This is a genomic window from Brevundimonas sp. LjRoot202, from assembly GCF_964253355.1.
In the GTDB taxonomy this organism is placed as follows: domain Bacteria; phylum Pseudomonadota; class Alphaproteobacteria; order Caulobacterales; family Caulobacteraceae; genus Brevundimonas.
In genome coordinates, this window is sequence record NZ_CAXUQW020000004.1 from 1 (window position 1) to 171,997 (window position 171,997).

The window sequence follows — 171,997 nt, forward strand, 5'->3', positions numbered from 1 at the left end:
ACGGCCGGCGGCGGCGGCGGCGGCGCGTAGACCGGCTCGACCGCGCCGAACGCATAGCGCAGGCCCAGCGTCAGCGAGGAATCCTCGTAGCGGCCTTCGTACGGACCGACGTCGACGCCCGCCCAGTTGTCGAACGTCTCGAATTCCATGTTCGACAGCAGGTAGCGGTAGGTCAGGTCCATGTGGGCCCGATCGCTGATCGCCCAGGCCAGGCCGACGATAGCTTGCGCCGCCAGCTTGGCCGAGCTGTCGTCGGCGCCGAGCGCGATGGTGCGGTCAGCGGCGAGCGTGCCGAGGAACTCGGTGTTGACCCGGTTGATGCCGGCGCCGAGGCCGACGAACGGACGCAGCGCCGAATCAGCGGCGCCGAAGTCGTAGATCACGTTGGCCATCAGGGTGGTCGAGGTGATCTCGCCGTCCGCGTTGTTGCAGACGCCCACGGCCGGGCTGACGTTGCAGAGGAAGGCCGGCGTGGCGCCGACGTTCACTTCGCCGAGATCGCCGGGGCGGTAGCCGCCTTCGAGTTCGACGCGCCAGTTCTCCGTGAACCGGTAGCCGAGACGGGCGAAGCCCGTCCAGTCCGGCTCGATGTCGAAATCGATGTTCCGGCTGGTTGCGACGCCCGCCGTATGCCAGCCGGCGTCAATCGCGCCGTACCAGCCGTTCGGTTCGGCCGCCGCGGCGCCGGCCGACAGGGCTAGCGCCCCGGCGGCGCTGGTCGCCAGAATGAAAGTCTTAACGCGCATGGGTGGAGGCCCTCCGCAGCCCAAGTGATTTTTTCAGGGCGGCGCACGAACCGCCGCTTGCACCCTCATAACAGCCCCGCTCGCTCAGGTCGAGACGAAGAAGCTCCGAACTCATCCAAGCGTGGCCATTACGCTACAGGGGCGTGTCGACCGGCCTGCTGCGGCCTGTTTCCGCCGCCGGGAGGCGGAAAGCGCATTCCAAACAGCGAACTTCGTCGGCGCGCGCCCGGCCCCGCGGCCTGACGGACTCCATCGGTCAGGCCGGCCGCGGGCTCGATCGAGTCGCCGGTCGAGCGCCTCAGGGCCGACCTGAATACAACCCGACGCCGTCCATGGCTCTATAACCTCGGCGAGTATGTGCAGGCCGTCTGGCTTTCCGCGCGTTTGCTTCCCGGCCGCGCAGAACAGGCCGTCAGCCCCCGCCGGTCCGATTGGTCGCCTTGCCGGTTCCCTCGCAGACCGGGCAAACCTCGCCGGAGGGCAGAACGCCGGCGCCGAGGCATTCGGGGCAGAGCGTCGGATCCGGGTGCTGCAGCGACGCCGGGTCGGTCGGGTCGGAAGGGGTCAGGTCCCGATCGTCGATGTCGTGTTCGTTCATCCAGGCGGAACGGGCGCGCAGGGGTCCGGTTTCATGATGACACGACGGTGGCTTGGCATTACGGACCCGCTGGATGGACGAGACAGAACGGCAATCCGAAGATCGCGGCTGGGACACGGCGAAGACCTTGGCCGAGGCCTTGCCGTACATCCAGATCTACGACCGCAAGACGGTCGTCATAAAATATGGCGGCCACGCCATGGGCGAGAGCGCCGTGGCCAAACAGTTCGCCGCCGATGTCGTGTTGTTGAAGCTGATGGGGGTGAACCCGGTGGTGGTCCACGGCGGCGGGCCGCAGATCAGCGCCATGCTGGAGAAGGCAGGGGTCAAGTCGAGCTTCGTCGACGGGCTGCGGGTCACTGATTCGGACACCATGCAGGTGGCCGAAATGGTCCTTTCCGGTGCGGTGAACAAGGAGATCGCCCACTGGATCACCATGGCCGGGCGTAAGGCGGACGTCCGTGGCATCGGCCTCTCCGGCAAGGACGCCGGTCTGCTGACGGTCGAGAAGACCCGGCGCACCAAGCGCGACCCCGACAGCATGATCGAGCACGAGGTCGACCTCGGCTACGTGGGCGAGCCGACGAAGGTCGATCCGAAGCTGGTCGTCCGCCTGCTCGAATCCGATGCCGACTGGGTGCCCGTCATCGCGCCGATCGGGGTGGCCGAGGATGGCCAGACTTTCAACGTCAACGCCGACACCGTGGCGGGAGCCCTGGCCGGCTCGCTGAAGGCCAAGCGCATGCTGCTGCTGACCGACGTGGCCGGCGTCAAGGGCGCGGACGGCGAGATCATCCGCCAGATGACCGTCGCAGAGGCCTCAAGGCTGATCGACGACGGCGTCGCCACCGGCGGCATGATCCCCAAGCTGCAGACCGCCATCGCCGCCGTCCGGGACGGGGTCGAGGCCGTGGTCATTCTCGATGGCCGGCGCCCGCACGCCATGCTGGTCGAGCTGTTCACCGAACACGGCGCCGGGACGCTGGTGAAGGCGGAAGAATGACCGCCGAGCCTGTCCAACCGACCGAGGTCGGCGCCGATCTCCGCCATGTGCGCAGTTGGCTTTTCGATCTGGACGACACCCTCTATCCGCCGGAGCGCCAGATTCTGAAGCGGGTCAGCGCGCGCATCGGCGAATTCATGGTGCGTGCGACGGGCCTGCCGCTGGAGGAGGCGCGGGCGCTGCAGAAGCGTTACCTGCTCGACCATGGGGCCGCGCTCGGCGGCCTGATGAAGGACTACACCATCGATCCCGAAGCCTTCCTCGCCGAAGTGCATGATGTGCCGCTGGACGATCTGGAGCCGGACGAGGGTCTGCGGGCCGGTCTCGAACGCCTGACGGGACCGCGCTACGTCTTCACCAACGGCTCCACGCGCCACGGCGAGCGGGTTCTGGAGCAACTGGGAATCAGTGATCTGTTCGATGGCCTGTTCGCGGTCGAGCACGCCCGGCTGGTGCCCAAGCCGCACCCCGACACCTTCGCGCTGATGCTGGACCAGTTTCGACTGAACCCGGCCGCGACCGCCTTTTTCGAGGACACCGTCCGCAATCTCGACCATGCCAAGGCGCTGGGCATGACCACCGTCCTGGTCGGGCCGCACGCCTTCGACGCGGAGGCGCCGTTCGTCGACCACCGGGCCGCCGCGCTCGGCCCCTTCCTCGCCACCGCCATCCTGCCGGGAGACCCGACATGACTGATCTGGAAGCCGTCATCGAGGCTGCTTGGGAGGCTCGCGCCGACATCTCGGTTTCGACCCACGGCGATATCCGCAAGGCCGTCGACCAGGCGCTGGAGATGCTGGACGCGGGCGAGGCCCGGGTCGCTTCCCGCGGGGCCGACGGCGTCTGGACCACGCACCAGTGGCTGAAGAAGGCGGTGCTGCTGTCGTTCCGCCTCAACCCGAACACGCGCATGGGCGCGCCGGTCGGGGCGACCATGGGCGTCAGCGACCCGACGCCCGGCCCCTACTGGGACAAGGTCCCGGTCAAGTGGAGCCGCTGGACCGAAGCTCATTTCGAACAGGCCGGCTTCCGCGCCGTGCCCGGCGCCGTGGCCCGGCGCGGCGCGTTCATCGGCAGGAATGTCGTGCTGATGCCCAGCTTCGTGAACATCGGCGCCTATGTCGACGAGGGCTCGATGGTCGACGCCTGGGCCACGGTCGGGTCGTGCGCCCAGATCGGCAAGAACGTCCACCTGTCCGGCGGCGCCGGCATCGGCGGCGTTCTGGAGCCGCTGCAGGCCAATCCGACCATCATCGAGGACGGCTGTTTCATCGGCGCCCGCGCCGAGGTGGCCGAGGGCGTGATCGTCCGCGAGGGCGCGGTGCTGGCCATGGGCGTCTATCTGTCGGCCTCGACCAGGATCGTCGACCGCGCCACCGGCGAAGTCTTCCGCGGCGAGGTGCCGGCGTATTCCGTGGTGGTGCCCGGCGCCCTGCCCGACCCGAAGGGCGGGCCGTCTCTGTATTGCGCGGTCATCGTCAAGCGGGTGGACGCCCAGACGCGGGCCAAGACGGGCGTCAACGAGTTGCTGCGGGATTGAAGCTGGACGGCGGACGCGACACTCTGCGCGCGGAGGTGCTAATGTCCGACCGCCTTGCCGCCGCCTTCGATTTCAGGGGAAGACTGAGCTTCGTCGGTCACGAGCGACTGACGCGCAAGCTCCTGCTGCTCTCGATCGTTCCCGTTCTGGGTCCGATGTTTCTGCTCATCGCCGGGGCGCCGAGGCTGCTGGCGTTGACCCCCTTGGCGTTGCTCGTCCCGCTGCTGGTTGCGTTCATGGCGGCGCATGCGCGGCGGATGCACGATCTGAACCAGCATGCATACGTCGTCCATGGACGCCGGGGGCTGATCCTCGCTCTCGCGATCGCGCCGGCGCTTACGGCCTTCCTCATGCCCGGACTGCCGGACTGGGCGATACTGGCCCTGCCGGCGCTGTCTCTCGTTGTCGTGGTGGTCAGCACAGTCCGGTCGCTCTTCGTCGCGCCCCTGGAATGGCGGCGCGGCGACCCAGGCCCGAACCGCTTCGGTCCGGCCCCGGAATAGCTCTACCGCGCCGCCAGCCGCACCAGCTTACCGTTCTGTTCGTCGGTGATCACCCAGACGGCGCCGTCCGGCCCGACCGCCACATCGCGGACCCGCTCGCCCAAGTCGGTCAGCACCCGTTCCTCGCCGACGACGCGGTTCCCGTCCAGCACCAGACGGGCGAGGTGCTTCTCCTTCAGGCTCGCGACCAGCAGGTTTCCACGCCACTCCGGGAACATGGCGCCGTCGTAGACGGTCATGCCGCCCGGAGCGATGACCGGGTCCCAGTAGTAGACCGGCTGCTCGGTCCCCTCTCGCGCGGTGATCCCCTGATTGATCGGACCGCCGCGGTACTCGACCCCGTAGGCGACCTCCGGCCAGCCGTAGTTGACCCCGGCCCGGTCGAGGTTGATCTCGTCGCCGCCGCGCGTGCCGTGTTCGACGGTCCAGACCTTGCCGCCCGCGATGGCGATCCCCTGCACGTTGCGGTGCCCCAGCGACCAGATTTCCGGCAGGGCGCCCGCGCGGCCGACGAAGGGGTTGTCGTCCGGAACCGAGCCGTCGGCGTTGATGCGGATGGTCTTGCCCATGTGCGAGCCAAGATCCTGCGCCTGCGGCCGCATCGGGGCGTCGGAGCGCTCGCCCAGGGTGACGAACAGGCGCCCCGCATCGTCGAAGGCCAGGGAGGAGCCATAATGCATGGTCCCGTCGTAGGTCGGGAGGGCGCGGAAAATGACCTGCACATTCTCGACGCGGGCCCCGTCTTCCGCCAGCCGGCCCCGCGCCACCGAAGTCGCGTTGCCGCCCTCGCGCGGTTCGGAATAGCTCCAATAGATCAGCCGGTCCTGCCCGAAGGTCGGTCCGACGGCCACATCCAGCAGCCCGCCCTGCCCGCGCGCATCGACGGCGGGAAGGCCCGCGATCGGCTCGCCCATCACGCCGTCGGCCGTGATGATGCGCAGCCGGCCCGGCCGCTCGGTCACCAACCAGCGGCTGTCGGGCAGCTGGGCCAGGCCCCACGGCTCGACCAGGCCCGAGGCGACCACCGTGTGCGTCAGCGCCGCCTCGGTTCGAACGCCCGGGGCGCGGGTCTGGCCGGGAAAGGCCGCGGCCTGGGCGGCCCCGTTCGGCGGGCGGCTCTCCACCGGATCCCCGGTGATCGCCGCGGCGGGGTTCTGTTCCTGGCCGGCGCCGCCGCATGCGGCGGCCAGGGCCACGGCGGAGACCGAGACGGCAAGGACGAGGAGGCGCATGAGGAACCCTTGTGAAGTGGTCGGTGGCGGAGCGAAGCAACGACCTTTGAGTTCCCCGGGGGCCAGTGCAAGCCCGTAGGCGCACGGAGGTCTTCGGGACGGCTTGAATCCCGTCGCCGCCCCCTCTATAGGCACGCCTCTTCCGGCGGATAGACCAGTTCCCGCCGGGGCTCGAGAGATCGGGGCTGGGTAGCTCAGCTGGTTAGAGCGGTGGATTCATAACCCACAGGTCGGCGGTTCGAGCCCGCCTCCAGCCACCATCGCCGTCCGAAAAGATCAGCGGGAGCGGCAGGTCTGCCGGATGCGCAGAGCCATTTGCCGTTCGCCCGCCTCATTGGCCATGGCGCGGGCCTCGCGGCACTTGCCCTCGTTGATCAGGGCCTGGATCCGGTTGGCCAGCTCGACCCGCTCAGCCCCGTACTCGGCCTCGGCCTCCTCGGGCGTCATAGCGCTGGCGCGCTGCATCGCCTCGCTCTCGAAGCGCCAGCTTTCCTGCTGCTGGGTCATGCGGCCAATGGGGCCGCCGCTGGCCTGCTGGGCGCTCGGCGGCCCGCCTCCGCCAACCTGGGCGAAGGCCGCCGGCGCCAGAAGGACACCGAAAAGGGTGACTGCGAGAAAGCTGTTCGCGCGCATTGGACGCTCCTTGGTCATGCAGGACCCGCAACGCAAGATACCACCGCTTCGCGAAATCACCAGCGGCAACCGTCGCCGCGCCTCCCGCGTTCAACGATCAGGTTTCAGCGCTGAAAGGGGGATAATCCCATGCACATCCGATCCGTCGCCGTGGCTGCACTGGCAGCCCTCACTCTCGGCGCCGCAGGTTGCAACGAGGCCGAGCAGGACGACGCCCAGGCCGACGCCAACGAGGCCGGTTCCGCGATTCAGGAAGAAGCCGCCCAGGTCGGCTCGGCCATCGCCGCCGGCGCGGGCGAGGTGGCCCAGGAGGTCGACGAGGCCACGGACGAACTGGCCCAGGAAGCCGACGAGCAGAAGGCCGAGACCCGGACAGACGAGAAGGGCAACCAGCCCTGACGGTCAGGCCGGCTCCGCCAGCAGGGCGTCGACGAGGGCCCGTGCTTCCGGACTGGCCCAGTCCGCCTCGCCCGAGAAGTGGGCGCGGATGCGGCCCTGACGGTCCAGCAGGACGGTCTGGGGCATCTTGCCCTCGCCCGGCAGTTCGAAAGGCAGCTGGAATTTCATGTCGCTGTAAAGCGGCAGGGGTTCGTGCACGTCGATGAAGCTGCGGGCGTCGGCGAGACCATCCTCGGTGGCGTCGACATTGATCGGCAGCACCACCAGGTCCCGGCCCGTATAGGCCTCGGCCAGGCGCGCCAGGGTGGGCATCTCGGTGCGGCAGGGGGCGCACCACATGGCCCAGAGGTTGACCACCACCACCTTGCCCCGGAACTGGGCGAAGGTGGCGTCGGCGCCGTCGCGGGTCTTGAACACATAGGCCGGGGCGACGGCGAGGGCGGCCGGGGTCTCCAGCCGGGTCAGCGAGCCGGTGGCGAAGCGGGCCAGTTCGCTCTTCGCGGGCGGTTCGGGCGCGGCGGCTTTGAAGAAGGCGTCGCGATTGGCGTATAGCAGCCCGGCGCCCGCGATCATGCCGACCGCCAGCGCCGCCGCGATCGCCATCCCCGCCGCCTTCGAGCCCTTCATGACACAGCCTTTCCAACCCGATCCCACAGTTAAGCCTTCCCCGGAGCCGGAAGGTCAAGACATGTGGGGCGGCCGCTTCTCCGCCCGGCCGGCCGACATCATGCAGGCGATCAACGTCTCGATCGGCGTCGACCGGCGGCTGTGGGCCCAGGACCTCGCCGGTTCGCGGGCCCACTGCCGCATGCTGGCGGCGCGCGGCATCGTGACCCAGGCGGACGCCGACGCCATCCTGGGCGGGCTGGACGCCATCGAGGACGAGATCCGCGCCGGGACCTTCCCGTTCCGCGACCAGTTCGAGGACATCCACATGAACGTCGAGGCGCGGCTGGCCGAGCTGATCGGCGAGCCGTCCGGGCGCCTGCACACCGCGCGCAGCCGCAACGACCAGGTGGCGACGGATTTCCGGCTGTGGGTGCGGGGCGCCTGCGACGCGGCGGTGGAACAGCTGCAGGGCCTGCAGGCGGCCCTGCTGGCCCGGGGGGAGCAGCACGCCGGCGACCTGATGCCCGGCTTCACCCATCTGCAGCCGGCCCAGCCGGTGACCTTCGGCCACCACCTGATGGCCTATGTCGAGATGTTCGGGCGCGACGCGGGACGGTTCGCCGACGCCCGGGCGCGGATGAACGAGAACCCGCTGGGCGCCGCGGCCCTGGCCGGGTCGCCCTTCCCCATCGACCGGCACATGACGGCGACCGAGCTCGGCTTCGATCGGCCGATGGGCAATTCCCTGGACGCCGTCTCGGACCGCGACTTCGCGCTGGAGAGCCTGGCCGCCGCCTCGATCTGCGCCGGGCACCTGTCGCGGCTGGCCGAGGAGATCGTGGTGTGGATGACGCCGCAGTTCGGCTTTGTGACCCTGCCGGACGACCTGACCACCGGCTCGTCGATCATGCCCCAGAAGCGCAATCCCGACGCCGCCGAGCTGGTGCGGGCCAAGACCGGCCGGATCATGGGCTCGCTGGTCGCCCTGTCGACGGTGATGAAGGGCCTGCCGCTGGCCTATTCGAAGGACATGCAGGAGGACAAGCCGCCGGTGTTCGAGGCCTTCGACGCCCTGACCCTGGCGCTGGGAGCCATGACCGCCATGGTCGCGGCCCTGCGGCCGGACACGGAGCGGATGCGCGCGGCGGCGGGGTCGGGCTTCTCGACCGCGACCGATCTGGCCGACTGGCTGGTGCGGGAACTGAACCTGCCGTTCCGCAAGGCGCACCATGTCACGGGCGCCGCCGTGAAGCGGGCCGAGGCGCTGGGCGTGGACTTGGCGCAACTGCCGCTGACCGAACTGCAGTCGCTTGAACCCGGCGTCACGGAAGCGGTTTACAAGGTGCTCACTCCCGAGGCTTCCTGCGCCAGCCGCCAGAGCTTCGGAGGCACGGCGCCGGAACAGGTCCGCGCGCGCATCGCCGAGTGGAAGACGCGTCTCGCGTCGAAGGAACTGTGATGAAGAAACTCGTTCTCGTGGGCGTCGCGGTCCTGATGGCGATCCCGGTCTCGGGCTGCGGCCGCATGGCCGACCTCGAGGCCCCGCCGGCCCGGGAGACCGAGCGCAGCCTGCCCAGTGGCCGGGGCCCCGGGCCGGTCGAGCCGGCGACGGTCTATCGCCCGCCCAGCCAGCAGCCGATCGACGGCGGGCCCAGTTCGAACCCCTACGGCGGTTCGGGTTCCAGCCCCCGCTAGGACCTTGCACCATTTCGACCGCATCGACGGCGCCCTCCACGCCGAGGCCGCGCCACTGGAGGCAATTGCCGGGGCCGTCGGCACGCCGGTCTATGTCTATTCGACAGCGACCCTGACGCGGCACTACGGCCTGTTCCGCGAGGCCGTGGAGGCGCACCCGGGCGCCCTCGGAGAGGCGCTGATCGCCTTCGCGGTCAAGGCCAACTCCAACCTGTCGGTGCTGGCGACGCTGGCCCGGCTGGGCTGCGGCGCCGACACCGTCTCGGAGGGCGAGATCCGGCGGGCGCTCAAGGCCGGAATACCCGGCGAACGCATCGTCTTCTCCGGCGTGGGCAAGACGGACGCCGAACTGGCCTTCGCCATTGAGGTCGGGGTGCGCCAGATCAACGTCGAGAGCGCCGTCGAACTGGACCGGCTGATCGGCGTGGCCGCTTCGAAAGGTGCGGCGCCGGAGATCGCCATCCGGGTCAATCCTAAGATCGGCGCCGGCGGACACGCCAAGATCACCACCGGCGGGGCGACCGACAAGTTCGGCGTCCCGGCGGAGGAGGCGCCCGCCCTGTACGCCCGCGCCGCCGCCTCGCCGCATGTGACGCCGGTCGGACTGGCCTGCCATATCGGCAGCCAGATCACGACGCTGGAGCCGCTGGAGGCGGCCTTCCGGGCCCTGCGCGAAATGACGCTGGCGCTGCGGGCGGACGGCCTGGAGGTCAGCCGGCTGGACCTCGGTGGCGGGCTGGGCGTGCCCTATCACGGGCAGTCGGACCTGCCCTCGATCGAAGCCTATGTCGGCATGGCCGCGCGCGTGCTCGAGGGGCTGGAGGTCGAGGCGGCGTTCGAGCCGGGGCGGCTGTTGGCCGCCAACGCCGGGGTGCTGCTGAGCCGGGTCATCCAGGTCAACGCCCGCAGCGACGGTCGGCGGTTCGTGGTGCTGGACGCCGGGATGAACGACCTGATGCGGCCCGCGCTGTACGACGCCTTCCATGACGTCGTGCCAGTCCGCGCGCGGGCGGGCGAGGCCGGGCCGTACGATCTGGTCGGGCCGATCTGCGAATCCACCGACGTCTTCGCTCGTGACCGCCGGTTGGCGCCGGTTCAGGCCGGCGATCTGGTCGCCTTCATGGGGGCCGGGGCGTACGGGGCGGTTCTGGCGAGCGAGTACAATTCGCGCCCGCTGGTCCCGGAGGTGCTGGTCGACGGCGACCGCTGGGCCGTGGTGCGGACGCGGCCGTCATACGAGGCGATGTGGGCGCGGGAGCCCGAGGCGGACTGGCTGGGCTGAACCCGTCAGCATAGCGTCACGCCTCCCCGCCTCTGCTCGAACAGGGGGAGAAGGAAGAGGTCGTCTCAATCCAGCGCGCAGATGTCCGGGAGCCCGCGCAGGGTGCCGGCGTGGTCGAGGCCGTAGCCGACGAGGAAGCGGTTGGGCGCGTCCCAGCCGACGAAGTCCGGCTCGGGGGCGCGTGGCAGGGGCCAGGGCTTCTTCGCGAAGACGCAGGTGAGGACCTCGGCGGCGCCCGCCTCTGTCGCGATGCGCACAGCCTCGGCCAGCGACAGGCCGGTGTCGAAGACGTCGTCGAGGATCAGGACCTTGCGGCCGGCGATCGGGCGCTGGAAGGGGGCATAAACGTCGATCCTGCCGCGGCTGGACTGCTCGTCGCCGTAGGAGGCCAGCCACAGGGCGTCGAAGCGGACGTGGCGGCCGAGGCGCGACAGGGCCCGGGTCAGGTCGGCGGCGAACCACAGGCCCCCGGTCAGCAGCACCGCCGCCACGGTCTCGTCGTCGGTCACGGGCGCGATCTGGCGCGCCAGGTCGGCGACGATGCGCGCGACCTCCGCTTCCGGCAGCAGGACGGTCGGGGTCGGGGTGTCAGCCATGCGAGGCGGATACCGCCTCGAGCCCTTGCGAGTCGATAGCCGGGGACGCCACGATGGGCACCGCATCGATCGGCTGCATCTCGAGCGGGGCCGAGGAGTCGGCCGCCAGGGCGGGACGCAGGCCGCCGACGTCTGCGGTGGGCAATGGCCGGTGTACGGCCGGGGCGGCGGGACGCAGGGCCGCCCTCGCGGGCGGCGCCTCCGCCTCCAGCACGAAAGCCACGCCGACGCCCTGCCCCCTTGCGCCGGGATCGGGGATGACGGCGGCGAAGCCCTGAACCTTGCCGGGCAGCACCGGCGCGGCGTCGATGCGCACCACGGCGTGGCCGATCTCGGCTCCCTGGCGGTCCAGCAGGGCGACCCGCACCGGCGGCGCGATCCGCTCGTCGTCGCGCACGTTCCTGAGGGCGCCCGAGACCAGCACCTTGCCGGGATCGCTAGGCAGGGGTCTGGCGCTGACGGCCTCGAAGTCGAGGCCGGTCGGATTCACGGTCAGGCCGACCGCGGCGTAGGCGGCGGCGGCGCGGGGGGCCATCTCGACCACCTCGACGCGGAACAGCCAGGCGGAAACCAGCAGGGCGGCGAACCCGGAGGCGATGCCGGCCCAGACCGCGCCATGGGTCGCGGCGCGGCGCAGGCGGCGCTGCTGCTCGGCCCGGGCGCGGAAGGCGCGCGGCAGTTCGGGCGCCGGCGTCTCGGCCAGCGATTCGGCGACGGGCTCGTCGCGGCGGGCGAAGCTGGACGGTTCGACGCCAGGCGGCGAGGCCGACAGCTCCAGCGGCTCTTCCAGCGTGGCGCGCCAAGTGTGTTTGCAGCTCTTGCAGCGCACGGTGCGGCCGTCGGGGCCGATCGCCTCGTCGGGGGTGAAATAGCTGGTGGCGCAGGACGGACAGGTCAGTATCATGTGCGCTGACTGAGAGGCGTTCCGCCCCCTCCCGTCGCGGCTCACGGCCGCGTCCTGACCCAAAATCGATGTCCGTTCAGCCCCACCGCGCCGCCTTGACCGCCCCCGCGACCGACACCGCCCGCCTTTCGGACGTCGGCTTCGGCTATGCGGGCGGCCCTGACGTGCTGAGGGACGTTAACCTCATATTGCCCGCCGGCTCTTTCCACTTCCTTACCGGGCCGTCGGGGGCCGGGAAGTCGACGCTGCTGAAGCTGCTGACCCTGGAGACGCGTCCGACGGCCGGCCGCGTCGAGTTGTTCGGCGAGGACGCCGGGTCGCCGCCCCGGTCGGCCGTTGCGGCGTCCCGGCGGCGGATGGGGATCGTGTCCCAGGACTTGCGGCTTCTGGACCATCTGTCCGTCTTCGACAACGCGGCCCTCCCGCTGCGGCTGGCGGGCGGCAAGCGGGACGCCTACGCCGCCGACGTCATGGAAGTTCTGGACTGGGTCGAACTCGGCGACCGCGGCGACGACCGCCCCCCCGCCCTGTCCGGCGACGAGAAACGGCGGCTGGCCTTCGCCCGCGCCGTGGTCGCCAGCCCGGAACTGATTCTCGCCGACGAGCCCGCCGTCGGCCTCGACGCCGCCATGGGCGGGCGACTGCTGAGACTGTTCCAGGCGATGAACCGGGTGGGGACGACAGTGCTGATCGCCAGCCACGACGAGGCGCTGGCGGCGGCGTCCGGCGCTTCACTGTTGCGGCTCGAGGGCGGCCGGCTGATCGGAGTCCCGGCGTGATCGGGCGGCTGATATCGAGGCAGGCCAGGATCGTCCCGCGCAACGGCGGGGGCGAGCCATGGCTGGCCGCCGTCATCGCCGCGCTGCTCTTCCTCGCCTGCCTGTCGGCCGTGGGCGCCGTGGCCGCGGACCGGGCCGCGCAGGGCTGGGCCCGGCAGCTGCGCGCCGAGGCGACGGTGCAGGTCCGGCCACGCGTCGGCGAGACCGGGGCCGAGGCCGCCGCCCGCGCCGCCCAGACGCTGGCCGGCGTGGCCGGGGTCGAGGAGGCGGCGGCCATGGACCGCGAGACGGCCGAGGCCCTGCTGCGGCCGTGGGTGGGGGACGCCGTCCTGCCCGACCTGCCCCTGCCCTATCTGGTCACCGTGCGGCTGGACCCGGACGCCCCGGCCAGCGCCGTCAGCCTCAGCCGCGCCCTCGCCGAGGGCGGCGTCGACGCCACCGTAGACGACCACAGCCTGTGGCGCGGCGAGGCCGAGCGGTCAGCGGCCCTGATCACCACCCTGGCCCTCGCCGCCTTCCTGCTGACGGCGGGGGCCGCGGGGGCGGCCATCGTCTACGCCGTCCAGGCGGGGATGGCGGCGCAGACGTCCCTCATCGAGACGCTGAGCCTGAACGGGGCCGACGACGGGCGGATCGCCGGCCTGTTCCAGACCCGCTACGCCCTGCTGGCGGCGGGGGCCGGCGCGGCCGGGGCGGGCGCGGCGATGGTGCTGGTCGCGGGGCTGCGGTTCCTGGGCGGGGCGGACGGCGTGACCCCCGCCCTGCCGCTGGCGTGGAGCGACGTGCTGATGCTCTCGCCATGCCCGCTGCTGGCCGCTACGGTGGCGCTTGTCGCGGCGCGGATCACCGCGCTGGCGCGTTTGCGGGGCGGTCGCTAGGTTAACGCCATGAAGTTTCTCACCTTCATCGCCATCATTGTCGTGATCTGGCTGGTCGGCCTGTTCGCCTTCGCCGACCGGGTGCGCGGCTATACGCCCGCCGCCGAGCCCGCACGGGCCGACGCCATCGTGGCCCTGACCGGTCCGTCGTCCGAGCGGGTCAACGCCGCCATCCGCCTGCTGGAGCAGGACAAGGGCAAGCGGGTGCTGATCTCGGGCGTCAACCGCGAGGTCCGCCGCCAGGAGCTGCGCGCCCTGACTCCGGGCTCGAACAAGTTGTTCAACTGCTGCGTCGACCTCGGCTTCGAGGCCGAGGACACCATCGGCAACGCCCAGGAGATCGCCGCTTGGGCCGACGCCAAGGGCTACGACAGCCTGATCGTGGTGACCTCGGACTATCACATGGCGCGGGCCCTGACCGAGATCCGGGCGGCTTCGCCGGAGCTCGAGCTGACGCCTTATGCCGTGGAGACGCCGTCGCTGGACAATTCGCGCTGGTGGCGGGCGGCCGTGACGGCGCGGCGGATGACGCTGGAGTATATGAAGTATCTCGCCGCCCTGGGCCGCGCCCTGGTGGGCGGCGGCGCCTATGAGCGCCAGACGACGGCGGCGGACGCCCCGGCCGAAAAGGCCGCCTGAGGTGACCAGCCTGCGTTCGCTCGTCTTCGTGCTGTGGCTCTATCTGTCGATGGCCCTGTTCGCGGTCGGCCTGTCGCCGGCGCTGCTGCTGCCGCACCGCTACGCCATGGGCGTGATCCGCGGCTGGTCGCGCTTCGTGCTGTTCGGGCTGCGCTGGATCGTCGGGGTGAAGGTCGAGTTCCGTGGGCTGGAGCACCGCCCCGAGGGTGCCGCCCTGGTCGCCGGCAAGCACCAGAGCATGCTCGACGTGATCGCGCCGTGGCTGGTGCTGCCGGACAACTGCTTCATCATGAAGAAGGAGCTGCGGCCCCTGCCCTTCTTCGGCTGGTTCGCGTGGAAGACCGGGATGATCGCGGTGGACCGGTCGGCGCATTCCAAGGCGCTGAAGGAGATGGTGCGGCAGGCGCGCACGCGTTTCGCGCAGGGGCGGCAGATCCTGATCTTCCCGGAGGGGACGCGCACCCCGGTGGGAGCGGCGCCGGACTACAAGCCGGGGATCGCGGCGCTGTACCGCGATCTTGAGTGTCCCTGCACGCCGATGGCGACCAACTCGGGGGTGCATTGGCCGGCGCACGGGTTCCGGCGCTATCCGGGGACGGTGGTGTACGAGTTGCTGCCGGCGATCCCGGCGGGGCTGAAGCGGGCCGAGTTCATGGCGGCGCTGGAAGAGCGGATCGAGGGGGCGTCGAACGCCCTGATGCGGTCCGAAGACCACTAGCGACGGCTTCCCGCCCTTCGCCCGCGGACGTAGGGTGCGGCTCCTCACAGGAGATCGCCCATGCCCGAGTCCGTGAAGTCCCTCCTCGACGCCGCCCACGCCGCCGTGCCGCGCATTTCGGTCGATGAGGCGCAAACCCTGGTCGCCGCGCGCGACGCCCTGTTGCTCGACGTGCGCGACCCGGCCGAGGTCGCCGCGTCGGGGAAGCTGTCCGGGGCGCTGAACGTGCCGCGCGGCATGCTGGAGTTCCGCGCCGATCCAGAGACGCCCTACCACCTGCCGGAGTTCCGCAAGGACCGGCCCGTGGTGTTGTACTGCGCCTCGGGCGGGCGGTCGGCGCTGGCCGGTCGGACGCTGCAGGCCATGGGCTATCCCGAGGTGCTGAATCTCGGCGCCTTCAAGGACGCCAGCGCGGCGGGGTACGCGGTCGAGGCGGCGGTCTAGCGCAGACTGTCCCACGGCAGGGCGTGCACCCGGTCCTTGCCCAGCGCCGCCGCCATGGGCGGATCCCCGAACAGGCCGGCGATGGCCGGGTCTCTCACGTCCAGCCCGCCGGTGAAGGCACCGAAAGCGGGCAGGATCGCGCGGCGGCCGTCGGTGACGAAACAGGAACGGCGGACGCCCCGGCCGTAGGCGGCGACGCGGGCGGCGGGGTGGAGGTGGCCGGCGATCTCGCCGGGGCGGTCGCCGGGCCGGGGCTCATGGATCAGGCGGAGCGAGCCGAGGGAGAGGGTCTCGACCACCTCCCCGGTCAGGGTGTCGAGGCTCCCCGCGAGGGCGGCGATGTCGTGGTTGCCCTCGAGCCAGATCCAGTCGCGGCCGGCGGCGAGCCGGTCGAGCCGGGCCTTGTCGTCGGCCGCCATGCGGCCGATCGATTTCGAGTCGTGGAAGCTGTCGCCGAGCAGGACCACGGCGGCCGGCTGCAGGGCGTCGATCTCGGCTTCGAGCCGGTCGAGGGTGGCGCGGCTGTCATAGGGGGGCAGCATCTGGCCCCGGGCGGCGAAGGCCGAGCCCTTCTCCAGATGCAGGTCGGCGGCGATGAGGGTGCGGTGATTGAGCACCCACAGGGCGCCGGAACGGCGCAGCACGCAGGGCTCGCCCTCGATGGAGACGCGCAGGCCGCCGCTGGGGCAGCGGGCGGGGGAGAGGAGATTTCTGAGGGCGGCGTTCACTGGGCGGCCTCGGCGGGGGCGTCGCCCATGACCTCGGCGATCAGGTCGGCCTCGTCGAAACCGTAGGCGCTGGCGTCGAGGATCATCTCGGCCGCCTGCCCGCCGCCGACGCGCTCGCGACCGATCTGGACCAATACCGGGACGCAGAAGGGCGAGGGGCGTTCGAGCCGAACCAGTCGGATATTGCCGTGAATCCGCTCCAGCAACTGGCCCAGACGGGCCACGTCGAGCAGGCCTGCGGCCGCGTCGGCGCGGGCGGTCTTGAGCAGCAGGTGATCGGGTTGATGGCGGCGCAGCACGTCGTAGATCAGGTCGGTCGAGAAGGTCACCTGCCGGCCGGTCTTCTCGTTCCCCGGCTGGCGTTTCTCGATCAAGCCGGAGATCAGGGCGCAATTGCGGAAGCTGCGCTTCATCATGAAGCTCTCCTCCAGCCAGCTCTCGAGGTCGTCGCCGAGCATGTCGGGCTCGAACAGGGCGTCGAGGTCGAGATCGTCCATCGGCCGGATCGACCAGATGGCCAGCGAATAGTCCGTGCAGACGAAGCCGAGCGGTCCGACGCCGAGCCGGTCCAGACGCCGGGTCAGCAGCATGCACAGGGTGCCGTGGGCCAGCCCGCCGGCGAACGGATAGGCCACGAGAAAATGCCGGCTGCCGCGCGGGAAGGTCTCGACCAGCATGGTTTCGGCATCGGGGATGGCGGATTTCTCTTCCTGCAGCGCAAGCCACTCCTGCACGTCGGGCGGCAGGACACGCCAGTGGTCGCGGTCCTCGATCATGGTGCGGACCCGGTCGGCCAGCGAGCGCGACATGGGGAATTTTGATCCGCCCCAGGACGGGATCTTGGGGTCGCGCGCCTGTGCGTGGGTGACCAGGGCGTCCATGCCGGCGATGCCCTGGAAGGCCCAGACCTGGCCGGCGAAGACGAAGGTGTCGCCGGGGGTCATCGGTTCGAAATAGCTCTCCTCGGCCTCGCCGACCTTGCGGCCGCCGATCAGGCGCTGGCCGCGACGCGAGGCGACGCGGACGTTGAGGGTGGCGGCGGCGACGATGGCGCCGACGTTCATGCGGTGGCGCTGGGCGGTCTGGGCGTTGCGCACCTTCCAGCGGCCCTCGCCGTCTCGCACGATGCGGGCGAACCGCTCATAGGTGCGCAGGGCGTAGCCGCCCGTGGCGACCAGATCGACGACCTCCTCGAACTGTTCCCAGGTCAGGCCGCGGTAGGGGCCGCAGCCGGTCACCTCGGCGAACAGGTCCTGCATCGTGAACGGCTCGGAACAGGCGCAGCCCATGACGTGCTGGGCGAGGGTGTCGAGGGTGCCGGTGTGGACCGGCTCCCAGTCGAAGGCGTTCTCGGCCACCGCCTCGCGGGCGGCCTGGCACTCGAGCATTTCGAACCGGCTGGCGGGGACCATCAGGGCGCGGGACGGCTCGTCGAGGCGGTGGTTAGCGCGGCCGATGCGCTGGACGAGGCGGCTGGCGCCCTTGGGCGCGGCCAGCTGGATGACGAGGTCGACGTCGCCCCAGTCGATGCCGAGGTCGAGCGTCGAGGTGCAGACCACGGCGCGCAGGTCGCCCCGCGCCATGGCCGCCTCGACCTTGCGCCGCTGCTCGGCGGCGAGGGAGCCGTGGTGGAGGGCGATGGGCAGGTTGTCGTCGTTGATGGCCCACAGCTGCTGGAAGACGAACTCGGCCTGCCAGCGGGTGTTGACGAAGATCAGGCTCATGCCGGCGCGGCGGATGGCGTCGTAGACCTCGGGGATGGCGTGCTGGCCGGTGTGGCCGGCCCAGGGGACCTTGCCCTCGGAGACGAGGACATCGACGACCGGCGGGGCGCCGGGGTCGCCGCGGACGATCACCACATGTCCTTCTCCCCCTGGGGGAGAAGGTGGCCCGTCAGGGCCGGATGAGGGGTAGGCCGGCTCTGGAACGGCCAGCGGCGCGGATGAGGAAACATCCCCCTCATCCGAGCGGCTCCGCCGCCCACCGTCTCCCCCGAGGGGAGAAGGAAGACCGGGGCTGAGCCACCCCGCGATCATCTCCGGGTCGTCCACCGTCGCCGACAGCGCCACCCGGCGCATCGCCGGCGCATACGTCTGCAGCCGCCCCAGCCCCAGGCTCAGCAAATCCCCGCGCTTGCCGCTCCAGATGGCGTGGACCTCGTCCAGCACGACGCATTTCAGGTCGGCGAAATACGACCGCGCACCGTCCCAGGCGCAGAACAGGGCCAGCTGTTCGGGGGTGGTGAGCAGGATGTCGGGCGGGAAGTCGCGCTGGCGCTGGCGCTTCGAGGCCTTGGTGTCGCCGGTGCGGCTCTCGACGTGGATGTTCAGCCCGATCTCGCGGATGGGCGTCATCAGGTTGCGCTCGATGTCGGTGGTCAGGGCCTTGAGCGGCGAGAGATACAGGGTGTGGACCCCCGATCCCGGGCCGGTGGCCGGCTTCGGGCCGCGCTCGGCCAGTTCGACCAGCGAGGGCAGGAAGCCGGCCAGGGTCTTGCCGCCGCCGGTCGGGGCGACCAGCAGGGCGTGCGAGCCCGCCTGCGCCGCCGCGATCATCTCGAGTTGATGACCGCGCGGGGCCCAGCCGCGGCCGGCGAACCAGTCGGCGAAAAGCGGCGGAAGCGTTGCGGGAGCGGGCGGCGGCGTCACATCGCGCCTATAGCATGTTCCCGTTCCGTTTCACGCCCTTCCGCGCTATCTGACAGGCGTGTCCATCGACTCCCTTTCCCCTTCCGCCGCCCTGACCGGCGCCGAGCCGTGGCTGGCGCTGCCGCCGGCGCTGGCCGTGCCGCCGGGCGCGGGGGCGACCTGCGATGACGAGGGCGCGCGCAAGATCGGGCGCGGCGCGGCCGAGGGGGCGTTCACGACCGGGCCGGTGCTGGTGGCGCACGCCAGCCTGACGGCGCGGCGGCTGGGGCTGGCGCCGCCGCCTCGGTCGAACGACCTGCTCGACGTGCTGGAGCTGTTCGCCTTCGTGCGGCCGGCGCGGTTCTGCGCCCCCTCCCCCAGCGGATTGGCGCTGGCCATGGGGCAGAGCGAGCCAAAAGGGGCGGAGGCGCAGGCCGGGGCGCTGCGCCGGGCGGCGGACGGACTGCTGCGGGAGCTCGCAGATTCCGCCTATCCACACCGGGAGGACGCCTTCACCCTGGCGGAGACGCTAAGCCGGGCGGGTTGGGCCTGGGGCTGGCGGGTGCTGGGGGCGCTGCAGCACCAGCCGGTGCGGGAGCGGCAGCATCGCGGCAGCGGGCTCGACGCCTGGTCGCGGCTGGCGGAATGGGAGGACGAGGCGCCGCGCGGCGAGGCGGGCTCGGCGCCGGTGGATTCCGAGAGCGCGCGCATCCGGCTGGAGAAGCTGCTGCAGGCGTCGGGGCTCGACGAGACGCGGCCGACCCAGTCCGACTACGCCGCCGAGGCCGCCTTCGCCTTCTCGCCACGCAACGAGGAGGGTCGGCCGCGCGTGCTGCTGGCCGAGGCGGGCACCGGGACGGGCAAGACGCTGGGCTATCTGGCGCCGGCCAGCCTGTGGGCCGAGCGCAATGCGGGCGCGGCGTGGGTGTCGACCTACACCCGCGCCCTGCAGCGGCAGATCGACCGCGAGAGCGCGGCGCTGTGGCCCGATCCGGTGGAGCGCAAGAAGAAGACCGTGGTCCGCAAGGGGCGGGAGAACTATCTCTGCCTGCTGAACCTGCAGGACATGGTGCAGGCGGCGCAGCTGGGGAACGGCGACCTGATCGGCATGGCGCTGGCCAGCCGGTGGGCGCTGCACACACGCGACGGCGACATGACCGGGGGCGACTATCCGGGCTGGCTGCCGGGGCTGTTCGCGGTGGGGACGGGGCAGCAGGCCAGCGCGGCCAATCTGGTCGACCGGCGCGGCGAGTGCGTCCACGCCGCCTGTCCGCACTACCGCACCTGTTTCGTCGAAAAGACCATCCGCGCCAGTCGCCGGGCCGATCTGGTGGTGGCCAACCACGCGCTGGTCATGACCCAGGCGGCGTTCGACGGCGCGCGCTCGGCGCGGGGGCTGAAACAGGACGGCGAGACGGCGGCGCTGAAGCGGATCGTCTTCGACGAGGGCCACCATCTGTTCGATGCGGCGGACAGCGCCTTCTCGGCCTGCCTGTCGGGGCAGGAGGCGGCCGAACTGCGGCGCTGGATCCGGGGGCCGGAGGGGCGCGGGCGGCGCGGGCGCGGGCTGGAGCAGCGGCTGGGCGACCTGTGCGCCGACAACGAGGCGGCGATGAAGGCGCTGCAGGACGCGGTGCGGGCGGCGGCCCAACTGCCCGGCGAAGGGGTGTCCGGGCGGATCGCGCCGGCCTCGGGCGAGGTCAATCCGGTCGGGCCGATCGAGCGCTTCCTGCTGGCCGGGCTGGAGCAGCTGAGGGCGCGGACGAGCGAGAACGCCTCCGGCTCCGGGGTCGAGTTCGGCATGGAGTGCGCCCTGCGGCCGGTCACCGATCCGGTGCTGGAGACGGCGCGGGAGGCGGCCCAGGCGCTGGCCGCCCTCGAGGCGCCGCTGCTGGCCCTGTCGCGGCATCTGGAGGACATCCTCGACGACGAGGCGGTCGAACTGGACGGTTCGCAGCGGTCGCGGATCGAGGGGGCGCTGCGCGGCCTCGACCGGCGGGCGCGGATGACCCTGCCGGGGTGGCGGTCGATGCTGGCGGCGCTGGAGGTCTCGTCGGACGAGCCGGACCCGGATTTCGTCGACTGGCTGTCCGCCGAGGCCGCGTTCGGCCGGATCATGGATGTGGCCCTGCGGCGGCACTGGATCGATCCGACCGTGCCGCTGGAGGCGGCGGTGATCATGCCCGCGCACGGGGTGCTGGTGACCTCGGCCACCCTGTCCGATCCCAATTCGGACGATCCGTTCGACATGGCGCGGCTGCGCACCGGCTCGGCGCGGCTGATCGAGCCGGCGCGGACGCTGAAGGTCGAGAGCCCGTTCGACTATGCGGCCAACGCCCGGGTCATCGTGGTCAACGATCTGATCAAGGACGACACGCGGCAGACGGCGGCGGCGATGCGCGAGCTGTTCCTGGCCGCGGGCGGCGGCGGGCTGGGGCTGTTCACCGCCATCCGGCGGCTGAAGGCGGTCTACGAGCGGCTGGGGCCGGATCTGGCGAAGGCGGGCCTGCCGCTCTACGCCCAGCACGTCGATCCGCTCGAGGTCGGGGCGCTGGTCGACGTGTTCCGCGCCGAGCAGGACAGTTGTTTGCTGGGCACGGACGCCGTCAGGGACGGGGTCGATGTGCCGGGCCGGTCGTTGCGCATCCTCGCCTTCGACCGCGTGCCGTGGCCGCGTCCCGACCTGCTGCACAAGGCGCGGCGCGCCCGCTTCGGCGGCGAGGGGGCGGGGGGACGCAATTTCGACGACGCCCTGGCGCGGGCCCGGATGGCCCAGGCGTTCGGCCGGCTGATCCGGCGGGGGGACGACAAGGGAGTGTTCGTCATGCTGGACGCCGCCTGCCCCACCCGTCTGTTCGGCAGCCTGCCGCCGGGCGCGGAGGTGCAGCGCATGGGGCTGGCCGAGGCGGTCGAGCAGGTCGGGGCCTTCCTGGCCTGAGCTCAGGCCTCGAAGGTGATCTCGACGCTGTCGGCCGAACGGTTCGCCGGTCCGTGGAAGACGGCCTCGATGTTGTTGCCCTCGGGGTCGAGCAGGAAGGCGGCGTAGTAGCCGGGGTGGTAGGGCCGCTCGCCGGGGGCGCCGTTGTCGGTCCCGCCCGCCGCCAGCCCCGCCGCGTGGACGGCCTCGACCATGGCCCGGTCCCTGGCCTGGAAGGCCAGGTGGCAGCGGCCGGTGGGACGGCCGAGGGCGGCTTCGCTGTCGACGGACGAGATGAAAAGCTCGTCGGACCAGAAGTAGCTGTCGGCCTCCCCGCCGATCGGGACCTCGAGGGCCCCGAGCACGGCCTCGTAGAAGCGGCGGGTGGCGGCGAGGTCCTTCACCACCAGTTGGAGGTGGTCGATCAGGCGGCCGCGATGCAGACGTTGGGCTTCCATGGGCGTTCTCCCGGTCCGGCGGAGTCGAACGGACCGGCCACGAAGGCGTTCCGACCGGACCCGCGCTTGACGCGGCCGGGCTTCGGAGCTTCACAGCCCCGAGCCCTTCCTCCGGAGCCGTGATGACCTCTCCCCGCCATTCCCGCCGCGGCCTCGTGGTCCCCTTCACGATCGTGGGCGTGCTGCTGGCGATCTGGACCGGCTGGTGGTTCTACCTGACGGACCAGGTCGAGACCCGGCTGGCGGCGCACGAAGAGGTGCTGCGCGAGGACGGCTGGCGGATTTCTCACCAGCCCGTGTCGGTCGGCGGCTGGCCGTTCCGGGCGCGGGTCGCCTTTCCGTCGGCGGAGATCGTCGCGCCGTCAGGGCACGGGGTTTCGGCGCCCGAGCTGGTGGCCGAGGCGAACGCCTGGAATCCGGGCCACTGGGTGGTCATCGCGCCGGACGGCCTGACCCTGACCCGGGCCGGCAAGGGGCAGGTCGACATCGGCGGCGGCGCGCGGATGAGCATCAACCGCCTGCGCGACCGCTTCCCCGACCTGCGCGCCGAACTGATCCGGCCGACCTTCACGGCGCGGGAGGGGGCCGAGCCGTTCCCGATCGCCTCGGCCGAGCACGTCCAGTTCGAGATGCGGCCGCATCTGACCGACGGCGTGGCGGCGACCGACGAGCTGGACGTGCTGTTCCGCCTGATCGAGGCGCGCGGCCGCCCGGGTGGTCCCGTCGAGGGCGCGGCCCGGTCGGGCCGGCTGAGCGCCGAAATCGAGGCGACCATCGAACAGGCCAGCCGGCTGCGCGGCGTCGACAGCGCCGGGGTGTTCGCCAACTGGACCGCGGGCGGCGGCCGCTTCACGGCGGTGAAGGGACGTCTGCAGGCCGGCGAGAGCAGCGCCCGGATCGCCAGCGAGGCCCTGTCGGCGCGCGAGGACGGCCGGCTGGAGGGAGAGCTGGCCCTGACCGCCGAACGGCCCGGGGAGGTCATGGCCGGCTTGGCCGGCTCCCGCTCCGGCGCGGTCAACCGCGCCGCCGCCGCTGGCGCGGCCGCGGCGGCGGGCGTGCAGGGGGACCGGCCGATGGACCTGACGCTCCGGTTCCGCGATGGGCGCACCTGGCTGGGGCCGTTCGCCCTGGCCCCGGCGCCCAAGCTGTTCTGATGCTGGTCGAGCCCCCCGAAGACCCCGCGCGGTTGGCGCAGGACCGCGCGGTGGCTGAAGCCGTGCGGGCGCGGATGGCGAGCGGCGGCCGGGCCTCGCCCGACGCCGACGCCATCGCCCTGCGCGAGGCGCTGAAGGGCCTGTCGCCGCCGGAAGCGGCGGCCGTCCGCTCGGTGCTGGGCCGCATCGACGCCGCCCAGGGCGCGCCGCTGATCGTCTGGGGCCCGGCCAGCCAGGTGCTGGCCGCCGACCGCCATGGGCTGGGGGCCAGGGTCGCGGCCAGGCCGGAGGCCGCGCTGGCCGCCGCCCGCGAAGGGGCGCGGGCGCTGATGGACCTGACCGCCGCCTCGGCCTGGTGGGGCCGGCTGCTGGCCGAGCCGGAGCTGAGGGTCGTCGCCGCCCTGCCCGACCATGGCGCCGGTCCGCCGCGGGCCCTGATGATCCAGCGGGCGCCGTCCGGCCCGACCGGGGACGACCGCACCTTCTGGGTCACCGACAGTCCGCTGGCGGCGGACCGGATCGTCTCCGCCCTCGGCGCCGCCGGACTGGCGGCGAGTCCGCTGATCGAGGCGGGCGGCTTGAAGCTGTTCGCCCTGGCGGGCTATGTGCAGGCGCAGGACGGGCGGCTGAACGACGCGCCCGGCTCGTTGCAAGGCGTCATCGGCGCCGCGCCCGTTTTCTGACTCTCGAGGATATCGCATGACCGACGCAACCGCGCCCGCGCCCAAGCCCGGCATCCTCGACATCGCCCCCTACGTCGGCGGCAAGTCGCGCATCGAGGGCGTGGCCGAGCCGATGAAGCTGTCGTCCAACGAGAACATGCTGGGGGCCGGTTCGAAGGCGCGCGAGGCCTATGAGGCGGCGGTCCGCAACATCCACATCTATCCCGACGGCCGGGCCAGCAAGCTGCGCGACGCCGTGGCCGGACATCACGGGCTGGAGCCCGAACGGCTGATCTTCGGCAACGGCTCGGACGAGGTCTTCGCTCTCCTGAACCAGTGCTACCTGACGCCGGGGGACAACATCGTCACCGGCCAGTACGGCTTCCTCGCCTACCGCATCTCGGCGAAGGCCAACCAGGCCGAGGTCAAGCTGGCGCCGGAGCCGCAGTTCAAGGCGACGCCCGAGGCGCTGCTGGCCGAGGTCGATGAGCGCACCCGCATCGTCTACGTGTCGAGCCCGTCGAACCCGACCGGCAGCTACAACACCGCCGAGGAAATCCGCCGCCTGCACGAGGGCCTGCGCCCGGACATCCTGCTGGTCATCGACGAGGCCTATGCCGAATACGTCACCGAGCCGGACTGGGAGACGAGCTTCGGCCTCGCCCGCGACAGCCAGAACATCGTGGTGACGCGAACCTTCTCGAAGATCCACGGGCTCGGCGGCCTGCGCATCGGCTTCGGCTATGCGCCGGTGAAGGTGGCCGAGGCGGTCGACCGCATCCGCCTGCCGTTCAACGTCTCGGTGCCGGGCATCGAGGCCGCCGTCGCCGCGCTCGGCGACGAGGCCCACCAGCAGGCCTCGCGCGACCTGATCCACACCTGGCGGCCGCGCATGACCCAGGCCATCCGAGGCTTCGGCTTCGAGGTCCTGCCCAGCGCCGGCAATTTCGTGCTGGTCCGCTTCACCGACGAGAAACGCACCGCAGCCGCGGCCAACGACTACCTGAATTCGAAGGGCGTCATTGTCCGGCCGGTCGGCGGCTACGGCCTGCCCGACTGCCTGCGCATCACCATCGGCACCGAGGACCAGAATCGCGCCGTGCTGGACGCCCTCAGCGAATTCGCGGCGACCTGAACGTCAGCCCGACTGGCAGTTGGCCTTGCCGCAGGCGACGTAGCACGCCGTCCAGTCGGGACCGCCGCCCGGATTGGTGTAGTAGCAGCGGTACTGGCACTCCAGATAGCAGAGGTCGTTTCGCTGGATCGGCCCGTCGGGGGCCTGGGCCGCCGTGGCCGTCGCCATCGCGGCGGCGAGGACTGCGAGGCTGAACAGCTTGCGCATGACAAAACCCTCCTTGCCTGGACATAAGCCTGACCGTGACGGCCGGGTTCCGGGGCAAGGTGGTTAACTCAGTCGCGGCGGAAGACGCGGCTCGCGATCCACCCGGTGAGGGCCGCCAGCAACACGCTCAGCAGGCCGTAGGTCCACGGACGGTTGTGGGCGAACTCGAAGATGTCGCGCTCGAATCCGACCTTCTCGACCGTCAGGGTCAGGTTGGAGACGGAGACGGGCTCGCCCTCCTGGAACAGCCAGACCTCGGCGAAATACTGGCCTGTGGGCGCGACGGCGGGCAGTTCGATCTCGGCGCGGAACAGGCCCCGATCGACGAAATCGACGCCGTCGGGATCGGTGTCGTAGAGCGCCGCCGCCTCGCGCAGCCGGATGACGGCGCGGCGCCAGTCCAGATAGTCCTCGCCGAGGCGGCTGACGACCACGTCGCGGACGCCGTAGCGGGTGACGGTGCGGCTCTCCTCCGGCGCGTTGATGCGCAGGTGATCGACGCCGACGCCCAGCCGGCGCAACTGGCCGAAATCGGCGATGTCGCCCAGCGGCCGCGTCGAGGCGGTCATGTAGAAGCCGGGGGCGCCCTCGAACAGCACGGGCCGGCTGTTCAGCCAGATGCCCATGTTGCGGGTCTTCTTGACGAGGCGGACCGGACTGTCCGGCCCGCGCACCACCACCACGACGTCGGTGGGAACGTCCGTCGGGTTGAAGACCGCCCCGTACAGCACGATCGAGGCGCCGCGGAAACTGGAGTCGACCATGACCCGCGCGTCGGTCATCGCCGCCGCGACCCGCACCTGTCCGGTGGTGGCGGCCGACCGTTCGGGCGCGGGCGCCACGACGGCCGGAGGCGGAGGCGGCAGGGCGGCGATCACTCCGCCACCCCCGGCGCGAAGGCGAACAGGTCGGACGGACGCACGAACAGTTCCAGCCCCATCTGGATGCCGACGAGCAGGACGATCAGCCCCAGGACAGCGCGCAGCTCCTCGGCCCGGAACCGCCCGGACCACCGGGCCCCGTACTGGGCCCCGACCACACCGCCGAGCAGAAGGAGCATCGACAGGACGATGTCGACGGTCTGGTTCCGACCCGCCTGCAGGATGGTGGTCATGGCGGTGGTGATGATGATCTGGAACAGGCTGGTGCCGACCACCACGCTGGCCTTCATCCGCAGCACATAGAGCATGGCGGGCACGAGGAAGAAGCCGCCGCCGACGCCCATGATCGCTGACAGCACGCCCGCGAACGCGCCGAGGGCGAACGGCGGGATGGCGCTGATGTAGAGGCCCGACCGGGGGAACCGCATCCGCAGCGGCAGGCCGTAGAGCCACAGCGGCCGACGGCGCTCCTTGTGCGGCACGACCTCGCCCCTCACCCGGCGCAGTATCTGGCCGAGGCTCTCGTAGAGCATCAGCGTGCCGATGGCGCCGAGGAACAGCAGGTAGGACAGGGCCACGGCGAGGTCGGCCTGGCCCAGCAGGCGCAGGTAGCGGAACAGCTCGACGCCCAGCAGCGCCCCGAGCACGCCGCCGCCGGCCATGACGCCGCCGATGCGCCAGTCGACGGCTTTCTGACGGGTGTAGGCGATCACGCCGGAGGTCGACGAGGCCACGACGTGGCTGGCCTGGCTGGCCACGGCCACCGCCGGCGGGATGCCGAGGAAGATCAGGATCGGGGCCATCAGGAAGCCGCCGCCGATGCCGAACAATCCGGACACGAAGCCGACCACCGCCCCCAGCAGGACCAGGAGCGGCCAGTTCACCGAAACCTCGGCGATCGGCAGATAGATATCCAAAGGACGCGCCTTCGGCTGGAACTGAGGCTAGGCGCCGGAAAGGCGACGGTGAGAGTGTCCTAGACGCAAGCCGTGGCGACCGCCACCGTATGCGCCAGAAAGGCTGGAACCGCGCGTCAGGCGAGCGGCTCGGTCTGGAAGGCGTCCGCCGCCGCCCGCGCCGAGCTCTGCGTCGAGGCGGGAAGGTCCCCGCGCAGGCGCTCCACCGCCGCCTGGGCGTCGGCGTCGCCGGCGCGGGCCGCGATCAGGTACCATCTGTAGGCTTCGGCCAGGTTCGGCTCGATGCCGTCGTCCCCGGTCTCATACAGTTTGGCGACGTTGAACTGGCTGTCGATCAGGCCGCTCTCCGCCGCCTTGCGCAGCCAGTTCAGGGCCCCGACCGGATCCTGGGCGCCGCCGACGCCGTCGAACAGATACATGCCGTAGGCGTGCATGCCGCGCGCGTCGCCGCCATCGGCCGCGCGCTTTGCCCAGGCCCGCGCCTCCCGGGGGTCGGCCGGCAGGCCCATCCCGCCCTCCTGGTAGAGGCCGGCCAGATGCAGCTGCGCCGGCGCATGGCCGAGGCCGGCCGCCTGTTTCAGCACCTCGACGCCCGTCGCGTCGTCGGCGTTGAGCCGTTCGACCGCCTGCCCATACAGTTCAGCGCCCCGTTCGGGATCGCGCGGCGTCGCATCGGCGGGAGTCGCCGCCAAGGCCGCGATCGGCTGGACCTCGTCGTCGGGGCCGCCCGGAACCGCGAAGTTCAGACCGGCGCCGGTGAGTTCTCCGAACGCCACCGCGCCGCCCGCGGTCAGCAGCACGGCCACGGCGGACGCGCCGAGGGCCTTGCGGATCGTGTCGTTGCCCTTGGCCGCCTGCTTGTCCAGCCGTTCCTGCAGCCTGGACTTGCCGCCGCGCTTGAGACCGAAGCCGGAGCGGCCCGACGGCTCTTCCGGAGTCGCCATGGCCGCCCGGGCGGCGTCGATGGTCTGGCGGGTGGACGAGGCGCGGCCCTGGGCCGCCGCGGCGCGCAGCGCCCGCGGGTCGACGAAGTCGGTCTCGCCCGCGAAGTCTTCCTGGCCGGCGTCGAAGGTCGGCGGGGCCGTCGCCGCCAGCGCATCGGACACGTCGGCGCCGCCGAAGCCCTGGCCGAACGGAACCTGCGCGGCCGCGGGCGCGGTCGAAGGCGTGGGGGTCGGGGCCTGCGGCGCCGGTCCGACCTCGTCGGCCGGGGACGGCTCCGGCGCGCGGCTGCCGAAGGGCGCCGACGGCGCGGCGTCGGGACCGCGCATCACGGCGTCGAAGACGGTATCGGCGGTCAGGACCTCTGCACGGACGGGCGGTTCGGCCTCGGGCGGAGCCAGGTCGGCGGACCAGGCCTGCTGCTCGGCGAAGACCGGATCGTCAAACCCGTCGGCGAACGGCGCCTCCGGGAAGGCTGCGGCGCGCCAGTCGGGCTCGGCCGCCTCGGCAGGAGCGGCGGGCGCGGCCCGGCGGCCGATGGTCTCCCGGGTCTCGGCGATCAGCGCGGCGGTGCGCTCCTCCGACAGCCGCATGCGTTCAGCCAGTTCGCCGGAGGCGCGGTCGTAACGCTGCTCGATCCGGGTCGAGCTGTCGGCCAGCCGGCGGGCGATGTCTTCCAGCGCCTGTTGAGAACGACGCTCGGACAGGGCGATCCGCTCGCTCAGACGGTCGGAGATGCGGGTGATCTCCCCGCCCAGCTTCTCAAGGGCGAGAGCGTGACGATCGTCGGCGGCGACCAGCCGCTGTTCCAGCCCCTGGGCGAAGCGGCCCATGTCGGCCTCGACCTTGCGGGTCAGGGTTTCGCCCAGCTGCTCGAGGCGGAGCGGAGCGTCGGCCTCGATCTTGCCGAGACGGCCGTTGAGGTTCTGGGCGATGCGCAGGACCTCGCGGCCCATGGCCTCGACCGCCTTGGCCGAACGCTCTTCGGAGGCCTTGACCTGGTCGCCGATGGACAGGAGGGCGCGCTCGATGCGGTCCATCCGGCCTTCGTTTTCGGCCGTGTCCATCCGGCGCATCATCTCGGCCCGGTTGGCCTCGACCTGGCGGCTCAGGGTCTCGGCCAGCTTTTCGAAGCGGGCGGCCTCGCGAACGCCCTCCGGTTCGACGCGGCCCTCGGCGGCGCGCAGCCGCTGATCGAGCCCGGCGAACGACCGTTCAAGGCCGCGCAGGGCCTCGGTGGTGCGGTTCTGGGCCTGGTCCAGCCGCTGGCCGACCTGGGCCAGCAGGTCGGCGCCCGCGCCCGGACCGGCGACCTTCTCGACCGCGTCCATGCGCTGGCGCAGTTCGTTGACGCTGCCGCGCTGGCGCTCCTCGATGTCGTAGAGCCGCCCCGCCAGCGTCCCCAGCGTGGCCTCGACCTTGCCGAGGGTCTCGTTGGTCTTGGGCGCGACCTCCTGCTCGAACTTGCGCAGGCGGCGATGGCCCTCGCGCAGGTCCTCGGCGATGTCGTCGATACGGCGCCCGTAGGCCCGGCCCGCCTCATCCTGGCTCTCCAGGCGACGGACGAGACCCGACACCGCCTGGTCCACGCCCTGGATGGCCACGGTCGAGCGGCGCTCGGCCGCCTCCAGCCGGGCCGCGATGGTGTCGATGGAGGCGCTCAGCCGCTGCCAGGGATCCTCGCCCGCGCCATAGGCGTCGTCGACGCGGCGACTGCGGGACCGACGCTCGTAGCTGTCGGCCGCGTGCGGCCGGCGCGGCAGGGGCACCACGCCCTCATCCTCGCCGCCGTCCTCCATGATCATGGTGTTCAGCCACTCGCCCAGCGTCATGCCGGAGCGGCGGGCGAGGTCCTTGGCGATCTCACGCGCCTTGGGCTCGATGCCCTTTACGCTCCACGGCGCGGCTGCGCTCACTGATTCGCCTCCCGACCTTTGACTCGACGCTACCCATCCAGATCAGGGGTGTAAACGTGCGGTTAACCCCAAGATGTAGGGTTTGCCCCATCTTCCTGTGGGAAAGCCCCTGCACTGCTGGGGAGTCTCGCTTTCGATCCGTTAACGGTTCGCAAACATTAACGCCTCGGAAAGAACTTCGCTCCGTCAGCCGCCGGGCGGGGGAATTTGGCGCCTGGAAGCGTCCCCGCTTGCGCGCAGGCTCCGGGCGGGCCACTTGGCGCCGATGAGCCTGCCCCTGACCCTCGTCCTGATCGCCGCCGCCCTCGCCCTTGCGGTCTTCGCCGGCTGGCGGGGAGCGCAGCCGTCCCAGCCGCATCTCGGGGTGCGCATGGTCCCGTGGCGGCTGATCATGGCGCTGTCGTGCGTGATCGCCTTCGTGTTGATCGTCCACCTCGCGGCGCTGCTCGGCATGCTGCCGCCGCCGCGATAGGGGAACCCGCCGGGGCCAAGGGCCATTCCTGATCCACCCCGAAAGATCAGGAGACGAGACATGGCCGACAAGGTTCTGACCGCCGCCGAGGCCGAAGAAGAGTTCTGGGACCACCTCGGAAGCTCCAACACGGGCATGCTCGGCCTGGACCAGCCGGGCTACCACAGCCAGCCGATGACCGCCTTTCGCGACGAGGACAGCGGAGCGATCTGGTTCTTCACCCGCGACGACACCGATCTGGCCAGGGACGCCGCCCTGCCGGACCAGTCAGCGCTGTTCACTTACGGATCGAAGGACCAGGAAGTCTGGGCGAGCATCCACGGGACGCTGTCGGTCTCGCATGACCGGGAGAAGATCGACCGCTACTGGAATCCTGTGGTCGCGGCCTGGTACCCCGAGGGCAAGGACGACCCGCATCTGACGCTGTTGCGCTTCGACGCCGACGACGGGCGGATCTGGGTGTCGAAACAGGGACCGGTGCGGTTCTTTTATGAGATCGCCAAGGCCCGGTTGACGAAGACCTTGCCGGACGAGGGCGCCGTCACGGACGTTCGCCTCGGCTGAACCCCGGTCCGCTCGTCAGCCCGCGAAACACCAGGCCAGCACGGCCTTCTGGGCGTGGATGCGGTTTTCGGCCTCGTCCCAGACCAGCGACTGCGGGCCGTCGATGACGGCGTCGGTGACCTCCTCGCCGCGGTGGGCCGGCAGGCAGTGCAGGAAGACCGCGTCGGAGGCGGCCGCCTCCATCAGGGCGTCGTCGACGCCGTAGCCGTCGAAGGCCTCGAGCCGGGCCTCGTAGTCCTGATCGCCCATCGACACCCAGGTGTCGGTGACGACCACGTCGGCGCCGCGCACCGCCTCGTGCGGATCGCCGGTCAGGGTGACGTGGTCGCCGCCCCGCGCCAGGTCATGCAGGTCGGGATGGTAGTCGGCCGGACAGGCGACCTTGAGATGGAAGCCCAGCTTGGGCGCCGCGTGCATGAAGCTGTGGCAGACGTTGTTGCCGTCGCCGACCCAGGCGATGGTCTTGCCGGCGACCGGGCCGCGATGCTCCTCGATGGTCATCAGGTCGGCGAGGATCTGGCACGGGTGCGAACGGTCGGTCAGGCCGTTGATCACAGGCACGGTCGAGACGCGGGCGAAGCGCTCGACGTCCTCGTGGTCGTTGGCGCGGATCATCACCGCATCGACCATGCGCGACAACACGCGGGCGGTGTCCTCGACCGGTTCGCCGCGGCCCAGCTGCATGTCGCCGGCGTTGGCGATGATCGAGGCCCCGCCGAGCTGGCGGATGGCGGCGTCGAAGCTGAAGCGGGTGCGGGTCGAGTTCTTCTCGAACACCATGGCCAGGACGCGGTCCTTCGCCGGCGCGTCGGCGTCGGCGCGGCCCTTCGGCCAGCCCTTGCGGGCCCGCTTGCGGGCATGGGCGTCGTCGAGGATGGCGCGAAGCTCGGCGGCTTCGAGACGATGGATGTCGAGGAAATGGCGGACCATCGGCCCCTCCGGAGAAATCAGGCCGCGGCCAGCTTGCCGCGCGCGAACTCGCAGGTGCGTTCGAAGCGTTCCACCGCCTCGCGCGCCTCGTCCAGCGTGAGGTTCAGGGCCGGCAGGATGCGGACGCAGTTGTCGCCTCCGCCGGCGACCAGCAGCCGGGCCTCGTCGCGGGCCCAGCCCATGAATTCACGGTTGTTGGGGACCAGCTTGATGCCGATCAGCAGGCCCTTGCCCCGCACGTCCACGATAACGTCCGGGAAGCGTTGGGCCAGGCCGTGAAGCTGCTGCTTCAGATAACCGGCGATCTCGTTGACGTTGGCCAGGGTCTCCGGCTTCGAGATCTCGGCGAAGGCCGCGCCGCCGACCGCCATGGCCAGCGGGTTGCCGCCGAAGGTCGAACCGTGCACGCCGACGGTCATGCCGCTCGCAGCCTTCGTGGTGGCGAGGCAGGCGCCGACGGGGAAGCCGCCGCCGAGCGCCTTGGCGATGGCCATGATGTCGGGCGTCATGCCGGCCCATTCGTGGGCCCAAAGCTTGCCGGTCCGACCCATGCCGCACTGGACCTCGTCGAAGATGATCAGCACGCCGTTGTCGTCGGCCATCTGGCGCATCCAGCGCAGGTCCTCGTCGGGCGTGGCGCGGCAGCCGCCCTCGCCCTGCACCGGTTCGAGGATGATGGCGGCGGTGTTGGGGTTCTGGAAAGCCGCCGTCAGGGCTTCCCTGTCGCCCCAGACCAGCTGGTGGAAGCCGGCCATCGGCGGGCCGAACCCGTTGGTGTAGCTGGGGTTGGCCGCGGCGTTGATGGCCCCGTAGGTGCGGCCGTGGAACGAGCCGTCGAAGCCGTAGATGTCGATCCGCTCGGGCTGGCCGTTGGCGGAGTGGTATTTGCGCGCCGTCTTCAGGGCGCACTCGACCGCCTCGGTGCCCGAGTTGGTGAAGAAGACCACGTCGGCGAAACTCTTCTCGCACAGGGCGTCGGCGAGGGCTTCCTGGCCCGGGATCTTGAAGATGTTGGAGACGTGCCAGAGCTTCTCGGCCTGGTCCTTGACGGCCTGGACCAGGATCGGATTGGCGTGGCCGAGGGCGTTGGTCGAGATGCCCATGACGCAGTCGAGGTATTCCGTGCCGTCCTTGCCCCACAGACGCGCGCCCTGCCCGCGATCCACCTCCAGCGGCGCGCGGTTGTAGACACCCATCAGATGGTCAGTGGACACGGCGAAGGCCTCCAAAAGCGAGACGGCCCCGGCGCCGGAGAGCGTCGGGACCGCTTGAAAAAGGGTCAGGCCTTGTCGGACGGGGGACGGGGTTAGTCAACACCGCCGCCGCCGCGGCGGCGGCGAGCGAACGGAACAGCCTGGACCCCCTTGAAGACGTGCCGCCATGGCTGGCGTGGCCGGACGCCCGACGCACCTTGAAACGCGGTCACCTTGGGCGGGCGCGCCGGAACCCGGGGCGGGACGGCCGGTTGACCGGGCCAGGAAGGAGCCTGCCATGTCCAATCATCCCGACCCGCAGCATCAACCGGTCAAGGGGCCGGACGACCTCAAGCGCAACCCGGGAATCGGCCAGTCGCCGGGCCTGAACCGGCGCGAGGGGCTCGACGAGATCGAGGGCGCCAGCACCGTGGAGGGCGACGTCGAGAACAACACCGGCCCCGGCGGAGCGGTGAACCCGGACGATCGCGGGCGCCATAACGCGTGATGGCGCTCGTCGGTCACGCGCCGTCAAGGCCGGCGCCGAGCCTGCCGCCGGCGCGAACCTCGGAGATCAGGTCGCGAAGGTCAGACAGCTGTTGCTCGTCCAGCAGCCGCTTCGGCAGGACGGGATTGTAGGCGGGCGACACGAGAAACAAGAACCGGTCTTTCTCGTCACGCACCATTTTGACGGCTCGCCAGTCGACGCAATTCGACTGGAGACCGTTGTCGAACCGCAAGCCAGCCCGATCGATGCGCCACCGCCACGCCAGGCCGCCGACCGGAGCCTTTCGGGCTTCCGCCGCATAGCTACGCCGCTGCCAGTGCAGTCCCAGTGTCCACACCAGCCAGCTGCCGAACAGAAGGCCGCCAAACAGTCCAGACGGAAGGCTGTCTCCGGCCAGGCTCACCGCCAGAATGCCGAAGGTCACAAAACCGATCAGAAAAGCATAGGTCGGGAAGATGCAGACCCAGTGTGCGGAGCCCCAGCCCCGCGTCAGGGGGCGAGCCTCTCGCGGTGTGGGACAGACGTCTGCAATCTCGATCATGGGCCCTCCGACAGGGAGGGTTACCGGCTCAGCTCTTCAATCGCCAGCCCGAGCGGAACACCAGCCAGCAGGCGTACGCCATGGCCAGGGTGAGGAGCGCGCTCATCGCCACGCCGATCCAGATATTGCCTTCGGCTTGGCCGATGAAGCCGTAACGGAAGCCGTCGATCATGTAGAAGATCGGGTTGAAATGGCTGATCGTCGCGAACGGCTCGGGCAGGCTGTCGACGAGGTAGAAGGTGCCGGACAGGAAGGTCATCGGCATGATCAGGAAGTTCTGCACCGCCGCCAGCTGATCGAATTTCTCGGCCCACAGGCCGGCGAAGACGCCGAGCATGCCCATCAGCAGCGAGGCGGTCAGGCTGAACCAGACGACGGCGGCGAGGTTGGCCACGCCGAGGCGCGCGAAGGGCATGACGCAGACGGCGGTGACCAGACCGACCACGACGCCCCGCGTCGCCGCGCCCAGCGCGAAGCCTATGGTCAGTTCGAGCGGGCTGAGCGGCGGCGTCAGGAAGTCGGTCGAGGTGCCCATGATCTTGGCCTGGATCAGGCTGGACGAGGCGTTGGCGAAGGCGTTGTTGAGCACCGCCATCATGATCAGGCCCGGCGCGACGAATTCGGCGAAGGGGGTGCCGTGCAGCGGCGGCCGCGCGCCCTGCAGGGCCACCACGAAGACCAGCATGTAGAGCAGGGTCGTGACCACCGGCGCCGCGACCGTCTGCGCCCCGACCTTCCAGAAGCGACGCACCTCGCGCAGGTACAGGGTCTTCACCCCCACCCAGTTGACGCCGTCGTAGCGGCGCGGCTGCGGAAGGCCCGGGGGGCGGGTCGAGGCGAGATCGGTCATGGAGGGCCAGATGCGGTGGCGGTCGCCGGGACGCAAGGGGGAGCGAGCCAGACAGTAGTCGGATGAGCGGCGGATCGACGTGCGCCCGGCGGCCCATTGCGGCGGCCTGCAGCCTCGCTTTCGTTAACCATCCCTACATCTGGTTTCTGTGGACGGACTGATTCGCACATATTGCGTCTGTTAGGGTCTGGTTTACGATTAGTGGTAGGTCGAGAGCCCGGGAGAGACGGCTCGACCCCATATATTGAATCCGTGACCCGGAGGGTGGTTATGACCGCAGGCTGGACTGAAGACCGTGTCGGCGCGCTGAAGAAGCTCTGGCTGGAAGGCCAGTCGGCGAGCCAGATCGCCAAACAGCTGGGCGGCGGCGTCACCCGCAACGCCGTCATCGGCAAGGTCCACCGGCTGGGCCTGTCGGGCCGGGCCGCGCCGTCGCAGCCGGCGCGAGCCACCTTCCGCCCGTCGCGTCCGCGCCCGGCCGCCCCGCCGACCCAGGCGCCGTCCGCGCCGCGCCGCATCGAGGCGGTGCAGCCGCGTCCGGCGGCCCAGGTTCCGGCCCCGATGCCTGACCTGCCCGGCACCGCCACGGTCATGACCCTGGGCGCCCACATGTGCAAATGGCCGATCGGCGACCCGTCCTCGACCGAGTTCAGCTTCTGCGGCCGCCGCGCCTCGGAAGGCGTCTATTGCGTCGAACACGCCCGCGTCGCCTACCAGCCGGCGGTCCGCAAGGGCGGCAAGGACGGGGCGACGGAACTGGCCCGCAGCCTGCGCCGGTACATCTAGGAAGGGCGCCAGCGCTCGCGACGCGGTCGCTCGCTGCTTGAGCGCGAGCGACCGTTGACGTTTTCCGGCCTCACGGCTGTCACGAATGGCTCCTACGGGAGCCGCCGTCCGCCTCCCGCCGCCTCCGCGCGGCGAGAGTCTGGGGCGGGGCTGCGGTTATCCGGGTTGACGCAGCCCCTCACCCGGCCCGGTCCATCCCACACCTATCGAACCTGCCCGGCCTTCAGCCGCTCCAGCACGGCCCTGCGCATCTGCGCCAGGCTCTGGGCGGTGGGCGCGCCGAGGATGCCGCGCGCCTCTTCGGGCAGGTGGGTGGCCGGATCGCCGTCTGTCTGGAAGACATAGTGATCGAACATCGCCCGCCAGGCCCGGCGCTGATCCGGCGGCAGCAGCCGCAAGCTCATCATCGCGTGCATCATCGCGTCCCACGGCGAGCCGGCCTCGGCAGGCGCGGCGTCCCACCAGTAGTTGACCAGCACGTTGAACGGCTCGAGCGACTCGACGTGGTGGTACCACTGGTAAGGAATGTAGACCGCGTCGCCCGGGCCCAGATCGGCCGTCACGGCGGCGTCCAGCGCCTTCGAGAAGCGCGGATAGCGCTCCAGGTCGGGGGCCGTCAGGTGAACCAGGCTGACCTGCACCCCCGCCGGCGTCTGATGGAACGGTCCCATGTAGAGGTCGCCCACGGCCTCGGGCGGGAACAGGGTGAAGCGGCGCCGGCCGACGGCGACGCAGGCCACGTTCTCCGTCGGATCGTGGTGGATGGCCACCTTGGCGGCGTTGCCGATCCACAGCCGGGGCACGATCGCCGGGGGCAGCAAGGTCAGCCGGTTGGCCTCGGCGAACCCGGGCAGCCGCTCGGGGGCCGGCATGCCTTGCAAGGCCAGCGAGGCGGGACGCGCCTTGTCTCTCTCGGCTTCCAGCTGGTCGAGAAAGACAGCCAGCGGCGCTTCTCGCTGTTCGAAATTACGCCCGGCGGCGGCGGTCTCATAGTGCAGCCGGCCCTCAACCTCCGGCGGCGCGCGCATGAAGGGGACCGGCGCGGACACGGCCAGCGCGCGGAGGTATTGGCCGGCCTGCCCTGCCCGGGCGGCCCGCACGATCGGCCAGTCATCCACCACGCCCTTGAGCACCGCCGGCTCGGCGCGCTGCCGGATCTCCTGGAAGACCGCCGGGGTGATGTCCCGCCACTCCCGGATCGGCCGGGGACCAGCCGTCAATTGAGCACCCGCCGCTCGCCCGGCACGTCGAGGCTGAAGGCCGGGATGGCCGCTTCGAACGAATGGCCGGACGCGTCCGTCATATAGTAGCCGCCGACCATCGAGCCCGTCGGGGTGCCGAGCGGGCAGCCCGAGGCGTAGGAATAGCTGTCGCCCGGCTTGATCACCGGCTGCTCGCCGACCACCCCCGCGCCGCGCACCTCCTCGACCCGACCCTGGCCGTCGGTGATGACCCAGCGCCGCGCCATCAGCTGCAGCGGCACGGCGGTCAGGTTGACGATCTCGACCTGGTAGGCCCAGACCCACCGGCCGCCGTCGGGATCGGACTGGCCGGCCAGATAGCTGGGGCGGACGCGGACAAGGACGCCTTCGGTCTCGGCTTCATAGGCGGGCGTATCGTGCATCCGCCCATCGTCGCCCAAGCGGCCCGCAGGTCAAGCGTTGGCGACCGTGAGGCGAGCCGGCGACTCCGGCGGAGACACTTTGGGGGAGACAGGGCGCGGAATCGTGTAATCGGAAGCCATGCAGAGCTTTTCGACCTCCCTCCCCGGCATCCTGCCGTCGCAGTCCCTCGAGGCGCTGATCGCAGGCGGCGCGATCGCGTCGGTCACGCCGTTCGATGCGGACCAGGTGCAGCCCGCCAGCCTCGATCTGCGCCTGTCGGACCAGGCGTGGCGGGTTCGGGCCTCCTTCCTGCCGGGACAGCGCAAGGTCGAGGACCGCATCGCCGACGTGGCCATGCACACCATCGACCTGTCGGCCGGCTACGTAATGGAGAAGGGCTGCGTCTACATCGCCCGGCTGCAGGAGCGGCTGGCCCTGCCCAAGGGGCTGATCGCGCGGGCCAATCCGAAGAGCTCGACCGGACGGGTGGACGTCTTCGTGCGGCTGCTCACGGACCGGGGAGCCAGTTTCGACGACGTCGACGAAGGCTATGACGGGCCGCTCTATCTGGAGATCGCGCCGCAGACCTTCTCCATCCTGGTGCGGCCCGGCACGCGGCTGAACCAGCTGCGGCTCAAGGCCGGCGAGCCGCCCAAGCTGGAGACCCGCAGCGTCGGCGTCGACCTCGAGGGCCCGGACGGGACCATCGTCGGCTTCCGCGGGCGCCGCCACGCCGGGGTGGTCGATCTAGACCACATCGACGGCCACGATCCGCGCGACTTCTGGGAGCCGCTGGGCGTGCGGCGCGGCGAACTGCTGCTGGACCCCGGCGAGTTCTACATCCTGGCGTCGCGCGAGGCGGTCGAGATTCCGGTGATGCAGGCCGCCGAAATGACCCCCATCGACCCGTCGGTCGGCGAGTTCCGGGTCCACTACGCCGGCTTCTTCGACCCGGGCTTCGGCACCGACGAGGCGCACGGGGCCGGGTCCAAGGGCGTGCTGGAGGTGCGCACCCACGACACGCCGTTCCTGCTGGAGCACGGCCAGATCGTCGCCCGGCTGGTCTATGAGCCGCTGACCGAACGGCCGTCGCGCCTCTATGGCGAGGGCGGCAGCCACTACCAGAGCCAGGGCCTGAAGCTGTCCAAGCATTTCCGCGCCTGGTCCTGACCAGGGGAACTCCGCCATACGGTGGACGTTCGACGGTCATGAAATTGTCAGTTGGCGTTCCCGCTATGATCGTGCAGGGTCGAGGACGTTAACGGACTGAGGGGACCGTTGATGCGTCTTACGGCGTTCTGTGCGGGAGTGGTGGCGTCGGCGGCCTGTTCGGCCCCGGCCTTCGCCATGGTCGCGCCCCAGGAGACGATCGCCGATCCCTGGCGGGTCGAGCGCGAGCGCCCCGTCACGGTCTCCGACCTGCTGACCCGCCTCGACCGGGACGCGCGGTTCGACGCCGGCGAGCGCGCCTTCGCGAGCGCCGACGGCTGGACGGGCTACGACCCGGCCCGGACCGTGTCCTCCTCCTGGGCCGCCACCAATCGTGACATCTGGTACGAAGGCGAGGCCTACAGCGACCGGCTGCGCCTGCGCACCGAAGGCCGCCTGCGGCGCGCCGACGGCTCGCCGCTGCCGCCCGGGCCGCTCGACCCGGCCGCCTACGACGCCGAACACTACGACCTGACCTACACCCGCGGCTGGACCGAGACCCTGGGCCAGACCGAGAACGGCCTCGACGTCACCCTGACGCCGCACCTGGGGGTCGGGGTCGGCAGCCGGGGCCAGGTGACCGAGGCCGGCGCCACGCTCAGGGTCGGCCGCAACCTCGACCGGCTGGTGCCCGACGGCGAGGACGCCTTCGGCGAGCGGGCGCGATGGTATCTCTACGCCGCCGGCTCAGGCCGCGCGGTCGGCTACAACTGGGCCCGCAACCGCGACGGCGACTTCGCCCGCTCGGGCGTCAGCCACGACTCCGGCGCCTTCCTCGGCGACGCCTCCCTGGGCGTGGCCCTGCGGCGCGGACCGGTGCACGGCTCGGTCGGCCTGGTCTATCGCGAGATCGAGGCCGAGGGGCTGCGCGCCGGCCACGGCGTCGACACCGACGTGTCCGAGGGGCTGATCGCGTTCCAACTGTCGATCAAGCCGGAGTAGGCGCTACTCCGTTCTGGCCACGCCCTCGCGGCGGTCGTCGGCCGCGCCGTCCCAGGACCAGCCGTCCGGACCGCGCCGCCAGATCGCGCCATGCAGGCCGGAGTTCTCGCTGGCGTTGGGCCGCAGCGGGACGCCGCGCGCCGCCAGCGCCGCCTGCAGGTCGGGCGAGAAGCGGTCGGTGTCCGCGCCGAAGCCGTCGCCCCGGGCGACCAGATTGGGCAGGGCGAAGGCGTCCTGCATCGACATCCTCCAGTCCAGAACGGCGATCAGGGCCTTGGCGTTGTAGGCCAGGATCGAGGTCCCGCCCGGCGAGCCGAGCGCGCCGATAAAGCGGCCGTCGCGGTCGAGGATGATCACCGGCGACATCGACGAGCGCGGCCGCTTGCCCGGGGCGACGGCGTTGGCGGCCGGCGCGCCGTCCGGCCTCAGCGGCTCGAACGAGAAATCGGTCAGCTGGTTGTTGAGGAAAAAGCCCGCCGCCATCCGGCCCGAGCCGAATACGCTCTCGACCGTGGTGGTCATGCTGACCGCATTGCCCGCCGCGTCGACGATGACGAAGTGGGAGGTGCCGGCGGGCTCGCGCGTCGCGTCGGGGCCGGCGAACACGCCGCCCGGCGGGAAGCCCGGCTCGGCCGCCCCGACCAGGGTCGGCGCCTGGGCCGCCCGGGCGGCGACATAGTTGGGGTCGAGCAGGCCCTGCACCGGCACGCCCACGAAGGCCGGATCGCCGACGTAGCGGTCGCGGTCGGCGTACATCAGCCGCTGCAGTTGGGCGAAGGCGACCCAGGCGTCGGCGCTGTCGGGCCCCTCGACGATGTCGGGTGTGAGCTCGGCCATGGCCAGCAGCTGCAGGACGGCCACCCCGCTGGACGGCGGCGGCGGCACGCAGACGACATAGATCCGGTAGGGCCGGCACAGGGCCCCACGCTCAAGCGGTTCATAGGCGGCCAGATCGGCCCCGGTCAGGGCGCCGGGGCGCGGGCCTTCGGCCACGGTGTCGACGATCTCGCGCGCGATCCGGCCATGGTAGAAGGCGTCCGCCCCGCCCGCCGCGATCTCGGCCAGGGTCTCGGCGTATGCGGGATTGCGCAGCACGTCGCCGGCGGCGTAGCGGGTCCCGTCCGGCTTGGTGAAATAGCGCTCGGCCCAGCGCGTCCGCGCCTGCCCGCTCTGGCCGGCGATCATGCCGGCGAGACGGGGGCTGACCACGAAGCCGTCGCGGGCCAGCCGCTCGGCGTCGCCCAACAGGTCCCGCCACGCCAGTCGCCCGTGTTCCGCCTGGGCCATGGCCAGCAGCGCCACCGCCCCCGGCGCGCCGGTCGAGCGGCCGCTCAGCACCGCGTCCCCGAACGCCAGCGGGCGCCCGTTCTCGTAGAACAGCCCGGACGTCGCCGCCGCCGGCGCGGTCTCGCGGCCGTCATAGCTGGTCACCTCTCCGGACGCGGCGTCGTAGAGCATCATGAAGGCCCCGCCGCCGAGGCCCGACGACTGCGGCTCGACCAGACCCAGGACCGCCTGCACCGCCACCGCCGCGTCGACCGCCGAGCCGCCGCGGCGCAGCACCGCCAGCCCTGCCTCGACCGCCAGCGGATTGGCCGCCGCCACGAACGGGCCGCGCGCCGGCGGCGCCGCGGCGGCCGCGACGGGCGCCGTCCGGTCCCCGACCACCGGCGCCGCGCAGCCGCCCAGCACCAGCACCAGCGACAGGCTCACGGCGATCCACGATCGTAACGGCGGGGCGGCGAAGGTCATTGGCGTCTCTCGGCGGCGGATTGGCGAAGCTCCAAGCTGGGGTCCCGAAGCTGCGGGCGAAAGAGACTATCGACGCCGGCTGGTCAATCCGGCGCGGCCACGGCAAGGTCGGCCGTCCGCCGCAGGAGCCCGCCATGCGCCCCGTCCTTCTCGCCGTCGCCGCCGTCGCGCTCGCCGTCGGCCCCGCCCTGGCCCAGACCGCCCCGGCCGCGCCAGCCTCCACGCCCGCCGCCGAAGCCCGGCCCGGCGACGTCGCCTCCATCGACGCCATCATCGCCGCCCTCTACGAGGTGATCTCGGGCGAGGCGGGCGAGGCCCGCGACTGGGCCCGTTTCCACGGCCTGTTCCTGCCCGGCGCGATCATGGGCGGCGCCGGCCGCGCCCCCGACGGCGGCGCCCGCATGCGGGTGAGTTCGGCCGCCGACTATGTGGCGCGCAACACGCCGCACTTCCAGGCCAACGCCTTCTACGAGCGCGAAACCGGCCGGCGCGTGACCCGGTTCGGGCCGCTCATCCAGGTGCTGTCGGCCTACGAGATCCGCACGGCGCGCGATGCGGCCGAGCCGGTCCAGCGCGGCGTCAACGCCATCACCCTCTTCGACGACGGCCGGCGGTTGTGGATCACCTCGATCGTCTGGACCGGGGAAACGCCGGAAACCCCCATTCCGGAGGACCTGCGCGGCCGGCCCTGAAATCGTCGCACGAAAGCCGCCGACCGGTCTTGCCCCCCGCCCCCTCGTCCGCTAGATACCCGCCCTCGCCGTTCGCGGCCAAGCGCGCCCGTAGCTCAGCTGGATAGAGCATCAGACTACGAATCTGAGGGTCGGACGTTCGAATCGTTCCGGGCGCGCCATTTCTTCTCCAAATCAGAAGTCTGAAGAGCGCACGGCTTGGCGGGGCTCCGGCCTGCCCGGGCTGCGCCTGCTAGGCCGACGAGCGCTCGTCCTTCCCTCCGACCGGTCCTTCCCGGATGCGGTTCGGCGCTGGACAAGCGGTCCCCGCGCCGCTCTTGTGCCGAACCGGCGACACGGATCTTGTTGGCATGACGCAGAAGGCAGGCCAGGGAGCGCGGCGGCAGGACGGCGATGGCCTGGCCGAGATCACCGCGCGCTTTGCCCGCCCGCTGCGCAGCTTCTTTCGCAAGCGCACCCGTAACGAACAGGAAGCGGACGACCTGGTGCAGGAGGTCTTCTGCCGGCTGGCCGCGCGCGAACAGCCCGGAGCCATGGACAACGCCGAGGCCTACATCTTCCAGATGGCGGCCAACCTGCTCCGCGACAGGGCGCGCCGGTACGCCACCCGCACCGCGGCCGACCGGGCCATGGAAGCCGGCGGCGCGAGTTCATTTGAGGAAATCTCCCCCGAGCGCGTCTTACTTGGAAAGCAGCGCCTCGCGCTGTTGGAACGGGTGCTGGGCGAACTGCCGGAAAGAACGCGCGTGATCTTCCTGCTGCATCGCTTCGAAGAGCTGAAATACGCCGAGATCGCCGGGAGGCTGGAGATATCGGTCAGTTCCGTCGAGAAGCACATGATGGAAGCGATGCGCCAGATCAAAACCCGTTTCGAGCGTGATGAGGACCGATGACGGCGGAATACGATACGGCGGTGGAGAAGGAGGCGGCGTTCTGGTTCGCGCGTCTCCGCTCGGACGAATTGGGCGAGGAGGATCGTGTCCGCTTTTCCCGCTGGCTGGCCGCCGATACCGCCCATGTCTCGGCCTACGCCGACTATCAGGGACTGTGGAGCGATCTCGACGAGGTGGCGGCGACGGGGCCGATCCTCGCGATGCGGCGTGAAGCGTTGAAGGCGACCCGCCGGCCTTCCCGGGCGCGTCCACGCTGGGTTCCGATGGGCGCGATCGCCGCCGGCGTCGCTGCGGTCCTGGTCGGCGGATGGATCCTGTTGCAGAGCCCGGCGCTGGTCCCCCAGGCGGCCAGCAGAAGCGCGCCCGCCACCTACCGCACCGAGGTCGGCGAGCGCTCTTCCATCACCCTCGCCGACGGTTCGGTGGTCCAGCTGAACACCGACAGCGTGCTGGAGGTGAACTACATCGGCGAGCGGCGCGATCTGAGGCTGCTGCGCGGCCAGGCCCTGTTCGAGGTCGCACACGACCGCAACCGACCCTTCGTGGTCGAGGCCGGCGGCCAGACGATCACCGCGCTGGGCACCGCCTTCGACGTGCGTGTCGGGGCCGGAGAGACGCGGGTGACGCTGGTCGAGGGCCGCATCGAGGTGAAACGCGTCAACGGCACCACGCTGTTCCCGGTCGCCCCGGAGGTGCGCAAGCTGACGGCGGGCGAGCAACTTGTGGCGATCGAGGAGCGGCCGTTCGTGGTTCGCATGGCGGACCTCGAGAAGGCGGTCAGCTGGCGCGAGGGCCGCGTGGTCTTCTCGGACGAGCCGTTGGCGGAGGTCATCGAGGAGATCAATCGCTACTCGACCCGCAAGGTCGTGCTCGGCGATGGCGACCTCGGCGAGATGAAGGTGAGCGGCGTGTTCCGGCCCGGTTCGGCGGAGCGGTTTGTCGCCGCGCTCGAGATCGGTTTCCCGGTCGAGGCCGAACTGGACCAGCGCCGCAACGTCGTGGTCCTGACCCGCCGCTGAGGCCGTCGGCGCGCGGCTGGAAGTTTTTTGTGAGGGTTTCCGGCGCTGGCGCGTCTTACCCGATGTGAACGCCAAAAAGAGCGGTCTCGCATCCTCGGGGAAATGACTCATGACCACCGCGATCTCCTTCCGAAACGCCTTGCTCGGCGGAGCGGCCGTCGTCGCCGTCGCCACGCCGTCCGCGGCCCTGGCCCAGGCCGTCGCCTTCAACATCGAGCCGCAGCCGCTGGCGGCCGGCCTGCAGGAGTTCGCCCGTCAGACAGACGTGGAGCTGCTCTACGCGCCCGAACTGGTCGCCAACCGCCGCACCGCCGGCGTCTCCGGCTCCTTCACACCCGAGGCCGCCATGCAGCGTCTGCTGGTCGGGACCGACCTGACCTTCCGCCAGACCGGCGGCAATGTGTTCGTGCTGCAGGCGGCCGGGCAGGCGGCGACCCAGCGGGGAGTCGGCGTGGGCGCGGTGCGCGGCGCGGTGACCGACGCCGCGACCGGCGCGCCGGTCCCGGGCGCCTCCATCAGCGTCCAGGGCGCCAACCTGGCGGCAGTGAGCGACGAACGCGGTTTTTTTCGCATCCCGGGCGTGCCTGCGGGTGAGCACACGGTGGTGCTGGACTACCTCGGCGCCCGGAACCAGGCCCGGCAGGTCACCGTGGCGGCAGGAAGCGAAGCGACCCTGAACTTCCTGCAGGGCGACGCCGACGCGATCGAGGTCGGGGATGTCGTCATCGGCGGCTATATGAGCGCCATCCAGCGGGCCCTGAACCAGCAGCGCAGCGCCAGCAACGCCTCGACCGTGGTGTCCGAGGACAGCCTCGGCGGCTTCCCGGCCGAGACCGTCTCCGAGGCCCTGCGCCGCGTGCCGGGCGTGGCCTTCCAGCGCGCCGACGATACCGGCGAGGGTTCGAGAATCCTCGTGCGCGGCTTCAATGCGGAAGCCGTCAACGTCCAGGTCAACGGCGCCGATCTGCAGGGCACCAATTTCGAGCGGTCGGTCGACCTCAGCGGCATGCTGGCCGACAACATCTCGCAGGTGACCATCCACAAGTCGCTGCTGCCCAGCCACGAGGCCACCGGCTCGGGCGGCCTGGTCGAGATCGAGACGCGATCGGGCCTCGACTACGGTGATTTCTTCTTCGGCGCCGGCGTCGAGAAGGAACAGCCGGTCGAGAGCGGCTTCGGCGAGGAGTATCAGGTCAACGCCACCGTCGGCGGGAAATTGACCTCGACCTTCGGCTTGGCGGCGAACGTCTCCTACCGCGACACCAGCCGCAGCAATTTCGACGTCTTCAACAACAGCAGCGGGACCACGCCCGCGGTCCTGCCGGCGGGCTACACCTCGATCTTCCAGGTCCCGGCGAGCATGCAGTTCCCGTTCGATCCGGAGTTCAACGACCGGCTGAACAGCAGCGCCACCTACATCGGCCGCGACCGCGAAGAGACCAATCTGGCGATCGGGGTCAACGCCGCCTGGGACATCGGCGATCACACCCGGCTGCGCTTCGACGTCTCGCACAACAAGCGCGACGCCTACACCTTCTTCTCGCGCTCCGCGGTGCAGTTCCTGACCGGCGGCTTCGACATGCCGATCCCCGAACTGGGCGGCGAGGTGCGGCGCCGTTTCGTGCTGAACAGCCTGCGTCCGGGCCTGTCGCTGCAGTCGTCCGACGTGGAACTGGTGACCAACACCCTCAGCTTCCGCGGCGACACCAATTTCGATCGCTGGCAGCTGCGCTACAAGGCCGGCTATACCGGCGCGAGGTCCCGGTCGAGCAATGACGAAGTCACCCTGACCAGCACGCCCTTCACCAACCTCCGCGACCTGATCGATCCGACCACGATCCAGTTCGCCAATGACGACAACGCGGCGCAGACCGAGCGGATCATCGGCGGCGCCTTCGTCGAGGGGCCGGACGGCGTGCCGATCCCGTCGCTGACGGCCGAAGGCCAGAGTCTTCTGTTCGACCCGGCCACCTACCGGATTCTCAGCGCGGGCCGGTCGATCACCGACAGCCCCACGGACGCCTGGTTCGGCGAGGCCAGCGCCCGCTACTACGCCCAGTCCTGGCTCGACTATGTCGAGGTCGGGGCCAAATACGACCGCAGCGAACGGTCGGCGCTCGACGATTCCTTCACCACCGACCCGAACCTGCTGACCGAAATCAACAGCTTCAGGCCGATTGCGGGCCGCAACACCTTCCTGTCGGATCTCGACACCGGCCTGCTGACCCGCGATCTCGGCTTCCTCGGCTTCGGCGACTTCACCGTCCCGTCGATCAGCCAGGCGGGGAACAGCGCCATCTTCCGCGGCCTCGAAGGTCTCCTGGTAGATGACCCTTCGACGTCCTTCAACGAGGCCCGGTTCACCTTCACCGACGCGTCCGACTTCGATCCGGCGTTGAGCGACAGCGCCCTGACGCCGGCCGGTTCGGTCGAGGAGCGGTGGGCCGGCTATATCGAGACCCACGTCGAACTGGGCCAGTTCGACATCATCGGCGGCCTCCGCGTCGAGCGCACCGACCGCACCGGATCGGCCTTCGCCGTTCCGAGCGTCACGCTCAATACGCCGACCTTCCAGCGCGAGCCGCGCAGCACCTTCGCTGAAGCGGGAATGATCGATATCGAGAACCTGGAAGCGGTCGACACCACGGTGACCCCGAGCTTCCTGGTCAACTACCGCCCGGCGTCCAACGTCGTGGCGCGGCTGGGCTATTTCCGCTCGACCGTCCACCCCAACCTGCAGCTGCTGCGCCGGCAGACGCAGTATTTCATCGATCTGCGGCCCAGCCAGAACCGCGCCATCCTGGCCGAGGGGAACCCCGACCTCGAACCCACGATGACCGACAACTGGGACCTCGATGTCGCCTGGTATTTCAAGGACACGCCCGGCCTGCTGCGCGCCGCCGTGTTCCACAAGACCATCACCAACAACTTCACCAACGTCTTCACGTCCGACGTCCCCGCCGCCGAGGTGCGCGACCGCATCCTCGACTATTTCCAGCCCCTGGCGGCGACGCGGCCCGATCTGACGGCGTTCGACGCCGACACCGAGTTCCTGTACCGGCGCCCGCAGAACGGCGAGGGCGGCACCATCTGGGGCGTCGAGCTCGAGGCGATCCGCCAGCTCGACTTCCTGCCGGGCGTCCTCAGCGACTTCGGCGTGATCGGCAACGTCACCTACACCAGCGGCGATTTCCCGACCCTCGTCTCGGGCCGCGACGAGAACGGCGACACGATCGTGGTCTCCCTGGACCGGTCGCTGGAGGGACAGGCGGCCTGGACCTACAACGCCGGCCTGACCTATGCGAAGGGCGGTTTCGAGGGGCGGCTGGTCTACACCAAGCAGACCGAGTCCGTGTCGGCCTACGACGTCCACGACCTCAACACGATCGTTCCGGCCTATTCGACGCTCGACCTGCGCATGAGCTATGCGTTCGGCGGACCGGAGGACAACCGCTACACGATCTTCGTCGAGGGCGACGACCTGCTGCGCGGGCCGGATGAGGCGGACATCCGCAGCGCCACCTCGAACAGCCTGGACCGGTCGGACGCCTCCTTCTTCTTCCCCAACACCTACCAGTACAGTGGCGGACGCACGGTCACGCTTGGCCTCCGGGCCCGCTTCTGAGGACCGGATGACGGGACCGGAACCCTGCCCACGGACCGCCGGCTCCAACCGGCCGGCGGCGACGTGAGCACGGCCGGCCGGATTGCGGCGGGCCTTGCCGCCGCCCTGCTGTTGGCCGGCGGCCCCGCTGCGGCGGCCGGCGGGCCAGACGACGGACCGCTGCTCTACCAGGTCCCGCCGGACCCCATCCCGGCGCTGCTGGCGGCGCCGGCCCAGCCAATGGTCATGGTCAGTCCGAGCCGGGACCGCCTGGCGCTGCTCGAGCGCCCCGCCGCGCCGCCGATCGCCGAACTGGCGGCGCCCGTGCTGGGCCTCGCCGGTCATATGGTCGATCCGTTGAACAACGGACCGGGCGGGATTTCCGCCTATGACGGCGTCGTCTTCATCGACCTGGCCAGCGGGGCCGAACGCCGCGCCGCGCTGCCGGCCGACGCCCGGATCATCGCGCCGCTGTGGTCTCCGGACGGCCAGAGCCTCGCCTTCCTGATGCTGCGGCCGGAGGAGGTCGAGCTGTGGACCGCCTCGGCCGCGACCGGCGCGGCCCGCCGCGTGACGGGCCGGATCAACGCCGCCTTTCCCCAGGCCTACGCCTGGCTGCCGGACGGCGGCGGCTTCCTCGTCAGGCTGGTCCCCGGGGAACGGGGCGCGCCGCCCCAACCGAACCGCGTTCCCGTCGGGCCGATCGTGCAGCAGAGCGAGCCGGGCCGGACCGCCGCGCTGACCACGCTCCAGAACCTGCTGGCCGGCCCGGCCGACGAGGCTCTGTTCGACTACTATTTCGCCTCGACCCTGGCGCGGGTCGGACTCGACGGCGTGACCTCGGGCCCGTTGGCGCCGCCCGGCCTGATCCTCGACAGCCAGCCGTCGCCGGACGGCCGATACCTCCTCGAAACGCGGCTGCAACGCCCGTACAGCTACAGCGTCGGCGCAGGCTCCTTCCCCACCGTCGTAGTGGTCCGCGACATGGGCGGCGAGATCGTTCGGCGGGTGGTCGACCGGCCGCTTCAGGAACTGGCGTCCAGCGCCGTGCCGACGGGTCCGCGGTCCATCCAGTGGCGCGAGGACGCCCCCGCGACCCTGGTCTGGGCGGAGGCCCGGGACAGTGGCGACCTTGGCGCCGACGTCGCCGTCCACGACCAGCTGCTGATGCTCGCCGCCCCGTTCACCGGCGACCCGCTCCGGCTGATCGACCTCGAGGGCCGCTTCAGCCGCGTCTTCTGGGGCCGCGAGGACCTCGCCCTCGTCGCCAGCGCCGTCGACCGCCGCCAGCAGCGCACCGTGGTCGATCCGTCCCGGCCGGGCCACGGCCGTAAGCTGGGCAGCGGCGCCGTCGGAGAACCGGTCATGCGCACCGACTCCCGCGGCCGCGGGCGCCTGCACCTGACTCCCGACGGCGAGGCGCTGCTGGTTCGGGGCGGCGGCGGCGTGCAGCGGGTCGATCTCGAGACGGGCGAGCGCACGCCTTACCGGGTCCCCGCCGGCGACGGGACCGTGCTGGTTGCCTTGCTCGACGACGCCGGCGAGCGGCTGCTGGTCCGGCGCCGGGACCAGAACGCGCCGCCCAACCTGTTCGTGACCGACGGGTCCGGCGAGACCGCCCGGGCGGTCACCGCCTTCGTCGACCCGGCCCCTCAGTTCGCCGGCGTGCAACAGCGTGTCCTGACCTACAGCCGGTCGGACGGCGTCCCGCTGAGCGCCACCCTGTTCCTGCCCGCCGGTCACCGCGTCGGGATCGACGATCCCCTGCCGCTCCTTGCGACCGGCTATCCGGTCCTGGCGGCCGACCGTGCCGCCGTCCGCGCCGGCGGGCGGGAGGCGGAGGGCTTTACCCGCCCCGACGGCTTCGGTGACATCGAACTTTACCTGCTGACCCAGGGCTATGCGGTGATGCGGATGGCCATGCCGGTCGTCGCCGACGGCGACCCGGAGACCCTGCAGGGTCATGCGCCGCAGGTGGTCGCCAACGCCGCCGCCGCCCTCGACGCCGCCGCCGCGACCGGCGCGGTCGACCGCGACCGCGCGGCCGTCCTCGGCTGGAGCTTCGGCGCCGCCATGGCCGCCGACCTGCTGGCCCACAGCGACCTGTTCCGCGCCGGCGTCGCGCTGTCGGGCGCCTACAACCGCACCCTGACGCCGTTCGGCTTCCAGACCGAACGCCGGACGTTCTGGGAAGCCCCGGAACACTACATGGCGATCAGCCCCTTCGCTTTCGCCGACCGGATCAATGAACCGATCCTGCTGATGCACGGCGCCGCCGACGCCAACAGCGGCGCGCAGCCCATGCAGAGCGAACGCTTCTTCGCCGCCCTGAAGGGCCACGGCGCCACCGCCCGCTATGTGCTGCTGCCCCATGAGGGCCACAGCTACCGGGCCCGCGAGTCGCTGGAGCACGCGCTGTGGGAGATCACGACCTGGCTGAATCGCTACCTGCGGGACAGCCGGGCTGTCGGGGGAGGTGAACGGCCCGAATAGGCCGAAGACCCGCTATCGCCGGGGCAGCCGGGTCCGGGCGCGGGACCAGAAGGTCTCGTCGAAGGTCGTGGCGGCGCCGACGATGGCGGCGTCCTCGGTGTTCGGATGGGTGCGCACGGACACGACCGCGCCGGCGGACTCCAGGGCCCGCCGCAGGGACGGCGCGAACAGGTCGAAGGCGCCGGTGATCCGGCCGCCGAGGACGACATCGGCGGCGCCGAACGACGCGAGCCACGGACCGGCGATGGCTCCCAGATTCTCGCCATACCTCTCGAAGATCGCCGCTGCGGCGGAGTCCTGTCGCGCCCGTGACGCCAACTCGGCCACGCCCTCCGCGGCCAGACCGGTCATGCGGGCCTGGTCGAGAATCCAGCGCACCGAGACATGGTCGTCCGCGATCCCGGCCCCGAACGGCAGGCTCCAGAGGCAGCCGTCCGGCGGCACGCCTTCGCCGGCGATGACGGGAACGCCGTCCTCCAGGAAGGCGGCCCCGAGACCGGTACCCAGGGTCAGGGCGACCGCCCGGCCCGTCCGCGGCGCGTCGCCCATCCGGCTGCAGCCGACCGCGAAGGCCGTCGCGTCGTTGAGGAAGCGGATGTTGTGCGGCCGCCGCGCATGCTCGCGCAGGGCGGCGCCGACATTGACGCCGTTCAGCGCCTCGAATTTGTCGTTGCCCTCGAAATGGGCCACGCCCCTCGCGTAGTCGAACGGCCCCGGCATCGCCACGCCGACGCCCGTCACCCGACCGCCGGCGAGGTCGTCGAGCTCGTCGATCAGGGCCGCCCAGCCGGTGATCAGCGCCTCCGCCGACGCCTTGCGGTCCAGGGCCTGGCGGCGGGGGCTGCCCTCGACCAGGCCGCCGGTCGCGCCGTCGACCAGCGCCGCGGCGATATGGTGCCCGCCGATGTCCGCCCCCACGATCAAACCGGTCTTCTCCTCCTGCCCTCGATCGACTGTAGCAGGAGTTCGGCGGCCGCGAGCGCCTCAGGGAGCGCGGCCGGCCTCAGATGTAGGGCAGCGCCCCGTAGGTGCCGTAGTAATCGAACAGCCGGGTCCGCCAGGCGTCGCCGGCGCCCAGCGACTCCAGCTGGGCGCGGTCGAGCGACGGCGCCGCTTCCAGCGCCGCCTTGTCGAGCGGCACAACGTAGCCGTTCTTCTCGATGTCGTACTCCAGCATCGACCACGGCACCGGGTGGAAGCGTTCGCCCACGCCCAGGAAACCGCCGAACGACATCACCGCATAGATGATCTGACCGGAGACCTTGTGGATCGACAGGTCGTCGACGTGGCCGATCCGTTCGCCGGCGGGATTGAACACGGCCGTGCCGGTGACCCGGCTCGACATGATCAGGTGATGTGCAGACTCCACATTCATGGCGTCCTCCGCCTAGTGGCCGCGCAGTCCCGCGCCCGGAGCCTCCGTCGCCGCCGGCCGTTGCGGCGTGAAGTCCGACAGCCGCTCCCAGCGGGTGCGAATGGTCTCCGGAAGCGCGTGACGGACGATGGCCAGCTGGCCCTCGGGGACGTGCCGGCTGAGGGTCCCGAACACGGCGTCCACCGCATCGACGGCGGCGACCGGCCGGACGTCCGACAGCCACTCCTGCACCTCGGCCACGAACTCGTCCAGGTCGCGGCAACGGGTCGGCTGCTTCGCCGGCTGGAACTGGTCGTAGTAGACGCCGCGGATCAACAGCGGCAGCTGCGCGCCCAGATGGGCGGCCACGTCGACTGGCAGGCGGTCCCGCAGCTTGTGCAGCACCGTCGACAGCACCTTCCACGCCAGGTGGCGGTCGGGTCCGATCACTTCGGTGATTTCATTGAGCCAGATGTGAGTCGTCTGGATGGTCTTGTCAAAAACCTCGAGTCCGTTGGCGCTCATCTCCAACTCCCTTGCGGCGGGCGTTAATGCTGGTTGTGTCGACTACTCGGCTCGGTGACCTGGCTCAGGGCCGCGGCGCTGCGGAGACCGCCGTCGTCGTCGGCGTGGCTAATGTCGCCGAGGGAGATGACGCCCACCAGCCGCTTTTCGCGGTTCAGCACCGGCAGACGGCGCACCTGCAGGTCGCTCATCTGAGACGCCACCTCGTCCAGAACCTCGTCTTCGTAGCAGTAGCAGACCTCCCGGCTCATCACCTCGCGCACGGGCGTGTCGGGGCCCATGCCGTCGGCGACGGCGCGAACGGCGACGTCCCGGTCGGTGATCATGCCGACCAGCCGGTCGTTCTCGCCGACAGGCAGGAAGCCGGAGTCGATCTCCTTCATGGTGCGGGCCGCATCTTGGATGGTGGCGTCCGGGGCGCAGACCCGGGGGTTCGGGGTCATGCAGTCTCTGACGTTCATGGCGATTATCCTTCGCTGCTCGAACGACGCCCCTCGCTGTCCAACCGCCGGACCGCCCGGGGGTTCAAGCGGCGCTGCAAAAATAGCCCGCCGGGCCCGGCGCCGGATGCGGAACCCCCGTCCCCGCCGACGGTTGATCGGGGGAACCCCGGGGGCGCTGGAGATGATCATGCGCGCGACAACGGGACTGCTGCCTCTCCTCGTCGGCGCCGCCCTGGCGGCCTGCACCGGAGCCGGGGACGAGGCCACCGACACCGGCGCCGCCGCCCTGTCCGAACCGATGGCCCAACCGGCGGACGACGCCACCCCGGAACCGCCGGACGAGGCCACGCCGCCAGAACCGCCTATCCCGCCGGAGGAGACGCCGCCCGACGTCGGTCCGCCCGACATGAGGCCCGACCCCCTGCCGCCGGGAGAGGAGCCCCCGGAGGGCACGCCGCCGGACTCGCCCCCGCCGCCCACGTCCGGACGATAGAAGGAATCGCGCCATGCTCGAACTGGCCCAGGCCCGCGAGCGGATGGTCGAACGCCAGGTGGCCCGGCGCGGGGTCCGCGACGATTATGTGCTGGATGCGATGCGCGGGGTGCCGCGCGAGGTGTTCGTGCCTGAGAGCCTGCAGGAGTTCGCCTACGACGACGCGCCGCTGCCGATCGAGGCCGGCCAGACCATCTCACAGCCCTACATCGTCGGCCTGATGATCCAGGCGGCCGGGATCCGTCCCGGCGACCGGGTGCTCGAGATCGGCGCCGGGTCGGGCTATGCGGCGGCGGTGATGAGCCGGATCGCCGACAAGGTCTTCGCCATCGAACGCCACGGCGACCTGACGGAGCTGGCGCGGGGGCGCCTGCAGAAGCTCGGCTACGACAACGTCGAACTGCGCACCGGCGACGGCACCCGGGGCTGGGCCGAGGCCGGCCCCTTCGACGCCATCCTGGCCGCCGCGGGCGGCCCCGCCATCCCGCAGGCCCTGAAGGACCAGCTCGACCTCGGCGGCCGGCTGGTCATGCCGGTCGGCCCGACGCAGGACGAGCAGCGTCTGGTCAAGGTCACCCGGACCGGCGCCAACCATTTCGAGGAGGATGACCTCGGCGGCGTCCGCTTCGTGCCCCTGATCGGCGAGCAGGGCTGGCCGGACGCCGATGCCGCGCGGCGGGCCCCCGAGCCCCGCGCCTTCGAGGAGCCGCCGGTCGAGGCGTCGATCGCCGCGCTGATCCGCGAGGCCGCCGAGCCGCTTCCGGACCTCGACGACGCGGCCTTCGGCGCCTTGTTCGACCGGTTCGCGGACGCGCGGGTGGTGCTGCTGGGCGAGGCCAGCCACGGGACTTCGGAGTTCTACCGCGCCCGGGCGGCGATCACCCGCCGGCTGATCGAACAGCATGGCTTCACCATCGTCGCGGTCGAGGCGGACTGGCCCGACGCCGCCAGCCTTGACCGTTACGTCCGCCGGCGGCCGTCCCCGAAGCATGCGGAGCCGCCGTTCCGCCGCTTCCCGACCTGGATGTGGCGCAACACCGACGTCGAGAGCTTCATCGAATGGCTGCGCGGGTGGAACGAGGACCGGCCGGTCGAGGCGCGCGTCAGCTTCCACGGGCTCGACCTCTACAACCTGTCGGCGTCGATCCAGGGCGTGCTCGACTACCTCGACCGCGTCGATCCGGAAGCGGGCAAGGTGGCGCGCGAGCGCTACGGCTGCCTGACCCCCTGGGCCAGCGAACCCCAGGCCTACGGCCGCATGGTCCTGACCTCGGGCTATTCCCGGTGCGAACGCGCTGTGGTGACGACCCTGACCGACATGCTGGAGAAGCAACTCGAGTATGAGGTCCACGACGGCGACAGCTTCCTCGACGCCAGCGCCAACGCCCGGCTGGTCAAGAACGCCGAGGCCTACTACCGCGCCGTCTACTACGGGGCGGCGGAGAGCTGGAACCGGCGCGACACCCATATGTTCGAGACGCTCTGCGCCGTGCTGGAGGCGCGGGGGCCGGACGCGAAGGCCGTGGTCTGGGCGCACAACTCCCACATCGGCGACGCCTCCAGGACCGAGATGGGCCTGGTGCGCGAGGAGCTCAACATCGGCCAGCTGTGCCGGGAGCGCTTCGGCCGCGACGCCGTCCTGATCGGCTTCGGCGCCCACGGCGGCGAGGTCGCCTGCGCCTCCGACTGGGGCGCGCCGATGGAGGTGAAGCGGATCAACCCGTCGCGGCCCGACAGCTACGAACGGCTGGCCCACGACAGCGGCGTCGGGCGCTTCCTGCTCGATTTACGCGAGGGCGTTCACGATCCGCTGCGCCAGCGCCTGCTCGATCCGAAGCTGGAACGGTTCATCGGCGTCATCTACCGGCCGGAGACCGAGCGCTGGAGTCACTACTCCGGCTGTTCCCTGCCCCAGCAGTTCGACGCCTGGGTGTGGTTCGACCAGACCACCGCGGTCACGCCCCTGCCGACCGCCCGGCGGGAGGGCGTGGACGATACCTGGCCGTTCGGGCTGTAACCGGGACCCGCGTTTTTTATCAGAGGGCGGGCGGCGTGGGCGCGGGCGACGGACCGGCCAGCCCGGCGCCGACGGTCGTGGCCGCCGACTCGAACTCCGCCCGGGTCCAGTCGAGGACGACCGCGCGTTCGCCGCGCGAGGCGACGATCGCGGGCGCCGTCGTCATCGATCCCTCCGCCCGTCGGATGTGAAGGATCCGTTCGCCGCCGGGGCGGGTTTCGACCAGTATGAGCACGCCCAGGAGCTCGCCGTCGACGCTCAGTACCTCCGCGCCGGGCGGAAAAGTCTGTCCGGAGAGCGGTGCCGCGACCAGTGCGGGCGATTGGCCCGCCGGCGCCTGGGCGACGACCGGAGAGGCGGACGCCACGACGGCGGCGGCCAGCAGCACGGGGGTTTGGGCGAACATCGGAAGCCTCCTGCGCAGAGCGAGATGATCCCGGCGGACAACGAATAGCCGATCCCGGGCTTTGTTCCGCCCAATCGCGGGGACTTGACCAAGCGGAACCGCGACCCAACTGTTCACTTACGCAGAAGCGGCGCCCTAACCCTTTGTGGAGGCCAGCATGAGCTCTCAAGCGTCGGTCAGTTTCGATCGCCCGGACGAGGCGCGCACCCGATCCCGACCCTCGGACCCCTTGAGCGCCATCACCCGGTTCGCCCTCGGGCGCCTGCTCAAGCAGTTGATCCACACGGGTTCGCTGACCGTGGTCCTCCCCTCGGGCGAGGCGCTGCGGGCCGGCGACGGGGAGACCGACGAACCGGTCCGGATCAGGCTGCGCGACAACCGCACGGCGTGGCGCCTCGCCCTCTACCCCGGGCTCGCGCTGGGAGAGGCGTGGATGGACGGCGACGTGGTGCTCGAGAAGGGCACGCTGTGGGACCTGCTCGACCTGGTCGGACGGAACCTGGCCCTGCGGCCGCCGCCCCGGCGGGGCCGGCTCGCCCGCCTCTGGCGCCGGATCGAACAGGCCAACGACCGCGCGGCGGCGCGACGCAACGTGGCCCACCACTACGACCTGTCGCTGGACCTCTACCGCCGCTTCCTCGACGCCGACCTGCAGTATTCCTGCGCCTATTTCGAACGGCCGGGCATGACGCTTGACGAGGCCCAGGTCGCCAAGAAACGCCATCTGGCGGCCAAGCTCCTGCTCGAGCCGGGCCAGTCGGTGCTCGACATCGGCTGCGGCTGGGGCGGTCTGGCCATGACCCTGGCGGAAGAGGCGGGCGGGCGCGTCACCGGCATCACCCTGTCCGACGAACAGCTCGCGGTGGCCCGGAGCCGCGCCCGCGAACGCGGCCTCGCCGATCGTGTCGAGTTCCGCAAGCAGGACTACCGCGACGTCGAGGAGCGGTTCGACCGCATCGTCTCGGTCGGCATGTTCGAACACGTCGGCGTGCCCAACTACCAGGCCTTCTTCGACGCCGTCGCCCGCCAACTGACCGACGACGGCGTGGCGGTCATCCACGCCATCGGCCAGAACCACGTCTCGGTCAGCAACCAGCCGTGGATCGGCAAATACATCTTCCCGGGCGGCTACACCCCGGCCCTGTCGGAGATCCTGCCGGCCATCGAGCGCGCCGGACTGTGGGTCACCGACATCGAGATCCTGCGCCTGCACTACGCCGACACCCTGAAGGCCTGGCGCGACCGGTTCGAAGCCAACCGGGCCGAGATCGCCGCTCTCTACGACGAGCGCTTCTGCCGCATGTGGGAGTTCTACCTCTGCGTCAGCGAGGTGGCCTTCCGTCACCGCGGCTGCATGGTGTTCCAGATCCAGCTGTCGAAGCACGTCGACGCCGTGCCCCTGACCCGCGACTACATCCAGGCGGCCTGAAAGTCCGAACGCGGCTGGACTTGGACGGCCCGACAATGCTCATCTGACCCCTCGGGGCGGACGCGACGGCCGGACAGGCCGCGCAGGACGTCCACCTGTTCGGGGATTGTAAAACCATGAAGCGTGAACTCCTGGCCACGGCCGCCTTGCTGGCGCTCGCCTGCCCTGCGCGGGCCCAGACTCCGGAGCCGGCCCCGGTCCCGGTCGAGGCGCCCGCGGAGGCGACCGAACCCGGCGACGCCGAGGCCGACGCGCCCAAGTGGGACGTCCAGGCGCCGCCCGGACCGTCGCGCGCCATTCCCATCGACGTGACCCGCGGCACCTGGATGTCGGTCGACGTCAGCCCGGACGGCCGGACGATCGCGTTCGACATGCTTGGCGACATCTACGTCATGCCGGTCTCGGGCGGGGAGGCCCGCGCCATCGCCAGCGGCGTGGCCTGGGACATGCAGCCGAAATGGTCGCCCGACGGCCGCCACATCGCCTTCACCTCGGACCGCGCCGGCGGCGACAACATCTGGACCATGGAGGCCGACGGCTCCAATCCGGTGCAGATCTCCAAGGAGACCTTCCGCCTGCTCAACCAGCCGGAGTGGACCCCCGACGGCCAGTTCATCGTGGCGCGGAAACACTTCACCTCGGCCCGCTCGCTCGGGGCCGGCGAGCTGTGGATGTACCACCGCTCGGGCGGCGGCGGCGTGCAGATGACCGAGCGGCGCACCCAGCAGAAGGACACCGGCGAGCCGGCCTTCTCGCCCGACGGCCGCTACCTGTATTTCAGCGACGACGCCACGCCCGGGAACACCTTCGAATATTCCAAGGACGTCAACGACCAGATCTACATCATCCGCCGCCTCGACCGGGAGACCGGCGAGATCAACCCCTATGTCACCGGCCCGGGCGGGTCGATCCGGCCGACCCCCTCGCCCGATGGCAAGTCGCTCGCCTTCATCCGGCGGGTTCGCTACCAGTCCGTCCTCTATGTGATGGACATCGAGTCCGGCCGCGAGACGCCGGTCTTCTCCGGTCTCGACCGCGACCTTCAGGAAACCTGGGCCATCCACGGCGTCTATCCGGCCATCAGCTGGACGCCCGACAACCGCTCGATCGTGTTCTGGGCCGACGGCCGCATCCAGAAGGTCGAGGTCGCCTCGGGGGCCGTGTCCGACATTCCGTTCCACGTCGCCGACACCCGCCGGGTGCACGAGACCGTGCGCTTCCCGGTCGAGGTCGCGCCGGATTCCTTCGAGGTGAAGATGGTCCGCTGGGCCCGCCCCTCGCCGGACGGCTCCAGGGTGGTGTTCGAGGCGCTGGGCCATCTGTGGATCCGCGACCTGCCGACCGGGACGGCGCGCCGCCTGACCCGCCAGAGCGATCATTTCGAGCTCTATCCGAACTGGTCGCGCGACGGTCGCTCGATCGTCTACACCACCTGGGACGACCAGGACCTGGGCTCGATCCGCGTCATCCCGGCCTCGGGCGGGGCCGGCCGCGTGATCACCCGCAACCCCGGCCATTACCTCGAGCCGGTGTTCTCCCCGGACGGCGAGACCATCGTCTACCGCACCGCCAGCGACGGCTTCCTGACCACCGCCCTGTGGAGCCGCGACCCGGGCATCTACCGCATCCCCGCCGCCGGCGGCGAGCCCGTGTTCGTCACCGAAGAGGGCTCGGCGCCCCAGTTCGGCGCCGACGGCGAGCGCATCTTCCTGTCGGGCCGCGACGGCGACAAGCGCACCCTGACGTCGGTCGATCTGAACGGTCAGGACGAACGCACCCACCTGACCTCGGAATGGGCCAGCGAGTTCGCGGTCTCGCCCGACGGCGCCTGGATCAGCTGGACCGAGCGGTTCAACGCCTATGTCGCCCCCTTCGTCGCCGCCGGGCGGCCGGTCACCATCAGCGCCGACGGCAAGTCCCTGCCCCAGGCCCGGGTCACCCGCGATTCCGGCGAGTGGCTGAGCTGGTCGGGCGACTCCCGCCGCCTGCACTGGTCCCAGGGGCCGGAGCTGTTCACCCGCGACCTGAACCAGTCCTTCGCCTTCGTCGACGGCGCGCCCGAGGACCTGCCCAAGCCCGACGAGCACGGGATCAACCTCGGCTTCAGCGCCCAGGCCGACAAGCCGGCCGGCCGCATGGCCCTGACCGGCGCGCGCCTGATCACCATGAACGGGGCCGAGGTGATCGAGAACGGCGTCGTCATCGTCGACGGCAACCGCATAGAGGCGATCGGCCCGGCCTCGACCACGCCCGTTCCGGCGGGCGTTCCGGTCGTGGACATGGCCGGCAAGACCATCATGCCCGGCCTGGTCGACACCCACTGGCACGGGGCCATGGGCTCGGACGAGATCATCCCCGAGCAGAGCTGGGTCGACTACGCCTCGCTGGCCTTCGGGGTGACCACGATCCACAACCCGTCCAGCGACACCAGCGAGATCTTCGCCCACAGCGAGCTGGCGCGGACCGGCCGGGTGGTGGCGCCGCGCATCTTCTCGACGGGGACCATCCTCTACGGAGCCGCCACCCCGTTCACGGCCCAGATCGAGGACCTCGACGACGCCATGTCGACCCTGCGCCGCATGCGGGCGGCCGGCGCCTGGAGCGTCAAGAGCTACAACCAGCCGCGCCGCGACCAGCGCCAGCAGATCATCGAGGCGGCGCGCCAGCTGAACATGATGGTCGTCCCTGAGGGCGGCTCGCTGTTCCAGCACAACATGTCGATGATCGTCGACGGCCACACCACGATCGAACACTCGATCCCGCTGGCCCGCCTCTACGACGACGTCCACCAGCTGTGGCGCCAGACCGGGACGGCCTACAATCCGACGCTCGTGGTGGCCTACGGCGGCAGCTACGGCGAGAACTACTGGTACCAGGAGAGCGAGGTCTGGAACGATCCGATCCTGACCCAATACGTGCCGCGCCGCCTGCTCGACGCCCGCGCCCGCCGCCCGGTCACCGCGCCGGACAACGAATGGAACCACATCTCGGTCGCGCGGGAGGCGACGCGTCTCGCCGCCGAAGGGGTCAACGTCCAGATCGGCGCCCACGGCCAGCGTGAAGGCCTGGCGGCGCACTGGGAGCTGTGGAGCCTGGCGCAGGGCGGCATGGCGCCGCTGGACATCCTGCGCGCCGGCACCCTGAACAGCGCGAAGGCGCTGGGCATGGACCGGGACATCGGCTCCCTCGAGGTCGGCAAGCTGGCCGACATGGTGGTGCTGGACGCCAATCCGCTGGAGAACATCCGCAACACCACCTCGATCGCCTACACCGTTCTCAACGGGCGGGTTTACGACTCCGGCATGAACGAGATCGCGCCGCGCCGGCGGGCGCGGGCCCCGTTCTGGTTCGCCGAGGCCGGCGGCGAAGGCTGGGCGGCCCAGGCCAGCGAGACCGACTCGCACGGGCACGGCGAGCACTAGACGGGTCGGGGGCCGGCCGTCAGGAACGGTCAGCCCCCTTTCCTCCCCCACCGGCCTAGAGCAGCGATGAGCGGCGGCGTTGTCATTCAGCGCCGGCGCCCTAACGTGGTGCGACGGCGGAGTTCAGCGTGGAAGGGGACATGACGATCCAGGACGACGATCCCTTCGCCCGGCTCGGGCCGGTGTTCGCGGGCCGCCGCGCCCTGCTGCTCGAGGACGATCCGGCCCTGGCCGACCACGTCGCCGAACGGCTGACCGCCGCCGGCTTCGAGGCCGTCGACCGTTTCGGCGCCGGCGAGGCGGCGCTGGAGGCGGCCGGTCGCGCGCCCTACGACATCCTGATCCTCGACCGGCTCACCGCCGGCATGGATGGGTTGGAGATGCTCAAGCGGCTGCGCGCCGGGGGCGGAAGCTCCTCGGACGCGCCCGCCCTGATGCTGACCGCCCTCGGCGGCGAGCGGCAGAAGGTCGAGGGCCTGCTGGGCGGAGCGGACGACTATCTGGCCAAGCCGGTCGGCGACGAGGAGCTGCTGGCCCGCATCGCCGCCCAGCTGCGGCGCGCGGCGCGCCGGGCCCGCCCCGTCGGCGCCGAACTGGTCAATGGCCCGTTCCGGCTGTCGCCGGGCGCCCGCACCCTGAAGCTCGACCTGCCCGGCGGCGAGAGCCGGCTGATCGAGCTGTCGCCGCTGGAGTTCGCCATCGTCGCCGAACTGATGGCCGCGCGCGGCCAGCCGGTGACCAAGACCATGCTGTGGGATAAATGCTGGGTCGAATGGCGCTTCCTGCCTGACAACTTCGTCAACGTCATCGACGCGCGCATCAGCGCCCTGCGCCGCCGGCTCAAGGAACAGGCGCCTGAACTGGGCGAGGGCCTGCATCCCCTGATCGTCTCGGCCCGCAGCCAGAGCCTGATCTTCCGCGATCTGTCTGCGGCGGCGGGCTGAGCCGGACATGGCCGGACGATTCCCGGGCCTGAGGGGCTGGCTGGCCCGGCGAACCTCGACCCAGCTGGCCGCGGCCATGGGCGTGCTGGCGGCGCTGGCGCTATCCGGTTCCCTGCTGGTCACCGGGGCGGCGGTTCGCATGGACCAGCGCGAAAAGGCGGCGCTGGCGGCGCTCGACGACTACGGCGCCATGGTCTCGAAACTGGGCTCGGAAGCGAGCCTGTCCGCCGAACGCCTGACCGAGGCCGACGCCGCCTGGCTGTCGGCCTGGCTGAGCGCCTTCCAGAGCGGCCCGGCCCGCGAGGCGCGGACGCTGGAGGAAACCTGCCGCACCGGCCGCGGCGGCGCCGGGGTCCGCTTCATCCGCGCGCCCGTCGGCAAGCCGGCTGGTCTGGCGGCGCTGGAGTCGGCGCCGGCCCAGCGGATCGGGCGGCTGGGCGAGGACGTCTATGTGGTCCGGCTCGGCCGCGGCGTGCTGTGTCCGTCCCGCGCGGTCGAGGCGGTCGTGGTGCGGCGGCCGTTCGGCGCGCTCGACATCGCCGTCGGCCGGGTGGTCGACCGCTCCGGCCAGGCCTGGGGCTGGGCCGTGGCCGCCGTCATCGCGACCGGGCTGCTGCTCCTGGTCATCGGACTCGCCGCCGCCGCCGTGGCCCGGCGCCGCCTGACCGGCGCGGTCGCCGAGGTCAGCCGCGCCCTCGACCGGGCCGCCGTCGGCGACTTCTCCCTGCGCGCGCCCGAGACGGCCGTGGCCCCGGAGCTGACCGAACTGACCGGCCACGTGAACCGCACGCTGGACCGGCTCGACGAACTGCTGAGCTGGCTGAGAGACTCCGCCGACCAGCTGGCCCATGATTTCCGCACGCCGCTGGCGCGCGCCTCCGTCCGCCTCGACAAGCTGCGCCGCGTCGCGACCACGCCCGAGGCGCGTAAGCTGATCGACGAGGCCCGCTCGGACCTGGCCCAGATCACCCGGTCGATGAATGAGGCGATGGCGCTGCGCGACGGCGAGGCCTGGGTGTTCGAGAGCGTGCGTCTGGACGAACTGGCGGCGCAGGCGGCCGAGCTTTACCAGCCGCTGGCCGAGGAGCGCGGAGTCTCGATCCGGGTGGAGGGCGAACCCGCGTCGGTGCTGGGCGTCCACTCCCTGCTGCAGCGGGCGGTGACCAACCTGGTCGACAACGCCATCAAATTCTCCCCGGACGGCGGCGTGGTGACCCTGACGGCCGGACTCCGCGACGGCCGGCCGATGCTCGCCGTCGCCGATCAGGGACCCGGCTTCACGCAGGCGCAGGCGCCGGGCGCCGCGTCCGGGGGCGACCGTGAGAGCCACGGCATGGGCCTGGCCTTCGTGCGGACGATCCTGAAACGCCACGGCGCGTCCATGACGGTTGATGACGGCCGCCCCGGCGCTGTCGTCACGGCGCGTTTCTCGCGCTAGGCTCGCCCCAACAACAGGGGATTGGCGATGCGGCGTTCCACCAACCGGGCTCACGGCCTGTCGATACTGGCGCTGGTCGCGGCGGCCCCCCTGCTGGCGGCCGCTCCCGCGGCGGCGCAGTCGCGAGGCCCTGTCCCCTACGACGCCGAGCGCGGCGTATTCTCCTTCGCGAGCGGACTGGAGCAGGCCCTGCCGGCGGTGGTGCAGGTGACCACCCTCGGCCAGTCCGAGGGGCCCAGCTCCGGCGAGAACGAGCCCAAGCCGGTTTCCAGCGGCTCCGGGGCCATCATCGACGCCGCCGAGGGCATCGTCGTCACCAACAACCACGTGGTCGAGGGCGGGCGAAAATTCACCGTCGACCTGACCGACGGCCGCATCTTCGACGCGGTCCTGATCGGCACCGACAAGGCCACCGACCTGGCGGTGCTCAAGTTCGACGCCACAGGCCTGTCGGCGATCGAGGTGGTCGATTCCGACCAGCTGCGCACCGGCGATCTGGCCTTCGCCGTCGGCTATCCGCTGGGCCTCGACCAGACCCTGACCATGGGCGTGATCTCGGGCCTCGGCCGCTCGGGCATGGGCGACCGCATCGAGGACTACATCCAGACCGACGCGGCGGTGAACTCGGGCAACTCGGGCGGTCCGCTGCTGGACAGCCGCGGCCGGCTGATCGGCATCAACACCTCCATCCTGTCGGGCGGCGGCGGCGGCAACGACGGCATCGCCTTCGCCGTGCCCAGCCGCATCCTGATGTATGTGGTCGAGCAACTGCGGACCACGGGCGAGGTCAAGCGCGGCTCGACCGGCGCCATCCTCGGCTCGCTCAACGCCGCGCGCTCCCGTGAATTCGGCCTCGGCATCGTGCGCGGGGCGGTGATCGAGAGCGTCGCCCCCGGCTCGTCCGCCGAGGCCGCCGGCCTGCGGCGGGGCGACGTCGTCACCCGCATCCAGAACCGCCCCGTCTCCAACGCCGGCACCGTCGCCGCCACCATCGGCATCGCCGAACCCGGCACCCGGGTCGAGGTCGTCTATCTGCGCGAGGGCCGCGAGGGCCGGGCCACGCTGAGCGTCGAATCGCCGGGCGACCGGCCGGTGGTGACGGGGGCCGAGGTTGTGATGGCGCGCGGGCTCAGCGCCCGTTCCGGACCCGACGGGCTCCAGGTGTTCGCGGTCGAGGGCGGTTCCGTCGCCGCCGGCGCGGGACTGCAGGCCGGGGACCTCATCCGCCTGGTCGACGACAGCGCCGTCACGGGCCTTGATGCTCTCGCCGCGGCCCTGGGGGGAGACGGTCAACGCATTCTGTCGGTCATGCGCGACGGCGAGCCGGTCGAGATCACCCTGCCCTGATCCCGGCCGCCGAAGGCCGGACAGCAAAACGCCCGCTCAGCCGGAGGGGGGAGGAGTGGCTGGGCGGGCGTCTCGCTTGGAGGAAGCATCGACCCGCCGGAGCCCTTGATGGAGTGATCCAGGGGGGCTGGGGGGGCTGTTCAGGATCCGGGACCGCTCCGGACTCCGACGAGCCGATGTCTCCGGTGTCGCCCCCCAAGGGGGCGGTCGATGGGCGGAACGGCGGCTATTTCGTGTTCCGGGCGATTTCTTGAACGAGTGACGTTCGCGACACGCCGGTCGCCCGAACGGCCCCGGTTCACAAGGTCTGGCGTTTCCCCACGGTCGGCCTACCTTCGATCCATGAGCGACGCCGCGGATTTGCAGCCACAGGCCGGTCCGGTCTTCTTCGACCGTCGAGAACTCGAGCTGATCCTCAGGGTCTACGGACGGATGGTGGCGGCCGGGGAGTGGCGCGACTACGCCATGGCCGGCCATCGCGACGTGGCCGAGTTCGCCGTCTTCCGCCGCTCCGGCGACGCGCCCGCCTATCGCATCGAGAAGCGCCCGTCGCTGCGCCTCAAACAGGGCCAGTGGGCGGTCATCGGCGAGGGCGGCGTGGTGCTGCGCCGCGGCCGCGAACTGCCCCAGGTGCTGCGCGTCTTCGACAGCCGCCGCTTCAGCGTCGTGGAATAAAAAAGGCCCGGATCGCTCCGGGCCTTTTCCGTATCGCTGTGGCTCCGCCTATTCGCGATTTCCGCCCATGAACATGAGCAGGAACTGGAACAGGTTGATGAAGTTGATGAACAGGCTGAGGGCGCCGAAGCCCGTCGCCACGCCCATGGCCGCCTTGTCGCCGCCCAGCGCGTAGTAGGTCATCTTCAGCCGCTGGGTGTCGTAGGCGATCAGGCCCGAGAAGATCAGCACCCCGATGGCGCTGATGATCAGGGCCATCATGCTGGACTGCAGGAACATGTTGACCACCATGGCGATGATCAGGCCGATCACGCCCATGATCAGGAAGCTGCCGAGGCCGGTCAGGTTCTTCTTGGTCGTATAGCCGAACAGGCTCAGCGCCCCGAAGGCGGCGGCCGTGACGAAGAAGGTCGAGGCGACCGACGTCCCGGTATAGCGCAGGAACACGATGCCCAGGCCCGCGCCGATCGAGGCGACCACGGCCCAGTAGAGCAGGTTCACACCGCCCGCCGTGGGGTTCTTCATGAAGAACATGGAGCCGAACAGCAGCACCAGCGGCGAGAACTGGACGATCATGCCCAGCATGGTCAGGCCGATGCGGCCATCCGCGGTGACGGCGAACAGCAGTTGCTGCACCGCCGGCACTGTGCCGGTGACATAGGCCAGCGCCCCGGCCAGCACGAGGCCCAGCGCCAGCTTGTTGTAGACGCCCAGCATGAAGGCGCGCAGGCCCGCGTCCACCGACATGTCGGTGCTTTGCGGAAGCGGCCGGGCGTAGCCGTTGTTGAAGTCGCTCATCGCGAGTTCGATCTCCTTGTCCACCGGGGTCGTCCCCGGATCTGGGTCAAATATCGGGGTCGCCACCCTTTGACGCAAGGAAAACCGGACTTGGGCGCTCGGGTTTCAACCGCTACGAACAGTCGCATGATCCGGCTGTTCACCGCCCTGTCGATCCCCGACGACGTGGCCGACACCCTCGAGCGACGCCAGTCCGGCCTGCCCGGCGCCCGGTGGCGCACGCGCGACCAGCTGCACCTGACCCTGACCTTCTACGGCGAAATCGAGGAACGCCGCGCCGACGACCTGGCGGCGGAGCTCAACCGCGCCGCCGCCGGAGGGCCGTTCGAATTCGCCCTGCACGGCGTCGGCGCCTTCGGGGACGCCCATCGCAGCCACACCCTGTGGGCCGGAGTCGAGCCGAACGAGCGGCTTTCGGTGCTGGCCGGCCGCTGCCGCGCCGCGGGGGAGCGCGCCGGCGTGGTCATGGAGCGGCGCGACTACCGCCCGCACGTGACGCTGGCCTATCTGAAGCCGCAGACGAATCCCGACCGCATCGGGGCCTGGATCGCCGGACACAACCTGCTGCATTCGCCGCCGATCCGGGTGGACCGCTTCGGCCTGTGGTCCAGCGTGCTGACCCGCGACGGCAGCCGCTACCAGCTCGAACAGGAATACCCGCTGTGAACACACCCGTCATCGAGACCGCCCGGCTGACCCTGCGTCCCCCGGCGATGGAGGATTTTCCGCGCTGGGCCGAGATGATGGCCGATCCGGAGGCCGCGAAATTCATCGGCGGCCCGATGCCGGCCGCGACCGCCTGGCGCGGCTTCATGACCATGGCCGGGGCGTGGAGCCTGACGGGCGTGGGCATGTTCTCGCTGATCGAGCGCGACACCGGCCGCTGGCTGGGCCGGATCGGACCGTGGACGCCGCTGGACTGGCCGGGGACCGAGGTCGGCTGGGGCCTGCACCCCGAGGCGCAGGGCAAGGGATACGGCGTCGAGGCGGCGACGGCGGCCATCGACTACGCCTTCGACGTGCTGGGCTGGACCGATGTGATCCACTGCATCGACCCGGACAATACCCCGTCGCAGCGCCTCGCCGAGCGGCTGGGCTCGCGCAACCTCGGCCCGACCCGCCTGCCGCCGCCGTTCGACACCGTCGCCGTCGATCGCTGGGGCCAGAGCCGCGAGCAATGGCGCGCCCGCGCGCGGACCTGAGCCCGGAGCGCCCGCTCGCGCGTTTAACGCCCAAGCTTTGACGCGCCGCCCCCATGGGCTAGGCAGGATGCAGTCATGAGGAAGGGTGTAGCGATGCGGGTTCTGGTTCTGGGCGGCGACGGATTCTGCGGCTGGCCGACGGCGCTGCACCTGTCCGCGCGAGGCTGGGACGTCCTGGTCGTCGACAACCTGAGCCGGCGCAACATCGACAACGAGCTGGAGGTCCAGTCGCTCACCCCGATCCGGACCATGGGCGAGCGCATCGCCGCCTGGAAGGACGTCAGCGGCAAGACCATCGACTTCGTCAACATGACCGTCGGCAAGGAGTTCGACCGCCTCGTCGCCCTGATCCGCGACTGGAAGCCCGACAGCGTCGTCCATTTCGCCGAGCAGCGCGCCGCGCCCTATTCGATGAAGTCGGCGCGGCACAAGCTGTACACCGTCGACAACAATCTGAACGCCACCAACCACCTGCTCGCCGCCATCGTGGAGAGCGGGCTGGACGTGCATCTGGCCCACCTCGGGACCATGGGCGTCTATGGCTACACCACCGCCGGCCTGCGCATCCCGGAAGGCTATCTGAAGGTCACGGTCGACACCGACCTGGGCCCGACCGAGCAGGAGATCCTGTTCCCGCCGAACCCGGGCTCGATCTACCACATGACCAAGACCCAGGACGCCCTGCTGTTCCAGTTCTACGCCAAGAACGACGGCGTCCGGATCACCGACCTGCACCAGGGCATCGTCTGGGGCGCCCAGACCGAGGAGACCCGCCAGGACGAACGGCTGATCAACCGCTTCGACTACGACGGCGACTACGGCACGGTGCTGAACCGCTTCCTGATGCAGGCGGCGGTCGGCTATCCGCTGACCGTGCACGGCACCGGCGGGCAGACGCGGGCCTTCATCCACATCCAGGACACGGTGCGCTGCGTCGAGCTGGCCCTGAAGAACCCGCCCAAGGCCGGCGAGCGGGTCAAGATCCTCAACCAGATGACCGAGAGCCGCCGCGTCCGCGACCTCGCCGCCATGATCGCGGACATGACCGGGGCCGAAGTCCACAACGTCCCCAATCCGCGCCAGGAAGCCGACGAGAACGAGCTGGTCGTGGCCAACGACCAATTCCGCGAACTGGGCCTGAAGCCGATCACCCTGGCCGAGGGCCTGATGCAGGACGTCACCGAGATCGCCCGCCGCTACGCCCACCGCGCCGATCTGAGCAAGGTGCCCTGCGTCTCGGCCTGGAACAGCAAGCGGGCCAAGGCGGTGAAGTCGGACGCCGTCGTCGTCGCGCCGCCGGCCAGCCCCCAGGCCCGCTCGGCCTGATCGCTCCAAGCATGCCCGCGGACGCCACGCCCTCGAATCTGCTGGTCTTCGGCGGCGGCTGGCTGGGGCAGGCCGCGGCGCGCGAGGCGGTCCGGCGCGGCGGCCACGCCACCCTGACCAGCCGCGACCCGGCCCGGCGCGAGGCCCTCGCCGCCGAAGGGCTGCACGCCTACGATCCGGACGACGCGGCGGCGCTGGATCGCGACGTCGTCGAAACGCCCGCCATCCTGATCACCGCGCCCCCGGAGCCGGACGGCTGCCCCGGGCTGAAGCGGCTGCTCCCCGCCCTCACCCGCACCGGCGCCTTCCCCGACTGGATCGGCTACGTCTCCTCGACGGCGGTCTATGGCGACCGCGGGGGCGGCTGGGCCTTCGAGGACGACCCGCTCAACGCCGCCTCGCTGGAGGGCGCCCGCCGCGTGCGGGCCGAGCGCGACTGGCTCGACGCCGGCCAGGGCATGGGGCTGACCGTGCAGATCTTCCGCCTGCCCGCGCTCTACGGCCCCGGCCGCTCGCCGCTGGAGAAGCTGCGCGACGGCACGGCGCGGCTGGTGAGAAAGCCCGGCCAGGTGTTCAACCGCATCCACGTCGACGACGCCGTCTCCGGCCTGTTCGCCTCCATGGCGCGGCCCCGGCCCGGCGGCGCCTACACCCTGTGCGACGACGCGCCCGCCCCGGCCGACGCGGTCATGGAATGGGCGGCGGACCGGCTGGGCCTGCCGAGGCCGCCGGAGATCGATCTGGACGATCCGTCGGTGTCCGACGCCATGCGGCGTTTCTATCTCGATTCCAAACGCCTCTCGAACGCCCGCGCCAAGGCCGAACTCGGCTGGCGGCCGCGCTATCCGACGTATCGGGAAGGGCTGGAGGCGGTGATCGCGGCGGCGGGCCGCTAATCACCGGCCATCACTCAGAACGGCAGGATGTTGCGCTGGCGGCTGTAGGACATGGTGCCGACGTTGGCGCCGAGGCGCAGGCCGACGCCGGTGCGGATCGGGGCCAGCACGATGCCGTCGGCCTGCTGGTAGTTCACGCCCACGCCGCCGACCAGATAGGCCGAGCCCTCCACGCCGGGGTAGCGGCGGTAGATCATGTCGGGGTGATAGAGGCCGTAGACCAGGGTGAAGACCCGGCTGACGTTGCCGCCGAGATCCCAGCCGATCGAGATGCCCTGCCAGAACACCTCCTGGGAGGCCGACAGGTCCTTCATGTGCAGGGCACCACGGCCATACCGTGCGCCCACGGCGGCGGCGGCGGACGCCTCCTCCCCCGCGATATAGGCGGTCGGACGGTCGCCCTGGTCGGCGAAGATGCGCTCGATGGCGGCCCCGATGGCCTCGGCGGCGATGCCCAGTTCGCGCGACCCGGCGGCGATCAGCTCGTCCGCGGTGTAGGCCGGCGCGTCCTGGTCCGAGCGGATCGGGAAGTTCGGGTCGGCCGGCGGATTGGTGGCGCAGGCGGACAGGCCCGAGGCGCCGGCGGTGGCGGCGAGGCCGGAAAGGATCAGCTGGCGGCGGTGCATGGCGATGGCTCCGATAGGCGGGGACGGCTCGCCCGACTCGCGCGGGCGCTGGCTCTACCGTCACCGGTCTTTGAGTCAGCCTTGCGGCGGCAAGGTTAATGAGGGGTTGCCGACAGTCGCCCGGTCAGGACCCCTCGTCGCCCGCCACGGGCTGGGCCTGCACCTCCCGAGCGGTGGCCCCGGCGAGGATCGCGGCGTTGGCGTTCCCGGCCGAGCGATCCAGATAGGTCGTGTAGAGGGCGCGCAGATACCCGCGATCCCAGGCGCTGAGCGTCTCCTCGCGAGGTCTGTCCGGATCGAACAGGTTCAGGATCGACGGCACCTCGGGAGAGGCTTGGGGATCGACCTGGGCGAGGGCGATCATGGCGACATAGTCCGCGACCTCCATGAAGCTGGCCTGCTCCAGCGCCGAGGAATCGAGGACGACGATGACCTGTTGGAGATCGTCGCGTATCTGGTCCGACAGCCGAGACGCCAAGCCGGTTACGGCGAACGAACCCAGCTGTGAGGGCCGGGTGATTTCCGGTGGCGCCACGAACGGCTGTTGTCCCGGCAGACGGATGGCCGGGCGGCCGTTGTCCTCGTTCACGGGCAGGCTGACGTGCCACCACCGGATCGGTCGGCCGGACTCCTGGAATGCCCGCAGGGCCGCCCCGCCCCGGTCCATGCCGCCGGCGCCCGTCCGGAAGGCGCGCGGTCGGGCGGTCACCAGTTCGCGCGCGGTCGCGTTCCCGTCGTCGGTGGCCACGATGAAGATGTCGGGCGTGCACCCCGGCGGGCCGATCTCCAGTCCCAGGCTGTAGCCCCAATCGAGGACGCGGTCGGCCAGCGCCCGGGCCGGCTCCGGGCTCATGCCGCCGACCCCGACGCAGATGCGGCGACGCCAGGCCGCCGGCTCGCGGCCCTCCGGCGGGGCCCCCACCGCCGCGACGTAGGCCCGTGCAGTCTGTTCGACGTCGGCGGTGACCACGACCACATCGTCCAGTTGGGTGGGCTCGGACTCCTGCGGCGGGGGAGCCGTAGGCGCGACTTGCGCCAAGGCCGGTCCGGCGGCGGCGGCGGCGGCGATCAAGGAAAGCAGCGCCAGCCATCGGGCCACGGATTTCATGTCGGATGTCCAGCAAGCGGCTATAGGCCGGCGCCCGGATACTAGTCATGAAGGGCTCGTTCACGCCATAGCTGTGCTCACCGGCTACGCGGGGGCGGACGGCGCCGTCACAGGATGGGACGCGGTCAAGGGGCTGAAGCGTTCTCCGGAACCCGCTGCGGCGGCTCGGGCAGCTCGACGCCCACCTGCGGATCGGGATCGACTTCGACGTCCGACTCCGCCTCGGGCCGCTCGGTCGGACTGTCCTTGCCGGCCGGAACATCCGTGCCGACATTCGTCGGCGCGTCAGGCGCTTCCGGCGGGGCGTCGCGCGGGCGGTCTTCCGGGGAGCAGGCCGCAAGCGTCAGCCCCACGGCAACAAACGGCGCGATCCAGCCTGGTCTCATCGCGAGATACCCCTTTCCTGTACGCGTCGCCGCCGACCGTCAGCCGCGTAGAACGGCGCCCAGCTTGCCCGCCGCCGCGACGACCTTCGCCGACAACGCCTCGATCTCGGCTTCGGTCAGGGTCGCCTCGCGCGGCTGGATCACAACTTCCAGAGCCACCGACTTCGCACCCTCGGCCACGCCGGCGCCGCGATAGACGTCGAACACCCGCACCTCGGCGATCAGCGCCTTGTCGGCTCCGGCCACGGCCCGCACGAGGTCGCCCGTCGCCCTGCCCTCCTCGACGACGAAGGCGAAGTCGCGGGTCAGAGGCATCAGCGGCGCCAGAACGGCCGGCCCCCGCGCCTTGGTCGCCTTGCCGCGAGGCTCCGGCACGGCGTCCAGCACCATCTCGAAAGCCAGCATCGGCGCGTCGGCGTCCAGCGCCTTGAGCACGCCCGGGTGCAGCGCGCCGAACTCGACCATCACATTCTTCGGGCCGAGCTGCAGCCGGGCCGAGCGGCCGGGGTGCCACCAGTCGTGATTCTGGCCCTGGACCAGCTGTAGCGACGCCGTCGGCGCGCCCAGCTCGTCCAACAGGGCCATCAGATCGCCCTTCAGCGCGAACAGGGCGTCCCCGGCCGCCCCGCCCCAGTGACGCGGCGAGCGCGGCGACACGAGCCCGGCGATGACGGTGCGCTGGCCGGTCGGGGTGTCGTCCAGATAGATCGGGCCGATCTCGAACAAGGCCGCGTCCGGATGGCCGCGGTCGGCGTTGCGGGCGGCCGCCTGGATCAGGTTGGGCAGGGCCGAGGGCCGCATGCAGTCGAGATCGGCCGCGATCGGGTTCTCGACCATCAGCCGGTCGTCGCCGCCGCCGAACAGGGCCGCCGTCGCCTGTTTGGTGAAGGACCAGGTGACCGCCTCGGCGTAGCCCATGGCCGCCAGCGCGCGGCGGGCGGTGCGCACCCGCGCCTGGCGGGGATTCAGAACGCCCTTCGACGGCGCGCCGAGGTCGGGCAGGGGCGTGGACGGCAGGGCGCCGTAGCCCTCGATCCGCGCCACCTCTTCGACCAGGTCGGCCGGGCCCTCGACATCGCGACGCCATGACGGCGGGGTGACGGTCCACGGGGCCCCGCGTGCGACCTCGAAGCCGAGCCGGGTCAGGATTTCGGCGATGCGGTCGTCGTCGAGGGCGAGGCCGGTCAGCGAACCCACCCGGGCGGGATCGAAGGCGAAGGCCGCCGGCGCCGCCGGGACCTGTCCGGCCACGACGATGTCGGACGGCTCGCCGCCGCACAGGTCGAGGATCAGCTTCGTCGCCAGTTCGATTCCCGGAACCACGGAGGCCGGGTCGACGCCGCGCGCGAAGCGGTACTGGGCGTCGGAATTGATCGCCAGCGTCCGTCCGGTCTGGGCCGTGACCAGCGGGTCGAACCAGGCGCTCTCGAGGAAGACGTCGACGGTGTCGTCGGAACAGCCGGTGGACTCCCCGCCCATGACGCCGCCGAGGCCGATGGGGCGCTCGCCCGCCGCGTCCGAGATGACGCACATCGACGGATCCACGGTGTAGGTCTTGCCGTCCAGGGCGATCAGGTGCTCGTGCTGGCCGCCGTCATGTTCGGGCGTGTCGGCGGCCACTTGGCCGCCGCGCACGACGATCTCCGTCCCGACCAGCTTGGCCGCGTCATAGACGTGCAGCGGCCGGCAGCGGTCGTAGGCGACGAGGTTGGTGACATCGACCAGCCGGTTGATGGGCCTGAGGCCGATGGCGACCAGCCGCCGCTGCAGCCACTCCGGCGACGGGCCGTTGTTCACGCCCCGGATCAGCCGGCCGGCGAACACCGGGCACATCTCCGGCGCCTCGATCCGAACCGTGATCGGCGAGGGGAAGGTCCCGGCCACCGGCGCCACCGTCGGGGTGATCAGCTGGCCGAGGCTGGCCGCCGCCAGGTCGCGGGCGATGCCGGCGACGCCAAGCCAGTCCGGCCGGTTCGGGGTGACCTCGAAATCGATCACCGGCTCGGCCCCGAACACGCCCGCCGCCGGGGTTCCGACCGTCAGGTCGTCGGCCAGCTCTAGGATGCCGTCGCTCTCGTCGGCCAGCTCCAGCTCGGACGCCGAGCACAGCATGCCGTGCGAGACCACGCCGCGCACCGGCTTCTCGACCAGGGTCACGTCCAGTCCGGGCACATAGGCGCCGATCGGCGCGTAGATGGTGGTCAGGCCGGCGCGGGCGTTGGGCGCGCCGCAGACGATCTCCTTGGGCCCGTCGACGGTGTCGACCTGGCAGACCTGCAGCCGGTCGGCGTTGGGATGGCGTTCGGCCGAAACGATCCGGGCCACGGTGAACGGCGCCAGCGCGGCGACGGGGTCGTGGACGTCCTCGACCTCCAGCCCCGCCATGGTCATGGCCTCGGCCACGGCCGCCACGTCGGCGCTCGTGTCGAGGTGGTCCTTGAGCCAGGAAAGGGTGAATTTCACGACGCCCCTCCCCGACCCGTTCCCACCCCGGCCATCATGTCGAGAACCGGCTGCGGTCCGGTGAAGCCGACGTTGAAGAACTCGCAGTTCTCGAAGGCGCAATTGCGCATGGGCATCGTCCCGAGCGCGCGCGATCCCATCGGCTGGAGCAGCAGGTTGCGGATGTCGCCGCCGCTGTCGCCGAAATTGGTGTCGTCGAAGGTGACGCCGGCCGAGACCAGTACGATCGCCGGCCCCTGCAGGCGGCAGCGGCGGAAGACCCGCCCCTCGATCAGGCCCGGCTGGGCGCCGCCGACAACGGCCGCGTAGAGCTCGAACAGGTTGATATCCAGGTCCTCGAAGACGGACGCCGTCAGGTCGGTCGCCACGCGCACGGGGCGGTTGATCGGGACGTAGGCCATCAGCCGGCCTGTCCCGCCTGGGTCAGGCTGCGGCCCATGTCCTTGAGGAAGGCGGCCGAGCCGGTGTAGCCGATCTGCACGAAGCGGCAGCGCACGAAGCGGCACTCCTGCAGGCCGATAGCGCCGACCAGACGCGGCCCCTGGGGCGCGAACAGCAGGGAGGCGGCGTCGGACGCGGCCCCCATGTTGCAGCCCTCGAACGTCGTGCCAGACAGCACCGCGATGACGGCCGGGCCCTGGATCACGCAGTCGGTGAAGGTCTTGCCCTTGATGACCGCTTCGCCGGAATTCATCGTGTGGACGGCCAGCAGCGGCAGCCACACGCCCTCCTTCTCGAAGGTGTCGCGCGCGACGATCTCGCGGCCGAAGGCTTCGGACATTACATCGGTCATGACGGTCTCGTTCAGCTCAGTCCGCTGGCGGGATTGGGGGCGGCGAAGGCGGAGAAGCCGTAATGGGCCAGCCACCGGGTGTCGGCTTCGAACATGGGGCGCAGGTCGGAGATGCCGTATTTCAGCATGGCCAGGCGGTCGACGCCCATGCCGAAGGCGAAGCCCTGGTATTCGTCCGGATTGATGCCGCAGTTCCTGAGCACGTTCGGATGGACCATGCCGCAGCCGAGGATCTCCATCCAGCTGTCGCCCTGATTGAGCTTGAGCTCACCGCCCGAGCGGTCGCAGCGGATGTCCATCTCGGCCGACGGCTCGGTGAACGGGAAGTGGTGCGGCCGGAAGCGGGCGTCGACGTCCTCGACCTCGAAGAAGCGCGCCACGAAGGTCTCCAGCGTCCACTTCAGGTGGCCCATGTGGACGCCCTTGTCGATCACCAGCCCCTCGACCTGGTGGAACATCGGCGTGTGCGTCGCGTCGCTGTCCTTCCGGAAGGTCCGGCCCGGCGCGATGATCCGGATCGGGGGCTTTTGGGTCATCATGGTCCGCACCTGCACGGGGCTGGTGTGGGTGCGCAGCACCTTGCGCTCGCCGGTCTCCGGGTCGGGCGTCAGGAAGAAGGTGTCGTGCATCTCCCGCGCCGGATGCTTGGGCGGGAAATTCAGGGCGGTGAAATTGTGGAAGTCGTCCTCGATGTCCGGGCCTTCGGCCACCGCGAAGCCCATGTCGGCGAACAGGGCGATCATCTCGTCCATCACCTGCATGGTCGGATGCACCCCGCCCCTGCGACGCGGGCGGGAGGGCAGGGTCAGGTCGACGTGCTCGGCCTTGAGGCGGGCGTCGAGCTCGGCGGCCTCCAGCCCGGCCTTGCGGGCGGCGAGAGCGGACGAGACGCGGTCGCGCAGGCCGTTGATCATCGGCCCATGCTCGCGCCGCTCGTCCGGGCTCATCGCCCCCATGCCCTTGAGCAGGCCGGAGATCGAGCCCTGTTTGCCGAGGGCGGCCACGCGCAGGTCCTCGACGGCCGCCGCGGTCTCCGCGGCGCCGATGGCGTTGATCAGGTCGAGTTCGAGCTGGGCGAGATCGGTCATGCTGGGCTTCGTCTAGCGGGACGAAGCGCGTTCGTCACCCCGCCGCCGTGCTGAACCGCCCTCGCCGGAACGCGATCAGTCCTCGAGGACGAAGGTGACCTTCATATTGACCCGGTATTCGGCAATCTCGCCGTTGCGGACCACCACCTTCTGCTCCTGGATCCAGGCGCCCTCGATCTTGTTGAGGGTCTTGTCAGCCCGGGCGATGCCCTGCTTCAGAGCGTCCTCGAAGCTGACGGTGGACGAGGCGGTGACTTCGGTGACTTTGGCGATGGACATGAGGGCTCCCCCTTTGCGGTGAACGCGCCGCCCTTGCGGCAACGCTTGTCCAACGCCGGGGGACGGCGGGGGTTGCCCCGGAACGAAAACGCCCGCCCCGGACGAACCGGAGCGGGCGTTTCGAAATCGATCGTCGTCAGACGGTTCAGGCGGCCTTCAGCGCGTCCCGGACCTTGTCGGCGATGGCCTTGAAGGCGCCCTCGTCGGCGGCCATCGCGGCCAGGACCTTGCGGTCCAGCTCGATGCCGGCTTCGCCGAGACCGTGGATGAACTGCGAGTAGGTGAAGCCTTCCAGGCGGGCGGCGGCGTTGATGCGCTGGATCCACAGGGCGCGGAAGTTGCGCTTCTTGGTGCGGCGGTCGCGGTAGGCGTACTGCCCGGCGCGGTCGACCGCGGCCTTGGCGGTGCGGATGGTGTTCTTGCGGCGGCCGTAGAAGCCTTTCGCCTGCTTGAGAACCTTCTTGTGCTTGGCGTGGGACGTTACGCCCCGTTTGACGCGAGCCATGTCGCTATCCTTTCAAATTCAGTGTGGAGATCAGGTCAGGTCTGCGCGCGCCGATCAGGCGTACGGCATGTAGGACTTGATCTTCTTGGCGTCGGCGTCGGCCATGACCGAGGTGCCGCGGTTCTGGCGGATGTATTTGCTGTTGTGGCTGATCAAGCGGTGCCGCTTGCCCGCCACGCCGGCCTTCACCTTGCCAGTCGCCGTGAATTTGAAGCGCTTCTTGGCGCCCGACTTCGTCTTAAGTTTCGGCATTTTCACTCTCTTTTGAGCGGGCTGCCGCCCTTTGGGCTACGTGAGCCCTTGAGGTGGTAGACCCTGATTAGGAACCGCCCAGGCATGCCTGTTCGCCCGGCGGTTCGGTACGCGAAGGCGCGGCTTCTAGTCGAAGCGGGCCGGAATGGCAAGCCGGATCAGCATTTCCGGGCCGCCGGATTCCCTAGCGCGGCGGGTTGTGCTCCTCGAGGAACCGGATCGTCTCGGTCAGCATCTGCCGGCGGGTGACCGGGAAGCTCATGTGGTGGTCCTCGCCGTCCAGGGCGACCAGCTCCACGTCCTTGCCGGCCCGGCGCATGGCCTCTTCCATGATCTTGCTCTGCTCGAACGGCACCACGGTGTCCTCGCGCCCATGGATCAGCAGCACCGGCCCCTCGATCCGCGACACCAGCTGGGCCGGCGAGCGCTCGGCCAGCGTCGGATCGTCGTCGCTGGTCACGCCCATGAACCGCTGCCAGTAGCGCAGGCCGCTGTTGAACCGCGCCCGGCCGCCCTGCCGACGCTCGGTCGCCAGGAAGGCCGTCAGGTCCGAAACGCCCGACACCGCCACGGCGCAGCGATAGACGCCCTGGTCGAGAGTCATGCCGGCCAGGGCCGCGTAGCCGCCGTAGCTGGAGCCGACGATGCACACCCTGGCCGGGTCCACGACGCCGGCGTCGGCCAGGTATTTGACCCCGTCGGACAGATCGCTCTGCATCTTGCGGCCCCACTCGCCGTAGCCCGCCTCCATCAACTCGACGCCGAAGCCGTCGGACCCCCGGAACTGGGGTTGGAAGACGGCATAGCCTCGCGAGGCCAGCGCCTGGGGCTTGTAGTCGAAGCCGGTGTAATCCCGGGCGGCCGGCCCGCCGTGCGGCAGCACGACCAGCGGAAGATTGCGCGCCTCCCGGCCGTTCGGCGTGGTCAGGTAGCCGATCAGCTCCCGTCCGTCGCCGGCCGTGTAGCGAACCACGCTGACCTGGGACACGTCCGTCGGCGCCAGGCCCGGATACTCCCGGCCGATCAGGTTCACGCTCTGCTGGTTGGCGTCGAACAGATAGCTCGCGCCCGGTTCGCCCGCGCCCTCGGCCCGGAACACCAGGACGCTCAGATCATCGTTGGCGTCGGTCAGGTACAGCTGACGGCCGGACAGCCCCAGCTCCAGCTTGTTCCAGTTCGCTTGCAGGCCTTCGTCGAACAGGGTGTAGGACTGCGTCAGGCCCTGCCGGCTCAGCCCGACGAGGTATCCCAGGCCGTTTCTGACCGCGCCCCGAAGGCTGTTGTTGTCGTGTTGCATGACCTCCGAGCCGTCAGCCAGGCGGACTTCGGCCAGCACCGGCCCCTCGTCCTCGCGGTCCTCGCTGACCAGGACGGTGTCGTAGCTTTGTCCGAAGCCCATCATGCCCGGCGGGTCGAGCAGCGAGCGGCGGCTCATGATCTCGCTCCAGTTGCCGCCGCGCGAGGCCAGCAGCCGCCACATGCCGGTTTCCGTATCGTAGGTGGTGCGCGCCACGACCTCGCCGTCGGGCCGCACCAGATAGGCGTTGGTGTCCTCGGCGCCGGTCTGGTGCAGGCGGCCGCGGCCGTCATCCAGGTCGACCCGGTAGATGTCGTAGGTGTAGGCGTTGTTCTCGACCGTGTAGGTCCGCAGGTACATCACCGGCTTGCCGCGGTAGGTCCCGACCGTGGCCGGGCCGAAATTGGCGGTCAGGATGGCCTTGTCGGCGCTGCGCAGCGCCCGGGCGACCCGATGGTTGCGGACATTGACGATGTCGAGCTGCTCATAGAGCCCCGCCGAGGTGGTGTAGGGCAGCTTGTCGTTGACCGTGCTCGAGATCACCACGTGGTCCGGCGACGCCCAGAACACGCTCCGGGCCGCCCGGTCGCTGACGTCGACGGTGACCAGGGCCTCGCCGGCCCGGTTCATGGCGACGACCGCGTCCCCGTCGGGGCTGCGCTGGATGTAGGCGAGGGCCGAGCCGTCCGGCGAGACGGAAACCCCGTCGATCGCCGGCAGGGCCGCATAGGCCTCGATCGGGGCCGGCTGGGCGACGGCTACGGTCGCGCCGAGCGCCGTCGAGGCCATGGCGGCGGCCACGGCGATACACAAGTTCCGAACTGACATCTGGGGCCCCCGCCTGATTTAAGGCGCAACCCTAGAGCGTCCGGACACCGGAGCCAAGCGCGGGAAGCGCGGCCGCTATTCCGCCGCTTGCGCAGCCGGCGCCGTTTCCCTCCGCCGGTAGGCCCGCCCGGCATTGATCGCCATCACCGCCGCCGGAATGGTCAGGGCCGCGCCGATCAGGAACGGCCAGTCGTGGCCGACCCCCGAAAAGATCGCCCCCGCCGCCATCGGACCGAAGATGCGCGCGCTCGAGCTGGCGGCCATGTTCAGGCCAAGCATGGCCCCCTGCCGGTCCGGATCGACCGAACGCGAGATCAGGGCCGAGATGTTGGGCATGGTGACCGCCATGCCGAAGGCCCCGAAGGCCATGATCACCGGCACCAGCAGGTCGGCGTGCGGCAGCAGCCGGCTGGCCACGACCTGGCCGACCAGCCCCGCCCCGAAGATCAGGCAGCCGACCGCCAGCACCCGCGCCTCGCCGAAGCGCCGGGCCAGGCGCCCGGCCAGGAAGCCCTGGCAGAGAGTCGAGACCACGCCCACAGCCATGAAGCTGAGACCGACCTCGCGCGCGCCCCAGCCGTAGCGGGCCTCGGTCCAGAAGCCGAAGGTCGATTCCATGCCCGAGAAGCCGGCCATGTAGATCAGGGTCACCAGCAGCACTCGCGACACCACGGGGTTGGCGACGGCGTCATGCACCCCGCTCAGGAACGGCGGCCGCGGTGCGGCCGGATCGGCCCTGGCGCGGCTCTCCTTCAGCAGGACGACGATGCCGACGGCGGCGAGGAGGCACAGGCCGGCCGCGACGAAGATCGGCAGCTGATAGCCCAGCGTCCCGAGGTCGGGTCGCGTCAGCAGGCCGCCCAGTCCGGGGCCGACGATGAACCCCAGGCCGAAGGCCGCGCCGATCAGGCCCATCCGCCCGGCCCGCTGCGCCGGCGGCGTCACGTCGGCGACATAGCCCTGCACCGTCGAGATGTTGCCCGCCCCCAGCCCGGTGAACAGGCGCACGGCGATGGCCAGCCAGATGTTCGGCGCGAAGGCCAGGGCCAGGTAGCCGGCGGCGTTGGCCAGGATGGTGATCAGCAGCACCGGCTTGCGCCCGATCCGGTCCGACAACCGGCCCCAGAACGGCTCGCCGACGAACTGGCCGAGCGAATAGGCCGAGAACATCAGCGCCACCTGCCACGGCGGCGCGTCCAGGGTCTGGCCGTAGAACGGCAGCAGCGGCACGACGATGCCGAACCCGACCAGGTTGATGAACACCACCCCGAACAACACGGCCAGCGCCGGCGCCTGGGGTCTCGAAGGGTGGGGCGCGGGCGAGGTGGACATGCCGCAGGCTTAGCGGGGTCCGGGTAGGCGCGGAACGGGCGTGTCCCGGAAAGGTCCCGTCATCCCGAAGGCTGCGCCGGCCGAGAGCGCGACGGCTCCTTTCGGCCTGCTTCGTCCCGCCTCTCCGCCCCGCTTCGGCCGGGATGACGACAAACGAAAACGCCCCGGCCGTCTCCGACCGGGGCGTTCTCAATCTCACATCGAGCCCGAAACCTACTTCGGCGCCAGGATCATGATCATCTGGCGGCCTTCCATACGCGGGGCGTATTCGACCTTGGCGATCTCGTCGAAGTCAGCCTGAACCTTGTTGAGCAGTTTCATGCCCAGTTCCGGGTGCGCCATCTCGCGGCCGCGGAAGCGCAGGGTCACCTTGACCTTGTCGCCCTCCTCGAAGAACCGGTGCATGGCCCGCGACTTCACCTCGTAGTCGTGCACGTCGATGTTGGGCCGGAGTTTGATTTCCTTCAGCTCGACGACCTTCTGGCGCTTGCGGGCCTCGGCCTTCTTCTTCTGCTCCTGGAAACGGAACTTGCCGTAGTCCAGGATCTTGGCCACCGGCGGTTCGGAGGTGGAGACGATCTGAACCAGGTCCATGCCGGCCTCTTCGGCGGCTTCCAGCGCGGCGGAGGTGGGCATTACGCCCTGCTTCTCGCCGTTCTGATCAATGAGCAGAACGCGCGGCGCGCGGATATCTTGGTTCATGGGCGGCCCGTCCTTGACGGGCGGCTGGTTCATAGGACGGCGAATGGGCGTCGTTTCCTTTAAGTGGACGAAGAGGCGAACCTGACGGGATGGAGCGCGCGACGGATCGCGGCGTTTCCCTCAAGCGGCCCTATATGACCGCGAACGCCCGTCTCTTCAAGGTTTCACGGGGGCGGGAGCGCCGATGAAGGCGTCGTGCAGACCCAGCACCGCCTCGAACACGTGATCGACCGTCAGCGCCTCGATCGGCGCGAACTCGCCGCGCGTCTCGTTCGACGCCACGGTCCGCGTCTTCGGCCCCCACGGGCCGTACAGCCACCACTCGGTCGGACCGAACAGGCCCAGCGTGGGCCGACCCGCCGCGGCGGCGACGTGCATCAACCCGGAATCGTTGCCCACGAACAGCGCGGCCCGGTCGATGGCCGCGGCCGAGGCCAGGATGTCGCCCTTGCCGACGAAATCGACGCCCCGCTCGCCGGCCGCCGCCAGGGCCGGCGCGGCCGGGGGGTGGTCGCCCGGTCCGCCGACCAGCATGAAGCGCCAGCCGTTGAAACGCGGCTCGGCCTTCAGCCGTTCGACCAGCGCGCCCCAGCGTTCGGCGGGCCAGCTCTTGCCCGGCTGGTGCGCGATCGGGGCCAGGGCGAGGATCGGGCCGGGCGCGGTGGCCAGCTGCGGATCGATCACCGCCGCCGCCTCGGCGCGGGCCTGGTCGTCGAGGAACAGTTCCGGGTCCAACGTCCGCTCGGCCCCCATCATGCGCGAGACCATCTCGACCTTGGGCAGGCCGGTCTCCCAGCCCCTGTTGTAGACCTTGCGGGTCCGGGCGCGGACCTGCCACGCCAGCGCCGAACCGCGGATGTCGATGACCATGTCCCAGCGGGTCCCGACCACCTGCTTCCACAGGTCGAACCAGTGTCCGGCGAACTTCTTCTTGTCGAGGATGATGACCCGCTCGACGCCGGGGGCGGAGCGGAACAGCGGGGCCGGCGGGCGGCCGCAGGCGACGGTGATCCGCGCGCCCGGGATCTGCCGGCCGATCTCCCGGATCACGCCCGAGGAGATGACGCAGTCGCCGATGCGGTTGGAAGTGACGAACAGGACTCTGGGTTCGGACACGCGGTTTGGCCTTCGCTTCGCTAGCGGTCGTTCGCTATCAGTCCCGGAACGATTTCGCGAGAGGCCCGCCCATGGATGATCTGGAACGCCTGACCCGAGCGGACGGTGAAACCCTGGCGGTGAAGCGGGTGCGGGGCTCTGGCCCGACGGTCGTCTGGATCGGCGGCTTCCGCTCCGACATGGAGGGAACCAAGGCCCTGGCGCTGGACGCCGCCGCCCGCGAGCGGGGCTGGAACTATGTCCGCTACGACCATTTCGCCCACGGCCGGTCCTCCGGCGACTGGCGCAAGGCCACCATCGGCCGCTGGCGCGAGGACGCCATCGCCGTGATCGACGGGCTTGAGGGGCCGGTGGTGCCGGTCGGCTCGTCGATGGGCGGCTGGGTCGCCCTGCTGCTGGCGCTGGCCCGGCCGGAGCGGCTCGCCGGTCTGGTGCTGGTCAATCCGGCTCCGGACTTCACCGAGGATCTGATGTGGCCGGGCCTCGCCGACCACGAGCGGCAGGCGATCCTGCGCGAGGGCGAGACCCTGGTCGTCGAGGAGGGGCTGGGGGAGTATGTCCTGACCCGCCGCATGTTCGAGGAGGCCCGCGACTGGCTGGTGCTGCGCGGCGACCTGCCGGTGGCGGCCCCCGTCCACATCCTGCAGGGCCGGGCCGACGATGTGGTGCCGTGGCGGCGCCAGATCGCCCTGGTCGAGCGACTGGGCGGGGCCGACGTGCGGCTGGACCTGATCGAGGGCGGCGACCACCGGCTGTCGTCGCCCGCCGACCTCGCCCGCCTCGTCAAGGCCGTTGAACGGAACCGCCGTTCAAGCTCTACATTGTCGTGAAATCAACCGGGAGAACGCCCATGCGTATCGTCCTTTTCGCCGCCCCTGCGGCCCTTGCCCTGACCCTGTCGGCCTGCGCCGCCCCGATGGGGCCGGACCCCTACCAGACCGAACTGCAGCGACTGTCCGCCGACTGCGAGGCCCGCGGCGGCATCCTGTCGCCGACGGGGTCGCAGAGCGGCCGCCCGCAGCTCGACAACGTCTGCAAGGTCACCGCCCAGCCCTCGAACCGCACCGGCGGCTGACGGCTCAGAGCAGGGCCGTGATCGCGGCCCGCGCCTGTTCTCCGAGGTCTGGCCGCTTCAGCGCCAGGGCGACGTTGGCGCGCAGCAGGCCGATCTTGTCGCCGCAGTCGTAGGTCACGCCCTCGTATTCGACCGCCGTGAAGGTCTGGTCCTTCATCAGCCGGGCCATGCCGTCGGTCAGCTGGATCTCGCCCCCCGCGCCGCGCGGCTGGGTTTCGAGGATGCCGAAGATCTCCGGCTGCAGGATGTAGCGCCCCGAGATCGACAGGTTCGAGGGCGCCTCGCCGCGCGGCGGCTTCTCGACCATCCCCTTCATGCGGATGTGGCGGCCCTCGCGGTTCTCGGGATCGACGATGCCGTATTTGTGGGTTTCGCTCTCGGGCACGGCCTCGACGCCGATGACGTTGCCGCCCGTCTCCGCATAGACGTCGGCCAACTGCTTCAGGGCGCCCGGGGCGGCGTCGACGATCACGTCGGGCAGCAGCACCGCGAACGGCTCGTCGCCGATGATGTCGCGGGCGCACCACACCGCGTGGCCGAGGCCCAGCGGCTGCATCTGGCGGGTGAAGCTCATCTCGCCGGCGCTGGCCAGTTCGGCGTTCATCATGTCGAGGATGTCGGTCTTGCCCTTGGCCAGCAGTTGGGCCTCGAGCTCGATCTGATGGTCGAAATAGTCCTCGATCGCCCCCTTGGAGCGGCCCGTCACGAAGACGATGTGCTCGATCCCGGCGTCGCGCGCCTCCTCGACGATGTAGCTCAGGATCGGCCGGTCGACGACGTTCAGCAGTTCCTTGGGCGTCGTCTTGGTGCCGGGCAGCACCCGGGTGCCGAGGCCGGCGACGGGCAGGACGGCCTTGCGAAGGCGGCGGCTGTGAGCGGTCATGCGGATTCCTGAACGGCGGGGTCGGGCAGCCTAACGCATATGCGCCGCGATGCGATCACTCGACGGTGACGGACTTGGCGAGGTTGCGCGGCTGGTCGACATCGGTGCCCTTCTGCACCGCCACATAATAGGCCAGCAGTTGCACCGGCACGGCGTAGACCAGCGGCGCGATCAGCGAATGGCACTCGGGCGCGTCGACGCGGCGGATGCCGGCGCCGTGCGGATCGGGGGCCGACTTCGGGGCGATCATGATCACCGGCCCGCCGCGCGCCGCCACCTCTTGCAGGTTGGAGGCGGTCTTCTCGAACACCTCGTCCAGCGGCGCCAGGGCGACGATGGGGGTGAACTCGTCGACCAGGGCGATCGGCCCGTGCTTCAGCTCGCCGGCGGCGTAGCCCTCGGCGTGGATATAGCTGATCTCTTTCAGCTTCAGCGCGCCTTCCATGGCCAGCGGGAACATGGCGCCGCGGCCGAGGAACAGTACGTCCGTGGCCTTGGCCACGTCGTGGGCCACCGCCTTCAGGTCGTCCTCCATCAACATGGCCTCGGCGATCAGGCGGGGCGCCTCGAACAGCGCCTTGACCAGCTCGGCCTCGCGCGCCGCGTCGATCTTGCCGCGCTGCACCCCCGCCGACACCGCCAGCGCCAGCAGGGCGGCGACCTGGGCGGTGAAGGCTTTGGTCGAGGCGACGCCGATCTCGGGCCCGGCATGGGTCGGCCACAGGGTCTCGGCCTCGCGCGCCATCGATGACGAGTGGACATTGACCAGGGCGGCCGTCTTCAGCCCGGCGGCCTTGCACCAGGCCAGGCTGGCCAGGGTGTCGGCGGTCTCGCCCGACTGGCTGACCGCGACGGCCAGCGTCCCCGGCGTCAGCGCCGGCTGGCGATAACGGAACTCCGAGGCGATCTCGACGTCGCACGGCAGCCCGGCCAGCTTCTCGAACGCATAGCGGCCGATCTGGCCGGCGTAGAAGGCGGTGCCGCAGGCGACGATCTGGATGCGGTCGACGGCGGCGAAATCCGTCGGCCCCGTCTTGGCCTTGCCGTTCACGAAGTCGAGGTATTCGGACAGGGTGTGCTGGACGCTGTCCGGCTGCTCATGGATCTCCTTCTCCATGAAGTGCCGGTATTCGCCCTTCTCGACCAAAGCCGAGGAGGCCGAGACCTGCACCACCGGCCGCTCGACGGGGTTCCCGTCGAGGTCGAACATCCGCGCGCCCGAGCGGTCGATGCCGACGTAGTCGCCTTCCTCGAGATAGGAGATCTTCTGGGTGAACGGGCCGACCGCCAGGGCGTCCGAACCGAGGTACATCTCGCCCTCGCCCCAGCCGACCACCAGGGGGCTGCCGCGCCGGGCGCCGAGGATCAGGCCGTCCTCGCCCTCGACCAGAACGGCCAGGGCGTAGGCCCCGGTCAGCCGGTCGAGCACGCTCTTGAAGGCGACCAGCGGATCGTTCGACCGGTCCAGCTCGCGGTCCAGCAGATGGGCCACGACCTCGGTGTCGGTCTGGCTTTCGAAGACATGGCCCTCGGCGGCCAGTTCGGCCTTCAGCTCGGCGAAATTCTCGATGATGCCGTTGTGGACCAGCGTCACCCGGCCGGCCTTGTGCGGATGCGCGTTGGCGGTCGTCGGGGCGCCGTGCGTGGCCCAGCGCGTGTGGCCGATGCCGATGGTGGCGGCCAGCGGCTCGGCCGCCAGCACCGCCTCCAGCTCGCGAATCTTGCCCTTGGCCCGCCGGCGCTCGATGCGGCCGTCGACCAGGGCGGCCACGCCGGCCGAGTCATAGCCGCGGTATTCGAGCCGCTTGAGGCTGTCGATCAGCCGGGGAACCGCCGGGCCTGTCCCGGTCACGCCGATGATGCCGCACATGGAAAATTCCCTCGGTGATCTGGATTTCTACGCTTTGCGCGGAGTGGCCGGACGGTCTAAGCCGACCTTGCGGGCTGGCCGCTTCTGTAAGCGACCGGCTCCCCGATTTGCACCTAAAATGCGGTTTCGCAAGGTTTCTGCGGACCGCGGCCAGAGGAAGATCACGTTTGGGCGAGAGACGCTATTTCGGCACCGACGGCATTCGCGGCCGCGCCAACAGCCACCCGATGACGCCTGAGGTCGCGCTGCGGGTCGGCCTGGCGGCGGGCCGGATGTTCATGTCCTCGGACGACCGCCGCCACCTCGTCGTGATCGGCAAGGACACCCGCCTGTCGGGCTATATGATCGAGCCGGCGCTGGTGGCCGGCTTCTCGTCGGCGGGGATGGACGTGCGCACCTTCGGGCCGCTGCCGACCCCCGGCGTGGCCATGATGACCCGCTCGATGCGGGCCGACATCGGGGTGATGATCTCGGCCTCTCACAACGCCTATCTCGACAACGGCATCAAGCTGTTCGGCCCCGACGGCTACAAGCTGTCGGACGAGGTCGAGCTGACGATCGAATCGATGATGGACGAGGATCTCGGCGCGGGCCTCGCCGCCGCCGACCAGCTGGGCCGGGTCAAGCGCATCGACGACGCCCAGGCCCGCTACGTCGAAATCGCCAAGGCCAGCTTCCCCAAGGGGCTCAGCCTGCAAGGCCTGCGCATCGCCGTCGATTGCGCCAACGGGGCCGGCTACAAGGTCGCCCCGACCACCCTCTATGAACTGGGCGCCGAGGTCTGCGCCGTCGGCGTCGATCCCAACGGCCTCAACATCAACGCCGAGTGCGGCTCGACCCATCCCGACACCCTGATCGAGGCGGTCAGGACCTACCGCGCCGATATCGGCATCGCCCTCGACGGCGACGCCGACCGGGTGATCATCTGCGACGAGAAGGGCCAGATCGTCGACGGCGACCAGATCATGGCCATGGTGGCGCTGGACTGGGCCCGACGCGGCTTGCTGAAAGGCAACGGCCTGGTCGCCACCGTGATGTCGAACCTTGGGCTGGAGCGGGTCATGCAGGCCAACGGCCTGACGCTGGAGCGCACCAAGGTCGGCGACCGCTACGTCATGGAGCGGATGCGCGAGGGCGGCTTCAACCTGGGCGGCGAGCAGTCCGGCCACATCATCCTGCACGACCACGCCACCACCGGCGACGGCCTGATGTCGGCCCTGCAGGTCCTCGCTGTGCTGGTCGAGAGCGGCAAGCCGATGAGTGAACTGGCCCGCCAGTTCGAGCCCGTGCCGCAGAAGCTCGAGAACGTCCGCTACACCGCCGGCAAGCCGCTGGAGGACCCCAGGGTCAAGGCCGCCATCGCCGAGGCCGAGGCCCGTCTGGCCGGTCAGGGCCGGCTGCTGGTCCGCCCCTCGGGCACCGAGAAGCTGATCCGCGTCATGGCCGAGGGCGACGATGCGAAACTGGTCCGGTCGGTCGTCGCCGACGTGGCGGCGGCGGTCAAGGCGGCGGGCTAGCCCCCTACGCCCCCACCGGCTCCACCGTCAGCACCACCCGGTCCGGCGCGCCGAGGCCCCCGACCGGACAGGCGGCCGGCTCGAAGGCCAGATCATGGCACAGGCGCACCTCGCGCAGCCGGTTGCCCGACGCCACCGAGATATAGACCGCGTTGCGCGGCAGGCCGGGGTTGGCGGCGACGAAGGCGTCGCGCAGCTGGCCCGCGGTGGGACCGCGCGCGCCGGACGCCAGCGCCGTCGGATCAGGCTTGTTCAGTCCGTCGTACATCTCCGCCGCCTGCTCGAAATAAGCCTCGGGGGTTTCCCAGCCGCAGACGCCGTGCGCCGCCCATTCGTGCTGCACCAGATCGACCGAGGGCGTGCGGCACAGGTTGGCGCGGATGGTCGCGTCGCTGACCCGCGTGGCCGGACGGCAGAAGCGCGGATAGGGTTTGCCCTCGGCGTTGGGCCACAAGCCGTGCAGGGTCCAGCCGAAACGGTTCTCGCTGTCGCAGGCCAGGTCGCCCTGACCGTCGCCGCCCGTCCGGCAGGTCTCCGGCATCCAGGTCACCGCCAGCAGGTGATAGCGGATGGTCCGCCCGGCCACGACCTCGTCCGGCCGCACCCGCTCCATCTCGGGCGCGGGCAGGCGCGCCGGCAGGACGCAGCTTTCGGCGGCGGCGACCGCGACCGGACCCGGGGCGGTTGCGGGCCGGTCGGCCTGGCCGTCGCAGGCGGCGAGAAGCAGAAGCGGGAGGAACAGGCCGGTCAGTCTCATCCGTCGGTTCCTGTCACGGCGTCCATCCGGTTGGCAACTGAGCGATGGAAAGCAGAGCTTGCGTGGCGCAGTCTCACCCGATGATTCTCGCCCGCGGCGCGCCCGTCCTGTCGCTGATCCCACGCCTGATCCCCGGCCTGATCGCCTGCGCGGCCGTGACGGCGGCGGCCCTCGCCGTCCAGGCGCTGGAGTTGCGGCTGTTCGGCCGCGGCTGGATCGACGCCATCGTGCTGGCCATCCTGATCGGCGCCGCGGTGCGCTCGGTGTGGACGCCGCCCGCCGCCCTGCGCCCGGGAATCGAGTTCAGCGCCCGGACCCTGCTGGAGATCGCCGTGGTGCTTCTGGGCGCCTCGGTCAGCGCCGCGACGGTGATGGCCATCGGTCCGGGGCTGCTGGCCGGCACCGCGCTGATCGTCGCCGCCGCCATCGGCGTCAGCTACGGCCTCGGCCGGCTGCTGCGCCTGCCGCGCCGGATGGCGGTGCTGATCGCCTGCGGCAACGCCATCTGCGGCAACTCGGCCATCGCCGCCGTGGCGCCGGTGATCGACGCCGACGCGGAGGACGTCTCGGCCGCCATCGCCTTCACCGCCGTGCTCGGCGTGGTGGTCGTCCTCGCCCTGCCGCTGCTGGGCGTGGCGCTGGGGATGAGCGGCGTCCAGTACGGCGTTCTGGCCGGCCTGACCGTCTACGCCGTGCCCCAGGTGCTCGCCGCCACCATGCCGGTGGGGGCCGTGGCCACCCAGGCCGGAACCCTGATCAAGCTGGTCCGTGTCCTGATGCTGGGCCCGGTCTGCCTCGGACTGGCGCTCGCCGTGGCCCTGCGCCGCCGGGCCGCGCCGGACGCCGCGACGGGAGAGCCCGCCCGGCGGACCATCCCCCTGCGCCATCTGGTGCCATGGTTCGTGATCGGCTTCCTGCTGATGATGGCGGCGCGCTCGCTGGAGCTGATCCCCGTTCCGGCCCTGCCCGTGATGGCCCAGCTCGCCACCGCCCTGACGGTGATCTCCATGGCCGCCCTCGGCCTCAGCACCGACGCGCGCGCCGTCGCCCGCTCGGGCCTGCGCATCGCCGCCGTGGTCACCCTGTCGCTGCTGGCCCTGATCGCCGTGGCGCTCGGCCTGATCTATCTGCTGGCCCTGGCCTGAGGGCGGGAGACTCAGGCTCCGTCCGCCGCCAGTCTTTCGACCATGGTTTCGATCCGCTTGCGGATGTCGGGCACGGCCGTCGTCTCCCAGAAGGCCGCCCGCGCCGGCGGGCCCAGCACGAGCAAGCCGGGATCGGCCGCGCTGTCGGTCCCGACCACGCGCCCCCCGGCGTCGAGCTCCAGCCCTAGGCCCAGCGCCTCCAGCCGGGCTCGCCCCGAGGCGACCAGCGGGCCGATCAGGGGGTCGGCCGCCGGATCATGCCCGGGCCCGCTGCAATCGATCAGCCAGCCCCCCCGCAACGGCGGTCGCCCGGCGCCGTCCCTGGGGTTCCACGTCACCGTGACGCCGTCGTCCGTCTGTTCAATCCAGCCGATGCGCCCCGCCACGATCTCCAGCCGGCCGGACGTCTCCATCGCCTCGATGGTCAGGGCGATCGCGGGAGGAAGACGGTGGCGATGGACGTCCCACCACGGCCGCAAATGACGGAGGAAACGGGCGCGCGTGGCGGCGTCCGCATCGGCCCACAGATCGGCGGTCAGCGGGCGCAGCCCCTCCATGACGCCGCGCCAGCCGCCCATCGCCGCCAGACGGCGGCCCTCGGCTAGTCGGGCCGACAAGGCGCCCCCGGTCAGGCCGGCCGTCGGCGGGACCGGCGCATCGTGGCCGGCGCCGTGCGCGCGCGGCTTCAGCCCCCGCCGGCTGAGGGCGGTCGCCTTGCCGCGCCATCCCTGCGCCTGAAGCCACAGCACCATGTCGACCATGGTCAGGCCGGTCCCGATGATGACCACGTCGTCGTCGGGCTCGATCCGGTCGAGGGCTGCCGCCGCCCAGGGATCGTCGACGATGCGCCCGGCCCCGCCCGACGGCCCCGCCGTCTTCGGCGCGGGGTTGCCGGTCGTCAGGATCACCGCCCCGGCCTCGATACGCCGGCCATCGGACAGGCGAACGGTCGAACCGTCGATGGCGGCCGCCTCTCCGGTGACGCGGTCGATCAGGCCCGGATAGGCGGCTTCGACGGTCGCCAGCCGGTCTCTTAGATAGAGGCCGTACAGCCGCCGCGGCGCGAAGCCCTCGGCATCGGCATGACGGGGATGATGCGCCCTCAGCCAGCGCACGAAATCATCGGGCTGTCCTTCAACCGCGCTCATGCGATTGGAGCGCACGTTCAGCAGGTGACGATCGAACAGGGTCGAATAGGCGACCCCGGGGCCGAAATCCGGGGTGCGGTCGATCAGCGTCGAGGCGACGCCCGCTTCCGCCAGCCGCGCGGCCAGCATGGCGCCGGAAAAGCCCCCGCCGATGATCGCCACCTTCCCGGTTCGCTCGACCAAGTCCGCTCCTGACCTACACCCGGCGGGCGCCCCGACCCTAGCGGCTCGTCCCGACGGCCGGAACCCCGGCCATTCGATACCCTGTCATCCCGACCAATCCCGGCCAAACCCTGTCATCCCGGACCCCGCCCCACACCGGCGCGCCCCGGCCTGCGTCCGGTTTTGACGGGCCGTCATGCTTTGTTGTCTGCATCCCCACGGGGACGGTCTTTGACAGTCAATCGCCGCCGCTTCCGCCCAGGAATCGGCTCCGCCCCGGTCTCGAACAGGCCGTCCACCGCTCCGTCGGCGGCGCATCAAAGTGTCGGGATGACAGGGTTTGGCGATTTTTCGCCGACCCTGTCAGATTTCCTGGTTGTAGGCGCCGATCTCGCCGTACTTGGCCAGCCGCGGTTTCACCTCGTCGCGGAACAGGGCGCGCATGTCGTCTTCGGACCGCATGCTCTCGACCACCACGACCAGTTCCGGCTTGTTGGATGAGGCCCGCACCAGCACCCACGACCCGTCCTCCAGATGCACCCGCACCCCGTTGACGGTGATCGCCTCGACGATCTTGCGGCCCAGGATCGATCCGCCGGACGCGGCCAGCGCCTCGTATTCGGCCACGATGCGCGACAGCACCTCGTACTTCAGCTCGTCGTCGCAGTGCGGCGACATGGTCAGGCTGGTCCAGGCGTCGGGCAGCGCCGCCTTCAGCTCGCTGAGCGTCTTGCCGGGATTGCGGTCCAGCATGGCCAGCACGGCCCCCGCCGCGACGATGCCGTCGTCGTAGCCGTGGCCCAGCGGGGCGTTGAAGAAGAAATGCCCCGACTTCTCGAACCCGGCCAGCGCCCCCAGCTCGGCGGTCTTGCGCTTGATGTAGCTGTGGCCGGTCTTCCAGTAGACGGTCTCGGCCCCGTTGGCCTTCAGGACCGCGTCGGTCTTGTAGAGGCCGGTCGACTTCACATCGACGACGAAGGTGGCGTTGGGGTGCAGGGCCGACAGGTCGCGGCCCAGCATCAGGCCGATCTTGTCGGCGAAGATTTCCTCGCCGGTGTCGTCGACCACGCCGCAACGGTCGCCATCCCCGTCGAAGCCCAGGGCTAGGTCGGCCCCGGTGTCCCGCACCTTCTGCGCCATCTGCATCAGCATGGCGTGATCCTCGGGGTTCGGGTTGTATTTCGGGAAGGTGTAGTCGAGCTCGGTATCCATCTCGATCACCTCGGCCCCCATCCGGCGCAGGGCCTCCGGCGCGAACGCCCCGGCCGTGCCGTTGCCGCAGGCCGCCACCACCCTGATCGGTCGGGTCAGTTTGGTCTTGGCCACGATGTCGGCGATGTAGCGCTCGCGGAAGTCGTCGACCCGGGTCAGCGTCCCCCCGGCCCGGCTGACGCCCTCGCCGTTCAGCACGATCTCCTTCAGCCGGCCGATCTCGTCGGGGCCGAAGGTCAGCGGCGGCTGGGCCCCCATCTTGACCCCGGTCCAGCCGTTCTCGTTGTGGCTGGCCGTGACCATGGCGACGCAGGGGCAGTCCAGCTCGAACTGGGCGAAATAGGCCATCGGCGACAGGGCCAGGCCGATGTCGACCACCTCCATCCCGCCTTCCAGCAGGCCAAGGGTCAGCGCCTGTTTCACCGCCAGCGAATAGGAGCGGTAATCGTGCCCCACCACGATGCGCGGCCGCTGGCCGACCTCGTGGACATAGGTCGCCAGCCCGAGGCCCAGCGCCTGGAGACCCAGCAGGTTGATCTCCTTCTCGAGGATCCAGCGCGCGTCGTATTCCCGGAACCCCGTCGGCTTCACCAGCGGCACGGTCTCGTACTCGGCCGTGTTGGGGCGAAGGTCCTGGCGGGGCTTGATCATGATCGGGTCCTTGGCTGGGCGGCCGCCCGGTATAGACAGGCGGCCTGAGGGCCACAACAACGCGGGAACGGCGGTATGGGCGCCGCGTTGCCGGGAAACCGGCCAACCTTGACCGGTTCGGACCTCGGGCCTACCCCCGGGGCGACGTCTGACGGAGACCTGAATGCCTCGCCTGATCCTGCTGCGCCACGGCCAGAGCCAGTGGAACCTCGAGAACCGCTTCACGGGCTGGGTCGACGTCGACCTGACCGACCAGGGCGAAGCCGAGGCGCGGCGCGCGGGCGAATTGATCGCGGCGGCGGGCTTCCACCCCGACGTGATGTTCACCTCGGTGCTGACGCGGGCGAAGCGGTCCGGGGCCCTGGCGCTGGACTCCGCCGGCCTGAAGGACATCCCCGTGGTCGAGGACTGGCGCCTCAACGAGCGCCACTACGGCGGCCTGACCGGGCTGAACAAGGCCGAGACCGCCGCGAAGCACGGCGAGGACCAGGTCAGGATCTGGCGTCGCAGCTACGACGTCCCGCCCCCGCCCCTGCCGCCCGGCGGCGAGTACGACTTCACCGCCGATCCCCGCTACGCCGGCCAGGCCATCCCGGACACCGAGAGCCTCAAGACCACGCTGGAGCGGGTCCAACCCTACTGGGACGCCGAGATCGCCCCGCGTCTGAAGGCCGGCGACGACCTGCTGATCGCCGCCCACGGCAATTCGCTCCGGGCCATCGTCAAGCTGCTGTTCGCGGTGCCGGACGACCGCATCGTCGGGGTCGAAATTCCCACCGGCAACCCGCTGGAGATCGACCTCGACGAGACCCTCAGACCGCTCGCCGCCCGATACCTCGACGAAGCCCGGGCGACCGAACTGCCGCCCCTGCCGGGAGCCTGAGCCATGACCAGCGCGCAGCAGGCCTCCGACGACATCCGCTTCATGGGCCGGGCCATCGCCCTGGCCAAGGCGCGGATGGGCCAGACCTGGCCCAACCCCGCGGTCGGCTGCGTCATCGTCCGGGACGGCGTGGTGGTCGCCGAGGCGGCCACCGCCCCCGGCGGCCGCCCCCACGCCGAGGAGCAGGCCGTGCCCTCCGCCGGCGACAAGGCCCGGGACGCCACGGCCTATGTCACCATGGAGCCGTGCGGGGCCCGGTCGTCCGGCCGCACCTCCTGCTCGAACTTCCTGATGGACGCCGGGATCGCCCGGGTCGTGGTCGCCGCCGTCGACCCGTCGCCCTTCGCCGCCGGCCGGGGGGTGGAGCGGCTGCGCAAGGCGGGCCTTCAGGTCGAGACCGGCCTGCTGGCCCCGGACGCGGCCGTCCTCTACGAGGGCTATCTGCACCGGGTCGAAACCGGCCGCCCCCTGGTCCGGATCAGCGACGACGGCGAAGGCTTCGACGCCCGCTTCGCCGCCTCCCCCAAGGCCGACCTGACCACCGAACTGAACCGCCTCGGCGAGGCCGGCTACACCCGCCTCTGGGTCGGCCCCGGCGAACTGGCCGACGCCTTGAAGAGCCAGGGCCTGCTGACCGTATAAGAAGGCGAACAGCCGCTAACCATTTCAGTCTTCCTTAAGCGCGTTGTGCCATACCGGGACCATGTCGAGTAACGCGTCCCCAGCCGCCAGAAAGCGGATCGATCAACAGGAACTGGACGCCATCTGCGCCCGGCACGATCGCCTGTGGCAGGCCAAGCCGGGCGGCGCGCGCGCCGTCTTCGCCTGGATGGACCTTTCGGGCCTGTCGCTGGCCGGCCGCAACCTGGCCGACGCCGATTTCGCCGCCGCCTGCCTGAACGGCTGCGACCTGACCGGGGCCAAGCTCGACAACGCCACCTTCTTCGGAACGGACATGCAGGACGCGGTGCTGATCGACGCCAGCATGCGGCGCGCCGATCTGCGCGGCGCCTGCCTGCGCGGCGCCAACCTGACCGGCGCCGACCTGTTCGAGGCCGACCTGCGCGAGGGCACCATCGCCGCCGCCGACGCCAAGCTCGGCTTCCGGGTGGTCGAGGCCAAGTCGCGCACCGACACCCTGGCCCAGGGCGCCTGCCTCGTCGGAGCCAATCTGGAGCGGTCGAAGCTGACCGGCATCGTCGCCGTCGCCGCCGACTTCTCCGACGCCATCATGAAGGATTGCAAGCTGGTCCGGGCCAATCTGAAGCAGGCCAGTTTCAGGGGCGCGGACCTGGCGGGGGCGGACCTGTCGGGCGCTGACCTGACCGGCGCCGACCTGCGCGACGCCGTGCTGGTCGGAGCCCGGATGGCCATGTGGCGCACCGACGGCGCGGACATGACCGGGGTCCTCACCGACGACCGCTCGTCGGGCAGTCCGGTGGGCAAGATGCCGGCCGCCGAGATGCTGGCCGAGCACGCCCGCTGGTGCGAGACGGGGGGCGCCGACGGTCAGCCGTCGGTGTTCAACGGGGTCGACCTGAGGGCGCTCAAGTCGATCAACGGATACAATCTGACCGCCCTGTCGGCCAAGGGCGCGGTCTTCTACGGCCTCGACATGGAGGGGGTGCAGCTCCAGGGCGCCCATCTGGAGGACGCCGACCTCCGCTCCGTCAACCTGAAGGGCGCCGACCTGCGCGGGGCGCGGCTGGCGCGGGCGCGGCTGAACGGCGCGGACCTGCGCGGGGCTCAGATGGGCCCGCTGCTGATCGCGGCGGACCGGCTGCTGCCGGCCAACCTGACCGGCGCCTGCCTGAAGGGCGCTGATCTTTCGGGGGCGGATCTGAAGCGGGCCAACCTGACCGGCGCCGACCTGACCCGGGCCACCCTGCGCGGCGCCTGCCTGCGCCAGGCCGAGATGACGGACGCTATCGTCACCGGCGCCCGCGGTCTCGAAATCGACGACGCCGCCGCCTGACGCGAAAAAGGGGCGGCGCGAGCGCCGCCCCTTCCGTGTTTTGCGAACAATCCGGCCGTTAGGCGGCCTTGCCCTTCTTGCCTTCGATCAGCGGTTGGCCCGAACCGATCTCGATTCGGCGGGGCTTGAGCGCCTCCGGAAGCTCGCGCTCCAGGTCGATCGACAGCAGGCCGTTGACCAGGTCGGCGGATTTCACGACGACATAGTCGGCCAGCTGGAAGCGGCGCTCGAAGTCACGCTCAGCCAGGCCCCGGTGCAGGAAATTCCGCCCGTTCGAAGCGTCGTCATTGGCGGTCTTGCGGCCGGTGACGGTGAGCAGGTTCTCCTTCACCTCGAGGTTCAGTTCGTCGGGCTTGAAGCCGGCGACGGCGATCTCGATGCGATAGGCGTTCTCGCCCGTGGTCTCGATGTTGTAGGGCGGCCAGCCGTTTTCCTGACTGGTGCGCGCGGCGCTCTCCAGCAGGCCGGCCAGACGGTCAAAGCCGACGGCGGAGCGGTAGAGCGGGGTGAAATCATAGGTACGCATGTCATCCTCCTGGGGATCAGCAAGGTTGAGCCGCCCCTGCGTTTTCGGCCCGGGACGGCGGTGGGAGTTCAGCCCGGGCAGTCCGATGATCGGCCCCGTCCGGTCTGGAGGACCCGATATCGGCGTCCTCGGAGCAGATGTGGGATGTCCGGAAGTCCGGTCAAGGGGTAGGAATCCGGCCCCGGCTGGTTTCAATCCGCCGCTGGACCGGCATCGTGACTTGCCCGGCGCGCCTGAACCCCGCAGGGTTCCGCCACCCTTTCCCTCCGATGGAGACGACCTTGCGACTGCTCGCACTCGCCGTGACCGCCGCGCTCGCCTTCCCCGCGGCGGCCGTGGCCCAGACCCTGCCCGACCTGCCCCGACTGGACGAAACTGCGGCGCAACGCACCGCCCGCCGCGCCGCCATGACGCCGCCGGTTCCGCAGGAGGACACGGTCCTGCAGGTCGCGGTCGCGTCTCCGGCCCGCCCCGCCGCCGATGTGGCGCGGGACGTTTATCGCCGTCCGTTCGAGACGCTGACCTTCTGGGGCCTGACGCCCGGGTCGACGATCGTCGAGATCGAGCCGGGTCGCGCCGGCTGGTGGCGCAACATCCTCGAGCCCTACGCGGCGGCCACGGGCGGGACCTACGTCGCCGTCAACCGGCCCCTCGAAAGCATGGGAGTCGAGGACGGAACGGCGGACATGGTCGTGGTCGCCCGCGCCTTCCATAACTGGCATCGGGCCGGTCGCACCGGGCCCTATCTGGCGGCCTTCTTCAAGGCGTTGAAGCCGGGCGGCGTGCTGGCGGTGGAGCAGCACCGCAGCGTCGACGGCCTCAACCCGGACCAGACCGCGCCGACCGGCTATGTGCCGGAAAGCCATGTGATCCACGCGGCGCTCGCGGCCGGATTCGTGCTGGATGCACGCAGTGAATTGAACGCCAACCCGAAGGACGACCGGAACCATCCGTACGGCGTCTGGACCCTGCCGCCGACCCGGGTCAGCGCGCCTCGCGAGGGTAACGCCAACGACCGGCCGACTCCTCTGACCGAGGCTGAGCGCGCCGCTTTCGACGCCGTCGGCGAGAGCGACCGGATGACCCTTCGCTTCCGCAAGCCGACCTGATGTCGGCCGTCGCCGGAACCGCTTTGACCGGCCCCGGGAACAGGGTTAAGCCCTTGGCGAACGGGGCGAACCAGACGGCGCGCACGCGTCGGGGGACGTGAATGGCTGAACGATCAGAGGTCTGGCGACCGCTTGCGTCGCGTCGGAGCGTACTTTCCGGCGCCGCCTGCCTGCTCGCCCTGGCCGGCTGCAGTCGAGAGAAGACGGCCGAGCCGCCGCCCCAGCCGGACGGTCCGCCCAAGGGATCGCTGGAATGGGCCGTCGCCGGCCCTTGGCGGGCCCAGGATCACCCCCGTGACGCGTGGCGCCATCCGATGGAGACGCTGCGGTTCTTCGGACTGCAACCGCGTATGGCCGTGGTTGAATTCTGGCCCGGCAGCGGCTGGTGGACGGAAATCCTCGCGCCCTATCTGGCCGAGGGTGGGGGTCGCTATATCGCCGCCGGCTTCCAGACCGGACCTGGCGCCGATCCCGCGCAGAGCCAGCTGACGGCCGCCTTCCAGCACCGTTTCACCAACGACCGGCGGCTGTACGGCGAGATCGCGCTGTCCGAGTTCGGCCCCACCTCAGGGCCGGTCGCCCCGGCGGGCACGGTCGATCTGGCCCTGTTCATGCGCAACATCCATGCGTGGATGGCGGCCGGCATCGCCGAGAAGGCGTTCGCCGACGCCTACGCCGCGCTGCGGCCCGGCGGCGTTCTTGGAATCGAACAGCACCGGCTGGGCCCCGACAAGGACCAGGACCCGACCGCCGCCAACGGCTATGTTCAGGAAGCCTTCGTCAAACAGCTGGCCGCCGAGGCCGGCTTCGCCTTCGTCGCGTCGTCGGAAGTCAACGCGAATGAAAGGGACACCAAGGATCATCCGTTCGGCGTCGAGACCCTGCCGCCGATGGGGCTGACGGCGCCGCGCGGATCTCCGCCGGACCCGACCTTCGACCGGTCGAAGTACGACGAGATCGGCGAAAGCGACCGCATGACCTTGAGATTCAGGAAACCCGAGTGAACCGAGCCGCCGCCTATGCCGCCAATGCGCCCCTGATGGGGGTTCCGGGCGCCTCCGCGCCTCCCGGTGGAACCGGCGAGTGGTTCCGCGGCGCCGGCGGCCTGCGTCTGCGCGCGGCCTTCTGGACGCCCTCGGCGCTCGTCACCCGCAAGCCGCGCGGAACCGTCATCGTCAGTCCGGGACGAACCGAGCCGATCGAGAAATATTTCGAGGTCATCGGCAATTTCCTCGCCCGGGGCTGGTGCGTCCTGGCCCACGACTGGCGCGGCCAGGGCCTGTCGGCCCGGCTGCTGCCCGATCGCCTGAAAGGCCACGCCCGCGCGGTCGAGGAGTTCCTCGATGACTACGCCCGGTTGCTCGACGCCTACGAGGACCGCGCGCCAAAGCCATGGATCATGGTCGGCCATTCGATGGGCGGCGTGCTGAACCTCATGACGTTGCAGGCCGGCGAAGAACGCTTCTCCGGCGCATTGCTGACCGGCCCCATGCTGCGCATCAAGACCGGCAAGCGTTCGATGTGGTCGGTCAAGCTGGCCGTCCGCTGGAACCTGCGCCACGGCAAGGCCGGGGACTATGTTCTGGACAATCCGGACGACCCCTTCGACCACACCTTCGAGAAGGACGCCCTGACCACCGACGAGAGCCGCTACGAACAGTGGCGTCAGCAACTCTACGCCTGCCCCCATCTGGCGGTCGGCGGCCCGACGTGGGGCTGGCTGGCCTTCGCGCTCGACGCGGGGCAACGGGCGCTCAAGCCCAAGGCCTTGAAGTCGGTGCGCATTCCTGTGGCCATCGTTCAGGCGGGCGAGGACGACCGGGTCTGGAAGCAGACCAACAAATGGGCCGCCCGCCGGCTGGGTCGCGGTCGTTACGTCGAGATTCCCGGCGCCCGGCACGAGGTCATCATGGAGACCGACGAGCGGCGCGCGATCTTCCTCGACGAGTTCGACGCCATGGGCGCCTATGTTTCGCCGGTCGAGGACCTGTCGCCAGTTCAGGCGCAGCCGAAGGCCCGGGATCCCATCGAAGCGGCCTGAAGCCTGGCTCTAGAGCGCCGCCCGCCGGAGCGCCACCAGGGCCTGGTCCCGCAGGCGCGCGTCGCCCACGGCCAGAACCTGGCCGCCGCCGTCCGGCGCGGCGCCGCGCCAATTGGTGACCTCGCCGCCCGCGGCCTCGACCACCGGCACGAGCGCCGACCAGTCCCAGACCTTCAAGGCGCTCTCCGCCACCAGATCGATCCGCCCCGCCGCCAGCATGGCGTAGGCGTAGGCGTCGCAACCCAGTCGGGCCAGCCGGGCCGCGGCGCGAACCTGGGTCCAGGCGCCGAGTTCGGCCCCGGTGAACAGATCCGGGTCGGTGGTGGCGATCAGGGCCTCGTTGAGATGGGCGCAGGCGCGCGCGCGCAGCGGCGTCTCGCCGCCTCCCTTCAGCATCCGCCCGCCTGACGGACCGCCCAGGAAAATCTCATCGAGATAGGGCTGGCCGATCACGCCGACGATGGGGCGGCCTTCGGTTCTCAGGGCGATCAGATTGGTCCACAGCGGCAGGCCCGCGATGAAGGCGCGGGTGCCGTCGATGGGGTCGAGGATCCAGACGTGCTCGACCTCGGGCCGGTCCTCGCCATACTCCTCGCCGATGACGCCGTGGGCCGGGTAGCGGTCGGCGATCAGCCGCCGGATCGCCGCCTCGGCCTCGCGGTCGGCGAGGGTCACCGGATCGAAGCCGGCGGCCCCGCCCTTGTCGACCGTCTCGCAGGCGCCCCGAAAATACGGCAGCGATATGCGCGCGGCCTCGCGGGCCAGATCAACGGCGAACTCTTCGTACTCGGTCATGGGAGGGGTTAGGGGCGAGAGGCGAGGGGCGAGTCAAGTCGCTTTCCTCGAGACCTTGCTCGCCCCTCGAACCCCGCCCCTGCCTAGACCGCGTCGCCCTCGGCGTGCAGCGACTTGGCCAGGTCCAGCAGACGGCGGCGCGGGCGCTCGCCGAGCTGGTAATAGGCCTGGATCAGGTCGAGCGTTTCCTTTCGCGAAAACATCTCGCCGCCCTGGTTGGCCGCCTCCCGGCGTTCGATGGCCTCTTCCAGGCCGTCGTAGAAATAGCTGACCGGCGATTCCAGCGCCTCGGACAGTTGCCACAGACGGGCGGCCGAGATGCGGTTGGCGCCGCATTCGTACTTCTGGATCTGCTGGAAGCGGATGCCGACCTGGGTGGCCAGCTGCTGTTGCGTCAGGCCCAGCAGACGCCGGCGGCGACGCAGGCGGCGTCCGAGATGAAGGTCGATGTCGGTGGCCATGGCCCCAATTTCCCTTGTTCCCAACCTGTCCCGATGCGGGACGGCTCGCCCCCAGAGGGGCAAGGGCCATGCCGCCTTCCCTCGACAGGGGATAACCGGTGAACCGCGTTCGTCATCGCATCGAGCAACCGTTGAGCTTCCGGCGCATTAAACGGCCATCGATCATGCCTGGAAGGAGCGGACTATGAGCGGATTTGGATGGATTGCGTGGATTGTCATCGGCATCATCGCCGGCTGGCTGGCTGAGCAGATCATGGGGCGGAGCCATGGGCTGCTGACGAACTTGATCGTCGGCATCGTGGGCGCCCTGATCGGCGGCTTCCTCTACAATACGCTCGGCGGAGACGCGGGCGGCAACTGGATCATCGGGATCATCGTGGCCACCCTCGGCGCGATCGTCCTGCTGTTCCTGCTCGGACTCGTGAAGCGACGGACCTGACGGCCGACGTCTTCATGTGACGACAAAAAAGGGCGGCTCCGCGAGGAGCCGCCCTTCCCTTTTGCACTCTGCGCCAGTCAGGAATCGGGCTTGTTCGGATTCCGGTCGGCGCCTTCCCCGGGCTCGGGCGCGGCCGGGTTCTGCGGCTGCGCGGCCGGGTTTTCCGGCGGCAGGGTCGGCGGCGGCGGGGTCGCCGGGTCTTCCTCTTCACCGGCGGGCGGCGTCGCCGGGACGGCGGGCGTGGCGGGGACGGCCGGGCTTACACCGGGCACGGCGGGCGTGGCCGGCTCGGCGGGGGTGGCCGGGGTGGCCGCCGGATCGGCGTCGTCCGGCTCTTCGGACTCGTCCGGCATCTGCTGGTTTCCCGGGATCGCCGGAGTCGCCGGAGTCGCGGGGGTCACCCCGGGCTCGGCGGGAGTCGCCGGCGTGGCCGGTGCGGTGACCGTGTCCGCCACGCCGAACTGTTCAACGGTGAAGTCCACGATCACGACGTCGCCTTCCTGGCGGATGCCGTCGATCGGCACGGCCCGGACCAGGCCGTCGGAGCCTTGCACCGTCAGCTGCTGGCGATTGCCGTTCATCCGGGCGCCGACCAGTACGCCGAGGTCCCCGTCCGCGCCGCGCACGGTCATGCCGGGCTGCAGGGTCAGGGTGGGGGCCTGGGCCGCCTGCCCCGGCGGGGTGGCGGGGGGCGTTTGCGGGGCCGTGCTGTCCTGCGCGAACGCCGGAGCGGTCATGAGGAACAGGCCGGCGACACCCGAAAGGAGCGCGGTCTTACGCATGATGGATAGCCTCAATTTACGCGAGCTGACGGCTCGCACCAATCGGGCAACCGCCTTGCGGCGGCGCGGTTCCGGGCGCCCCGAAATCACCTTGGCACGGCCAAGATTGACCGATTCCGGCTCGGTGACGGCCGTGATCAGTCCTCGCGGACGCGCTTCTTGCGGAACGACGGGTTCAGCGTCTGCTTGCGCAGGCGGATCGACTTGGGCGTCACCTCGACCAGTTCGTCCTCCTCGATATAGGCGATGGCCTGCTCGAGCGACGGGCGCCGCGGCGGGGTCAGGCGCACCGCCTCATCCTTGCCCGAGGCGCGGATGTTGTTGAGTTGCTTGGCCTTCATCGGGTTGACGTCGAGATCGTCCCAGCGGGCGTTCTCGCCGATGATCATGCCCTGGTAGGTCTTCTCGCCGGCGCCGACGAACATGACGCCGCGCTCTTCCAGGTTCCACAGGGCGAAGGCGGCGGTCTCGCCGTCGCCGTTCGAGACCAGCACGCCCTTCAGGCGGCCCTCGATGGCGCCCTTGTGCGGCTCATAGTGGCTGAACACGCGGTTCAGCACGCCCGAGCCGCGCGTGTCGGTCAGGAATTCGCCCTGGTAGCCGATCAGCGAACGCGACGGCGACTTCAGGGTCAGGCGCGTCTTGCCGGCGCCCGACGGGCCCATGTCCTTCAGCTCGGCCTTGCGGGCCGACAGCTTCTCGATGACCACGCCGGTGTATTCGTCGTCGACGTCGATGACGACGTCCTCGATCGGCTCCAGCCGCTCGCCGTTCTCGCCGGTCTGATAGACCACGCGCGGACGGCTGATCGACAGTTCGAAGCCTTCGCGACGCATGTTCTCGATCAGCACGCCGAGCTGCAGTTCGCCGCGCCCGGCGACCTCGAAGGCGTCCTTGCCGCCGGTCTCGGTGACGCGGATGGCGACGTTGGCCTCGGCCTCCTTGAGCAGGCGGTCGCGGATCACGCGCGACTGGACCTTGTCGCCCTCGCGCCCGGCCAGCGGGCTGTCGTTGACCGAAACGGTCATGGAGATGGTCGGCGGATCGATCGGCTGGGCCGGCAGGGCCTCGGTGACTTCGAGGGCGCACAGCGTGTCGGCCACGGTGGCCTTGGACATGCCGGCGATGGCGACGATGTCGCCCGCCTCGGCGTCGTCCACCGGCTGGCGCTTCAGGCCGCGGAAGGCCAGCACCTTGGTGATGCGGCCCTGTTCGATGGTCTTGCCGTCGCGCGACAGGGCCTTGATGGCCATGCCCGGAACGGCCTTGCCGCTCTCGATGCGGCCGGTCAGCAGGCGGCCCAGGAAGGGATCGCTCTCGATCAGCACGTTGAGGATCTGGAACGGTTCGCTGACCTTCTCGACCTGCTTCGGCGCCGGCACGTGGTCGACGATCAGGTCGAACAGCGGGGCCAGGTTGTCCGACGGCTGGTTGAGATCCAGCGTCGCCCAGCCGGCGCGGCCCGAGGCGTAGATGTGCGGGAAGTCCAGCTGCTCGTCGGTCGCGCCGATGGCGGCGAAGAGGTCGAAGGCGGCGTTGTGGACGCGGTCCGGATCGGCGTGGGCGCGGTCGACCTTGTTGATGCACAGGATCGGGCGCAGGCCCATCTTCAGCGCCTTGGTCAGCACGAATTTGGTCTGCGGCATGACGCCTTCCTCGGCGTCGACCAGCAGGACGCAGCCGTCCACCATGCCGAGGATGCGCTCCACCTCGCCACCGAAGTCGGCGTGACCGGGGGTGTCGATGATGTTGATCCGGGTCTCGCCCGCCTTGCCGTTCCACAGCACGGAGGTGCACTTGGCCAGGATGGTGATGCCGCGCTCACGCTCCTGGTCGTTGGAGTCCATGGCGCGCTCGGTGGTCGCCTCATTGGCTCGGAACACGCCCGACTGGGCGAGCAGCTGATCCACCAGCGTGGTCTTGCCGTGGTCGACGTGGGCGATGATGGCGACGTTGCGCAGGTTCATTTCGGACTCGGGCGGACTGTGTTCGGCCACGGAAGGTCCGGGCCGCTGCAAAGGAGCGTGATTGCGGGAAGGCGCGCGCCTCTTACAGGGGCGAACGGCGAAACGCCAGTGCGCGAGGAACACGCACTGGCGTAACGAGGTGTCTTATCGCCTGGAAAAGCGGCGAGCCGAGGGCGTCAGAACGAATCCTTCGCGGGTCTTCGCCTCAGGTGGAGGGCCAGCGGCGCTATGAGCGCGGCGCCGGCCGCAAGGGCCAGCACCCCTCCGATCAGCGGCCCCACGGCCGCGGCCCCGAAATCCGCGTCCGCGAGCCAGAACCCGTAGGCCAGCCAACCCAGCCCCAAGACCATCAGGACCAATCCGGCCAGAGCGATGGCCGCGAGCGGCGCAAACACCAGAAGCAGGCGGCGCGCGGACGGCATCGGTCCGCCCCAGCCGACGGCCCGACTGTTCAACCACAACCGCCAGCAGACCAGCCCGGCGAACGCTGCAGCACCGAGGATGGTCAACCACGACCGCGGGGCAGCCGGATTGAAGATCACCCCGGGGATCCCGCCGAGGCAGGCCAGCACCACGAGCGGAAGGATCAGCCAGTAGAAGAGGATGACCGCCTTCCGGAACAGCGCCCGCATCTGGTCACACCTTGGCCGACCGTCCCCGCACCCACAGGTACAAGCCAGCAGTCAGGGCGATGAAGGCCACGAGCGCCGCGGCCATGGCCGGCCAGCCGGAACCGTCCGGCATGACCACCGCCCACTCGCCGTCCTGGGTGGCCACGATGATGCCGGCGTTGAAGACGCCGAACAGGCTTTCGCCGACGATCAGACCAGACGCCAGCAGCACACCCATGCGGCGGCCGACGTCGGCGAAGCGGGTGCCCTTGATGCCCCTCTCGTAGATCCAGCCGCAGACCGCGCCGACGACCAGCATCGTGGTCACCGCCGCCGGCAGGTAGAAGCCGATCCCGACGGCCAGCGGCGGCAGCTTGATCCGGCCCTTGGTGGTCCGCTCGAGCACTTCGTCGAGAATGATGACCAGCACGCCGATCACGGCTCCGACGCCGATCAGGTCCCAGCGCAGGTCGCCCCCGATCACGCCGCGCGCCAGCGCGGAGATCAGCGTCGCCTGCGGCGCCGCCAGGGCCGTGGCGTTTTCGGCGATCGCCGGCGGACCGCCTTCGAAGCCAAAGGCCTGGTTGAGCAGGTTCAGGATCAGCGGGATGACCAGGGCGCCGGCGCCGACGCCGACGATCAGGGCGGCCTGCTGGCGCCACGGCGTCGCCTCGACCAGCTGGGCGGTCTTGAGGTCCTGCAGGTTGTCGTTGGCGATCACCGCCACGGCGAACACCACCGAGGTGACGATCAGGGCGAAGGCGATGATCGACGGATCGGCCGGCAGCCCGGCCAGCGCCAGGACGCCGAGCATCAGCAGCGAGGCGATGACGATGGCGAGGATGCCGACGCCCGAGACGGGGCTGTTCGACGAACCGATCAGGCCGGCCATGTAGCCGCAGATGGCCGCCACGGCGAAGCCGATGACCACGACATAGACCAGCCCGCCCGCGACCAGCAGCCAGGCCGATCCGGCCAGCGCCGGCGAACTCTGGGCGAACCAGGCCAGCAGGCCGGCGATGCCGACCAGACAGGCCACTGAAATCGCCCCAACCAGGTTGATCGGCATGTCCTGTTCGACGCGGTCCAGCACCTCGCCGCCCTTGCGCCGCGACTGGGCCGCCAGAGCCGAGGTCAGGCCGCCGACCAGCGGCCCGGCCAGCTTCATCAGCGTCCAGATCGCCGCCACGCCGATGACGCCCGCGCCCATGAAGCGGACTTCACGGCTCCAGACGAGACCGGCGAGCTCCTCCGCCGGCGCGCCGGCCGGCAGGGTGGTGGCGATCGAGGGAATGCCGTTGGCGGTCAGCCAGGCGATCACGTCCGGCGAGGTCAGGATCGGCACCGCGATGCACCAGGCCAGGATCAGGCCGAACAGCTGGGCCAGCCCCACGGTCAGACCGATCAGATGGCCGGCGCCGAGCAGGGCGAACTGCATGCCGAAACCGATCCCCGTGGCGCCGCCCCCAAGGACCGCCGGCAGCTTAATGAATTTCGCCGCCTCGCCAGCGAACACGCGCATCGAAACCAGAACCGCAAAGGCGGCCGAGACGACGGCGCCGCCGACCACGACCCACAGACCCGCCTTGTTCTCGCGCACCGCGCTTTCGGACTGTTCGGCCCCGCGCGAACCGACCTTCAACACCTCGGCTGCGGCGCGGCCCTCGGGATAGGGCAGGTCGCTGTTGACCACCAGGGCGCGGCGCAGCGGGATCGAGAAGGTCACGCCCAAGGTGCCGCCCAAGGCGCAGATCAGCACCGACTGCCAGAAGGGGAAGCCCGCCCACCAGCCGATCATCACCAGCCCCGGCAGGACGAAGATGATGGCGCTCATCGAGCCGCCGACAGAGGCCACTGTCTGGACGGTCATGTTCTCCCAGATGGTCGAGTCGCGGAACGCCCGCAGCACCGCCATCGAGATGACCGCCGCCGGGATGGCCGAAGCGAAGGTCAGCCCGACCAGCAGCCCCAGATAGGTGTTCGCGGCGGTGAAGATCACCGCCAGAATGCAGCCCAGAACCAGCGCGCGAAGCGTCAGTTCAATGCGCTTGGCGCCGCTGATCGGCGCGCTAGCGGGTGTGTCGGTCATGGTGGTCCCTCGTCCCTTTGCGCGGACCTAAGCCGGAAAGCGCGGCGCGGGCAAGAATCCTTCTCGACGGGGCGAGGACGGGGTATCCGTTTCGCATGCCCGAGCTTCCCGAGGTCGAAACCGTCCGCCGTGGCCTGGAGCCGGTGCTCGCGGGCGCGCGCCTGGCGCGCGTCCGCCAGAACCGCCCCGACCTGCGCTTCCCCTTTCCCGACCGCTTCCCCGAACGGCTGGACGGCGCCACCGTCGAGCGCATCGACCGCCGCGCCAAATACCTGCTGATGCCGCTGTCGACCGGCGAGACCTGGGTCACCCATCTGGGCATGAGCGGCCGCTTCACCCTCGACGGCCAACAGCTGGGCGAGTTCGAGGAGGCCGCGCCGATCGCCGGCAAGCACGAACACCTCAGCCTGTGCGCCGTGAAGGGGGCCGTCGCCACCCGGCTCGGCTTCGCCGACGCCCGCCGCTTCGGCTTCATGGGTCTGATCCCGACGGCCGAGGTCGAGGCCCATCCGTGGTTCGCCGCCCTCGGTCCCGAGCCGCTCGGCAACGGCTTCTCCGGCGCCCATCTCGCCGGGGCCTTCGCCGGCAAGAAACAGAACATCAAGGTCAGCCTGCTGGATCAGCGCATCGTCGCCGGCCTGGGCAATATCTATGTCTGCGAGGCCCTCTACCGCGCCCGCATCTCGCCACTGGTCGCGGCGGGTAAGGTCTCGCGGCCGCGCCTCGAAACCCTTGCCGCCGTCGTCCGCGACGTGCTCAACGACGCCATCGCCGCGGGCGGCTCGACCCTGCGCGACTTCGCGAACGCCGACGGCGGGCAGGGCTATTTCCAGCACCGCTTCGACGTCTACGGCCGCGAGGGCAAACCCTGCCTGGGCGAAGGCTGCACCGGCGTGGTCAAACGCATCGTCCAGGCCGGGCGCTCGACCTTCTACTGCCCCTCTTGCCAGAAGCGGTGAGTGCATGACCCAACGCATCATCCTGTTCCGCGGCATGAACACCGGCGGCGTGCGCGCCCCAGTCGGCGAACAGCGGGCCATGGCGGAGGAGATGGGGCTGAAGAACCCGCGCACCCTTCAGGCCAGCGGCAACCTCGTCGTCGAAAGCGGCAAGGCGACGGCGGCGCTGGAGCAGGACATCGAGGCGGCGATGGAGCGCACCTTCGGGCTCAAGGTCGCCGCCATGGTCCGGACCCCCGACCAGTGGGCGAAGCTGATCGCCGCCAATCCCTTCCCGAAGGAGGCGGCCGCCCATCCGGCCAAGGTGGTGGCCATGGTCATGAAGGACGGGATCAAGCCCGGCGCGCTGGAGGCGTGTCGCGAACTGGCGGAAGACGGCGAGCGGGTCGAGGCGGTCGGGGACGTCCTGTACTTCTGGTTCCCCGAGGGCCAAGGCGAGTCCGCTATCTTCAAGAAGGCCACGCCGCGCCTGCTGGGCATGGGCACGGGCCGCAACTGGAACACTGTGCTGAAGCTGGGCGGCATGGCGGGCGTGGAGATCGGGACATGAGTCTGCGGGAGAAACAGCTCTGGGCCAGCGTTCTGGTCGGCCTGGTCGTTTGGGGCGCCTATGCGGTTCATGTCGTTCCGATCCTGTGGGATCCGGCTCATCCCGATCCCGCAGTTGCGACCGGCCTCGCCTTCGCCACGGCCCTTGTGGTGTTCGTCATCGCCGAGGCCGCGCTGGCAGGGGTGATGGCATGGTTCCAGCGGCGCCATCGGCCCGCGCAGGATCAGGCGCTGACCGACGCCGCCCTGATCGCCGGGCAGGTCGCGCTGGTGGTCCTCATCACCTTGCTGGTCCTGACGCTCGCGGGGCTCTGGGGAGCGGCGATCTGGATTGAGCGGCAGTACTCGGTCGGCGTCGGAGCGACGGTTTTCAGCCGGGCTCCGCTGCTGCTGGCCAATCTGCTGCTGCTGGAGATCGTCCTCGCCGAAGGCGTGCGGTCCGTGCTGACCCTTTTGCTGGTCCGTCGGCGCCGCTAAACGGCTCTGACGACAGAGGAGACCCCCATGGCGGACAGCTATTCCACCCTGCTCATCGAGCGCCACGCCGACGGCTATGCGGTGGTGACCCTGAACCGGCCCGAGGCGTTGAACGCGCTGAACTCCCAGCTCTTCAGGGACCTCGCCGCCTTCCTCGACGCGGTCGAGCATGACGACACCGTGCGCTGCCTGATCCTGACCGGTTCGGGCGACAAGGCGTTCGCCGCCGGCGCCGACATCAAGGAGATGTCGGACCAGTCCTACGCCGACATGTACAAGGCGAATTTCTTCTCGCTCGGCCACGACCGCATCACCCGCTTCCGCAAGCCGATCATCGCCGCGGTCAATGGCTTCGCCCTCGGCGGCGGCTGCGAGCTGGCCATGCTGTGCGACTTCATCGTCGCCTCGGACAAGGCGAAATTCGGCCAGCCCGAGATCAATCTCGGGGTCGCCCCGGGCATCGGCGGCTCGCAGCGCCTGACCCGCCTCGTCGGCAAGGCCAAGGCCATGGACATGGTCCTGACCGCCCGGATGATGGACGCCGCTGAGGCCGAGCGCGCCGGCCTCGCCAGCCGCGTCGTCCCGCACGACACCCTGCTCGACGAGGTCCGCAAGATCGCCGCGAAGATCGCCGCCCAGAGCCCGCTCGCCGTCATGGCGAACAAGGAGATGGTCAACGCCGCCCTCGAGACCACCCTGACCCAGGGCGTCCAGTTCGAGCGCCGCCTGTTCCACTCGCTGTTCGCCTTCGAGGACCAGAAGGAGGGCATGGCCGCCTTCGTCGAGAAGCGGAAGCCAACCTTCACCGGTCGCTAGGCGCTCAGGTGATCTGATCCGGATGGGTCTGGGTGCCGGCCGGCGGGGTGTCGACCTCCTGGTACGGATCGTCCGTCTCCTCGATCGACAGGATGGCCTCATCCTTCTTCATCAGGGCGGCGGCGGCGTCGCCGGCCTGAACGTCCGTCTTCGACGGCACCTTCAGGACTCGTGGCGTCCCGCCTTCGACGCCGACGGTGACGCGATAGATGCGCATGGCTCATTCTCCCTTGATGCAGGGACAACGGTCCCGGCCCGGTGCGGTTTCAGGTCGCCGCCCGGTCCACGCCCCGGGACCTGTCGCGTGGCGCTTGAACCCTCCGCCCCTTTCGGCTATAGCCGCGCGCTCTTGAGATTTTCGCGCCGTGGACGAGTGCTCCGCGGCGTTTTCCGTTCGAAGGTTTGACTGATGGCCAACAACCCCGGCGCCAAGAAAGCGATCCGCAAGATCGCGGCCCGCACCGAAGTGAACAAGGCGCGCCGCACGCGCGTCCGCACCTTCCTGCGCAAGTTCCAGGAAGCCGTGACGGGCGGCGACGCCGGCGCCGCCAAGGCCGCTTTCGTGGAGGCGCAGTCCGAGCTGATGCGCGCCGTCACCAAGGGCGTGGTTCACAAGAACACGGGCTCGCGCAAGGTGTCCCGCCTGGCCGCCCAACTGAAGAAAATGTCGGCCGCCTGATCCGACGGCGCCGGACGGCCTTTCACAGGCCTGTCACGGTAAATACGAGAAAATTCAACGGCGAGGGCGCAACCGCTCCCTCGCCGTTTGCACGTGCGCCGCTAACCTCCCTCGCCTGAAATCGGGCTCCCCCCGGTGGCGAAATGGGGGATTCCGCTGACGGCGTTTGGCTTTAGCGGAGTCAAACAATTTAACTGCAAATCGCGAATCGAATCAGCGTTGACGCCCTCCGATCCCGGCGTAAGTTTGGCGCTCTAACGCACTTCCATCCCCACGGATGAACACGGCGCGGAACCCGTTTCGCGTCGGCGTGAGATGTCTGATCGAGAGCATGACCCCACCCCGGGCGGCGCCCAGCCGCACCGGTCAGGAGAAGTCGTCCCCGATCCAGGCCGCTCAGAAGGGCGTCGGTGATGGGATCTAACGGCGGGTGGCTGAACATGGTGGGGGGCGCGCAAATGGCGGGGATGACCGATCCGGATCGTATCTGGACCGAGGCGGCGGGCCGCCTGCGCGGCGAGATCGGCGAAGGAGCCTTCAGCTCTTACATCGCGCCCTCCGCGGTGCGCGCCGACGGCGCCGGCCAGCTGATCCTCGTCACCCCCACCGCCTACGCCCGTGACTGGGTGCGCAAGAACGCCCTGCGCCGCATGAACGAACTGTGGCTGGGCCTGGACGGCCTGTCGCGTCGGCTCGAGGTCCGTTGCCGGGCCGAGATGGGCTCGACCCCGCCGGCCTCGCAGGTCGCCGCCGGCCGCGCCGAGGCGCCCGCCGCCGCGACCGTCATGCCGATGCCGCTGGCCACCGTCGGTCCCGTGGCCGACGGCGCCCGCGCCGTGCGGGCCGCCGGCCTGCAGGAGCGGCTCAACTTCGACAGCTTCGTGGAAGGTCAGGGCAACGCCTTCGCCCTCGCCATCGCCCGCCAGGCTGCGGCCTGGGCCGACGGCCACTTCAACCCGATCTTCTTCTGCGGCCCCTACGGCTACGGCAAGACCCACCTGCTCAACGCCATCGCCTGGGAAGCCCAGCGCCTGCGCCCGGACGCCAAGGTGGTCTATCTGACCGCCGAACGCTTCCTGTCGACCTTCGTGCGCGCCATGCAGGACCGCTCGACCGCGGCCTTCAAGGAAAGCCTGCGCGGCGCCGACATGCTGCTGATCGACGACGTCCAGTTCGTCGGCGGCAAGGCCTCGACCCAGGACGAACTGCTGGCCACCCTGACCTGCCTGATCGAGGACGGCAAACGCATCATCCTGTCGGCCGACCGGCCGCCGATGGCCCTGACCGAGGTCGAGCCGCGCCTGCGCAGCCACCTCGCCTCGGGCCTGACCTGCCCGGTCGAGCCCGCCGACCGCGCCCTCAAGCTGGCCGTCGCCCGCAACCGCATCGCCGCCCTCGCCGGCCTCGGCGTGGTCTCGGGCGAGGCCCGGCCCGACGTGCTGGAGCACCTGGTCGACCGCACCCCCGGCTCGATGCGCGAACTGGAAGGCGCGGTGAACACCCTCGCCGCCGTCGCCGGCGCCCGGCTGTCGACCCTGACCGTCGACGAGGTCCAGACGCTGCTGGGCTCGGCCCTGCGCGGCGGACCGGAGCGCCGCATCACCGTCGACGAGATCCAGAAGACGGTGGCCGAGCATTTCACCCTCAAGCAGGCTGACCTGCTGTCGGAGCGCCGCACCCGTTCGGTCGCCCGGCCGCGCCAGATCGCCATGTGGCTGTGCAAGCAGCACACCACCCGCTCCTATCCCGACATCGGCCGCCGCTTCGGCGGGCGCGACCACACCACGGTCCTGCACGGCGTGCGCAAGATCGAGGAGCTGATCGCCCAGGACGACCAGATCGCCCGGGACGTCGAGGCCCTGACGCGCAAGCTGCGCGGCTGACCCTGTGGACAGCGGGGGCGGCGTTCGCCTCCCCCGTTGCTCCCGCGCGTCAATCCGCTAGTGTCCAAGGCCCTCTACTCGCGGTGACGCTTTGAGTCGCCGCACCCCGGGCGAGACGACATGCAGCTGACCATCGAACGATCCGCGCTCCTCAAGGCCCTCGGGCACGTGCAGAGCGTGGTGGAACGGCGCAACACCATTCCGATCCTGTCCAACGTCCTGCTCAGCGCGGGTCGGGACAAGCTGTCGTTCGCGGCCACCGACCTCGACATGGAGATGGTCGACGAGGCCGAAGCCCAGGTGAACGTCGAGGGCCAGATCACCGCCCCGGCCCACACCCTCTATGAAATCGTCCGCAAGCTGCCCGACGGCGCCGAGGTGTCGCTGAGCTACTCCGGCGACGATCCCCGGCTGGTGGTCCAGGCCGGGCGCTCCAAATTCAACCTGCCGGTCCTGCCGGCCGGCGACTTCCCGGTCATGTCGACCGAGACCAACGGCACGCGCTTCGCCCTGCCCAAGGAAGACCTGGCCCGGCTGATCGACAAGACCCGGTTCGCGGTCTCGACCGAAGAGACCCGCTACTATCTGAACGGCCTGTATCTCCACACCGTGGCCGAGGCCGGCATTCCCCTGCTGCGCGCCGTGGCCACCGACGGCCACCGCCTCGCCCTGGCCGAGACCCCGGCCCCCGAGGGCGCCGCCGGCGGCCCCGGCGTCATCGTGCCGCGCAAGACCATCGACCAGGTCCGGCGCCTGCTCGACGACGGCTCCGGCCCGGTCGAGGTCATGGTCAGCCCGCAGAAGATCCGCTTCGAGTTCGGTCAGGCCTCCCTGACATCCAAAGTGATCGACGGCGCCTTCCCCGACTACATGCGCGTCATCCCCAAGGGCAACGACAAGCAGGCCGACATCGACAACGCCGTCTTCGCCTCGGCGGTCGACCGCGTCGCCACCATCTCGGCCGAGAAGAGCCGCTCGGTGAAGCTGGCCTTCGAGCTGGACCGCGTCACCCTGACGGTGCGCAACATGGAGGCCGGCCAAGGCGTCGAGGAGGTCGAGATCGGCTATTCCGAGGAGCCGTTCGAGATCGGCTTCAACGCGCGCTACCTGCTGGACGTGGCGGGTCAGATCACCGGCGAGACCGCCCACTTCAAATTCGCCGACCCGGCCAGCCCGACGCTGGTCCTCGATCCGGGCGACCCGGGCGTGCAGTACGTGCTGATGCCGCTGCGGGTGTAGGGCGTGCAGACCCCCCCGCCGGAGGAGGCTGGCGCGGCGCTCGAAGCGGCGATCATCGCCGCACAAGACGGCGGAAGCCTTGATGAGCTCGCGTCGGCGTTCATGAACTCGTACGTCGTCGTCATGCTTGCGGAAGACCCGGGCCCTGACCCTCAGGCCCTCTCCCCACTGACGGTGTCGACGCCGCAGGGCTATCTCGCGCTCGTCGTCTTCACCACGGCCGGGAAATGCTCGAACTGGTCCCGCAACGCGCCTCAATATCCCCACGCGCTTCTGGTTCGCGCCGATTGGATTCTGAATGTGGTTGGCGACGAATACGGCATCGCCGTGAATCCCGGCGAGGCCGTCGGCTTCAGCATGCCGCCCTTCGGCGTCGCCCAGATGAAGGCACGCGGCGTTCCGGCGGGCCGAAGCCGGTAGGGCCTGGCATCGGCCGGTTGGGAAGGCGCTCAATAGTGACTAGTGATTGGTGGCGGCGGATGCGCTCGATCCAGCCACTCATCTCCAGCCCCTCGCCACACCCTTGATCACCGCCCTCACCCTCACCGACTTCCGCTCCTATGCTAGCGCGACCCTGTCCATCGCGGCGGGGACGGTGGTGCTGCATGGGCCGAACGGGGCGGGGAAGACCAATCTGCTGGAGGCGCTGAGCCTGTTCACCCCGGGCAAGGGACTGCGCGGGGCGAGCGCGCCGGAGATGGGGCGGCGAGAGCCCGGGGAGACGACCGGACGGGCCTGGGCCGTCGCGGCGGTGCTCACGGACGGCGACGGCGAGACGAAGCTGGGCACCGGGGTGCAGGCGGCGGGCGCGGCGCGGCGCATCGTGCGCATCGACGGCGAGACGGCGCCGCCGGGGCGGCTGCTGGATCATCTGCGTCCGGTCTGGGCGACGCCCGAGCAGGACCGGCTGTTCTCGGACGCCCGCGCCGCCCGGCTGAAATTCCTCGACCGGCTGGTGTTCGCGGCGGACCCGGACCACGCCGCCTCGGTCGCGGCCTATGAGAAGGCGCTGCGCGAGCGGCTGCGGCTGCTGACCGACGGGTCCGAGGGGCAGCCCGCCGATCCGCTATGGCTGGATGCGCTGGAGCTGCGGCTCGGCGAGGCCGGGGCCGCCGCCGCCCTCGCCCGCGCCGCCGCCCTCGTCACTCTTCAGGCGGCCATCGACGACCGTGGCGACCGCCCCTTCCCGCAGGCCGACCTGGGCCTGACCGGCGAGGCCGAAGGTATGGCCGCCGCCGGAGCGGGGCCCGACGCCATCGCGGCGGCGATCCGCGAGGGTATGGCCCGGTCCCGCGCCCGCGACGCGGCCGCCGGGCGCTCGCTGTACGGCCCGCACCGCTCCGACCTGACCGCCCTGCACCGCGAGAAGAACCGGCCGGCCGCCGAGGGCTCCTCGGGCGAGCAGAAGGCGCTGGTGCTGAACCTGATCCTCGCCCAGATCGCGCGGCTGGCGGGACAGGCCGCCGCGCCGATCCTGCTGCTCGACGAGGCCCCGGCCCACCTCGACACGCGCCGTCGCGCCGCCCTGTTCGACGAGATCGAGGCGCTGGGACTGCAGGCGTTTCTGACCGGGACCGAGGCGGAGTTGTTCGAGCCGCTGCGGGGGCGGGCCCAGTTCGTGCGGGTCGAGGGCGGGGCGCTGACGGTGGAGGAGTAGTCCGCTCTCCCGCCGGGAGGGGGAATCCCCTACCCCAGTTCCGCTTCCAGATCGGCCAGGCGCGCGGCCTGGTCCTCGGCGATCAGGGCGTTGAGCATCGGGTCGAGGTCGCCCTCGAGTATCTGCGGCAGGCTGTGCAGGGTCAGGCCGATGCGGTGGTCGGTGACCCGCCCCTGCGGGAAGTTGTAGGTGCGGATGCGCTCGGACCGGTCGCCCGAGCCGACCTGCGACTTGCGGGCGCTGGAGCGGGCGAGGTCCTTCTCCTGCCGCTGCATGTCATAGAGGCGGACGCGCAGGTTCTTCATGGCCTTGTCGCGGTTGACGTGCTGGCTCTTCTCCGACGAGGTCACCACGATGCCCGAGGGCATGTGGGTGATGCGGACGGCGGAGTCGGTCTTGTTGACGTGCTGGCCGCCCGAGCCCGAGGCGCGGAAGGTGTCGATGCGGATGTCCTTGTCGTGGATCTCGATCTCGACGTCCTCAACCTCGGGCAGGACGGCGACCGTCGCGGCCGAGGTGTGGATGCGGCCGCCGGCCTCGGTGGTCGGCACCCGCTGGACGCGGTGCACGCCGCTCTCGAACTTGAGCCGGCCGAACACGCCCTCGCCGGTGACCGTGGCGATGATCTCCTTGTAGCCGCCGGCCTCGCCCTCGGTGGCGGAGTCGACCTCGACCCGCCAGCCGCGCGTGGAGGCGTAGCGCGAATACATGCGGAACAGGTCGCCGGCGAACAGGGCCGCCTCGTCGCCGCCGGTGCCGGCGCGGACTTCGAGCACCGCCGAGGCGTTCTCGTCGGCGTCGCGCGGGGCCAGCAGCAGGGCCACGTCGCGTTCCATATCGGGCAGGGCCTCGCGGAGTGACTGCAGTTCCTCGGCGGCCATCTCGGCCATTTCAGGATCGGCGGCCATGGCCTCCAGGTCGGCCATTTCCGCCCGCGTCTTCGCCAGCGCCATGACGGCGTCGGCGACCGGCTTCATCTCGGCGTGCTCCTTCGACAGGCGCACGATCTCCTGACCGTCGCTGGCCGCGCCCATGCGCGCTTCCACCTGATGGAAGCGGTCGAGCACCTGATCGAGCCGGGCCTGGGGCAGTCGCAAGGGGGAGGCTTCCTTGGTTGGCGGGACGGGAGCCTTAGCGCGACGGGCCGCAATCTGTCGATGGACCGCCGGGCAACCAATTGCATCGCCTCGCCTTTCATCCGAGACGGCAACGCTTCGCCGGCGCAAAAGGGGGGTGAATGGATACGTTTCTGCTCTTCCTGATGGTCGGTTTTCTGGCCCAGGCCGTGGATGGCGCCCTGGGCATGGCCTATGGCGTCATCTCCTCTTCGGTCCTGCTCGCCGTCGGCGTGCCGCCCGCGACCGCCTCGGCGAGCGTGCACGGGGCCGAGGTCTTCACCACCGCGGCCTCGGCCGGCAGCCACATCTGGCACCGGAACGTCGAGTGGCGGCTGCTGGCGCCGCTGGCGATCGCCGGCGTGATCGGCGGCTGTCTCGGCGCCTATGTGCTGACCGGCGTCCGGGGCGACGTCATCAAGCCGTTCGTGATCGCCTATCTGGCGCTGATGGGTGTCTACATCCTGTGGCGGGCCGGGCATGACATCCGCATCCGCCGCATATCCTCATGGATCACCGGGCCGCTGGGACTGGTCGGCGGCTTTCTGGACGCCGTCGGCGGGGGCGGCTGGGGGCCGACAGTGTCCTCGACCCTGGTCGGGGCCGGACAGGAGCCGCGGCGCGCCATCGGCACGGTCAACACCGCCGAATTCTTCCTCGCCGTGGCCATCAGCGCCGCCTTCGTCTGGGCCCTGCTCTCGGGTCACTGGCGCGACGCGGACGCCCTGCAGAACCACGCCGCCGCAGTGGGCGGCCTGGTGGTCGGCGGCCTGGCGGCCGCGCCTTTCGCCGGTCTGATCGCCAAACGGGTGCCGCGACGGATGCTGACCTATGCGGTCGGGGTCCTGCTGCTCGCGCTGGCGAGTTTCCAGGGGCTGCAGCTGGCCGGGGTTCTGGCCTAGGCGTCCGGCCGGGTCTGCAGGAAGCTCGGCCGCGCCTCCAGCGCCGTCTGCAACGCGACCAGACCGGGCCGGCCGGTCTTCCAGTCGTAGTCCGGGTGGCGGAAGCCGATCCAGGTCACCGCCACGCCGGCGGTGATCACGCCCATGTCGAGCCGCGCCGCGTCGGGCGCCGCCGCTTCCAGCCCATCCAGCGCCCGCCCCATGTTCGCCGTCCAGCGCTCGACCCACGACGGTGAGCGTTCGTGTTCGGGCCGGCGTTTCTCCAACACCAGCTTGACGCCCATCTCGAGCGCGCCGTTGGCCAGGGTCTCCAGCCGCCGCACCCGCAGCCGCTCCGCGCCACCCTCGGGCAGCAGCCGCGGGCCGGCGCCCATGGCGTCGAGGTATTCGCAGATCACCGGGCTGTCGTTGAGCGGCAGGCCGTCGCCCGCGATCAGGGTCGGCACCTGGACCAGCGGATTGGAGGACAGCAGCTCGGGCGCATTGGCGTAGGGATCGACGGCGATCTCCTCGATGCGGTCGGCCAGCCCCTTCTCACGCGCCACGATGCGGCATTTGCGGGCGTAGGGAGAGGGAACGGTGATGTAGAGCTTCATGTCACTCGGCGGCTTCGAGGGCGGCGGTTCGGGCGGCGTCCAGTTCGGCCGCCTTGGCTTCGACCAGTTCGACGATGTGATCGATCATGCCGTCGTTGGCCAGCTTGTGGGCGGTCTTGCCGTTCAGATAGACCATGCCCGAGCCCTTGCCGCCGCCGGTGAAGCCGACGTCGGTGTAGAGGGCCTCGCCCGGGCCGTTGACGACGCAGCCGATGATCGACAGCGACATCGGCGTGGTCACGTGGGCCAGCTTCTCCTCGAGCACGCCGACGGTCTCGATGACGTTGAAGCCCTGCCGCGCGCAGGACGGGCAGGCGATGATGTTGACGCCCCGGTGGCGCAGGCCCAGCGACTTGAGGATGTCGAAGCCGACCTTGATCTCCTCGACCGGGTCGGCGGCCAGCGACACCCGGATGGTGTCGCCGATCCCGGCCCACAGCATCGAGCCCATGCCGATGGCCGACTTGATGGTGCCGGTGCGCAAGGGGCCCGCCTCGGTGACGCCGAGGTGGAGCGGGCAGTCAATGGCCTCGGCCAACTGCTGGTAGGCGGCCACGGTCAGGAAGGGATCGGACGCCTTCACCGAGATCTTGAACTCGTGGAAGTCGTGGTCCTGCAGGATACGGGCGTGGTTCAGGGCGCTCTCGACCATGGCGTCGGGACAGGGCTCGCCGTACTTCTCCAGCAGGTCCCGCTCCAGCGATCCGGCGTTGACGCCGATGCGCATCGAGCAGCCGTGGTCCTTGGCGGCCTGGATGACCTCGCGCACCCGGTCGGGCGAACCGATGTTGCCGGGGTTGATGCGCAGGCAGGCTGCGCCGGCCTGGGCCGCCTCGATGCCGCGCTTGTAGTGAAAATGGATGTCGGCCACGAGCGGGACGCGGGACTCGCGCGCGATGGTGCGGAAGGCCGCGGTGGATTCCTCGTCCGGGCAGGAGACGCGGACGATGTCCGCGCCCGCTTCCTCGAGCCGGCGGATCTGGTCGATCGTGGCGGCCGCGTCCGAGGTCGGCGTATTGGTCATCGACTGGACCGTGATCGGCGCGTCGCCGCCCACGGGCACCCGCCCGACCATGATCTGGCGGCTCTTGCGGCGCTCGATATGGCGCCACGGGCGGACGTGCCCGAGTTCGGATGCGTGGTCGTGGCTCATGTCGGGAGCAACATAGGCGCTGGATTGCGGCATGGCCACGACGCAGGACGTCGCGGATCAGCCTCCGGCGGTGTCGGCGGCTGATCCCTGCATGGCCGAAGCGGCCTGGAGCTGGGCCTGGGCCTGCGCCTGGACGGCCGCGGTCCGCGCGGCCTCGGTGCGCGCCGCGATGGCGGCGGCCGCCTGCCGGGCGAGGGTCTGGGCCCGCGAGTTCAACCGCTCCAGCGGCGTCTGGACGGCCTCGAGCGCGCCGCCGTGCTCGCCGTTCAGATAGACGTCGAAGGCCGACACGTCCTGCACCTCGACCGTGGCCGAGACGCCCACCGGCGCGCGCCAGGCGTCGCCGGCGGCGAGCTGTCGCGCGAACAGCACGCGACCGTCAGACATACGCACGATCAGATAGGCGGAGTTGCGGGCCTGAAGCACCACCCGGGAGGCGTTGGCGGCCGCCCCGTAGACGGCTCCGCGTGGGTTGAAGGCCTTCTGCACCGGCGGCGCGGCGGCCGCGGCCGCGGCTATGCCTTCCGGCGAGGCGGGATCGATGCCGGTCAGCTCAGCCTCGAGTCCGGGCGTGATGTAGAGGGCCGGCACCGTCTGGTCCGGCGGGGCCGGACGCGGCGCGGTCAAGCGCATGAACTGCCCCTGCCCCGGCACGGCGCCGAGGGTCCAGCTTTCCGGGACGGCGGCGAGGTCGGACGGCTGCGGCGCGCGCATCAGACTGACGCGCTGGAACACGTTCCAGCCGACCACGGCCAGGACCAGCGCCAGGCCGGCGGCGATGAGGCGGGGCGAATAGCGCTTCACCTCCTCGAAGGCCACGCCGACCGGCGGCTGCAGCGGCACCGAGGGGTCGGGGCTCTCGCGCTTGAACCGCTCGACCGCCAGCTGTTCATCCAGACCCAGCGCGCCGGCGTAGGCGCGGACATAGCCGATCGAGAAGACGCGGTTGGGCAATACCGAGAAATCGTTCTGCTCCAGCGCCGTCAGGTAGCGCGTGGGCACCCGGGTGACGCTGGAAAGCTCGGCGAGGGACCGGCCGGAATGGGTTCTGGCGACGTGAAGGCCGTCGCCGAGAGTCGGCGCATCCGTGATGGAAGGAGCAACATCCTTCCAGTCGGGATGATCCTGAAGCTCTTTCGGGATGTTCCCCGTATCCAGCGCCATCCGGCCTGACCCCATACTCGGCGCGCGCAAGGACTCCTCACGCGCCGTACTCGAACCGGAGGGCTGTATCATATCGGGATGACAGTTCGGGTCCGCCCCCGCAAACCACCCGGCTCCGGCTTGTGGATAACTCATTTGAGCTGACCGATCAACGATTTGTTAGGCGTACCGGCGCGTACGGCCGGAACGTTTCAGATCGTGATGTTCAATTTCCGGGCCAGCGATTCCAGTTCGCCCCGGATCGAGCCGGAAGACGAGCCGAGCAGGTTGGCCATGCCGCGCCGGGCGGCGGGCAGATCGGCCGACAGGATCATCCGCTTGACCGGTCCGACGCCGCCGGCCGGCGCCGACAGGCGGGTATAGCCCAGCGTCAGAAGGGCGAAGGCTTCCAGCGGCCGGCCCGCCAGTTCGCCGCAGACCGAGACCGGCGTGCCGGTGTCGGCGCATTTCTTCTGGATTTCGGCCAGCGCCCTCAGCGCCGGCGGCGATAGCGGATCGTAGCGGTCCGAGACCAGGGGATTGGTCCGGTCGGCGGCGAACATATACTGGAGCAGGTCGTTGGTGCCGATCGAGACGAAGTCGGTCAGCGGCAGCAGGGCGTCGAGGTGCCACAGCAGCGACGGGCATTCGATCATCGCCCCGACCCGCAGCAGGGCCGGGAGCGCCCGCCCCCGCCGCCGGGCCCAGGCGCATTCGACGTCGACCAGTTCGCGGGCGGCGCGGAACTCGTCGACGGTGGCGATCATCGGGAACATGACCCGCAGTTCGCGCCCCGCCGCCGCGGTCAGCAGCGCCCGCAACTGGAGCCGCAGCAGGCCAGGCCGGTCGAGGCCGAGGCGGATCGCCCGCCGGCCCAGGGCGGGGTTCTCCTCCCGCTCGGTGACCAGATAGGGCAGGACCTTGTCGCCGCCGATGTCGAGGGTGCGGAAGGTGACGGGCCGATCGCCCGCCGTGTCCAGCACCAGCTTGTACAGCGCCGCCTGGCTGTCGAGGCGCGGCAGCTCCTCCGAGACCATGAATTGGAACTCGGTGCGGAACAGGCCGATGCCCTCGGCCCCGGTGGCGTCGAGGTTTTCCAGATCGACCGCGAGGCCGGCGTTGGTCAGCACCGTGATCCGGGTTCCGTCGAGGGTGACGGCCGGCACGTTGCGCAGCTTGGTGAACTCGGCCTGCCGCTCGCTGCGCACCAGCATGCGTGACTGGACGGCGGCCAGCATGTCGGGGCGGGGGCGCAGATAGGTCTCGCCGGTCTCGCCGTCGACGATGACCAGATCGCCCTCCGACAGGCGGTCGCGCAGCCCCATCAGACGGCCGACGCAGGGAATCTGCAGGGCGCGGGCGACGATGGCGGCGTGGCTGGCGGCCGAGCCCTCTTCCAGCAGCAGGCCGCGCAGCTTGTTGCGCGGATACTCCAGCAGGTCGGCCGGCCCGAGGTTGCGGGCCACCAGGATGGCGTCGTCGGGCAGGTCGCGTTCGCCGGGCCGGTCTCCGGCCAGCAACCGCAGCAGCCGGTTGGCCAGGTCCTCGAAGTCGTGCAGCCGTTCGCGGATGTAGGGATCGCGGGCGTTGGCGAAGCGGGCGCGGTGCTCGTTGCGGACCCGGTCGACGGCGGCCTCGGCGGTCAGGCCGGTGCGCACCGCCTCCTCCAGCGACCGGTTCCAGCCGCGGTCGTCGGCGAACATGCGGTAGGTTTCCAGGACCTCGAACGAGGTTCCCGCCAGCTTGCCCTGCCCGCCCTCTAGCAGGGAGTCGATATTGGCCTTCAGCCCGATCAGAGCCTCGCGCAGGCGTATCTCCTCGGCCTGCGGATCCTCGGCCAGCAGGTTTTCCGGCGGCACGGGCGCTTCGTGCAGGACCACGTGACCGTAGGCCAGGCCCTCGGCGAAGCGCTGGCCCTTGAGCCGCTCGGGCCGGTGCGGCGCCACCTCGATATCGCGCAGTTCGTCCTGGGCCAGCAGCTCGCCCGAGGCCACGGTCTCGGCCAGGACCATGGCGATGGTCTGGATGTCCTCGACCTCTTCCTCGTCGTAGCGGCGCTCGGAGCGGTTCTGGACGACGAGCACGCCGATCGCCCGGCCGCCGCGCAGCAGGGGGGCGCCGAGGAAGGCGTGGTAGGGATCCTCGCCCGTTTCTGGACGGTAGGCGAAGCTGGGGTGCGACGGCGCGTCGGACAGACTGATCGGCTCGGCCGTCCGGGCCACCTCGCCGACCAGGCCCTCGCCGGGACGCAGCCGGGTGGCGTGCACGGCCTCGGGCTTCAGCCCCTGGGTGGCGAACAGCTCCAGTTCGCCCGAGCCGCGGCGCAGGTAGATCGAGCAGACCTCGGCGACCATCGACTGGGCGATGATCCTGACAACGGTGTCGAGCCGTTCCTGCGCGGGCGCGGCCCCCGCCATAGCCTCGCGGATCTGGCGAAGGAGGTTCCGCGGCCCCCTCGTCGTCAATCCGCCAACCGGCATGGCCCCTCCAACAGATCAGCGCCCCAGATGGGCGCCGCCAAGCTTAGAATCTAGACCGCTTCCAGACCGTAGGCCGAATGAAGCGCACGAACGGCCAGTTCCGCATACGCGGCATCTATTAAAACGCTGATCTTGATCTCCGACGTCGAGATGGCCTGGAACTTGACGCCCTTGTCGGCCAGCGCCCGGAACATGGTCTGGGCGACGCCGGCGTGGCTGCGCATGCCGACCCCGACCACAGACACCTTGGCGACGTCTTCGTCGACGCGCAGCTCCTCGAAACCGATCTCGCCCTGGGCGCCGCGCATCAGTTCGGCGGCCCGCTGGGCGTCGCGCCGGCCGGTGGTGAAGGTCAGGTTGACCGCGCCCTCGCTGCGGGCCTGGCTCTGCACGATCATATCGACGTTGACGTTGGCCTCGGCCAGGCGGGTGAAGACGTCCGCCGGCGCCTCGACCCGGTCGGACAGGCCCAACAGGGTGATGCGGGCCTCGTCGCGGCTCATGGTCACGCCGGATACGATGCGTTTCTCCACGATTTCCTCCTCGTCGCAGATCAGGGTGCCGGCGTTGGCGGGCAGGCGCCCGTTCTCGTCGGGTTCGATGAAGCTGGACAGGACCCGGACCGGGACCTGTTTCGCCATGGCCAGCTCCACCGAGCGGGTCTGCAGCACCTTGGCCCCGAGCGAGGCCATCTCCAGCATCTCCTCATAGGAGACCTTTTCGAGGCGGCGCGCCCGCGACTCGATGCGCGGGTCGGTGGTGTAGACGCCGTCGACGTCGGTGTAGATGTCGCAGGCGCACTCCAGCGCCGCCGCCACCGCCACCGCCGAGGTGTCCGAGCCGCCCCGGCCGAGGGTGGTGATGCGGCCGTCGCGGGTGACGCCCTGAAAGCCCGGCACAACGGCGATCTCGCCCTTGTCCAGCGCGGCGCCCAGCACCTCGCCGGGCACGTCCTCGATACGGGCGCGGCCGTGGGCGTCGTCGGTCAGGATCGGAATCTGCCAGCCCATCCAGCTGCGCGCGTTCAGGCCCATGTTGCGCAGCGTCAGCGCCAGCAGGCCCGACGTCACCTGTTCGCCCGAGGCGACCACGACGTCGTATTCGTCGTCCGACATCTCGATGCCCTGTGACGCGAGGCTCGGGGCCGGCCGACCCGCGCCGTCGGTCCAGGCGACCAGTTCGTTGGTCTTGCCGGCCATGGCCGACACCACCACGGCGATCTTCTTGCCGCCCGCGGCCTCGGCGGCGACGATGCGGGCGGCGCGGCGAATGCGTTCGAGGTCGCCCATCGAGGTGCCGCCGAACTTCATCACCAGTCGCGTCGTAGCGGGCCGCGTCATCGTGGCGTATCGCCCCATCTTGCGTGGAGGGCCGCACGGGTTCATCCCTCGGCCCATGGTCGCTTCTAACGACACGCTATCGGCGCGCAAACCCCAAAGCGGCGGGGATTTCAACGATCAGGCGGCGGGGCCGTCGATCGATCCCGCCGACGTGGCGCGTTTCTCCGCCCAGGCGGCTGAATGGTGGGACGCCCGCGGCCCGTTCGCGCCCCTGCACAAATTCAACCCGGCCCGGCTCGCCTTCGTGCGGGACCGGGCGGCCGAACGCTTCGGCCGCGACATCCGGAGCCGCGAGCCCTTCGCCGGCCTGAGCCTGCTCGACGTCGGCTGCGGCGGCGGCCTGATCGCCGAGCCGATGCGGCGGCTGGGCTTCGCGGTCACCGCCGTGGACGCCTCGGCGGAAAACATCGGCACCGCCCGGGTCCATGCGGAACAGCAGGGCCTCGACATCGCCTACCGCGCCGCCACGGTGGAGCAGCTGGAGGCCGAAGGGGTCGGTCCGTTTGACGTGGTGCTGACCTTGGAGGTCATCGAGCACGTCGCCGATCCCGAGGCCTTCATCCGGTCCTGTTCGCGGCTGGTGAAGCCGGGCGGCCTGATGATCGTTGCCACGCTGAACCGGACGCTGAAGTCCCTCGCCCTCGGCAAGGTCGCCGCCGAATACGTGCTGCGCTGGGTGCCCGCCGGCACCCACGACTGGCGCCAGTTCCTCAAGCCCGACGAGCTCCGGCTGATGCTGTCGGAGGAGCCGGTGGCGGTCAGCGGCCCCTACGGCCTGGTCTACAATCCCCTGACCGACCGCTGGAGCGAGAGCGACGACGTCGGGATCAACTACATGATGGTCGCGACGCGCGACTGAACGCGGTTCATCCAGCGTTCATCGACCTGACGTCGAAGTAACGGGACAGCCAAGCTTGGCGGTGGGATGAGGAGGCATTCCTCAACCTCCCCTCTGCAGGAGCTTCCCATGAAACGCCTTCTGGTCCTCGCCGCCGTGACCGCCAGCATGATGGCCTCGGCCTGCGTCACCGTCATCGACGCCACCGACAGCGACGACCTCGCCTGGCACGGTGAGAACGCCCAGCCCTTCGACGACGCCCGCGACTCCTGCCGCGCCTCGACCGGCAAGGGCCAGCACAGCGACGCCTTCCGCGACTGCATGGCCGGCAAGGGCTGGACCCGCAGCTAGGCGGTCAGAGGCGGCGGAGCATGTAGCGGGCGTCCGGTCCGTAGCTCGCCAGTTTCGCCGCCATCTCCGGCGTCTCGACGGCGGTGAAGCCGAGCCGTTCCCAGAAGGGCGCGGCGTCGTTCACCGCCACCAGGGCGAGGGCCGGCCACCCGGCCGCCTTCGCCTCGCCCGCCAGCCGCTCGACGATCGGCCGCGACCAGCCTCCGCCCCGCGCCTCGGGATGCAGGGCGAGGTCGTGCAGATAGATGACGCCCGCGTCTTCGGGGATCGCATCGATCCGGGTGTTCAACGCCGGCGCGGACCCGGCCCGCCACGGATAGGCGACCATATAGCCCCTGACCTCACCCGCTTCGCCGGCGAGGACGAAGCAGCCGCCGGGGTTCAGCGCCAGCCGGTTGGCGAAACAGTCGCGGCCCTCGAAATGATCGGGAAATCCGATGGCGGCGATCCCGGTCACGGCATCGAGATCGCCCTCGCTCATCGACCGCCAGTTCAGGCGGGACAGCGGGTGTTCAGCGGGGCCGCCGCGAAATTCCATTCCATGCTCCGCGCCTGCCCGTCGATCTCGCCCTCGATCCGGGCCTTCAGGGCGTCGCCGTCGCGTTCATAGATGACCCGGGTGGGAAAGTCGTTTTCCGGGTTGGCGAAAACAGCCCGGGTGGGACCGCTCTCGACCAGCAGGAAGGCCGTGGGCGGCGCGCCGCCGGGCTGGGCGACATAGGCGAAACCCGCCGGCGTCGGGCCGATGTGCGAAACCTCGAACCAGGCCCCGCTCGCCGAGACCGTCACGGCATGGCCGACGCTGAGCCCTTTGCGCGGATCGCTCCAGGTTTCCGAGGCCTCGCGGCCGCCCGAGCAGTCGAGCCAGTAGCCGGCCATCCACGACATATCCGGCGACGGGGCAGGCGCGGCCTGGATCAGCAAGGCGGCGAGAAGGGCGGCGGTCGGCATGGGTCGGGTTCCCTGTGGCTTGATGACCGGACCCTAGTGCGCCGACAGCGGGCCCGGCTTGTAGGATTGCGACGCGAGGCTGCGCGCCAGGCCGACCTGTTCCCGGGCCCATTCCGTGGCCGTGCAGCCGAGAAATCGGCGGAAATCCCGCGCCATCTGCGGCTGATCGAAATACCCCGCTTCAAGACCCGCCTCCAGCCAGCCGGCGGCCTCCGGCCCGGCGGCGTGGTCGAACACGCGACGGAAACGCAGGATCGAGCGCAGCAGGCGAGGCGGTACGCCGACCCGGTCGCGGAAGCGGCGCTGCAGGGCGCGGTGGGCGGCGGGCGAGCGCGCCGGCGACGGCCGGTCGTGTCCGGCGGCCTCGATCTCCGCCCGGACGGCGGCGTCGAGCGACCAGTCCTCGGCGCGGCGCTGATCCTCCAGCCATCCGGTCATGAGTTCGACCTGGGCGGCGGGGTCGCCGGCCGGAGGATGAACGCCGGCCAGCCGTCCGACCATGTCGAGACGGCGGTCGGTCGCCCCGGCCAGCGGGACGCCGAGCCAGTCGCGGGCGCCGTCGGGCTCGAAGCGGATGGCGACGAGCTCGACCGGCCCGGCGGGGCGCAGGGCCAGCGGTCGGGTCATCTGGCCGGCGAACAGGGCCCGCGGCTGAAGGCGGAAGACGCCGTCCGCGCCCTGCTCCTCGTAGGGCGCGCCGATGTCGACGACCAGTTCGGGACAGCCGTCCGGGGCGATGCGCTGCACCGTCGGCTCCGGGGCCGGCGCCGCGTAGGTCCAGATCGTGCGCACGAAGGGACGCAGGGCGGCCGGCGGCTCGAACTCCTGATAGTGATCCCCCTGCCCCGGCATGCCGCGTCAGTTCAGCCTGGAGGGATCGGGCGGCGCCGGCGGCAGGGGGGCGCAGGGCACCCCGTCCGCCTTCAGCCTCTTCACCTCGGCGGGCGTGGCCTCGCCGTAGATCTCGCGTTTCTCGGACCGGCCCTCGTGGATGTCGCGGGCCTCGCGGGCGAAGGCGTCGCCGACGTAGTCGAAATTCTGCTCGACATGGCTTCGGACCTCGCGGGCGGCCTTCATCATCATCGTCTGCATCCGGGCGAGATCGGGTTCGGCCGAGGCCTTGCGCGTGCCCGCCACGGCCGGGGCCATGATCTGCTTGCTGACCGCGTGCGAGCCGCAGACCGGGCATTCGACCAGCCCTCGCGCCGACTGCTCGTCATAATCGGCGGAGGTCCCGAACCAGGCTTCAAAGCCGTGCTCGTGCTCGCACCGGAGGGCGTAGCGGATCATGACGGCGCTCCGAATTCACGGTCATGGGACAGCTGGGGCACGGCGGTGCGGGCCCGTGTCACGGCGTCGAGATCCAACGTCGCGAACAGCACCCCGGGCTCGTCGTGATCGAGCCTGGCGATCACCTCGCCCCACGGCGCCACCACCGTGGACCGGCCCCAGGTCCTGCGGCCGTCCTCGTGCGTCCCGGCCTGCGCCGGCGCCAGCACATAGCTGCCGGTCTCGATGGCCCGGGCGCGCAGCAGCGTCTCCCAGTGCGCCTCGCCCGTCGGCACGGTGAAGGCGGCGGGCACGGCGATCATCACCGCCCCGGCCCGGGCGAGGGCCCGGTACAGCTGCGGAAAGCGGATGTCGTAGCAGATGGTCAGCCCCAGCCGGCCCCACGGCGTGTCGGCGACCACGGCGTCCTCGCCGGGCCGCACCGAGGCGCTCTCGCGCCAGCGCTCGCCGGTGGGCAGGTCGACATCGAAGACGTGCAGCTTGTCATAGGCGGCGACCACCTCGCCCCGGTCGTCGACCAGCAGTGAACGGTTGGCCGCGCGGTCGTCCCCGGCGTGTCCCGACTTCACGATGGCCGAGCCGATCAACAACCAAACGCCCAGCTCCCGCGCCAGCGCGCGCAGCTTTCCGACGGCCTCGTCGCGGTCCTGCGTGTCCAGCGCGGCGGCGCGTCGGGCCCGGTCCTGGATGAGGAAATTGGTCCCCTCGGGCGTCAGGATCAGCCGGGCTCCGCCGGCGGCGGCCTCGCGGATCAGCGGCTCGACATGGGCGAAGGCCGCCGCCGCGCTCGCCGGTGTCCGTGTCTGGATCAGGGCGATCGGCAGGGTGGTCATCAGCCGGCCAGCAACGGGTCCAGCTCGCCGCGGCGGTCGAGCGCGTGCAGGTCGTCGGAGCCGCCCACATGCTTCCCGTTGATGAATATCTGCGGGAAGGTCATGCGACCGCCGGAGCGCTGGATCATCTCCTGCTTCTTCGCCGGATCGCTCGAGGCGACGATCTCGATGTAATCCGCGCCCTTGCCGTCCAGCAGGGCCTTGGCGGCATGGCAGTAGCCGCAACCGGGTTTGGTGTAGATGATGACGTCGGCCAAAGGGAACTCCAGACTCTGTAGCGGCTATTTAGGCAATTCCCGCGCCGTGCGCACCCGGGCGATGACCGCCAGATCGACGGCGCGGGCGCCGGCCTCGATCAGCGCGCGGGCGCAGGCCTCGGCGGTGGCGCCCGTGGTCAACACGTCGTCGACCAGAAGGATGCGGCGGCCCCTGATCCGACGGCGGCCCTCGTCGGTGACGGCGAAGGCCTTTTTGACATTGAGGCGCCGGCCGCGCGCCGACTTGCCGCCCTGCGAGGTCGTGTGGGTCTGGCGGACGAGGGCGTCGGGGACGTAGTCGAGACCGGCGCACCGGGCCAGCGGCCGGGCGATCTCGGCGGCCTGGTTGAAGCGGCGCGACAGCAGGCGCAGGCGATGCAGCGGCACCGGAACGACCGCATCGGCCTCGTCCAGCAACGGCGCGGCCGAGCGACTGAGCCAGCGGGCGAGCAGGGGCGCGAACGGCTGGTGGTCGCCGTGCTTGAACTTCAGGATCAGGCCCCGCGAGGCCTCGTCGTAGACGCAGGCCGCCCGCGCCCGGGCGAAGGCGTAGGGCCGGGCCAGGCAGGCGGCGCAGCGGGGCGCCGCGAAGACGCCGCCGTCCATCTCGAACCCCGCCCCGCAGCCGTCGCAGACCGGATCCTCGAGGAAGATCACCCGCGCCCAGGCGTCGGGCGTCAGACCGGCGGAGGCCGTGGCTTCGGGGCTGTCATGGGCCAGCGGCGGCATCAGCAGGTCGACCGTCCCGCGGCCCACGGCGCGGAGCCCCCGCACGACCTGCGACCGGCCCGCTTCCAATCGGTCGCGCCAACCCCCATCCTGATGGGCCATGAACGCCTCCCCCGGTCCCCCCGAGATTTTCGACAGCCGACGTCGCGCGGCGAAGCTTGCGCGCGGGGAGAAGGCCTTCGCGGCGGCCGACTTCCTGCACGTCCGGGCCGCCGAGAACGCGGTGAACAGCCTGGAGGTCATCCTGCGCGACTTTCCGGACGCCGTCGACCTGTCGGCCCGGCCCGGGCCGTTCGCACGCCTGCTGGCAGACAGCGCGGCCGCCGGGCGGGTGGGGACGGTGCGGATTGCGGGCGACGAGACGGCCCGGGCGGCCCCGGGCGCGGCGTCTCTCGCCCTGCCGGACCAGTCGCAGGACCTGATCGTGTCGCTGATGAGCCTGCACTGGGCCAACGACCTGCCCGGCGCCCTCGCCCAGATCCGCCGCGCCTTGCGTCCGGACGGCCTGTTTCTCGGGACGCTGCTCGGGGCCGGCACGTTGAAGGAGCTGCGCACGGTGCTGACGGAGGCGGAACTCGAGGTGCGCGGCGGGGCCCAGGCGCGGGTGTCGCCCTTCGCCGACGGCTTCGACGGCGCGGCCCTGCTGCAAAGGGCGGGTTTCGCCCTGCCCGTCGCCGACGTCGACCGGCTGACCGTGCGCTACCCGGACCTTTACGCCCTCGTGCGGGACCTGCGCGCCATGGGCGAGACCAACGCCCTCGCCGGCGTCATCCGGCCGATGACGCGAGGCCTGCTGGCGCGGACGGCGGAACTCTACGCCGAGCGCCATGGCGAGCCCGACGGGCGCATCCCCGCCACCTTCGAGATCATCCATCTGGCCGGCTGGGCCCCGCACGAAAGCCAGCAGAAGCCGCTGCCCCGGGGCTCGGCCAAGGTCCGGCTGGCCGATGCGCTGGGCGTCAGGGAGTGGACCGGCGAGGAAAACTGACCGGAGGCCGGCGGCGTCAGGCCCCGCCGATCGCCGCCGACAGCTTGGCCATGGCGCCGTTGAACGTCCCGGTCCCGGCGCTGGCGAAGGCGGTGATTCCGGCCAGCGCCACCAGGAATATCAGGGCGATGATCAACCCGTACTCGAGCGCGGTCGCGCCGCGATCGTCGGTGAGCAACCGGGAGAGCAAGGCTCGCATGGCCCCCTCCTTCGGCGGCTAGAGCAGGTCGCGCAGCCAGGCGACCAGGGGTTCGTCGGCCGGAGGCATGGGATAGTCCGAAAGCTGGTTCGGCCGCACCCACTTCAGAGCCGCGTGCTCGCGGTTCCGCACCACCCCCGACCAGCGTCGGCACAGATACAGTGGCATTAACAGGTGAAACGAATCGTAAGCATGGCTCGCGAAAACGAACGGGGCCAGGCAGGCCTCGTTCACATCGATGTCGAGTTCTTCCTTCAACTCCCGGATCAGCGCCGCCTCGGGCCGCTCGCCCGGATCGACCTTGCCGCCGGGGAATTCCCACAGACCGGCCAGCTGCTTGCCTTCCGGCCGCTGAGCGATCAGCACCCGGCCGTCGGCGTCGATCAGCGCCACGGCGACGACCAGGACGGTGGGCATGGCCGCCTGCGCCGCGGCGACCGCCACAAGGCTCGCACCGCCGCTCAGTATCCGCTGCTCGACCCGGACCAGGTCGCCCGGGCGAAACGCCCATTCTTCCTCTTCCGGAACCGACGCATCAGCAATCCGGTAGGTTTCATCATCGATCCAGAAGGCGTCGACGGGCCTCCAGACGCTGGTCCCCTCGCCCTCCAGTGGGACGAAGATGGTGGTCGGCGTGTCCGTCACGAACGATAGTCGCCGTTGATCTCGACGTAGCGCTTGGTCAGGTCGCAGGTCCAGACGGTGGCGGAGGCGCGCCCGGAGCCGACGTCGACGGTGATGTCGATCTCGGCGTTCTTCATATAGGCGCTCATCTTGGCCTCGTCGTAGGCCGGCGACGGCGCACCGTCGATCGCCGCCACGTGCGGGCCGAAACGGATGGCCAGCCGGTCGCGGTCAACCGGCTCCTCGGTCTTGCCGACGGCCATGACGACGCGGCCCCAATTGGCGTCCTCGCCCGCCAGGGCGGTCTTGACCAGCGGACTGTCGGCGATCGACTTGGCCAGCTTGCGGGCCGAGGCGGGACTGGCCGCGCCGTCGACGGTGATCTTGACGAACTTCGTGGCGCCTTCGCCGTCGCGGACCAGCTGGTGGGCGAGGTCCAGCATGACCCTGTCGAGGGCCCGCGAGAAATCCTTCAGCCGGCGGTCCCCGACCCGGCCGATGCGCGGCGCGCCCGACGCGCCGGTGGCGAACAGCAGGCAGGTGTCGTTGGTCGAGGTGTCACCGTCCACCGTCACGCTGTTGAAGGTGGTGCGCACGTGAAGGCCCAGCATGGCGCGCAGCACGTTCGGATGGATGTCCGCGTCGGTGACGATGAAGGCCAGCATGGTCGCCATGTCGGGCGCGATCATGCCGGAGCCCTTGGCGATCCCGGCGATCCGCACCGTGTGGCCGTCGATCTCACACTCGGCGAACGAACCCTTGGGGAAGGTGTCCGTCGTCATGATGCCCTGCCCGGCGCGCGCCCAGGCGTCGGCGGTCAGCCCGGCCTCGATCTCGTTCAGGCGGGCCGCGATCTTGTGGTCGTCCAGCAGCACGCCGATGACGCCGGTCGAGGCCAGCATCACGTCGCGCTGGCGGCAGCCGAAGCGTTTGGCGACCTCCGAGGCGGTGCGGCGGGCCGCGTCGGCCCCCGCCTTGCCGGTGAAGGCGTTGGCGCAGCCGGCGTTGACCACCAGCGCCCGCACGTCCGAGCCGCCGCCTTCCGCGTCCAGATGCCGCCGGCACCAGTCGACCGGCGCCGAGCCGACCTTGTGCCGCGTGAACACTCCGGCGCAGGTCGTGCCGCGGGCGAAGCGGAACACCACCAGATCGTCGCGCTCATGTTTGTAGAAGCCGGCCCGCGCCGTGGCGATCTCGACGCCGGCGATGGGCGGAATCCCGGGGAACGGCACGGCCAGCGGCGAGACCTCCAGACCCGGCTTGCCCGGCGCGGCGACCGCGGAGCGGGCCGGGGTCGTGGCGCGCTTCAGCGCCGTGGCCAGCGGATCCAGCGCCTTCTCCAGCGCCTGCTCGAACTTCTGGCCGGCTCCGCCCCGGCCGGTCTCGGACGCGCGGCTCATGAGGCCTTCGCGGGCGCGGGCGTCGCCGGAGCGGGGGCTGGGGCTGGGGCGGCGGCCGGCGCCTTCGCCGGCGGAGCCGAGGCGGGCTCCTGCGAGGTGGAGTCGCCGTTCAGCAGCACCTCGACCTCGGCCTTGCCGCGCAGTTGCTCCAGCAACCGGCGCACGCCTTCGTAGGTCAGGTAGCGGACGATCTGCGGGCGCGCCTGCTCCAGCGTCGGCGGGGTCTCCTTGCGGCGGTCCTCGACCCGCAGCACGGCCCAGCCGCCCTCGGTCTGGAACGGCCCGACGGTCGAGCCCGCCGGCTTGTCGCGCAGGGCGTTGGCGTAGGCCTGCGGCAGGACATCGAGCGTCGCATAACCGAGGTCGCCCCCGGAAAACCGCGTCGCCTCGTCGATCGAGCGTTGCTGCGCCACCGCCTCGAAGGCCGCGCCCTGGGCCAGCAGGCCGATCACGGCGTCGGCCTCCTCGCGGGTCCGCGACAGGATCAGCCGGCTGCGGATCTCCTCCGAGGTCTCGGCCAGCCGGACCTGCTCGCGGTAGATGGTCTCGACCGCCTTGTCGTCGATCTCGCCGTTGACGACCGTCTCGACCAGCATGTCGCCGAGGATGCGCTCGCGCGTGGCCGCCAGCCGCCGCTGGGCCAGGGCGGAATTGTCGAGCCCGCGCCGCTCGGCCTCGCGGGCCAGCAGCTTCTGGTCGATGACCTCGTCCAGCACCCGACGGAACAGGTCCGAGGTGACGTCCAGGGGTTCGCCCTCGCCGACCAGACCCTGCGCCACGGCCTCGCGCTTGACGTCGGAGGCCCAGATGGTCTCGTCCTGGACCTTTGCCACCGACCGGTCGCCCGGCTCCGGAGGCCGATCGGAACCGCCGCCACGGCCACAGGCGGACACGGTGAGGACGACCGCCAGCAGCACCGGGAACAGGGCGCGGGCCAGACTCCGGGGCTGGACAGGGTTCATTTCGGGGCGTGCTCCGTCACGGGCGGCAAAGGCCCTCGCGTTGACAGGGATAAGGCCGGTGCTTAAGTCCCGCCTGCGCCCAAGTCGAGGGGTTTTCGAACGTTCGCGCGGCTCTTGCGCGCGCCTTGGACAGGCGCACCGGGTCGCCGCCGCCGACGCCTCGCCCGGCGCATCATCGCCGTCGCTCCTTCGGGACCGTTCCAGTACCAGAGCCCCAGCCGCTCGCCCGCCTTCGGATCATTCATGCTCGGCATCGCCAAGAAGATTTTCGGCTCCTCCAACGACCGCAAGGTCAAGGACTTCATGAGCCGGGTGCAGAAGATCAATGCGCTCGAGGACAAGTTCGCCGCCCTGTCGGACGACGAGCTGCGCATGATGACCGACGCCTTCCGCGACCGGGTCGCCGCCGGCGAGACGCTCGACAAGCTGCTCAACGAGGCCTTCGCCGTCGCCCGCGAGGCTTCCAAGCGGGTGCTCGGCCAGCGTCAGTACGATGTGCAGCTGACCGGCGGCATGATCCTGCAGGACGGCGGCATCGCCGAGATGCGGACCGGCGAGGGCAAGACCCTGGTCGCCGTGGCTCCCGTCTATCTGAACGCCCTGGCCGGCAAGGGCGTGCACGTCATCACCGTCAACGACTACCTGGCCCGGCGCGACGCCGAATGGATGGGCCGGGTCTACCGGTTCCTCGGCATGGAGGTCGGGGTCATCGTCAACGGCCTGAGCCAGGGCCAGCGCCAGGCGGCCTATCAGGCCGACATCACCTACGGCACCAACAACGAGTTCGGCTTCGACTATCTGCGCGACAACCTGGTCTACGACCGGCGCGAGATGGTCCAGCGCCCGCACCATTTCGCCATCGTCGACGAGGTCGACTCCATCCTGATCGACGAGGCCCGCACCCCGCTGATCATCTCGGGCCCGACCGAGGACCGCTCGGACCTCTATCTGACCGTCGACGAGATCATCAAGGAACTGATCCAGGACAAGAGCACCTACGATCTCGACGAGAAGCAACGCCAGGCGCTGCTGACCGAGGAAGGCTCCGAAAAGATCGAGGAGATCATGGAGGCGCGCGGCATGTTCGCCGTCGACACGACCGGCCTCTACGACGCCGCCAACATCACCCTGGTGCACCACATCAACCAGGCGCTGCGCGCCAACACCCTGTACCAGAAGGACAAGGACTACATCATCAAGGCCGGCGAGGTCATGCTGATCGATGAGTTCACCGGCCGGATGATGCAGGGCCGCCGCCTGTCCGAGGGCCTCCACCAGGCCATCGAGGCCAAGGAGGGCGTGAAGATCATGCCCGAGAACCAGACCCTGGCCTCGGTCACGATCCAGAACTATTTCCGCCTCTACGAGAAGCTGTCCGGCATGACCGGCACGGCCGCGACCGAGGCCCAGGAATTCCTCGACATCTACAAGATGGATGTCCTCGAGGTGCCGACGAACCGACCTGTCAAGCGGATCGACCACGACGACGAGATCTTCCGCACCGCCGCCGAGAAGAACCAGGCCATCGCCGGCCTGATCGCCGAATGCCACGTCAAGGGCCAGCCCATCCTGGTCGGCACGGTGTCGATCGAGAAGTCCGAGACCCTGTCCGAGCTGCTGAAGACCTATGAGTACGAGGTCACGGTCAAGACGCTGAAGCCCCAGCACCAGCACCTGCTCGAGGCGGTCGTCAGCGACGACGAGAAGGTCCGGCGCGAGGCCAAGAAGGCCTATCAGGCGCTGAAGGACGAGGACTTCGACATCGAGGTCAAGCGCGGCAAGGGCATTCCGCACAGCGTGCTGAACGCCCGCCAGCACGAGCAGGAAGCCTTCATCGTCGCCGAGGCCGGCCTGCCCGGCGCGGTGACCATCGCCACCAACATGGCCGGCCGCGGCACCGACATCCAGTTGGGCGGCAACCTGGAAATGAAGCTGGAGAAGTGGCGCCAGGAGCAGCGCAACCTCGCCATCGAGGTCACGCCCGAAATGGAAGCCGCCACCGAGGCCGAGTTCAAGGCCGAGATCGCGGTCCAGAAGGCGAAGTCGCTGGCCGCCGGCGGCCTGTTCGTGCTCGGCACCGAGCGCCACGAGAGCCGCCGCATCGACAACCAGCTGCGCGGCCGCACCGGCCGTCAGGGCGACCCCGGGACGTCGAAATTCTTCCTGTCCTGCGAGGACGACCTGCTGCGCATCTTCGCCGGCGACCGGCTGGACGGGATCATGCGCAGCTTCGGCGTGGCCGAGGGCGAGGCGATCAGCCACCCGTGGCTGAACCGCGCCGTCGAAACCGCCCAGAAGCGGGTCGAGGCCCGCAACTACGACATCCGCAAGAACCTGCTGAAATACGACGACGTCGTGAACGACCAGCGCAAGGCCGTGTTCGAGCAGCGCCAGGAGTTCATGGACGCCACGGATCTGTCCGAACTGGTGGCCGAGTTCCGCAACGACGTGATCAGCGACCTGATCGAAAAGCACATGCCGCCCAAGGCCTACGCCGAGCAGTGGGACATCGAAGGCCTGGACGAGAAGGTGAAGTCGACCCTCGGCCTGGAACTGCCGCTGCACGACTGGGCCGCTGAGGAAGGCGTCTCGAACGAGGAGATCGAGGAGCGGCTGGTGGCCGCCGCCGACGCCCGCGCCGCCGAACGGCTGGCGCTCATCGGGGCCGACCAGACGCGTGGTCTGGAGAAGCAGTTCATGCTCCAGATGATCGATATGAACTGGCGCGAGCACCTCGTGCACCTCGATCACCTGCGCGGCGTCATCGGCCTGCGCGGCTATGGCCAGCGCGATCCGCTGAACGAGTACAAGGAAGAGGCCTTCAACCTCTTCGAGACGCTGCTCTATGAGCTGCGCCACAACGTCACCCGCTGGCTGATGACGGTCGAGTTCCGCTTCGAGACCCCGCCGCCGATGGAGCTGCCGGAGTTCCAGGAAATCCACCTGAACCCGGGCACCGGCGAGAACGAGATGGTCGATCCCATGGCCCAGCTGCCGGAAGGCCAGCTGCAGGGCGAGGATCGCGCCCGCCTGCCGGTCGAGATGCTGCCGGCCGGCTGGGAGCGCACCCCGCGCAACGCCGACTGCCCCTGCGGCTCGGGCCGCAAGTTCAAACACTGCCACGGTAGTTTGATCTAGGGCGCCGCCGACCGTTGGGGCTGACCGGGAGACGCTGATGGCCGCTCGCAAGGACCTGTTCTCCCGCGCCCTCTCGCTTGACCCCGAGCGGCTGCATTTCGCGGCCCACAGCCACCATCTGTGGCCGGACGCCTCGTTCGACGGCCAGGTGCGGGCGTGGGTGGAGGCGAACAGGTTCGCCGACCGGAAGTGGGACCTGATCTTCGGCGACGTCGTGCCGGAGGCGCAGGGCCACGTCGCCCGCGAGCTGAGCCTGCCGTCGCCCGACAGCGTGGTGTTCGCCCCCAACACCCATGAGTTGCTGCTGCGCATCGTCTCGGGACTGGAGCGCAAGCCCGTCCGCATCCTGTCGACCGACGGCGAATTCCATTCGTTCCGCCGCCAGGCCCAGCGCTGGGAGGAAGCGGGAGAGGCCGTGGTGACCCGGGTGCCGCTGCATCCGTTCGACAGCTTCGACGCCCGCTTCATCGAGGCGGCCCGGGCGGGCGGATTCGACCTGATCGTGGTCAGCCAGGTGTTCTTCCGCACCGGCCAGGTCTTCGACCGCATCGGGGATCTGGCCGCCCTGGCCGATCCCGCCGGCCCGTGGGTGGTCCTCGACGGCTACCACGGCTTCATGGCCACGCCGACCGATCTGTCGGCGGTTGCGGATCGCATCTTCTATGTCGCCGGCGGCTACAAATACGCCATGGCGGGCGAAGGCGCCTGCGTCCTGCACGCCCCGCCCGGCTTCTGTCCGCGTCCGGTGATCACCGGCTGGTTCGCAGAGTTCGGCGATCTGGAAGGCCCGCCCGGCGGCGTCCAGTACCGCGCCGACGGCGGCCGGTTCTGGGGCGCGACCTTCGACGCCAGCGCCTTGTACCGTTTCAACGGCGTGCGCCGGATGCTGGACGAGGCGGACCTGGACACGGCCGACATCGCCGCCCATGCGCGCGCCCTGATGCAGCGGTTCCAGGACGCCGTGGCGGCCGGAGCGGCCGGGCGCCTGGCCGGGGCCGAGCTGATCAACCCCGTCGCCGGCGAGGCCGCGCGCGCGCGCTTCCTCGCCTTCCGCCACGAGGACGCGCAGACGTGGCGGGCGAGGCTGCTCGAGGCGGAGGTGGTCACCGACGTGCGGGACGACGTCATCCGCTTCGGCTTCGGCCTGTATCAGGACGAGGCCGACGTGGACCGGCTGATCGAGGTCTGCCAGCGGGTGCTCTGAGCGAGCCTGCCCACAGCAGCGGTTAACCCGCGACGCCCCGACGCCCGGGATCAGAAGAAGATCGTGTCTTCGGTCTTTTTCGCCTGGGGCGCCCTGCGCGGGGCCGGTGGCGCGGCGGGGCGGGCCGGCGCGGGCGTCGGCGCGGCGTCGGGCGCCGGCTGGGTCTCCGCCGGCGGGATCGGCGGCAGCGTCGGATAGGGCAGGCTTCCGGCGCCGTCGCCCGGGTAGCCGGCGGGCGGCAGGGCTCCGTCCGGAGCGACGCCGGCCGGGGCGACGCTGTCGGGAGCGTCGAGGTCGTCGCGGATGAAGACCCACGACCGGCTGTCGGAGCAGGCGCAGGCCTTCATATACCCCTCGCGGTCCCTCCAGATGACCAGGGGATAGCGGGTCTGAAGCCCCGTTCCGCGCAGCTCGTCGCCCAGCCGGGCCGCGAACTGGCGACCGGCGTCGACCACGGCGGTCCTCGCCAGGCTGCCGTCAGCCGCCGGAATGCCCGCGGCGGTCCAATTGTTGGACGGGGTGGCGGTCCAGCGCTGGTACCGGGTCCAGTCGCGCGTCAGCCACAGCTCGGCCACCGTGGCCCGTTCCGCCGCCGTCGACTGGGCCAGGCCCTCGTGGTCGGCGCGGGCGAAGACGACGATCCGCACCTCGATGCCGGCGGCGCGCAGCTTCGGCGCCTCCTCGCGCTCGTAGCGCTGCATGGCCGCCGAGTCGCGGTAGCCGATGATGTAGAGCGGCTCCCCCCCGCCCCCCGCCGACAGCCACGATGACTCGTCGAGCAGTCGCTGGATGGCCGTCTGGTTGCGGGTCACCGTCACCGGTTGGAAACGGGCGTAGAAATGCTGGTAGGCCCAGAAGGCGCCGATCGCGAGGACCAGGCCGATCAGGGCCGCGAGGGCCGACCAGACGAAAAAGCGACGCATACGGGGGAGCGCTCCAGCTTCACTGTGGCGCGCAGGTTAACGCCTGGAGCCGGCTTGCGCACCCCCGAACCCCGAAGGGGCGATCCTTACGCCATGGTCGGAATGACGAAGCTGGAGTCCGCGTGCTCCAGTTCGCTGTCGGGCCAGCGGGCGGTGACGGTCTTGACCTTGGTCCAGAACTTCACGCCTTCCATGCCGTGCTGGTTGGTGTCGCCGAAGGCCGAGCGCTTCCAGCCGCCGAAGGTGTGGTAGGCGACCGGCACCGGGATCGGCACATTGATGCCGACCATGCCGACGTTGACCCGGGCGGCGAAGTCGCGCGCAGCGCGGCCGTTCTGGGTGAAGATGGCGACGCCGTTGCCGTACTGGTGCTTCGACGGCAGGTGCAGGGCTTCCTCGAAGCTGGCGGCGCGGACGATCTGCAGCACCGGGCCGAAGATCTCCTCCTTGTAGGACTCCATCTCGGGGGTGACGTTGTCGAACAGCGACGGGCCCATGAAATAGCCCTTCTCATGCCCCTGCAGGCTGAAGTCGCGGCCGTCGACGACCAGTTCGGCCCCTTCCTGCACGCCCTTCTCGATCCAGCCGGCGATCTTCGCGCGGTGCTGGGCGGTGACCACCGGACCGTAGTGGGCGTCCTTGTCGGTCGAGACGCCGACCTTGAGGCGGGGAATTTCGGCGACCATGCGCTCGCGCAGTTCGTCGGCGGTCTGCTTGCCGACCGGCACCACCACCGGCAGGGCCATGCAGCGTTCGCCGGCCGAGCCGAAGGCCGCGCCCGACAGGTCCTTGATGACCTGGTCCATGTCGGCGTCGGGCAGGACGATGCCGTGGTTCTTGGCCCCGCCCATGGCCTGGACGCGTTTCCCGTGCTGGGCGCCCATCTGGTAGACGTAGTGGGCGATATCCGAGCTGCCGACGAAGCTGACGGCGTGAATCTGCGGATGGGTCAGGATGGCGTCGACCGCGGTCTTGTCGCCGTGGACCACGTTCAGCACGCCCTTCGGCGCGCCCGCCTCCATCATCAGTTCGCCCAGCCGCACCGGCAGGGACGGGTCGCGCTCCGACGGCTTGAGGATGAAGGTGTTGCCGACGGCGATGGCCACGCCGAACATCCACATCGGGATCATGGCGGGGAAGTTGAACGGGGTGATGCCGGCCACCACGCCCAGCGGCTGGCGCATCGAATAGACGTCGATGCCGGGGCCCGCGCCCCAGGTGTATTCGCCCTTCAGCGCGTGCGGGATGCCGCAGGCGAACTCGATCACATCGAGGCCGCGCATCACGTCGCCCCTGGCGTCGGCGATGACCTTGCCGTGCTCGGACGACAGCATCTCGGCCAGCTCGTCCATATTGGCCTCGACCAGGCGCTTGAACTCGAACATCACCCGCGCGCGGCGCTGGGGATTGGTCGAGGACCAACCCTCGAAGGCGGCCTGGGCGGCCTGCACCGCGCGGTCCATCTCGGCCGGGGACGCCAATTGCACCCGCGCCTGCACCTCGCCGGTGTTCGGGTTGAACACGTCGGAGAAGCGGCCCGAGGCGCCGGTGAAGGAGGCGCCGTCGATGAAATGGTTGATCTCGCGCATGGTGCGGCGGTTCCTCGGCTGATTGTTGTGGTTGGCGGCGGTTTAGACCCATGAACCGGACCGCGCCAGTACCCCGCCCCCGACCGAGGCCAGCGTCACACCGACGCGTCGAACAGGGCGTCGCGGGCCACGTCAGCCTTGAGCATCGGGAAGAAGTGCGTGCCGCCGGGCACGGTCTCCACCGTCACCCGCGGCAGGCCCCGCGGCCGCTCCGGCACGTGGCAGGTCGAACCGGTCTCGCCCTTGAGGATGCGCACCGGCCGGTCCAGCCCTTTCAGCGCCCGCCACGGATCGTGGCTCTGGGCGGCGTAGTTCGACGCCTCCCACTCGGGCGGGCAGGCCAGGACCAGGCCGTCCGGGGTCTCGATCAGGCCGTCGGCGAGGTAGTCGGCCAGCATGACCTCGGGCCAGCCCCGGAAGGCGCCCCGCCCCGCATAGGCCGCCATGGCCTGTTCGCGGCTGTCGAAGACGGCGCGGCGGCGGCGGGCGCTCTTCACCAGCGGGATGTGCGAGGCCATCCGGTCCAGCAGCGGCAGCTGGAAGGCCAGCACTGTCCATCGCCGCCAGATCACCGGATCGAACAGCACCAGCTGCGCCGCCTTTTCCGGCCGCTCGGCGGCGGCCAGCAGCGCCGTCGTGCCGCCCATGGAGTGGCCGGCCAGCACCGTCGGCGGCCCGTCCAGCGCGTCGAGCAGAGCGACCAGATCATCGCGGTGGTCGGTCCACCCGCGCCGCCCCTTCGGATCGGTCGGCAGGCTCGTGCGGCCATGGCCGCGCAGGTCCGGCGCCCAGATGCGCAGGGACCCGGACAAGGGCGCCAGCAGGCTGCGGTAGGTCCTGGCGTTGAAGCCGTTGGCGTGGACGAAGACCAGGTCGACCGGCCGCTTGGCGTCGCCGAAATCCAGCACGTTCATCTCGCCCGCGCCCCACCGGTTGGCCACCGGCAAGCTCAGGCGACGGGGCGGGGAGAGCGGGATCGCGTCCATGGAGCCCAGATAGGCGTCGGCGGCGCGCACCGCCAGACGAAACGGGTCAGGCGGAGACGCGGCAGGCGGGACAGCGCCCGTGCGCCTCGATCGTGGTGCGTTCAATGGCGTAGCCGGCGGCCTCGGCGGCCCGGCCCAGATCCCCGGCGACCGGCGACGACACCTCCTCGGTGGCGCCGCAGCAGTCGCAGATCAGGAAGGCCGCCGCATGGTCGCGCCCGCCGGAGGTGCAGGCGACATAGGCGCTGATCGAGGCGATGCGGTGCGCCAGCCCCTTGCGCTCGAGGAACTCGAGGGCGCGATAGACGGTCGGCGGCTTGGCCGGCTGACCGTCCTCGCCGAAGCGGGCGATCAGGTCGTAGGCCTTGACCGGCTCGCCGGCGCCGAGCAGCAGCGCCAGCACCCGCAGCCGGGCCGCGGTCATCCGCTCGCCCTCGGCGGTGAGCCGGTCGCCGGCGGCGGCGAGGGCGCGTTCGACCTCCGCCTTCCCCGGCGGGCCGTCGGCATGATCGTGGTGGCAGGCGTCGCCCATGGGCCACAGCTAATCGCTCGGCCGCCCCGCCGCAACGGCGCGGGCTTGACTGTCTGTGATGTTATCTCATAACACAACGCCTTCCGACGTGAGGCTCCTGTATGATTTCCCACCGCGCCCTTCTTCTCGCCGCCGCCAGCTGGACCGCCCTCGGCGGTGTCGCCGCCGCCCAGAGCCTGCCGCAGCCGCGGGAGCTTCACGTGGACGACGTCATTGTCACCGGCGCGCCCTTCGGGGTCACCGACCGCGCCAGCCTGCTGGCGGTCGACGTGCTGGACGAGGAGGATCTGGCGGTGGCCCCGGCCGCGACCCTGGGCGATCTGGTCAACGGCCTGCCCGGCGTGCGCAGCACCAATTTCGCCCCGGGCGCGAGCCGGCCGGTGATCCGCGGCCTGTCGGGTCCCCGCGTGCAGGTTCTGACCAACGGCCTCGGCATGATCGACGCCAGTTCGGTGTCGCCCGACCACCAGGTCGCCGTCGATCCGGGCGAGGCCCGCCGCATCGAGATCGTGCGCGGCCCCTCGACCCTGGTGTTCGGCGGCTCGGCCATCGGCGGGGTGGTCAACATCATCGACGACCGCATCCCGACCGAACGGCCGGAGGGCGTCGACGGCCATGTCTCGGCGCAGTATTCGACGGTCGACGACGGCTCGAGCCTCGGGGCCCGCCTGAAGGCCAACGCCGGGCCGCTGGTCCTGACGGTCGACGGCTTCACCCGCGAGGCCTCGGACTACGACGTGCCGGTGTTCCCCGAATCGCAGCGCCTGCTCGACGAGGAGGGTGAGGAACCCGGCGACGAACGCACCGTCGAGAACACCTTCGTCCAGCTGGACCAGTACGGGGCGGGGGTCAGCTGGATCGGCCCGCGCGGCTACGTCGGCTTCTCGGCCAAACACGTCGACACCACCTATGGCGTGCCCGGACACGAGCATGAGCATGAGGAGGGTGAGGAGGAGGAAGAGGCCCATGGCGAGGAGGGCGTCTCCATCGGCCTCGAGCAGACGCGCTACGATCTGCGCGGCGAACTGACCTTCGAGACCGGCCCGTTCAGCGCCGCGCGCCTGTCCGCCGGCTGGGCCGACTACGCCCACACCGAATTCGAGGGCGACGAGATCGGCACCCAATTCTTCTCCGACGGCGCCGAGGGCCGGTTCGAACTGATCCAGCGCGAGCGCAACGGCTGGCAGGGCGTGGTCGGGGCCCAGCTCCTGGACCGCACCTTCGACGCCGTCGGCGACGAGGCCTATGTGCCCCGCACCGACATCAGTGAGCAGGGGCTCTACACCGTCCAGCGCTTCGACCGCGGCGGCCTCGGCTTCGAGGGCGGCCTGCGGCTGGACAGGCGGTCGCTGGAAAGCGTCGCGGCCGAGCGCGACTTCTCCAACGTCTCGGCCTCGGCCGGCGTGTTCTTCCGCCCGACCGCCCCCCTGTTCCTCGGCCTCAGCGTGGCCCGCAACGAGCGCGCGCCCAGCGAGGTCGAGCTGTTCGCCCAGGGCGCCCACGTCGCCACCGGCGCCTTCGAGATCGGAGATATCGACCTGGACTCCGAGGTGGCGACCTCGGTCGAGGCGACCGTGCACTTCGCCAAGGGTCCGTTCGAGGCCGACCTGCACGCCTATTCGGCCCGCTACGACGGCTTCATCGACCTGAGGCCGACCGGCGTCGACGACCCCGACTCCGGCCTGCCGATCTTCCAGTATGTCCAGACCGACGCCGACTTCCGCGGCTTCGAGGCCGAGGCGGAGTACAGGCTGTGGGAGAGCGGTGATCGCGGCCTCGCCCTGACCGGCGCCGCCGACTGGGTGCGCGCCACGACCGATCTCGGGCCGGCGGCGCGCATTCCGCCGTGGTCGGTGACGGCCGGACTCGACTGGACCTCGCGTCGCGTCGACGCCGGGGTCGAGGTCCGCCATGTCGGCGAGCAGGACCGCACGGCCGCCTTCGAACGGCCGACCGACAGCTACACCCTGGTCAGCCTGAAGGGTGCGATCCGGCCGTTCGCCGACCGCAACGTCACCGTCTTCGCGGAAGCGTCCAACCTGACCGACGCCGAGGCGCGCGAGCACGCCAGCTTCCAGAAGGACATCGCCCCCCTGCCGGGTCGCAGCCTGCGGGCGGGGATCACCTGGCGTTTCTGACGGCGTCGCCCCCATGAGGGGAACCGCGTTTGCCGCCCGGGGTCGTCTGGGCTAGAAGCGCGCTTCCCTTTTTCCTTCCAGAGCTCGTTTCGCGTCCATGACCGACACCATCGCCAACGCCAGCCCGCTTTCGGGCAACGTCCTGTTCTACGGCAAGCCGGAGCCGCTCTCGGTCGAGGCCCACGGCGCGCTGGGCGTCAATCCGGTCGAGCAGCCGTACGCTTTCGCGGCCAACACCAACATCGTGCCCCTGACGGTCACCGAGTTCGCGCCGGCGGCGCTGAGCTATCCGGTGATCTTCGTCGGCGAGGCGCGCCAGCCGGTCGCGGTCATGGGTCTGCGCCAGGGCGAGAACCTGTTCATCGACGAGGCCGGCGCCTTCCGCGCCGAGGCCTACATCCCGGCCTATGTGCGCCGCTATCCCTTCGTCTTCGCCAACGACGAGGTCCAGAAGCGCCTGATCCTGTGCGTCGACCGCGAAGCGCCCTTCATCAAGGAAGGCGGCGCCACTCCGCTGTTCGTCGAGGGCAAGCCCTCGCCCTACGTCGAGCAGGCGATGGAGTTCTGCAACAACTTCGAACAGGAGCGCCTGCGCACCGAGGCCTTCGTCAAGCTGCTGGCCGACCTCGACCTGCTGGAGACCCGCGAGTCGGTCTTCACCCCGCGCAATCCCGACGGTTCGGCCGCCGCGCCGCAGAAGATCGCCGAGTATTTCGCGGTTTCGGAAGACAAGCTGAAGGCCCTGCCGGCCGAGAAGCTGGCCGAGCTGCGCGACAATGGGGCTCTGGGCCAGATCTACGCCCATCTGGTGTCGCTGCTGGGCTGGGATCGCCTGATCGCCATCGCCTTCCAGAAGGCCGCCACGGCCCAGCCGGTCGCCGGCAACGCCTGATCAGAGGCAGTAGGCAGTAGGGATCAGGCAGTAGGGAGGCCCGCTCAGGCAGGCCGTCTGATCTGCACCGCTTCTCCTGCTGCCTACTGCCTGATCCCTACTGCCTCCCGCCGCGTCAGCGGCGGGCCAGCAGCGCCCGGGTCAGACACGAGAAGATCAACCGGCCGGCCTCGTCGAGCAGGTCGTGCTGGGCGATGACGATGCCCTTCTCGTCGCCAACCGGGTCCTTGCCCATGACCGTCATCCGGCCGCGCATCAGTTCGCCGGCGGGCGGATTGCGCATGTAGCGCAGGCCGTCGACGGCCAGCACCTTGGACTGGGCCCAGCCCGAGACCTTGTCGGCGAACAGCCGGCTCCACAGGGCGTAGACCATCGCGTCGGGCGCGCCGTAAGAGACGTCCCATCCCGGCGAAAACCGCTCGACGAACACGTCCATGGCGGCCTCGTCGACCATGCAGGCGCCCAGCGGAACGACCTCGCCCACGGCCAGGTCCTCGAAATGGACGTGGAGCGGTTCGGTCATTCCGGGTCCCTCAGCCTGCGGGCTCTTCGGAGACCCGCACCAGAAGCTTGCCGTCATGGTCGCCGGTGAACAAGCGGTTCAGCGAATCCACCGCCCCCTCCAGCCCGTCGTCGACGTGGACCTTCCACTTGACCGTGCCGTCGCTGAGCCACGGCCCCATCTCGGCGGCCATCTCGCGGCCACGGTGGGCGTAGTCGAGCACCAGGAAGCCCTGGATGTTGAGACGGTGGGTGATGATCCGGCCGAAGTTCGGCGACGGCGGCGCCTTGGTGGCGTTGTAGGCCGAGATCAGGCCGCACACGGCCATCCGGCCGTGGGTCTTCAGCCGGTTGAACACGGCGATCATGATGTCGCCGCCGACGTTCTCGAAATTGAGGTCGATCCCGTCCGGGGCGAGCCGGTCCAGCGCCTCCCCGACATCCTCGTTCTTGTAGTCGACGGCGGCGTCGAAGCCGAGTTCCTCCGTCAGCCAGCGGCATTTGTCCGGTCCGCCGGCGATGCCGATGACGCGGACGCCCCGGGCCCTGGCCACCTGACCGGCGATCGAGCCGACGGCGCCCGCGGCGGCCGAGATCACCAGCGTCTCGCCGGCCTTGGCCTTGAGCACGTCGGTGACGCCGAAATAGGCGGTCATGCCGGTCATGCCGAGCACGGACAGGTTGGCCGTCAGGGGCAGGCCCGGCGCGCGGTGCACCGGGCGCAGCTGCATCTCGGGCACGACGGCGTAGTCGGCCCAGCCGCCCGACAGGGGGGTGACGATGTCGCCGGCGCGGAAGCGGCTCGACCGGCTCTCCTCGACCACGCCCAGGGTCAGGCCGCGCATCACGCCGCCCAGCGGCACCGGCGGCAGATAGCCTTCGGCGTCGTTCATCCAGGTGCGGTTGGTCGGGTCCAGAGACAGATAGACGGTGCGGACCAGCACCTCGGACTCGCTCAACGCCGGCACCGGCGCCTCGACCAGCTCCAGATCGCCGGGCCGGACCAGGCCCTTCGGCCGCTGGCGCAGCACCCACTGACGATTGACGCGAGCCATGGCGCTCTCCTTCTCTGACGCTATCGCCCTTCGGGCAGGTTTTCTTTCAGGACGGGCCATCATGACCAGGCCGCGCCGCCTGTCCAGCGCGGGAGCAAAGAAAAAGGCGGGCCCTGGAGGCCCGCCTGAAGTGGCATCATCGAGAATGAGGCGCGGAGGCGACAGACTGGTTTTCACCAGTCTCAAGTCGGGGGGGCGTCGCCGCCTCCGCAGACCGATAACGGAGCGGCCAACGGAGGGTTCCACCGCTTTCGAACTTTTTTCGCGCGCGGGGCGAACACCGGAACGGCCGCGCTGGCCGGGACGTTCACACCGCATAGCGCAACCGCCGTCGGAGCCCCGCCATGACGCACCAATCCCCCCACGACAAGGCCGCCGACGCGGTCCATGAGGGCCGCCCCGTCGAGGCCCAGTATGTGCGGGGCGGCCGCGGCGGCGTCCGCATCCTGACCCTGCTTCTGGTCTCTCTGGCCGCCGTCGCCATCCTGTTGCTCGGCATGTGGTTCGTCAGCCAGGGCGGCTTCTCCAGGACCAACGCCAACGACGGCGACCAGGCCGTCGACGCCGCGGCCTTCCAGGCGGACCCGGTCGAAACCCCCGCGGCCGACGCGCCGACCACCTCCACCGGCCAGCCGACCTGGCCGGCGACGGGCGAGACCCCGAACGTCAACGCTCCCGCCGTCGCCACTGAACCCGCGCCGGCCGCTGTCCAATAGGTCAGCGGTCCATGCAAAAAGCCCCGGTCCTGCGACCGGGGCTTTCCGCAGTTCGGGGAGAAATCAGGCCGCTTCGCGCTGGCGCGACGGATGGAAGAACAGCGCCTGGCTGATCGCCGCCTTCACCGTCTCCGGCTGGAACGGCTTGGTGATCAGGAAGGTCGGCTCGGGCCGTTCGCCGGTCAGCAGCCGCTCGGGGAAGGCGGTGATGAAGATCACCGGCACGTCGATCCGCTTGAGGATGTCCTTGACCGCGTCGATGCCCGAAGAGCCGTCGGCCAGCTGGATGTCGGCCAGGACCAGGCCCGGACGATGGCGGGCGACGGCGTCGACGGCCTCGTCATGGGTGGTGGCGGTGCCGGTGACCCGATGGCCCAGTTCCTTCACCAGGCTCTCGATATCGGCCGAGATGATCGCCTCGTCCTCGATGATCAGCACGTCGGTGGCCAGTTCGGCGTCGATGTCGGACTGGGCCTCGGCGATCAGCCGCTCCACGTCCATGGCGTCGGCGTCGAGGATCTGCGCCGCCTCGGACGGGGTGAACCCTTCGAGCGCGGTCAGCAGGAAGGCTTGGCGCGAGCGCGGGGCGATCTGCATCAGGCGGCGCGAGGGGTCGTCGCGGCCGCCCTCCATGCCGCTCTTGTCCTCCAGCTGGGCGCCGGTCGAGGCCCAGATGGCGTGGAACACGTGATAGAGGGCGACCCGAGGCGTCATTTCCGGCGGCAGCTGGCGCTCGCCCGCGGCGAGAGCTTCCAGCGCGACGCGGACATAGTTGTCCCCGGTGGTCTGGTCCCCGGTCAACGCACGAGCGTAGCGACGCACATAAGGCAGATGCGGCGCAAGACGGGCCAGAAGGCTCATGAATATTCCCCGACAAAAAAAGCGGTCCCGTCAGATTGGGACCTCGGCAGTCCCCGTCAACGTATCAAATCGGCCACGGTTCCCGGTGAAGCAGGCAAAGCTTGAGCATTAAACCGACGTGACTTAGGAACTCTCCTTCGACGCTGGCGTTTTCGGCAATCGCAGCAACAGCGTCAGGGTGGCGGCCGTTCATTCAATGACAGACAATTCGAACCCTTCCCGCAAGGCGGCGCCCCCGGGCGGCCCCGCTCTCGAGGAAGCGCGCCTTCGTCAGCAGGCCATCGGGGTCAAACTCCGCCACATGTTCGACGAGGTCGTGAACGAGCCGGTCCCGGACGAGTTCCTGGACATCCTCCGCCGGGCCGACGATCGCTCGTCAGGCAGGGGCGGCGCATGAGTGGCGCGTCAAACCCGCCGCCCAAGCCTCCCTCCGCCGACGACAACGCCTTCAAGAGGGAGCTGGTCGCGCTGATTCCGCACCTGCGGGCGTTTGCGCGGACCCTGACCGGCGACCCGACCGCGGCGGACGACCTGGCCCAGGACGCCATGATGAAGGCATGGGACGCCCGCGCCAGCTATCAGATGGGCACCAACATGAAGGCCTGGACCTTCATGATCCTGCGCAACCAGTTCTATTCGGAGAAGCGCCGCTCGTGGCGCCAGTCGCAGCTGGATCAGGAAGCCGCCGAACGCACCCTCGTGGCCGTCGACGATCCGGAATCGCCGGTCGCGCTCGACGAGCTGCGCCTGGCGCTCGCCACCCTGCCCGAGGAGCAGCGCGAGGCCCTGATCCTGGTCGGCGCGGGCGGCTTCGCCTACGAGGAGGCGGCCGAAATCTGCCAGTGCGCCGTCGGCACAGTGAAGAGTCGCGTCTCCCGCGCCCGCAAGGCGCTGCAGGCCACGCTCGAGCGTGGCGGCTACGCCCGCGACGGCCGCGCCGCCGGCGACGCCATGCGGTCCATACTTGCGGATGCTGATCGCCTGAGCAGCGTTCGGGGCTGAGGTGATCCGCCTCGGGCGAGCGCTCGGACGGGGTTTGGCCCCGCCGCAGTTCCAGGGCATCCGCTTCCGCCTGGGCGCCGCGCTCGCTCTCGCCCTGCTGCCGGTCCTGGCCCTCGGCGCCTTTCAGGCCGACGCCCAGTTCCGGGTTCAGGATCTGCAGCGCCGCGACGACCTTCAGCTCGCCGCCGAGCGGACCGCCGCCAACGTCAAGGGCCGGCTCGACAGCACCACGGTCCTGCTCCAGGCGCTGCGGCCCGAGGCGCTGGAGCTGTTCTGCCAGCCCCGGCTGAGCGCCCTGGTCCAGCGCATCGAGGATCTGGAGGGTCTGGCCCGCCTGAGCCCCACCGCCGAAACCGTGTGCGCCTCGGAGCAGCTCACCGCCGCCTCACCCGCCTGGCTGACCCAGGCCCGCGCCTCGCCGTGGTTCCAGCGGCTGCGCAGCGGCGAGGACACCGTCCTGGCCCGCGCGCCCGTCCGGCCGGGAGAGGAGCCCGGCCTGATCGTGGCCATCCGCCTCGAACGCCCGCTCGGCGCGTTCGACGGGGTCATGGCCGCGGTCATCCCGCTGTCCGCGCTCCAGCCCGACGTCGCCGACCGGGCCCTTCCGGAAGGGTCACAGGCCGCGCTCACGGACGGGGACGGCCGCATCCTGACGGCCACCGACCCGGACGCCTTCGTCCTGTCGAAAGGGCGCAGCGTCACCGGATGGGTGGCCCGGGCGCGACGCGACGCCTCGGCCATCTTCGAGGCCGACGACGCGCGTGGCCGGCCCCGCGTCTACGCCGGCGCGGCCCTGGCCGGGCGGGACGTCTACGCCCTGCTGTCCGCGCCCGCGCCGGGGCTCCTCTCATGGGCCCGGCTCAACCCGGTCGGGGCGCTGCTGGTGCCGTTGCTGGCCTGGCTGATCGCCTTCGTGGCGGTGATGTGGGTGTCTGAGCGCATCGTGGTGCGCTGGCTGGTCTATCTCGAGCGGGTGGCGGCCATCTACGCGCGCGGCCGTTTCTCGGTGCGTCCGGTCCAGGCGATGAACGCGCCGGCCGAGATCCGGGTGCTGGCCCGCACCCTCGACGATCTGGCCGACACCATCACCACCCGCGACTCCGCCCTGAACGCCTCAATCGAGGAGAAGGACGCGCTGATGCGCGAGATCCATCACCGGGTGAAGAACAATCTCCAGATCATCTCGTCCCTGCTGTCGATGCAGCAGCGCGCCCTCACCGATCCGCTGGCGAAGACGGCGGTGGGCGACACCCGCCAGCGCATCTCGGCGCTCGCCCTGATCTACCGCACCCTCTATCAGAGCGCCGACCTGCGCTACGCCGACGCCCGCATCTTCCTGACCGAACTGGTCGGCCAGCTGGTCTCCAGCGAGGCCGGCCGGGGGCCGGTGGTGACCTCGTCGGTCGAGGCCGACTCCCTCGTCGTCGACCCGGACAAGCTGGCCCCCCTCGCCCTGTGGCTGGTCGAGGCCGTCACCAACGCCCAGAAACACGCCTTCGCCGGTCGCGGCGGCGCGCTCAAGGTGCGCTTCCGCGTCGAGGGCGAGACCAGCGTGCTGGAGGTCGAGGACGACGGGCCCGGCGTCGGCGAGACCTTCCGCGCCGGGGTCGGCCGCACCCTCATGGGCGCCTTCGCCAAACAGCTTCGCGGCGAGGTCGAGATGGTCTCGGCGCCAAGTGGCGGGACGATCGCCCGCATGACCTTCGCCACGCCCGAGGCGGTGACGCCGACTGACCCGGCCGATCTTGGAACCCGTGCGGCGCCCCGACGTTCTTGATGCGCACGCCGCTCCCCCGGCGCCAGGAGATCGCACCATGCGGAAGATTTTCGTTCTGTTCGCCGCCGCCGCCGCCCTGACCACGGCCGCCTGCAACACCATTTCGGGTGTCGGGCAGGACGCATCCGCCGCCGGCGAAGCCGTGACCGACGCGGCGGAAGACGCCCAGAACTAGAGCCCTTCCCGGCCGCGGTTCTCCCCCGACACGCGGTACGGTCGAAGAAGGCCCGCTCGGCTCTCCGCCAGCGGGCCTTTGCTTGCCGGAGGCGGCCCATGCGGGCGCCCGGGCCGCCGCTGTGATACCCAGTCGCCGTCGCTCCCCAGCCGGACCAGGACCATGACCGAACCGAAAGGCCGCGAGGCCGGCCTCCAACTGTTGCGCGAGCACGCGCTGATCGCCGGCGAGCCGGCGGTCTCGGCGACCCGGCTCGCCGTCGACGACCCGGCGACGGGCGAGATTCTCGGCCATGTTCCGGACCTCGGGGTGGCGGAGACCGAACGGGCCATCCAGGCGGCGCATGACGCCTTCCCCGAATGGTCGCGCTCCGATCCGCACCGGCGCTCGGCCTTCCTGAGGGAGTGGGCCCGGCTGATCGACGAGAACGCCGAGGGGCTCGGGGCGCTGATGGCGCTCGAGAACGGCAAGCCGTTCGAGGAAGCCAAGGGCGAGGTCGCCTACGCCAACGGCTTCATCAAATGGTTCGCCGGCGAGGCCGAACGCCTGCTGGGCGAGACCCAGGACACGCCGCTGGGCCACGTCATCCTGACCTTCCGCGAGGCGGTCGGGCCGTGCGCCTTCATCACGCCGTGGAACTTCCCCGCCGCCATGCTGACCCGCAAGCTGGGCCCGGCCTTCGCCGCCGGCTGCACCGCCGTGGTCAAGCCGGCCAGCCAGACACCCTTCACCGCCATCGCCCTGGCGGAATTGGCGTACCAGGCGGGCCTGCCCAAGGGCGTGCTCAGCGTCGTCACCGGCGACGCGGCGACCATCGGCGGCGTGCTGACCGCCTCGCCCCTGATCCGCAAGCTCAGCTTCACCGGCTCGACGCCCGTCGGCCGCCTGCTCGCCGAACAGTGCGCCCCGACCCTGAAGCGGGTGTCGATGGAGCTGGGCGGCGCCGCGCCGTTGATCGTCTTCGCCGACGCCGATCTCGATCTGGCGGTGGCCGAGACCATCAAGGGCAAGTTCCGCAACTCGGGCCAGACCTGCGTCTGCCCGAACCGGGTCTATGTCGAGCGGTCCGTGGCCGATGAGTACGCCCGCAAGCTGGCCGGGGCGGTGGCGCAGATTCCCGTCGGCGCGGCCTTCGAGCCCGGCGTCAAGGTCGGCCCGCTGATCGAGGACAAGGCCATCGCCAAGGTCGAGGACCATCTGGCGAAAACCGTCGCGGCGGGTGGAAAGATCCTGACCGGCGGCGGCCGGCACGCCCTGGGCGGCCGCTTCTTCCAGCCGACCGTGACCCTCGGCGGCGACGACGCCCTGTTCCGCCGCGAGGAGACGTTCGGCCCGCTGATCCCGGTCTTCCCGTTCGACAGCGAGGACGAGGTGGTGGGCAAGGCCAACGACAGCGAGTTCGGTCTCGCCTCCTACCTGTTCACCCGCGACCTCGACCGGGCCCTGCGCATCGGCCGCCGCATCGAGGCCGGCATGTGCGGCGTCAACACCGGCCTCATCTCCACCGCCGTCGCCCCGTTCGGCGGGGTCAAGCAGTCGGGCTACGGCCGCGAGGGCTCGACCCACGGCATCGACGAGTATGTGGACATCAAGGCGGTGACCCTGGCGATCGGCTAGACCGGCAACGCCCCACGCTTGACCACCGTCCGCATCGCCACGCTGGACGACACCCGGGTCACCCCCGGGATGCGGGTCAGTTCGCGCGAGTGGACCCGCTCAAGGTCGTCGACATCGCGCACCACCAGCCGCAGCAGATAGTCCGAGCCGCCGGTCATCAGATAGCATTCGACCACCTCCGGCACGGTCGAGATGGCGGTCTCGAAGGCGGTCAGCGCCGCCTCGGCCTGGGACGACAGGGTGACCGTGACGAACACGCTGATCGGCAGGCCGACGGCGCGCTCGTTGACGATGGCGGCGTAGCGGCTGATCACCTGCGCCGCCTCCAGCGCCCGCAGCCGGCGCAGGCAGGCGCTCTCCGACAGGTTCACGGTGCGCGCCAGATCGGCGTTGGTCATCCGCCCGTCGCCCTGAAGGGCGCGGATCATCTTGCGATCGGTGTCGTCGAGGGCGACGGCAGAAACGGTCTTCAAAGGCGGCCTCGTTCGTGGATTCTGCGACTGTACGCCGCTCAGTCGCCGAAAAGAACAGGAACCTGCGCGCGGACCCTCGCTAGATTGCCGCGCGAGGCGAGGCCGCCGCAGAGCGGGCCCGCAACCCCATCAGGAAGAGGAATCTCCCATGCGCGTCGGCGTCCCCACCGAGATCAAGAAGAACGAGCATCGCATCGGCCTGACCCCGACGGCGGTGCGCGAGTACGTCGCTCATGGCCATACGGTCTCGGTGCAGGAAGGCGCGGGCCTCGGGGCCGGCTTCACCGACGCCGACTACAAGAAGGCCGGCGCGAAGATCGTCGCCACCGCGGCGCAGATCTTCGCCGACAGCGACATGATCGTGAAGGTCAAAGAGCCGCAGAAGGTCGAGTGGGAGATGCTCCGCGAGGACCAGATCCTGTTCACCTACCTGCACCTCGCCCCCGATCCCGAGCAGACCAAGGGCCTGCTGGCCTCGAAATGCGCCGCCATCGCCTATGAGACCGTCACCGACGACCGCAAGGGCCTGCCGCTGCTGGCCCCGATGTCCGAAGTCGCCGGCCGCATCGCCGTCTTCTCGGCCGCCGAGACCCTGCTCAAACACAACGGCGGCATGGGTCTGCTGTTCTGCGGCGTCCCGGGCGTGGCCCCGGCCCGCGTGCTGGTGCTGGGCGGCGGCGTGGTCGGCTTCAACGCCGCCCGCATGGCCATGGGCCTCGGCGCCGAGGTGGTCGTGCTCGAACGCTCCATCCCGCGCATGGCCTATATCGACGAGGTCACCAACGGCCGGGTCGTGACCCGCTATTCCTCGATCGGCGCGATCGAGGAGGAGCTGGTCAAGGCCGACGTCATCATCGGCGCCGTGCTGGTCCCCGGGGCCGAGGCGCCCAAGCTGATCAAGCGCGAGCACCTGAAGCAGATGAAGCCCGGCTCGGTGCTGGTCGACGTGGCCATCGACCAGGGTGGTTGTTTCGAGACCAGCCACGCCACCACCCACGCCGATCCGACCTATGTCGTCGACGGCGTCGTCCACTATTGCGTCGCCAACATGCCGGGCGCCGCGCCGCGGACCTCCTCGGAAGCCCTCAACAACGCCACCCTGCCGTTCGGCCTGGCCCTGGCCGACCACGGGCTGGAAGCGCTGAAGAAGAACCCGCACCTCGCCCGCGGCCTCAATGTGCTCAAGGGCGAGATCACCTACCCGGCGGTCGCCGAGGCGATGGACATGCCGTGGAGCGATCCGTTCGGCGTGTGGGGCTGAGACGAGGCATTAGGCGGTAGGCGGTAGGCAGTCGGTATCTGAGCGCCGCGGCCTACGGCCCCCGGCCGGGCCGTAAGCGGTTCCAGCTCCCGCGCCCTACTGCCTACTGCCTGTAATTCGCCGCTCTCTTGCGCCATAAGCCCGCGATGAAGTTTCTCGACCAGGCCAAGATCTATATCCGCTCCGGCAACGGCGGGGCGGGCGCCGTCTCGTTCCGGCGCGAAAAATTCATTCCCAACGGCGGCCCGGACGGCGGCGACGGCGGCAACGGCGGCAACGTCTGGATCACCGCGGTCGAGGGGCTGAACACCCTGATCGACTACCGCTACCAGCAGCATTTCAAGGCCCAGACCGGCGTGCACGGCATGGGCCGGCAGATGCACGGGGCCAAGGGCGAGGACGTCATCCTCAAGGTCCCCGTCGGCACCCAGGTGCTCGACGAGGACAAGGAGACCGTGCTGCTCGACATGGATGTCGCCGGCAAGACCGAGCTGCTGCTCAAGGGCGGCAACGGCGGCTGGGGCAACGTCCGCTTCAAGGGCCCGTCCAACCAGGCCCCCAGCTACGCCAACCCCGGTCAGGAAGGCCAGGAGCGGTGGATCTGGCTGCGGCTCAAACTGATCGCCGACGTCGGCCTCGCCGGCCTGCCCAACGCCGGCAAGTCGACCTTCCTCGCCGCCGCCTCGGCCGCGCGGCCCAAGATCGCCGACTACCCGTTCACGACCCTGGTGCCCAACCTCGGCGTGGTCGACCTGTCGGCCACCGAGCGCTTCGTCATCGCCGACATCCCCGGCCTGATCGAGGGCGCCCACGAGGGGGCCGGCATCGGCACCCGCTTCCTCGGCCACGTCGAGCGCTCCGGCTGCCTGATCCACCTGATCGACGGGACCCAGGACGACGTCGCCCGCGCCTACCGCATCATCCGCCATGAGCTCGAGGCCTACGGCGCCGGTCTCGCCGACAAGCCCGAGGTGCTGGCCCTGAACAAGATCGACGCCCTGACCCCCGCCGCGCGCGAGGAGAAGGCCGCCGAGCTGGAAGCCGTCGCCGGCAAACGCCCGATGCTGGTCTCCGGCGTCTCGGGCGAGGGCGTCACCGAACTGCTCCGCGCCGCCTGGACCGAGGTGCGCAAGGACCGCGGCGAGGTCGCCCCGGCCGAGCAGGACGAGACCGTCGTCGAGACCCCCGGCGGCTGGGCCCCGTGACCACGGCCGCCGCCGCGGTCGCCGCCGCGCACCGGATTGTCCTCAAGATCGGCTCCTCGCTGATCGTCGACCCCGCGACCGACGCCGTGGACATGGCGCGGCTGGAGGGCTTCGCCGCCGCCATCGCCGCCTGGCGATCCGCGGGCAAGCAGGTGGTCGTGGTCTCGTCCGGCGCCGTGGCGCTGGGTCGCCGCCGGCTTGGCGAGCGCGCCCGGGGACCCGGCCTTGAACGCCGGCAGGCCGCCGCCGCCGCCGGCCAGTCGAGGCTGATGCACGCCTGGGAGTCGGTGCTCGACCCGCACGGCGTCGTGGCCGCCCAGATCCTCCTCACCCGCGACGACACGGAAACCCGGCGCCGCTGGCTGAACGCCCGCGCCACCGTGAGCGCGCTGCTGGAGATGGGCGCGGCGCCGATCTTCAACGAGAACGACACCGTCGTCACCGAGGAGATCAAATACGGCGACAACGATCGCCTCGCCGCCCGCGTGGCCCAGATGATCGGCGCCGACCTGCTGATCCTGCTGTCCGATGTCGATGGTCTGTACACCGCCGACCCGCGCCGCGACCCGGCGGCGACCCATATTCCTTTCGTCGGGAGCCTGACGCCGGACATCGAGGCCATGGCGACCGGGGCCAACGCCGAGGCCGGGGTCGGCGCCGGCGGCATGGCCACCAAGCTGATGGCGGCCCGCATCGCCGCCGCGGCCGGCTGCGCCACCCTGATCGCCGACGGCCGCCCCACGCCGGTGCTCGCCGACGACCGGCGCTGCACCCTGATCGCCCCCGCCACCACGGTGAAGGCCGCCTACAAGCAATGGATCGGCGGTTCGCTGGCCACCCGCGGCCGGCTGGTCGTCGATGCGGGCTGCGCCCGGGCCCTCGCCGGCGGCAAGTCGCTGCTGGCGGTCGGGCTGATCTCGGCCGACGGCGATTTCGGCAAGGGCGACCCGGTCGAGATTGTCGACGGGACCGGCGCCCAGATCGCCCGCGGCCTGGCCCGCTACGACGCCGGGGAGGTGTCGAAGATCGTCGGCGTCCGCTCCGGCGACCTCGAGTCGGCGCTGGGCTACGCCGGGGGTCCGGTGGTGGTCCACGCCGACGACCTCGCCCTGCGCGAGACCGCCGCCCCTTGAATCCCGGGGCCAGACGCTGACCTTAGGGACATGACCCAGGACGTCTCCGCCGCCGCCGCCTCGAGGCTCGAAGCCGATATGCTCGCCATGGGCCGGCGCGCCCGCGCCGCCGGCCGGACCCTGACGCTGGCCGGGCCGGAGACCCGGACGAAAGCGATCGCCGGCATGGCTTCGGCCCTGCGCGCCCGCTCGGGCCAGGTGCTGGCCGCCAACGCCGCCGACCTCGACGACGCCCGCGCCAAGGGCATGGCCACCGCCATGATGGACCGCCTCGCCCTCGATCCGAAACGGCTGGACGGCGTGGTCTCGGCCCTGGAGTCGATCGCCGCCATTCCCGATCCGGTCGGGGTCGAGACGGCCCGCTGGACCCCGCAGAACGGCCTCGACATCGCCCGCGTGCGCACGCCCATCGGCGTGCTGGCCATCATCTACGAGAGCCGCCCCGACGTCACCGCCGACGCCGCCGCCCTCGCCGTGCGAGCCGGCAACGCCGTGATCCTGCGCGGCGGCTCTGAATGCCTGCGCTCCAACCTCGCCATCCACGCGGCCCTGATCGAGGGGCTGGAGGGGGCCGGCCTGTCGCCCGACACGGTGCAGATGGTCGCCACCCGCGACCGCGCCGCCGTCGGCCACATCCTGACCGGACTCGACGGGTCGATCGACCTGCTGATCCCGCGCGGCGGCCGCTCGCTGGTCGAACGCGTGAAGACCGAAGCCCGCGTGGCGGTGCTGGGCCATCTCGAGGGGGTCAACCACGTCTATGTGCACGCCAGCGCCGATCCCGACATGGCTCGCGCCGTGGTCCTGAACGCCAAGATGCGCCGGGTCTCGGTGTGCGGCGCCGCCGAGACCCTGCTGATCGACCGGGCGGCGGCGGCCCCCCTGCTGCCGCTGATCGCCCGCGACCTGACCGAGGCCGGCTGCGAACTGCGCGCCGACCCCGCCGCCCGCGCCTTCGTCCCCGGGGCGACGGCGGCCAGCGACGCCGACTGGTCGACCGAGTTCCTGAAGCCGATCCTCGCCGTCAAGGTGGTCGACGGGCTGGACGCCGCGCTCGATCACGTGGCGCGCTACGGTTCGGGCCATACCGAGGCGATCGTCGCCTCGGACGAGGCGGCCATCGAACGCTTTCTCGCCGAGGCCGACGCCGGCATCGTCCTGGCCAACGCCTCAACCCAATTCGCCGACGGGGGCGAGTTCGGCTTCGGCGGCGAGATCGGCATCTCCACCGGCCGCCTGCACGCCCGCGGCCCGGTCGGGGCGGAACAGCTGACCAGCTTCAAATACGTCATCCGCGGCAAGGGGCAGACAAGGCCCTGAGGGAACACCCGACGCACCCCGCTCCTTTCCGTTCGAAAGGAGCCCGCCATGAGCGACAAGATCCAGACCCCCGGCCGCGATGACAACGGCGCCATTCCGCTCGGCCGGCCCGATGCGTCGACATCCGACGCGGCGGTGAAGCGCAACGCGGAACGCGAGAAGAAGAGCGCCGGTCCCGACGGCCCGGACGCCACCGAGGTGGGCGACACCTTCAAGAAACAATCCGGCTGAACGCCCGCGACACCGGGGTCCGGCCGTGTTAGCTCCCTCGTGAGCATAAGTCGCGCGAGCCCCCGCCTTGTCCTTCTTCCACGCCGGTCCCGCGCCCAGGGTGTTTGGCCCCCGCCGGGGCGCGCTGCGCGATGGCCTGGATCTCCAGCCCGGCATGAAGGTCGGCATCTTCGGCGGCTCGTTCAATCCGGCCCACGACGGCCACGCCCATGTCGCCGAAACCGCCCTGCGCCGGCTCGACCTCGACCGTGTCGTCTGGCTGGTCTCGCCGCAGAACCCCCTGAAGGACCCCCGCGACACCGCCCCGCTGGCCGACCGCATGGCCTCGGCCCGCGTCGCCGCCGCCCACGCCGCCGCCGGACCGGCCATGATCGTCTCCGATTTCGAGAGCCGGGTCGGGACGCGACGGACGATCGACACCCTGCGGACCCTGACCGCCCGCCATCCCGGCGTGCATTTCGTCTGGCTGATGGGCTCCGACAACCTGGCCACCTTCCACCGCTGGCGCGGCTGGACCGACATCATGCGGATGATGCCGGTGGCGGTGATCGCCCGACCCGGCTCCGAACTGGACAGCCGCACCGCCCCCGCCGCCGCCCGCTTCGCCGCCGCCCGCGTCCCGGCCTCGCACGCCGGCCTGCTGCCGCGCCTCGAGGCCCCGGCCTGGACCTATCTGACGGCGCCGCTGAACCACCGCTCGTCCACGGCCCTGAGGGCGGCGGCCCGTGCGGAAACGGCGCCGCCCGGGCAGGCGCGTGACGCCCCGGCGGGTTTGTGCTAGGTTGCCGCTTTAGTAATCTCCCCGGAGCCCTCCGCTGACCCCCTCGCCCGCGCACGATGCGCAAGACAGCGCCGTCTCGAACACGGCGCACGAGATGGATCCCATCGAACCCATCCATTCCGAAGACGGTCCGCAGGCCCCTCTCCCCGTCGGCTCCACGGTTCTGGAACAGGCTGTCCTGACGCGCCTCGACGAGGACAAGGCGCAGGACATCGTCCTCATCGACCTGAAGGGCAAAAGCCCCATGGCCGACACCATGATCATCGCCTCCGGGCGTTCGCATCGCCACGTGGGCGCCCTGGCCGACCACCTGCAGCGCACGCTGAAGGAGCAGGGTCTCGGCAAGGTCAAGGTCTCGGGTCTGCCGCACTGCGACTGGGTGCTGCTCGACGCGGGCGACGTCATCGTCCACCTGTTCCGCCCGGAAGTCCGCGCCTTCTACAACATCGAGAAGATCTGGTCGGTCGAGAGCGGCCACCGCGTCGACGCCCGCGCCTGACCTGACCCCATGAAGCTGGCCGTCATCGCCATCGGCAAGCCGGGGCGCGGCCCCGAGGCGACGCTGGCCGCCGACTACGCCGAACGCGCGACCCTCGCCGGCCGGGCGCTCGGCCTCGGCCCTCTCGAATTGGTCGATCTGGAAGCCCGCAAGACGGGCAAGGCGGCCGAGGCCGAACTGATCCTCAAGGCCGCCGAGGGGGCCCATCTGATCGCCTGCGACGAACGCGGCAAGACCTTCTCCAGCCGCGCCTTCGCCGACCACGTCGCGATGCTGCGCGACCGCGGCGAGCGGCGGCTGGTCTTCGCCATCGGCGGGGCCGACGGGCTCGACGACAGCGTCCGCGCCGCCGCCGCCTCGACCCTCGCCTTCGGGCCGCAGACCTGGCCGCACGCGCTGGCCCGGGCGATGCTGGCCGAACAGCTGTATCGGGCCGTGACCATCCTGGCCGGATCGCCGTATCATCGCGACTAGAGCGAAATCGGTTCAGATGCGATCGCATCTGAACTCAGATATTCGCTCCAGAATCATGCCGGACCATTTTTGGATTCGGATTGGCTTCAATCCGAAGCAAAATGGTCCCATGCAACGCGCCGGCCTCGCCCTGCTGCTCGTCCTGACCGCCCTGCCCGTGGCCGCCGCCGCGCCGCAGGCCAGACCCGGTCCGGGCGAGATCGCCCGGCTGCAGGCCGAGTTCCGCGACGAGCGCGCCCGGGCCCTGCGGCTGCGCGCCGAGGCGGCCGAGGCCGACGCCGAGATCGCCCGGGTCGAGCGGCAGCTGGCCGCGCTGGGGATCGATGTCGCCGCCGGCGACCGGGTCATCGCCGCCCAGCGGGCCCGGCTGCGCAGTCTCAGCGAGCGCGAGGCGGCCCTGGTGGCGCAGCTGTCGCAGGCGCGCGGCCGCCAGGCCCGGCTGCTGTCCGCGTTGCAGATGATGAGCCGCCGCCCGCCGCCGCCGCTGCTGGTCCCCGCCGACAAGGCCGTCGACACCGTCCGCGCCGCCATCCTGATGAAGGCCATCGCCCCCGAGCTTCAGGCCCGCGCCCGTCCGCTCGCCGACCGCCAGCTCGAGATCACGCGGATCCGCCGGCGCGCCGCCCTCGGCAGCGAGGCCCTGTTCACCGCCGAAAGCGCCCAGGGCGACCGCCGCGCCCGCGCCGAGGCCATCGTGGCGCGCCAGACCCGGCTCCGTGCCATCCTCCGGGCCGAGGCCGGCACGGCCGAACGGGCGGCCCGTGCGCTCGAAGCCCGGCTGCGCGTCCTCGGCGGGACCGTCCCGGCGATCAACGCCGACGTCGCCTCCGTGACCGCCCGCCGGCCCGCCGGCCGCGACCGTCTGACCCCGCCCGTCGAGGGCGCGCCCTCGATCCGCTTCGGCGACGGGGCCAGCGGCTGGCGCTGGCGCGGCGACGACCTCGAGGCCCGCGCCCCCGCGGCCGGGCGGGTGGCCTGGACCGGTCCGCTGGAGGGCTGGGGCCGGGTGGTGATCCTCGACCTCGGACCGGGCTGGCGGGCCGTGATCTCCGGCCTCGACGAGGTCTCGGTCGAGAGCGGCGACCGCGTCGCCGACGGACAGGCGCTGGGCCGCGCCGGGCGGGACGGCGAGGTCGGCTTCGATCTGCGTCGCGAGGAGCGCCCGGTCGATCCGGCGCCATGGCTCAGGTGAGGGAAAGGATTAGGGATTAGGGATCGAAAGTGAGTGCGCCCCGTCAGATCCAACGCCCTGCCAATCCCTGATCCCCCTTCCCTCGCCCCTCGCCGGCGAATCCACTTTCAATCCCCTGATGACGCTGATTTTATCGACCGACCGTCGATCGGCCACGATTTGGTCGCCGGAAGTCCCGTAGTTGTAGATGTTCAGGCCGCCTCTCCGGCCCGCTGGAAGAAAAGACCGTATGCGCAAGTTGCTGATGATCGGCGCCGCCGCCGCCACCGTGGTCGGACTGGGCGCCGCCACGACCGCCGGACAGACGCCGCGCAACGAGGCCTTCCGCCTGATCGGCCTGTTCGGCGACGCCCTGGCCACGGTCGAGCGCGACTACGTCGTGCCCGTCGACGACAAGAAGCTGATCGAGGCCGCCCTGCAGGGCATGATGGGCGCGCTCGACCCCCACTCCTCCTACCTGCCGCTCAAGGCCTACGGCGAGCTGCGCGAGCGCACCGAGGGCCAGTATTCCGGCGTCGGCCTGACCATCTCGTCCGAGGGCGGGCTGGTGAAGGTCATCTCGCCCATGGACGGCGGCCCGGCCGCCCGCTCCGGCGTCCAGGCCGGCGACGTCATCTCGGCCATCGAGGGCCAGAACTCGACCGGCCTGACCGTCAGCCAGGTCTCCGAAAAGCTGCGCGGCGCGGCCGGCACCTCGGTCAAGGTCACTTTCCTGCGCGACGGCGAGGAGCCGCGCGAGGTCACCCTGACCCGCGAGATCATCAAGATCGACTCCGTCACCGGCCGTGTCGAGGGCGACTTCGGCGTGCTGCGCGTCTCGACCTTCAACGAGAACACCGGGCGCGAACTGGACGAGACGATCGCCCGCCTCAAGACCGAGAACCCGGCCCTCAAGGGCTACGTCCTCGACCTGCGCAACAACGGCGGCGGCCTGCTCGACGCGGCCATCGCCGTGTCCGACGCCTTCCTCGAGCGCGGCGAGATCGTCAGCCAGCGCGGCCGCCGCCCCGAGCAGATCATCCGCTACACCGCCAAGCCGGGCGACCTGACCGGCGGCCTGCCGGTGGTGGTGCTGATCAACTACGGCTCGGCCTCGGCGTCGGAGATCGTGGCCGGGGCCCTCAAGGACCACCAGCGGGCCACGCTCGTCGGCCTGACCAGCTTCGGCAAGGGCTCGGTGCAGAGCGTCATTCCGCTGCGCGGCGGGGCCGACGGGGCCCTGTCGATCACCACGGCGCGCTACTACACGCCCTCGGGCGACTCGATCCAGAAGATCGGCATCGAGCCGGACCTCGAGGTGGCCCGCTCCGAGGCCGAGGCGCGCATCGTGTCGCGCTCGAACTTCATCTATTCCGAGGCCGCCTACGCCACCGCCCTGGACGCCTCCATCGGGGCCGAGCGCAAGGGACCGCACACCCCGCACGAGGCCCCGGGCGAGACCTACGACAAGGAGAAGGACTACCAGCTGGAGCGCGCCTTCGACGTGCTGCGCGCCGGTGGAAGCCTGACCCGGCTGGCGGCCGCGCCCGAGGGGATCGTGGTCACAGCGCCCGGCACGGCCATGGCCGCCGCCGAACCCGAGGCGGCGCCCGAAAACTGAGTCCGGCATAGCTAACGGCGCGTTAGGCTTTCTTAACCGACGCCCGCCACTGTGGCCCGGTAGGCGTCCGTTCCGCGGACTCCGTTCGAGCGCCCAGTTCCTTGCCCATGTTCGCCAAGCGCCAGTCCGTCCTCGCCGCCACCGCGGGCGCTCCGCCCGCCCGCCGCTCCGTGGCCGAAGCCTTCGCCCCCATGCTCCGCGTGCTGAGGAAGCCGCCGGTCGCGGTCGCCGGCGCCGGGGTGCTGTTGCTCGGCGCGGCCGCCCTGTTCGTCACCGTGCTGGGCGATCCCCGCGCCGGCGCTCCCTCGGCTCGCGTCGCCCTGAACCGCCCGACCGCCGCCGAGACCCCGGTCCCCACCGGCATGGAAGCCTTCTCGCTGGACGGCTCCGGCCTCTATCAGGACCTGACCGCCGACGGCGACCCGACTCTTCTGGGCCAGGCGGTGATCACCCTTCCCGACGGCGCCACCGTCTCGGGTCCGGGCGCGCCGGTCACCGCGCCCCGCGTCGCCGCCCGCCCCCTGCCGGCGGCTCCCATCGCCGGCCTCAGCCAGCCCGGCCCCGACGGCCCCCTGCCGCGCATCGCCACGGATGGCCGGGTTCCCGCCCAGGCCTACGCCCGCCCCTTCGTCTCCAACGGCAACCCCCGGGTCGCCCTGATCGTCGGCGGCCTCGGCCTCAACGCCGTCACCACCCGCGCCGCGATCGAACGCCTGCCGGCCGAGGTCACCCTCAGCTTCGTGCCCTATGCAGAGGGCCTGCAGGGCTGGATCGACCTGGCCCGCGCCCAGGGTCACGAGGTCATGCTGGAAATGCCGATGGAGCCGACCGGCTATCCGAACAACGACCCCGGCCCCTACACCCTGCTGGCTGATGCGGAGCCCGCGGACATCCAGGCCAAGATGAACTGGCTGCTGGGCCGCGCCACCGGCTATTTCGGCGTCACCAACTATCTCGGCGACCGGTTCATCACCTCGGACGAGGGCGTGACCGCCTTCATGGCCGTGCTGCGCCAGCGCGGCGTCGCCTTCCTCGACGACGGCTCCATGAGCCGCCGCCCCGGAGCCTGGGCGCGCGCCAGCGCCAATCGCATCGTCGACCAGCAGCAGTCGCCGGCCGCCATCATGGGCCAGCTCAACGCCCTCGAGGCCCTGGCCAAGGCCCGTGGTCAGGCGCTGGGCACAGGCTTCAGCTATCCGGTCACGGTCGAGGCCGCAGCCCGTTGGACCGCCGGCCTCGACGCCCGGGGCCTGCAACTGGCTCCGGCGAGCGCGCTGGCGAGCCGCCCCGGACGGTAGATAAGGGCCGGTTGCGCCGCTAAGGGACCGCCATGGCCGAGCCGGACCTCTCCCTCTATCGCCCGAACGTCGGCGTCGTGCTGTTCCATCCCGACGGCCGGGTCTGGTACGGCCGCCGCGCGGCCACGCCGGGGCCGTGGAATTGGCAATTCCCGCAGGGCGGCATCGACGACGGCGAGGATTATGAGACCGCCGCCCGCCGCGAACTGGCCGAGGAGACAGGCGTCGTGTCGGTCGACCTCCTGGCCCAGACCGGGGAATGGATCGCCTACGCCTTCCCGGCCGACTACGGCGGAACCAAGCAGGCGCGCGGCTTCGCCGGCCAGAAGCAGAAATGGTTCGCCTTCCGCTTCACCGGCGACGAGTCCGAGATCGATCTCGAAACCCACGGCGACATCGAGTTCGACACCTGGCGCTGGGGTCGGCTCGACGAGGCCCCCGACCTGATCGTCCCCTTCAAGCGCAAGGCCTACGAACAGGTGGTGGCGGCGTTCGCGCCGCTGGTGGTCTAGGCCGCCGGGCAGCCTTGCGGCTTCAGCACCCGCTTTGTCGACGCCGGATATTTCGCGATCAGCCGCGCCGGCCGGATCGGCCGGGGGACGAAGCCGCCGCCGCAGTTGGGGCAGACGCCCTTCAGCGTCCCCTCCACGCAATCGGCGCAGAAGGTGCATTCGAAGGTGCAGATGCGGGCCTCGGTGCTGTCGAACGGCAGGTCGCGATCACAGCATTCGCAATTGGGTCTGAGTTCGAGCATGGGCGCCTCCTGACCCGAGGCTACACCGTCATTGCGTCGGCGCCAGCCGGAACAGCACCAGCCCCGTCAGCACCAGCAGGGCCGCCAGCACCCTGAGGGGACTGAGGTGCTCCTGCAGGAAGACCACGCCGACCACAAAGGCCCCGACCGCGCCGATGCCGGTCCACACCACATAGGCCGTGCCCATCGGCAGCGACTTCATGGCCAGCGACAGCAGGGCGAAGCTCACCGCCATGAAGCCCAGCGTCGCCACGCTCGGCCACAGCCGGGTGAACCCGACCGACTGCTTCATGAAATACGCCCAGACGATTTCCAGCAGTCCGGCGATGATCAGATAGGTCCAGGCCATAGGGCGCGGCCCTCCTTGCAAAGGGCCGGGCCGTCCCGGACTTGGCCCGCTGCGGCGGGGCGAGGACGTGGCCTCGTCTTGGGAAGGGCTATCTAGGACCTCCGGCCCCGAGGTCAAGCGCGGCGGCCTTGTCATCCCGGCCGAAGCGAAGCGAAGAGCCGGGACGGCCCGGCTTCAGAAACGAAAACTCCCGGGCAGCTCGCAGAGCTGAACCGGGAGACGACTGGCTTCAGGCTGTCTCCCGGACAGGCTGCGCCTTCCGGGAGGCCAGATTGTCGAAGCGGACGCGTCCCGGATCACGGCTGCGCCGCGTCCGGGATGACAAACGGATTCTACGCCGCGGCCACTTCCGAGGCCTGTTCGGCCAGGATGGTCAGGCCGGCCGGGGTCACGTCGGCGAACCCGCCGTGAACCTCGAACTGACGCCGCGAGCCGCCGTCGATGACGGTGACCACGCCTTCGCGCAGCGCCGTCATGAAGGGGGCGTGGTCGGCCAGGACGCCGAAGTCGCCCTCGACGCCCGGCGCATCGACCTGGTCGACGAGGCCATTGAAGACCTCGCGCTCAGGCGAGACGAGGGAAAAGTTCAGTTTACCGGCCATGTCAGCCAATCCCTATCCAGTCGGTCAGGTAATCGAAACGTCGATCATCCTGTCGTCTCTCCCGTCGACGAACATGCGAGTGCCATCGGTGAATTCGATGAACAGCTCACGTTCCTCGTACCGGGCAGACTTTATCGTCTTGCCCTCAATGAGGCCGTGGAGTCGAGCCGAGAGCACCTCGGCCGACTCCCCCTTCATCAGGCCGCCTCGGCCAGCTTCTGGGCCTTCTCGACGGCTTCCTCGATGGCGCCGACCATGTAGAAGGCGGCTTCCGGCAGGTGGTCGTATTCGCCGGCCACGATGCCCTTGAACGAGCGGATCGTGTCTTCCAGCGAGACGAACTTGCCCGGGGCGTTGGTGAACTGCTCGGCCACGAAGAACGGCTGCGACAGGAAGCGCTGGATCTTGCGGGCGCGCGAGACGATCAGCTTGTCCTCTTCCGACAGCTCGTCCATGCCCAGGATGGCGATGATGTCCTTCAGCGCCTTGTACTGCTGCAGCACTTCCTGAACCGAACGGGCGACCAGGTAGTGTTCGTCGCCGATGACCAGCGGGTCCATGATCCGCGAGGTCGAGTCCAGCGGGTCCACGGCCGGGAAGATGGCCTGGGCGGCGATGTCGCGCGACAGAACGGTGGTGGCGTCGAGGTGGGCGAACGAGGCGGCGGGGGCCGGGTCGGTCAGGTCGTCGGCGGGCACGTAGATGGCCTGCACCGAGGTGATCGAGCCCTTCTTGGTCGAGGTGATGCGCTCCTGCAGGTTGCCCATCTCGGTGGCCAGGGTCGGCTGATATCCCACGGCCGACGGGATGCGGCCCAGCAGGGCGGACACTTCCGAACCGGCCTGGGTGAAGCGGAAGATGTTGTCGACGAACAGCAGCACGTCCTTGCCTTCCTCGTCGCGGAAGTACTCGGCCTGGGCCAGGCCGGTCAGGGCGACGCGGGCGCGGGCGCCGGGGGGCTCGTTCATCTGGCCGTAGACCAGGGCGCACTTGGAGCCCTCGGTCGAGCCGTTGTTCTTGGTCGGGTCAACGTTGACGTTGGACTCGATCATCTCGTGATACAGGTCGTTGCCCTCGCGGGTGCGCTCGCCCACGCCGGCCAGAACCGAATAACCGCCGTACGCCTTGGCGATGTTGTTGATCAGCTCCTGCATGGTCACGGTCTTGCCCACGCCGGCGCCGCCGAACAGGCCGATCTTGCCGCCCTTGGTGTAGGGGCACATCAGGTCGATGACCTTGATGCCGGTGACGAGGATTTCCGACGAGGTCGACTGCTCCTCGAAGCTCGGGGCTTCGCGGTGGATCGGCCGGTACATGGTGGTCTTGATCGGGCCCTGCTCGTCGATCGGCGCGCCGACGACGTTCATGATGCGGCCCAGGGTGCCCGGGCCGACCGGCGCCAGGATCGAGGCGCCCGTGTCGGTCACCGGCTGGCCGCGGGTCAGGCCTTCCGAGGTGTCCATGGCGATGGTGCGGACCATGTTCTCGCCGAGGTGCTGGGCGACCTCGAGAACGAGGGTGAAGGGCTGGCCGGTCTTCTGATCGACGTTCTGCGTCTCCAGGGCGTTCAGGATCGCCGGCAGCTGGCCGTCGAACTCGACGTCGACGACGGCGCCGATGACCTGGGCGATCCGGCCCACGCCGGTGCCGGCGGTGACGACGGCGTTGCCGGTCGCGGCGGCGGCCTTCGGGGCCTTGGGCGCGGCGGGCTTGCGGGCGGCGGTTTTCTTGGGGGCGGCGGTGTCGGTCATCGGTTCGTTCCGTTCGGAAGGTCGTGTCTGTGCAAGGGTCGGATCAGAGCGCTTCGGCGCCGGCGATGATCTCGATCAGTTCGGTGGTGATCTGGGCCTGGCGCTTGCGGTTGTACTGCAGGGTCAGGCTGTTGATCAGGTCGCCCGCGTTGCGCGTGGCGTTGTCCATGGCGCCCATCTGGGCCCCGAAGAAGCTGGCCTGGTTCTCGTACAGGGCGGCCAGCACCTGGGTCGTGATGTTGCGCGGCAGCAGGGTTTCGAGAATTTCCTCTTCCGAGGGCTCGTAGTCGTAGACCGCGCCGTTCAGGTCGATCGGGGCGGCGTCGCCGTCGACGACCGCCGGGATCAGCTGCTTCGGCGTCGGCACCTGCGAGATGACCGACTGGAAGCGGCTGTAGAACAGGGTCACGACGTCGGCGTTTCCGGCCTCGAACTCCTCGGCGATCAGGGCCGCGACCGGCTCCGCCGCCGGCAGGCCGATGACCTTGTGGTCCGACATCTCGAAGGTGCGCACGAGGCGGTCGCCGTAGAGACGGGCCAGGCCGTCGCGGACCTTGCGGCCCACGGCGATGATCCGCACGTCCTTGCCGTTGGCGATCAGTTCCTTGATGCGCTCGCGGGCGGCCCGGATGACGTTGGTGTTGAAGCCGCCCGCCAGACCCTTGTCGCCGGTGGCGACGACGATCAGGTGCTTCTGGTCACGGCCGGTGCCGGCCAGCAGCTTCGGCGCGCCGTCGCCCGACACGCCCGCCGCCAGGTTGGCGATCACCGCCGCCATCTTCTTCGCATAGGGGCGGGCGCTCTCGGCCTGTTCCTGGGCGCGCTTCAGCTTGGCCGCGGCGACCATGTTCAGGGCCTTCGTGATCTTCTGCGTGGACTTCACGCTTCCGATCCGATTGCGCATTTCCTTGAGGCTGGCCATCCGGCGCTACTCTCTCGCTATCCGGTCAGGGCTCAGGCGAACGTCTTGAGGAAGGCGTCCAACACCGACTTCAGCTCGGTCTCGAGCTCCGGCGTCAGATCCTTCTTGGCGCGGATGCCGTCCAGCAGGCCGGCGTTCGACGACTTGATGCGGGCCAGCAGCTCGCTCTCGAAGCGGCCGATGTCGCCGACCGCGATGCCGTCGAGGTAGCCGCGGGTGCCGGCGTAGACCGACACGACCTGCTCTTCCATGGTCAGCGGCGAGTACTGCGGCTGCTTCAGCAGCTCGGTCAGGCGCGCGCCGCGGGCCAGCAGCTTCTGGGTGGAGGCGTCGAGGTCCGAGCCGAACTTGGCGAAGGCGGCCATTTCCCGATACTGGGCCAGCTCACCCTTGATCGAGCCGGCGACCTTCTTCATCGCCTTCGTCTGGGCCGAGGAGCCCACGCGCGACACCGAGATGCCGACGTTCACGGCCGGGCGGATGCCTTGGTAGAACAGGTCGGACTCGAGGAAGATCTGGCCGTCGGTGATCGAGATCACGTTCGTGGGGATATAGGCCGAGACGTCGTTGGCCTGGGTCTCGATCAGCGGCAGGGCGGTCATCGAGCCCGAGCCGTAGTCGCCGTTCAGCTTGGCCGAACGCTCCAGCAGGCGGCTGTGCAGGTAGAAGACGTCGCCCGGATAGGCTTCGCGGCCCGGCGGGCGGCGCAGCAGCAGCGACATCTGGCGGTACGCCACGGCCTGCTTGGACAGGTCGTCATAGACGATCAGGGCGTGCATGCCGTTGTCGCGGAAGAACTCGCCCATGGCCGTGCCCGAGAACGGGGCCAGGAACTGCAGCGGGGCCGGCTCCGAGGCCGTGGCGGCGACGACGATGGTGTAGTCCAGGGCGCCGCGCTCCTCGAGCGTCTTGACGATCTGGGCCACGGTCGAGCGCTTCTGGCCGATGGCGACGTAGATGCAGTACAGCTTCTCGCCTTCGCTCTTGGCGGCGGCGTTGGTGCTCTTCTGGTTCAGGATGGTGTCGATGGCGACGGCGGTCTTGCCGACCTGACGGTCGCCGATGATCAGTTCGCGCTGGCCGCGGCCGATCGGGATCAGGGTGTCGATGGCCTTCAGGCCGGTCTGCATCGGCTCGTGCACCGACTTGCGCGGGATGATGCCCGGGGCCTTGACGTCGACGCGGCGGCGCTCGGTGAACTGGATCGGGCCCTTGCCGTCGATCGGCTCGCCCAGCGGGTTGACGACGCGGCCCAGCAGGCCCTTGCCGACCGGAACGTCCACGATCTCGCCGAGGCGGCGGACCTCGTCGCCCTCGGCGATCTGGTTGTCCTGGCCGAAGATCACGGCGCCGACGTTGTCGCGCTCGAGGTTCAGGGCCATGCCCTTCACGCCGGCCTTGGGGAATTCGATCATCTCGCCGGCCTGGACGTTGTCCAGACCGTGGATGCGCGCGATGCCGTCGCCGACCGACAGCACCTGGCCGACGTCGGACACGTCGGCCTCGACGCCGAAGTTGGCGATCTGCGACTTGAGGATGGCCGAGATTTCGGCGGCGCGGATGTCCATGACAGGCTCTCTGTTTTCGTCTTGTCAGCGCGACCCCGTCGGAGCCGCGAGTGTTGGGGTCAGGCCCGTTTGAGGGCGAACTTCATCTGGTCGAGCTTGGTCTTCAGCGAGGCGTCGAACAGCTTCGACCCCACCTTGACCTTGAGGCCGCCCAGGATCGACGGATCGACGCGGGCGGTCATTTCCGGGTCCTTGCCCAGTGAGGCGCGCAGGGCCGACTGGATGGACTTCATCTGCGCGGCGCTCAGGGCCTGGGCCGAAACCACCTCGGCGGCGACCACGCCGGTCTTCTTCGCGTACAGGGCTTCAAAGCCGGCGATCACGCCCGGCAGGTCGCCCGAGCGGCCGTTCTGGCCCAGGAGGCCGAGGAAGTTGCGCGTCACGCCGTTGAACTTCGCCGCATCGGCGATGGCCACGAGACCTTTCTGCTGGTCCTCGGCGGCGATCACCGGCGAGGTGGCCAGCCGGCGCAGGTCCGCGCTGTCGTTCCACGCGGCGCGCAGCGACTTCAGATCGGCGCGCACGGCGTCGAGGACGCCCGTCTCGTCAGCGAGGTCGAACAGCGCCTGTGCATAGCGCTCGCCGACTTCCGTCGTCCTGTAATCGTCAGCCACTGTATGGTCCGCGCGGGTTAGCGTTCGGGTTGTCGACCGGCGGCGGAGTGCGCGCCGGTCAAAGGCCTGAAATGCTTGAAGAAAGCACGCCGGTGAAACGTCTTGCGACGCGCCCTCCGGCTCAGCCGGGCGCCTGATAGCACCGTAACCCCCCGACCGCAACCGAGGCGGTCCGCCGCAGCGTAACGCGAATTGACGTGGCGACACGGGGTCGGGAGGCGAAGACTGGCCCGGCCGATCCGCCCGGAGCCCCGCCATGATCCTCACCCGCACCCTCTCCACCCTTCTAGCCGTCGCCGTGCTGGCCACCGCGCCCGCCGCCCTGGCGGGCGACCCGGCCTCCTTCCGGGTGATGAGCTACAACATCCGCTTCGACGGCCCGTCCGACAATCCGCTGTGGAGCGAGCGGAGCCCGCACATGGCCGACCAGATCGCCTTCCTCGACCCCGACCTGCTCGGCCTGCAGGAGGCGCTGCCGCATCAGGTCGAGTATCTGGCTGAACAGCTGCCGGCCCTGGATCACTACGGCCTCGGTCGCGACGACGGCCTGGTCGGCGAGAGCGCGACCCTGTTCTGGCGCCGCGACCGCTACGAGCGTCTGCGGGCCGAGACCCTGTGGTGTTCGCCCACGCCGGACCGCCCGTCGAAAGGCTGGGACGCCGCCTATCCGCGCACCATCACCCGGGTGCTGCTGCGCGACCGCCGCGACGGCCGGGTCCTCGACGTCCGCAACACCCATTTCGACCATGTCGGCGTCGTGGCCCGCGAGCAGTGCGCCGAACTGGTCTCCGGCCTCGCCCCGGCTGAAGTCGAGGGCGCGGCGGCCGACATCGTGCTGATGGGCGACTTCAACACCGGCCCCGGGACGGCCCCCTACCAGCGCATCGTCGCCTCCGGCCTGCGCGACGCCCGGGCCATCAGCCCGATCGACTTCGGCCCCGCCGGCACCTTCAACGCCTTCGACATCGCCGCCGACAACGAGGGCGTGGCCATCGATCATGTCTTCGTCGGCCCCGGCCTGGCCGTGGAGCGGTTCGGGGTGCTCACCCATTCGTTCGGCGGCCGGGTGATCTCAGACCATTTCCCGGTCGTCGCGGACCTGGTCCCGGCCGCGCCCTGACGCGAACGCGGTCTGGTCAGTGGACCGCGTTCTTCGCCCGGTTGCGGTGATAGGTCTGGTTCAGCAGCTCGACGCCGAGCGAGAAGGCGATGGCGAAGTAGAGATAGCCGCGCGGGATGTGGAAGCCGAAGCCGTCGGCGACCAGCGCCACCCCGACCAGCAGGATGAAGCTCAGCGCGAGGATCTTGGTGGTCGGCGCCTTCTCGATGAAGTTCGCCACCGGCCGGGCGGCGACCAGCATCACCAGGGTCGACAGCACCACCGCGGCGACCATCACCCAGATGATCGAGGTCATGCCGACGGCGGTGATGACGCTGTCTAGCGAGAAGACCACGTTGATGACGGCGATCTGGGCCAGCACGGCCCCGATGCTGGAGGCCTTGCCCACCACGGTGTTGACGTCGTGCTCGCCCTCGACCGAGTGGTGGACCTCCATGGTCCCCTTGGCCAGCAGGAACAGGCCGCCGGCGATCAGCACCAGGCTCTCTATGGTGAAGTCGTGGCCGAACGCGCTGAACAGCGACGCCTCCATGTGGGTCAGCAGCGCCAGCCCGCCCAGCATGACGATGCGCATGACCATGGCCATCCACAGGCCGATCTGGCGGGCACGGCCCTGTTCGTCGGCCGGCAGGCGCGCCACCGCCACGGCAAGGAAGACGATATTGTCGATCCCGAGCACGATCTCGAGGAAGGTCAGGGCCAGAAGGCTGGTCAGGGCCTCCATGGTGATCAGTTCGAGCATGGATCGTCCTCCGGCGCTCCGCACTCTATACGAAGGGCCGCGACGCTTCGTCCATAGGTCCGACTTGCCGACCCACGCCGCGCTGGCTAGGGACCACCGCTGTTCTGGAGACGACCCCGATGTTCGAAGGCCTTGCCGCCCTGCTGACCGACCCCGCCGCCTGGGCGGCCCTGATCACCCTGGTGGTGATGGAGGTCGTGCTTGGCATCGACAATCTGATCTTCATCTCGATCCTGTCGAACAAGCTGCCGCCGGAACATCGCCAGCGCACCCGCCGCATCGGCATCGGTCTGGCCCTGATCATGCGCCTGGGCCTGCTGGCCACGATCGGCTGGATCGTCGGCCTGACCCGCCCGGTGTTCGATCTCGGCTTCGCGGGCGCGGGCTGGGACACCGCCTTCAGCTGGCGCGACCTGATCCTGATCGCCGGCGGCCTGTTCCTGGTCTGGAAGGCGACGACCGAAGTCCACCACGCCGTCGACACCAGCATCGGCGACGAGCTGCTGGAGAAGAACAAAACGACCGCCGTCATCAACAATGTCGGGGCGGCCATCGGCCAGATCATCCTGCTGGACCTGGTCTTCTCGATCGATTCCATCCTGACTGCCGTCGGCATGACGGATCATGTGCCGATCATGATGATCGCGGTGATCATCGCCGTCATCGCCATGCTGGTCGCCTCCGACCCGCTGGCGGACTTCATCGACAAGAACCCGACCATCGTCATGCTGGCCCTCGGCTTCCTGCTGATGATCGGCATGGTGCTGATCGCCGACGGCTTCGGCGTCCACGTGCCCAAGGGCTACATCTACGCCGCCATGGCCTTCTCGGCCCTGGTCGAGGGGCTCAACATGATGGGCCGCAGGGCGGCGCAGAAGAAGGCCGCGGCGCTGGAGGCGCGACAGGCGGAGCTCAACAAGGCCGAAACCGCCGAACCGGGGGTGTGACCATGCGCGCCGCGGCCATCGCCCTGGCGCTGCTGTTCACCCCCGCCGCACCGCGCTGAGCGTCCGCCGCGCGAGCGAACGGGAGCGCCGCCTGCTTCCTTCTCCGCTCCGGGGAGAAGGAAGCCGTGACGCTGTGCTTGCAGTTCGCGGATCTATAGTCGGGTTCAGAAAATATTCACCCGCCTTTTCAACGGCATCGCAGATTCTCGAGCCAATCTTCCCGCGGCAGGAAGAACCCGCCGTAGACTCCTGCCCATCCCGTC

General features: G+C 70.4%; 175 protein-coding genes and 2 tRNA genes. 90 read left to right on the forward strand and 87 right to left on the reverse strand.

Features of this window, described 5'->3' with window-relative positions; genetic code table 11:
* Both ACSQ1L_RS09405 and ACSQ1L_RS09410 read right to left on the reverse strand, forming a co-directional pair.
* Positions 1-746, reverse strand: a 746-nt coding sequence (locus tag ACSQ1L_RS09405) for an outer membrane protein (protein WP_435994276.1), incomplete at its 3' end; no start/stop codon positions are given.
* Positions 747-1,158: 412 nt separating this feature from the next.
* The gene (locus ACSQ1L_RS09410; protein ID WP_435994278.1) at positions 1,159-1,344 is read right to left on the reverse strand and encodes a hypothetical protein; all 186 of its coding nucleotides are present in this window, start codon (positions 1,342-1,344) and stop codon (positions 1,159-1,161) included.
* Between the two features lie 73 nt (positions 1,345-1,417).
* Here ACSQ1L_RS09410 and argB point away from each other — a divergent pair, with 73 nt between their 5' ends.
* The 4 genes from argB to ACSQ1L_RS09430 are packed head-to-tail and all read left to right on the forward strand — an operon-like array spanning position 1,418 to position 4,390.
* The gene (gene argB, locus ACSQ1L_RS09415) at positions 1,418-2,347 is read left to right on the forward strand and encodes an acetylglutamate kinase (protein WP_435994279.1); all 930 of its coding nucleotides are present in this window, start codon (positions 1,418-1,420) and stop codon (positions 2,345-2,347) included.
* On the forward strand, positions 2,344-3,039 hold the full coding sequence (locus ACSQ1L_RS09420) for a pyrimidine 5'-nucleotidase (RefSeq protein ID WP_435994281.1): 696 nt from the start codon (positions 2,344-2,346) through the stop codon (positions 3,037-3,039). The genes argB and ACSQ1L_RS09420 overlap by 4 nt, the downstream gene beginning before the upstream one ends.
* Positions 3,036-3,887, forward strand: coding sequence for a 2,3,4,5-tetrahydropyridine-2,6-dicarboxylate N-succinyltransferase (gene dapD / locus ACSQ1L_RS09425; protein WP_435994282.1), 852 nt, complete (start codon positions 3,036-3,038; stop codon positions 3,885-3,887). The genes ACSQ1L_RS09420 and dapD overlap by 4 nt, the downstream gene beginning before the upstream one ends.
* A 41-nt stretch (positions 3,888-3,928) precedes the next feature.
* Positions 3,929-4,390: a hypothetical protein gene (locus ACSQ1L_RS09430; RefSeq protein WP_435994284.1), complete on the forward strand. Its 462-nt coding sequence runs from the start codon at positions 3,929-3,931 to the stop codon at positions 4,388-4,390.
* A gap of 2 nt (positions 4,391-4,392) precedes the next feature.
* Here the strand turns inward: ACSQ1L_RS09430 and ACSQ1L_RS09435 are convergent, their stop codons facing one another.
* Positions 4,393-5,622 (reverse strand): PQQ-dependent sugar dehydrogenase, encoded by a 1,230-nt coding sequence (locus tag ACSQ1L_RS09435; RefSeq protein WP_435994286.1) that lies wholly within the window; start codon positions 5,620-5,622, stop codon positions 4,393-4,395.
* Between the two features lie 183 nt (positions 5,623-5,805).
* Between ACSQ1L_RS09435 and ACSQ1L_RS09440 the strand changes: the two genes are divergently transcribed.
* Positions 5,806-5,882, forward strand: a tRNA-Met gene (locus tag ACSQ1L_RS09440).
* 16 nt (positions 5,883-5,898) lie between these two features.
* On the opposite strand, the gene ACSQ1L_RS09445 is transcribed toward ACSQ1L_RS09440, so the two are convergent.
* On the reverse strand, positions 5,899-6,255 hold the full coding sequence (locus ACSQ1L_RS09445; RefSeq protein WP_435994288.1) for a hypothetical protein: 357 nt from the start codon (positions 6,253-6,255) through the stop codon (positions 5,899-5,901).
* Positions 6,256-6,384: 129 nt separating this feature from the next.
* On the opposite strand from ACSQ1L_RS09445, the gene ACSQ1L_RS09450 reads away from it, so the two are divergent.
* Complete coding sequence (locus ACSQ1L_RS09450) at positions 6,385-6,654, forward strand: hypothetical protein (RefSeq protein WP_435994290.1); 270 nt, start codon at positions 6,385-6,387, stop codon at positions 6,652-6,654.
* 3 nt (positions 6,655-6,657) lie between these two features.
* On the opposite strand, the gene ACSQ1L_RS09455 is transcribed toward ACSQ1L_RS09450, so the two are convergent.
* Entirely contained in the window at positions 6,658-7,281 is a 624-nt protein-coding gene (locus ACSQ1L_RS09455; protein WP_435994292.1) for a TlpA family protein disulfide reductase, read from the reverse strand.
* Between the two features lie 61 nt (positions 7,282-7,342).
* Between ACSQ1L_RS09455 and argH the strand changes: the two genes are divergently transcribed.
* Genes argH through lysA form a run of 3 tightly spaced genes read left to right on the forward strand, consistent with a single transcriptional unit; the run spans position 7,343 to position 10,240 of the window.
* Complete coding sequence (argH, locus tag ACSQ1L_RS09460) at positions 7,343-8,722, forward strand: argininosuccinate lyase (RefSeq protein ID WP_435994294.1); 1,380 nt, start codon at positions 7,343-7,345, stop codon at positions 8,720-8,722.
* Complete coding sequence (locus tag ACSQ1L_RS09465; RefSeq protein ID WP_435994296.1) at positions 8,722-8,958, forward strand: hypothetical protein; 237 nt, start codon at positions 8,722-8,724, stop codon at positions 8,956-8,958. The genes argH and ACSQ1L_RS09465 overlap by 1 nt, the downstream gene beginning before the upstream one ends.
* A gap of 4 nt (positions 8,959-8,962) precedes the next feature.
* A complete protein-coding gene (lysA, locus tag ACSQ1L_RS09470; protein WP_435994298.1) occupies positions 8,963-10,240 on the forward strand; it encodes a diaminopimelate decarboxylase in 1,278 nt (425 codons plus the stop codon).
* Between the two features lie 65 nt (positions 10,241-10,305).
* Here the strand turns inward: lysA and ACSQ1L_RS09475 are convergent, their stop codons facing one another.
* Together ACSQ1L_RS09475 and ACSQ1L_RS09480 are read right to left on the reverse strand one after the other, a co-directional pair.
* A complete protein-coding gene (locus ACSQ1L_RS09475) occupies positions 10,306-10,836 on the reverse strand; it encodes a phosphoribosyltransferase (RefSeq protein ID WP_435994300.1) in 531 nt (176 codons plus the stop codon).
* Positions 10,829-11,740: an MJ0042-type zinc finger domain-containing protein gene (locus ACSQ1L_RS09480; RefSeq protein WP_435994302.1), complete on the reverse strand. Its 912-nt coding sequence runs from the start codon at positions 11,738-11,740 to the stop codon at positions 10,829-10,831. The genes ACSQ1L_RS09475 and ACSQ1L_RS09480 overlap by 8 nt, the downstream gene beginning before the upstream one ends.
* 68 nt (positions 11,741-11,808) lie before the next feature.
* Here ACSQ1L_RS09480 and ACSQ1L_RS09485 point away from each other — a divergent pair, with 68 nt between their 5' ends.
* From ACSQ1L_RS09485 to ACSQ1L_RS09505, 5 genes are read left to right on the forward strand one after another with little or no spacing between them, the layout of a single operon-like run.
* Positions 11,809-12,519: a cell division ATP-binding protein FtsE gene (locus tag ACSQ1L_RS09485; protein ID WP_435994304.1), complete on the forward strand. Its 711-nt coding sequence runs from the start codon at positions 11,809-11,811 to the stop codon at positions 12,517-12,519.
* On the forward strand, positions 12,516-13,397 hold the full coding sequence (locus tag ACSQ1L_RS09490) for a cell division protein FtsX (protein WP_435994306.1): 882 nt from the start codon (positions 12,516-12,518) through the stop codon (positions 13,395-13,397). The genes ACSQ1L_RS09485 and ACSQ1L_RS09490 overlap by 4 nt, the downstream gene beginning before the upstream one ends.
* A 9-nt stretch (positions 13,398-13,406) precedes the next feature.
* Positions 13,407-14,036 (forward strand): YdcF family protein, encoded by a 630-nt coding sequence (locus ACSQ1L_RS09495; protein WP_435994308.1) that lies wholly within the window; start codon positions 13,407-13,409, stop codon positions 14,034-14,036.
* Between the two features lies 1 nt (position 14,037).
* Entirely contained in the window at positions 14,038-14,754 is a 717-nt protein-coding gene (locus tag ACSQ1L_RS09500) for a lysophospholipid acyltransferase family protein (protein WP_435994310.1), read from the forward strand.
* A 60-nt stretch (positions 14,755-14,814) separates the two neighbouring features.
* Positions 14,815-15,198 carry a rhodanese-like domain-containing protein gene (locus ACSQ1L_RS09505; RefSeq protein WP_435994312.1) on the forward strand — a complete coding sequence of 128 codons (384 nt, stop codon included), beginning with the start codon at positions 14,815-14,817 and terminating at the stop codon, positions 15,196-15,198.
* Here the strand turns inward: ACSQ1L_RS09505 and pdeM are convergent.
* On the reverse strand, positions 15,195-15,926 hold the full coding sequence (gene pdeM, locus ACSQ1L_RS09510; protein ID WP_435994314.1) for a ligase-associated DNA damage response endonuclease PdeM: 732 nt from the start codon (positions 15,924-15,926) through the stop codon (positions 15,195-15,197). The genes ACSQ1L_RS09505 and pdeM overlap by 4 nt on opposite strands.
* Positions 15,923-18,481 carry a ligase-associated DNA damage response DEXH box helicase gene (locus ACSQ1L_RS09515; protein ID WP_435994578.1) on the reverse strand — a complete coding sequence of 853 codons (2,559 nt, stop codon included), beginning with the start codon at positions 18,479-18,481 and terminating at the stop codon, positions 15,923-15,925. The genes pdeM and ACSQ1L_RS09515 overlap by 4 nt, the downstream gene beginning before the upstream one ends.
* A gap of 151 nt (positions 18,482-18,632) precedes the next feature.
* On the opposite strand from ACSQ1L_RS09515, the gene ACSQ1L_RS09520 reads away from it, so the two are divergent.
* Positions 18,633-21,491: an ATP-dependent DNA helicase gene (locus ACSQ1L_RS09520; protein WP_435994316.1), complete on the forward strand. Its 2,859-nt coding sequence runs from the start codon at positions 18,633-18,635 to the stop codon at positions 21,489-21,491.
* 2 nt (positions 21,492-21,493) lie between these two features.
* On the opposite strand, the gene ACSQ1L_RS09525 is transcribed toward ACSQ1L_RS09520, so the two are convergent.
* The gene (locus ACSQ1L_RS09525) at positions 21,494-21,928 is read right to left on the reverse strand and encodes a VOC family protein (protein WP_435994318.1); all 435 of its coding nucleotides are present in this window, start codon (positions 21,926-21,928) and stop codon (positions 21,494-21,496) included.
* A gap of 122 nt (positions 21,929-22,050) precedes the next feature.
* Between ACSQ1L_RS09525 and ACSQ1L_RS09530 the strand changes: the two genes are divergently transcribed.
* The 3 genes from ACSQ1L_RS09530 to hisC are packed head-to-tail and all read left to right on the forward strand — an operon-like array spanning position 22,051 to position 24,879.
* The gene (locus ACSQ1L_RS09530) at positions 22,051-23,082 is read left to right on the forward strand and encodes a DUF2125 domain-containing protein (protein WP_435994320.1); all 1,032 of its coding nucleotides are present in this window, start codon (positions 22,051-22,053) and stop codon (positions 23,080-23,082) included.
* The gene (locus ACSQ1L_RS09535; protein ID WP_435994322.1) at positions 23,082-23,765 is read left to right on the forward strand and encodes a hypothetical protein; all 684 of its coding nucleotides are present in this window, start codon (positions 23,082-23,084) and stop codon (positions 23,763-23,765) included. The genes ACSQ1L_RS09530 and ACSQ1L_RS09535 overlap by 1 nt, the downstream gene beginning before the upstream one ends.
* Before the next feature lie 16 nt (positions 23,766-23,781).
* Entirely contained in the window at positions 23,782-24,879 is a 1,098-nt protein-coding gene (gene hisC, locus ACSQ1L_RS09540; RefSeq protein ID WP_435994324.1) for a histidinol-phosphate transaminase, read from the forward strand.
* Between the two features lie 3 nt (positions 24,880-24,882).
* On the opposite strand, the gene ACSQ1L_RS09545 is transcribed toward hisC, so the two are convergent.
* The 4 genes from ACSQ1L_RS09545 to ACSQ1L_RS09560 form a co-directional block, all read right to left on the reverse strand.
* Complete coding sequence (locus tag ACSQ1L_RS09545; protein WP_435994326.1) at positions 24,883-25,086, reverse strand: hypothetical protein; 204 nt, start codon at positions 25,084-25,086, stop codon at positions 24,883-24,885.
* Positions 25,087-25,154: 68 nt separating this feature from the next.
* Positions 25,155-25,964 carry a TIGR02186 family protein gene (locus ACSQ1L_RS09550; protein WP_435994328.1) on the reverse strand — a complete coding sequence of 270 codons (810 nt, stop codon included), beginning with the start codon at positions 25,962-25,964 and terminating at the stop codon, positions 25,155-25,157.
* Positions 25,961-26,884, reverse strand: a complete 924-nt coding sequence (locus ACSQ1L_RS09555; protein WP_435994329.1) for a sulfite exporter TauE/SafE family protein — start codon at positions 26,882-26,884, stop codon at positions 25,961-25,963. Before ACSQ1L_RS09555 ends, ACSQ1L_RS09550 begins: the two co-directional genes overlap by 4 nt.
* A gap of 116 nt (positions 26,885-27,000) precedes the next feature.
* On the reverse strand, positions 27,001-29,742 hold the full coding sequence (locus ACSQ1L_RS09560; RefSeq protein WP_435994331.1) for an SEL1-like repeat protein: 2,742 nt from the start codon (positions 29,740-29,742) through the stop codon (positions 27,001-27,003).
* A gap of 265 nt (positions 29,743-30,007) precedes the next feature.
* On the opposite strand from ACSQ1L_RS09560, the gene ACSQ1L_RS09565 reads away from it, so the two are divergent.
* A complete protein-coding gene (locus ACSQ1L_RS09565; RefSeq protein WP_435994333.1) occupies positions 30,008-30,214 on the forward strand; it encodes a hypothetical protein in 207 nt (68 codons plus the stop codon).
* Positions 30,215-30,274: 60 nt separating this feature from the next.
* On the forward strand, positions 30,275-30,778 hold the full coding sequence (locus ACSQ1L_RS09570; RefSeq protein WP_435994334.1) for a pyridoxamine 5'-phosphate oxidase family protein: 504 nt from the start codon (positions 30,275-30,277) through the stop codon (positions 30,776-30,778).
* A 15-nt stretch (positions 30,779-30,793) separates the two neighbouring features.
* Here the strand turns inward: ACSQ1L_RS09570 and argF are convergent, their stop codons facing one another.
* Complete coding sequence (argF, locus tag ACSQ1L_RS09575; RefSeq protein WP_435994336.1) at positions 30,794-31,708, reverse strand: ornithine carbamoyltransferase; 915 nt, start codon at positions 31,706-31,708, stop codon at positions 30,794-30,796.
* 17 nt (positions 31,709-31,725) lie between these two features.
* Positions 31,726-32,922 (reverse strand): aspartate aminotransferase family protein, encoded by a 1,197-nt coding sequence (locus tag ACSQ1L_RS09580; protein ID WP_435994338.1) that lies wholly within the window; start codon positions 32,920-32,922, stop codon positions 31,726-31,728.
* A 277-nt stretch (positions 32,923-33,199) separates the two neighbouring features.
* On the opposite strand from ACSQ1L_RS09580, the gene ACSQ1L_RS09585 reads away from it, so the two are divergent.
* Positions 33,200-33,409, forward strand: a complete 210-nt coding sequence (locus ACSQ1L_RS09585) for a hypothetical protein (protein ID WP_435994340.1) — start codon at positions 33,200-33,202, stop codon at positions 33,407-33,409.
* 13 nt (positions 33,410-33,422) lie between these two features.
* Here the strand turns inward: ACSQ1L_RS09585 and ACSQ1L_RS09590 are convergent, their stop codons facing one another.
* Both ACSQ1L_RS09590 and ACSQ1L_RS09595 read right to left on the reverse strand, forming a co-directional pair.
* The gene (locus ACSQ1L_RS09590; protein WP_435994342.1) at positions 33,423-33,950 is read right to left on the reverse strand and encodes a YcxB family protein; all 528 of its coding nucleotides are present in this window, start codon (positions 33,948-33,950) and stop codon (positions 33,423-33,425) included.
* Positions 33,951-33,978: 28 nt separating this feature from the next.
* On the reverse strand, positions 33,979-34,800 hold the full coding sequence (locus ACSQ1L_RS09595) for an ABC transporter permease (protein ID WP_435994344.1): 822 nt from the start codon (positions 34,798-34,800) through the stop codon (positions 33,979-33,981).
* A 270-nt stretch (positions 34,801-35,070) separates the two neighbouring features.
* On the opposite strand from ACSQ1L_RS09595, the gene gcrA reads away from it, so the two are divergent.
* Complete coding sequence (gene gcrA / locus ACSQ1L_RS09600) at positions 35,071-35,586, forward strand: cell cycle sigma 70 cofactor GcrA (RefSeq protein WP_435994346.1); 516 nt, start codon at positions 35,071-35,073, stop codon at positions 35,584-35,586.
* A 203-nt stretch (positions 35,587-35,789) separates the two neighbouring features.
* Here the strand turns inward: gcrA and ACSQ1L_RS09605 are convergent, their stop codons facing one another.
* The gene (locus ACSQ1L_RS09605; RefSeq protein WP_435994348.1) at positions 35,790-36,806 is read right to left on the reverse strand and encodes a cupin-like domain-containing protein; all 1,017 of its coding nucleotides are present in this window, start codon (positions 36,804-36,806) and stop codon (positions 35,790-35,792) included.
* Positions 36,803-37,210 (reverse strand): Co2+/Mg2+ efflux protein ApaG, encoded by a 408-nt coding sequence (apaG, locus tag ACSQ1L_RS09610; protein WP_435994350.1) that lies wholly within the window; start codon positions 37,208-37,210, stop codon positions 36,803-36,805. The genes ACSQ1L_RS09605 and apaG overlap by 4 nt, the downstream gene beginning before the upstream one ends.
* Positions 37,211-37,328: 118 nt before the next feature.
* Between apaG and ACSQ1L_RS09615 the strand changes: the two genes are divergently transcribed.
* Both ACSQ1L_RS09615 and ACSQ1L_RS09620 read left to right on the forward strand, forming a co-directional pair.
* Complete coding sequence (locus tag ACSQ1L_RS09615) at positions 37,329-38,360, forward strand: 2'-deoxycytidine 5'-triphosphate deaminase (protein WP_435994352.1); 1,032 nt, start codon at positions 37,329-37,331, stop codon at positions 38,358-38,360.
* Between the two features lie 111 nt (positions 38,361-38,471).
* A complete protein-coding gene (locus tag ACSQ1L_RS09620; RefSeq protein ID WP_435994354.1) occupies positions 38,472-39,341 on the forward strand; it encodes a lipid A-modifier LpxR family protein in 870 nt (289 codons plus the stop codon).
* Between the two features lie 3 nt (positions 39,342-39,344).
* Here the strand turns inward: ACSQ1L_RS09620 and ACSQ1L_RS09625 are convergent, their stop codons facing one another.
* A complete protein-coding gene (locus ACSQ1L_RS09625) occupies positions 39,345-41,093 on the reverse strand; it encodes a gamma-glutamyltransferase family protein (protein WP_435994355.1) in 1,749 nt (582 codons plus the stop codon).
* A 134-nt stretch (positions 41,094-41,227) separates the two neighbouring features.
* On the opposite strand from ACSQ1L_RS09625, the gene ACSQ1L_RS09630 reads away from it, so the two are divergent.
* The 6 genes from ACSQ1L_RS09630 (at position 41,228) to ACSQ1L_RS09655 (ending at position 49,794) form a co-directional block, all read left to right on the forward strand.
* Entirely contained in the window at positions 41,228-41,785 is a 558-nt protein-coding gene (locus tag ACSQ1L_RS09630) for a hypothetical protein (protein WP_435994357.1), read from the forward strand.
* Positions 41,786-41,869: 84 nt separating this feature from the next.
* A tRNA-Arg gene (locus tag ACSQ1L_RS09635) sits at positions 41,870-41,946 on the forward strand.
* 189 nt (positions 41,947-42,135) lie between these two features.
* Complete coding sequence (locus tag ACSQ1L_RS09640; RefSeq protein ID WP_435994359.1) at positions 42,136-42,678, forward strand: RNA polymerase sigma factor; 543 nt, start codon at positions 42,136-42,138, stop codon at positions 42,676-42,678.
* Positions 42,675-43,697, forward strand: a complete 1,023-nt coding sequence (locus tag ACSQ1L_RS09645; RefSeq protein ID WP_435994361.1) for a FecR family protein — start codon at positions 42,675-42,677, stop codon at positions 43,695-43,697. The genes ACSQ1L_RS09640 and ACSQ1L_RS09645 overlap by 4 nt, the downstream gene beginning before the upstream one ends.
* 109 nt (positions 43,698-43,806) lie before the next feature.
* The gene (locus ACSQ1L_RS09650) at positions 43,807-47,322 is read left to right on the forward strand and encodes a TonB-dependent receptor (RefSeq protein ID WP_435994363.1); all 3,516 of its coding nucleotides are present in this window, start codon (positions 43,807-43,809) and stop codon (positions 47,320-47,322) included.
* 63 nt (positions 47,323-47,385) lie between these two features.
* A complete protein-coding gene (locus ACSQ1L_RS09655; protein ID WP_435994365.1) occupies positions 47,386-49,794 on the forward strand; it encodes a S9 family peptidase in 2,409 nt (802 codons plus the stop codon).
* Between the two features lie 12 nt (positions 49,795-49,806).
* Here the strand turns inward: ACSQ1L_RS09655 and ACSQ1L_RS09660 are convergent, their stop codons facing one another.
* The 4 genes from ACSQ1L_RS09660 to ACSQ1L_RS09675 form a co-directional block, all read right to left on the reverse strand.
* Positions 49,807-50,712: an ROK family protein gene (locus tag ACSQ1L_RS09660; protein ID WP_435994580.1), complete on the reverse strand. Its 906-nt coding sequence runs from the start codon at positions 50,710-50,712 to the stop codon at positions 49,807-49,809.
* Positions 50,713-50,797: 85 nt separating this feature from the next.
* The gene (locus tag ACSQ1L_RS09665; protein WP_435994367.1) at positions 50,798-51,163 is read right to left on the reverse strand and encodes a PRC-barrel domain-containing protein; all 366 of its coding nucleotides are present in this window, start codon (positions 51,161-51,163) and stop codon (positions 50,798-50,800) included.
* A gap of 18 nt (positions 51,164-51,181) precedes the next feature.
* On the reverse strand, positions 51,182-51,673 hold the full coding sequence (locus tag ACSQ1L_RS09670; RefSeq protein WP_435994369.1) for a DUF2267 domain-containing protein: 492 nt from the start codon (positions 51,671-51,673) through the stop codon (positions 51,182-51,184).
* Positions 51,674-51,696: 23 nt separating this feature from the next.
* The gene (locus tag ACSQ1L_RS09675) at positions 51,697-52,134 is read right to left on the reverse strand and encodes a CBS domain-containing protein (RefSeq protein WP_435994371.1); all 438 of its coding nucleotides are present in this window, start codon (positions 52,132-52,134) and stop codon (positions 51,697-51,699) included.
* A 169-nt stretch (positions 52,135-52,303) separates the two neighbouring features.
* Here ACSQ1L_RS09675 and ACSQ1L_RS09680 point away from each other — a divergent pair, with 169 nt between their 5' ends.
* Both ACSQ1L_RS09680 and ACSQ1L_RS09685 read left to right on the forward strand, forming a co-directional pair.
* Positions 52,304-52,609 carry a hypothetical protein gene (locus ACSQ1L_RS09680; protein WP_435994373.1) on the forward strand — a complete coding sequence of 102 codons (306 nt, stop codon included), beginning with the start codon at positions 52,304-52,306 and terminating at the stop codon, positions 52,607-52,609.
* Positions 52,610-52,622: 13 nt separating this feature from the next.
* Positions 52,623-54,626 carry a protein-L-isoaspartate(D-aspartate) O-methyltransferase gene (locus ACSQ1L_RS09685; protein WP_435994375.1) on the forward strand — a complete coding sequence of 668 codons (2,004 nt, stop codon included), beginning with the start codon at positions 52,623-52,625 and terminating at the stop codon, positions 54,624-54,626.
* 19 nt (positions 54,627-54,645) lie between these two features.
* Here ACSQ1L_RS09685 and ACSQ1L_RS09690 read toward each other — a convergent pair whose 3' ends face one another.
* Positions 54,646-55,032, reverse strand: coding sequence for a hypothetical protein (locus tag ACSQ1L_RS09690; RefSeq protein ID WP_435994377.1), 387 nt, complete (start codon positions 55,030-55,032; stop codon positions 54,646-54,648).
* 157 nt (positions 55,033-55,189) lie between these two features.
* On the opposite strand from ACSQ1L_RS09690, the gene ACSQ1L_RS09695 reads away from it, so the two are divergent.
* The 6 genes from ACSQ1L_RS09695 (at position 55,190) to ACSQ1L_RS09720 (ending at position 64,287) form a co-directional block, all read left to right on the forward strand.
* Positions 55,190-56,461, forward strand: a complete 1,272-nt coding sequence (locus tag ACSQ1L_RS09695) for a class I SAM-dependent methyltransferase (protein WP_435994379.1) — start codon at positions 55,190-55,192, stop codon at positions 56,459-56,461.
* 116 nt (positions 56,462-56,577) lie between these two features.
* A complete protein-coding gene (locus ACSQ1L_RS09700) occupies positions 56,578-59,883 on the forward strand; it encodes an amidohydrolase family protein (protein ID WP_435994381.1) in 3,306 nt (1,101 codons plus the stop codon).
* Positions 59,884-60,023: 140 nt separating this feature from the next.
* Entirely contained in the window at positions 60,024-60,827 is an 804-nt protein-coding gene (locus ACSQ1L_RS09705) for a response regulator transcription factor (protein WP_435994383.1), read from the forward strand.
* 7 nt (positions 60,828-60,834) lie between these two features.
* On the forward strand, positions 60,835-62,265 hold the full coding sequence (locus tag ACSQ1L_RS09710; RefSeq protein WP_435994385.1) for a sensor histidine kinase: 1,431 nt from the start codon (positions 60,835-60,837) through the stop codon (positions 62,263-62,265).
* A gap of 27 nt (positions 62,266-62,292) precedes the next feature.
* Positions 62,293-63,612 (forward strand): trypsin-like peptidase domain-containing protein, encoded by a 1,320-nt coding sequence (locus tag ACSQ1L_RS09715; RefSeq protein WP_435994387.1) that lies wholly within the window; start codon positions 62,293-62,295, stop codon positions 63,610-63,612.
* A 342-nt stretch (positions 63,613-63,954) separates the two neighbouring features.
* A complete protein-coding gene (locus ACSQ1L_RS09720; protein ID WP_435994389.1) occupies positions 63,955-64,287 on the forward strand; it encodes a DUF2794 domain-containing protein in 333 nt (110 codons plus the stop codon).
* Between the two features lie 48 nt (positions 64,288-64,335).
* Here the strand turns inward: ACSQ1L_RS09720 and ACSQ1L_RS09725 are convergent, their stop codons facing one another.
* Complete coding sequence (locus ACSQ1L_RS09725) at positions 64,336-65,085, reverse strand: Bax inhibitor-1/YccA family protein (RefSeq protein WP_435994390.1); 750 nt, start codon at positions 65,083-65,085, stop codon at positions 64,336-64,338.
* Between the two features lie 126 nt (positions 65,086-65,211).
* Between ACSQ1L_RS09725 and thpR the strand changes: the two genes are divergently transcribed.
* From thpR to ACSQ1L_RS09745, 4 genes are all read left to right on the forward strand, one after another.
* On the forward strand, positions 65,212-65,751 hold the full coding sequence (gene thpR / locus ACSQ1L_RS09730) for an RNA 2',3'-cyclic phosphodiesterase (RefSeq protein ID WP_435994392.1): 540 nt from the start codon (positions 65,212-65,214) through the stop codon (positions 65,749-65,751).
* Complete coding sequence (locus tag ACSQ1L_RS09735; protein ID WP_435994394.1) at positions 65,748-66,287, forward strand: GNAT family N-acetyltransferase; 540 nt, start codon at positions 65,748-65,750, stop codon at positions 66,285-66,287. The genes thpR and ACSQ1L_RS09735 overlap by 4 nt, the downstream gene beginning before the upstream one ends.
* A 75-nt stretch (positions 66,288-66,362) precedes the next feature.
* Positions 66,363-67,613: an NAD-dependent epimerase/dehydratase family protein gene (locus ACSQ1L_RS09740; protein ID WP_435994396.1), complete on the forward strand. Its 1,251-nt coding sequence runs from the start codon at positions 66,363-66,365 to the stop codon at positions 67,611-67,613.
* Between the two features lie 11 nt (positions 67,614-67,624).
* Positions 67,625-68,509, forward strand: coding sequence for an SDR family NAD(P)-dependent oxidoreductase (locus tag ACSQ1L_RS09745; RefSeq protein ID WP_435994398.1), 885 nt, complete (start codon positions 67,625-67,627; stop codon positions 68,507-68,509).
* Positions 68,510-68,523: 14 nt separating this feature from the next.
* Here ACSQ1L_RS09745 and ACSQ1L_RS09750 read toward each other — a convergent pair whose 3' ends face one another.
* The 14 genes from ACSQ1L_RS09750 to ACSQ1L_RS09815 form a co-directional block, all read right to left on the reverse strand.
* Entirely contained in the window at positions 68,524-69,135 is a 612-nt protein-coding gene (locus tag ACSQ1L_RS09750; protein ID WP_435994400.1) for an EipA family protein, read from the reverse strand.
* Positions 69,136-69,259: 124 nt separating this feature from the next.
* A complete protein-coding gene (locus ACSQ1L_RS09755) occupies positions 69,260-70,243 on the reverse strand; it encodes a hypothetical protein (protein ID WP_435994402.1) in 984 nt (327 codons plus the stop codon).
* 125 nt (positions 70,244-70,368) lie between these two features.
* Positions 70,369-70,629 (reverse strand): hypothetical protein, encoded by a 261-nt coding sequence (locus ACSQ1L_RS09760; RefSeq protein ID WP_435994404.1) that lies wholly within the window; start codon positions 70,627-70,629, stop codon positions 70,369-70,371.
* A 39-nt stretch (positions 70,630-70,668) separates the two neighbouring features.
* Positions 70,669-73,092, reverse strand: coding sequence for a phenylalanine--tRNA ligase subunit beta (gene pheT, locus ACSQ1L_RS09765; RefSeq protein ID WP_435994406.1), 2,424 nt, complete (start codon positions 73,090-73,092; stop codon positions 70,669-70,671).
* On the reverse strand, positions 73,089-73,493 hold the full coding sequence (locus tag ACSQ1L_RS09770) for a hypothetical protein (protein WP_435994408.1): 405 nt from the start codon (positions 73,491-73,493) through the stop codon (positions 73,089-73,091). Before ACSQ1L_RS09770 ends, pheT begins: the two co-directional genes overlap by 4 nt.
* On the reverse strand, positions 73,493-73,885 hold the full coding sequence (locus ACSQ1L_RS09775; RefSeq protein ID WP_435994410.1) for a hypothetical protein: 393 nt from the start codon (positions 73,883-73,885) through the stop codon (positions 73,493-73,495). The genes ACSQ1L_RS09770 and ACSQ1L_RS09775 overlap by 1 nt, the downstream gene beginning before the upstream one ends.
* 11 nt (positions 73,886-73,896) lie before the next feature.
* A complete protein-coding gene (gene pheS / locus ACSQ1L_RS09780) occupies positions 73,897-74,973 on the reverse strand; it encodes a phenylalanine--tRNA ligase subunit alpha (RefSeq protein WP_435994412.1) in 1,077 nt (358 codons plus the stop codon).
* 75 nt (positions 74,974-75,048) lie between these two features.
* Positions 75,049-75,252: a dodecin family protein gene (locus ACSQ1L_RS09785; RefSeq protein WP_331030318.1), complete on the reverse strand. Its 204-nt coding sequence runs from the start codon at positions 75,250-75,252 to the stop codon at positions 75,049-75,051.
* A gap of 145 nt (positions 75,253-75,397) precedes the next feature.
* Positions 75,398-75,757 carry a 50S ribosomal protein L20 gene (gene rplT, locus ACSQ1L_RS09790; protein WP_331030317.1) on the reverse strand — a complete coding sequence of 120 codons (360 nt, stop codon included), beginning with the start codon at positions 75,755-75,757 and terminating at the stop codon, positions 75,398-75,400.
* A gap of 54 nt (positions 75,758-75,811) precedes the next feature.
* The gene (gene rpmI, locus ACSQ1L_RS09795; RefSeq protein WP_003166435.1) at positions 75,812-76,009 is read right to left on the reverse strand and encodes a 50S ribosomal protein L35; all 198 of its coding nucleotides are present in this window, start codon (positions 76,007-76,009) and stop codon (positions 75,812-75,814) included.
* A 184-nt stretch (positions 76,010-76,193) separates the two neighbouring features.
* A complete protein-coding gene (locus ACSQ1L_RS09800; protein WP_435994414.1) occupies positions 76,194-78,119 on the reverse strand; it encodes an alpha/beta fold hydrolase in 1,926 nt (641 codons plus the stop codon).
* Positions 78,120-78,209: 90 nt separating this feature from the next.
* The gene (locus ACSQ1L_RS09805) at positions 78,210-79,466 is read right to left on the reverse strand and encodes an MFS transporter (RefSeq protein ID WP_435994416.1); all 1,257 of its coding nucleotides are present in this window, start codon (positions 79,464-79,466) and stop codon (positions 78,210-78,212) included.
* A 213-nt stretch (positions 79,467-79,679) separates the two neighbouring features.
* Positions 79,680-80,201, reverse strand: coding sequence for a translation initiation factor IF-3 (gene infC / locus ACSQ1L_RS09810; RefSeq protein ID WP_300289365.1), 522 nt, complete (start codon positions 80,199-80,201; stop codon positions 79,680-79,682).
* Positions 80,202-80,324: 123 nt separating this feature from the next.
* Positions 80,325-81,284, reverse strand: a complete 960-nt coding sequence (locus ACSQ1L_RS09815) for a glycosyltransferase family 9 protein (RefSeq protein WP_435994418.1) — start codon at positions 81,282-81,284, stop codon at positions 80,325-80,327.
* Positions 81,285-81,355: 71 nt separating this feature from the next.
* Between ACSQ1L_RS09815 and ACSQ1L_RS09820 the strand changes: the two genes are divergently transcribed.
* Positions 81,356-82,114 carry an alpha/beta fold hydrolase gene (locus tag ACSQ1L_RS09820; RefSeq protein ID WP_435994420.1) on the forward strand — a complete coding sequence of 253 codons (759 nt, stop codon included), beginning with the start codon at positions 81,356-81,358 and terminating at the stop codon, positions 82,112-82,114.
* Positions 82,115-82,134: 20 nt separating this feature from the next.
* Entirely contained in the window at positions 82,135-82,359 is a 225-nt protein-coding gene (locus tag ACSQ1L_RS09825) for a hypothetical protein (RefSeq protein WP_435994422.1), read from the forward strand.
* A 4-nt stretch (positions 82,360-82,363) separates the two neighbouring features.
* On the opposite strand, the gene galU is transcribed toward ACSQ1L_RS09825, so the two are convergent.
* The gene (gene galU / locus ACSQ1L_RS09830; protein ID WP_435994424.1) at positions 82,364-83,242 is read right to left on the reverse strand and encodes a UTP--glucose-1-phosphate uridylyltransferase GalU; all 879 of its coding nucleotides are present in this window, start codon (positions 83,240-83,242) and stop codon (positions 82,364-82,366) included.
* A gap of 55 nt (positions 83,243-83,297) precedes the next feature.
* On the reverse strand, positions 83,298-85,112 hold the full coding sequence (gene glmS / locus ACSQ1L_RS09835; protein ID WP_435994426.1) for a glutamine--fructose-6-phosphate transaminase (isomerizing): 1,815 nt from the start codon (positions 85,110-85,112) through the stop codon (positions 83,298-83,300).
* A 167-nt stretch (positions 85,113-85,279) separates the two neighbouring features.
* On the opposite strand from glmS, the gene glmM reads away from it, so the two are divergent.
* Entirely contained in the window at positions 85,280-86,629 is a 1,350-nt protein-coding gene (gene glmM / locus ACSQ1L_RS09840; protein WP_435994428.1) for a phosphoglucosamine mutase, read from the forward strand.
* A 4-nt stretch (positions 86,630-86,633) separates the two neighbouring features.
* On the opposite strand, the gene ACSQ1L_RS09845 is transcribed toward glmM, so the two are convergent.
* Positions 86,634-87,386, reverse strand: a complete 753-nt coding sequence (locus tag ACSQ1L_RS09845; RefSeq protein WP_435994430.1) for a ribonuclease T2 family protein — start codon at positions 87,384-87,386, stop codon at positions 86,634-86,636.
* A 62-nt stretch (positions 87,387-87,448) separates the two neighbouring features.
* Here ACSQ1L_RS09845 and ACSQ1L_RS09850 point away from each other — a divergent pair, with 62 nt between their 5' ends.
* Entirely contained in the window at positions 87,449-88,531 is a 1,083-nt protein-coding gene (locus ACSQ1L_RS09850; RefSeq protein ID WP_435994432.1) for a YeiH family protein, read from the forward strand.
* Between the two features lie 11 nt (positions 88,532-88,542).
* On the opposite strand, the gene ACSQ1L_RS09855 is transcribed toward ACSQ1L_RS09850, so the two are convergent.
* A complete protein-coding gene (locus tag ACSQ1L_RS09855; protein WP_435994434.1) occupies positions 88,543-89,862 on the reverse strand; it encodes an FAD/NAD(P)-binding protein in 1,320 nt (439 codons plus the stop codon).
* A 342-nt stretch (positions 89,863-90,204) separates the two neighbouring features.
* Complete coding sequence (locus ACSQ1L_RS09860) at positions 90,205-91,704, reverse strand: phosphomannomutase/phosphoglucomutase (protein ID WP_435994436.1); 1,500 nt, start codon at positions 91,702-91,704, stop codon at positions 90,205-90,207.
* Between the two features lie 163 nt (positions 91,705-91,867).
* Here ACSQ1L_RS09860 and gpmA point away from each other — a divergent pair, with 163 nt between their 5' ends.
* The 3 genes from gpmA to ACSQ1L_RS09875 all read left to right on the forward strand — a co-directional run bounded on the left by gpmA (position 91,868) and on the right by ACSQ1L_RS09875 (position 94,562).
* A complete protein-coding gene (gene gpmA / locus ACSQ1L_RS09865; RefSeq protein ID WP_435994438.1) occupies positions 91,868-92,587 on the forward strand; it encodes a 2,3-diphosphoglycerate-dependent phosphoglycerate mutase in 720 nt (239 codons plus the stop codon).
* Positions 92,588-92,590: 3 nt separating this feature from the next.
* Positions 92,591-93,229 carry a bifunctional diaminohydroxyphosphoribosylaminopyrimidine deaminase/5-amino-6-(5-phosphoribosylamino)uracil reductase RibD gene (locus ACSQ1L_RS09870; protein ID WP_435994439.1) on the forward strand — a complete coding sequence of 213 codons (639 nt, stop codon included), beginning with the start codon at positions 92,591-92,593 and terminating at the stop codon, positions 93,227-93,229.
* 61 nt (positions 93,230-93,290) lie between these two features.
* A complete protein-coding gene (locus ACSQ1L_RS09875) occupies positions 93,291-94,562 on the forward strand; it encodes a pentapeptide repeat-containing protein (protein ID WP_435994441.1) in 1,272 nt (423 codons plus the stop codon).
* A gap of 58 nt (positions 94,563-94,620) precedes the next feature.
* On the opposite strand, the gene ACSQ1L_RS09880 is transcribed toward ACSQ1L_RS09875, so the two are convergent.
* Positions 94,621-95,088: an Hsp20 family protein gene (locus ACSQ1L_RS09880; protein ID WP_435994442.1), complete on the reverse strand. Its 468-nt coding sequence runs from the start codon at positions 95,086-95,088 to the stop codon at positions 94,621-94,623.
* A 407-nt stretch (positions 95,089-95,495) separates the two neighbouring features.
* Between ACSQ1L_RS09880 and ACSQ1L_RS09885 the strand changes: the two genes are divergently transcribed.
* The 3 genes from ACSQ1L_RS09885 to ACSQ1L_RS09895 all read left to right on the forward strand — a co-directional run bounded on the left by ACSQ1L_RS09885 (position 95,496) and on the right by ACSQ1L_RS09895 (position 98,238).
* On the forward strand, positions 95,496-96,197 hold the full coding sequence (locus ACSQ1L_RS09885) for a class I SAM-dependent methyltransferase (protein WP_435994582.1): 702 nt from the start codon (positions 95,496-95,498) through the stop codon (positions 96,195-96,197).
* A gap of 101 nt (positions 96,198-96,298) precedes the next feature.
* Positions 96,299-97,201: a class I SAM-dependent methyltransferase gene (locus tag ACSQ1L_RS09890; protein ID WP_435994444.1), complete on the forward strand. Its 903-nt coding sequence runs from the start codon at positions 96,299-96,301 to the stop codon at positions 97,199-97,201.
* On the forward strand, positions 97,198-98,238 hold the full coding sequence (locus tag ACSQ1L_RS09895) for an alpha/beta fold hydrolase (RefSeq protein ID WP_435994446.1): 1,041 nt from the start codon (positions 97,198-97,200) through the stop codon (positions 98,236-98,238). The genes ACSQ1L_RS09890 and ACSQ1L_RS09895 overlap by 4 nt, the downstream gene beginning before the upstream one ends.
* Before the next feature lie 9 nt (positions 98,239-98,247).
* Here the strand turns inward: ACSQ1L_RS09895 and hisN are convergent, their stop codons facing one another.
* Positions 98,248-99,033 carry a histidinol-phosphatase gene (hisN, locus tag ACSQ1L_RS09900; protein ID WP_435994448.1) on the reverse strand — a complete coding sequence of 262 codons (786 nt, stop codon included), beginning with the start codon at positions 99,031-99,033 and terminating at the stop codon, positions 98,248-98,250.
* Positions 99,034-99,116: 83 nt separating this feature from the next.
* Positions 99,117-99,503 (reverse strand): helix-turn-helix domain-containing protein, encoded by a 387-nt coding sequence (locus tag ACSQ1L_RS09905; protein ID WP_435994583.1) that lies wholly within the window; start codon positions 99,501-99,503, stop codon positions 99,117-99,119.
* Between the two features lie 175 nt (positions 99,504-99,678).
* Between ACSQ1L_RS09905 and ACSQ1L_RS09910 the strand changes: the two genes are divergently transcribed.
* Positions 99,679-99,933: a GlsB/YeaQ/YmgE family stress response membrane protein gene (locus ACSQ1L_RS09910; RefSeq protein WP_435994450.1), complete on the forward strand. Its 255-nt coding sequence runs from the start codon at positions 99,679-99,681 to the stop codon at positions 99,931-99,933.
* Positions 99,934-100,010: 77 nt separating this feature from the next.
* Here the strand turns inward: ACSQ1L_RS09910 and ACSQ1L_RS09915 are convergent, their stop codons facing one another.
* From ACSQ1L_RS09915 to ACSQ1L_RS09930, 4 genes are all read right to left on the reverse strand, one after another.
* Positions 100,011-100,715, reverse strand: coding sequence for a hypothetical protein (locus ACSQ1L_RS09915; protein ID WP_435994452.1), 705 nt, complete (start codon positions 100,713-100,715; stop codon positions 100,011-100,013).
* 137 nt (positions 100,716-100,852) lie between these two features.
* Complete coding sequence (typA, locus tag ACSQ1L_RS09920; protein WP_435994585.1) at positions 100,853-102,682, reverse strand: translational GTPase TypA; 1,830 nt, start codon at positions 102,680-102,682, stop codon at positions 100,853-100,855.
* Positions 102,683-102,858: 176 nt separating this feature from the next.
* Positions 102,859-103,314 carry a hypothetical protein gene (locus tag ACSQ1L_RS09925; RefSeq protein ID WP_435994454.1) on the reverse strand — a complete coding sequence of 152 codons (456 nt, stop codon included), beginning with the start codon at positions 103,312-103,314 and terminating at the stop codon, positions 102,859-102,861.
* Between the two features lie 4 nt (positions 103,315-103,318).
* Positions 103,319-105,382, reverse strand: coding sequence for an OPT family oligopeptide transporter (locus ACSQ1L_RS09930; protein WP_435994456.1), 2,064 nt, complete (start codon positions 105,380-105,382; stop codon positions 103,319-103,321).
* A gap of 95 nt (positions 105,383-105,477) precedes the next feature.
* Here ACSQ1L_RS09930 and mutM point away from each other — a divergent pair, with 95 nt between their 5' ends.
* The 4 genes from mutM to ACSQ1L_RS09950 are packed head-to-tail and all read left to right on the forward strand — an operon-like array spanning position 105,478 to position 108,183.
* Positions 105,478-106,341: a bifunctional DNA-formamidopyrimidine glycosylase/DNA-(apurinic or apyrimidinic site) lyase gene (gene mutM, locus ACSQ1L_RS09935; RefSeq protein ID WP_435994458.1), complete on the forward strand. Its 864-nt coding sequence runs from the start codon at positions 105,478-105,480 to the stop codon at positions 106,339-106,341.
* Positions 106,342-106,345: 4 nt separating this feature from the next.
* Positions 106,346-106,891, forward strand: coding sequence for a DUF1697 domain-containing protein (locus ACSQ1L_RS09940; RefSeq protein WP_435994460.1), 546 nt, complete (start codon positions 106,346-106,348; stop codon positions 106,889-106,891).
* On the forward strand, positions 106,888-107,367 hold the full coding sequence (locus tag ACSQ1L_RS09945) for a hypothetical protein (RefSeq protein WP_435994462.1): 480 nt from the start codon (positions 106,888-106,890) through the stop codon (positions 107,365-107,367). Before ACSQ1L_RS09940 ends, ACSQ1L_RS09945 begins: the two co-directional genes overlap by 4 nt.
* A 27-nt stretch (positions 107,368-107,394) precedes the next feature.
* Entirely contained in the window at positions 107,395-108,183 is a 789-nt protein-coding gene (locus tag ACSQ1L_RS09950) for an enoyl-CoA hydratase-related protein (protein WP_435994464.1), read from the forward strand.
* A gap of 4 nt (positions 108,184-108,187) precedes the next feature.
* Here ACSQ1L_RS09950 and ACSQ1L_RS09955 read toward each other — a convergent pair whose 3' ends face one another.
* Positions 108,188-108,400, reverse strand: a complete 213-nt coding sequence (locus ACSQ1L_RS09955; RefSeq protein ID WP_435994465.1) for a hypothetical protein — start codon at positions 108,398-108,400, stop codon at positions 108,188-108,190.
* A 192-nt stretch (positions 108,401-108,592) separates the two neighbouring features.
* On the opposite strand from ACSQ1L_RS09955, the gene rpsT reads away from it, so the two are divergent.
* From rpsT to recF, 5 genes are all read left to right on the forward strand, one after another.
* Complete coding sequence (rpsT, locus tag ACSQ1L_RS09960) at positions 108,593-108,862, forward strand: 30S ribosomal protein S20 (RefSeq protein ID WP_324813111.1); 270 nt, start codon at positions 108,593-108,595, stop codon at positions 108,860-108,862.
* 413 nt (positions 108,863-109,275) lie between these two features.
* The gene (gene dnaA, locus ACSQ1L_RS09965) at positions 109,276-110,745 is read left to right on the forward strand and encodes a chromosomal replication initiator protein DnaA (protein WP_435994587.1); all 1,470 of its coding nucleotides are present in this window, start codon (positions 109,276-109,278) and stop codon (positions 110,743-110,745) included.
* 120 nt (positions 110,746-110,865) lie between these two features.
* The gene (gene dnaN / locus ACSQ1L_RS09970) at positions 110,866-111,984 is read left to right on the forward strand and encodes a DNA polymerase III subunit beta (RefSeq protein ID WP_435994467.1); all 1,119 of its coding nucleotides are present in this window, start codon (positions 110,866-110,868) and stop codon (positions 111,982-111,984) included.
* A gap of 3 nt (positions 111,985-111,987) precedes the next feature.
* On the forward strand, positions 111,988-112,404 hold the full coding sequence (locus ACSQ1L_RS09975) for an SseB family protein (protein ID WP_435994469.1): 417 nt from the start codon (positions 111,988-111,990) through the stop codon (positions 112,402-112,404).
* Positions 112,405-112,507: 103 nt separating this feature from the next.
* Positions 112,508-113,641, forward strand: coding sequence for a DNA replication/repair protein RecF (recF, locus tag ACSQ1L_RS09980; protein ID WP_435994470.1), 1,134 nt, complete (start codon positions 112,508-112,510; stop codon positions 113,639-113,641).
* 29 nt (positions 113,642-113,670) lie between these two features.
* On the opposite strand, the gene prfA is transcribed toward recF, so the two are convergent.
* Positions 113,671-114,738: a peptide chain release factor 1 gene (prfA, locus tag ACSQ1L_RS09985; RefSeq protein WP_435994472.1), complete on the reverse strand. Its 1,068-nt coding sequence runs from the start codon at positions 114,736-114,738 to the stop codon at positions 113,671-113,673.
* A 140-nt stretch (positions 114,739-114,878) separates the two neighbouring features.
* Here prfA and ACSQ1L_RS09990 point away from each other — a divergent pair, with 140 nt between their 5' ends.
* Positions 114,879-115,658 (forward strand): sulfite exporter TauE/SafE family protein, encoded by a 780-nt coding sequence (locus tag ACSQ1L_RS09990; RefSeq protein WP_435994474.1) that lies wholly within the window; start codon positions 114,879-114,881, stop codon positions 115,656-115,658.
* Here the strand turns inward: ACSQ1L_RS09990 and ACSQ1L_RS09995 are convergent.
* The 5 genes from ACSQ1L_RS09995 to ACSQ1L_RS10015 all read right to left on the reverse strand — a co-directional run bounded on the left by ACSQ1L_RS09995 (position 115,655) and on the right by ACSQ1L_RS10015 (position 122,370).
* Positions 115,655-116,254: a glutathione S-transferase N-terminal domain-containing protein gene (locus ACSQ1L_RS09995; RefSeq protein WP_435994476.1), complete on the reverse strand. Its 600-nt coding sequence runs from the start codon at positions 116,252-116,254 to the stop codon at positions 115,655-115,657. The two genes, ACSQ1L_RS09990 and ACSQ1L_RS09995, sit on opposite strands and share 4 nt — an antisense overlap.
* A gap of 1 nt (position 116,255) precedes the next feature.
* Entirely contained in the window at positions 116,256-117,407 is a 1,152-nt protein-coding gene (gene ispG, locus ACSQ1L_RS10000) for a flavodoxin-dependent (E)-4-hydroxy-3-methylbut-2-enyl-diphosphate synthase (protein ID WP_435994589.1), read from the reverse strand.
* 57 nt (positions 117,408-117,464) lie between these two features.
* On the reverse strand, positions 117,465-118,601 hold the full coding sequence (locus ACSQ1L_RS10005) for a helix-turn-helix domain-containing protein (protein WP_435994478.1): 1,137 nt from the start codon (positions 118,599-118,601) through the stop codon (positions 117,465-117,467).
* Positions 118,602-118,762: 161 nt separating this feature from the next.
* Positions 118,763-120,967, reverse strand: a complete 2,205-nt coding sequence (gene ptsP / locus ACSQ1L_RS10010) for a phosphoenolpyruvate--protein phosphotransferase (protein ID WP_435994480.1) — start codon at positions 120,965-120,967, stop codon at positions 118,763-118,765.
* A 113-nt stretch (positions 120,968-121,080) separates the two neighbouring features.
* Entirely contained in the window at positions 121,081-122,370 is a 1,290-nt protein-coding gene (locus ACSQ1L_RS10015; protein ID WP_435994482.1) for an aspartate kinase, read from the reverse strand.
* A gap of 55 nt (positions 122,371-122,425) precedes the next feature.
* Between ACSQ1L_RS10015 and ubiG the strand changes: the two genes are divergently transcribed.
* Both ubiG and ACSQ1L_RS10025 read left to right on the forward strand, forming a co-directional pair.
* Positions 122,426-123,229, forward strand: coding sequence for a bifunctional 2-polyprenyl-6-hydroxyphenol methylase/3-demethylubiquinol 3-O-methyltransferase UbiG (gene ubiG / locus ACSQ1L_RS10020; protein WP_435994484.1), 804 nt, complete (start codon positions 122,426-122,428; stop codon positions 123,227-123,229).
* Between the two features lie 108 nt (positions 123,230-123,337).
* Positions 123,338-123,559 (forward strand): hypothetical protein, encoded by a 222-nt coding sequence (locus ACSQ1L_RS10025; RefSeq protein ID WP_435994486.1) that lies wholly within the window; start codon positions 123,338-123,340, stop codon positions 123,557-123,559.
* 4 nt (positions 123,560-123,563) lie between these two features.
* Here ACSQ1L_RS10025 and ACSQ1L_RS10030 read toward each other — a convergent pair whose 3' ends face one another.
* Genes ACSQ1L_RS10030 through ACSQ1L_RS10060 form a run of 7 tightly spaced genes read right to left on the reverse strand, consistent with a single transcriptional unit; the run spans position 123,564 to position 127,721 of the window.
* Entirely contained in the window at positions 123,564-124,097 is a 534-nt protein-coding gene (locus tag ACSQ1L_RS10030; RefSeq protein ID WP_435994488.1) for a GNAT family N-acetyltransferase, read from the reverse strand.
* Complete coding sequence (locus ACSQ1L_RS10035; RefSeq protein WP_435994490.1) at positions 124,052-124,510, reverse strand: DUF6265 family protein; 459 nt, start codon at positions 124,508-124,510, stop codon at positions 124,052-124,054. The genes ACSQ1L_RS10030 and ACSQ1L_RS10035 overlap by 46 nt, the downstream gene beginning before the upstream one ends.
* A gap of 33 nt (positions 124,511-124,543) precedes the next feature.
* The gene (locus ACSQ1L_RS10040; protein ID WP_435994492.1) at positions 124,544-125,362 is read right to left on the reverse strand and encodes an AraC family transcriptional regulator; all 819 of its coding nucleotides are present in this window, start codon (positions 125,360-125,362) and stop codon (positions 124,544-124,546) included.
* 6 nt (positions 125,363-125,368) lie between these two features.
* The gene (locus ACSQ1L_RS10045; protein WP_435994494.1) at positions 125,369-125,800 is read right to left on the reverse strand and encodes a DUF1178 family protein; all 432 of its coding nucleotides are present in this window, start codon (positions 125,798-125,800) and stop codon (positions 125,369-125,371) included.
* Entirely contained in the window at positions 125,797-126,633 is an 837-nt protein-coding gene (locus tag ACSQ1L_RS10050; RefSeq protein ID WP_435994496.1) for a carbon-nitrogen hydrolase family protein, read from the reverse strand. The genes ACSQ1L_RS10045 and ACSQ1L_RS10050 overlap by 4 nt, the downstream gene beginning before the upstream one ends.
* The gene (gene grxC, locus ACSQ1L_RS10055) at positions 126,633-126,890 is read right to left on the reverse strand and encodes a glutaredoxin 3 (RefSeq protein WP_435994498.1); all 258 of its coding nucleotides are present in this window, start codon (positions 126,888-126,890) and stop codon (positions 126,633-126,635) included. Before grxC ends, ACSQ1L_RS10050 begins: the two co-directional genes overlap by 1 nt.
* 24 nt (positions 126,891-126,914) lie before the next feature.
* Complete coding sequence (locus ACSQ1L_RS10060; protein WP_435994500.1) at positions 126,915-127,721, reverse strand: phosphoribosyltransferase family protein; 807 nt, start codon at positions 127,719-127,721, stop codon at positions 126,915-126,917.
* Here ACSQ1L_RS10060 and ACSQ1L_RS10065 point away from each other — a divergent pair.
* Complete coding sequence (locus ACSQ1L_RS10065) at positions 127,720-128,607, forward strand: methyltransferase domain-containing protein (protein WP_435994502.1); 888 nt, start codon at positions 127,720-127,722, stop codon at positions 128,605-128,607. The genes ACSQ1L_RS10060 and ACSQ1L_RS10065 overlap by 2 nt on opposite strands.
* A 16-nt stretch (positions 128,608-128,623) precedes the next feature.
* Here the strand turns inward: ACSQ1L_RS10065 and ACSQ1L_RS10070 are convergent, their stop codons facing one another.
* The 4 genes from ACSQ1L_RS10070 to ACSQ1L_RS10085 form a co-directional block, all read right to left on the reverse strand.
* Positions 128,624-128,806 (reverse strand): Flp family type IVb pilin, encoded by a 183-nt coding sequence (locus ACSQ1L_RS10070; RefSeq protein ID WP_435994504.1) that lies wholly within the window; start codon positions 128,804-128,806, stop codon positions 128,624-128,626.
* A gap of 18 nt (positions 128,807-128,824) precedes the next feature.
* A complete protein-coding gene (locus tag ACSQ1L_RS10075; protein WP_435994591.1) occupies positions 128,825-129,223 on the reverse strand; it encodes a (deoxy)nucleoside triphosphate pyrophosphohydrolase in 399 nt (132 codons plus the stop codon).
* A 224-nt stretch (positions 129,224-129,447) separates the two neighbouring features.
* Positions 129,448-130,830, reverse strand: coding sequence for a bifunctional glutamate N-acetyltransferase/amino-acid acetyltransferase ArgJ (argJ, locus tag ACSQ1L_RS10080; protein ID WP_435994506.1), 1,383 nt, complete (start codon positions 130,828-130,830; stop codon positions 129,448-129,450).
* Positions 130,827-131,792: a peptidylprolyl isomerase gene (locus tag ACSQ1L_RS10085; protein WP_435994508.1), complete on the reverse strand. Its 966-nt coding sequence runs from the start codon at positions 131,790-131,792 to the stop codon at positions 130,827-130,829. The genes argJ and ACSQ1L_RS10085 overlap by 4 nt, the downstream gene beginning before the upstream one ends.
* A 243-nt stretch (positions 131,793-132,035) precedes the next feature.
* Between ACSQ1L_RS10085 and secA the strand changes: the two genes are divergently transcribed.
* Both secA and ACSQ1L_RS10095 read left to right on the forward strand, forming a co-directional pair.
* Entirely contained in the window at positions 132,036-134,930 is a 2,895-nt protein-coding gene (gene secA, locus ACSQ1L_RS10090) for a preprotein translocase subunit SecA (RefSeq protein WP_435994510.1), read from the forward strand.
* Between the two features lie 37 nt (positions 134,931-134,967).
* Positions 134,968-136,134, forward strand: a complete 1,167-nt coding sequence (locus tag ACSQ1L_RS10095; RefSeq protein ID WP_435994511.1) for an aminotransferase class V-fold PLP-dependent enzyme — start codon at positions 134,968-134,970, stop codon at positions 136,132-136,134.
* 50 nt (positions 136,135-136,184) lie between these two features.
* Here ACSQ1L_RS10095 and ACSQ1L_RS10100 read toward each other — a convergent pair whose 3' ends face one another.
* The 4 genes from ACSQ1L_RS10100 to ACSQ1L_RS10115 form a co-directional block, all read right to left on the reverse strand.
* Entirely contained in the window at positions 136,185-137,057 is an 873-nt protein-coding gene (locus ACSQ1L_RS10100; protein ID WP_435994513.1) for a hypothetical protein, read from the reverse strand.
* Between the two features lie 86 nt (positions 137,058-137,143).
* Entirely contained in the window at positions 137,144-138,646 is a 1,503-nt protein-coding gene (locus tag ACSQ1L_RS10105; protein ID WP_435994515.1) for a CoA-acylating methylmalonate-semialdehyde dehydrogenase, read from the reverse strand.
* Positions 138,647-138,741: 95 nt separating this feature from the next.
* Positions 138,742-139,632, reverse strand: coding sequence for an alpha/beta fold hydrolase (locus ACSQ1L_RS10110; protein WP_435994593.1), 891 nt, complete (start codon positions 139,630-139,632; stop codon positions 138,742-138,744).
* A gap of 46 nt (positions 139,633-139,678) precedes the next feature.
* Positions 139,679-140,164 (reverse strand): Fur family transcriptional regulator, encoded by a 486-nt coding sequence (locus tag ACSQ1L_RS10115; protein ID WP_435994517.1) that lies wholly within the window; start codon positions 140,162-140,164, stop codon positions 139,679-139,681.
* A 101-nt stretch (positions 140,165-140,265) separates the two neighbouring features.
* Here ACSQ1L_RS10115 and ACSQ1L_RS10120 point away from each other — a divergent pair, with 101 nt between their 5' ends.
* Both ACSQ1L_RS10120 and ACSQ1L_RS10125 read left to right on the forward strand, forming a co-directional pair.
* Positions 140,266-142,302 carry a TonB-dependent receptor domain-containing protein gene (locus tag ACSQ1L_RS10120; RefSeq protein ID WP_435994519.1) on the forward strand — a complete coding sequence of 679 codons (2,037 nt, stop codon included), beginning with the start codon at positions 140,266-140,268 and terminating at the stop codon, positions 142,300-142,302.
* Between the two features lie 97 nt (positions 142,303-142,399).
* Complete coding sequence (locus tag ACSQ1L_RS10125; protein ID WP_435994521.1) at positions 142,400-143,194, forward strand: SapC family protein; 795 nt, start codon at positions 142,400-142,402, stop codon at positions 143,192-143,194.
* A 115-nt stretch (positions 143,195-143,309) separates the two neighbouring features.
* On the opposite strand, the gene ACSQ1L_RS10130 is transcribed toward ACSQ1L_RS10125, so the two are convergent.
* The gene (locus ACSQ1L_RS10130; protein WP_435994523.1) at positions 143,310-143,717 is read right to left on the reverse strand and encodes an acyl dehydratase; all 408 of its coding nucleotides are present in this window, start codon (positions 143,715-143,717) and stop codon (positions 143,310-143,312) included.
* Positions 143,718-143,727: 10 nt separating this feature from the next.
* On the reverse strand, positions 143,728-144,750 hold the full coding sequence (locus ACSQ1L_RS10135) for an NADP-dependent oxidoreductase (RefSeq protein WP_435994525.1): 1,023 nt from the start codon (positions 144,748-144,750) through the stop codon (positions 143,728-143,730).
* A 344-nt stretch (positions 144,751-145,094) separates the two neighbouring features.
* Here ACSQ1L_RS10135 and ACSQ1L_RS10140 point away from each other — a divergent pair, with 344 nt between their 5' ends.
* Positions 145,095-145,466, forward strand: coding sequence for a hypothetical protein (locus ACSQ1L_RS10140; protein WP_435994527.1), 372 nt, complete (start codon positions 145,095-145,097; stop codon positions 145,464-145,466).
* A 63-nt stretch (positions 145,467-145,529) separates the two neighbouring features.
* On the opposite strand, the gene phyR is transcribed toward ACSQ1L_RS10140, so the two are convergent.
* On the reverse strand, positions 145,530-146,327 hold the full coding sequence (gene phyR / locus ACSQ1L_RS10145; protein WP_435994529.1) for an anti-anti sigma factor/receiver protein PhyR: 798 nt from the start codon (positions 146,325-146,327) through the stop codon (positions 145,530-145,532).
* Between the two features lie 196 nt (positions 146,328-146,523).
* Here phyR and nepR point away from each other — a divergent pair, with 196 nt between their 5' ends.
* The 5 genes from nepR to ACSQ1L_RS10170 all read left to right on the forward strand — a co-directional run bounded on the left by nepR (position 146,524) and on the right by ACSQ1L_RS10170 (position 150,898).
* Positions 146,524-146,724 carry an anti-sigma T factor NepR gene (nepR, locus tag ACSQ1L_RS10150; RefSeq protein WP_435994531.1) on the forward strand — a complete coding sequence of 67 codons (201 nt, stop codon included), beginning with the start codon at positions 146,524-146,526 and terminating at the stop codon, positions 146,722-146,724.
* Complete coding sequence (locus ACSQ1L_RS10155; RefSeq protein WP_056448468.1) at positions 146,721-147,329, forward strand: sigma-70 family RNA polymerase sigma factor; 609 nt, start codon at positions 146,721-146,723, stop codon at positions 147,327-147,329. Before nepR ends, ACSQ1L_RS10155 begins: the two co-directional genes overlap by 4 nt.
* A gap of 34 nt (positions 147,330-147,363) precedes the next feature.
* Entirely contained in the window at positions 147,364-149,106 is a 1,743-nt protein-coding gene (gene phyK, locus ACSQ1L_RS10160; protein WP_435994533.1) for a sensor histidine kinase PhyK, read from the forward strand.
* Between the two features lie 37 nt (positions 149,107-149,143).
* Positions 149,144-149,281 carry an entericidin A/B family lipoprotein gene (locus ACSQ1L_RS10165; RefSeq protein WP_435994535.1) on the forward strand — a complete coding sequence of 46 codons (138 nt, stop codon included), beginning with the start codon at positions 149,144-149,146 and terminating at the stop codon, positions 149,279-149,281.
* A gap of 162 nt (positions 149,282-149,443) precedes the next feature.
* The gene (locus ACSQ1L_RS10170; protein WP_435994537.1) at positions 149,444-150,898 is read left to right on the forward strand and encodes an NAD-dependent succinate-semialdehyde dehydrogenase; all 1,455 of its coding nucleotides are present in this window, start codon (positions 149,444-149,446) and stop codon (positions 150,896-150,898) included.
* Here ACSQ1L_RS10170 and ACSQ1L_RS10175 read toward each other — a convergent pair.
* Positions 150,895-151,371, reverse strand: coding sequence for an Lrp/AsnC family transcriptional regulator (locus ACSQ1L_RS10175; protein WP_435994539.1), 477 nt, complete (start codon positions 151,369-151,371; stop codon positions 150,895-150,897). The genes ACSQ1L_RS10170 and ACSQ1L_RS10175 overlap by 4 nt on opposite strands.
* A 148-nt stretch (positions 151,372-151,519) precedes the next feature.
* Here ACSQ1L_RS10175 and ald point away from each other — a divergent pair, with 148 nt between their 5' ends.
* From ald to ACSQ1L_RS10235, 12 genes are all read left to right on the forward strand, one after another.
* Positions 151,520-152,632, forward strand: coding sequence for an alanine dehydrogenase (gene ald, locus ACSQ1L_RS10180; RefSeq protein WP_435994541.1), 1,113 nt, complete (start codon positions 151,520-151,522; stop codon positions 152,630-152,632).
* A 146-nt stretch (positions 152,633-152,778) separates the two neighbouring features.
* A complete protein-coding gene (obgE, locus tag ACSQ1L_RS10185) occupies positions 152,779-153,837 on the forward strand; it encodes a GTPase ObgE (RefSeq protein ID WP_435994543.1) in 1,059 nt (352 codons plus the stop codon).
* Entirely contained in the window at positions 153,834-154,970 is a 1,137-nt protein-coding gene (proB, locus tag ACSQ1L_RS10190) for a glutamate 5-kinase (protein ID WP_435994545.1), read from the forward strand. Before obgE ends, proB begins: the two co-directional genes overlap by 4 nt.
* Positions 154,971-155,000: 30 nt before the next feature.
* A complete protein-coding gene (locus ACSQ1L_RS10195) occupies positions 155,001-156,290 on the forward strand; it encodes a glutamate-5-semialdehyde dehydrogenase (protein WP_435994547.1) in 1,290 nt (429 codons plus the stop codon).
* 48 nt (positions 156,291-156,338) lie between these two features.
* Positions 156,339-156,521 carry a hypothetical protein gene (locus ACSQ1L_RS10200; protein WP_435994548.1) on the forward strand — a complete coding sequence of 61 codons (183 nt, stop codon included), beginning with the start codon at positions 156,339-156,341 and terminating at the stop codon, positions 156,519-156,521.
* 136 nt (positions 156,522-156,657) lie between these two features.
* Positions 156,658-157,302, forward strand: a complete 645-nt coding sequence (locus ACSQ1L_RS10205; protein ID WP_435994595.1) for a nicotinate-nucleotide adenylyltransferase — start codon at positions 156,658-156,660, stop codon at positions 157,300-157,302.
* Between the two features lie 94 nt (positions 157,303-157,396).
* Entirely contained in the window at positions 157,397-157,801 is a 405-nt protein-coding gene (gene rsfS / locus ACSQ1L_RS10210) for a ribosome silencing factor (protein WP_435994550.1), read from the forward strand.
* 9 nt (positions 157,802-157,810) lie between these two features.
* Positions 157,811-158,275 carry a 23S rRNA (pseudouridine(1915)-N(3))-methyltransferase RlmH gene (rlmH, locus tag ACSQ1L_RS10215; RefSeq protein WP_435994552.1) on the forward strand — a complete coding sequence of 155 codons (465 nt, stop codon included), beginning with the start codon at positions 157,811-157,813 and terminating at the stop codon, positions 158,273-158,275.
* 109 nt (positions 158,276-158,384) lie between these two features.
* Entirely contained in the window at positions 158,385-159,467 is a 1,083-nt protein-coding gene (locus ACSQ1L_RS10220) for a murein hydrolase activator EnvC family protein (protein ID WP_435994554.1), read from the forward strand.
* Positions 159,468-159,696: 229 nt separating this feature from the next.
* Positions 159,697-161,067: a S41 family peptidase gene (locus tag ACSQ1L_RS10225; protein WP_435994556.1), complete on the forward strand. Its 1,371-nt coding sequence runs from the start codon at positions 159,697-159,699 to the stop codon at positions 161,065-161,067.
* 107 nt (positions 161,068-161,174) lie between these two features.
* Positions 161,175-162,365, forward strand: a complete 1,191-nt coding sequence (locus ACSQ1L_RS10230) for a divergent polysaccharide deacetylase family protein (protein ID WP_435994597.1) — start codon at positions 161,175-161,177, stop codon at positions 162,363-162,365.
* A gap of 32 nt (positions 162,366-162,397) precedes the next feature.
* Positions 162,398-162,877: an RNA pyrophosphohydrolase gene (locus ACSQ1L_RS10235; protein WP_435994558.1), complete on the forward strand. Its 480-nt coding sequence runs from the start codon at positions 162,398-162,400 to the stop codon at positions 162,875-162,877.
* Here ACSQ1L_RS10235 and ACSQ1L_RS10240 read toward each other — a convergent pair.
* The 7 genes from ACSQ1L_RS10240 to ACSQ1L_RS10270 all read right to left on the reverse strand — a co-directional run bounded on the left by ACSQ1L_RS10240 (position 162,874) and on the right by ACSQ1L_RS10270 (position 168,925).
* On the reverse strand, positions 162,874-163,119 hold the full coding sequence (locus ACSQ1L_RS10240) for a DUF1272 domain-containing protein (protein ID WP_435994559.1): 246 nt from the start codon (positions 163,117-163,119) through the stop codon (positions 162,874-162,876). The two genes, ACSQ1L_RS10235 and ACSQ1L_RS10240, sit on opposite strands and share 4 nt — an antisense overlap.
* Positions 163,120-163,147: 28 nt before the next feature.
* The gene (locus ACSQ1L_RS10245; RefSeq protein ID WP_435994561.1) at positions 163,148-163,468 is read right to left on the reverse strand and encodes a DMT family transporter; all 321 of its coding nucleotides are present in this window, start codon (positions 163,466-163,468) and stop codon (positions 163,148-163,150) included.
* Positions 163,469-163,800: 332 nt separating this feature from the next.
* Positions 163,801-164,070: an ATP synthase F1 subunit epsilon gene (locus ACSQ1L_RS10250; protein ID WP_435994563.1), complete on the reverse strand. Its 270-nt coding sequence runs from the start codon at positions 164,068-164,070 to the stop codon at positions 163,801-163,803.
* A 197-nt stretch (positions 164,071-164,267) separates the two neighbouring features.
* Complete coding sequence (gene atpD, locus ACSQ1L_RS10255) at positions 164,268-165,821, reverse strand: F0F1 ATP synthase subunit beta (RefSeq protein WP_435994565.1); 1,554 nt, start codon at positions 165,819-165,821, stop codon at positions 164,268-164,270.
* A 43-nt stretch (positions 165,822-165,864) separates the two neighbouring features.
* Positions 165,865-166,743 (reverse strand): F0F1 ATP synthase subunit gamma, encoded by an 879-nt coding sequence (locus ACSQ1L_RS10260; RefSeq protein WP_435994567.1) that lies wholly within the window; start codon positions 166,741-166,743, stop codon positions 165,865-165,867.
* 32 nt (positions 166,744-166,775) lie between these two features.
* A complete protein-coding gene (gene atpA, locus ACSQ1L_RS10265) occupies positions 166,776-168,311 on the reverse strand; it encodes a F0F1 ATP synthase subunit alpha (protein WP_435994569.1) in 1,536 nt (511 codons plus the stop codon).
* Positions 168,312-168,370: 59 nt separating this feature from the next.
* Positions 168,371-168,925 carry a F0F1 ATP synthase subunit delta gene (locus ACSQ1L_RS10270; RefSeq protein WP_435994570.1) on the reverse strand — a complete coding sequence of 185 codons (555 nt, stop codon included), beginning with the start codon at positions 168,923-168,925 and terminating at the stop codon, positions 168,371-168,373.
* Positions 168,926-169,181: 256 nt separating this feature from the next.
* On the opposite strand from ACSQ1L_RS10270, the gene ACSQ1L_RS10275 reads away from it, so the two are divergent.
* Positions 169,182-170,045: an endonuclease/exonuclease/phosphatase family protein gene (locus tag ACSQ1L_RS10275; RefSeq protein WP_435994572.1), complete on the forward strand. Its 864-nt coding sequence runs from the start codon at positions 169,182-169,184 to the stop codon at positions 170,043-170,045.
* Between the two features lie 16 nt (positions 170,046-170,061).
* Here ACSQ1L_RS10275 and ACSQ1L_RS10280 read toward each other — a convergent pair whose 3' ends face one another.
* Positions 170,062-170,787: a TerC family protein gene (locus ACSQ1L_RS10280; protein WP_435994574.1), complete on the reverse strand. Its 726-nt coding sequence runs from the start codon at positions 170,785-170,787 to the stop codon at positions 170,062-170,064.
* Positions 170,788-170,906: 119 nt separating this feature from the next.
* On the opposite strand from ACSQ1L_RS10280, the gene ACSQ1L_RS10285 reads away from it, so the two are divergent.
* Positions 170,907-171,734 carry a TerC family protein gene (locus ACSQ1L_RS10285; protein ID WP_435994576.1) on the forward strand — a complete coding sequence of 276 codons (828 nt, stop codon included), beginning with the start codon at positions 170,907-170,909 and terminating at the stop codon, positions 171,732-171,734.
* The last annotated feature ends 263 nt before the right edge of the window (positions 171,735-171,997 follow it).

Excerpts from the sequence above, each read along its gene's own strand:
- ACSQ1L_RS10105 (WP_435994515.1), bottom strand. The coding sequence starts at position 138,646 with ATGCGCGAGATCAACCATTTCATCGACGGCGCCTCCTTCACCGGCGCC.
- gpmA (WP_435994438.1), top strand. The coding sequence starts at position 91,868 with ATGCCTCGCCTGATCCTGCTGCGCCACGGCCAGAGCCAGTGGAACCTC.
- ACSQ1L_RS09450 (WP_435994290.1), top strand. The coding sequence starts at position 6,385 with ATGCACATCCGATCCGTCGCCGTGGCTGCACTGGCAGCCCTCACTCTC.
- ACSQ1L_RS09545 (WP_435994326.1), bottom strand. The coding sequence starts at position 25,086 with ATGCGCAAGCTGTTCAGCCTCGCAGTCCTCGCCGCCGCGATGGCGACG.
- ACSQ1L_RS10040 (WP_435994492.1), bottom strand. The coding sequence starts at position 125,362 with ATGCCGGGGCAGGGGGATCACTATCAGGAGTTCGAGCCGCCGGCCGCC.
- secA (WP_435994510.1), top strand. The coding sequence starts at position 132,036 with ATGCTCGGCATCGCCAAGAAGATTTTCGGCTCCTCCAACGACCGCAAG.
- ACSQ1L_RS10015 (WP_435994482.1), bottom strand. The coding sequence starts at position 122,370 with ATGACGCGGCCCGCTACGACGCGACTGGTGATGAAGTTCGGCGGCACC.
- atpA (WP_435994569.1), bottom strand. The coding sequence starts at position 168,311 with ATGGACATCCGCGCCGCCGAAATCTCGGCCATCCTCAAGTCGCAGATC.
- argF (WP_435994336.1), bottom strand. The coding sequence starts at position 31,708 with ATGGTCCGCCATTTCCTCGACATCCATCGTCTCGAAGCCGCCGAGCTT.
- ACSQ1L_RS09695 (WP_435994379.1), top strand. The coding sequence starts at position 55,190 with ATGAGCTCTCAAGCGTCGGTCAGTTTCGATCGCCCGGACGAGGCGCGC.
- ACSQ1L_RS09495 (WP_435994308.1), top strand. The coding sequence starts at position 13,407 with ATGAAGTTTCTCACCTTCATCGCCATCATTGTCGTGATCTGGCTGGTC.
- ACSQ1L_RS10025 (WP_435994486.1), top strand. The coding sequence starts at position 123,338 with ATGAAACGCCTTCTGGTCCTCGCCGCCGTGACCGCCAGCATGATGGCC.
- ACSQ1L_RS09880 (WP_435994442.1), bottom strand. The coding sequence starts at position 95,088 with ATGCGTACCTATGATTTCACCCCGCTCTACCGCTCCGCCGTCGGCTTT.
- ACSQ1L_RS10035 (WP_435994490.1), bottom strand. The coding sequence starts at position 124,510 with ATGCCGACCGCCGCCCTTCTCGCCGCCTTGCTGATCCAGGCCGCGCCT.
- ACSQ1L_RS10195 (WP_435994547.1), top strand. The coding sequence starts at position 155,001 with ATGACCCAGGACGTCTCCGCCGCCGCCGCCTCGAGGCTCGAAGCCGAT.
- ACSQ1L_RS09435 (WP_435994286.1), bottom strand. The coding sequence starts at position 5,622 with ATGCGCCTCCTCGTCCTTGCCGTCTCGGTCTCCGCCGTGGCCCTGGCC.
- ACSQ1L_RS10170 (WP_435994537.1), top strand. The coding sequence starts at position 149,444 with ATGACCGAACCGAAAGGCCGCGAGGCCGGCCTCCAACTGTTGCGCGAG.
- argH (WP_435994294.1), top strand. The coding sequence starts at position 7,343 with ATGTGGGGCGGCCGCTTCTCCGCCCGGCCGGCCGACATCATGCAGGCG.
- ACSQ1L_RS09710 (WP_435994385.1), top strand. The coding sequence starts at position 60,835 with ATGGCCGGACGATTCCCGGGCCTGAGGGGCTGGCTGGCCCGGCGAACC.
- mutM (WP_435994458.1), top strand. The coding sequence starts at position 105,478 with ATGCCCGAGCTTCCCGAGGTCGAAACCGTCCGCCGTGGCCTGGAGCCG.
- ACSQ1L_RS09725 (WP_435994390.1), bottom strand. The coding sequence starts at position 65,085 with ATGAGCGACTTCAACAACGGCTACGCCCGGCCGCTTCCGCAAAGCACC.
- infC (WP_300289365.1), bottom strand. The coding sequence starts at position 80,201 with ATGAACCAGCCGCCCGTCAAGGACGGGCCGCCCATGAACCAAGATATC.
- ACSQ1L_RS09950 (WP_435994464.1), top strand. The coding sequence starts at position 107,395 with ATGGCGGACAGCTATTCCACCCTGCTCATCGAGCGCCACGCCGACGGC.
- ACSQ1L_RS10245 (WP_435994561.1), bottom strand. The coding sequence starts at position 163,468 with ATGGCCTGGACCTATCTGATCATCGCCGGACTGCTGGAAATCGTCTGG.
- ACSQ1L_RS10075 (WP_435994591.1), bottom strand. The coding sequence starts at position 129,223 with ATGCCCACCGTCCTGGTCGTCGCCGTGGCGCTGATCGACGCCGACGGC.
- rsfS (WP_435994550.1), top strand. The coding sequence starts at position 157,397 with ATGGATCCCATCGAACCCATCCATTCCGAAGACGGTCCGCAGGCCCCT.
- ACSQ1L_RS09785 (WP_331030318.1), bottom strand. The coding sequence starts at position 75,252 with ATGTCCATCGCCAAAGTCACCGAAGTCACCGCCTCGTCCACCGTCAGC.
- ACSQ1L_RS10050 (WP_435994496.1), bottom strand. The coding sequence starts at position 126,633 with ATGACCACCCTGCCGATCGCCCTGATCCAGACACGGACACCGGCGAGC.
- argB (WP_435994279.1), top strand. The coding sequence starts at position 1,418 with ATGGACGAGACAGAACGGCAATCCGAAGATCGCGGCTGGGACACGGCG.
- argJ (WP_435994506.1), bottom strand. The coding sequence starts at position 130,830 with ATGAGCCGCGCGTCCGAGACCGGCCGGGGCGGAGCCGGCCAGAAGTTC.
- ald (WP_435994541.1), top strand. The coding sequence starts at position 151,520 with ATGCGCGTCGGCGTCCCCACCGAGATCAAGAAGAACGAGCATCGCATC.
- ACSQ1L_RS10100 (WP_435994513.1), bottom strand. The coding sequence starts at position 137,057 with ATGCGTCGCTTTTTCGTCTGGTCGGCCCTCGCGGCCCTGATCGGCCTG.
- ACSQ1L_RS09825 (WP_435994422.1), top strand. The coding sequence starts at position 82,135 with ATGCGTATCGTCCTTTTCGCCGCCCCTGCGGCCCTTGCCCTGACCCTG.
- ACSQ1L_RS09625 (WP_435994355.1), bottom strand. The coding sequence starts at position 41,093 with ATGACCTTCGCCGCCCCGCCGTTACGATCGTGGATCGCCGTGAGCCTG.
- ACSQ1L_RS09530 (WP_435994320.1), top strand. The coding sequence starts at position 22,051 with ATGACCTCTCCCCGCCATTCCCGCCGCGGCCTCGTGGTCCCCTTCACG.
- ACSQ1L_RS09745 (WP_435994398.1), top strand. The coding sequence starts at position 67,625 with ATGCCCGCGGACGCCACGCCCTCGAATCTGCTGGTCTTCGGCGGCGGC.
- ACSQ1L_RS10065 (WP_435994502.1), top strand. The coding sequence starts at position 127,720 with ATGAACGCCTCCCCCGGTCCCCCCGAGATTTTCGACAGCCGACGTCGC.
- ACSQ1L_RS09740 (WP_435994396.1), top strand. The coding sequence starts at position 66,363 with ATGAGGAAGGGTGTAGCGATGCGGGTTCTGGTTCTGGGCGGCGACGGA.
- rpsT (WP_324813111.1), top strand. The coding sequence starts at position 108,593 with ATGGCCAACAACCCCGGCGCCAAGAAAGCGATCCGCAAGATCGCGGCC.
- ACSQ1L_RS09930 (WP_435994456.1), bottom strand. The coding sequence starts at position 105,382 with ATGACCGACACACCCGCTAGCGCGCCGATCAGCGGCGCCAAGCGCATT.
- ACSQ1L_RS10165 (WP_435994535.1), top strand. The coding sequence starts at position 149,144 with ATGCGGAAGATTTTCGTTCTGTTCGCCGCCGCCGCCGCCCTGACCACG.
- ACSQ1L_RS09680 (WP_435994373.1), top strand. The coding sequence starts at position 52,304 with ATGCGCGCGACAACGGGACTGCTGCCTCTCCTCGTCGGCGCCGCCCTG.
- ACSQ1L_RS09445 (WP_435994288.1), bottom strand. The coding sequence starts at position 6,255 with ATGCGCGCGAACAGCTTTCTCGCAGTCACCCTTTTCGGTGTCCTTCTG.
- gcrA (WP_435994346.1), top strand. The coding sequence starts at position 35,071 with ATGACCGCAGGCTGGACTGAAGACCGTGTCGGCGCGCTGAAGAAGCTC.
- dapD (WP_435994282.1), top strand. The coding sequence starts at position 3,036 with ATGACTGATCTGGAAGCCGTCATCGAGGCTGCTTGGGAGGCTCGCGCC.
- ACSQ1L_RS10030 (WP_435994488.1), bottom strand. The coding sequence starts at position 124,097 with ATGGAATTTCGCGGCGGCCCCGCTGAACACCCGCTGTCCCGCCTGAAC.
- ACSQ1L_RS09690 (WP_435994377.1), bottom strand. The coding sequence starts at position 55,032 with ATGTTCGCCCAAACCCCCGTGCTGCTGGCCGCCGCCGTCGTGGCGTCC.
- ACSQ1L_RS09940 (WP_435994460.1), top strand. The coding sequence starts at position 106,346 with ATGACCCAACGCATCATCCTGTTCCGCGGCATGAACACCGGCGGCGTG.
- ACSQ1L_RS09770 (WP_435994408.1), bottom strand. The coding sequence starts at position 73,493 with ATGGCCTACGTCCCGATCAACCGCCCCGTGCGCGTGGCGACCGACCTG.
- ACSQ1L_RS10120 (WP_435994519.1), top strand. The coding sequence starts at position 140,266 with ATGATTTCCCACCGCGCCCTTCTTCTCGCCGCCGCCAGCTGGACCGCC.
- ACSQ1L_RS10060 (WP_435994500.1), bottom strand. The coding sequence starts at position 127,721 with ATGGCCCATCAGGATGGGGGTTGGCGCGACCGATTGGAAGCGGGCCGG.
- ACSQ1L_RS09820 (WP_435994420.1), top strand. The coding sequence starts at position 81,356 with ATGGATGATCTGGAACGCCTGACCCGAGCGGACGGTGAAACCCTGGCG.
- galU (WP_435994424.1), bottom strand. The coding sequence starts at position 83,242 with ATGACCGCTCACAGCCGCCGCCTTCGCAAGGCCGTCCTGCCCGTCGCC.
- ACSQ1L_RS09515 (WP_435994578.1), bottom strand. The coding sequence starts at position 18,481 with ATGATCGCGGCGGCGCAGGCGGGCTCGCACGCCCTGCTGGTCGCCCCG.
- nepR (WP_435994531.1), top strand. The coding sequence starts at position 146,524 with ATGACAGACAATTCGAACCCTTCCCGCAAGGCGGCGCCCCCGGGCGGC.
- ACSQ1L_RS10260 (WP_435994567.1), bottom strand. The coding sequence starts at position 166,743 with ATGGCCAGCCTCAAGGAAATGCGCAATCGGATCGGAAGCGTGAAGTCC.
- ACSQ1L_RS10085 (WP_435994508.1), bottom strand. The coding sequence starts at position 131,792 with ATGAACCCTGTCCAGCCCCGGAGTCTGGCCCGCGCCCTGTTCCCGGTG.
- dnaN (WP_435994467.1), top strand. The coding sequence starts at position 110,866 with ATGCAGCTGACCATCGAACGATCCGCGCTCCTCAAGGCCCTCGGGCAC.
- ACSQ1L_RS10140 (WP_435994527.1), top strand. The coding sequence starts at position 145,095 with ATGACGCACCAATCCCCCCACGACAAGGCCGCCGACGCGGTCCATGAG.
- ACSQ1L_RS09925 (WP_435994454.1), bottom strand. The coding sequence starts at position 103,314 with ATGCGGGCGCTGTTCCGGAAGGCGGTCATCCTCTTCTACTGGCTGATC.
- ACSQ1L_RS09755 (WP_435994402.1), bottom strand. The coding sequence starts at position 70,243 with ATGAAATCCGTGGCCCGATGGCTGGCGCTGCTTTCCTTGATCGCCGCC.
- ACSQ1L_RS09475 (WP_435994300.1), bottom strand. The coding sequence starts at position 10,836 with ATGGCTGACACCCCGACCCCGACCGTCCTGCTGCCGGAAGCGGAGGTC.
- ACSQ1L_RS10250 (WP_435994563.1), bottom strand. The coding sequence starts at position 164,070 with ATGGCCGGTAAACTGAACTTTTCCCTCGTCTCGCCTGAGCGCGAGGTC.
- ACSQ1L_RS09615 (WP_435994352.1), top strand. The coding sequence starts at position 37,329 with ATGCAGAGCTTTTCGACCTCCCTCCCCGGCATCCTGCCGTCGCAGTCC.
- ACSQ1L_RS10155 (WP_056448468.1), top strand. The coding sequence starts at position 146,721 with ATGAGTGGCGCGTCAAACCCGCCGCCCAAGCCTCCCTCCGCCGACGAC.
- ACSQ1L_RS09910 (WP_435994450.1), top strand. The coding sequence starts at position 99,679 with ATGAGCGGATTTGGATGGATTGCGTGGATTGTCATCGGCATCATCGCC.
- ACSQ1L_RS09675 (WP_435994371.1), bottom strand. The coding sequence starts at position 52,134 with ATGAACGTCAGAGACTGCATGACCCCGAACCCCCGGGTCTGCGCCCCG.
- ACSQ1L_RS09685 (WP_435994375.1), top strand. The coding sequence starts at position 52,623 with ATGCTCGAACTGGCCCAGGCCCGCGAGCGGATGGTCGAACGCCAGGTG.
- ACSQ1L_RS09465 (WP_435994296.1), top strand. The coding sequence starts at position 8,722 with ATGAAGAAACTCGTTCTCGTGGGCGTCGCGGTCCTGATGGCGATCCCG.
- ACSQ1L_RS10275 (WP_435994572.1), top strand. The coding sequence starts at position 169,182 with ATGATCCTCACCCGCACCCTCTCCACCCTTCTAGCCGTCGCCGTGCTG.
- ACSQ1L_RS09915 (WP_435994452.1), bottom strand. The coding sequence starts at position 100,715 with ATGCGTAAGACCGCGCTCCTTTCGGGTGTCGCCGGCCTGTTCCTCATG.
- ACSQ1L_RS09885 (WP_435994582.1), top strand. The coding sequence starts at position 95,496 with ATGACGCCGCCGGTTCCGCAGGAGGACACGGTCCTGCAGGTCGCGGTC.
- ACSQ1L_RS10070 (WP_435994504.1), bottom strand. The coding sequence starts at position 128,806 with ATGCGAGCCTTGCTCTCCCGGTTGCTCACCGACGATCGCGGCGCGACC.
- ACSQ1L_RS09720 (WP_435994389.1), top strand. The coding sequence starts at position 63,955 with ATGAGCGACGCCGCGGATTTGCAGCCACAGGCCGGTCCGGTCTTCTTC.
- ACSQ1L_RS09875 (WP_435994441.1), top strand. The coding sequence starts at position 93,291 with ATGTCGAGTAACGCGTCCCCAGCCGCCAGAAAGCGGATCGATCAACAG.
- ACSQ1L_RS09565 (WP_435994333.1), top strand. The coding sequence starts at position 30,008 with ATGAGCCTGCCCCTGACCCTCGTCCTGATCGCCGCCGCCCTCGCCCTT.
- ACSQ1L_RS09525 (WP_435994318.1), bottom strand. The coding sequence starts at position 21,928 with ATGGAAGCCCAACGTCTGCATCGCGGCCGCCTGATCGACCACCTCCAA.
- pheS (WP_435994412.1), bottom strand. The coding sequence starts at position 74,973 with ATGACCGATCTCGCCCAGCTCGAACTCGACCTGATCAACGCCATCGGC.
- ACSQ1L_RS09585 (WP_435994340.1), top strand. The coding sequence starts at position 33,200 with ATGTCCAATCATCCCGACCCGCAGCATCAACCGGTCAAGGGGCCGGAC.
- glmS (WP_435994426.1), bottom strand. The coding sequence starts at position 85,112 with ATGTGCGGCATCATCGGCGTGACCGGGACAGGCCCGGCGGTTCCCCGG.
- ACSQ1L_RS10220 (WP_435994554.1), top strand. The coding sequence starts at position 158,385 with ATGCAACGCGCCGGCCTCGCCCTGCTGCTCGTCCTGACCGCCCTGCCC.
- ACSQ1L_RS09870 (WP_435994439.1), top strand. The coding sequence starts at position 92,591 with ATGACCAGCGCGCAGCAGGCCTCCGACGACATCCGCTTCATGGGCCGG.
- ispG (WP_435994589.1), bottom strand. The coding sequence starts at position 117,407 with ATGAGCCACGACCACGCATCCGAACTCGGGCACGTCCGCCCGTGGCGC.
- ACSQ1L_RS10230 (WP_435994597.1), top strand. The coding sequence starts at position 161,175 with ATGTTCGCCAAGCGCCAGTCCGTCCTCGCCGCCACCGCGGGCGCTCCG.
- ACSQ1L_RS10240 (WP_435994559.1), bottom strand. The coding sequence starts at position 163,119 with ATGCTCGAACTCAGACCCAATTGCGAATGCTGTGATCGCGACCTGCCG.
- ACSQ1L_RS09760 (WP_435994404.1), bottom strand. The coding sequence starts at position 70,629 with ATGAGACCAGGCTGGATCGCGCCGTTTGTTGCCGTGGGGCTGACGCTT.
- ACSQ1L_RS09455 (WP_435994292.1), bottom strand. The coding sequence starts at position 7,281 with ATGAAGGGCTCGAAGGCGGCGGGGATGGCGATCGCGGCGGCGCTGGCG.
- ACSQ1L_RS09705 (WP_435994383.1), top strand. The coding sequence starts at position 60,024 with ATGACGATCCAGGACGACGATCCCTTCGCCCGGCTCGGGCCGGTGTTC.
- ACSQ1L_RS09945 (WP_435994462.1), top strand. The coding sequence starts at position 106,888 with ATGAGTCTGCGGGAGAAACAGCTCTGGGCCAGCGTTCTGGTCGGCCTG.
- ACSQ1L_RS09775 (WP_435994410.1), bottom strand. The coding sequence starts at position 73,885 with ATGACCGATGTAATGTCCGAAGCCTTCGGCCGCGAGATCGTCGCGCGC.
- rplT (WP_331030317.1), bottom strand. The coding sequence starts at position 75,757 with ATGGCTCGCGTCAAACGGGGCGTAACGTCCCACGCCAAGCACAAGAAG.
- atpD (WP_435994565.1), bottom strand. The coding sequence starts at position 165,821 with ATGACCGACACCGCCGCCCCCAAGAAAACCGCCGCCCGCAAGCCCGCC.
- ACSQ1L_RS09590 (WP_435994342.1), bottom strand. The coding sequence starts at position 33,950 with ATGATCGAGATTGCAGACGTCTGTCCCACACCGCGAGAGGCTCGCCCC.
- hisC (WP_435994324.1), top strand. The coding sequence starts at position 23,782 with ATGACCGACGCAACCGCGCCCGCGCCCAAGCCCGGCATCCTCGACATC.
- ACSQ1L_RS09505 (WP_435994312.1), top strand. The coding sequence starts at position 14,815 with ATGCCCGAGTCCGTGAAGTCCCTCCTCGACGCCGCCCACGCCGCCGTG.
- ACSQ1L_RS10285 (WP_435994576.1), top strand. The coding sequence starts at position 170,907 with ATGTTCGAAGGCCTTGCCGCCCTGCTGACCGACCCCGCCGCCTGGGCG.
- ACSQ1L_RS09860 (WP_435994436.1), bottom strand. The coding sequence starts at position 91,704 with ATGATCAAGCCCCGCCAGGACCTTCGCCCCAACACGGCCGAGTACGAG.
- ACSQ1L_RS10225 (WP_435994556.1), top strand. The coding sequence starts at position 159,697 with ATGCGCAAGTTGCTGATGATCGGCGCCGCCGCCGCCACCGTGGTCGGA.
- ptsP (WP_435994480.1), bottom strand. The coding sequence starts at position 120,967 with ATGGCGGGGGCCGCGCCCGCGCAGGAACGGCTCGACACCGTTGTCAGG.
- ACSQ1L_RS10280 (WP_435994574.1), bottom strand. The coding sequence starts at position 170,787 with ATGCTCGAACTGATCACCATGGAGGCCCTGACCAGCCTTCTGGCCCTG.
- ACSQ1L_RS09645 (WP_435994361.1), top strand. The coding sequence starts at position 42,675 with ATGACGGCGGAATACGATACGGCGGTGGAGAAGGAGGCGGCGTTCTGG.
- ACSQ1L_RS09995 (WP_435994476.1), bottom strand. The coding sequence starts at position 116,254 with ATGAAGCTCTACATCACCGTTCCCTCTCCCTACGCCCGCAAATGCCGC.
- ACSQ1L_RS09485 (WP_435994304.1), top strand. The coding sequence starts at position 11,809 with ATGTCCGTTCAGCCCCACCGCGCCGCCTTGACCGCCCCCGCGACCGAC.
- ACSQ1L_RS10095 (WP_435994511.1), top strand. The coding sequence starts at position 134,968 with ATGGCCGCTCGCAAGGACCTGTTCTCCCGCGCCCTCTCGCTTGACCCC.
- ACSQ1L_RS09535 (WP_435994322.1), top strand. The coding sequence starts at position 23,082 with ATGCTGGTCGAGCCCCCCGAAGACCCCGCGCGGTTGGCGCAGGACCGC.
- ACSQ1L_RS09670 (WP_435994369.1), bottom strand. The coding sequence starts at position 51,673 with ATGAGCGCCAACGGACTCGAGGTTTTTGACAAGACCATCCAGACGACT.
- ACSQ1L_RS09630 (WP_435994357.1), top strand. The coding sequence starts at position 41,228 with ATGCGCCCCGTCCTTCTCGCCGTCGCCGCCGTCGCGCTCGCCGTCGGC.
- ACSQ1L_RS10135 (WP_435994525.1), bottom strand. The coding sequence starts at position 144,750 with ATGGCTCGCGTCAATCGTCAGTGGGTGCTGCGCCAGCGGCCGAAGGGC.
- ACSQ1L_RS10200 (WP_435994548.1), top strand. The coding sequence starts at position 156,339 with ATGAGCGACAAGATCCAGACCCCCGGCCGCGATGACAACGGCGCCATT.
- thpR (WP_435994392.1), top strand. The coding sequence starts at position 65,212 with ATGATCCGGCTGTTCACCGCCCTGTCGATCCCCGACGACGTGGCCGAC.
- ACSQ1L_RS09410 (WP_435994278.1), bottom strand. The coding sequence starts at position 1,344 with ATGAACGAACACGACATCGACGATCGGGACCTGACCCCTTCCGACCCG.
- ACSQ1L_RS10125 (WP_435994521.1), top strand. The coding sequence starts at position 142,400 with ATGACCGACACCATCGCCAACGCCAGCCCGCTTTCGGGCAACGTCCTG.
- apaG (WP_435994350.1), bottom strand. The coding sequence starts at position 37,210 with ATGCACGATACGCCCGCCTATGAAGCCGAGACCGAAGGCGTCCTTGTC.
- ACSQ1L_RS09805 (WP_435994416.1), bottom strand. The coding sequence starts at position 79,466 with ATGTCCACCTCGCCCGCGCCCCACCCTTCGAGACCCCAGGCGCCGGCG.
- ACSQ1L_RS09570 (WP_435994334.1), top strand. The coding sequence starts at position 30,275 with ATGGCCGACAAGGTTCTGACCGCCGCCGAGGCCGAAGAAGAGTTCTGG.
- ACSQ1L_RS09650 (WP_435994363.1), top strand. The coding sequence starts at position 43,807 with ATGACCACCGCGATCTCCTTCCGAAACGCCTTGCTCGGCGGAGCGGCC.
- obgE (WP_435994543.1), top strand. The coding sequence starts at position 152,779 with ATGAAGTTTCTCGACCAGGCCAAGATCTATATCCGCTCCGGCAACGGC.
- ACSQ1L_RS09890 (WP_435994444.1), top strand. The coding sequence starts at position 96,299 with ATGGCTGAACGATCAGAGGTCTGGCGACCGCTTGCGTCGCGTCGGAGC.
- ACSQ1L_RS10235 (WP_435994558.1), top strand. The coding sequence starts at position 162,398 with ATGGCCGAGCCGGACCTCTCCCTCTATCGCCCGAACGTCGGCGTCGTG.
- ACSQ1L_RS09700 (WP_435994381.1), top strand. The coding sequence starts at position 56,578 with ATGAAGCGTGAACTCCTGGCCACGGCCGCCTTGCTGGCGCTCGCCTGC.
- rlmH (WP_435994552.1), top strand. The coding sequence starts at position 157,811 with ATGAAGCTGGCCGTCATCGCCATCGGCAAGCCGGGGCGCGGCCCCGAG.
- phyR (WP_435994529.1), bottom strand. The coding sequence starts at position 146,327 with ATGAGCCTTCTGGCCCGTCTTGCGCCGCATCTGCCTTATGTGCGTCGC.
- ACSQ1L_RS09430 (WP_435994284.1), top strand. The coding sequence starts at position 3,929 with ATGTCCGACCGCCTTGCCGCCGCCTTCGATTTCAGGGGAAGACTGAGC.
- ACSQ1L_RS09640 (WP_435994359.1), top strand. The coding sequence starts at position 42,136 with ATGACGCAGAAGGCAGGCCAGGGAGCGCGGCGGCAGGACGGCGATGGC.
- ubiG (WP_435994484.1), top strand. The coding sequence starts at position 122,426 with ATGGTCGCTTCTAACGACACGCTATCGGCGCGCAAACCCCAAAGCGGC.
- ACSQ1L_RS09990 (WP_435994474.1), top strand. The coding sequence starts at position 114,879 with ATGGATACGTTTCTGCTCTTCCTGATGGTCGGTTTTCTGGCCCAGGCC.
- ACSQ1L_RS10130 (WP_435994523.1), bottom strand. The coding sequence starts at position 143,717 with ATGACCGAACCGCTCCACGTCCATTTCGAGGACCTGGCCGTGGGCGAG.
- ACSQ1L_RS09715 (WP_435994387.1), top strand. The coding sequence starts at position 62,293 with ATGCGGCGTTCCACCAACCGGGCTCACGGCCTGTCGATACTGGCGCTG.
- ACSQ1L_RS09595 (WP_435994344.1), bottom strand. The coding sequence starts at position 34,800 with ATGACCGATCTCGCCTCGACCCGCCCCCCGGGCCTTCCGCAGCCGCGC.
- ACSQ1L_RS09420 (WP_435994281.1), top strand. The coding sequence starts at position 2,344 with ATGACCGCCGAGCCTGTCCAACCGACCGAGGTCGGCGCCGATCTCCGC.
- dnaA (WP_435994587.1), top strand. The coding sequence starts at position 109,276 with ATGGGATCTAACGGCGGGTGGCTGAACATGGTGGGGGGCGCGCAAATG.
- ACSQ1L_RS09845 (WP_435994430.1), bottom strand. The coding sequence starts at position 87,386 with ATGAGACTGACCGGCCTGTTCCTCCCGCTTCTGCTTCTCGCCGCCTGC.
- ACSQ1L_RS09750 (WP_435994400.1), bottom strand. The coding sequence starts at position 69,135 with ATGCACCGCCGCCAGCTGATCCTTTCCGGCCTCGCCGCCACCGCCGGC.
- ACSQ1L_RS09480 (WP_435994302.1), bottom strand. The coding sequence starts at position 11,740 with ATGATACTGACCTGTCCGTCCTGCGCCACCAGCTATTTCACCCCCGAC.
- ACSQ1L_RS10110 (WP_435994593.1), bottom strand. The coding sequence starts at position 139,632 with ATGGACGCGATCCCGCTCTCCCCGCCCCGTCGCCTGAGCTTGCCGGTG.
- ACSQ1L_RS09955 (WP_435994465.1), bottom strand. The coding sequence starts at position 108,400 with ATGCGCATCTATCGCGTCACCGTCGGCGTCGAAGGCGGGACGCCACGA.
- ACSQ1L_RS10115 (WP_435994517.1), bottom strand. The coding sequence starts at position 140,164 with ATGGGCGACGCCTGCCACCACGATCATGCCGACGGCCCGCCGGGGAAG.
- ACSQ1L_RS10045 (WP_435994494.1), bottom strand. The coding sequence starts at position 125,800 with ATGATCCGCTACGCCCTCCGGTGCGAGCACGAGCACGGCTTTGAAGCC.
- rpmI (WP_003166435.1), bottom strand. The coding sequence starts at position 76,009 with ATGCCGAAACTTAAGACGAAGTCGGGCGCCAAGAAGCGCTTCAAATTC.
- ACSQ1L_RS09620 (WP_435994354.1), top strand. The coding sequence starts at position 38,472 with ATGCGTCTTACGGCGTTCTGTGCGGGAGTGGTGGCGTCGGCGGCCTGT.
- typA (WP_435994585.1), bottom strand. The coding sequence starts at position 102,682 with ATGAACCTGCGCAACGTCGCCATCATCGCCCACGTCGACCACGGCAAG.
- hisN (WP_435994448.1), bottom strand. The coding sequence starts at position 99,033 with ATGACCGAGTACGAAGAGTTCGCCGTTGATCTGGCCCGCGAGGCCGCG.